This is a genomic window from Ruegeria sp. C9 (genome assembly GCF_056537585.1).
On the sequence record NZ_JBQFRU010000008.1, the window covers coordinates 1 to 185,824 of the forward strand.

Here is a 185,824-nt window from a genome sequence, read left to right on the forward strand (position 1 = left end):
CACCGCCCAATCAAAAACCTCAGATGCCCCCAGTCTCTCCCGAGCGTCTCCGCAGCTTCCACCGCGTCCCAGCACCTCAGCAGCGCCGGTGAAGGGCGTTCTAAGTATATCGCCCAAAAGCCGCAAGTGGAAAAATCAAAAAAACGCAAAAAAACGCAAAAGCAGAATTTTATATTACTAAAACAAATGGTTACGAAGAGCATCCAGCCATTCAACCCGGAAGTCGCGGACACAGACCATCGCAAATCAGCGCCATGGATATGTTATTCACACTGTTACCCACAGACTCGCCTGCGAGTCAGGCTGAATCGGCTTGCCTAAACCGGATCAGGAATGATGTTACCGGCAGGCGCATGACCAGAAGGCCCAGAATAATCGCCAGGTAGACCAATGGCTCGATCTGAAACCCCTTCGCCAGCATCACATAATGAAGCGCGCCCAGAATTGCTGCTGGATAGACCAGACGATGCAATTTGCGCCAACGAGGCCCCAAACGGCGAACCGCCCAGTTGTTGGACGTGATTGCAAGCGGCAGTAACAGTACAAAGGCAGCCATGCCCACGGTGATATAGGGCCGCTTGATAATGTCCGCCCAGATTTGGCTGGGAATCTGAACATCCAGAACCAGCCAGATCAACAGGTGCAATGCGACATAGGAAAACGTCAGTACACCTATCGCGCGGCGGAACTTCATCAGATTTAGGCCAGCGAAGCGACGCAAGGGCGAAATCGCGAGACCCAAAATCAGAAGCTGCAGCGCCAGTTCGCCAAACTCGTGCTCGAGCGCCTCGATCGGCTCGACCCCGAGACCACCGGTCATGCCCTGATAAAACAACCAGGGCGCAGGCAGCGCGCCCAGCAGATAAACAGCCCAATTGGGAAGCCGTCGCAAGAGGTCGTTGAGCCGCCGCATCATCTCAGTAGTTCTTCGCCAGATCCATGCCTTCGTAGAGGCTGGCGACCTCATCTTCATATCCGTTGAACATCAGCGTCGGGATTCGCTTGGCAAACAGACCTCCGCCGATTTGACGTTCCGAAGCCTGCGACCAGCGGGGGTGATCCACATTGGGGTTCACATTGCTGTAGAACCCATATTCCCTAGGACCTGCCATGTTCCAACTTGTCGGAGGCTGGGTATCCGTCAGGGTAATCCGCACGATCGATTTGATCGATTTGAAGCCGTATTTCCACGGTACCACCAATCGCAAAGGCGCGCCGTTCTGGTTCGGGATGTCCCTGCCGTAGATCCCAGTAGCCATAATGGTCAGCGGATGCATCGCCTCATCCAAACGCAGCCCTTCGCGATATGGCCAGTCTAGTACCGGATACGCCACACCCGGCATCTCATCGGGACGATAGGCGGTCTCAAACGCCACGTATTTCGCGCCGTCCTGAACGCCAGCCATGCCGAGTAGATCTGCCAGTTCAAACCCGTTCCAAGGTATCACCATCGACCAGGCCTCAACACAGCGGAACCGATAGATTCGCTCCTCAACAGTCATTTCAGACATGATGTCTTTGAAATCATATTCACCAGGGCGGTCGACCAGACCGTCGATGGTTACACTCCAGGGCTCGGTTACCAGTGTGTGTGCATATTTCGCCGGATCATCCTTGCGTGTCCCGAACTCATAATAATTGTTGTAGGAAGTAATCTCTTCCCAGGTATTCGGTTCAAGCGCCTCGGCCGCCGCTGGCCGCGCCAGACTCGCCAGCCCGACACCCGCAAAACCGGCCATGACCTGTCGCCGGTTCAGAAACGCCGCCCTTGGGGTGACGTCCGCATGCGTCAGTTTGTTGGTCCAGCGATGCGCCATTTGGTTCTCCGTTATCCATTAACCTCGAAACTGAGGTAAGGTCTGATAGCACAGAGCCAAGGAAACAGGCGTCACGATTGAGCGAACAGATTGTAACGAAAATTAGGTGGCTTGGGCGCGAGGATAACGGTCACCCGATGTTCAAGCCGACAACACGGTTTATTTCGCACCCAAGATTGACCGCCTGATAGGTCGGAAAAGGCAGCCGGGCCGAAGTTTCGATATCGCGTCGCACCCAGTCCTGCTCCTCTAATTGCTTGAGCGAGGATGACAATGCGCGATCAGTGATCACCTGAAGATCCGACCTGAGCCTTGAAAAACGCCGCGGTTGGCGGGTCAACGCCAGAATAGGGACCGTCCAGCTACGACGCAGTAGCTTCAATTCGGTATCATGCGGCACCAAGGCCACGATTTCTGCCGCTACAGCCGCCGCCTGAACCCCGGCTTTGGTCAAACGGAATTCAGGGCGCAAAGGGTGGCCGTGGCCCGGGTTCCGTTCAAGCAAGCCAAGGCTGACCAGATGCTCAAGACTTGCCGCAAATGACGTCCGGCTTGCCCCGGTCGCGGCGTGCAATGGGGCCTGCCTGCCCGGAACCCCCTGGTGCAGCTGCGCAAGAATGTTCAGCGACCAGGCCCGAGAGGTAAGCTTGACAAGTAATTTAATGTCCATAAAGTATAGTTACTTTATTTTAGGACAAAAGGAAAGTTCCATGGCCCTCGTTTCCTTAGAAAACACCATCACTCTTGCCATTTCGGTCAAAGATCGCCACGCCAGCGCGCGCTGGTATAATGACAAGCTCGGGTTTGAGTTGATCCATCATATTGATGAGGCGGGTTGGAGCGAGATGCTCACCAAAACCGAAGGCGTCACCCTTGGTTTGGGCGAGCAGGCAGAACCAGCGCCCGGAAACTCCGTTCCGGTCTTTGGTGTTGCTGATATCGCAAGCGCACGCGATGCTTTGGAAGGGGCCGGAGTTCGGTTTGACGGCGAAACCGAGACGATTGAGGGGATGGTCAGCACTGCCACATTTTACGACCCGGACGGCAACGCAATGATGCTGGCGCAGGATCTGACCGGGCAGGTCTGAACGCTCTTAGTCGCAATACAAGCCACCAAAAAAAGACCCGCCTGGATGGCGGGTCTCTTCATTACCTGAGATTTAATGCACGACTGCATCATCCGGGCGCGGACGCTCGGACGTTCCCAGCCGGTCGCCGATGATCAAACCATCGGTTCCGGCGGTCACCGGAACGGTCTCACCATCCTTTATCTCACCGGCCAGCAGTGCTTCGGCCAACGGGTTCTGCAGGGCGCGTTGGATCACGCGTTTCAATGGGCGGGCACCGAAGACCGGATCATAGCCTTCATTGGCCAGCCATTCCTTCGCGCCATCGTCCAGTGCCAGCTCGATCTTGCGGGCAGCCAGACGTTTCTGCAGACGTGCCATCTGGATATCGACGATGCCATCCATATCGGCCCGCTTGAGCCGGTCAAAGATGATGGTTTCGTCCAGACGGTTCAGGAACTCGGGCCGGAAATGCGCCCGGACCGCATCCATCACGTCGCGCCGCGCCTGCGCGCTGTCCGCTCCTTCAGGCAACTGGCTGAGCGCCTGAGAGCCAAGGTTCGACGTCAGGATGATCAGCGTCTGCTTGAAGTCGACGGTACGACCCTGACCATCGGTCAGGACGCCATCGTCCAGGACCTGCAGCAGCACGTTGAACACATCCGGGTGTGCCTTTTCGACCTCGTCAAACAGCACGACCTGATAGGGTCTGCGCCGCACGGCTTCGGTCAGCACACCACCTTCGTCATAGCCGACATAGCCCGGAGGGGCACCGATCAGACGGGCGACCGCGTGTTTCTCCATGAACTCGGACATGTCGATGCGCACCATCGCGTTGTCGTCGTCGAACAGGAAGTTCGCCACGGCCTTGGTCAGCTCGGTCTTACCCACACCGGTCGGCCCGAGGAACAGGAACGAGCCCAGCGGGCGCCCTTCGTCGTTCAGACCGGCACGCGCACGGCGCACGGCGTTGGCAACGGCGGTGACCGCCGCATCCTGACCGATCACGCGGGAATGCAGATCGTCTTCCATCCGCAGCAGTTTCTCACGCTCGCCTTCCAGCATTTTCGAGGTCGGGATACCGGTCCAGCGTTCGACCACCGACGCAATCTGTTCTGGGCGCACCGTTTCCTCGGCCATCATGGCGTTGCTTTCGGCGTTTTCGGCCTCGGTCAGCTTTTTCTCAAGCTCAGGGATGACACCGTAGGACAGCTCACCCGCTTTGGCGAGGTTCCCTTCGCGCTTCGCGATTTCCAGATCAGCCCGCGCTTTGTCGAGCTGTTCTTTCAGATCGCGCGCTCCGGCAAGCTTGTCACGTTCGGCCTGCCACTGGGCGGTCATCTCGGCGGATTTCTCCTGCAGATCGGCAAGGTCCTTTTGCAAGGTTTCCAGACGATCTTTTGATGCCGCATCATCCTCAAGCTTCAGCGCCTCTTCCTCGATCTGCATCTGCAGGATCTGACGATCCAGTTGATCGAGTTCCTCGGGCTTGGAATCCACCTCCATCCGCAAACGCGACGCCGCTTCATCGACAAGGTCTATGGCTTTGTCAGGCAGGAAGCGGTCGGTGATGTAGCGATGCGACAGGGTCGCCGCCGACACGAGCGCTGAGTCCGAGATGCGCACACCGTGGTGCAGCTCGTACTTTTCCTTGATACCGCGAAGGATGCTGATCGTGTCCTCAACTGTCGGCTCAGTGACCATCACCGGCTGGAACCGGCGGGCGAGGGCTGCGTCTTTCTCGACGTATTTGCGGTACTCATCCAGCGTCGTCGCGCCGATACAATGCAACTCACCCCGGGCAAGCGCAGGCTTGATCAGGTTGGCGGCATCCATCGCACCGTCGGATTTACCTGCACCTACCAGCGTGTGCATCTCGTCGATGAACAGTATGATCTCACCGGCGGCTTCGGTCACTTCGGTCAGAACAGCCTTCAGTCGTTCTTCGAACTCACCGCGATATTTAGCGCCGGCGATCAGCGCACCCATGTCGAGCGCGAGAAGCTTCTTGTCCTTCAATGATTCCGGCACATCACCATTGACGATGCGCAGGGCCATGCCCTCGGCAATCGCGGTCTTACCGACGCCGGGTTCACCAATCAGTACCGGATTGTTCTTGGTGCGGCGCGACAGAACCTGCATCGAACGGCGGATTTCCTCATCCCGCCCGATGATCGGGTCGATCTTGCCTTCGGCTGCAGCCTCGGTCAGGTCGCGCGCATATTTCTTAAGCGCGTCGTAGCCTTCTTCCGCCGATGCGGTGTCAGCAGTGCGGCCCTTGCGAATGTCATTAATCGCTTCGTTCAGCTTTTGTGCAGACACAGCACCAGCTTCCAACGCCTCTTTGGCTTTGGACTTCACCATGCACAACGCCATCAGAACGCGTTCGACCGGCACAAAGCTGTCACCTGCCTTGTTGGCAATCTTTGCGGCCTCATCCAGAACTTTGGCGGTCTGCCCGTCCATATAGATCTGGCTCGCGTCGCTGCTGACCTTCGGGATTTTGCCCATGGCCGCGTCCAACGCCTCAACCACGCGGTTCGGTGCGCCGCCAGCGCGTGTGATCAGGTTGCTGGCCAGCCCCTGATCGTCGTCCATCAATGCTTTCAAGATATGTGTGGGCTCCAGCCTTTGGTGCCCTTCGCGCAGCGCAATAGTCTGCGCCGCCTGCACGAATCCCCGTGCCCGCTCGGTGAACTTGTTCAAGTCCATAGTATTCTCCTTTTCTTAAGCGCCCCGTATTGATGCGCCCGCTTGGCGGCACGCGTCGGTCTGGGCCTCACATTCAATTTGGGAAATGTCTTTTCCCATTCAAGGGGCTAGAGCATATAAATCGGCGTCATCCGCGCGGAATCGAGTAGACGGAATAACCGCCAGTTTCTCCCATCAATTCAGCGTTATACATTTCGACCAAAGACTGCTCGGCACTGCTGCCTGTGGGGCATGAAACCAGATCTGCTGTATGATCGAGGAAGTTGCCGGTATAGGCTGTTTCCCCGGTCAATTGACACCAGTCGTCTTCCGATCGGTACCCACGCACTAACAGAAGATTGTCATTGGTTGGAGCCGGCGCGACACCGGTTTCGGGCGGATCGCTTTGAGGCGCGTCTTCGCATGCGGCCAACATCAGTGCCGCGCCAAGTACAATTACCTTTTTCATCGTTTCTATCCCTGTTCTGAACGTCGGCACTTTAGCACATTGCGCAAAATAGTGAGTGAACTGCGTCACCTCGGGCTTCACACATGGACAGATCGCCCTGAACCCGTTAGGACGCAAACGTTTGCCAAAAAGGAGCGCCCCATGTCCGATGACCGCCTTATCGTAGCCCTCGACGTCCCAAACGCCCTGCAGGGTCTAGCCATGGCCGAGCGGCTGGGCGACTCGGTTTCGTTCTATAAGATCGGGCTGGGTATGTTGACTGGCGGCGGTCTGGCATTGGCCAACGAGTTGAAACAGGATCACGGAAAGCGCATTTTCTTGGACATGAAGCTGTTCGATATCGGCAACACTGTAGAAAATGCAGTGCGTGGGTTGGCTCAGTTCGATCTGGACTTCTTGACGGTGCATGGTGATCCGCATGTCGTACGCGCCGCAAAGGAGGGCGCTGCAGGCAAGGACATGAAAATTCTGGCGGTAACAGTCCTGACATCACTGAACAGGGACGATCTGGATGCAAGCCTTCTGAAAGCGGGTGACGTACAGGACCTCGTTGTAGAACGCGCGGCCAAGGCTTTCGAGGCCGGAGCTGATGGCGTCATCGCCAGCCCTCAGGAAGCCGCGCTAATCCGCGCCCTGCCCCAATCCGAAGGTCGTTTGATTGTAACCCCTGGGGTACGCCCTGCTGGTGCAGCTTTGGGCGACCAAAAGCGGGTCGCAACCCCGGCCAGTGCAATCGGCGATGGGGCCGATCATATCGTCGTGGGCCGCCCGATTTATCAGGCGGATGACCCCAAAGCCGCCGCACAAGCAGTTTTGAGCGAGTTAAATTCATTGACTCACCATTAGGCGAAAAGCCAAAAATTGCGGAAGGAACGGTGCTCAAGCAATTGACGTTAGGTCAATTTTTCGCGCCGCCGCGCCAAATCGTCCCTGTGCCCGAAAACACACATGAAAAACATGAGTTTTATGGCGTTCGGCTTGTGGCTATCGAAAAACGCCATTTTCGGCGATTCTACACACAAGACACTCCCCAACGGGCCATCTCTTCCTGAGGCTCGTTACCTCCCCCCGCAGGCGCGGGGGGTTTTCTTTCGAAGTCCCGTTCAAAGCTGCGCCGTTTCCGACAAATAATCCCGAAGGCGATCTGCAAAATTTGGAATGGCCAACGGATTCGACAGATAATCCCGCGGACAATTCAGCCTCCACCCCTGCCCTTCGTCCCCAAAACGGATCAGACCAACATCTTCCGGCGGGCGCAGGGCGATGTAGAACCAGCTTTGACCATATTGCCGTGACCAGACAAGATCGGTTGCGCACAGGCGCAGCCCAACCTCTTCATCTGTTTCACGCAACGCGCATTCGATCGGTGTTTCGCCTGACTTTTTCCCGCCGCCTGGAAAATCGAGATGACCTGGAAACGGGATATCAGATCGATCATCTCTTAGAATGACCAGCAGCTTGCGCCCCAGAAACAACGCCATTTTTGCCCCGGCGAAGTCCATCGGTCCTCTTTTTATCCTTATCCATTCGCGATACTTATTAACCTATCGAATGTCTTGATCAATCCGCCGCTGGCCGGAAAGAAACTACATCATGCCCGCCATCTGTCGCGACTGCCTGAAGGAAATTAAGCAAGGGCCGCGCTGCCCAACTTGCAGCAGCCCGAGGGTCAAATCGCACCCAGAGCTGTTTGACCTGACGATCGCGCATATGGATTGCGATGCTTTTTATGCTTCGGTCGAAAAGCGCGACAATCCCGAACTTGCCGACAAGCCTGTGATCATTGGCGGCGGCAAGCGCGGGGTGGTATCAACTGCATGTTACGTGGCCCGCGTTCGCGGGGTACGTTCAGCCATGCCAATGTTCAAGGCGCTTCAACTATGCCCAGAAGCGGTGGTGATCAAACCGCGTATGTCGCTCTATGCCAGCGTCTCGCGCGAGATACGCACCATGATGGACGAGTTGACACCTGATGTTGAACCACTGTCGCTGGATGAAGCGTTCATGGACCTATCCGGCACCGAGCGGCTGCATGGTGCACCGCCAGCGGTCATGCTTGCGCGTCTGGTCAAGAGGATGAAAGATGAGCTGGGCCTGACGGGATCGATTGGCTTGAGCCATAACAAGTTTCTGGCCAAGGTGGCCTCGGATCTCGACAAGCCTCGGGGTTTTTCAGTGATCGGCCAGGCCGAGACGGCTGATTTCCTGCATGACCGGCCGGTGCGATTAATCTGGGGAATTGGTCCGGCGGCGCAGGAATCTCTGGATCGCGCAGGGATTCGCACATTTTCTGATCTTCTGCGCTGGGATCAGGAGGCGCTGACAGCGCGGTTCGGATCAATGGGCTACCGTCTGTGGCATCTGGCGCGAGGGCAGGACAAACGGCGCGTATCGGCCCATGAGCCGATGAAGTCGATCAGTAATGAGACCACTTTTTTCGAGGATACCGCCAGTCTTGAAATTCTGGACGGGCATCTGTGGCGTATGTCTGAAAAGGTAGCCGACCGGGCCAAAGCCAAGGGATTGGCTGGGCGAGTGGTGACGCTGAAGCTGAAACAGGCCAACCACAAGATCATCACCCGGCGGATATCGCTACGCGATGCGACTCAGATAGCGGATCGGATTTATCGCACCGCTCGTGGGCTATTTGATCAGGTTGGCGATCAGGGTCCCTATCGCCTTTTGGGATGCGGCCTGTCTGACCTATGCTCAGAGGATCAGGCCGATATCTCGGGCGACCTTCTGGATCCCGGTGCAGAACGCCGATCACAGGCCGAACGTGCGACGGACGAAATCCGGCGCCGTTTCGGCAGTGATGCAATCGTAAAAGGTCGTGCGCTGCGCTAGGTCTATTCGGCGGCAAGTGACATTGGATCGGACCCGATACTGGTGATCTGCGCGGTGACCTGCCGCAACACATCACGCAACGCCTCAAAGTTGCCGTTCGGCTGGATCGTTTCCTCGTTCATATAAAGTGAACGATCGATCTCGATTTGAACCGCATGCTGATGGCGGGCAGGTCGACCATAGGTCTGGGTGACGTAGGCCCCTGCAAAAGGCGTGTTGCGCGCCACATTCAGACCCGCGTCGGCAAAAGCGGCCTCGATCTGATCAACGATCACACCGGAAGCGGCCGCACCGAACCGATCGCCCAAAACGATTTCCGGTCGGGCCCGGCGCGAGCCGCCGGCCAGCGCCACCGCCTCGTGCGGCATCGAGTGGCAATCAATCAGAATGGCCTGCCCAAACATCTGATGCGATTCCGCCAGCAGAGATTTCAGGCGAGCATGGTATGGACGCCAATAGGTATCGATCCGCAGGCGCGCCTCATCCATAGTCAGCTTGCCGCTGTAGATCGCCCTGCCGTTGGCGACCACGCGGGGAATCACCCCGAGGCCCGAGGTAACCCGCGGGTTATGTCCGTGACGACGCGCACCCTGTATCAATGCGGGGTCCAATTCATCCGAATTGCGATTCAGGTCCAGATAGGCGCGCGGCATGGCCGCGGCGAGCAGCGGTGCACCGAATTCAGCGACTGAGGAAAAAAGCTGGTCGACATACGCATCCTCAGACGACCGAATCATATTGCGGTTCAAAACAGACCGCTTCAACAAAGACACGGGATAGGTCCGACCGCTATGGGGCGAGGCAAATACCACGCAGGACGTACGCGTTGCGGGCATATCCAGAATATAGGCTGCATTGGTGGCGGCGTCGGGCATGGGCTCTCCGTTGTTCGCACTCAACATAGACCGTAAAATAGTTCTGCCAAACCCCTTGATCCCCCCAACGACTCCTTTTATAGACCCCGCTACCGGCGCGGGGTTCCGCGCCCCATTTCGTTATGGGGCAGGTCACGCAACGGTTTCATGGGCGGTTAGCTCAGCGGTAGAGCACTTCGTTGACATCGAAGGGGTCACAAGTTCGATCCTTGTACCGCCCACCATGAATTCATTGCTCTGGTCTTTCCGGGGCACCCGATTAACCCAGGCGCTGGCCACGTCTTTGATGAAGGCGCCGCAGATTGGAGACAGACCCATGAAGGTCAAGAACTCGCTCCGCTCGCTCAAGAACCGGCACCGTGATTGCCGGGTTGTGCGTCGCAAAGGCCGCGTCTACGTGATCAACAAGACGCAGCGCAAGTTCAAAGCTCGCCAGGGCTAAGGGCTGCACGAACTTAATTCAAAAACCGCGCTTTCGAGCGCGGTTTTTTTATGCCCTGCTTCTAGCGCCCTTTCGTGTCGGCGGAAGTGCCGGAAATCGCTCCGAAAGTCCGGTTCTGAGATTTAGTATTGTTATGAGACGGTCTCATGCTACGCTTTCCCTGTTTTTAGAAGGGAGGTCGGGTTGGCCAACGATGATCTGGATACGCTATTAGGAACAACCCTGACCGAGATGGTGGCCGATATAGGCCGAAGCGTGGCCCAAGCCGCCGAACAGCTTAGTCTGGATCAGTTGAACGCGCTGAAGAACTATCCTCAGGAACTGCGCGAGATGGGCATTCCGCCAGTCTTTTACCACATGCAGGATGTCGATGTAGAATTGAAGGTCGTCATGGAGATGACCAGTACCACAGAAGAAGGCAAACGCGGGATCATTGGCGCGTTTCTGTGTGGGCCAAAACTGACGCAGACAGATACGCTCGATGCAAGCAGCGCGTCGACCATGCGGATGCGGTTCGCGCCGGGACCGGTGGATGAAGGTGGTTCTGGTGGAGGGGTCGATGGCGACTAAAAAGGACAAGACCCCCAAAAAACAGCCTATAGATGTGCGCATCACCGAACTGCCCGAGGCCTTCACCACACTGCTTCAGTCATTGGAAAACCGCCTGACCGCGCTGGAGGCGCGCGAGGTCGTGTTGCTGGAGACGATCCAGGACCTGCAAGACCAGATCGACGATTTGGAAGAAGGAGGCGGTGGCATGCTGATGGGCTCGGGTTCTCCGGTGGTGAACCCAATGGCCGGAGGCCAGAGCGGAATGGAGGTTGAAGACAAAGATACGCAGATCGTGGATGCGCAGGTTTTTTCGCAGGCCCTGGGCGAACAGATCCTTGCAGGATCCGACGGCAGCGACGATTTCACCATCGACAATGTCCAGGTCGAAGCCTTTGTTGGGCTTGGTCGGGATGGCGACAAAGCCCAGTTCGCTACAAACGCGAAGAAACAGGCGGTCAGCCAGAACGCAGCGAAGGTCTCGTTCTCGGTCAAAAGACGGTCCGCAACGAAGATTATTGATAGAGACTGAATTCACAAAGGAGATTGGAAATGAGTATCGGGCAGGAACTGCTAAACGTCCCTTTCGCGGAAATGGTTCAGAAACTGGCGATTTCCGTGGCAGAGTCGCAAACTGAATTGGATAGACATTCGACTGATATCGCCAAATACATGGCGGATCAGAAGATCCAGCTTCCCGACCTATCCAACCCCGATGGTCCCCCAAAGGAATTCAGCCTCGTGTCGATGGGTTTCCTGCCCGCGTTCTATGCGGTGCAAGAGGCCGAGATCGAGGTAAAGATGGCGATCTCGATGACCAAACAGACCGAGAAATCAGGCAGCGCATCGGTCAAAGGTGGCTGGGGACCCGTGGCGGCGCAGGTCAACGCAAGTTATTCCTCGCGCTATGCCTATAATCAGGAAGGCGCAAGCAGGCTGTCAATCAAACTGGCCCCAGCCGATCCGCCGGTCATGCTGCAGAAATACATGGAAGCGGTAACTCAGGCGATGCTGACCAAAGAACCGGTGCTCAGCGACGATCCGGACCCCGAGCCGGCACCGTCCCCCGTCCCACCGCAACCCGAAAGAAAACAAAGTAGGCGGCGTCAATCCTGAAGGGGCCGTCCGGCAAGGTAAGTTCAGCGACGTTTTGACCAACTAATTTTGTCGGATTTCCTTGCATCCCACCGAGAATCGTTTAATTGACCAAATCAGTCGGGTTAATTCCCGTCACGATTTTCAATGTTGGGACAAATGATGCTGAAATCCTCTACCTGCTTTGCCGCCACCCTGACGGCCCTGATCGCCACCTCTGCCGCAGCCGAGGGCGAGCTGAACCTGTATTCCTCGCGCCACTACGACACCGACGAACGCCTGTATTCCGACTTCGAAGAGGCCACCGGCATCACCATCAACCGCATCGAAGGCAAGGCCGACGAACTGATCGCACGGATGAAAGCAGAAGGCGCGAATTCGCCTGCTGATGTCCTGCTGACGGTCGACAGCTCGCGCCTGGCCCGCGCCAAGAGCGAAGGCATCCTGCAGCCGGTTGAGAGCGCAATCTTAGAGGAGCGTATTCCGGCAAACCTTCAGGACGAAGACAATCAGTGGTACGGCTTTTCTCAGCGCGCACGGATCATCTTCTTTGACAAGGCTGATGTCGCCAACCCACCCGCAACCTATCTGGATCTGGCAAAACCGGAGTATAAAGGGCAGATCTGCATTCGCTCGTCCGGCAATATCTATAACCAGACGCTATTGTCATCGATCATTGCAAATCACGGCGCGGAAGAAGCCAGGAAATGGGCTGAAGGTGTCGCCGCCAACATGGCACGCGAACCTCAGGGCGGTGACACAGACCAGCTGCGCGGCATCGTGTCAGGCGAGTGCGAGATTGCGGTTGCCAACACATACTATATGGCCCGCGCTATGCGCAAAGACGTCAAGGGTCTAAGCGCGGATATCGAGATGATCGGCGTGCAGTTCCCGGCACAGGACGCCGAAGGTGCACATATGAACCTGTCGGGTGCAGGTGTTGCAGCAAACGCGCCGAACAAAGAAAACGCGATTAAGTTCCTTGAGTATCTCGCAAGCGATCAGGCGCAGGTCTACTTCTCGAACGGAAACGATGAATACCCCGCTGTCGAAGGCGTTGCGCTGGCTGAGAACGTGGCCGCTCTGGGGGAATTCAAAGCAGATGAGGTGAACCTCTCAGAGGCCGCCAAAAACATCCCCGAGGCACAGAAAATCTATAACGAAGTTGGCTGGAAGTAATCCAGTCCGATACCCGAGCAGCAAAAGGGCGCAGATTTCTGCGTCCTTTTTCTATTGTGTTTGAGGTAAAACAAGGCAATAATCCCATATTCGTAACTGATTCCCATATGTGAGCCATGCTCGACACACTATCAAACCGCCTCGCTAAGCGTCTGAACGAGCTGCGCCAGGGTCATGGCTGGTCGCTTGAGCAGTTGGCAGACCAAAGTGGGATCAGCCGGGCGACACTGTCGCGAATGGAAAACGGTGATGTCAGCCCTACCGCTGAAACGCTTGGCCGTTTATGCGCGGCATACGGCCTGCCCATGTCACGCCTGCTGATGATGGTCGAAGACAGTTTCGATCCCAAAGTACCTTTCGAGAAGCAGCCTGAATGGCATGACCCCGAAAGCGGGTTTACCCGCCGTTCGGTTTCACCACCGGCGACTGGCCTCAGTGGGGAAGTAATGGAAGGTCATTTGCCCCCAGGTACTGTCATCACCTACGATACTCCGCCCAAGCCGGGACAGGAGCACCACCTGATCCTACTTGATGGAGGGCTAACGTTGACAGTGGACGGGATTGCCCATGCGCTCAGCGGCGGCGATTGCCTTCGCTATCACCTGTCGGGGCCAACACAGTTCGAAACCGGACCCAAACGCGGTGCGCGCTATCTGTTGGTGCTGATATGATTACGCGATTGCCACAGGAATATTTCGACGAAGCGCTTGAGGATCTGACCAATATCCTGCACCGCTGTGTCCATACCGGTGCCAGTATCGGGTTCATCCTTCCTTTTTCGCGCGACGATGCCCGCGCCTATTGGCGGGACAGGGTGCAGCCCGAACTCCGCGCGGAGACACTCGATCTGTTTGTCGCATATGGTGACGGACGCATTCTGGGCACGGTGCAACTGATTCCCGCCGCAATGCCAAACCAACCACATCGCGCGGATGTGGCAAAGCTGCTGGTTCATCCGCAGGCTCGCCGTCGCGGTTTGGGTCGGTCGCTGATGGAGGCACTGCATGAGCGAGCTCGGGAATTGAAACGCACGATGCTGGTGCTGGACACCCGTAGCAGCGATCCTTCACGCTTGCTGTATCAGTCGATGGGTTTTCAGATTGCCGGAGAGATCCCGAACTATTGCCGAAACCCGTTTGAGGATCGGCTGGAGCCGACCACTTACATGTTCAAGGACGTCACTTAGCTGCCCGTCGCGCGCACATTCGCGACAGAGCATTCGGCGATCCCCGAAGGTCCCGACATAGGTCGGCACCAATGGCCTACAGCCGCGCGCCATCGACAGCAAAGGGCGCTCGTTGACCAAAGAATTTGATACCTCAAGCGCATCGGGATCCATCTAGAATCGAAGGAACTCCAGAGCTTCTCCGGCTGGCAGCTTCTCAGTTTCTGCCGGAATAATTACCAGACCATCGGCCTGTGCAAGAAGGGCAACGCGCCCGCTGTAAGACCCGGCCATCAGGCGCAATCGCGGTGCGCCATTCGGTGTACATCCGTCGATGCTTACCGGGCGGTACTCACGCCGTCCCGCGCGGCGTTGAAGAGGTTCTGCCAAAACCGCCTGCTCGGGGGTGCGTTCGTTCCGATGCAGACCGGCACGGCGTTCCATCATCCGCGCACCAATGATCTGCCACGTCACAAAAGCCGAAACCGGATTTCCCGGCAGGCCCACATAAAGCGCATCACCCCGACAACCGAACATGATCGGCTTGCCGGGTTTCATCGCCACTTTCATCACCTCGGTTTCGCCACCGATTTCACTGAACAGGCGCGGCATGTGGTCTTCGTCCCCGACCGAAACACCGCCCGTGGTGATAATCAGGTCCGAGCTATTACAGGCATCCCTCAAGACCTGCTTCAGCAGCACCGGATCATCTTCGACCGGGCCTCGGTCGGCTAGTTCGATCCAGGGTTTATCCAGCAAAGCCAAAAGCATGTACCGGTTCGAGTTGTAGATCTGTCCGGGGCCAAGCGCTTCACCCGGCTGGCGCAGCTCGCTACCGGTCGAGAAGATCGTGACCTTGAGCTTGCGATAAACCTTCACCTCGCCATAACCAGCCGAGGCCAACGCGGCGGCCTCACGCGCAGTAATTTCACACCCGCGCCGCAGGATCGGGGCACCAGCTTTCAAATCCTCGCCCGCGCGACGGATATGCTGACCGGATTTTGGACGGCGGTTGAACCGGATGCGATCGGACTGTAACTCACAGTCTTCCTGCATTAATACCGCATCGAACTCGGACGGCACCGGCGCTCCTGTGAATATACGCAAGGCACTGCCATCCGGCGCATCGTGTGCGCCGCTATCACCGGCGGCTATGCGCCCGCCAACTAGCAGTTCGAACACAGGCCCCTCGCCCAGATCGGCGCTGCGAACGGCATAACCGTCCATGGCCGAGTTATCGAAGGCGGGCATGTCTACATTGCTAGCGCAATCCTCGGCCAATATCCGGCCAATGGCCTGCACCAGCGGCAGTGTTTCGATATCCGTGATGGGGTTGGCCACGGACAAACCGCGCCTCAGGGCGTCATCTACGGTCAGGTACATATGAGCATGGTGGTCGCAGGCACATCCATCAGCCATTTTGGGCCTCCATATACGCAAAGAGCTCTTCGAAACCGACCCGCTCGGCCTCTCCAAGTTTAGGTAGATAGGCCTTGGCTTCTTCGAGATTCGAGCTTGGATCACCAACTACCAGCAGCATGACCATTCCGTGACGCCCATGAACGCGGCAACGGATGCCGTAGACTCCCTCTTTCTCGAAAGTCAGATCCAGTTCGGGTTTGCCCCGAATCTCGAAGACGCGCGCGCCCACGGGTATCATTCGAGGAATGGCAGTGACCGTGTGCCGCCCGGTCGAGCCTTTGAAACGCACAGTCGCCCCAGCGGGAACCTGCAGGAATTTGGGTTCGAACCGAAATGCATGCGCCGGAGTGTCGGCGTTCAGGTCGATGACCTGATGAACTACGGCAACCTCGGGGATCTCCTCGGCCAGTGCGACACTACCAAAAGCCATTGCCCCCGTTAGAATCGCCGCGCCTAGTTTCAGCGAAATCGCCATCTATCCCTCCGGTTTCAGACCGCCCGGTAGGGGTCTCCCAACAGGTCGGCCAAAGCGCTGATCAACACCGGCCACTGGGCGCGGCGGTTCTCGTCGCGCAATCCGGCCAACAATTCGCGCCCAATGGACACCAAGGCAGGGGTGCTGTCATTGACATAGGTCACGATCCGTTGCTCAGGATTGGCCAGAAGGAAGGGTACGATGGCCGCACCTGCCTGATCCGGGGCCGTTTCAGACAAAAGCCGCATCGCCGCCTGCCGTACCGGGGCCGAGACATCGTCCAGCAAGCTGCGCGCCACATCGGCCGTCCCGTCCCAGCGGGTCAGAATCTGCATGGCGTCGATACGAAAGGCAGTATCTCCGGTTTTCAGCATTGCCCGCAATTTGCCCCGCAGCGCATCCTGCGGTGGCAGGTCAGCCTGTTGCAGCAGGTTCAGCGCCTGCAGGGACAGATTGGCATCGGTATGCGAAAGCCCCTGTGTGATCAGCTCGATCAAATGCGGCTGGTTCAGTTCGGACCCGTTGCGCGCGACCGACAAGCCCAGTGCCGCCAGCGCCTGCGCAGCGATCTCGGTCTCGGGGTCCTGCGCGATCTGCGCCAGCATGATCTGCATACCTGTGACGTCGCCCAGCAGGCGGATGGCCGAAATGCGGGTCTCACGCTCCAAGGCTTCGGCATTGTCATCCAACGCCACGCGGCGGCGTTTGGGATGGCGGGTGGCCTTGACCAACAATGCCTGCTCGCGTGGCGTCAGGGGGTGCAGGTCATCATCCTCGGCCTCTTTCTTCATCTCTGCCGCGATAGCGTCATGGCCAAGGATCGCGCCGAGGCTGGAGGTAGGGCCGTTTTCACCACCGTCGGATACATCCAGCCCTGCCTCTTCCAGCGCGGCGATGTCGGTTTGCGGGGCCTCTTCCTCGTGCGCGTCTTCGACCACGCTCATCGGGGCGAGCGCGAAGGACAGCAGCAATTCGCGGCCCTGCTGCTGGTTCACATGCGGGCGGTCGGTGTCAGTAACAATCATCGCCAGCGAGGCCACGGCCTTCAGCCGCACCGACCGGAAGGGCGCGCGGCAGGCGCGTTGCAGCCATTCTGCCGCCTCGCGCAGGGGCGAGGTCGCCAGCGCGTCGACGATGGCCCATTGGATACGCTCGGCCTTGAGGTCGTCCGCCTCGACCGAGAACAGCGCGTTCAGCCGATCTGCCACCAGTTGCGGGGCCAACGCCGCCAGCAGGCCCAGCGCCTGCGCCGAGACCTCAGGCTGTTGTCCGGTTGCGAGGAAATCCAGCACCTGCCAGCGCAGGTCGTCTTGATCAACGATAGGCTGGCTGCGGTCCAGCCGGTCGATCAGCGCCAGTTTCACCTTGGCGCCGGGGTCGCGCATCATGCGGTCCAGCAGTTCGGGTTCGGAAAGGCCGGACTGGTTCAGCGCTGCGATGCGGATATCCTCGACCGCATCTGTCAGGGCCTGTTCGACCAGCGCCGGGTCGTTCGGCATCAGCGCCTCATATGCGATCAGACGCACGGCCCCGTCCTTGTCGGTGGTGGCTTTGCGCAAGATGGCTTCGGCCTCGGGTCCTCCGATGGTGGCCAGCGTGCGCAGAGCGCGGTGACGCAGACGGCGGTTCGAGGATTGAGCGAACACACCCAAGGTCGGCACGGACGGCGTACCGATCTGGCCCAGCGCTTCGCAGGCCACATCCCCCAGTTCTTGCCCGTCTTCGTCCATCAGGGCCATGACAATGGGTTCAATCGCAGCCGCATCGCCCATGCGACCTAACGCTTTGATCGCCGCGATCTGAGTATCCAGCCAGTCGTCCCATTCATCCTGATGCAGCTCGTCCTCGTCCCACGTGATATCCTCGCCGCGACCAGTGACAAGCGTGCGCAGGTAAGGCGCCGCGTCTTCGGATTTCAACTCGGCCAGAGCGGTGACGCAGGCCAGTTTCACCTCACCGCAGGGATCATGGATCAAGTTTTCCAGCAGTTGCGGCGCGGCCTCCTGCACGCCCAGCGCGCCCAGCGCTTGGGCTGCGTCTTGCCGGACGTCTTCGTCATCATCCAACAGCGCCTCGATCAAGGCCGGGCTGTTACTGGCCCCAATGGCGGCCAGGGCCTGAATGGCGCGCAGGCGGATCACGTCATAATCAGATTTTGCATAGTCGGAGAACAGGCTGGTGGCCTCGTCACGCAGGGCGGTATCGGAATGCATGTTCATATCAGGTCTGCCATGTTTTGCGTTGGGACGGGTTGGGTGAATGTGGAAGACAGGTTTCCCAACCGAAGCCTGCCTTCCAGGTGGTCCCTTCTGCAGTGGGACCGGACACGAGGGGCGGCATGGCGTCCGCCCCCCGGAAAAGCGTCAGGCGATATCGCGCGGCGCGAAGGACATCGTGCGGAACGAGGTCTTGTAGGGGCTCGGCCCCAGCTTGCGGACCTTGGCAACGCCCATCTTGTAGTTGTAGTTGCCGCTGATCCAGTCAACGATCCGGCCCTCAAGCGCGTTGGCGGGCTGCTGCATGTGCAGGAAGTCCATGTAAACGACGCTTTTCTTTATGGCGGGCGTAACCATTGCCACGGCGGTGATCGCCGCTTTGGTCAGTTCGATATGCCCGTTCTCCATCAGTTTCGAGAACTGGAAGTCGTCGCCTTCCACACCGAGCAAAGTGTGCTTGTTGCCCGGAACACGTTCCGAGTAAACCATCACGTAATCACCGCTTTCGATGCCACGCTCGGCCGCATCGTCGGGGTGAATCTCGACCCAGTTTTCCGGCCAGCGCTGCACGATATAGGGGCGGCGGCGGTCGTCGAAACCGGACTGCCAGCGTTCATTGATCCGACCGGATGTGGCCCACAACTCGCCTTCGTCCTTGTTGGGTTTCAGCCATTCCCAGTAATCCGAGAACAGGCCCCACGGCGATTTCTGGATGTTGCACTTGCCGGTCTGGCTGTTGAAGTGCGTCAGCTTCTTGTTGAATACATCCGCACCAGCCGCACCAGTATCAGGCAGCGTGCGGGTTGTGTCATGCAGACGCTTGGTTTCAATCAGCGTGACACCGTCGGCATCCAGCATGACTGGGCATTGCACACCATCGGTGCCGAATTCTCGGACCTTCTGGTGCAGACCTTTGCCCTCTTTCTTTGCCAGACGGTAGACCGCGTGGAAGTCCTTGCGCGACCCGCGCGTAAAGCGCACGGCCTCTTCGGCAACCTCGTTCGAGTTCTGCCAGTCGAACCCGTCAAAGCCCATCCGCTGTGCCAGTTGCGCAATGATCCACCAGTCGGGCTTGGCCGCACCGGGCGCATCATAGAACTTCTGGTACAGGCGCAGGCGGCGTTCGCCGTTGGCGCGCAGAAAGTCCTCTTCGCCCCAGGTCGCTGCGGGGAACACGATGTCGGCATAGCGGTTGCCGATCGGATCTTGCAGATAGATGTCCTGGTTGATCACCACCATGCCACCGCTGTCGGCGCGCGCCTTCAGCGTGTCGATCATTTCTTGCTTGTCGAAAGACGCAATCTGATGCGGGTTGCGGACGGTCAGTTCCTCGAACTTGTCAGCCAACTGTTGCGAACCACACATCGCCTGAATCCATGTGGTGCCGATCACATGGGCCATACGGGTATGACCTGCGATCAGATACCGGTCGGTATCCATGGCGCGGCGACGGCGACCCGGCAGTTTCTCGGGCGACTTGTTGCGCGGGTACTTCCCGCCCTTCACGCCGCCCCGCTGGTGACCACCGGCCCGGCCAATCACCTGACCCGGACGACCTCCACAGCCACAGATGATGCCCAGAGCGGAGATCGCCTGTGTGTTGCCGGTGTTGTTCGACCAGTAGAACCCTTTCTCGATCATGACCGAGGTTTTGGGCCGGGTGCCATCCGCCTTGGGTTTGGCCAGCCACTCGGCGGCAGTATAGATTTTCTGCACGTCGATTTCGGCCATAGCAGCAGCGGTTTCAGGCGCGAATTCGTCCTGCGACAGCAGCCACTCTTTCCAATCCTCGAAGCCTTTGGTCTGGAACTTGCCCCAGGTCGTACGCCACTGCCATGGCGTGTTCCTTGTGCCCTGACCGAAGCCGGACGAGCTTTCCCACTTGTTGTTGACCCATTTCTTGATCCAGTCGCTGTCTTCCCAGCCATTTTCCACGATGACCCGGGCGATGGCGTTGACGACCAGAAGGTCGGTGCCGGGCAGAACGTCGATATGCAGGCCACCCATCTTTTCAGCATGGGCCACACCGGCAGACCGGCGCGGAATCAGATAGATCTCTTTCTGGCCGTTCTGCATCCCCTTCATCATCCACTGAGTATAGAGGATAGTCTTGGTTTCATACGGGTCGGTGCCACAGACCAGAAGGGTTTCCGCATCCCGCCAGTCCTCGTACGAGGGACCAAAGTTGTCGAAACCCGCATCCCGGAAACCGGGGGTCGAGGTCACGTCGGACGGCGTGTCGTGGAAGGTGAAGTTCGCGGTGTTGATATGACGCAGCGCGTATTTCGAGATCGCATAGGTGTTCTCGATATACTGATAGCTGAAGGTTTTTACGCCATAGGCATTGGTACCGTGCTTGGCGATCACGTGGTTGCCCACCTCAGCCGCAACATCCAGCGCCAGATCCCACGGAACCGGCATCAAGGTACCATAGATCCGCATCAGCGGCGTCTTAAGGCGGTCGCGTGTTGGCGTCTGCGGGTTATAGCATTTCTGCGCGATACATCCGCCCCGCAAGGAACTGTCGCCGTCGGTGTTGACGTATTGCGTGTCCTTGTCAGGGATGATCACCACGTGGTGCGGCTGACCTTTGTGCAGTACGATATTGTGCTGGTTCGGCGCGACCCACGCACCCAGCGGTGCAACAGGGAAATCCTCGCCAAACGCGTTTTCGTCCGCGGTGGGGCCGCCGGGTTTGGCCGTCACAGGCCAGCGATAGACTTTGTAACCACAGGCCACGATGCAGTAGTCGCAGGCGGTCGAGATGACCTCGGCTCCTTTGGGCGGCAGCGGGACGTTGGTTTCGGGTACGTAATACGGGGTTGCCATGATTCCGCTTCCCTTATGCAATGAGGTTGTCGTAACGGCCGTAGATCAGGCCGAACATGCCAACGGCGTAGATGTCATCGCCGTCCAGTTCCAAAAGGACCTGCGGCAGCGACTGATAGGCCTGCCCCGAGACGAGGATGCCGTGCCGTGTCACGTCATAGGTGGACAGGTGCAACGGGCACGGGCCCAGCACCTTATGTTCAGGCTTGTAGCTGTCATACATCGACCCGCCCTGATGGGTGCAGGTGAGGTTGAAGGCCACAACATCCTTTTGCGGACCAATGCCGCCGCCGCTTTCCACGCCGGTTTTCACAAGGATCGAGTCCGAATAGTCGCCCTCGTCCGGGTAGTAGAACTCGACCGGCACATCCTGTTCCAGTCCGGACAGTTTGCCGATCAGCTTGCGCGGATAGGTCGATACCAATGCGGGCACCTGTTCGGCCTGACCGTGGCGGGTAGGCATGGTCACCATCACGGCAAAGGTGGTGGCACCCGAGGCGAACAGGAACTGGCGGCGGTTCACGGTGCAGGCCTTTTTGGCCTCGCCCGAACAGCTGCATCCGGTTGCGTTATGATCTTTCATGACGCTTACTCCTCTGCTGCCGCGGGAAGCGGCTGGTAATCCGGCAGATCAGGTTCTTCGACCAGAATCTCGTCACCGGACAGGGATTTCAGGAAGGCCACCAGATCCGCTTTTTCTTGATCATTCAGGCCAAGGGGTTGGATCAGCGGAGATTTATTGGCCGAGAACTCATTCTCGCCGCCGCCCTGGTTGTAGAACTCGACCACATCCTCAAGCGTCTCCAACATGCCGTTATGCATGTAGGGTTCGGTATAGAGGGTATAGCGCAGGCTTGGCGTGCGGAACTTCCCCTTGTCGGCCTTTTCCTTGGTACGGAAATAGAAGCCGGGGTCGTCCTTGGTGTGGCGGTACATCTCTTCGGTCGAGCCTTTGGCATAAAGCTCATACCGGAAGGTGACTTGCGCCAGACCATCGTCCTGCCAACCGTCATAGGCGGGCACACCGGTGTTGTAGTATTTTTCATCCGACAGCAACGCGCCGTTATGGCATTCGGAACATTGCGCCTTACCGGCGAACAATTCCAGCCCGCGTTTCTGCTCGTCGGTCAGCGCCGCGTCATCCCCACGGAGATAATTGTCGAAGGGCGTGTCGGTCTGAACGATGGTTCGTTCAAACGCGGCAATAGCCCGCCATGCATTGCTGATACGCGGCCACTGATCGCCGAAGACATCGTTGAAGCGTTCGACATATTCGGGAACGAAGGCCAGGCGCGCCTCCATCATGTCGGCCTCACCGTTGCCGGCGACCGCACCGCCTGCGGCGGATTTGGCCTGGTTCTCAAGGCTTTTCGAGGAACCTGCCCAGAACAGCTTGCCGTAATAGGCCGAGTTCACGATGGTCTGGCTGTTGCGCCAGTGGGTCGTGCCCGGATAGCCGAACGAGATTGGTGCTTCGACGTCCCAGCCGACATCTGGCATGTGACAGGCCGAACAGGGGGTCGACGGGTTGCCGCCCAGACGCGGATCGAAGAACAGCATCTTGCCCAGTTCGATCTTGGCCTCGGTCTGGGGGTTGTCCAGCGGTATGGGCGGCTCACCCAGTGCCACCAATGGCGCATCGGGGTCGGGGTCTGCCCCGCCGATACCGGCCTCAATCTCCATGCTGGTTTCTGCAAAGGCTTGCGAACCAAGGGCGGCAACCAGAGCAGCGGTGGCGATTGTACCTGAAAGGTAAGACTTAAGGTCTTTCATGGGTCCACTCCTCAGTTTGTCGCGTCTTGCCAGTTTTCGATCGGCGCATAATCCGTATCGATGTCCTCGGCGACGAAGTCCGGGCCGGTCAGCGGCTCACCAGACAGCGCCTTAAGGAAGGCCACCAGCTGTGCTTGTTCGGTCTCGCTGAGGCCAAGCGGCTTGATGCGCGGATCCTTGTTTTCATCTTCGCCACCACCGGCGTTGTAGAAGGCCACCACATCCTCGAGCGTCGCAATCGAGCCGTTATGCATAAATGGCGCGGTATAGGTCAGCTCACGCAGCGTGGGGGTTATGAACGTGCCGAATGTATCGGCGGTGTGAGTGCGGATATACGCACCGGGGTCGGCGCGCAGGTTCATGTAATTCTCGACGCCGAGGAACTTCATCATGGTCACAAAGGTGATGTGACGTTCCGGGGTCGCCCAGATATCGGGGTTGTCGCCCACGCCGATATTGTGCGGCAGATCATCCGTGAACCGCTCGCCCGAGTGGCAGGAATTGCAGCCGCTGGCATTAAACAGCTCATAGCCCGCCTTGGCTTCTTCCGACATCTCGCCTGTATCGAACGGCGCGCCGCGCGAAATCAGCGTTTTCAGATATTCCGGGATGGCGTTACGGACCCCACCGTTCGACGGCTCGCCAAATCCGGCGGCTTCGAACATCTCGACATAAACCGGATCTTGCTTGATGCGTTCCTGCATCAAACGCATATCCATGTTCATCGAGTATGTCTCGGTGATGCTTTCGCGGGTCGCGTCGTTGAGGTTGGTGCCAATGCGCCCGTCATGGAACCACGCGGCGCGCTTGGCGCTGTTAATCAGCGTCGGCACGTTGCGGAAATGCAGGCTGCCGGCATAGGCATCCGATAAGGCCTGCCCGTCGGTAAAGCCGTTTTCCGGCTGGTGGCAGCTGGCGCAGGACAGTTCGGTGTCGCCAGACAGGCGCGGGTCAAAAAACAAACGTTTGCCAAGTGCCGCCTTGGCTTGGTCGAACTCAATGGCTTCTACCGGGCCCGGCTGTTCCGCCTGGGCATGGTGAACCGGGAACGCAACACCCACCGACAGCAATGAAACTGTCGACAGTGCCGAGAACCACGTTCTGGCTTTGGTCATCATTTAAAAAGCCCTCATTATCCGCAAATCTGATCGCTCCGGTTAACCGGAGATCGACGAGGCGAATATTAGAGGGTCATGTATCGCGATACCTTGATCGAGATTAAATCCGCAGAGAATTGGCGACGTGATCGTCGCTTATCTGAACCAAGGCCGCGACTGTCAGACGTCGATATCCAAAGCAAGCGCATGGATACGGGGGACTATATCCCCCAATGCCGTATGTACTGCGCGATGGCGAGCAACGCGGGATTGCCCCTCGAAAGCCGCAGAACGAATAAGGACGTTGAAATGACTCTCACCGCCCTCCTGATATCCAGCGTGACCACGATGGCTCTCGCTGTCGTCAACCACCTCCAGCTCACGCGGGTTAAATGCTGCCTGCAATCGTTCACGGATTTCGTCGGTCACGCTCATTTTTATGCTCAACGGCAAATAAATTGCCGTCCCCCTCTTCTACTTTCGGCTGCTTAGATTAAACTGCTGCCTCCGAGTCGAAAAGATGCCTTCGTGAGGTTGTGCAGATGGTAAAGTCAGATCCCTTCGGATTCGATATGTCCGTGTCGAGCGCTAAGAAAAAGAAGCCGCGCGGCCGTCGGGGTATGTCAGGTGCGTCCGAAACTTCGGTGCGAATCTGTGATCATGAGGGCTGTGAAGAACCCGGTAAGTTTCGCGCGCCCAAAGCTCCGGACGTGCTGGATGATTTTTTCTGGTTCTGCCAGCAACATGTGCGCGAATATAACCAGAAGTGGAATTTCTTCGACGGCACCACCGAGGCCGAACTGAACGCGCAGCGTTCGAAGGACAAAGTGTGGGAGCGTGAGACCAAACCGATGGGCGATCCCGAGGCCCGTGCCTGGGCACGTCTGGGGATCGAGGACCCGCATCAGGTTCTAGGCGAAAACGCCACCAAAAATCCCGGCCGCGCCAATTCCGGCGGTCGACGCCTGCCGCCGACTGAGCGCCGCGCGATTGAGATCCTCGAAGCGCAAGATAGCTGGTCGAAGGCAGAGATTCGCAAAGCCTACAAGAAGCTGATCAAGGTGCTGCACCCGGATATGAACGGTGGTGACCGATCTCAGGAAGAGCAGTTGCAAGAGGTCGTCTGGGCCTGGGATCAGATCAAGGACAGCCGCAGCTTCAAGTAGTATTCAACGGATACGGGTCAGCAGCGTTCCATCTCACGAATAGTGCTTGTTGCGGGACATCTTTCCGATTCCCGGGTTCATACTGTTCGTGGGATCGATCGACTTGTAGAAAGCTGCCAGATCGGGTTTGGCTGCATAGAGATGGCCAACATTATGTTCCGCCGGGTATTCAGCGCCGCGTTTGTCCAGCAACTTTAGCATTGCGGCCTTCAACGCGTTCGGGTCTGCGCCTTTCTTGACGATGTAATCCTGATGCAGAACATGACACATGAAGTGGCCATAGTAGAGTTTGCCGACCAGTTGATCCGCGATCTCAACTGGCAAGTCTTCGAACCAGTCGACGTCATTGCGGCGCAGCGCGATATCTAGGGCGATGATATCTTCCACTTCGGCTGCATGAACCTTCATATAACGAATGGCTGCACCTGCGGCAGCAAAACGATGTAGCCCAGCGATCTTTGCCTCACGCAGGTCGCATTCAAAGAAATCCAGCTTGTCTTCGGCAGTCATGTCATTGAGTAGATCGCGCGCTTCATCGATACCGCCATCGCGCATTTTGAGTATCAGGTGATGCGGATACCGATCCCGATAGGCCCGCATCCGGCGCGGCAGGATATCGGGCCAAAGTCGCATCGCGAACTGCATGAAACGATCGGTAAAATTGCCGAGAACCGGTATGCCTTCCAAACGCGCGTCCACCGCGCCCTTCAGCGCAAAGAAAGTGGGCAAACGGTCGGTTCCCAACTTGTCAATCATCACCATGGTGTCTTTGCCATAGCGGTCAGAGATATCGAATACCTCCTCATGCATGTATTCAGCGCTGACCGGCAGGGTTTTGAAGTCGGACAGGATGCGACGGCGCAATTCCGTGAATGCCTCGGTGTCGTGCGCCCCGACGTAGAAAGTACGTTCTGCTTCGTTCTTGGCATATGTATCCAGCCGAACCGCAAAAACCGCCAGTTTACCCGCGCAGCCCGCTGCTTCGTATAGACGCGACTTATCAGCGTTAAAGCGTGCTGGCGTTTCAGCATCTACATTACGCACCCGACGGGCGTAATCGGTGTCAGAGGCTTTGCGATTGTCGGTCTCGATATCAGTTGCTGAGAAATCACCGTTCTGCAGTCGGGTCAGGATTTCTTCGGGTGTATCACCCAATTGCATGCCTAGATGATTGACCAACTCAAGCTCGCCGTCCTGAGTGATCCGCGCGTACAGTGACAGCTCGGTATAGGAGGGGCCGCGCTCGACCAGCGAACCGCCCGAGTTGTTGCACACCCCGCCAACGACTGAGGCACCGATGCACGAAGATCCGATCACCGAATGCGGCTGGCGGCCAATCGGGTCCAGCAGCTTTTCCAGCGCAAACAGTGTGCTGCCCGGAAAGCTGATGACCTGCTTGCCATCATTGATCAGATGCAGATCGTCCATCCGCCGCGTGTTGATCAACACTACATCACGATCGTAGCTACCCTTGGGCGTAGACCCTTCGGTCAGGCCGGTATTGGCGGCTTGCATGATGACAATTTTGTCAGCGGCAACACAGGCCTGCAGCACCTGCCATTGTTCCAGCAGCGTAGCGGGCTGAACCACCGCGAGCGCGTCCCCTTCACCCGATCTGAACCCTCGGCGAAAGCGGCGGGTGCTGCGCGACGAAGTCAAAACGCGCCGCCGCCCACAAATGGCCTGAAGACGCTTGATCAGATCGGCATCGTTCATCCCGCTACCCTCCGTTAATACGCGACCGAGGGCAACCACGTGGCCAATTGCGGCCACAAGAAGACAAAGAACAGGCCGGTCAGCTGCAGGATCACGAATGGGATAATCCCTTTGTAGATGTCAGTCAGCTTGATCTCGGGCGGGCAGACCCCTTTCAGATAGAAAAGCGCAAATCCAACCGGAGGTGTCAGGAAAGAGGTCTGCAACGTCACCGCCACAAGGATTACGAACCACACCAGCGCAGGTTCATCGATGACACCGAAGCCGTCGATATCCAGGCCCAGCCCGTTCACGATGGGGCGCATCAAGGGCAGAACGATGAGCGTGATCTCGATCCAGTCCAGCACGAAGCCCAGCAGGAAGACGATGAACAGGATCATGAAGACAGTGCCATTTGGGCCGAGCCCGGTACCGTGGATCATATCCTCGATCAGCGCGTCGCCGCCCAGTTCGCGCAAGACATAGGAGAACACCGTCGCACCAAGGAAGATCGCGAAAATATAGGCGGTGGTGTTGAACGTTGCTTTCAGCACATTCACCAGCTTGGCCAGCGTCAGCTTGCGATATCCCAGCGCCAGCAGAGTGGCTCCCAACGCGCCCACGCCCGAGGCTTCGGTCGGTGTGGTCAAACCCGCGAAGATCGAGCCCAGCACGGCGAGGATAAGGGCCAGCGTCGGCAGGACTGCAATCAGCACGTCCTTGACTGCGTTCCAGTCAGGACGGGTTGCGCCTTCGGGTACTGGGGCCACGTCGCGTTTGATTAGGGCGATGACAAAAATATAGGTCAGGTAGAGCGCGCCAATGATCACGCCGGGGAACACTGCAGCCATAAATAGGTCGCCGACCGATAGCGCCATCTGGTCCGCCATGATGACAAGCATGATCGACGGCGGGATGAGGATGCCCAGCGTGCCTGAAGCGCTGACCACACCGGCGGCCAATGAGGGGCTGTATTTCTGCTCCATCATCGACGGCAGCGAAAGCACGCCCAACAGAACCACAGACGCCCCAATGATCCCGGTCGAGGCGGCCAGAATGATGCCGATCATCGTTACCGTGATCGCCAGCCCGCCGCGCACCGTGCCGAACAGGCGCTGCATCGAAGACATCAAACGCTCGGCCACACCGGATTCGTCCAACATCAGGCCCATGAAGATGAACATTGGCAGCGCCACCAGAACCGCATTTGACATGGTGGCATAGACCCGGTTCACCACCGCGCCCAGCGTCAGATAGTCCAGACCGGTCAGCGTTTCCTCAAGCCCGGTCCAGTTCATCATGCCATTGTCGAACAGATAGGCCAGACCGCAATAGGCAACGCCAACCCCGGCCAGCGTCCACGCCACCGGGAATCCGGTGAACAGCAACGCGATGAAGGTCAGGAACATGGCGATGACCAGTTTTTCCTCGGTTGTTTCAACCAGGAAGGTCAGCGCTGTTGCGACCACAGCAAAGCCCAGAAGGGCCCAGATGATCAGGCGCAGGCCCTTGCCCTGACGCTCTTCATCCAAATTCATGAATAGCGCGTGCACGTCGTGAATCAGCCTCGCCGCTGCAGCCAATGCTAGCAATACAAAACTGGCCGGGATCACACCTTTCAAAGCCCAACGCGCGTGCAGGCCGGTGGGGCTGTCCGAGGATTCGTTGACCCTCCAGCTTTCGTAGAAATAGTCATAGCCCTGATCGATCATCAGATAGATGAACGGCACAAGCAGTGTGAAGATTCCGATGATCTCGATGATCCGGCGCGCGCGCTGGCTGAGCTGCATGTGCAGCAAGTCCACCCGCACATGACTGTCAGTAACCAAGGCATACGAGATACCGATCATCGTCACCAGACCATAGAAATGCCACTGAATCTCATCCAGCTTGGGATAGTTCTGGTTCAGCAGATAGCGCATCGCCACTTGCGAAACGATGGCCGCAACTAGCAGCAAGTTGGCCCACATGACCACATGACCCACCGCTTTGACACCGTTGTCGATCGCTACTGCCAGCTTTTGACGGTCGGGCTCACCATGTTCAAGGATACTTTCATAGACTTCAATCGGGTCGTCCTGATGACGCTGTGTCTCGGCCATGGTCTCCTCCTCAAGAGTTTGGCAGTGGGGACGTGAATGCGCCCGGGTCGTTGGGGAAAATAAAGAAAATCAGAAGGGTCCGAGGGCGGCGGAAGGAAGCCGCCCCCGGATAATCGCAAGCGGCAAATTTACTTGCGGGGGAGGAATGCGTTTTCTTTCCAGACCGCATAACCGTCACGGAATTCGTTCATGTCGGCCAGAACCTTGGCAAAGAATTCGTCGTTGGCGGCCTGTTCTGCGGCAACCTCTTCCCAGGTCGCGCGGAAGGTCGACAGCATCTCGTCGTTCCACTGCTTGATCTGAACACCATTGTTTTCAACGTTGTCCAGCAGCGCAGCGTGTTGGATCGCCTCACCTTCGGCAAAGCTGTCAGCCATCGAAGCCTTACAGGCATTTTCGATGATCGCTTTGTGCTGATCGCTGGCTTCGTTCCAGACGTCCTTGTTGATCATCAGTTCAAACACCGTCGCTTGCTGGTGCCAGCCGGGGAAATAGTTGTACTTGACCAACTTGTGGAAACCGAGGCGTGCGTCGATGGCAGGCATCGAGAATTCGGTCGCGTCGATCGCGCCTTTTTCCAGTGCCGGGAAGATTTCGCCGCCGGGCAGCAGTGACGTCGCCACACCCAGCTTCTGCATCACTTCACCGCCCAGACCGAAAAAGCGCATCTTCAGGCCGTTCAGGTCTTCGGGGCTGTTGATCTCATTCGCGAACCAGCCCGAGGTTTCGGGAGCGATAATGGCGCAGGGAATGACATGGACGTTGAAACCGGCCTGATCATACATCTCCTGATACAAGCTCATGCCGTTGCCATAGTACAGCCACGCCATGTATTCACCCGCCTCAGGGCCAAACGGAACGGCCGAGAACAACGGTGCAGCCGGGATCTTACCCGCCCAGTAGCCGGCGGTGGTATAGCCCGAATTGATCTTGCCTGAAGACACCGCATCCAGAATTTCAAACGGCGGGACCAGCTTGCCCGGTTCGTAAACCTTCATCTTCAGCGTGCCGCCGGACATCAGGTCCAGCTGTTCGGCCACGCGCGGGATCGGCGAGCCGAGGCCCGGTAGAGCGGTTGAAAACGCGATTGGGGTTTTCAGCAGCATCTTATCCGCCGCGTGGGCAACCGGGGCTGCCAGCAGCGAGGCCGCAACGGCAAGCGATGTCAGGGTGGTCTTCATGGGTTCTCCTCCAAGGTAAAGATCAGCCGGTGGTCTGGCTGTCACTCTCGCCGCGAGCACGGCTTAAGTGGTAAATATTGTTTACCTTGTCATTCAGTCAACAATTTTATTTACCAATTTGGCTACGCCGCGGTGGTGTGGCTCATAACCAAGATTGACCTTTCATAACCCAAAATTTTCGAATAATTTTGCGACACTCAATAAAAACAAACGCTTATACGTGCAGCGAGCATCCGTATTTTTGGGTAGTTTTTCTTGCAATGTCGAAAGCTAGTGGTAAATATTATAAACAACTTCGACGATCTTTAATCTAACTACCGGACAGGAATTATGAGCACGAACAGCCTCTTTGATCCCGTTGGTCACGAATCAATTGCCGATGCTGTCGTTGCACAAATCGAGACAATGATTGTTGATGGAATCCTGAAAGAGGGTCGCAAAATCCCGTCTGAACGGGAGCTTGCGGAAGCCCTAGGCGTTTCACGCCCCAAGCTGCGCGAAGCACTCCAAATCCTCGAAAATCGCGGCTTGGTGACCGTGCGACATGGCGAGGGCACCTTTATCGCCCCACTGACCGGTCGTGCCATGTCGCCCGCCCTTCTGTCTCTCTATGCCCGGCACGGCAGTGCTTTCTACGATTATCTTGAATACCGGCGCGAGCAAGAGGCCTTTGCCAGCCGCCTCGCCGCACAGCGCGCCACACAGTCCGACAAGGAACGGATCGCAGAAATCATCGATGAAATGCAGCGAGCCTGGGAGAATGACGATCAGGATGCCAGTGAAGAGGCTGATTTTCGACTGCACGCCGCCGTTGTCGATGCGAGCCAAAACACGACCCTTATCCACATGATGGCATCCATCTATGACCTCACGCGCCAAGGCGTGTTCTACAACCGCCGCTTCCTGCGCTCGATGGACGGCACGGGTGAAGCACTGCTTGATCAGCACAAGGCAATCGCGCAGGCCATCATCGATGGCGACCCGGACCGTGCAGAAACCGCCGCACGCACGCATATGGATTTCGTCGAGGATTCATTTCGCGTTGGTCAAGAACAACAAGCTCGCGAGATCCGCGCAGCAAAACGGCGGCAGTTTTCGGATTGAGGTCAAAAACAGAGGCGTATTTTTTGTACCACGGAAAAGTCTCCCGCACGACGTACTAAGTCTTGGCTCTGCCTTTCTCGACCGGTTCTCGCCTCAGGCACTTTTCCAGGTCTACTTCCAATGCACTGAGGTTTATGTCTCCAGCTCGCAGAGCGTCCACCTCATTGGCTCCTTGCCTCGTCAAACCAAGGTTTTTGAGCAACGTGTTCCAGTCCGGTACGTCCCGCTTCAATCCCGCGCGCAGCAAAACCTCAATTTTTCGAATGTACCAAAGGGCCAGAGAAGACACACGAATGTCAGGTGGAGTGTCCACGGGCACATGGGCGGCAATCGCAGCGCTTGCGCACGCCATTGACTCGGATGCCACGTAGAAAGCCTGCGCCGCGCTGTTAGGGTTTACGTATTTAACGCCTTCATTGATCAAAGCTCCACCGGCCAAGACCAAGGCCAGGTCTTTTCCTGAGATCGAGGCCGCACTTCCAAGCGCGGCACCGCCTGCTACAGTGATCAGTGCCGCCGCTGTCAGGTCCCGATTGCGCGCTGCTTCGTCGCCCAGCCTTTTGTAGGCATCTGAAAGTTGCAGCGCATAATACGACGTACGAATAGGACCGCGTTCAAGCAACAGGCTTGTGGACTGAAATGTTTTTGGTGCCGTTTCAAACGCACCCCCGATCCCAACAGCGTGCTGGATAACGTCTCCCGATGTATTCGACAGCACGGTTTGCTCGGCATTAAAGGCCCTATTCTCGTAGGCACAACCGGTGATCAAGGTCAGCGGCACCAAGGCCGGAATCAGGCGATTGAAAACGGACTTCATCAAATTTCCCCATGAAAACGCGCAATTGAATAAGTGAAACTATACAATCACAGGGTGTTTCAGGCAAATTCGGCCGCACATGTCATCGCCAACTCACAATGCCACAACCCGTTTCAAACACCCGGCGCGACGCGCATGGATGGCTTATAAATCCCGAATCCAGAATTGAAGCGGCTTTTGGGTTTCGCAATCGTCGCCTCGATCCTTCCACGAGAATTGCGCCACGACGCCAGGAAGTGGCGCATATCCCCGCGCGCGCCAGAAGGCATCCAACGGGCGGCAATGATCTGGTCGCATGGGGTGGTCGTCAGGGCGTACTACACTGCAGAAGGCGCTTTTGGTGAATCCCATCGCATGGGCGTGGGCTTCGCGCAGATCAAAGAACGTATGGCCTGCGCCCTGCCCGCGATACTCCGGCAGCAGAACCGATTCTGCGCAATAGAAGATGTCGCCCAGCGACAGGCCCGAGCCTTCGAACGCGGCCGCGAAATCGTCGGCGTGATCCGTCAAGGGTGCACCCGTCGAAGCACCCACCAAAGTATCACCGTCGAACGCTCCGACAACGATGGCCCTGGCGCTGTCGACGTAAGACTGCAGGTATTTCCGCTCATACTCCAGATCGCCATCATAGAGATATGGCCAAGCGTGAAATACGTCGATCCGCAGGCGCGCGACGTCATCCAACGCGTCGACCAATGTCGATCCGGTCATTGCGCGGACCTGCGAAATTTCAGCCATTCGAGACCTGTTTGGTCCAGTCCGCAAGGTTGTAAAACGTGGTCACGCGGGTGATCTTCCCGTCGTTAAGGTCAAAAAAAGAACCCGCAGGCAAGCGGTAAGTCTGCCCATACGCTTCTGGCAAACCTTCATCAGTTTCCAGATAGGTTCCGTTGACGATGAACTCAGCCGCAGCACGGGTGCCGCCTTCGGCCTCGAAGATCACGATATCCGTCAGGTTCTCGCGGTAACAGCGGTTCATATGCGCGCAGAAGGCGGCAAATTTCTCTTTGCCGACGCGAATCTGACCTTCGTTGACATGATGGGCCACGTCATCCGACAGGCAGGCCAGCATGCCATCTACATCACCGGCATTGAAGGCATCAAAATAAGTTTTCACGGTCGGGTTCATGGTCACTCCGTCGGTTCACCCCAGCGGTCTTTCAGATGCGCGATGATCTGATCTCGGGTTTGTCGATAATGACGTAGCTTGTCCTCGCGGGTTTCACCTAGTCCGGTAGGGTCCATAATTGGCCAATAATCGACATCGAGGTGAAAAAAACGCGTCAGTTCCAGCGCTTTTCGCTGGCTGGCGGGTGACAGGGCCACGATCAGATCAAATGAACTGAGGTCATCGCCCCATTGCTCCATTTCGTCAAAAGAACGCGAGCGGTGACGGGACAGCTCAACGCCAATCTCCTGACAGGCTGCGATGCAGAACCCATCGATCTCAAGATCGTTATGCACACCGGCGGATTGCACATAGGTGCCGGTGCCGTAAAACTTCTTCATGATGCCTTCGGCCATGGGTGACCGAACCGAATTGTGGTCGCAACAGAACAGAATGGACTGCGGCAGAGGCGTCACCCGTTAGCCTCCAAAATGAAGGACGCAGATGAGCGTAAAAAGGCGGCGGGCAGTATCAGTATCAACCTCAGCTTTGCCTTCCAGCCTTTCCTGTAACACGCGGCTGCCTTCGTTGTGGATGCCGCGCCGAGCCATATCGATCGTTTCGATCTGGCTGGGCGGCAGTGTTTTCACCGCATCGAAATAGCTCTCGCAGATCTGAAAATAGTCTTTTACGACCTGCCGGAATGGACCAAGCGACAGATGAAACTCAGCCGCCTTCTCGCTGGCTTCGGTGGCGATATCGAAAACCAGTCGCTTGTCACGGATTGATAGCTGCACATGGTAGGGCCCGTCGGGGATCATCCGATCGTCGCGCGCTGGCAGCGTGAACGAGTTATCTTCAAGCAAATCATATATGGCGACCTTCCGCTCCTGCTCGATCTCCGGTGTCGGCGGGGGCAGATTTCGGTCGTCCAGTTCGATATGCGAAATACGGGTCATCTTAACGGTCACAATCCTTGCGTCTGCACAGACCTATAACAACGATTTTCATTGAGCAACGTACAGAAGCGCCATGCGTGCCAAGTCATTGCGTCACTTCAGCCATTCAGCCGGTTAAGGCGCGCCGAAACGGACAGGCCATGCGCTTCGAGGCTTTCGGATTGCGCAAGCGTTTCAGCCGCCGGGCCGATGGCGCGCAAAGCTTCGGGTGTCATCTGGCTGAGCGTTGTGCGTTTGAGAAAATCCATCACGCTAAGGCCAGACGAAAAGCGCGCCGAACGCGCTGTGGGCAGCACGTGATTGGGGCCGCCGACATAATCGCCAATGGCTTCGGGCGTGTACTGGCCAAGGAAAATGGCACCGGCATGGATCGTTTGCTGGCTTAACGCCACCGGGTCGGCCACGCAGAGTTCCAGATGTTCGGGCGCGATGCGGTTGGACAACGCGGCAGCCTCGTCCAAATCGCGCGCAGTGATTACGGCACCAAAGTCGCGCCAGCTGGCCCGGGCGATGGCGCGGCGTTGCAGGGTCTCAAGACGTTTTTCCACCGCTTGCGTCACGGCTTGACCAAATTCTGCGTCATCCGTGATCAAAATGGATTGGGCGCTTTCGTCATGCTCGGCCTGGCTGAGCAGGTCCAGCGCGATCCAGTCGGGGTCGTTGTCCTTGTCTGCAATGACCAGAATTTCCGAGGGGCCCGCGATCATGTCGATGCCGACTTTGCCGAATACACGGCGTTTCGCGGCGGCCACGAAGGCGTTGCCCGGGCCGGTGATCTTATCGACCGGCGCAATGGTTTCGGTGCCATAAGCCAGCGCGGCCACAGCTTGCGCGCCGCCGATGCGATAAATCTCATCCACGCCCGACAGTTGTGCCGCCAGCAGGACCAGCGGGTTTGCCTGACCCTCAGGTGTGGGGACGACAATGGCCAACCGGTCTACGCCCGCCACCTTCGCAGGTATTGCGTTCATCAAAACCGACGACGGGTATGAAGCCAATCCGCCCGGCACATAAAGCCCCGCAGCCGACACCGCCGACCAGCGCCAGCCGAGTGTTGCGCCTGCCTCATCGGTCCACTGATGATCCTCGGGCATCTGCTTTTCGTGATATGCACGAATGCGTTCTGCTGCCAGTTCCAACGCGGCGCGGTCCTGGGGCGTGACCTGCGCGACGGCCTCGGCGATCTCATTGGATGAAAAGGCCATGGTCTCGGGCGTCAGCTCCAGCCGGTCGAATTTCGCGGTAAGTTCGATCACCGAAGCATCACCACGGGTCCGCACATCATCGATGATCTGCGCCACAACCGCATCCACATCGGGGCTGTCCTCGCGCTTGGCGGACAACAGCGCCTGAAATGCAGTTTCGAAATCGGCGGAGGTCGTATCGAGGAAAGCGGGCATGTGAGAGACTCCGGAAGCGTTTCAACGGGTCTTATCGCCCGGGCCGGGTGGCCTCAACCCTTAGGCCGTTGGGTGCAGCGATTTGCGCATCGGGAATTGGGGGTTGCCGTGCCATTCCGTCGGGTCGCCGACATCATGCCAGCCGTGCGCCAGATAGAACGAATGTGCCGTTTTGGTCGCGTGCAGATGCGCCTCAGAGGCGCCACGTGCTTGCAGTTCCTCTTCCAACCGGTGCAGCAGCGCTGCTCCGAGCCCGCGCTCTGCGTGATCGGGATCGACATAGAGCAGAGATATCTCACCCTCGCCACTTAAACCGCCCACTGCAGTAACCACTCCCACTTGCGTAGCGACCCAAAGGATTGCTCCATTATCGATCCAGTTTCGGACCGAAGCCGGATCCTTATTGGCAGACCAGCGGGAAAGGTTTTCGGGATTATCCAGATGATCCGCCCGACAGAGGTCACGGATCGATCGGATCAGAACACGGCTGATGTCGAATACATCAAACACGGTTGCCCGCCGCACCGCGATGCCGCGTGGCGGATTCGGGAAGGCCTGAGCGATGCCACGTTTATTCTTCACTCGGGGTGATGGGGCGCTTGTCCAGAAGGCGCCTTGTAGGGACGCGTCACATCCTTGAGCGTTGCATCGATGGCCTCAACCGACAGGCGGATCGCGCCGTCGCCTGCCAAGGTCAACAGGATTTGTCCCGCACCATCCTCGCTTGGCTCGAATTCGACCGAGAGCAGAGACAGGATCATGTCCTTGTCGCTGCGGTCGATGCCCTGACTGGCTACCGACAGAACCGAGCCGAACATCAAAACGGCCTGCACCCGCTCGTAGGCGCGACCGCGCCGGGCAGCGGCATCCTTGTCTTCCCAGCGAAAGCGATTGAGCAACAGCGCAAAGCGGCGCTGGCCGGGTTGCCATGTCATCTCGGTCACCGGGAAAACCGCATCCTGCGTCAGGGTCGCAATCACCTGGAGGTCATCGGCATCTTCGGCTCCAAGGTTCAGCGGTGCCTCGCGGCCGTCTTTGAAACTCGCGTCTGTCATTGACCTTTAATCCGTTCGATCTTTGCGCCCACGCCTTCCAGCTTGCGCACCACATGTTCATATCCGCGGTCCAAATGATAGACCCGGCTGACAACCGTCTCACCTTCCGCCGCCATTCCGGCAAGGATCAGCGAGACCGAGGCCCTCAGGTCTGTCGCCATCACCGGAGCACCTTTCAATCGTTCGACCCCGGTTACGGTGGCCGTGCCGCCATGTACCTCGATATTCGCGCCCATGCGCACCAGTTCGGGCGCATGCATAAAGCGATTCTCGAAAATACGCTCTTCAAGCACAGACACACCTTCGGCAGTGCACATCAGGGCCATCATCTGAGCCTGCAGATCGGTCGGGAAGCCGGGGAAGGGTTCGGTGACCACATCGACCGAGGTCACACGCCCGTTCTTACGAGAAACTTTTAGCCCCTTGTCGGTTTCAGAAACACTGATCCCCGCCGCATCCAGCTTGGCGGCGAAGGATTCGACCAGCGACATGCGTCCGCCCAGCAGCTCAACCTCGCCCCCGCAGATCGCCGGGGCCAGCATATAAGTGCCCAGCTCAATCCGGTCGGTCACCACCTGATGGGTCGCGCCGTGCAGACGATCGACACCCTGAATTTCGATGGTCGAGGTCCCCTCACCCGAAATCTGAGCGCCCATCTTGCGCAAGCATTCGACCAGATCGACAATCTCGGGCTCGCGCGCGGCGTTTTTTAGCACCGTGGTGCCCTTGGCCAGCGTGGCGGCCATGACGATGTTCTCGGTCGCGCCAACCGAGGCAAAGCGCATCTCATGCACAGCACCTTTCAGCCCGCCCGACGCCTTCGCGTGCAAATAGCCATCTTTAAGCTCGATCTCGGCGCCCAGCGCCTCAAGCCCTTCGACATGCAAATCCATCGGGCGCGCGCCAATTGCACATCCACCAGGTAGCGACACCACGGCCTGCCCCAGCCGCGCCAGCATCGGCCCCAACACCAGGTTCGAAGCGCGCATTTTTCGCACGATGTCATAATCCGCCGTGTGGCTGTTCAGGTCATGGCTGGACATCGCAATGACCTGACCATCCTGCAGCGAAGACACCTCGGCCCCAAGCGACCGCAGCAGCGCCGTCATGGTCTTGATGTCACTCAAACGCGGCGCATTGGTCAACGTCAGCGGTTCTTCGCTGAGCAAGGTCGCGGGCATCAGCGTCAGACACGCATTTTTCGCCCCCGCAATGGGAATCTGCCCGTTCAGCGGGCCATTACCCGTTACCAGAATCGAATCCATCTGCTCTTATCCCTCGTCCTTGCCGGCTTTGTCCCCGGAGGTGGCCCGCGCCATGGCCTGAGCCTTGCGCCGCGCCATATTCGCTTTTAGCGCCGCCTTTAGACGGTCTTCGCGCGTTTCCCCGGACTTGCCGTGTTTTTTAGGTGAATTTTTGTCTGCCATTGCCTTTCTCTACAGGAGTAGAAAAAAACCGTCCAGACACCCTTGCGCCGCGTTTCGTTTGAGTCTAATCACCCGCCCACAGCGCTGCTGTAGCTCAGAGGTAGAGCACTCCCTTGGTAAGGGAGAGGTCGAGAGTTCAATTCTCTCCAGCAGCACCATGATTTCCTTATTTACATCAGAAACTTACGATAAAACAGCGGCTTGCGCTTGCAGTCTCCTACATAGGAGTTCTACACAGTGACGCTTATCATGCCTACACCAGGCAAAGACAAAAAACAGCGGAATATACTACATCAGGGTGCGAGTTCCGGCGGACCTTAAGGGAATCGTCGACCGTGCCGAGGTGTCAAAGTCACTCCGCACCAGAGACCCTGCAGAGGCCAAAGAGAGATTTGCGGCTGAATACGCCAAAATCCAAAAGCAGTGGGCGTGCCCGCGGTCAAAGCCTGAAACCCTCCCTTTGAAAAAGATCGTTGCTCTTTCTGGTCGCGTGTATTTCCGCCTGATGGAAATGCTAGATAGTGAACCGGGTGAACCTGAGATATGGAACCGTGTACTGCACCTGAGCCAACAAGCGGAAGCTACCGAAGGCGCTATTAAAAAATGGTACGGAGATGTGCTGACGAGATACTGGCGGAAGAAGGTATTGCTTTAGACGAACCGACGCGTGCGCGATTACTACGTGAAGTCCACAGGTCTTGGATTCAGGCGGCTAGCCAGCAGTTGAAGAGAACGGAAGGCGATTTCACCCCGGACCCTCAGGTCATGCGTTTCCCCGAATGGGAACCCGAAGGCGTATCAAAAAAAGGCGGCAGAAGGCCCAGCACTCACCCATCTCACGGAGCGGTGACAGAAAGACCACCTGAGCAACGGGAATGTATGCAACGATTGAGACTTCGCTCATAAGAAAGACACGTTGGCTGCCTATCCGGAGCACGAGGATATCTCTCGAGTAAGGCCTAAGGACATTGCAGATTAGTGTGACTACCTTCGAGACGAAAAAGGATTGAAGCTACCGATGGACGATCAATACGCGCCCTTTAGGTACCGACGAGGTGCAGTTCTGTCTTTGCACTAATGCATGCCGCTGCCGCCTCATGGAACTAAAGCGGTACGTCCACATGGGTGATGACGTGGTGGACGATTATGACGACTTTGAACCAGCTGCGGAATGGCCAGGGCCTGGGCTGAGATCTCCCGTCAAGGTGCCAGACCGGTCTATTTCAATGTGATCCCTACGGGACCTTTTGGTCACCATCGAGACGGGTGGCTCTGACGTGCAATGCTCCTCACGTTAGGCAAAGTGGTACCTCTTTCCCTGCCAGAACTTCAATCTGTCGCAATTTCGTGACTGCCTCCCCGGGCTTCGATCGCCTGTCTGCAATGTGCCTCCTCCGGTTTCCTAAACATAGTGGAGGACCAGTCCAACGGAAGAAAACCAAATCACTAGAGCCCGCGAGCCAGTTCCAATCAGATTGCATCGAAGACCGATCTGCAAAACACGTTAAAAATCTCTCGGAACTGTCTCTAGCTACTTTTCAAAAGCCCTAGTGTGTAGTACCGGTCCCTCTCGAGCTCTCAACCAGCCTTAACCACCCGCAATTGAAGAAAATGGTACTTTTCTCTAAACACTCGTCTGAAGACCGAAAGTTGATTTCTCTGCAATGAATAATCGCAAAAGACTCCTGGGTATTTTCTTAAGCGCATTCATATTAGTTGTAGCGCTATCGATTTTTACGCTGGATACAGTTTTCAGCGCTAGAAATGAATTTCGCCCCGTTGAGTTGGACTACATCAGAACAGCCTTTCTGGCCTGTTCTTCCGCCCTTATTGCAATGGTTGTCGTTGCAAATTTGTTGCCTTCAAAGCTTGCAATAGCGGCCCGAGCTCTGACGGGTGTGCTTTTCGCTGCCGCTGTTTTTTCGATTAATTGGTCGATGGTCGAAGCATTCGTATTGCTTCCGATGATAGCAATGGCTGGCCTTTGCCTCCTTGCGATCTATTTGACTTACATCGTTCTGAGCTTGGGCGTTCGGGGCCGGGCAATAGTTGCTGTAATCGTGGCTGTGATTTTCATCCTTGTCCCTGGGCGGGACATGCTGGATGCGAATGAAGAGGCTGAAAACACAGAGTTTCCAGGCATCGAAGATATCACGTTTGATACAAAACCAAATGTCTATCTTATCTCGTTTGACTCAATTCACCCCAAAAGCCTGACATCTCGCTACATGGGCATTGAAGAGACAGCTTTCCACGAACCAGTTTATACCAGAATGGACAGGTTCGAGAATCTGTTTTCGGTCCGTGTCCCCACAAAATATGCGATGAATCTAATGCTACGGATGGAGGTTGATGAATTTGATCGCGGCAAACGTAAAAGTTTTGAACTCTATACGGGTAAGTACGACGGTCGACTAAACGCAATTTTCCGCAACAATGGTTACGAAATCAACACGGCCTATGCCGGAAAATACTTTGGGACCGAACAGGGCAGCTATGTGGATCGGTATCATATTCCGTCGCGAACAGCGGGCGCGTGCGAATTCAATGATAGCAAGTTTCGACAGGTGTCGTTGTTTGGTCTCTGCCGATTCATCGACAAAAACAAGTCCGATACAAAGGTCGACAAAGCAGCACATGTACTTGATTTCGTGTCTTATCTGTCACGTCAAAAGGAGCCGCAGTTCTTACTGGCCTCCATCTACTCCCCAGGTCACACCGGCAAAGACTTTTTGATCGAAGACGAAGAAGCCGATGCCGCTTACAATGACTTCTACCTGGAGCGTTCTTTGGAAGCACAGCAAACGTTGAACCAGCTTCTGGACCAGCTTGAGCGGGAAGATCCCACGGCGATTCTTTATATCTTCGGTGATCACGGCCCTTGGCGGAGCCGGGGAACTTGGGAGACCCGTTTTGCGAAAGACCCAGAGTTCTTTGTACATGACCGTTTTGGGATATTAGGGGGCGTTTTTCCGAAGGGACGTTGTAAAACCTATGTGGACCTGAGAAATGAGCAGACGTATACGACGAGCGTTCAAGGTGCGGAAGCAATCTTAAAGTGCCTGACCGAGGGTCGCTATCAGGAACTGGATCAAGTCTATAGAATCAACCAAAGCGTTGACGGCGTAAGTGATAAATTCGAGGACTATGTATATGAATAGCCGCAAGAAATTGGCATTGCTCATCATTGCCGCTGCCATTGTGCACCCATCCGTTGCTCTGGCATACGTGGATCCAGGTTCGGGGAGCGTCATTGTAACCACAATTCTCGGGTTCTTCGCAGCGATTGCTTACACGTTCCGCAAGTACTTCTATAAGCTGAAGCGAAAGATATTTGGCACAAAAAGCGATGAAGAAGACAGTCGAGCGCTCGATGACTAAGGCAAACAGTGGCTCCTTTCGTGACCCCAGCAGCCGTGTATATACAATTGACTTACCCGAAAATGGCAGTTCTGCGATTTTTCGAGGCGTCGACAATAAAACGCTTGAGAACTTCAAAAAGCTCCAGACTGAGCCCTTCTACCAACAACTTGAGATCGAAAAGCGCGTTGTAAAAACCAAGCTTTGCGCGCCTGACGATCCTGTTGCAAAGGAAATCCTAGAAGCCGGATGGGCAGGTGTGATGCAGCATGAGCCTGTCTCGATCGTTTCTTACTCTTACGAATGGTCGTTCGCCATGCTAAGACGAGCGGCTCTATTGCATCTGCGTATCTTGACCGACGCGCTGGAAGCTGGGTGGACCATTAAGGACTCAACACCTTTTAACATCCAGTTTGAAGGTACGGCACCAGTCTTTATTGACATCCCATCGTTTGTGCCTTGGCAGGAAGGCGAACCCTGGTTGGCATACCGACAGTTTTGTTGCTGTTTTCTGACGCCGTTGATGATGCGTAGTCATCTGGGCATCAATCACCTTCCATTATTACGGTCCTACTTGGACGGTATACCTCCGGTTGAGGCTGCGAACTTTTTCAGAGGTTTCTCCCGTTTCAAGCGCGGTGTCGCTAGCCACATCATGCTACCTGCTCGCGTAGAAAAGCGGATTGAGGCGCGTGAACGCGATGCCGTTCCCGCTCAGGACCGAAGTCAGCGCAAAGTCAGTCGAAAATACGTACTGGCACTTGTTGAAAGTGTAACGCGACTGGTCAAGTCGCTCTCTGTGAACATCGAGCACACGGACTGGTCGGAATACGACAAAACCCACACTTACGATGACGAGGAACTCCAAGCGAAAAAAGGTTTCGTACAAAAGTTCGTACAAGAAAAGAAACCTTATTGCCTAATGGATATCGGCTGCAACACAGGCACTTTTTCAAAAATTGCTGCGGAACATGCAGACTTGGTCATTGCAGCTGATGGCGACCACGATGCGGTCCAGAAACTGTTTATGCATGAATCCAGTCACTCGGTGCACAACAACATCTTGCCGTTAGTGCTGGATTTGTCCAACGTCTCCCCCAATCAGGGATGGGCAGGCAAGGAACGCTCTTCATTCGACAGTCGCGCCAATCCAGATGCAATTCTGGTTCTGGCCCTTGTCCACCACATTCGGATTTCTGCCAATATCCCGATGGCATTGTTCCTAGACTGGTTGCGGTCTTTCAATTGCGACATCGTTATTGAGTTCGTTGATCGGCACGACGAGATGGTCGTCAAATTGCTGCAGAACAAAACGGAACAGTATCTGGATTACGACCGCGTGGCCTTCGAGCACGAGCTAAAAGAGCGCTTTAAAGTGCGTACTTCCAAAGACCTCAAAGGCGGTAAGCGCGTGATTTACCATATTGAGCCACAGTGATAGGGGATGTTGTTTATACGGTCCTGTTGCCGGTTATATATCCGATGGACTTGCTGTTCGATTTGATGTGGACAGCAACGAATTCTGCTGGGCTATCGATAATTCTGCTTGCAATGGTGATCTCGATTTTGACCATCCCGCTTAAGAAGTGGGCGAAAAAGTCCGAGGATAAATTTCTTGCGGTCAAGCAGTTGGTCGACATCGATATCGCAAAGCAAGCTGCTGGACTAAAAGGCGAAAAACGATTCGAAGTAGTTGAAAAAGTTTATGAAAAACACGGCTATCATCCAATCAAATCGATCGTCGCCGGAACATCGTTCGTTGTTATGCTTCCATTTCTGATTTCGGCGATCTTTATTTTTGGAGGCTCGGATGAATTGAAAGGCGTTAGCTTTTTGTTAATTAGTGATCTTTCGGAACAAGATCATCTGTTTTTTGGATTAAATTTACTCCCTATCTTAATGTTGCTCCTTGGAATTAGCGAGGCCCTATTGCGCTGGCATAACCAAAAGGATCAATTGATCCGTTACTTAATCGTGTCGGTTGTTCTATTTGCGTTGGTCTATTCACTTGCATCTGCACTAATACTCTACTGGATTAGCATGAACATTTGTGCCGGGATCATCTTTTTTGCGGCGAGAAGCCAGAATCCTCGTTAGAGGTGAATTTTCGGTTGGCGACAACCTGTGTCTCGCGCCAGATTGCCTCTCCCGTTTTAGGAGACAGCTCCAGTGTCGTCCGGCAGTGAATTCACGGTTACAGGAGGCAGCTTTTATTTAGCTGACCAATAAAGTTCACTGTAGAAACGGTGGCGAAATGATGTTTGGTGCGTATCTGAGAATCTGCAAAGTTTGTAGAGTGACTTTGCTTTGAGCTGAAGGCTGCGCGGTGCATTCACGATATCCTGACTAAATGCGAGGACGCGTAGGTAGAAGTGTTCGGCTATCGAGAAGCTTGCGAAGGATATTCCTTCAACAATTGCCGAAGTTACATTGTAGCTTATGTTAGTCATGATATTGGCCAATACGCCTCCGCAGGACCGCCACACATAGCTGCTCTACGTATGGTTTTATATCATTAAATCAATGTATTGGCACTCCCTCATCCAAATTCAATTCCCTCCGGGCACACCATCTTCATGTCCGACATAATGCTTCGAATGGTGCACGATCACGTGGCGTCTCAGCCACTGGCATTTTCATTGAATTGAGTTGAAGTTGACGCGCGCGCAAGCGCCTGATGACAGCGGGCGGTTGCATCACAACCGCCCGTGCCTAGGTTTATTCCGCAGGTGCTGTGGTCTGCTTTTGCCTCAGACCATCGCGATAAAGCGCCTTGGCGAGCGCTATGCACATCAGGCCCATGACCATCGTAAAGGGTAGCGCACCGATGATCATCGCATTTCGCAAGGCGTCCATCGGATTGTTTTCACCCGCAGCCAGGATCAGAGCGCCAATCACCGCTGTCAGGATAAGGCCCCAGACGATCTTGTGCTTGTTACCGATGTTCTGATCGCCGCCAGACATGATGGTGTTCATCACCAGAATGCCCGAGTCCGCCGAGGTGACCAGGAAGGTCATGATCAGGACGACGCACATCACGGTGATGCCAGACAACAGCCCACCGGTGATCATCTCTTGCAAGGTGACAAACAGCTTGGCGGTGTTCGACGCCCCGATGATGGCGCCTTCGGCGGTACCATTCAGTTCTAGATCGATCGCGGTGCCACCCAGAATGGTCATCCACGCAAAGCAGACCAGCGCAGGGGCAAAGACACAACCGATGATGAACTCACGCACAGAGCGTCCCTTGGAAATGCGCGCCAGGAACAGGCCGACGAACGGCGAAAACGCGATCCACCAGGCCCAGTAGAACGTGGTCCAGCCCGCTTGCCAGCCAAACTGCCGACCCGGATCACCTGCGGCGTAGACCGAAGCTAGAACAGATTCCGGCAGCGCGGCGGCGTCGCCTTCCAGGCCAGATTTGAACCCGTCAAACGATCCCCAAGGATTGGTCGCACCGGCATAAAGCGCATCGGCAAACGGCGCTGCTTCACTCGGCAGGGCAGCATCAAACGCCGCCGCCGATTGCGGATTGAAAGCACCAAAGCTGAGCGAAATGAAGTGCTGGATGTAATCGACAAATGCAGTTGCGTAAGTCGTCATCGCGAACAGGAACGACCCAAAGACAACAAAGACCAGCAACAGGATCAGTGACAACACCAGGTTCAGGTTAGACAGGTACTTGACGCCACGACCAACACCAGAGACAGCCGAGATGATCGAGAGGCCCATGATCACAATGAGGCCAGCCAGCAGACCAACAGTGCTGGGGGCCGGTGCGTCACCGGTCAGATCCATCATCCATTCCATACCCGAAATGGCGTAAAGGCCGTCGATGAACTGCGAAACCCCGTACCCGATGGTAACTGAAACACCCAAAATGGTTGCCACCACGCCCAGTACATCCACGACGTGGCCCAGGAAGCCGTTCATCAGCTTGCCGAACAGAGGTGTCAGCGCGGTGCGAATAGTCAGGGGCATGTTGCGCGTGTAGGCGTAATAGGCCAGCGACAGGCCGGTCACCACATAAATCGCCCAGGCGTGAAACCCGTAATGCAGGAAAGTGTAGCGATATCCCGACTGCAATGCGTCTTCGCTATTGCCGACGACATCGCCCGCGATGACAACCGGGTTCGATCCCCACAGCCCTAAAGGCTCAGCGGTAGCGAACACCATGAGACCGACGCCCAAGCCCGCGCCAAACATCATCGAAAACCATGAGAAATCCGAGAATTCTGGTTTTTCGCCCTCTGGGCCCATAAGCCGCTTACCGGTTTGCGGCAACGCCGCCACGACAAACAGGAAAAAGACAAAAAAGCCGACAATAACGATATAGAAGGCGTTAAAATCTTCCAGCAGACGCGAGTTCAGGCTTCCAAGAACTCCGTTTGCATTTGCGGGCCAGACAAGCGCCCAGATAACCAGCGCGACCATGATTGACTTGCTCAGCAAGGCAATCTCAACACTGTGCCCTTCATAAAACCCGCCCGAAGATCGCTTGATCTCCAGATCGGTAAAAGGTTCCTTCATAGACATGTGTTTCCTCCCTATTCGCACGTGTCCTGATTTCCAGAAAGATCTTCATGAGCGTCCCGGAGCTTCGCCATCGAGCCCTACGTCAGCAGAGCTTCTATTTTGTCGAGGGTCGCTACACTGACAGCCACACCATCGTTCTTGGCCACCAAACGCTTTGCCTGGCGGCCGTCTCCGGGCAAATGTGCGCCGTTCTGAGATCGGATCGCTTCGACAAGATCGACAATTCTGGAAGAAAATGCGTCATCCGCAGTCGCAGAAGCGTCAATTGCAATAAAGAACTGGCCTGTTTTCGGAGGCCCACCGGCGGTTCCCGAAAAAGGTGAGGCGTGTATCCCAAGCGTGGCACCGGTCAGCGCTGCAGCCAAAACCTCGGTCATCAGGGCAACGCCAACCCCTTTGTACCCACCCGATGGGGCCATGGAACCCTTAAGCCCAACATTCGGGTCGGTCGTTGGGTTGCCATCTGCGTCCAACGCCCAGCCAACCGGGATTGGTTTGCCTTCGCGTGCGTGTTTCATGACCTCGCTTTTTGCGATGGTGCTGGCACTTTGATCAATCAGCAATGCGGGTTGGCCATCGTTTCCGGGGACTGCGATTGAGAACGGATTGGTCCCGACCACGGGCTTGGCACCCCCGGACGGCGCGATGGAGGCGGGCGCGTTGGTGAACCCAAGCCCCACAAAACCAGCCTGTGCCAGCCGGTAGGTGTGATACCCCAGCACGCCGCAGTTATAGCTGTTGCGGATCGCCAACACCGCAACGCCTTGCGTGCGCGCCGTATTGGTCAACACCTCAAATCCCGTGTCGATCGCCGTGTGGGCGAACCCGGTCGCGGCGTCGACCGTCACTACGCCGGGGCGCGGCTGGGACAGCTGAGGGGTGGCCTGCCCATCTACCTTGCCGCACTGAACATGTTCGCAATAGATCGGGATATAGGCCAGACCATGGCTCGCCACCCCGTCCGCCTCGGTTGCGGCGGTTGCAATTGCCAATGGGCGCGCGTTTTCTTCGCTGGTGCCCGCGGACACCAATGCACGGAAAGAAAGATCCTCGATTTCAGCAAGGCTAAGGGTACGGGTTTCGATCATGTCGCTCTCTCATTCAGTCATTGTCGGACAGGCCAGCGCCGGCACCCAACAGTCGGGATTCTTCGGTAGCAGGCGCGTAGGTGCGATGGGCAAATCGGTTGAGGGTGTCCCAGCAAACCGGGTCCGGGGATGCGCGGGTCACGTGCGGTCGAGGGGTGGTAAGTTGGCCGCCCAGCGTGATCTGGGTGTGATCAGAAAACGATGGCCAATCCTGCCCCGCCTCCAGACGATCGCCATCCGTTGCGGCCCTGAACAGATCGCACGTATGCGTGATCACGTTATTCTGGGCGCGTGCCGCCGAGGCTACGAAGGGCAGCAGAAAAACAGGTACTGCGAGCTTCTGAATACGTATGGGACCTGCGTGCAGCAGGTCAGACCGATCAGACAGCAAAGCGCCCGTGATGATCGGGCAAAGCACGCCTTGCCCCGCCCAAGCCGACTGCATCTCAACCGGGCGGTGATTCTTGAGCGAGGCCGCCAGACCTTGCTCCAACAATTGCGCAAGGGAATTCGTGCCATCAATCCCGTGCGCGCATAGCCAACGTGTGGCTTTGCCGACCTCTTCCGCCAGTCCCCAGGGGTATCCGGCTCCGCGCGCGGCGCGTTTGGCCGTGGCTTCGACCTCATTCAGCGATACGTTCACGGTCCAAGCTCCGGATAGACCCACAGATCGGCAGTCTTGCTGCTTAACTCTTCGGGATAAGGCGCGCCAGCATACATGCAGATACGTACCCAGCGGTCTGAACGAGGATCGAAATGCGTGGCACCAAAGAACGAGAGTTTGGCACGCAGCATGTCGATCGGCAGAACATCCGCGCTGATCGTGTTGTCGCGAATTTCGCCGTAAGGCGCTACGCGGCTCATTTGCGCGCGACGGATCGTGTGGCGGTGTTCAGGGTGTTCAAGTAGGAACTCGGCGATGGGTGCACCATCCGCCCATTCCGAAAGCGCGCTTTCGGCCAGAGCCGCGTCGCGCGCCGGGGCTAGCGGCTGTTCGTAGTCTGCAATCGGTTCGTCAAACCGCTCACCCAGCCGGGGCTCGAGCTTTTCCTCGGACACATACCAAGCGCGCGCGCAGTGTTCGGGCGCGTTCCAGTCCAGATCCATTGCCCAGCCAAAGCTGGCGCGGATCAGGTCGCGCACCGCGCCAACGGTCATCGTGCCATCAATCACATGCGCCGCACCGTTGCTGTCTGCCATACAGCTGGTCAGCCCATCGACCAGTTCACCGTAGGGTTCAAGGATCAGCGAGGCCAACAACTCCTGCCCTTCTTCGCTGAGCGTAGCCTGAGACCACAATATCAAGCGGTCCCACGGCTGATTGCCCGTCAGATCGGTCTTGTCGAGATAGTCCGATATTGCGCACAAGTCAGCATTCAGCGCCGCGAGCTTTTCGATCTGGATTGGATGCTCGGACTTCCACCACGAGATCGACAATTTGCTACGGGCGAAGATGTTGCGAAACTTGGCCGCTTCTGCCTCTGTTGCGGTCTCAATGGACCGAACCCGCGAGATCGCCTCTTCCCGGACCATGATCCAGTTGTTGAACAGGATCGGGTGATTGACGATGAAAGGTGCCATACCTAGCCCGGTCGAATTGCCTATACCGAGCCAACGCGCGATTTCCGGGCTCAACTCTGCGGTCTGGTCGCCACCCCTGGCGCGGGCCATATGTTCCACCAGATCGCGCACGAAGGTCCGCGTCAGGTAGACCGAAAGCATCTCGGCCTGAAATGGCGCGCTGACTTCGTCTCGGTCTGCAATCCTCTCACGATCTGCCGCGCCGAACTTGCCCGAGCCATAGACGGCGGTTGTCCGCATCAGGTAACCGACCTTGTAAATCTGTTCGAGGTCGGGCTGCTGACCGGTGGCAAGACGATCCACAACATGTGCCCACAGACGCACCGAGCGGTTGGCGCGTGACAAGGACAGCTCGCTTTCGCTTACGCGCCCGGCCTCTTGCAGAGGTACGTTTTGCGAAAGCCGCTCAATGTCTTCCGGGTCAGGAATTCCGTCAAACAACGCAAAGGTCGCGTCCCATGCCTCGGCGATCACACGATCCGAGCGTTGCTCGGGTGGCAGATCATGGGCAAACGCCACCAACGAATAAGCGCGTTCCGGACCTTGTGCAGTGTAGACCGCGTGACCGACGCCCTTTTCATCAATCTGGAAGACTGGGCGGGTGAACGTCCAGTTTTCGGCAGCCATCCGACGGGTCAATTGCCGCATGAAACTTAGACGGCATTGATGCGACGATCCTAGACGGGACAGGCGCATCACAGTGGCCTGGTCGCGGCGTGCGATATGCGGGTTTTGGTCCATCATGTGCCTTGTGGCCCAAAATTATCGGCAAAGAAGCGGTACCAGTTGCCGCCCATGATCCCCGCGACCTCGTCGGAGTTCATGCCAGTGGCGCGCAAGCCGGACTCGATGTTGCCGAAGTCGCGATTGTCCCGAAACCAGCCCGGCATTGGCGGGAAACCGGGGGCCGAGGCCGAACCCTCGCCATAGTCGATCTGTTTTGTCCAGCGCCCCACGCGCATCCATTCAACCACACTGTCGGGCTGATCTTGACACAGGTCGGTGCCAATCCCCAGATGCTGGGCACCGTATTTCTCAGCCGTTCGGGCGATCATCTCACAGAAACTCTCCAACGCGCAGTCGGACTTGTCCTTGAGGTGATGAGGATAGACCGAAAAGCCCAGCATCCCACCATTTTTCGTCACCGCCCGTATCACCGCATCGCGCTTGTTGCGCAAAGCAGGTGACCATTCGTGCGGATTGGCATGGGTGATGGCGATGGGGCGCTCGGACAATTCCGCCGCTTCGATGGTCGACCGATCCGCCGAATGGCTCATGTCGACAACAAGGCCCACGCGGTTCATCTCTTTGATCACCTGCTTGCCCATGCGGGTGATGCCGGTGTCTTCGGCCTCGTAACAGCCGGTCGCCAGCAGCGACTGGTTGTTATAGGTCAGCTGCATGAAGCGAGCGCCCAGATCATGCAGAACCTCAACCAGACCGATATCGTCTTCGATCGGGGATGGGTTCTGAAACCCGAAGAATACAGCCGTCCGCCCCGTTTCGCGCGCGATGTCGATGTCGCTGGCCCAACGGCCTTTCATGATCAGGTCCGGGTATTGCTCGAACCAGCGATTCCACTTTTCAAAGTTCAGAACGGTTTCGCGGAAATTCTCATGATAAGCGATGGTGACGTGGATCGCATCCACGCCGCCTTCGCGCAGTTGGCGGAAAATCTTCTCCGACCAGTTGGCATATTGCAGCGCGTCGATACGCATCAGACGGGGCCTGCGCTGATATAGGCGGTCTTGACGGTGGTATAGAACTCTGCCGCTGCTTTGCCTTGTTCGCGCGGCCCGTACGAGCTGTCGCCGCGACCGCCAAAGGGTACGTGATAATCGGTGCCTGCTGTAGGCAAATTCACCGTCACCACACCAGTTCGCGCATTGCGGCGGAAATGGGTGGCACGGGCCAGCGATTTAGTCACGATGCCCGAGGTCAGGCCGAAATTGGTGTCGTTCACCACGCTCAGCGCCTCGTCATAGCTGCCGACCTTGATGACGCTGGTCAGCGGCGCGAACATTTCCTCGCGGTTTATGCGCATGTCGTTGGTGGTGTTCAGGAACACGCCCGGCGACATGTAGAAGCCCTCATGCGGCATCTCTAGGCGCTGTCCACCGCAGGCCAGTTCGGCCCCTTCAGATTTACCCAGATCGACATAGGCGAGGTTCTCGCCTAGTTGCTGCTGGCTTACGACGGGGCCCATCTGAACACCTTCTTCCAGCGCGTGGCCAACTTTCATCGCCTGCGCGCCTGCGACGAGTTTCTCGACAAAAGCATCATGGATGCCTGCATGCACCACCAGCCGCGACGAGGCGGTGCATTTCTGACCGGTGCCGCCGAATGCACCACCCAGCGCCAGCGAAACCGCCAGATCCAAATCCGCGTCGTCCATCACGGCCAGCGCGTTCTTGGACCCCATCTCCATCTGAACTTTGGTCAGGTTCTGGATCGCCGCCGCCGCGATGCCCTTGCCGACCGGAACCGAGCCGGTGAAAGAGATCGCGTTGACCTTAGGACTTTCGACCAAACGCTGCCCGATGCTGCGGCCTGAGCCCATAACGAGGCTGAACAGACCTTTGGGAATGTCCTGCCGTTCGATGATTTCGGTCAGTGCCACGGCCGAGGCCGGGGTGATGTTCGCCGGTTTCCACACCACAGCGTTGCCATAGCACAGTGCGGGCGCAATCTTCCACGAAGCGGTCGCGGTGGGAAAGTTCCACGGGCTGATAATGGCGACAACACCCACCGCTTCGCGGCGCACGTCAATCTCGATGTCGGGGCGAACGGAGTCGGCGTTTTCCCCAATCTGACGAAGACATTCAGCGGCGTAGTAGGTAAAGAACTGACCCGCTCGATAGACCTCGCCCTTACCTTCGGCCAGCGGCTTGCCCTCTTCCCGGCTGAGCAACGTGCCCAGTTCCTCGGCGCGGGTCATCAGCTCGTTACCGATGGCGTTCAGAACGGCCTGCTTACGTTCCAGCCCATAGGCAGCCCATTCAGCTTGCGCGATACGCGCCTGATCCAGCGTCGCTTCAAGTTGGTCGCTGCTGGCTTGCGCGAACATACCAACCAGGTCAGTCAAATCAGAAGGGTTGCGGTTTTCGATTTCGCTTTCGCCTGCCAGCCATTCGCCAGCGATCAGGTTCAGTTTGGTCACAATGCGCCCCAGAGTCGGAATTCGTTTGTCACAGGATGGATTTTCCGATGCACATCAGTCAAACTCAAATAACTTAAACAAACTTCAAGGAACCTGAAGTTGGCAATCAAGATTGAGATGCTGCGTTGCTTTTGCACGGTGGCCCAGACCGGGAACCTGTCCGAGGCCGCCGACCGCCTTGGTCGAACGCAATCAGCCGTCTCGATGACATTGAAGCAGCTCGAAGACCATCTGGGCAAAAAGCTGTTCGAAGGCGAGCGTAAGAACCAGCTTTCCCTGCTGGGTGAGCAGGTACTCGATCTGGGCTTGCGGCAAGTGCGCCAATTCGATCAGACTGTCCAGAATATCGAGGCCGCCGCGCTGGCTGAACAGGGATTGATCCGGATCGTATCCGTCCCGTCGGTTGGCGCGTTGATCTTTCCACCACTATTGCACCACATGAGCAGCGAATCCCCCGGGGTGAAGATCGAGCTGCGCGACACCGACACGCAGCAGGTGTTGGATGCCATCGCTCAGGATCAGGCAGATATCGGAATCGCATCCGGGTATCACGCCCTTAACGGCATCCAAACCATTCCGCTATTTCAGGACTCCTTTGGATTGGTCGCGGCCTCGGATCATCCTCTGATCACACGCGCTGAACCGCTGACTATCCCCGACATGGCCACCGCGCCCTTTGTCCGAAACATGTTATGCGATCTGATTCAAACGCCGGCTTTCCATACGGCAATCAAAAACGCCGAGATCACAATTCACAACACGCATTCACTTATCACACTAGTGCGATCGGGCGAGTGGATCACGGTGCTTCCTCAAACCGTTGCCGAATTCTTGCCGGAGGCGGTGTCTTACCGCCCGATCACGGACCTTCACGACAAAAGGCAAGTGTATCTCTATGTCCGCGAGCGTTCGCGCTTCCAAGATCTGACCGAGCAGTGTTGCGCGTTCATCCTATCCCGTGATTTCGCGTGAGGGAGGGGGTCGATTAGACCTTTCGCCTTCAACCGCCCCTGAGACGCTGCATCAGATAAACCTCGGCACCTTCCGGAATCGGCTCAGACAGTCCGGTCGCGATGATGCGCCCGTCCAACGCCACCGAGACCCCAGCATCGATCGGTGCCTGCAGCCGGGGATGTATACGCACCAGTTCCTGCAGCAATTCGCCCGTGGTGGCGGCCTCAACCTCGACCACCTCGCGACCCCCGGTCAAAGACCGGAGGCTAGACCAGAGGTGGACCTCAACCATTGTCCTTGAGCGCGGCAAGAATGCGCGGCGGGGACATTGGCAGTTGCTTCAGGCGTACACCGGCCGCGTTGGAGACCGCGTTGGCGATGGCGGCCAACGGCGGCACGATGCCGGTCTCTCCCACACCACGCACACCGAACGGGTGGCCGGGGTTGGGCACTTCGACAATCACCGTGTCGATCATCGGCAGATCGCTGGCGACCGGGATGCGGTAATCGAGGAAAATCGAGTTCTGCAAGCGGCCATCCTCACCATAGATATATTCCTCGTTCAGCGCCCAGCCGATGCCCTGCGCAGCTCCGCCCTGATACTGGCCTTCGACATAGGTCGGGTGGATCGCCTTGCCCGCGTCCTGAATGACCGTGTAGCGGGTGATGCTGGTCTTGCCGGTTTCCGGGTCGACCTCGGCATCCACGATATGGGTGCCAAAGGATACACCCGCGCCTTCCGGCGTAGCCTCGAAATGGCCCGAGATCGGGCCGCCGGTCGCGCCCATATGGGCGGTGATATCGGCCAGCGGGCGCGGATCGAAGTCACCGGCATTGGGGCCTGAGGGCACGGCACAACCGTTCTCCCATTTCACCGCATCAACCGGAATTCCCCAACTGGCCGCTGCGCGGGCACATAGCTGCTCGACCGCATGGCGCGCCGCCTTGATTGTCGCCAGACCCGAGGCATAGGTCACGCGACTGCCATGGCTTACGTCATTGTAACCCAGCGTTGCCGTATCGGCGACGGTCACGCGGATATTCTCGTAGGGGATACCCAGAACTTCAGCTGCCATCAGAGCCATCGACGCACGTGATCCGCCGATGTCCGGTGTACCGACCATGACTTGGGCCGAGCCGTCCTCGGACAGCGCCAGAGATACCGAGGTCTCACCACCATGGTTGAACCAGAACCCACAGGAAATGCCGCGCCCTTGCCCCGGCTTCAAAGGGGCCGAGTAATGCGGATGCGCCTTGGCGGCCTCAAGCGTTTCGACAAGACCTATACGCTCATAGGTCGGGCCATAGCTGGCTTTGGTGCCTTCATGCGCGGCGTTTTTTAGGCGCACATCCACCGGGTCGAGGCCGAGTTGATTGCACAGCTCATCCAGAACGGACTCGACCGCAAACGCACCCATCGGAGCGCCCGGCGCGCGATAAGCGGCCTGTTTCGGGCGGTTGGCCATCACGTCATAACCGACCTGGCGAACGTTGGTCAGGTTGTAGGGCGCAAAGGCACACATGGCGGTCATGTCGCCGGGTGCACCCGGGAAGGCACCACCCTGCAGGCGGAAGATGCCTTCGGCTGCTGTGATGGTGCCGTCCTTTTTCATGCCGATCTTGATGTCCATCGACGCCGATGAGGTCGGGCCGGTCGCACGGAACACCTCGGACCGGGTCATCACGATCTTTACGGGGCGGTTGGCCTTGCGGCTGAGCGCCAACGCAACCGGTTCGATGAACACAGTGGTCTTACCACCAAAGCCGCCGCCGATCTCAGACGCGGTCACACGCAGTTGTGAGGTTTCGATGCCCAGCAACGCCGCGCAGGTTTTCTGTGCGATCCAATGGCCCTGGGTGGTGCACCAAAGCTCACCTTTGCCGTCAGTACCCAGAGACCCCATGCAGGCATGAGGTTCAATGTAACCCTGATGGGTTGCCTCGGTAACGAAGCTGTCCTCAATTACCAGATCCGCCTCGGCAAATCCGGCTTCGACATCTCCGTGGCCGCTTTCGTGATAGCGCACCACGTTGGGGTGCATCCCCTCAGGCACCGAATAATCTGCCGCACCTTCGCGGATGACAGGCGCGTCCGGTGCCATCGCCTTGTCCACATCTGTGACGTGGGGCAAAACTTCATATTCAACCTCGATCAGCTTCAGCGCATCGCGTGCCGCCAAGGCTGATGTCGCTGCAACTGCTGCTACCGCATGGCCGTCATACAGAGCCTTTTCGCCCGCCATGACATTTTCCAGCACGCTCCAGAATTCGCCTTCCAGCCCCGGCTTGAACGGAACATCGGCGAAATCGGCGCGGGTCACGACGGCTTTGACGTCTTTGTGGGCCTCGGCCTTTGAAGCATCAATCTTGACGATCCGCGCATGGGCATGGGGTGAACGCAGGATGGCGCCATGCAACATGCCGGGGGCTGAGATATCCGCACCGAACTTGGCGCGGCCCGTCACCTTGTCCAGACCGTCAGGGCGATCGGGTCGGGTGCCGACAAAGGTGAAGTCAGATTTGCGATCGTCCAGTGCCATTACGAAGCCTCCCGCATCTCAGCCGCCGTATCCATCACGGCGCGAATGATTTTGTCATAGCCGGTGCAGCGGCAGAGGTTGCCCGCCAGCCAGTACCGGGTTTCCTCTTCGGTGGGATTGGGGTTCTTTTCCAGCAGCGACTTGGCCGCCACCAGAATGCCCGGGGTACAGATGCCGCATTGCAGGGCGGCATACTCGATCATCTTCTTTTGCAGCGGATGCAGGACGTCGCCGTCCGCGATCCCTTCGACCGTTTCGATCTGCTTGCCTTCAGCCTCGACGCCCAACATCAGGCATGAACACACAAGACGGCCATCGACGCTGACCGAACAAGCACCGCAATCGCCGGTGCCGCAGCCCTCTTTCGCGCCGGTCAGGTTCAGCTTGTCGCGCAGACAGTCCAGCAGGGTTTCGCGTGGGTCGCAGAGGTATTCAACCGCGTCCCCATTCACGGTGGTGGATACGTGGAACTTACTCATACGTCTTCTCCCTTTGCGCGGGCATAGGCGATTTTTGCGGCGCGCTTGGCCAGAACGCCAGCAACTTCGGTGCGGAATGCAATAGTGCCGCGTTTGTCATCAATGGGGTTGCAGGCAGCCGAGGCCGCTGCAGCGAGCGCGTCCAGCGCCGCGTCATCCAACGTGCTGCCGATAATCGCTTTCGCACAGTCTTCGACCAGCAGTACGGTCGGCGCGACAGCGCCCAGCGAGACACGCGCTTCGGTGATGGTATCACCATCCAGCCGCAAGCTTACGCCCACACCAACCACCGCGATGTCCATCTCGGTGCGCGGGATAAAGCGCAGATAGGCGTCACCGGCGTTGTCGCCACGCGCCGGAATGTTGACCGCCGAGATCAGTTCGCCTTTGGCCAGTGAGGTCTTGCCAGGTCCCGTCGGGATGTCTTCGACCGCCACCTCTCGTGTGCCGTCCGGGCCAGTCACGGTAACCGTAACGCCTGCCGCAACCATCGCTGGCACCGAATCCGCCGCCGGAGAGCCATTGCACAGATTCCCGGTCAGCGTCGCACGCCCCTGTACCTGAGTCGATCCAATCAGGTCCATCGCCTCGACCACACCCGGCCAATCGCGGCCCAACGCGGCGTGCTCGCTCATCTCGGCGCCGGTCGCGGCGACGCCCAGCGTCCAGCTGCCATCGGCATTGCGGGTAATTTCGCTAACGCCATCGATCTTCTTGATGTCGATCAGCGTATCGGGCGTCACCAATTCCGAGCGCAACTGCACCAGCACATCGGTGCCGCCTGCCAGAAACCGAGTGATGCCCATTGCATTTGCGGCCAGAGCCGACGCCTCGGCAAAGCTGGCGGGGCTGTGATATTCCATGAAAGTACCTCGCACCTGTTGATCAGGATAGACTGGGGTTCGCCGGGGACGTTAGTGCAGCAAGTCGGCGGCGTCCATGGCTGGAACGACCAATTTTTGGGATTCAAAATGTCGTTTTATCGAGAGCAATCACAGATCGATCTCGATCACCCCGTCTGCCCGGGCCGCCCGGCTTTGGCACAGTATGATCGCACCTTCGCGTTGTTTTTTGGACAAAACGAAATCGCGGTGTTCGATATCACCTGAAATCACGTCACATTTGCAGACCCCGCAGATCCCATCAGCGCATTTCACATCCACGTGAAAGCCCGCCTCATTAAGTACCTGCGCCGCATCTTTGTCAGCGGGTACAGTCAACTCCCGACCCGATTTCGCCAATTTCAGAGTGAACGGATGGTTCTCATATTCAGGCTGTTCCGGCACCGAGAAATATTCGAGATGCCGTGCACCTTCCGGAAACCCCTGCCGTTCGGCTGCGTGAATGACGCCGTCCATATAGCGGTCGGGGCCGCAGGTATAAACGTGCCATCCGTCCTGATATCCGCCCAGAACAGCCTCCAGATCGGCCCGTGTGCCCTCGTCCGAGAAATGATAGTGCACGTGATCGGCCCATGGCATAGCCGCCAGATCGTCCAGATATCCGGCACCTGCTCGTGTGCTGGCGGAATAGTGAAGCTCGAACGGTTTGCCCATCGCATGTAATCGGTGGGCAAAAGCAATCATCGGCGTGATGCCAATACCGCCGCCCATCAGAAAGGTTTTGGTTGCAGTCTCGTCCAGCTCAAAATGGTTTATCGGCTTTGAGATGAAGACCTTGCGCCCTTCGTTGAAGATGCGATGCAGCAAGGCCGAGCCGCCGCGCCCCTCATCCTCGCGCAGCACGCCGATCTGATAAGTGTTGCGGTCGGAGGGATCGCCCGACATCGAGTACTGCCGCAGGAATTCGGGCGAAACCAGCACGTCCAGATGCGCGCCCGCAGTCCATTTCGGCAAGGGCGCACCGTCGAGGGTTGAGAACTCGTACTTGGTGACATCCGAGGTCATCTTGTCGACCTTGGTTAGTTCCACCCGCATCACCGGGGCGTCCCCTGCGACCTGATAACGGTGGATCACAGACATATCGCCTGCCGTTTTGCGCGCTTTGTAGTCTTCAGCTGTGACCATCGCCTCATAGGCGGCAATCCCGGCTTCCCGGTCCATGTTGAAGGGATAGGGCCATGGGTGCGGAGCGAGAGGAGCGGGGTAGACAGCAAGCGTCTGATCCTCGTACTTCAAATCGAGGTCTTTTTGTAGGTCCCGCCGGTTCAATGGGTGCTGCGACGGGCGATAGGCCCCGTCAGGTTCCAGCTCGATATCCCACCACCATTTCTTGATGTTATTTAGACCACCATTGCCGACCGCATCATCCAGTTTGGCCAATGCAGGCGCGGCCTGCGGAATATTCATCGCGGCCCATCGGAACGGGCGTTCCTTGAATATACCTTCGAGATTCCACGGGCAGGTCTTCATGCATCGTCCGCACATCGCCCCCCCGGGCGTGGTGATACGGTAAGTGGCGCATTTCTGGCTGTCGGATTTCCAGATTTCATAGCCGTTGAACATCAGCTTTGGCCCGGCAGTGATCGCGCCCGAAGGGCATTCCCGAGCGCATTTGTTGCAGCTTTCGCAAAACGTCTGAAGGCCGAAATCGATGGGCTTGTCATGCGTCATCGGCATGTCGGTTGTCACGACACCGGATTTCAGGCGCGGGCCAAGATAGGGGTTCAGGATGACCTCTCCGATGCGGCTGACTTCGCCCAAGCCTGACAATAGCAACAGCGGAGGCTGCAGCACCTCGCCATCCATCACCGTATGCGCCTTGGCTTTGTAGCCGAGGTTGCGAATCTGCTGCGCGATCACACCCCCCAGCAGCGAGAACCGCAGATAGGCCCGCATGGACTGGGCGACGCTGATCCAGTCATCCCCGCTGGCGCCTTCCATCGTCTCGTAACCCTGGTCGATGATCATGCTGATCGCCTGATCATGGGGCGGAACGATTTCTTCTCCGGTGGCGTCATGGGAATACCAGCTCCACTCGGGGCACCGGCTGAGCCCGACCGCATCGACCCCAAGGAAATAGGTTGCAGCCTTGATATTCGCGGCATTTCTTTCGGTATCTGTGGGTTGTACAGCCTCGGCGCTGTCACCGTCCTGCAGCAAAACAAACGCGCCCAGCGCGCGGCGTTGGGCAAAGCTGGGGGCGGATTTGCGCACGTAATGCCCGCCCTTGGTCGCGTCCTGCAGCGATTTTCCCATGTCGCCGAACTGAGCCCGCGCAAACATGTCTGCGCGTTTGGGCACCCGGGCTACGTTTTGCTCGTCGATATAGGTGGTCGTTGTTTCGACTCGTTTGAGGTTTTCAAAAGGATGTGCCCCGTCCACATAGCGCCGCTTGGCATAGGCATCCCGGTTCAGAGCGTTCTTGGCGAAGCCTGCACCCAGCCACCATGCAGGTCCTTGCGTGCGGAACCACGGTTGTTCGGCCAGCGGTTGCAAGGGTCGGTCATGCGCGATCTCCATTTCGGTGGTCACAGCGGCCAATCCGAACCGCTTACCCAACCAGGGCACCACAACCGCACCATCCTCAACCGAGGCCAGACCCGCAGCAACTGCCAGCTTGCCCAGATCAACCTCAGAGGACATCGCCGTATGCGCCCGCGCATCGAAACCCAGGAGGCGGATGTAGTTGGCAATGACCACTGCATTCTCGGTGGCAAGCAAACAGGCGCGGTGATCCTGCGCATCCATGATCCAATCGGACCCGGGCTCCGAGGGGTCCGGATCGCGGTTGAACTCATAGAGAAACACGAGCGTATGGCGATGACAGTCCATCGGGCGTGGCGCGGCCTCCATGCTTTCTTTTAGATCCGCCATGATCAGATCGATGCCCGAGGCCAGCGTTTTGGTTTGCCGCGTCCTAAGCGCATGAGCCAGCCGGTCGATATCCGGGTTGCGCCGAGGCTCAGCCAGCATCGCCTCCGCGGGTAGCGGCCCACAGCCCATCATCGACGCATCGTTGAAATAGCCAAACGCTTTCAGATGATTGGCACGATCTGCTGGGTTGGCAGGAATTTCCGATGCGACGGGGTTCACAAATCCATCCCGAATTGCGTCCATCATCGCCTGAAACTCGCCCATCGCATTCACGATGCTTTCGGGCTGCTCGGGCCTGCGAAAGCTAAGCGCACACATCGGTTCGACCTGCGCCAGATCAGGCATCCGATCCAGCCGCGCCAGCCGTTCCAGCGGGAACGGACCCATGTGAACAGGTCTGTTCTTGTCCGAGAAAAAGCGGATCCCCATCGCGCGCCTCCAGTTAGCTGCCCTTTCCCCTACCCCGGCATGGACACCAAATCCATTCATGAATAATCATAAATGGTATGAGCAGAATTGATTTCACAGATCTGGACGGCAAGGTCCTACGGGTGTTCCTGACGATACTCGAAGAAAGCTCGGTGTCGAAAGCTGCCGACCGGTTAGAGGTGACGCAATCGGCCATCAGCCATACGCTGGGCAAGTTGCGGCAAGTGCTGGGCGATCCACTATTTGTCCGATCCGGACAGGGGCTGACCCCGACCGAACGCGCTTTGTCGTTGAAAGAGCCGGTGCAACAGGTGTTGGATAACATGCGCGCCCTGACCGAGGGCCGCCCGTTCGATCCGCTGTCCGATCAGATGGACATCAAGATCGCCACCAACGACATGCCGCGCGAGTTGATCTTTCCCGATCTTCTGCGCACAACGCGGGCCGAAGGCGTCAGGTTGCGGCTGGAGTTCATCCCTTCGGGGGTTCCCGACCCGGACTTGCTGCGCAGCGACCGGTGTCAACTGATGCTCACCCCGCTGCCTCCGGACGGGCCGGATATCTTTCAGAAGCGGCTGATCACTAGTCCGTTGATGGTATTTTACGACGCCTCCCGACGCGATCCGCCAATTGATTGGCAGTCCTATTGCAACAGCGACCATGTCGAGGTGCGCTTTGCAGACGGCCGCAATGCCCGCGCCGTGATGCGTGGCGTGGATCAAAGCCAGATCAGACCGCCCGTCGTAACCCTGCCGCATTTTAACGCAATCCCGCCTTTCGTGAAAGGCAGCGACCTGATCTCGACCGACACGGCACTGATGAAACAGGGGCCGCTTGCCACTCTGGACAGCGCGCCTTTGCCGTTCAAATGCAAACCGGTGTCGATCTATATGGTCTGGCATCAACGCTCGGCCAACGACCCGGCACATCGTTGGTTACGGGAACGGATCGACTCGATTGCAGCCACGCTTCAGACCTGAGACAGCAGCCATTCACGCATCTGTCTCACCAGCTCTGGCTGACGTGGTTTCTGCGGGGTGACGATGAAAAAGCTCAGATCGTCAACCAGCACCTCGGAGAGCGGCTGAATTAACCGACCCGAGGCCAGTTCAGCCGACACAAGCGGCGCATTTGCCAGAGCAAAACCTTGCCCTGAGATTGCGGCGTCAATTGCCAGACTTGTCTGGCTAAAACTCATCATCCGAGGCTTCCCCTCGACCCCGGCGCGTTCAAGAAACAATGGCCACAGCCCATGGGAATCGCTGAGCAGAACGTGTTGCATCAGGTCGTCTGGACCGGAAATTTGTGATGCGAGGTCCGGACTGCCCACGACAACGAACTCGGTCGAGAACAGAGGTGTCGCTTGCAGACCCCGCGCAACCGGTGAACGGCTTTGGCGTACCGCGATATCAATTCCATCAGACTGGAAATCCGCCAACCGCTCGCGCGCATCAACCTGCACCGATATATCGGGATGGCGGGTCACAAAATCATTCAGACGCGGAACCAGCCATTTTGAGGCAAAGCTGGGCGTGACCGAGATCGTGATCTGCCGCTGATCAGCCAGCTCATCGACAGCCTCTTCAATCAGCCGAAACGCCCGACGCAAAGGCGCGTGGAACCGACGCCCCGCTTCGGTCAAGCGCAACCCACGTGGTAGTCGTTCAAAGAGTGCAGTGCCCAGACGCGCCTCCAACCCCCGCACCTGCTGCGCAACGGCCCCTTGCGTCACTCCAATTTCTTCCGCAGCCAAGCGAAAGTTTAAGTGGCGTGCCGAGGCCTCAAAGGCGCGCATCGCATTGAGAGGTGGAAGAGCGGGCATAACTAGACTGTAGATTTTCTACTGCCGCTGCGCAACAGAACTGATTGGTCAAAGTGAACTCTGCCAGCCATCTTTGCATCAGATATCGCAAAGGAGCGTGAAGATGGAAAAAGTAGCATTGATCACGGCAGGCGGCAGCGGAATGGGCGCGGATTCCGCGCGCAGATTGGCGGCTGATGGTTTCAAAGTCGGCATTCTGTCCTCGTCAGGCAAGGGCGAGGCGCTGGCGCATGAGTTGGGTGGCGTGGGCATCACGGGCTCAAACCAGTCGAATGATGACCTGCAGAAACTGGTCGACGCTGCAATGTCCCATTGGGGGCGGATCGATGTGCTGGTGAACTCAGCCGGGCACGGACCCCGCGCAGCGGTGCTGGAACTGACCGATGAAGACTGGCACACCGGCATGGATGTCTATTTCATGAATGCCGTAAGACCCACGCGGTTGGTGACCCCTATCATGCAAGCGCAGGGCGGTGGATCGATCATCAACATCTCAACCTTTGCTGCGTTTGAACCGGACCCGGTTTTTCCTACCTCGGGCGTATTCCGCGCCGGGCTGGCGGCGTTTACCAAGCTGTTCTCGGACAAATACGCCGCCGACAACATCCGCATGAACAACGTCTTGCCCGGGTTCATCGACAGCCTTCCGGAAAAAGAAGAGTTCCGCACACGCATCCCGATGGGCCGCTACGGGCGCAGCTATGATGAGATCGCCTCGGTCGTGGCTATGCTCGCCTCCGAAGGCGGAGGCTACATAACCGGGCAGAACATCCGCGTCGATGGCGGTATCACCCGGTCTGTCTGAACTCAGAACCGCGCCTTAACAAGATGCGTCAGCGCCGCGCCGGTTTCGAAGAAGGCGCGGCGCAGGCCAGTCCAGTTTTCGCTATACTCAGCCACTGACGGAACCGGCAGCAAAGACGGATCGTCCTTCAGCAGGCTCTCTGCCATCAAGCGCCCGAACACGGTGCCCGGCCCGATCCCGCGACCAGAAAACCCATGCGCGGCTAACGCATTTGGCCCGATCTGAGTGATTTTGGGAATGTGATCCGAAGTCATGGCAATCCGCCCATGCCAGCCCTCGATCAACGGCTGATCCGCCAGTTGCGGATACAGCGCCGCCAGTTTGCGCCTGATCCAGGATTTGTGGGCAAATCCTCCGGCGCTGCTTAGATCCCCCATGCCGCCAATGACGAACCGCCCCGTCTGATCCAAACGGAAGGATGTCATGATGAGGCCGGTATCCCAGCATCCTTCTGCCTTCGGCAATATGCTGGCCCGCAGGTTATGGGACAGCGGCGCGGTGGCGTATTGGAAGTAATAGACCGGCACATAGTCGGGCGCCATATCGGCGATGCCCTGATGATAAGCGTTGGTCGCCTGAATAACCGATCTTGCGCGTACGGTTCCACCATCCCCCTGCAGCACCCAAGCCCCGGCTTCCTGCCGCAAAGATCGAACCGGGCTTTGCGTATATATCTGCGCCCCCGCATTCTGTGCGGCGCGGGCCAGTCCCACCGCATAGCCCAGCGGCTGAATTGTACCCGCGCGGGGGTCAAACAATGCGCCGTGGACTGCCGGGCTGCCCGTCCGCTGGCGCGACGCATCAGGATCAAGCAATTCAACCGGCGCACCAGAAGCGCTCAGCTGTGCGTGGCGTGTACGCAGATCACCAAAGCCCGATGCCGAATGAGCACAATGCAACGTGCCTTGCCGCTCAGGCTCGCAGTCAATCCCGTGCGCTTCAATCAACTCGAACACGTCTGACGGCGCGTTAGCCAGCAGATCGATCAACCGATCCCCCGCCATTTGCCCCAGATGCGACCGAATTTGATCGGGTGGCAGCCAAAGCCCTGCGTTGACGAGACCGACATTCCGCCCCGATCCACCATGGCCGATCTGATGCGCTTCGAGCAGGCACACCGAAGCCCCCGCTTTTGCTGCGGTCAAGGCCGCAGAACACCCGGTGTAACCACCGCCGATCACGGCAAGATCAACGCTTACGTCATCAGAAAGCTTTTGCGTGTCGATACGCTCGCGACAGGTCTGCCGCCATAACGATTGATCATAGTCGCGCATGCCCGGGCCTCGCCAAAGTTTCGCTGATCATCAGGCTGGTCTCAGTTGGTTGCAAGGGCGCGCTGGTCAGCCCGCCCCATGGCGATGAGGAATGGATCCGCCTCCTGATGCGACTGGAATGACGCCTTGTCGGTCATGCCCCGCCAGCGCCCCAGTGTCAGTGACTGCGCCACCGCGCCGCTCAGCGTTGCACCGGGGCCGGTGATGATGAACAGCTCGGGCGCGAACTCGCGTGCGGCCGTCTGGATCGCATGGGTGAAGTCATAGGTCTCGGTCACCTGATGGCCCAGCGTGTAGTCCCACAACTCACTCGTGTCAGTTGCGCCGGGCCACCAGATTTTGCCGCGCCCGTCAATCATCGGGAACTTGGGCTGAGCAAAAAGATCAGAACTCAATTGCGCCCGACCTTCCGCCGCCACCGGGGCCTGCAGCGCCGTATGAAAGGCGGCGTGATTGGCCAGCCGCAATGGGAACCGATCCTGCACGGTGGGGTGTGCCGCCTCAAACGCCGTCAGACCCGCCTCATTGCCTGCCAATACCAGCATCCCGCCCAGATCGATCGAAAGCGCCAGAGAATGATTGCGCAACGCATCGATCCTCGCCACCTCATCCAGCAATGCGGCTTTGCGGGCAGGATCATTCGCCCATGTCTCATCGACGAATGGGTAAACCAGTTGAGCGCCGATCAGGTGCTTCTGCATCAGCGTGCCCATCGTATTGACCACGCGAAACCCGTTCCCAGGGGTCAATGCCCCTGCGGCGGCCAGCGCGATATACCAGCCCATCGAGTTACCAGTGACGGCGACGACTTCAATATCGTTGGCCAATGCCTGCGCATCGGCCAACGCGGCAGCATAGATCAGGGGTGAGGCCACATCGCCGCGCGAGTACTTCCCGACGCTAAAGCGATCAGCCCCATCCAAGGCAGTAATCGCATCCTGTCCGGTTCCGGCGCGAATGGCGTCGAAGCTGCGGAACAAGTCCATACGATCCGAATGATGTTGGTGCAGATAGCCCAGCTCAGGCTTGTTATAAGTGCCCCGGCCCGGGCAGATCACAACGGCGGTGCGGGTCATGAGGCTGCTCCTGTTAAAGCCAGCGCTGCGGCAACGATACCGTCTTTCGAAGGAAGAGGTGCGGCATAGGCGGGGCCAGTTGCAATAAAGCAATCCTCGGCCACAACGCGGGCAGTTCGGGTAGAAGAACTTTGTTCGGCGAAGAAAGTCATCAGCGCCTCGGACTGGCTGCCGGTCTTGCGGCATTCGTCGACGATCAAAACATGCGCGCATGTTTTGGTGGCTTCGCGCAAAGCCTCAACCGGCAGAGGAGCTAGCCAACGCATATCGATAATCCGGGTTTTTAGACCCGCCGCCTCAATTTCGGGCAGGGCCTGTTGCGACAGGTAATGCCCGTTGCCATAGGTCACGATGGCGAGATCGGTGCCGTGCCCGTGTACTCCCACCTCGCCCAGCGCAATTTTCTGATCCCGCGCAGGATAGGTGGTCATCCATCCGCCATCCTGCGCCGCATGCAGATCGCGCATCGGGTAGAGTGCGATCGGTTCAAGAAACACCACGACCCGCTGCTCTTCGCGCGCCAACCGCACGCATTCGCGCAGCATCAGTGCTGCATCGGCCCCGGTCGACGGGCAGGCGATGATGACACCAGGGATATCCCGCAAAACGGCCAGAGAGTTGTCGTTATGGAAATGTCCGCCAAAGCCCTTCTGATATCCGAGCCCCGCAATCCTCAGCACCATCGGGTTGGTGAACTGCCCGTTCGAGAAGAACGGCAGGGTTGCCGCCTCCCCCCTGATCTGATCCTCGGCATTGTGCAGATAGGCCAGAAACTGGATCTCGGGGATCGGGATGAAACCGTTATGGCCCATACCGATCGCGAGACCCAGAATGGACTGTTCATCCAGCAGCGTATCAATCACGCGGTCCGGACCAAAGCGTTGCTGCAGCTTTTGTGTGACGCCATAGACGCCACCTTTGCGGCCCACATCTTCGCCCATGCAAACGATCTCGGCATGTTCCAACATCAGATCGGTCAGCGCCCAGTTGATCAGGCGGCTGAGCGGCTGCGGCTCATCCATCGCGCGCATATCTGCGCCAAAGGTCTTCGCACGCGCCTCAGCGCTCGGGCCGTTGGTCGCTTTACAAGGGCGCTTAGGCGGGATCAGGCTTGCCATCACTTCGGTCGCATTGGCCAGATGGGGACGGCTGGCAGCCTCTGTAGCCACACGATCCGTTCGGGTGCAGGTATCGCTGTAGATTTTTAACGCCTGATCCGGCGACAATGCATCCGCCTGATCCAGCAGTCGTACGGTGTGCAAAAGCGGATCATTGGCCTCATCCGCCTCAACCTCAGTTTTCGGCAGATAGGTCGTGGGCACATCCGCCCCGGCATGGCCATAAAGCCGCACGGTTCTGAGATGCAGGAAGGCCGGTTTCCTGCGCTTGCGGACATAATCTGCAGCCTCTTTCGCGACCGCATGGGTTTCATAAATGTCCAACCCATTGGCCTGAAAATACTTGATCCCCGGACGATGCTCCATCGACGCCTGAATCCAGCCCTTGGGCGTTTTGACCGAAATCCCGATCCCGTTGTCTTCACACACGAACAGCAGCGGCAGCGGCGTCGATTGCACACTGGTCCAGCCTGCCGTGTTGATCGCCCCCTGCGCGGTGGAGTGATTGGCCGAGGCATCCCCAAATGAACACATCGCAATCCCGTCTTCCAGCAACGCGCGATGCTCCGGCGCATGTCGCCGGGCCGCCCCCAGCGCGTAAGCCACACCCACCGCTTTGGGCAAATGGCTGGCGATGGTCGAGGTCTGCGGGGGGATCATCAGCGCCCTTGACCCCAGCACCTTATGCCGCCCGCCCGAGGTCGGGTCCTCTTTCGAGCACGCAAAGCTGAGCAGCATGTCCCACGCGATCTGCTGGCCCGGCACCTGTTCGGCACGCGCGATCTGAAACGCAGCATCCCGGTAATGCAGAAAGGCAATATCGCTTGGGCGCAATGCGTGCGCGACGGCGGCCATCCCTTCGTGGCCAGATGAGCCGATGGTGTAGAACCCCTGCCCTGCCTTCTGCATCGCCCGGCTGGTCCGATCCAACGCGCGGCTGAGAACTTGCGACCGGAATAGCGAAACGGCTTCAGCATCGCCCAGACCGACGCGCGGCGGGGCTCCGTCGGGAAAATCACGATTTGCGACACGGGTCAGGAAATTCTCATGTACGATCTGGGCGCGGTCCATGTCTCTCGCTTTTGTCTTGTTGGTGTCATCGGCCTTGGGGAACCTCTGCGCGGGTGCGACCCGCTTGCTGACTTGTCCCGCGCTCCGACGTGAATTTCAAGATCGCGGATGGCGCGGCACCCTCTCGGCCACAAAGGTGATGTGGCGCACCAGTCATCGCTCTGGCGGCAGGAAAAAACCAGTGCTATTGCGTTCAATAGGTATGAGGAATTGTCATATGATTGCACCCCGCCGTTTCTTGCCTTCAATCTCGTCCTTGCTTGCGCTTGAAGCCGTAGATCGGCTGGGCAGCGCATCTGCTGCTGCAGCTGAGCTGTCCTTGACACAAAGCGCGATCAGCCGGCAATTGAAGACGATGGAGGATCAGCTGGGAGTCCAGTTGATCGAGCGTAGCCAGATGCGACTGCACCTGACGCCTGCAGCCAAAGTCTATGTGCAAACCGCAAGGTCTGCTGTTCAGAATCTGGCGCAGGCCGCACTGAAACTCAAAGCCAATCCGGCGGGCGGGTCACTTGACCTGTCGATCCTTCCAGCGTTCGGCATGCACTGGCTGGCACCCCGCCTGCAGCATTTTGCGCGACGTCATCCCGAGGTTACTGTCAATCTGGGGACCCGCCTCAAACCGTTTGATTTTACGACTGAGCCATTTGATGCCGCGATCCATTTCGGTCAGCAGGATTGGGCGGGCGTTCAGTATCTGCCGATCATGCGGGAAGAGGTCCTGCCGGTCTGCGCCCCTGCCCTTACCGCCTTCAATTTCAGTAACTTGGATGCTCTCCGCGCCGCGCCACTGCTGCATCTGGAGTCGCGTCCGGATGCCTGGGAGCGCTGGTTTGAGATACAGGGCCAGCCCGTCACCGGCCTACGGGGAATGCTGTTCGATCAGTTTTCGACCATGATTCAGGCCACGATTCATGGGTTGGGCGTGGCTCTGTTACCGTCATATCTGGTGCAGGATGATTTGCGCACCGGGCGGCTTGTCCAGGCATGGGACGGGCCGCGCGTGAGCCTTGGCAGCTATTATCTGGTCTGGCCGAATGACCGCTCGATGCCCGAGCCTCTACGGTCTTTCCAAGCCTGGATCAGTGAACAGATTGGGGCAGACGCCCACGCCTAACACGGCCTTAGAACTTGCCGTTGTCATTTTTCCATTCGCTGCGTGGTGCAATGGACTCAACCGTATCCCAGTGTTCGACGATCTTGCCATCTGCAACGCGGTACAGATCATAAAATGCGCTGTGAGTGCCCTGATATTCACCTTCGCACACGGTCAGTACAAAATCCCCTTCCGCCAATACCCGATGCAGATGCTGATAGTTTAGGGCGTTCCTATCGGCCAATGCGGTCCTCAAGGCAGTCAAATTATCAGAGAACTGCGGACTGTGTTCTACGTAAGCGGAAGTGTTGATACAGGCCTCTATCTGGTCGAGGTTCCCGGCAATCAACGCGGTTTCGACGAAGGCGCGAACAAAGGCCCGGTTTTCCTCGGTTTGCTCGACATCCCGAACTTCGGTCGGACCATCCACCATACTGTGATCCGAGCCGTTTGGCCCCATCCGTTTCTGGATATTGTCCCAATGCTCTACCGCTTGCCCGTCTTCGAACCGGAACACTTCGAAGCCAATATTACGACGCGAGAAATCATATTCCGTATGCGCAAATACAAAGTCGCCGTCTTCAAAGGCGCGTACGATATTCACGTGCGGTGAGGTCTGGGACAGCCGTTTGAATAGGGATGCAAGCCCTTCGCTGCCTTCATGGGTTTGCGGATTGTGCTGGATGTATCGTGCTTCATTTACCACTGAAACCGGACCCGGATCGCCCGTTTCGATGCTTTTGAGCAGGGCAGATATGCGATCTTTGTTGGACTTCTCCATACCGGGTTCCCTTCAGGTCTGACTACTCCGTGATCACAATGGCAGGCGAAGTGTCAGGCATCAACGCCAGCAACAGCCAAACCCTGCGCGGCCTTCGGCCTTGCGTCCTGCGGACGGCAGGGGGCCAGGCAAGCGCGGGCTGCGCCCGCGCTTGCCTGGCCCAACGGGAGGAGACGTTCCGCTAGGAATGTCGAAGACGGGCGGGAGTGTTTTGGTTCAGACGTCCAGCGAACGGGCGATGAGTTCTTTCATGACTTCATTCGTCCCGCCATAGATCATCTGGACCCGCGCATCCGCATAGAGCCGCGCGATCGGGTACTCCATCATGAACCCATAACCGCCGAACAGTTGCAGGCATTCGTGCATCACTTCGTTCTGCACCTCAGAGCCCCAGTATTTCACCATCGAGGCCGTCGCAGCATCCAATTCACCGGCCTCCAGTTTTCCAATGCAGTCATTGACGAAACTGCGCAGTACCTCGGCCTTGGTTTTACACTCGGCCAACTTGAAACGTGTGTTCTGGAAGTCCATCACCCGTTGTCCGAACGCCTTGCGCTCCTGCACGTAGTCCACCGTCTGCGATATGGCGAAATCGATCGCGCCCAGCGCCATGATCCCGATGGTCAGCCGCTCCCACGGCAACTGCTTCATCAGTTGATAGAACCCCTGCCCCTCTTCCGGGCCCAGCAGGTTGGTCATTGGCACCTTAACGTCTTCAAAGAACAGCTCAGCCGTATCGTTGCCCTTCATTCCCAGTTTCTTGAGGTTCCGCCCCCTCCGGAACCCGTCAGCCCCGTCGGTTTCGACCACAATCAGAGAGACACCCTTCGCCCCTAACGACTTGTCAGTTTTGGCAGCCACAATAACCAGATCAGCCGATTGCCCGTTGGTGATGAATATCTTGGACCCGTTGAGCCGATAAGAATTGCCATCCTTCTCAGCGGTCGTCTTCACCGCTTGCACATCCGATCCCGTGCCCGGCTCGGTCATGGCCAGCGCGCCGATCATCTCACCCGAGGCCAGTTTCGGCAGCCACTTCTGTTTCTGATCCTCACTGCCATAAGCGGTGATGTAGTGGGTCACGATAGACTGGATGCCATATCCCCATCCTGCGTCCCCGCGCGCAGTCTGCTCATACAAAGTAACGGAATCGAAACCCATCCCGCCGCCGACGCCACCATATTCCTCAGCAATCGAACCGGCCATCAGACCCGTCTCTCCCGCCTGCAACCAAAAGGTACGATCAACCGCCCCGTTCTCGGCCCATTTCTCGGTATTGGGTACCAAGGCATCATCCATGAACCGGCCCGCCATTTCAGCAAACATTCGGTGTTCGTCAGTAACCCAGGCGGCGGTGCTGGTAAAAAGCGACATCAAATAGCTCTCCAGATCAGGTGTTTGCCCAAAACTAGCCGGGTGTGTGATTCCTTCCAATCCATGTGACGTGGCGTCCAGGACAGATACTACGCAACGTCCTTGGCACCGTTGCCGAATTTGGGGCCAAACGTTCACATCTGTGTTCCCACGCCTGACAGAGCAGGCCATCATCGACCATATTGCGCATACGCCCCGGACGACGCAGGAGACAGCATAATGCCCCGCGCCTTTTCTGAACTGACCTTCACACCTGCCGTTCGCGCCCATCAAGAGCGGATGGGATCCGCAGCGACCTACGCGAAATTCCTGAGCCGAGGACCAAAACAGGGCCACCAAATCGGACCGACCGAAGAGGCGTTCATTCGCGCCCGCGACGGGTTCTATCAGGCCACCGTCTCAGAAACCGGCTGGCCTTATGTGCAGTTTCGCGGTGGGCCGATAGGGTTTCTGAAAGTGCTGGACCCGCACACCATCGGCTATGCGGACCTGTCTGGTAACAAACAATATATCTCGCGCGGCAACCTGGATGGAAACGACCATGTGGCGTTGATCTTGATGGATTACGCGAACCAGCGCCGTCTCAAGATTCTTGGGCGGATGACATTCACGGAAGGTGCCGCAGCAGCGGCTGATCTCTACATCAAAGGCTCCGAGACCGAGGCAGAACGGGCCGCGATCATCAAAGTTGAAGCGCTTGACTGGAATTGCCCCCGCCACATCACGCCGCGCTTTACCGAGGCCGAGCTTCGGCCACATCTGAATGATCTGGGTCAGCAACTGGCTGTTCTGCAATCAGAAAACCAGCGTTTACAGAGGGAATTGGCTGAGCTCAAAGCTGCGGCCGTTTTTCGAAGATGAAATCCGCGCCGGTTCAGATGTGAAACGAATGGCGCGCGATCGCTATGGATCTGAGCGGCAAATTGTGACGCAGGGTTGCCCTTTGGTCCAAGCTTTGCTTTGTCCTTTCTAAACATCACGACCTGCCGTCCGCTTGAGGCAGGAGCGGATAACAGAGAGGATCATCACATGGCAAAAGTTGCGTTCCTTGGCCTAGGCGTCATGGGCTACCCGATGGCCGGGCATCTTCAGGCTGCCGGCCACGAAGTCACCGTCTACAACCGCACCGCATCCAAGGCCGAGGCTTGGGTCGCCCAGCATGGCGGCGCGATGGCCCTGACACCGCGGCAAGCCGCAGAAGGGGCAGAGTTCGTGATGGCCTGCGTTGGCAATGACGACGATCTGCGTATGGTTTGCACAGGTGAAGATGGCGCCTTTCACGGAATGGCCAAGGGTGCGGTATTTGTTGATCACACCACCGTCTCGGCCAAGGTCACGCGCGAGTTGTACGAGGCTGGAAAGACACAGGGGGTTGCTTTTGTGGACGCCCCGATCTCGGGCGGTCAGGCGGGAGCCGAAAATGGTGTGCTATCGATCATGTGCGGCGGTGACATGGACGCTTATCGTGCTGCTGAGCCGGTGATGCAGGTCTATTCCAAAATCTGCCGCCGCATTGGAGACAGCGGCGCGGGTCAAATGACCAAAATGTGCAACCAGATCGCGATTGCCGGGCTGGTGCAGGGCCTGAGCGAAGCATTACATTTTGCCGAGAAGGCCGGGCTTGATGGCCGAGCTGTGGTCGAAGTGATCAGTCAGGGCGCGGCTGGCAGCTGGCAGATGGCCAACCGGTATGAAACCATGCTGGATGACCATTTTGAGCATGGCTTTGCAGTCGACTGGATGCGCAAGGATCTGGGAATCTGTCTGGATACCGCCAATGAGACCGGGGCTTCACTGCCAGTGACGGCGCTGGTCGACCAGTTCTACAAAGACGTGCAGAAACTTGGCGGGGGCCGGTGGGATACGTCCTCGTTGTTCAAACGGTTGCGAGCACTGGACTGAGCAAAGGGGGGGCTGTCTGCCCCATCGCGCCAGGGCGCGACTCCGCCCGAAGATATTTTTGGCCAGATGAAGAGGATCACCGTGGCAGTTGCAAGAGATAGCGCATGAGCGACATGAACACTTTCTGGGCTGGTCGCCTGCGTGAACACTGGGGTCTGGACGCCCGTCTGACGCGTCTGGATGGGGAGTACGACCTCAACTTTCTGGTCAAAGCCACCAACGGGCAGGATTATGTGCTCAAGGTGATGCGCGCGGGGTGCGATGCGGCATTGGTCGATCTGCAGATCAAGGCGCTGGAACATCTCAGCGCAGCAGCGCCCGGATTGCCCTTTCCTGCTGTTTATCCCGATTTGAACGGGATGATGTTGCCTGAGATTGCCGACGCACATGGGCAACCGCGACTGGTCTGGCTGCAGGAACGACTGCCGGGGGCATGCTATGCAAGCAGCGCGCCCAAGACCGAAGACCTGATACTAAAACTGGGCCGTGTTCTGGGCGCAACCGACCGGGCGCTGGAGGGGTTCACCCATGAGGGTTTGCAGCGCGCCGATTTCAAATGGGATTTGACGCGGGCGAGCTGGATCGTCGACCAACTAGAGGCCATCTCTGATCCGGCAAGACGCGCGCGCGTTCAACAAATCGCGGCGGATTTTGAGGCGATCTCTGATCAACTGGGTGCATTGCCAAAGCAGGCGATTCACAATGATGCCAATGATTACAATATCCTTGTTGAAGGCAATCTGGGCGAACGACGCAGCATCTCGGGTCTGATCGATCTTGGCGACATGTGCGCGGCGCCGCGCGTTTGCGATCTGGCTATTGCCGGGGCCTATGTCGTTCTGGACCACCCTAAACCCGAGCGCGCATTGGCTGCGCTGGTACGCGGGTATCACGCCGCCAATCGGTTACGCCCGGATGAGATCGACCTGATCTGGCCTTTGTTGCAAGCACGGTTGGCGGTGTCCGTGGTGAATTCGACGCTGATGGCGATTGAGAACCCGGATGATCCGTATGTCACGATCAGCCAGGCCCCAGCGTGGCGATTGATTGAAAATGAGGCAATCAATGGCGCACTCATGCCCGCCCGATTGCGCGCCGCGTGTGGCTTGCCCGTTGTGGATGGGGCCGAGCGCATCCATGCCTATCTGTCCAACCATCGTGGACATTTCGCGCAGATGTTCGGGCAGGATCTGAGCGACACGCCAATGGGCTCACTGTCGGTGGAAAACTCAACCTGGCCTCAAAACCCGTTCCACATGCCGTTGGACGAGGCGGCGCGGGTTGGTGAGGAGTTTGGGGAAGGTCCCTGGCTTGGGTATTACAGCGAGCCTCGCCTGATCTATGCTGAGCCGGGGTTTCGCAAGGGACCGTGGAAAGCGTCGGATCGGCGCACAGTGCATCTGGCCGTGGATGTGTTTGCACCCGCCGGAACAGTGCTGCATGCACCTCTCAGCGGTCGGGTCGAAGCCGTTGAAAACAGGGACGCGCATCTCGACTATGGCGGGGTTGTGATCCTGCACCACGAAACGCCCGAAGGGGATGCATTCTACACGCTTTATGGCCATCTGGACCCTGAGGTGAGCGAGCGTTTGAAACCGGGAGACCCGGTGGCTCAGGGTGCAGCTTTTGCCCGTCTGGGCGACGCCAGTCAGAATGGCGGATGGGCCCCGCATGTGCATTTCCAACTGGCGTTGACGACCGACGGTATGCAGGCCGACTGGCCGGGCGTAGCGGATCCTGATGAGCTCGAGCTTTGGCACGCGGTCTGCCCCAACCCCGCAGCACTGTTGAACTTGCCTGATGAAAAGGTTTTCTATCGACCAACCGACAAGCAGGCGATCCTGCAGGACAGGCGCGAACACTTCGGCGGCAATCTCAGCCTGACATACGACGACCCGGTCATGCTGGTGCGTGGCTGGAGGCATCACCTGTTCGATGAATGGGGGCGACCCTATCTGGATGCCTACAACAACGTTCCGCATGTAGGCCATGCGCATCCGCGTATTCAGGCGGTTGCAGCGGATCAGCTGAAGCGCATGAATTCGAACACGCGCTATCTGCACCCGGCGCAAACCGCCTTTGCCGACAAGGTATTGTCGAAACTGCCGGATCACCTTGAGGTCTGTTTCTTCGTCAACTCAGGGACTGAGGCCAACGAATTGGCTCTGCGTCTGGCGCGCGCGCATACCGGGGCAAAAGGGATCGTGACGCCCGATCACGGCTATCACGGCAACACAAACGCTGCGGTGGCGATCTCGGCCTACAAATTCAACAAACCTGGCGGTATTGGGCAGGCAGATTGGGTGGAACTGGTTGAGGTCGCGGATGACTATCGCGGCTCGTTCCGGCGTGATGACCCCGAGCGTGCCCGGAAGTTTGCTGACCTGATTGATCCGGCGATTTCGGCATTGCAGGCAAAAGGGCAAGGCCTAGCCGGGTTCATCGCTGAAACATTCCCCTCGGTCGGGGGACAGATCATTCCACCAAAAGGCTATCTGTCTGCGGTCTATGAAAAAATCCGCGCCGCCGGAGGGGTCTGCATTGCCGATGAAGTCCAGACTGGCCTCGGGCGCCTGGGCGACTATTACTTCGGCTTTGAACATCAGGGCGCGCTGCCTGACATAGTGGTAATGGGGAAGCCCATCGGCAACGGCCACCCGCTGGGTGTGCTGGTCACTACCAAAGAGATCGCCGAAAGCTTCGACAACGGGATCGAGTTTTTCTCGACCTTCGGAGGATCGACCCTGTCCTGCCGGATCGGAAAAGAGGTGCTGGACATCGTCGACGATGAAGGCCTTCAAGAGAACGCCCGTGTGATGGGGGCTCACCTGCTGGATGGCCTCAAACAGATCGAAGCTGACTTTGGCTGTGTCGGCGATGTGCGCGGTATCGGCCTCTTCTTGGGTGTGGAACTGATTAACCCGGATGGCTCGGAAAGCGGTGAGATTTGCAGCTACGTCAAGAATCGGATGCGCGATCATCGCATTCTGATCGGTAGCGAGGGATCCAAGGACAATATCCTGAAAATCCGGCCACCGCTAACCATCGAAGCAGAGGACGTCGACATGATTCTTTGGGCGCTGCGGGAGGTTCTTGGCGAAGTGGGTGACTACAGCCCTGCCCCCATGTGCGATCACGATCATCATCATGCGGGCTGCGACTGCTGCTAAGAAACACAAAACCCCAGCGAAATTGCTGGGGTTTTGTCGCCGTCGATCAGTGGAGCACTGAATGTGGGGGGTGGTGCCCGGTCGTCGGCATAGGGATCGAAACGGTCATCCGGCGTAACGCCAAGCCCAGTTCCTCGGACAACGAGGCCAGTGCCGGGGCGAAATCGGGCCGTACGATCAGCGAGGCCATCATCATTGCATCTTCACGCGCCCCTTCAGAGGCGGCACCGATCATCTGGGCAAAACAATTCTCATCAGCGCCCAGACATGCACATCCCAGCCCATGACGCACCAGCGGACGGCGACCGTGATGTGCACAAAGTGAACACAGCCGGTCCAGCGTCAGCATCGTGGCGCGTCCCTGATCTGCACCCAGCGCGATGTCAAAATCGCTTGCGGCATTTGCCCGGCCTTCGACCCCATCACCCCAAAGCCGCAGATACATGACGGCTCCGGCCTCAATGGGGTTCAGGTCAGCCAGACGGCCAACAGCCGCCCCGCCACGCGAAGAAGGTGCGCTCATTTTGTCAGGATCAGTTTGCCTGCGCGGGTGATACGCAGCGTATAAAGCTGATCGCCCAGCTCGATATGGGCCAAATTGCCGCCATTGGTGAGGTCTTCCGCCTTGTGGGCCGGAAGCATCGAAACAGCGTAGCTAAGGGTCGAGGTAGGGGTTTGCGCGTTCATTGGGGCATCTCCAGAGCATCTGTGGCACTTGGCCTTGTCTGTCTTCGTTTCGCTTGATCTGGCTGACCCTGTTTTGGGCTGGCTATCTGTTCGTGTGATTAATCTGATAAAAATAGTAAGGTTTGTCAAGCTGCTGTTTTTTCAATCGCTCCCACGGGTCTCTATTGCGCCGTCGCACAGCACGACCTAGGCATTGGACATCAACAAACAAAGGCGGATTCGCAGATGGCAGCAGTTGTCGTATTTGATCTGGATGGCACCCTGATAGACAGCCTTGCCGACCTTGCAGCTGCGGTAAACCGAATGCTGCACGATCAGGGGCACCCCGCCTTGCCTCAGGATACGATCCGGGGATTCGTCGGGAACGGATTACCCAAGCTGGTCGAGCGGGCGATGATGCATTGCGGGCTGGAGCCAACGCTTCACAAGGACCTGACACAGCTTACTCTGAAGCACTACAATGCAGGCGCCTGCGATCAGACCGTAGTTTATCCCGGCGTGATCCAGGCGCTGGATGAGCTTCGCGATATGGGCTGTGCGCTTGGGGTCTGCACCAACAAACCCGAAGCCCCTGCCCGGCATGTGCTGGGCGAACTTGGCCTGCTACCCTATTTCAACACGGTCTTTGGTGGAGACACGCTGGATATACGCAAACCCGATCCAGAGCACTTGCACGCCTGTTTCAAGACCCTTCAAGCCGCAGGCCCACAGATCTTCGTTGGCGACAGTGAGGTTGATGCCGAAACTGCGCAACGGGCTCAGGTTCCGTTTTTGCTGTTTGAACAGGGATATCGAAAGTCGCCGGTTTCGGACATGCCGCACACGCTCAGCTATGATAACAGTACCGCACTGCCTGCACTTGTTCGGAAAATCCTGACGCAGGCATAGACCCCAAAAAAGGTCGAGGGGCCGGCCAAGGGGGTAAGAAGCCAGCCCCTCATCGGGGGAAATTAGTGAAAGTGGATTGGGCGCACTGGCCCGGTAGTTAATGAAAAGTTAACGCACCTGCGCGGATCGCGAAATTGGGGGATTCCCGTAGTGCTGCGATTTTTTTCCCGATCCCCCAAATTATTTTGCGCGCAGAAGCCTAAAAACTGGGATTTATGCGGCTTTCTCAGCCGCGGCACGCGCGATCACCAGTTCCTCGTTCGTCGGAATGACCATCAGTTTCACACGTGACAGGTCGGTCGAGATGACGCGCAGATTGTCCGCGTTTGCATCGTGGTCCAGTTCAAGACCCAACCACCCCATGTCAGTGCAGATACGGTCGCGGATATAGGTCGAGTTCTCACCGATCCCGCCGGTAAACACGACGGCGTCCAGACCTCCCAACACGGCGGCCAAAGCGCCCAGCTCGCGGCGTATCCGGAACGTGTAGTAGTTGATGGCATTGCGTGCACCCGGCGTATTCGAGGCCTCAAGCGTACGCATATCATTGGTCATTCCGGAAAGGCCAAGCAACCCGGATTTACGATACAGAAGATCCGAAATCTCATCCGCATTCATGCCTTGCTGATCCATCAGATACAGCACAACGCCCGGATCCAGCTGGCCACAACGCGTTCCCATCGGCAAACCATCCATGGCCGAGAACCCCATGCTTGAACCGACCGAGCGACCTCCGATCATGGCGCACATCGAGGCACCGTTGCCAAGATGCGCCACAACCACCCGTCCGCCATGTATCAGCGGCGCAGTCTTGGCCAGATGGTCCGAGATGTAATCATAGCTCAGACCGTGGAAGCCATAGCGCCGAACGCCCATATCGTAATACTCGGTCGGCAATGCGAAGGTGTCATTGACCCAAGGGTGGTGGCGGTGAAAAGCGGTATCGAAACAGGCAACCTGCTTGGCATTGGGGAACCTGTCCATCGCAGTACGTGCGCCCTGCAGATTGTAAGGTTGGTGCAGGGGCGCAAAAGGCTCGAGTTTTTCCAGCATCTGCAAGCTTTCGGGGGTCAGCAGAATGGGCCTGTCATTATCCGGGCCGCCATGCACGATGCGGTGTCCAACCGCGGTCACGCCCGCCGACGGAAACTGCCGTTCCAGCAAATCCAGAATATAGTCCAGGGCGCTGGCCTGATCACGCAGCGCCTCGGATGTGGTATCGGCCAGCACACGGCCATCCGTGGTCTCTGCTTTGATGCGCGCCGCGCGGCTGCCGATGCGTTCCACCTCTCCCGAACAGACAAGGATCGGATCTGCTTCGCCCGCGGAGAACAACCCAAACTTCAGCGAGGACGAGCCTGAATTCAGTGTGATGATATGGTCCATCAGATCTTACCCGACATCCGCGCCGCATGCAGGGCCGCGACGGCACAGGAAACCAGCCGCGCCTTTTCGCCATCTGCGCGACTGGTCAGAATAATCGGTACGCGCGCGCCCAGCACCACCCCGGCAGCCTCGGCGTGCGCGATATACGTCAGTTGCTTGGCTAGCATGTTGCCTGCGTCCAGATTGGGTACGACAAGAATGTCTGCCCGTCCGGCCACCTCGGACACGATCCCTTTGGTGCGCGCCGCGGCCAGGCTGACCGCGTTGTCCATGGCAAGCGGCCCATCGACCAAGCCACCCCTGATCTGTCCCCGCTCGGCCATCTTCGACAGCAATGCGGCATCAATCGACGACCGGATTGCTGGATTCACCGTCTCGACCGCCGACAGAACACCCACTTTCGGAGCGCCAATTCCGATTGAGATTGCCAGATCGATCGCGTTCTGCGTGATGTCGATCTTGGTTTCCAGATCCGGCTCGATATTGATGGCCGCATCGGTCACCAGCAAGGGATGCGGCTGGCCGGGTATATCCATGACGAAGACATGCGTAAATCGGCGCCCTGCGCGAAGTCCACGATCCCGCCGCAACGCCGCCCGTAGCAGTTCGTCCGTATGAAGATGCCCCTTCATCAATGCTTCAGCATGTCCTTCGACAACCAGATCAACCGCTTTGTTGGCGGCGTCCAGATGGTCCTTAACAGGAACGATCTCAACGTCACCCAAGGGCAACTCAATCTCACGCGCTGCTGCAGCAATCTTGTCGGGGTCACCTATCAGGACCGGCTTGATGATGGTTTCACGCGCCGCCGATAAGGCCCCCCCCAGCGAGTTGGGCTCTTCTGGGGCGACAACTGCCGTGGGGATCGGAGGCAGCGGGCGCGAGCGATCGAGCAGTGCATCAAAATGCCGGTGCCGCTCGACGACCAGACCAGGCACTTCAATCTCATTGAATGACAGTTCTTTCTCCGGAGCGATCACGACCGCGATGCCGGACACGATCAGCGCCTCATCACTAGGGCGCATCACCTGAGTTTCCAGAACTACCTCGCGGTTATCGCGTTTTTCGATCACCGTAACTCTGGCCAGCAGTTCTTCGCCCGCATATGCCCGGGCGCTAAAATCCAAGCTTTGCGACTTATACAGCGTACCCGCGCCCGGCAGGATATTCCCCAAAACGGCCGAGATCAGAGCCCCAAGAAACATCTCGGGCGCGATCGCCTCGTTTACGTTATCACCGTCCCCATCTTCGTCGGCCAGGTTCAAAGGGTTATGGTTGCCGGAATTCGATGCGAAAACATAAAAATCATCCTCTGTGCAGAACCGGGTCAACTCGGCGGTGTCACCGATCTGAAGCTGATCAAAGGGCTTGTTGTGATACTGCATTGAAACTCTCGGCGGCTGTTTTGCACCGATCATTATGAGATTTCAGGTAAATTTCCAATGACGTTCGATGGGTTTCTAGGGCTCAAAGCCATCTGGCACACCGAACAGTGGCGCATCCAGTGTGGTCCCGGTCAATGCACCCATGAACGCCACCAGATCTGCGACCTGGGCATCGGTCAGTTCCAGCGGTTCGATGTCAATTTTCTGGCGATGACGCTCCATCTCGAACCGGTCCTGCCAGACGATGAAATCAACATTCTCAAGCCACGGCACGTTGGGCAGCCCGGCCAAATCAGGGGTCCAGGCAGCGAGGCTCTGAGATGGGTTCAAGTGGTGGCGAATAATGCCTTCCAGATCGGGAAAGGCACCGTTGTGACCATAGGGCGCCGTCTCTGTCACATTGCGCAGCATCGGTGTGCGGAAACGATAGGCGTCCTCAAGACGGTTGCTTTCACCCATATGACCCACGTCGCGGGCATAGGGGTCCCATTGGCGGGTCTTGCCCGGTCCAAATGGCGGCAAGCTCAGCGCGTGGAATTTTTGATCCGATAGCAACGGGCCGGAATGGCAGTTTGCGCAACCTGCCTCACCATAGAACAAGGTCATACCATCGTATTGCTCTGGCGTCAGAGCGGCATGGTCTCCGGCCAGATATTGATCAAACGGGCTGTTGGTGCTGCGCCACTCCAGTGCCATGAACGCGGCCAGCGCGTTGGTGATCTGAGTTATCGTGATGTCCTCGGTCGTGTCGATGTCATCGAACGCCTTGACCATGGCAGGCCCATAGCGCGGATCAGTGCGCACGCGTTTGGCGAGGATCGGCCAGCCCTTGTCGATGCGGTCATGCACCGCGCCGGTGACTTGATTTTCGGCCACATTTCCGGCCATCTCGAATTGCGAGGTCAGCGGGAAAAGTGCCTGCGCGGCCAGCAGTGAATTCAACCCCTCCGGCAGCCATTCCTGCGCGGGCGAATTGAAGCCGTTACCGTAGACGTCAGAGATACTTAGGCGACCGTCATGGAAGACCGTGTGAAGATCCTTTGCCCCAAGGTTCCAAAGCCCCGGCGAATTGCGGGGAATACGCTTGCGGATTTTGTCCGCTCCGGTGCCCGGCGTGCGATCTGGGCCAAGCCCCAGCCCGCCCTCGCCAATGCCCAGCGACAACCCGTCCGAGGTGCCAAAATCCGGGTGGTGGCAGTGGGCACAGCTGATGTTCTGGTTGCCCGACAAGATCGGATCGTAAAACAGTTGATGACCGATGGCGGCCTGTTCCATATCAAAGGGGATGAAATCGTCATCCGTCAGCGGGCGCGGCAGATCCTGAGCTGCCGCAGCCCCTGCCAAAAGGAAAGCAACCCCATGCGCCAGTTTGTATTTGCCCTGTGCCTTCTCGCGACCCCAGCGCTGGCTGAACTGGAAAAAGCACGCGATCTGATGGAGGCCGGAGAGTTTGAAGCCGCGCGTGAGGAATTGCTGCCGGCAGCGCGGTCCGGCAATGCCGAAGCCGAGGAATTGATCGGTGTGATGTACGGGTTGGGACTTGGAGTCGAACAGGACTATGAACGCGCGTTTGAATGGTACTTGCGCGCCTCGATGAAAGGTCATCCCGGGGCGCAATCTGGTATCGGTTGGTACTACGAGTTGGGTCTGGGCATGCCCGCGCCTGATCTGGTTCGAGCGTACATGTGGTATACGCTCAGCGCCATCGGCGGCGACCCCGATGCGGCGATCAGCCTTGAAGAAGTGGTCAAAAAAATGTCGCCGGAGCAGATCGAGAAGGCGCATGTTCTGGTCAACGACTACAAAGGGTGGATGTACCCGTTTCGGTGAGGGCCGGACCCCAGGGCCCGGCCCAGCAATTCAGTTCAGATCCGCATCACGTGAGGCATTAACATCCGCCTCGGCTGCTGCCACAGCGTCAGTCAACGCTACAAAGATCTCATCACCACGTGCCACATTGGACTGGAACCAGTCATAGACCGGGGTTGCGGCTTCTTTGAACGCAGCTTTCTGTTCGGGTGTAAGGACATAAAGGTCACCACCGCCGGCTACAAAATCCTCATAAGCCTGAATCGACTTGCGCTTGGGTGAGGCAAAGGTCGCCTGCTGCAGCGCATAAAACCCGTCGACTACCACGCGGCGCATATCTTCTGGCATCTCCTGGAACTTGGCGTTGTTCATCCACCACAGCGCACCCATGTAGGCATGCCCATCCAGCGTGACATATTGCAGGCCTGCATCAGGGAACTTCATACCCATGATGTCAGTGATGCCGTTTTTCGAGCCCTCAACCACGCCGGTCTGGAAGCTGGTGAACAGTTCTGGCCACGGGATCGGGGTCGGTGATGCACCCAGTGCTTTGACCAGCTCCTGCGGCAGGTCGGCAACCACGGTGCGGATTTTCAGACCCTCCATGTCAGCCGGCTCAGCAACACGGCGTTGTGTATTGGCGAAGTTGCGCCAGCCACCTGTATTGCCGATTGTCATCAGACGGATCGCACCGCCGGAATCCTCCAGCGCCATGTCGCGCATCTGCCGGGTGAAATCACCGGATAGGACATGTTCGGCAATGCGGTCATCGGCCATCAGGTAAGGCAGGTCCAGAACCTGCACGTAAGGGAAGATGCCCGAGGCCCCTCCAGAGGTTGAGATGTAGATGTCGATCGTACCGTCTGCCACACCCTGCAGACACTCGGCACCGTTCGAGCAGAGCTGCGTACCTATGAACAGCTCAACCTCAATGGCTCCGTTCGAGGCCGCCTCAACGTAGTTCTTGAAAACGACCAGACCGTCATAATCTTCGTCGTTTTCATTCGAGTTTGCTGTGGCGCGTAGCGTGTAGTCGGCGGCTGCCGCGGCAATCGCAGACGCGGCCACTAGCGACGTGGCCACCGCTGCGGTTTTGATAAATCTTCTGAGCATGCGTTTCCTCCCTGTGATACTCAGTTCAGTTTGCAAATCCCGTTATCCTCGGGATCGTCATGGATAGTGCGGGGATGTATGTGATCAAGAAGATCACGATGATTTCGACCGCCAGAAACGGCAGGATTGCCTTGGCTATGGTTTCAACCCGTTCCCGAGACACGGCGGCGGCTACGAACAGCACCAGCCCCATGGGCGGGGTGGCCAGACCGACAGTCAGGTTGACGCTCATGATAATGGCAAAATGGATCGGGTCTACACCGAGGCTGGTGAAGATCGGACCGAGGATCGGGCCAAGGATGATAATAGCGGGGCCTGCATCCAAGAACATTCCGACGATGAACAGCAGCAGGTTGATCAGGAACAGCAGGATCAGCGGGTTTTCCGACAGGCTGAGGATTAGCGAGGCCAGCTGCTCCGGCGCATGGCTGAGGCTGACCACCGTCTTGAAGGCCATTGCCGCCCCGACCAACAACAGGACGACAGCGGAGGTCATACCTGCATTGCTGAGCACCTCGGGGACTTCTTTCCACGTCAATGTGCGCAGGACGAAGAAACCGATGATGAAGGCATACCCTACGGCGACAGCGGCCGCTTCGGTTGGGGTAAAGATGCCACCCAGTATTCCGCCCAGGATGATCACAGGGGTCATCAGTGGGAAGAACGCTTTTAGGCTGGCCTGACGGCGTTCTGGCCAAGTATATTTACGGCTGGCGACCGGGAAGTCGTATCGATCCGCCATAAGCTTGATCATGAGCATCAAACCGACACCGACCATGACCCCAGGCACGATGCCAGCGAGAAAGAGCGCAGCCACACTTTCACCCATGACATAGGCATAGATGATCATGATGCCCGAGGGCGGGATGATCGGCCCGATCACCGAACTGGCTGCCGTGATCGCGGCGGCAAATTTGCGGGTATAGCCTTGCTTCTCCATCGCCGGGATCAGCATTGACCCAAGCGCCGAAGTATCGGCGACAGCGGATCCTGAAAGGCCCGCGAACAGGATCGAGCTGAGGACGTTCACATGCGCAAGGCCGCCCCGCAGGTGGCCCATCAGGGCCTGGCTGAACTCCACAAGTCGGATGGTAATGCCGCCCCGGTTCATGAGTTCTCCGGCCAGCATGAAGAAAGGGATCGCCATCAGCGGGAAGCTATCCATACCGTTATAGACATTGCGATAGAGCAGCGTAATGTCGTTGGTCTGACCGCTAAGCCATAGCAGAATGCCGGGCGCTGCCAGCAGTGCGAAAAAGACCGGCAGGCCGATCAGCAGGAAAATCAGGAAGGTGGGCAGGAACCAAATCAGCATTTATTCAGCCCCCACCGCAGCTTCGGGAATTTCAGGCAAAAGATATGCTCCGCCCAACATGGTTACTATCGACCGCAAGATCAGTTCGATATTGACCGAGATCAGCAAGATGATCCCAACCAGCAGCGAGGCCATCATCCAACTGCGCGGAATACGGTACCATTCATCGAACCCGAAAGAGGTAGGCAGGTACAACGCCGCAGTGGCGAACCGGCCACCAAAGCCCGTAACCTCAGACCAGCCGATATTGACCGCAACAAGCAGCACGGCCAGCGAGATCAGCAGCAGGAACAAATTGAGCGATTGACCAAGCACGCGCGGCAGGAAGCGCGCAAGCATATCGATGGCGACGAACCCTCCGCGACGGAAAGCTGTGGGGGCCATCAGGCCCGTCATCCAGAGCATGCAGAACCGGGCAGCCTCATCCGGCCATGGCAGGGCGTTGCCCAAGACATATCGGAAGAACACCTGAATCAGGATCGCGATAACCATAACTGCAATCGCAACAACACCGACCGCGCGGCCCAGACGCAGCACGGTTTCGTTCACGAATGCAATCGGCGTCAACGCCGATGCCAGTCCGCCCATGCGGATCCTCCCACTGTCAGCTGCGGGTTTGACCCGCAGTCGTCATATCGCGCTTAGCTCTGCGCGAATTGGCCGAGTTTTCCGGCAAAGAACGTCAGCGCGTCTCCATCCGCCATGCTGACTTTCAGAACTTTGCCCACCACGATCACATGATCGCCTGCATCGTGATAAGCGTGCTGCTCGCATTCGAACCGGGCAAGACTGCCCGGCAACAACGGGGTGCCGTTTTCACAACGGTCATGTTCGATATCACGCAGCGCATGGGCGTCTTTTGAACAGCCAAAGCACAGCTCGGCCTGTTCAGCAGACAGAACATGCACACTGAAGTGACGCGCCGCGTGAAAATAGCGGAACCGGCGCGAATTGCGGTCGCCCGCCCACATCACCAGCGGCGGATCCAGCGACAGGGACGAAAAGCTGTTGGCGGTAATGCAGATTGGCCCATCCTCACTGTCGCAGGTCACGACAGTAACTCCGGTGGCAAAACGGCCAAAAGCATCGCGCAGGGTTCGCGTGTCGTCCTTATGCGGGACGAATGTATGGTTCATATCGCGCGAGATTGCGTTCATCATGGCACCTCATGCCCCAGCGCCGCCTCATACAGGCGGTACCAGCTTTCACGATCCAGCTTGACCTTCAACGCATCCGAGGCGCGTTTGATACGGCCCAGATTATTTGTGCCCAGAACAGGCAGTATGCTTGCTGGATGCGTGAGCAGGAAGGCAACGGCCACAGCGGCGCGATCCACCCCGAATTCTGCGGCGATCTCATCCGCTACAACGCCGACCGGTGGATTCCCGGCCATCAAAAGGCCTCCACCCAGTGGAGACCACGCCATAAGCGAGTGACCATGCTGTTGATGGAACGCCAGATCACCGTTGGTGAACGGGCTGATCTCGCCCAGAGATATCTCGATCTGATTGGTGACCAACTGGGTTTTCATCGCCGACTGCAGCAAAGACCAGTCCCAAGGGCGGAAGTTGGACACACCAACCGCGCCGACCTTGCCACTGGCAACCACCTCATCCAGCGCTGCACCGGTTTCATGGTGATCCATCATTGGATCCGGGCGGTGGATCAGTAGCAAGTCGATGTGGTCGATCGCCATTTCCGACAGAGATGTATCGACCGATTTCAGAATATGCGCACGCGACGTGTCGTAATATTTGACCTTGGCCTCGGCATAACGCCCCATCGGCGCGACGATGTCACATTTGGTGACGATCTCCATTTTCTGGCGCAGGCTGGGATTGGTGCGCAAGGCATTGCCCAGAACGGCTTCGGCCGCGTATCCGCCATAAATGTCGGCCTGATCGAAGGTGGTGATGCCCTGATCCAGACAGGCCTGAATCTTGGCCTCAACATGCGCAGTCGAGGTGTCACTGTCATCACCCAAGCGCCACATGCCATAGACAAGACGGCTCATTTCCAGCGTGTCAGATAGTTTCACACGTTGCATCAGCGACGAACTCCGTTGCCCAGCGGGGTTGCCGGGGTGGTTGCTGGCACGCGCCCGTAGGCTTCGGGAAGCGAGCAGGTTTTCAGGTTGGGCATCACACGGGCGCCAAAATGCTTGGCCTCGTCCATGTGCGGGTAGCCCGAGAAGATGAAGGCGCGGATGCCCATCTTCTGATACTCTTCGATTTTAGACATAACTTGATCGGTCGAACCGACCAGCGCAGCACCACAGCCCGACCGTGCGCGTCCGACGCCGGTCCAAAGGCCGGGTTCGACATAGCCATATTCGTCGGCCAGATCGCGGTTCTTGGATTGATGCGCCACGCCCAAGGATGTCGCGTCCAGTGCCCGCTCGCGGATCGCACGACCATATTCGTCATCCAGTTTCGAGACGATGTAGTCGGCGTATTCCTGTGCCTCAGCCTCGGTATCGCGAACAATCATGTGTACGCGCAGGCCGTAATCCAGAGTACGATTGTAATTCTCGGCAACCGCATGAACGGCTTTCATCCGCTCGGCCAACTGATCCTTTGTTTCCGGCCACATCAGGTAGACATCGCAATGCTCGCCGCACAGGTCCAAAGCAGACGGCGAGTAGCCGCCGAAATACAGCAGTGGGCCACCGGTCTGGTAAGGCCGAGCCGGGTCAGTGGTCAGGCCTGAAAAGTTATAGACCTCGCCCGCATGGTTGATTTCGTCCTGCGTCCAGGCCTGTTTCAGGATCTCGACCACTTCGCGCGAACGCTGATAGCGGTACGCACTGTCGGCTTTCTCGCCCGGGAAATCGGACGAGATGATGTTAACCGTCAGCCGCCCCTTTAGCATGTGGTCCAGCGTCGCGATGGTACGGGCCAGCATGATGGGCTGCATTTCGCCACAGCGCACGGCGGCCAGCAGGTTGATCTTTTCAGTGATCGGGGCGCAGCCTGCAACAAAGCTCAACGTATCCTGACCGACCTGGTACGATGACGGACACAGGATGTTGCGAAAGCCTTGCGCCTCGGCCTCTTTCACGATGCCTGAACAATGCTCCCAACTGGATCGCAGATCACCATCGGGCACACCCAGAAACTGGTAGTCATCCGAGCAAAGCGCTGCAAACCACGAAACCTCGGCCGCATCCAGGTCGGGGGATGTGATGGGGACGATGGTCATTTGATTCACGCTCCGTACATCTTTGACTTTCCTCTTGCGTAGCAAGCGCATTGATGTAGATCAATAGTGTATCAATTTTTCCTGCGACCGAGTGAAGCGCCCTCAATGTCCGCCAACAGCCGCAATCCAAATGCCCTGCCGATCTATGTCCAGATCTCAGAGCTTCTGATCCGCGATATTGCTGCGGGCCGTCTGATTGATGGTGAGCGTCTTCCACCTGAACGGGACATGGCTTCGAACCTAAATGTCTCGGTCGGGACCTTGCGAAAATCCCTCGCCGAGCTTGAGAAAAAAGGCATGTTGGAGCGTATTCAGGGTTCGGGCAACTACATCCGCGAGACCGGAACGCAGAACAGCGTCTATGCTATGTTCCGGCTGGAACTGCCCGAAGGCGGCGGGTTGCCGCGTGCCGACATCCTGTCGGTTGATCATCTCAAGAAGCCTGCGAAACTGCCGAAGTTCGGCCTGTCTGATAGCGGTTCGCGTGTACGTCGGATGCGTTATCTGAATGACACAATCATCGCGGTCGAAGAAATCTGGCTGGACGAATCAGCCGGGACCATCGACCAGAACCTGCTGTCCGACTCGCTTTATCGCTATTACCAGCAACAACTTGGCTTCTGGATCACACGGGCAGAGGATCGCGTTTCTGTCAGTGCCCTGCCCGACTGGACTCCTGAAGGCTTCACCAAACCTGCGGGCCAAGCCGCAGGGTATATCGAACGGTTCAGTTGGTCTGAGAAAGCTGAACCTATCGAGTTTTCAAAAACATGGTTTGATTCAGATCGAGCCACATACGTTCAACGCCTGAAATAAAAGGAACTGCGCATGACCCGGACCACCAACTACGGGCTGATCGGATGCGGTATGATGGGGCAGGAACATCTGCACAACATTGCTCTGCTTGAGGGCACGCGCGTCGCCGCCATTTTCGAGCCCGACCCGGAAATGGCGTATAAGGCGCAGGAGATTGCGCCCGAGGCGCAGATGGTGGCATCAGTTCAGGATCTTCTGGCGGTCACTGACCTGGACTGTTTGGTCATCGCCAGCCCCAACCACCTGCATATTGATCAACTGGCCGAGATTGCGGAAACCCGCCCACTGCCACTGTTGATCGAGAAACCGTTGTTCACTGATCCCGCCGATCTTGCACGGCTTGAGGAGTTAGAGCGCAGTTTTCCACACCCGATCTGGGTCGCGATGGAATATCGCTATATGCCCCCGATCACGGCGCTGATCGATGAAGCAGCGACCGCAGGTGGTGGGATCAAGATGCTCACGATCCGCGAACACCGCTTTCCGTTTCTCGAAAAGGTCGGCAATTGGAACCGGTTCAACCGTAACACTGGCGGTACATTCGTCGAAAAATGTTGCCACTTCTTCGACCTCATGCGCCTGATCCTGCAATCAGACCCGGTTCGCGTTTCCGCAAGCGGTGGCCAAGCCGTCAATCATTTGGACGAAGTTTATGACGGCGATACTCCAGATATTCTGGACCACGGCTATGTCATTGTCGATTTTGCTTCGGGCGCGCGCGCGATGCTCGAGCTTTGCATGTTTGCCGAGGGTTCGCGGTATCAAGAAGAAATCTCGGCCATTGGGCGCGATACCAAAATCGAAGCGCTTGTGCCCGGCCCGGGCCGCTTCTGGCCTGAACATCTGGGCGACGCGCCTGTACCACAGCTGATCATCAGCCCTCGCGCACCGAAAGGTCCAATCCAGCGCGACATCCCCGTTGATCCCGAGTTGCTGGCGGCTGGCGACCACAATGGCTCGACTTATTATCAGCACAAAGGCTTTCTGGAGCTGGTCAGGGGCGAGCGCGCCAAACCCGAGGTCTCACTGCGTGATGGGATTTGGGCCGTGCGTATCGGCCTTGCCGCACAACAGGCGTCAGAGCAGGGCCAAACGATCAGCCTAGCTGGGTGATTAACAGGGTCAGAAAATCACATTCAGCATCAACAGTGAGACGATCAAGAAGATGATCGTCATGATCCCGCCCGAACGGACGAAATCGGTCACTTTGTACCCAGCTGGCCCCATGATCAGCGCATTCACCTGATGGGTCGGGATAATGAAACTGTTCGAGGTCGAAATCGCGACGGTTAATGCAAAGACCGCCGGGTTGGCACCCGCCGCAACCGCAATTGAAACCGCAAGGGGCACCAACAGAACCGTCGCGCCCACGTTTGACATGACCAGAGAAAATGCCGTCGCCAGAATGGCGACGCCCGCCTGTAGCGCCCAATTCGGCCATCCATCCAAGATGATCATGATCTGTTGCGCAATCCATGCCGCAGTCCCGGTATTCTGCACCGCCTGACCCAACGGGATCAGACACGCCAGCAGAAAGACCGTGTTCCATCCAACTGCTCGATACGCCTCGTCAACACTGAGCACCCGGGTCAACATCATTCCTGCGGCTCCGGTCAGCAAACAGAGCGACAACCGCACATCCGTGAACAGGATCAGTGACAATGAGATCAAGAAGAACAAGAGCGCCCAGCCTACTTTCTGCGGGCGCAATTCATCCTGCGGGAAGTCCGAGGTGACCACAACAAAATCCGGATCACGCTTTATCCGCATTAGGTTGTCCCAGCGGGTATGAGCAACCAACATGTCGCCAGCCTTGAACTTCTCAAGCCCGATCTGGGTGGATTCATGCGTCTCAGTCTCGACATGACTCAGCGTCTCTTCACCCCGGTGGATGGCGAGCAAAGACATTCCGTAGGTTTTACGGAACAGCAATTCGCGAGGGCATTTGCCGATCAGTTTGCTGTCAGGTGTAACGACCACCTCTGCGACCCCGGCATTCGTGGGTGCGAACTCTTCGACAAACACATCCAGATCAGGCAGCACCGTCAGCCCGTACTTTTCGGCAAACTCTTCGACAACCCAGCGCCGACCCACTATCGCCAATCGACAGGGTGCGGCAATCTCGGCTGTTAACACCTGAACCATCGAGGTCTTGCCACGATAAAAGGTCGAGATGATATAGAGGTGATTTTCAAAGTTGATATCTGCCAGAATCTGCCCAACCAGCGGGCTGTCGGCCGGAACCACAACCTCGAACACATCCGCTTTCAACCCATAAATTCGCTGAAGATATTCCTGCGTCCCGCGCCCGGTACCCGTACTCTCCGACCCTGAATCGCCCGGCAGCACCCAACGCCCCAGCAGCAGGAAATATGCGATCCCCGTCAAGATCAGCACCGCACCGATGGGGGTAACGGAAAACAATCCAAAGGGTTCCATCTTCTGAGCTTCGGGCAGTCCTTCGTTTGCAGTTTGGATCAGGTCATTCAACAGAATAAGCGGCGAGGACCCGACCATCGTCATTGTCCCCCCCAGAATGGCACAAAACCCCATGGGCATAAGCAAACGTGACAACGGAATACCCGATCGCGATGAGATACGGCTAACCACCGGTAGGAACAACGCCGCCGCCCCGACATTTTGCATGAATGATGAGATAACACCGACTGTGCCCGAAACGATCGGCAGCACTCGGTTTTCAGACTTACCACCATATTTCAAAATGACGGACGCGACCTTGTTCATTAGGCCCGTTTTATCCAAACCCGCCCCTACGATCATGACCGCAATGATCGAAATCACGGCATTGGACGCAAACCCGTCAAACAGATGAGGAACATTTGCCAGATTTTCGAGACCCGGTGCATAACTCAGCAGACCCACAATGACCAACACCAGGATGGCCGAAAGATCGATCCTTACAATCTCGGACACAAACAAGAACACCGTGAAGGCCAAAAGCGCCGAGACCACACCCATTTCGTATGTAAACGCCAATTGCTCCACTGGGATCACCTGGTTCCAAAAGCAAATCTAATAGGCATTTCTAGGCAATCAGCGCGGGCCTGTCATGGACTTTGTCTGTTTGGTCGAAATCCACCGTGACAAATCTATCGGCGTCGTAAGAAGCCGTCCGGTGCCACCGAAATTTGCAGCTTGTGATCGATACTCTTGTCGATCTCGAAATCAGGATTGACTTTCAACCAATCATGAACTGCAGTCTTTGGGTTGTCTCCAGGTCCCCATGGACGATCAGTGAACTTAGTGGGAGGCATATCCTCAACGATTGTATCGAACACAATGCAATAGCTACCCGAAGAAACAATCGGGGCATACGCATTTAACTCGGCAAGCACATGATCGTGTGTATGATTGCTGTCGAGACAAACAAGTACCCCTAGGTAATCTTCAGTAGCTGTTCGAACCTGGTCCACAATGTCTTCGTCGATAGATGAGCCTTGAATCATCTCGATTCTGGAGGCCATCGGATGCTCTTCTATGGCTGCACGATTGTGGGCGAGAGTACCAATGTCAACGCTAAGCACCCTGCATTTGGGACGGGCGAGATCAAGCGTCGTGCTCGCATAAGCGGCGTGAACATGTCATGGACTTGGACCACACCCCGCCGCGTGTGGTCAGGAAGACAGGCTGGAACCACTGCCTGAACTGTACGAAACCGTTGTGGAGCTTGGTTGCAATAGGGATTTGCATTCGCGATAACTGCAAGACACGACCCGATTGCAAAGTCAATCACGATAGCCGTTGCCGCAGGAGATGGCAGAGTAACGGCACGCTGTTTCGCCAGCCGCGCAAGGCATTGGAGACCGTCCCTCGTAAATCCAACAGAGCAAACCTCGGCAGTGTCTCCTTGCTGCCTGCATCGGTGAAGCGCCTCGGGGGCATGAGTTCCGGGGCGCTTTTACTGAGCGAGTCACCACAGCAAGCCGCATTGCTTGTATTGTACTGGTTTGGGCAAACACACCACCCCGCAGGGCGGGCACCACCTACTCTAAGCTTTTGTATTTGCTTGGCTTAAGTGGTGAGCCGTGCAGGATTCGAACCTGCGACCCACTGATTAAAAGTCAGTTGCTCTACCAACTGAGCTAACGGCCCACTCTTTTTAGGATCTCTTCGATCCGCAGCACTCTGTAAGGTAAATACCCGACCGGGTTCAAGACCTTATTTCGCACTTCAGTTCGCCGTCATTCGTATGAGTTCGGCGCCCCGATAGGCGGCCTAATTAGGCAGGTGGAACTGGGGGGTCAACCCCTTTTTTCAGGAATCTACGCGACAGGGTGGATTCATGTCCGGACCGGCGTTATACGCCCGCCATGCAACAGATACTCGACACCGGTTTGGCCTTTATGAAGATGCACGGGTTGGGCAACGACTTTGTCGTTGTCGATGCGCGCGCGCATGCCGTGCCGGTCACCCCGGCCCTTGCCAGGGGAATCGGGCACCGGCAGTTCGGCGTGGGATTCGATCAGTTGGCGGTTATCGAACGCGGTGAAGCGGATGCGCATCTGGTGTTCTACAATGCCGACGGGTCGACTTCGGCTGCATGTGGCAACGCCACGCGCTGTATCGCCCGGTTTTTGATGAACGAAACAGGCAAATCCGAACTCACGCTCACAACTGAACGCGGCACACTGCAGGCCCGCGACGCTGGCGATGGACTGACGTCGGTGAATATGGGGCACCCCCAACTTCTTTGGAACGAGATTCCCCTGGCGGAAGAGATGGACACGCTGGAACTGCCGATAGAAGGTGGTCCAACAGCGACTGGCATGGGCAACCCGCACTGCACTTTCTTTGTCGACAACGCCGAGGCCATTCCGATGGAAGAGTTCGGCGCGCGTTACGAATACCATCCACTCTATCCCGAACGCACCAATGTTCAGGTCGCACAGATAGTCGCACCCGACCACATCCGCATGCGGGTGTGGGAGCGAGGAGTGGGGATCACTCTGGCCTCGGGGTCATCGTCTTGTGCCACGGCCGTCGCTGCAGCACGCAGAGGTCTCACTGGGCGCAAAGTACAAGTTGACCTGGATGGCGGCACAATCTGGATCGACTGGCGCGAGGATGGGGTCTGGATGACGGGACCCACAGCCCATGTGTTTTCTGGCACGCTGACGCCTGAATACCTGAGGTCACTGGAATGAACCCGCCTAAGTTCAGCACTCTGGGCTGCCGCCTGAACGCCTATGAGACCGAAGCGATGAAAGAACTGTCGCAGCAGGCTGGCCTAACGGATGCTGTGATCGTCAACACCTGCGCGGTGACCGCCGAGGCCGTCCGCAAGGCGCGGCAGGAGATTCGCAAGCTGCGCCGCGAAAACCCCTCGGCACGTCTGATCGTCACCGGGTGCGCGGCGCAAACCGAGCCGCAGACCTTTGCTGCCATGGACGAAGTAGACGCAGTCATCGGCAACACCGAAAAGATGAAACCGGATACCTGGAAAGGCATGGCCGCCGATTTCATCGGTCAGACCGAGGCGGTTCAGGTTGACGACATCATGTCTGTCACGGAAACCGCCGGGCATCTGATTGATGGCTTCGGAACCCGCTCACGCGCCTATGTACAGGTTCAGAATGGCTGCGATCATCGCTGCACCTTCTGTATTATCCCTTACGGCCGGGGCAATTCTCGCAGCGTCCCTGCGGGCGTTGTGGTGGATCAGATCAAACGATTGGTCGATAGGGGCTACAACGAAGTTGTTCTGACCGGGGTCGATCTGACCTCATGGGGCGCGGATCTGCCCGCTAAGCCCAAACTGGGCGATCTCGTGATGCGCATCCTTAAACTGGTGCCCGATCTGTCTCGCCTGCGCATCAGCTCAATCGACTCGATCGAAGTCGACGAGAACCTGATGCATGCCATCGCGACCGAGCCGCGCCTGATGCCCCATTTACATCTGTCCTTGCAGCATGGCGACGATCTGATCCTGAAGCGTATGAAACGCCGCCACCTGCGCGAAGATGCGATTCGTTTCACTGAAGACGCCATCAAACTTCGACCCGACATGACTTTTGGCGCGGACATCATCGCTGGCTTCCCGACCGAGTCCGAGACTCATTTCGAGAATTCCCTCAAGCTCGTCACCGAGTGCAACCTGACCTGGCTGCATGTATTCCCCTATTCCAAACGCAAAGGCACTCCGGCAGCCCGCATACCGCAACAGATCAACGGCAATGTCATCAAACAACGCGCCGCGCGCCTACGCGCCGCCGGCGATGCACAAGTCATCAAGCATCTGACGGCACAGATCGGCAAAACCCACAATATCCTGATGGAAAATCCCACAATGGGCCGCACCGAACAATTCACCGAAGTAACCTTCGGCAACGCCCAACCCGAAGGCGAGATCGTAATCGCGACGATCCGGGGGCACAGCGAAGCTCAATTACAAGTGTGATCCGTTCTTCATCTGGCCCAAAATACCTCGGGGATGAATTGGCCGCAGGCCAAGAAGGGGCTGGCCCCTTCCACACCATCGCAACAAAAAAACCCCCGTCACCGTGATGGCGCGGGGGTTTAGTTTTAGTTATACGTCGACCTTAGTCCAGACGTTTGCCCTTTATCGGTGCCCACAGGCGCTTGTTCACAAGGTACAGCAGAACAGACAGAACTGTCAGGAACAGAACACCGACGAAACCGGCATTTTTGCGCTCCATCATTTTCGGCTCGGCGCTCCACATCAAGAAGGCTGCTATGTCTTCGGACATTGCCTCAACGGTTGCAGGATGTCCGTCGGCAAATTCAACCTGATCTTCTGCCAGCGGCGGAGCCATGGAAATCCAACCACCGGGGAAGGCCTTGTTCTCATAGAGAACAGTACCGGCTTCTTCCTTTTCTTCACCGGTATAACCATCCAGAAGCGAGGCAATATATTCCGCGCCCCCCATGCCTTTGACCAGCTGGTTGATGCCCAGACCGTAAGGACCATGGAAACCGGCACGGGCCTTCGCCATCAGGCTCAGGTCAGGCGCGCCGACACCGTTGTTGGCCGGGAAGTGGTCGGTCGGGATTGCCGGGCGGAAATCGTCCAGCTCGGGATCGAACACCTCGAAGTTGTCGGCCGCGTAGGTGATGACTTGCTCTTCCGAATACCCCAAATCTTCAAGGGTCCGAAGAGGTACATATTGCAGACCATGGCAGGCTGCGCAGACCTCGGTATAGATCTGTAGGCCGCGCTGAAGCTGGTTCTGATCCCAGGTTCCAAACGGTCCCTCGAACGAGAAGTCGAAATCTTCGATGTGCTGCTCACCGCCACCTGCCGCAAAAGTCGAGGCGGGCGCAAGGGCCAAAGCGAACGCGGCACCGATTGCAAGTTTCTTGAACATGTTTCCGGTCCCTCTTCTTACTCGGCCGGCGTGGCGTCGGCGTTTGCCTTGCCATAATGCGCGTTGAAGTCTTCTTCGATGGTTTCCGGCTGCGCCTCGGGTTTTTCGATGACACCCAGGATCGGCAGGATCACGAAGAAATAGGCGAACCAGTAAGCCGAAGCGATCAGCGAGAAGGTCGCATAGGGCTCTTCCGCGGGCATCGCACCCAGCCACATCAAAGCAAAGAAGTCGATGATCAAAAGGTAGAACCACCATTTGAACATCGGACGATACTTGCCCGAACGCACGGTCGAGGTGTCCAGCCAAGGGGCTAGGGCCATGGCCAGGATCGCACCAAACATCGCAATCACACCAAAGAATTTGGCGTCGATGATGCCGCCGGTGATGAAGCTGGCGAACTGAACGACCCAGACTTCGCCAGTGAACGCACGCAGGATCGCGTAGAATGGCAGGAAGTACCATTCAGGGACGATGTGCGCAGGTGTAACCAGCGGGTTGGCTTCGATGTAGTTATCCGGGTGACCCAAGTAGTTCGGCATGTAGCCCACGATGGCCCAGAACACGACCAGAATGACCGCCAGCGCGAACAGGTCCTTGATCACGAAATAGGGCCAGAACGGCAGCGTGTCTTTCTCTGCCTCGGCTTTCGAGCCACGGCGAACCTCAACACCTGTCGGGTTGTTGTTGCCTGTGGTGTGGAAGGCCCAGATATGCACGATCACAAGCGCCGCGATAACAAACGGCAGAAGGTAGTGCAGCGAGAAAAAGCGGTTCAGAGTGGCGTTGTCCACCGCAGGTCCGCCCAGCAACCAGGTCTGGATCGCATCACCAACAAACGGGATCGCACCAAACAGGCCGGTGATCACGGTCGCACCCCAGAAGGACATCTGACCCCAGGGCAGAACGTAGCCCATGAACGCAGTGCCCATCATCATCAGGTAAATGAGCATCCCGATGATCCACGTAATCTCACGCGGGGCTTTGTACGAGCCGTAGAACAGGCCGCGGAAGATGTGGATGTAGACTGCTACAAAGAACAGCGATGCGCCGTTCATGTGCAGATAGCGCAGCATATAGCCGCCGTTCACGTTGCGCATGATGTGTTCGATGCTGGCAAAGGCCAGATCAACATGCGGGGTGTAGTGCATCACCAGAACGATACCGGTGACGATCTGCAACGCCAGGCAGAACGCCAGGACGATGCCCCAGATCCACCACCAGTTCAGGTTCTTGGGGGTTGGGATCATCAGGGTGTCGTAAAGCAGGCCGACGATGGGCAGACGGCTGTTCAGCCACTTCTCGCCATTTGTCTTCGGCTCGTAATGATCGTGGGGAATTCCGGACATAAGTTAGGTCTCCCTTAGCCGAGCTTGATGGTGGTGGCGTCCACCCATTCAACGGGCGGAATGGGCAGGTTTTCAGGCGCGGGGCCTTTGCGGATACGACCGGCAAGATCGTAGTGCGAGCCGTGGCAGGGGCAGAACCAACCGCCAAAGTCGCCAGCATCGCCAAGCGGCACACAACCCAGGTGTGTACAAACACCCATCTGAACGATCCACGCCCCTTCTCCTTCGCCTTCGGGCGAAGGCATGACGCGATTGGCATCGGTCGCTGGTGCGTCGGCGTTCAGGTTGAAGTTACGAGCCAGCGGGTCAGGCAGCGCGTCGACACCTTCAGCGTCCTGCTCCTGAGCTTCCTGAATCTCGGCACCTGTGCGGTGACGGATGAAAACAGGCTTACCCAACCACTTTGCAGTCAGCTGCGTACCCGGCTCTACCCCGCTCACATCCACACGGATCGAGGACAGCGCCTGAACGTCTGCCGATGGGTTCATTTGATTTACCAGGGGCCAAACGGCAGCCCCGGTGGCAACGACACCTGCGCCGCCAGCGACGTAGTAGAGGAAATCTCTGCGGGTGCCTTCGTGGTCTTCAGCTTGGGACACGAGGTTATCTCCGATTATCTGGCGCCCGCGAACGGGCATAAAGCTCGCGCACCGCACAAGTGCGGCGTCTTAAACGGGGTATCTATCGGGGAGAATAGAGTTCGTCCAGCGCTCTTAAACGCGCAATACGCCGCATCTAAGCATTCATGTCACGGTGAAAGGGCAAAATTTCAATCTCAAATGCAGATTTTAACCCTCAGAGCGGCGAATTTGCGCCAGGCAGATGGGACGTGATTCGGCATCGACCCGCGCTGGTAGATCCCCAAATTGAAATCTCCTCACCCTATGCGAACGCCGCCGATTTCACGTGCAGCTCTACCTTAAGAACACTGTATTCCTTCTATTTTAGCGCGATACGATTTCTCTTAAATTATTAATATAAAATAGATATTTCAAACACGTGATTATCTACCAGAATTCGATTGCACTCTAAACGGGAATGCGTGAAAGGCCACAGGCGCAATATTCCCAGCCGGAGATGTTCAATGCTCAAGATAGCAGCAACCGTAGTTTTTGTTTCGTTTCTGACTTCAGTACAGGCGATCGCAGCCGGCGATCCGGCGAAAGGCGAACAGCTCTATAACAGATGCTCTTCGTGCCATGCGATCATCAAAAATGGCGAGGTTCTGGTCAAAGGCGGCATCACCGGGCCGAATCTCTTTGGCGTAGTTGGCCGCACCGCCGGAACTGAGAACGATTATCTTTATGGAAGTGAACGTTTGCCCATCGGGATGTTCACCGACGACATGATCCGCGCCGGGCAAGAAGGGCTTGTGTGGACTGAAGAAAACATCGCCGCCTATTCTCGGGATCCGATCGGGTTCATCAAGGAATATCTGGATGATGACACCGCCCGCCCGAACATGAGCGTCAAGCTGAAAAAAGGCGCAGATGACATCGCTGCTTATCTCGCCACATTCAGCGCTCAATGAATGGAAGGCGAGAACGCGTGCCTCAGGCCTTGCGCATCAACGAGGCCAAGCGCGCCACCTCGCTGCCAAGTCCTGTTGAGTGCACGTGATCAGCCGCGCGATGTCGCGCCTCATCGGGTTTGTTCTGATTCAGCTTCCAAGTGCCGTCGATATCCGAGATCATGAGTCGGCAGGGAACGATCATGCGCATCATTCTATCCAGCGCGTCTGGTGTCATCTTAGACGCCAACCATGGCGGCTTTGGCAGCAGGCGATTTTCAAAGTCTGCCGCCTGCCGGTCGAGCAGATTTCGCAGGTCGTCCGTTGGCCGCATCTCAAGCACTCCAGTCAGATGCACCGCTACATAGTTCCAGGTCGGCACCTGATCATCGACTTCGTACCAGTCAGGCGAGATATACCCATCCGGCCCTAACACAGCGATCTTCGCAGGTTGCGGCTTTTTCAGCGCCCTAACAATCGGATTTGACCGGACCAGATGCAGGTCAGCCGATGAAGCATCCTCGTTTAGAAGAAAGGGAACGTGGCTTAACAACGGTGCATCCGATGTCGACACCGCCAGAACACCAAAGGCGCGATCACGCGCAAACTCGATGTGACGCTCGCGCGTCTCGGCGCGAAAGGTGGGATTGGGATGCATATTCGTCCTCCTGCCAATTTCTCTTGCAGAAGCGATATCTCCTTGGCAAGGTCCCACTCGTTCTCAGGGCGGGGCGAAATTCCCCACCGGCGGTATGCGGGCATGACCCGTAAGCCCGCGAGCGGCCCCGGTCTCCGGGGTGTCAGCAGATCTGGTGAGAAGCCAGAGCCGACGGTTACAGTCCGGATGAAAGAGAACGTGCAGCGCGCCGGTAATGCGGTGTGCCTGCTCGTGATCGCCTTGGGTGACGTGTCTGTTACGAAAGGAGATCATGATGACACACACCCGCTATGCTTTTGTCAAAGCCAACTGGCATTCAGATATTGTGGATCGCGCGCTGGATGGGTTTCTCGAACTAATTCCGGCCGATCAGGTTGATGTCTTCGACGTTCCGGGCGCTTTCGAGATGCCCCTGCTGGCCCGTGACCTGGCGCAAACGGGGCGCTACGCCGCCGTAGCCTGCGCTGCCTTTGTAGTGGATGGCGGCATCTACCGGCATGACTTCGTCGCACAAACGGTTGTCGATGGCTTGATGCGGGCCGGGCTCGATTCAGGTGTTCCGGTCCTGTCGGTCTCGCTGACACCGCATCAGTATCAGGAAACGGATCACCACAACGCCATCTATCGCGCGCATTTCATCGAAAAAGGGCGCGAGGCAGCTCATGCAGCGCTCAAGATCAACGCAACCCGCGCCACGGTGGCTCAAGCCGCCTGATTTATTCCAATCGCGCCGCCCACAGGGCGGCGCTTGCTTCTCTGCAAATGCAAATCCACTTGAGGACCAAGGCACTCCCCGCTAATCACGTCGCTCAAAGGAGCATGCCCCATGTCGATGAACAGTTTTGGCCACCTCTTCCGCGTTACCACCTGGGGTGAAAGCCACGGACTCGCTTTGGGTGCGACCATCGATGGCTGCCCTCCGGGCGTCACAATCGATGAGGGCATGATCCAGCATTGGCTGGACAAGCGCAAACCAGGTCAGAACAAATTCACCACACAGCGGCGCGAACCCGATCAGGTTAAAATCCTGTCCGGTGTGTTCGAAGGCCAGACCACGGGCACACCGGTGCAGTTGATGATCGAGAACACCGATCAGCGCTCGAAAGACTACGGCGACATCATGGACAAGTTTCGTCCGGGACACGCCGACATCACATATTGGCAGAAGTACGGGATCCGTGACTATCGCGGCGGCGGGCGCAGTTCGGCGAGGGAAACGGCATCACGTGTGGCGGCCGGAGGACTCGCGCGTGAGGCTATCCAACAGATCGCTCCGAATGTTCAAATCACCGGTTATATGACCCAGATCGGTCCGCACAAGATCGACCGTGCCAATTTCGACTGGTCGCAGATCGAACAGAATCCATTCTGGACGCCCGACGCCAAAGCAGCCGAAGATTGGGCCGCTTATCTGGACGACCTGCGCAAATCCGGCAACTCGGTCGGCGCAGTGGTCGAAGTGGTCGCGCGCGGCGTTCCGGCGGGGCTCGGCGCGCCGGTTTATGCCAAGTTAGACACTGATCTGGCTGCAGCCATGATGTCGATAAACGCCGTTAAAGGGGTCGAAATCGGTGAAGGCATGGCCGCCGCCGAACTGACCGGCGAGGCCAACGCCGACGAGATATTCATGGGACAGGACGGCCCTCAATACAGCTCGAACCACGCAGGCGGTATTCTGGGCGGCATTTCGACCGGCCAGGATGTTGTGGTGCGCTTTGCGGTCAAGCCGACCTCGTCCATTCTGACCGCCCGCAAGACCATCACCAAATCCGGCGAAGAGACCGAGATCATTACCAAAGGCCGCCACGACCCCTGCGTCGGCATCCGTGCCGTTCCGGTAGGTGAGGCAATGATGGCTTGCGTGATCCTTGATCACCTGCTCCTGCACCGTGGTCAAATCGGCGAGAACCGTGGACAGATTGGCTGATCTGCGCGCTTCGCTGCGCGCGGTCGTCAGGCAACGGATGCAGACGGATCCGGCGCATGATCTGGCGCACCTGGATCGGGTTTGGGTTAATGCGCAGGCGATTGCGGATGATGAAGCCAACCCGCGTGTCTTGCTGGCGGCGTGTTATCTGCATGATCTGATCAACCTGTCAAAAGATGACCCGGATCGGCATCTGGCCTCGATGCGATCCGCCACTGAATCAGAGCCTATTCTTGAAGAATTCGGCTATTCCACCACTGAAATTGGGGCCGTACAGCACGCGATTGCCGCCCATAGCTTTTCGGCTAACATCCCGCCCGAAACACTCGAAGCGCGAATATTACGGGATGCCGATCGTCTGGATGCGTTGGGTGCTATCGGTATCGCCCGCAACTTTTCAGTATCGGGCGCCCTGGGACGCACCCTTTATGACCCGTCAGATCCGTTTGCCGAAAACCGTTTGCCGAATGACCTGATTTTTTCAATCGATCACTGGCAAATAAAACTGCTGCGCTTACCCAATGAAATGCTGACCGAAAAAGGCAGGGCCATCGCGCAGGACCGAGCCGCGCGGATGATGAGGTTTCTAAAGGACCTGTCAGAGGAAATCGGAGCTCAGCTTCCACTAGACTGGTCCAATCTCTGATACGTCAACTTTGGCCAGTTGATCTTTCCGCCTCAAAGGCGCAGGTTCGCGACCATGGCGAAATCCTTAACATCGCATCGTCCGGCATTGGCCGTGGCGCTTAAGCTTAGTGCGCTCGTGCTGTTCACGACGATGTCTGCATTGGTCAAGGCTTTGTCAGATGATTTCCCGCCGGGAGAGATGGTGTTTTTCCGCTCGCTTTTCGCGATTCCGGTTATCATCGCCTGGCTGGTCTGGCGAGGAGAGCTGGTGCACGGCTTTGTCGTCAAGAAGCCGATGGGCCATTTCTGGCGCGGGGTTCTGGGAACCTCGGCCATGGGACTGACCTTTACTGGTCTTAGCCTGTTGCCGCTGCCCGAGGTAACCGCCATCGGATATGCAACCCCGATCTTCACGCTGATTCTGGCTGCAATCATGTTGGGCGAGCGGATACGAATGATTCGTATCGGGGCCGTCGCGCTTGGCCTCGTCGGCGTTCTGATCATGATCTGGCCCCGGCTGGGTTCAGGCACTGCCGAAACCGCCGCAACAATAGGTGCGCTTTGCGTGCTGGCTGCAACCGTTGCCCGTGCCTTTGTGCAGATACATATTCGACAACTGGTACAGGTGGATCATCCCGCCGCAATCGTGTTCTATTTCTCTCTCACAGCGACCTTGCTTTCGGGTCTCACAGTGTTTTGGGGCTGGGTTATCCCGACATGGGAGCAAGCCGCATTGCTGGTGACAATCGGCCTGATCGGCGGAGTGGCGCAGATTCTGGTGACCTCGTCCTACAAGTTTGGACAAGCGTCAATGCTGGCACCTTATGACTACACCACAATGCTGTTCGCCATTGTCATTGGTTATTTCTGGTTCGATGAGTTGCCAACCCTGGTGATGCTGGGCGGCGCGGCGTTGGTGATTGCAGGCAACGTCGTGGTGATCCTGCGTGAACGACAACTTGGCCTTGATCGGACCAAAGCGCGATCAGCAACGGATCCCAAAGCCTGACTTTACCTTTCGCAATCTTTCCCTAGTTTGGGTCGCGATACACCTATGAGGTTTCCCGATGAGCGACGCACAGAACCACAAAGAAAAGATGCAAGAGGTGCAAGCCAAGCACCGCAAGAAAGTCTCGGAAGCGGTCGATCCCGGCCGGGGACTGGTGCTGATCAATACAGGTAAGGGCAAGGGAAAATCCTCGGCTGCGTTTGGCGTGGTGATCCGGGCATTGGGCTGGGGCCAGAAAGTGGCTGTGGTTCAGTTCATCAAGGGCAAATGGAAAACGGGTGAGCGCAGGTTCTTTGAGGAACGCGATCTGGTCACCTGGCACACGATGGGCGAAGGGTTTACCTGGGATACGCAGGACCGCGAGCGCGACATCGCGGCTGCGACTTCGGCCTTCAACAAGGCCTGTGATCTGATGAAAAGCGGCGACTACGATCTGGTTGTCCTCGACGAGATCAATATCGCCCTGCGCTACGAATACCTTTCAGTAGACACTGTTATTGAGGGGCTTCAGACCCGATCAGACAAAACCAGCGTGTTCCTGACTGGCCGGGATGCCCCGCAAGCCCTAAGGGACTATGCGGATCTGGTAACCGAGATGACCGAAGAAAAACACCCGTTCCAAGCCGGCATCAAAGCCCAACGTGGTGTGGATTTCTAGGCCCGCGCACCACCCTCATTCAGCGCGCGCATCGAATCGCGCCTGACTGCGTACATCGTTGCGGCTGAGCGTTCTTCGAGCGCCCGGCAGCGCTCGGCGTTGCAGGTCTTGTGATCGAGATAGGCCGCGACTTCTGAGGTTAGCGCGTCGCAATCACACGATGCACAGCAGGGATTGGCCATCAGTTCTTCAAATCGATCACGCAATCGCGGGCTCCTTTGGTCGTTCCCGGGGCAATGGCAGGCCTTCACATCTGCTTTTGCTGAGCCCACAGATCGCCCCGGAACCAGTTGCTTGATGGTGTCATCTGGCGTTGCGCTATATCTGATGGTTTTTGTCGGAAAATTCAAGCCTGAAAATCTGATGCAACAGAGGCGACCCATTGGGCAAATTTGGCCTTATTAGTGTCTAAAACAAAAAAGGGCCATCCGGATGCCCGCATGGCCCAGCTGATCGCTACGGTTCTGACTCACTTCAAGCAATAGCGCTCTGTTCGGGCGCGCTGAGCGAGATCACCACAACGACTGCGGCCCCGTTCAACCAGTAGAACAACGCATCAAGCCCAGAAAATCCAAACAGGCTGGGCGCAAACAGGAACGTGACGCCGACAAGCAGATCAACAGCCAAGTGGAACTTGTATGGCAGAACCCGCCAAATCCCAAGGTGATGGTCTGTCAGAACAGTCAGCACGAATGCTGCAATGCCGGTCACAACGGACAGCCAGAGTGCCAGCGGGTTGGACTGGCCCAACCCCAGTACAAAAGGCAAAACCATCAGCGCAATCGCAACCGGGTAGTCAAGATAGGCATGGACAGAGCGGGTGACAAAACGCAGGGACATGTGAACTTCCTTTCTTCAATCAGTGATGATCAAAGATTAGGGGCGCGCGATTGAACGTAACATCTCAGTTCGTTTTGCATTTATTGCAGATCGTTCATTTGATCAGTACGATTAGTGCATCGCACGGTACGCGGCGGGCGACAGTCCGACCTGCTTCTTGAACACGCGTGAAAACGCAGCCTCGGACGCGTATCCCACTTCTGCTGCGGCATCCGCAACGTTCCAGCGATTTTCGGTCAACCCATGGCACGCGATCTGCATCCGCCAGTCCGTCAGGTACTGCATCGGGGTAGTCCCCATCTTTTGTGAGAAAAGCTGCGCAAATGCGGTGCGTGACATTGCTGCTTCTCGCGCGAGCATCGCAACGCTCCACTCCTGCGCCGGAGATTGGTGAAATGCTGTCAGCGCCCGCGAGATGCGCGGATCGGCAAATCCGGCAAGCGCGGCATCATGAGGACTTTGATGTTCAAGGTATGCCCGGATCGCTTGCGCAAACAGCACTTCGGACAGTTTCAGCGCGATCAGGTCACCGCCGATACGAGCACCGGACACTTCAGACCCGATCATGCGCAATGTCGCCTCGATCCAGGCACCCGCTTCTTCACCGTAATTCTCGATCAGTATAAAAGGTGGCAACCGGTCGATCAGCATATGACCGGTTCCGTTTCGCCCGGCTGGCCCGGTGAATGAGAAATGTCCGCAAATCAGTTGCGTATCGCGCTCGTCTTCCTCACCGCCATAGACCAGGACACCATCGCCTTTGTAGCCTGACAGCTCTAACACCCGCTCAAGGGGCAAGGCATCATAGGGTTTGACTTCATTACACAGCAGCGCATGCGGCGCACCGTGGGGAATAAGAATCAGATCACCCTGCCGCAACCGCAAGGTCTCGCCGGTTGTTGACAGGTGCACCTTTAATTCACCGCGTTGCACAAAGTGAAACCGGGCCACGTTCTCGAAGCCCGGCACCTGTATCCCAAACGGCGGAGTAAAGGATGTGCGGAAATAAAATGTGCCACGCAGAGAAAGGCGTGTAAGGATATCGCTGAGAAGATCTAACATGAGCCAACGATACGGCTTGGCCCGGCAGCGTCCATACCTTCGAACGATCTGCATGCATATTTGCATGATCTGCAATCAAAACCCCCGCCTGAGCGGGGGTTCAATACGGTGTTAACTTACGCGCGGACCAATTTCTCGTAATCTTCGGCGATTTCGCGGGTCAGATCGCCGACCTCGAAGGTATAATCGCCGATCTGCCCGACAGGTGTAACCTCAGCTGCAGTGCCAGTCAGCCAGCATTGCTCGAAATCGGCCATCTCCTCGGGACGGATCCGACGTTCATGAACAGTGATGCCCTTGTCTTTCAGCATCTGGATCACCGTCTGACGAGTGATGCCGTTGAGGAAGCAATCGGCCAGCGGGGTGTGCACTTCGCCATCCTGAACGAAGAAGACATTTGCCCCCGTCGCCTCGGCGACGTTGCCATTATAATCCATGAACAAAGCGTCCGAGCAGCCTTTGGCCTCAGCTTTGTGTTTGGAAATGGTGCAGATCATGTAAAGACCTGCTGCCTTGGCATGGACTGGAATGGTTTCCGGACTGGGTCGTTTCCACTCGGCGATGTCCAACTTGGCGCCTTGCATCTTAGCGTCACCGTAATAGGCACCCCAAGGCCAAACAGCGATGGCCATCCGAACCGGATTCTTGGCGGACGCCACACCCATATCCTCGCCCGAGCCACGCCAGACCAGCGCCCGTACATACGCATCTTGAAGACCACTGGCTTTGAGCGCTTCCTCCTTGGCGGCCTCGATCTCATCGACCGAGTATGGCATCGGCATATCCAGCGCCTCTGCCGACGCGATCAGGCGTTCGGAATGCTCGCGGCTTTTGAAGATCTTGCCGTTGTAAGCGCGCTCACCCTCGAATACCGAAGACGCATAATGCATCGCGTGGGACAGGATGTGCACATTGGCCTCACGCCAGGGCACCAATTCGCCATCCATCCAGATGACACCGTCGCGATCGTCATATCCAGCCATGCGAAACCTCCTGAACCGGTCGATATTTCCGAATGTTGCGCCGCTTAGGTCCGTATCGGACACAATGTTGCGCAAAAACTGCGATTCGATACCTGCGCGCTCTTGGAATGTCAATAAGGCTGACATAAAGTCAGGTTATATTGCGAATGAGGCCCAACATGACCGACATCCGTCCCGCCCCGGTCTTTGGCGGAGAAAGCCTGTTGTTTCTGACAGATGAACAACTGAGGCAGGGCATCGAGGCCATGTTTTTTGCCTATCGAGGTTTTACCGCTGATCCTGATCGCATCCTGACTGAATTGGCCTATGGCCGGGCGCATCACCGGGCCATCCACTTTATCAACCGAGCGCCGGGAACGACGGTGAACAATCTGCTGGCCATATTGGGTGTCACGAAGCAATCGCTGAATCGCGTCTTGCGCAGCCTGATTGAAGATGGGTTGGTCGAAAGCCGGGTCGGAACAGTGGACAAACGCGAACGCCACCTATTTCTGACGGATAAAGGAAAGGCACTCGAGGCCAAACTATCTGACGCCCAGCGCGCCCGGATGCGTGCGGCCTACAAAGATGCGGGCCCCGAAGCGGTGGCCGGGTTTCGCAAAGTGCTTGAAGCGATGATGGATGCTGATATGCGTCGTGCATATACGAAACTGCGGGATACGACTTCATGAGCGAAATGGACGCCCATCTTCTGATCGTCGACGATGACGAGCGCATTCGCGATTTGCTCAAGAAATTCCTGATGCGCAGCGGGTTTCTGGTGACCTCAGCGCGGGATGCAGCCCATGCGCGGCGGGTTTTGTCGGGACTGGATTTCGATCTGATCGTGCTGGATGTGATGATGCCCGGTGAGGACGGTGTGAGCCTGACCCGATCTCTGCGCGACACCCATTCCACCCCGATCCTGCTTTTGACGGCCAAGGGCGAGACCGAGCATCGGATTGCCGGGCTTGAGGCGGGTGCGGATGACTATCTGGCCAAGCCATTCGAGCCGAAAGAGTTGCTGCTGAGGATCAACGCCATTCTGCGTCGGATGCCAGAGACACCTGCACAGGACACGGCGGCGAAGATTCTACATCTTGGGCCCATTCGCTATGATATCGAACGCGGTGAGATGTGGCAGGGCGAAGACCCGGTGCGCCTAACCGCGACCGAAAGCCAGTTGATGAAAATATTCTCGGCTCAACCCGGCGAACCGATCAGCCGAGCCAAGCTGGTCGAAGATCTGGGGCGTGACAAAGGTCAGGCACAGGAGCGCGCTGTGGACGTACAGATCACCCGCTTGCGTCGGAAGCTTGAGCAAGATCCGAAGCAACCCCGGTATCTGCAGACCGTACGGGGTGCAGGGTATATGTTGGCACCGGATTGATTTTGCCGCTGCGCGGCGATCTTAGGCCTTCGGCGAAGGTATTTTTAGCCAGATGAAGATGGGATCCTGATGAAAACCGCCCTTTTGACCCATGCAGATTGTTTGCACCATGTGACACCTGAGGGACATCCGGAACGGGTGGCGCGGTTAGAGCATATCCTACATGCGCTTGAGGGGCTGGATCTTCAGCGTGTGACGGCGCCGTTGGCGGCGGATGATGATCTGCTAAGGGTGCATCCGCAGAACCATATCAGCGATATTCTCGACCACAGGCCCCCGGATGGGTTCAAACAGATTGATGGGGATACGTTCATGTCTCCGGGATCTGTCGATGCAGCCTATCGTGCGGCGGGTGCCGCCGTGCGGGCCGTTGATATAGTTCTGGCCGGCGAAGCGCCGAACGCGTTTTGCGCTATTCGGCCTCCGGGGCATCATGCCGAGACCGAGACGGCCATGGGGTTCTGCCTGTTTGGGAATGCCGCGCTGGCTGCAAAGCACGCGTTGGATCATCACGGGTTGAACCGCGTGGCAGTGGTGGATTTCGACGTGCATCATGGCAATGGCACGCAAGACCTGCTGTGGGATGAGAAACGCGCTTTGGTGATTACCAGCCAGCAGATGCCCTTATGGCCCGGCTCGGGCCGCCCGGATGAGACCGGTGCTTATGAAACCGTTTTGAACATACCATTGGCTCCGGGCACGGGTGGGGCCGAGATGCGGGCAGCCTATGAAGCGCAAGCCTTTCCGCGTCTGCGGGCGTTTAGGCCGGAACTGATCATTATTTCCGCTGGGTTTGATGCGCATCAGGATGATCCGTTGGCCAATCTCAATTGGTCCACTGGCGATTTCGCCTGGATCACGGCGGAGCTGTGCAAGATTGCCGATGACGTGTGTGATGGCCGTATCGTCTCGACTCTGGAAGGCGGTTATGATCTGAACGCATTGGCCGAGGCGACACGCGCCCATGTGGAAGAACTGATAAAGGCAGCACGATGACCGATACCCCAGTTGAACAAATGACGTTCGAACAAGCGATGAAAGAGCTTGAGGCCGTGGTTGGCCAGTTGGAACGTGGTGATGTGGCGCTGGATCAATCGATTGCGCTGTACGAACGTGGCGCCGCATTGAAGAAGCGCTGCGAGGATGAGCTGAAGCGTGCTGAGGAAAAAGTGGCCGCGATCACTCTGGACGCAGATGGCCAGCCAACCGGGACGACGCCTGTCGAAGGTCAGTAAATGTTTCGTGAAAAGCTGGCACAGGATGCCACGCTGATTCAGAGCCATCTCGATCTGGTTCTGAGCGCGCTGGATGATCTGGATGTGACACGGGCCATGGCCTATGCCACCGAGGGCGGCAAGCGTCTGCGAGGGTTTCTGGTATTGGAAAGCGCGCGGTTGCTTGGCGTCGATACAGTTCGGGCAATCTGGCCAGCGACAGGTATCGAAGCGCTGCATGCATACTCTCTGGTCCATGACGACCTGCCTTGCATGGATGATGACGACCTGAGGCGTGGACGCCCGACGGTGCACGTGAAATGGGATGAGGGCACCGCCGTTCTGGCCGGGGATGCGCTGCAGACACTTGCGTTTGAGCTTTGCGCTCGACCAGAGGTTGGAAACGCTGAAATACGCGCTGAACTGGCTCTAACGCTAGCAAAAGCGAGCGGCGCACAGGGTATGGTTCTGGGTCAGGCGCTGGATATCGCCGCTGAGACGGCGGCGGAGCCGCTGACACTGGATGAGATTACACATCTGCAAGCGGGCAAGACCGGTGCGTTGATCGAATGGTCCGCCTGCGCGGGTGCGCGATTGGCGCAGGCCGATCCCACCCCCTTGCGCCAATATGCCCAGGCGCTTGGGCTTGCCTTTCAGATCGCGGATGACATTTTGGATGTCGAAGGAGATGCCGAAAAGGCCGGAAAGCGGCTGCAGAAAGACGCCGAGGCGGGCAAAGCGACCTTTGTCTCGCTACTGGGTCTGGACGCCGCCAGATCCCGTGCAATTGAGCTTGTGGATCAGGCTTGTGCTGCGCTGGACGAACATGGCCCCGCTGCAGAAACCTTGAAGCAGGCTGCCCGCTTCGTTATTGCCCGGGACAGCTAAGCCAGGAACGCCAAATGTCTGACCGCCCGAATACGCCCTTGTTGGACCTTGTGAGCCGCCCAGCGGATCTGAAGCAGTTTTCAGATGCGCAGTTGCATCAGGTCGCACATGAGTTGCGGGCCGAGACGATTTCAGCAGTTTCGGTGACCGGAGGGCATCTGGGCGCTGGTCTGGGTGTCGTCGAGCTGACCACGGCGCTGCACGCGGTATTCGACACGCCACGAGACAAGATCATCTGGGACGTAGGTCACCAGTGTTATCCGCACAAGATTCTGACAGAACGCCGGGACCGAATTCGCACCCTGCGCACAAAAGACGGCCTAAGCGGATTCACCAAGCGCAGTGAAAGCGCCTATGATCCATTCGGCGCTGCACATTCCAGTACTTCGATCAGTGCCGCGCTAGGCTTTGCTGTCGCGCGTGATCTGGGCGGCGTTACGCCTGAAGGGCTGGGCGATGCGATCGCTGTGATCGGCGATGGCTCTATGTCCGCCGGCATGGCCTTTGAGGCGATGAACAACGCAGGCCACCTGAAGAAACGCTTGATCGTAATTCTCAATGACAATGAGATGAGCATTGCACCGCCGGTGGGTGCCCTATCGAATTATCTATCGCGCATTTATGCCGAAGAACCATTTCACGATCTGAAAGCTGCTGCCAAAGGTGCGGTGTCGTTGCTGCCGGAACCCTTCCGCGAAGGGGCAAAGCGCGCCAAGGATATGCTGAAGGGCATGGCCATGGGCGGGACGCTATTTGAAGAGCTCGGCTTTTCCTATCTCGGCCCCATCGACGGGCATGATCTGGACCAGTTGCTGCCGGTTCTGCGTGCGGTCAAGGCGAAGGCAAGCGGACCGATCCTGATCCATGTGTTGACCAAGAAAGGCAAGGGGTATGCCCCCGCCGAACAGGCCCGCGACAAGGGTCACGCGACCGCCAAGTTCGATGTGGTGACGGGCGAGCAGAAAAAGGCGCCTTCGAACGCGCCTTCCTATACCTCGGTCTTTGGCAAGACACTGGTCGATGAAGCAGCGCGGGATGACAAGATCGTCGCGGTTACAGCCGCGATGCCGGACGGTACCGGGCTGAACCTGTTTGCCGAGCGCTATCCGTCGCGCTGTTTCGACGTTGCGATTGCCGAACAGCATGGCGTGACCTTCTCGGCTGCGCTGGCCGCCGGGGGCATGAAACCATTCTGTGCGATGTATTCGACCTTCCTGCAGCGTGGCTATGATCAGGTTGTACATGATGTGGCGATCCAACGCCTGCCGGTGCGATTTGCCATCGACCGTGCGGGTCTGGTTGGGGCAGACGGTGCGACCCATGCGGGGTCGTTTGATATTGCTTACATGGCCAACCTTCCGGGTATGGTTGTCATGGCGGCTGCAGATGAGGCCGAATTGATGCACATGGTCGCCACTGCGGTGGCACATGACGATGGCCCGATCGCTTTCCGGTATCCTCGCGGCGAAGGAGCGGGCGTTGATCTGCCCGAGCGCGGAGAAGTATTGGAGATCGGCAAGGGCCGGTTGATCCAGAAAGGCGCCCGGGTGGCGCTGCTGTCTTTCGGTACGCGGCTGGCCGAGGTGCAGAAAGCGGCAGAGGCGCTGTCGGCGCGCGGGATCAAGCCCACCATCGCCGATGCACGCTTTGCCAAACCGCTGGATCGGGACCTGATCCTTGATCTGGCTGCCAATCACGAGGCACTGATCACCATCGAGGAAGGGGCCATCGGCGGCTTTGGCAGCCATGTTGCGCAATTGCTTGCGGATGAGGGCATGTTTGACGAAGGGTTGAAGTATCGCTCGATGGTGCTGCCGGATATCTTCATCGATCAGGCGAGCCCGGCGGATATGTACGCCGTCGCAGGAATGAACGCAGAACAGATCGAGGCAAAGGTGCTTTCGGTTCTTGGCGTTGCTACAATCGGTGAGAAACGCGCCTGATATTCGGGTGTTGCCGCCCCTGGATGCTGAAAAAATAAGCAGTTCAAAAATGATCTAGGTCAATTCCTTACACGCTGTGCTACGCTAACACCCGAGTCAGGCAGGCCAACCCCTGTCGATCACTCAAAGGTCGCGAGCGAATGAACAAGCTAGCCAGCCGACGCGCATTCCTGAAAGGGAAAGTGCTGCGCGAGGATACATCAGCCATCCACCCACCGGGTGCGGTGACCGAGTTTCTTGAGCTTTGCACCCATTGCGACGAATGCCGCGAGGCCTGCCCTGAAGATATCATCCGTTTCGACACGCAAGGCTGGCCTGTTGTGCAATTGGATGCAGGCCCCTGCACTTTTTGCGGTGATTGCGCCAACGCTTGCCCGACCGGGGCGCTGAATCCTGAACACGTGGCCGATTGGCCTTGGCGCGCTGCGGTGTCGGCCTCTTGCCTGTCGATGAATGGTGTCAGCTGTCGGGTTTGTCAGGATGTCTGCGACCACAACGCGATCCGCTTTCGGCTGCAAACCGGTGGTCGTGCTGAACCCCAACTCGACACCGATATTTGCACCGGCTGTGGCGCTTGTGCCAGCGCCTGTCCTGCCGGTTCTGTCAGCTTTGAACGCCACACCCCGCCCACTCAGGAGGTAGCCTTATGAATATCTGTGGATGCCTCGTCCATGTAGCCCCCGAAACCACGCAGAGTGCACAGGCCGCGATTGCAAGTACAAACGGGGCAGAAGTTCACGCGGCATCCGAGGATGGCCGCATTGTTGTTGTGGTCGAGGATACGCCGGAAAAAATGGCGTCCGAGACGATCATGGATCTGCACCAGATCCCGGGTGTGATCTCTCTGACCCTGACCTACCATCATTTCGAAGACCTCGCGGAGACCCGTCCGCACCTTAACGCTTCTCGCCAGATCTAAAGCCGGAGACCCATGTCATGACCATCTCTGAATCCCGCCGGACCTTCTTGAAATCAACCGCCGCCGCTGCGACAGCATCAGCCGCAGGACTTCCCCTTGCGACCGGACAAGCCAGCGCTCAGGTCGGCAACCCTGATATCCGTTGGGACAAAGCCGCCTGCCGGTTCTGCGGCACCGGATGCTCGGTTCTGGTTGGCACCAAAGACGGGCGCGTGGTCGCTACCCAAGGCGACCCGGATGCGCCGGTGAACCGCGGTCTGAACTGTATCAAGGGCTATTTCCTGTCCAAGATCATGTACGGCAAAGACCGCCTGACCACGCCGATGCTGCGCAAAACCAACGGCGAATATGACAAGAACGGTGAGTTCGAGCCCGTCAGCTGGGACGAAGCCCTCGACGTCATGGCTGCCAAGTGGAAAGAGGCATTGGCCAAGAAAGGCCCGACCAGCGTTGGCATGTTCGGTTCGGGCCAGTGGACCGTTTGGGAGGGCTACGCTGCTGCCAAGATGATGAAAGCCGGTTTCCGATCCAACAACATCGACCCCAACGCGCGCCATTGTATGGCCTCGGCGGTTGTCGGCTTCATGCGCACCTTCGGCATTGATGAACCAATGGGCTGCTATGACGATTTCGAGCACGCAGACACATTCGTGCTCTGGGGCTCGAACATGGCCGAGATGCACCCGATTCTGTGGTCACGCCTGACCGACACGCGTCTGACCAAACCGGGATCCGAAGTGCATGTACTGTCGACCTATGAACACCGCTCGTTCGAGTTGGCCGACAATGGAATGGTCTTTGCGCCGCAGACCGATCTGGCGATCCTGAACTATATCGCCAACTACATTATCCAGAACGGCGCGGTGAACGAAGAGTTCGTCAACAAACACGTCAACATCACCAAGACCGCCACCGATATTGGCTATGGACTGCGCGATAACAACCCGCTGCAGGAAGAGGCAGAGAATCCAAACTCTGGCAAGATGGAGCCGATCAGCTTCGAAGAATATGCCGAAGCGGTATCGGAATACACGCTGGAATACACATCGGAACTCTCCGGTGTTCCTGCCGCTCAGCTTGAGCGTCTGGCCCAGCAATATGCCGACCCCAACCGCAAAGTGATGAGCCTGTGGACCATGGGCTTCAATCAGCATACTCGCGGATCGTGGGTGAACTCGCTGATGTACAATGTGCACCTGCTGGTGGGTAAGATTTCCGAACCCGGAAACTCGCCCTTCTCGCTCACCGGTCAACCTTCGGCCTGTGGTACGGCACGTGAGGTCGGAACCTTCGCTCACCGTCTGCCGGCTGATATGGTTGTGGCAAACGATAAACACCGCGAGATTTGCGAGACCGCGTGGAAAATTCCTGCGGGCACCATCCCACCCAAACCCGGATTCCACGCCGTTTTGCAGCACCGCAAGCTGAAGGACGGCGATCTGAATGCCTATTGGGTGCAGTGCACCAACAACATGCAGGCCGCGCCCAATATCAACGAAGAAGGCTATCCCGGTTATCGCAACCCGGAGAACTTCATTGCCGTCTCCGATCCCTATCCTACTGTAACAGCCCTGTCGGCTGACCTGATCTTGCCTACCGCCATGTGGGTCGAGAAGGAAGGCGCCTATGGCAACGCCGAGCGTCGCACCCAATTCTGGCGGCAACAGGTCAAAGCTCCGGGCGAAGCGAAATCCGATCTGTGGCAGTTGATGGAGTTCTCCAAACGCTTCACCGTTGAAGAGGTTTGGGGCGAGGAACTGCTGGCGACCATGCCAGAACATCGTGGTAAGACCATGTATGACGTGCTGTTCGCCAATGGCACGATCGACAAGTTCCCGCTGTCAGAGACCGCAGAAGGATTCGACAACGACGAGTCCGAGCACTTTGGCTACTACGTGCAAAAGGGCCTGTTCGAGGAATATGCCGAGTTTGGGCGCGGCCACGCGCACGATCTGGCCCCATTCGAAACCTACCACCAGGCGCGTGGCCTGCGCTGGCCAGTCGTGGATGGTAAGGAAACACTGTACCGCTTCCGAGAAGGCTATGATCCGTATGTGCCTGAAGGCGAAGACGTGAAATTCTATGGCCATAAGGACGGCAAGGCCAAGATCATCTTCGCGCCATACGAACCCGCCCCCGAGGTACCGGATGAGGAATTCAACCTGTGGCTCTGCACCGGGCGTGTGCTGGAACATTGGCATTCAGGTTCGATGACCCGCCGCGTGCCCGAATTGCACCGCTCCTATCCCGCCGCCGTTGTCTACATGCACCCGGATGATGCGCGCGAGCGTGGTCTGCGGCGCGGACAGGAGATCGTTCTGTCTACCCGCCGCGGCGAGGTCAACAGCCGAGTCGAAACCCGAGGCCGGAACAAAGTACCGCGTGGTCTGGTGTTCATGCCGTGGTTCGACGAAGGCCAGCTAACCAACAAGCTGACGCTAGACGCAACCTGCCCGCTGTCGAAAGAGACCGACTTCAAGAAATGCGCCTGTAAGGTCGAGCGCGCGTAAAAGGCTGGCAAGGCAAAGGTCGTCCCATGTCTCGTGTTGGCACACCCCTTTCGCCGCAGCGGCGCCGGTTCCTGCAGGACTCGGCGCGCGCAGCGGGTGGCTGCGTCGCAGCAGGGTCCTTGCTGGCCTGGCTGGCGCGGGACGCACGGGCGTTGCCGGCCGAAGCATTGCGACCTCCCGGTGCCTTGCCGGAAAAAGACTTTCTATCAGCCTGCATTCGCTGCGGTTTGTGCGTGCGGGAATGTCCCTATGACACGCTGAAACTGGCCGAGCTGGGTGTCGATGCGGTGGCCACCGGCACGCCGTATTTCACCGCCCGTGATGTTCCCTGCGAGATGTGCGACGACATCCCCTGCGTCGCGGCCTGCCCGACCGGTGCACTGGACCCCGGGCTGGACAATATCGACGACGCCAAGATGGGCGTGGCCGTTCTGGTCGATCAGGAAAACTGCCTGAACTTCCTCGGCCTGCGTTGCGACGTCTGCTATCGCGTATGCCCCGTCATCGACGAGGCCATTACGCTGGAGACCGAACACAACGCCCGCTCGGGCAGTCATGCAATCTTCATTCCAACCGTTCACGCCGATCATTGCACCGGCTGCGGCGTTTGCGAGAAAAGCTGCGTTCTGCCCGAAGCGGCGATCAAAGTTCTTCCCGCCCGATTGGCTCGGGGCAGCAGCGCCGATCACTACCGCAAGGGCTGGGAAGAGAAAGAAGCCAAAGGCGCGCCCGTCGTCGAAGGTATCATCGATTTGCCTGATCGCCTGCCGGGACCGGGCACCGATAACCTTGTCGCACCGGGCGGGTTTGAGCCCAGATTCAAATTGCCGGAGGTCACTCAATGACCGTCCGCACAAACATGCCGCTGGGGCATGAAGCTATCGCCGCCAAAGGTTGGCTGAGTGCCCATAAATACCTGCTGCTGCGCCGCGCCAGCCAAGTGTTCTTCCTGGTACTGTTCCTGTTGGGCCCGTGGTTCGGCCTCTGGATCGTGCAGGGCACTCTGGCCGGATCGCTGACCCTAGGCGTACTGCCCCTGACCGATCCGTTTGTCTTTCTGCAAAGTCTGATCGCAGGGCACTGGCCCGAGCTGACTGCCGCCATAGGTGCCGTCATCGTTCTGGTGACCTACGCGCTGGTCGGAGGCCGAGTCTATTGCTCGTGGGTCTGCCCGATCAACCCTGTAACCGACGGCGCGCACTGGCTGCACCGCAAGCTGGGTCTGCAAAAAGGCTGGCAGCCCAAACGCGGAACGCGGCTGTGGATCATGGCCACTGTGCTGATCGTCTCTGGCCTGACTGGCGCAATTGCATGGGAACTGGTCAACCCGATCACCATGCTGCATCGCGGGTTGATCTTTGGCATGGGCTTCGTCTGGGCGATGGTCGCCGCGATCTTCCTGTTTGACTTGCTTGTCTCGCGCCATGGATGGTGCGGCCATGTCTGCCCCGTAGGCGCATTCTACGGACTGGTGGGCAGCAAGGCGATGCTGCGGGTCAGCGCCGCCAATCGCAACGCCTGTGACGATTGCATGGACTGCTACGCGGTTTGCCCGGAAAACCATGTGATCTCTCCGGCGCTGAAAGGCAAAGACAACCCGCTGATCCTGTCGCCCGACTGCACCAATTGCGGTCGCTGCATCGATGTCTGCGCTGAAGACGTTTTCAAATTCACCCATCGGTTCGACGCCCTGACCGTCGCGCCACCGGAATCAACCGCCGCGCCCCAGCCGCGCGCCTCAAGACCTTTTTGAAGGAGTGAGAAGATGAAAAAGCCGATCCTAGTGGGCCTTGCCCTGATCCCGCCGCTGCTCCTCGGTGGCCTGGCCCTCGCGCAGTCTGCCGGAGTTAACAGCCTACGCGGTGCCGAAGTCGATGAGCCCGCCGTCCTGGATCAGGTGCATCGGACAGTCGAAGGCCGTATGCAGCGCAATTATCGCCAGCAGCCGCCGCTGATCCCACATTCGATCGAACAGTACCAGATCGACCTGCGTACCAATCAGTGCCTCTCCTGCCATGACTGGACCAAGGCTGGTGAACGCAACGCTCCGACGTTGTCGATGACTCACTATCTGGACCGCGAAGGGCGAGAGTTGGATCAGATCGCCGGCACACGGTATTTCTGCAATCAGTGCCACGTACCACAGGCCGATGCGCTGCCTCTGGTCGATAACACTTTTGAACCTTCCTCCGGAAACTGAACACAGGTCGAAAAGGAGAGCGCGACATGTCCGACTCCCAAGAAAAACAAGGACTCATCCGGCGCCTCTGGACCTGGTTCTGGAGCCCGATCGCCGTCCTCAGTGTCGGCTTTACACTACTGGCCGGGTTTCTAGCAGGCATCCTGTTCTGGGGTGGGTTCCACTGGGCACTGGAATTGACCAACACGGAAGAGTTCTGCGTATCCTGCCACACGATGGAAACCAATCTGGGCGAATATCGGGAAACGGTCCATTACAATAACGATTCCGGCGTGCGGGCCATCTGTTCCGATTGCCACGTCCCGGACGAGTGGAACCACAAGATCAAAGCCAAGATCATGGCCGTGAAGGACGTCTACCACGAACTGGCAGGCACCATCAGCACGAAAGAGAAGTATGAGGACCATCGTCTTTCCATGGCGTCGGCCGTATGGAAGAAGATGAAGGAATCCGACAGCCGCGAATGCCGCAACTGCCACAACTTTGACTATATGGACTTCACCCTTCAGGAAACCCGCGCAGCCAGCGAACACCAGCGCGCAATCGACACCGGCATGACCTGCATCGATTGCCACCAGGGCATCGCACACAGTCTCCCACCCAATTATTTGGAAACGTATGAGAAGATTGCGAAAGAGGTAGATGGTGAGGTTCTGCAGGAACACGCTGCAGCATCAGGGGACGACATCCGCGCGTTCCTGAACAAAAGCTCGGAACAAGGTGGGGACTGAGATGTTAGAGATACTTGGAACCATCGGCGGTAACGTACTGGGTCTGCCCGGCATTCTGGGTCTAGCACTGGGAATGATGACGCGCCAATACTGGTTGGGCGCACTGATGGGTGGATTGGTTGGCCTGATCGCGCCTCTGCTCTTTGCCGGTTGGCAGATTTCCCACGTTGGAACGATAGCGCTGCTGATCGCAATTATCGTTGGTCTCTGCGCCGGAAGTCTGGGCACCGCCATTCGCCGCAAGGGCGCAACCGTCTGAAGTGGTTGGTCGGGCCCGGCGGCAATTCCGGGGTCACCGCCCCCAGTTTTCCGCCGGATCGCTTTCCGCATAGTCCCGCAAAAGCGCGATATCCGAGATTTCGGCGTGGTTGCGGTTGATCTTCACACCCACCGCCTTGAGCCGCGAAAACGCCCGGCTCAGGCTTTCCGGCTTCATCCCCAGACGGCCTGCGATGAGCATCTTGTCGTAGGGCAGCAAAACCTCGCATCCGCCTTTGTCGCTGTCGCAGAGATTCAACAAAAACTCGGCCACGCGTTGCGCTCCGGTCTGAGCCTTGAGTTGCTCTAGCTGCGCCACCAACGAGTGAAGATGGGTAAAGGTCGCGGCCAGAATAGAAATACCGATCTCAGGGTCCTCTCTCATCAATGAGATCAGGATCGGACTGGGGATATGCATGACATCACAGGCCGATACGGCCTCGGCGGATACAGGATAGGGAACGTTACGCAGAGCTACGGCCTCACCAAAGCTGTCACCACGTTTGAAGACGCTCACGACGGCTTCGGCCCCGGTGGGGGTCATGCGGAACAGCTTGACCCAACCCTCAAGCACGACGTGGATGGCCTGCGCTTTTTCCTCCTGCAGGAATATTGTCTCACCACGGTCATACTGACGCCAGATCGCGTGGCTCAGCAGTGTTTCCACATGCTGTTCCGGTAAACTGCGCAGCAGCAGCGACTGACGTGCGATCGCTTTTTGTGCTTCGTGAGACAAGAGAATACCCCTGTTATTTCCTGCCGGCGCATGGGCGCGGTCGGTCCATCCCTGTTCCACGCTATGCCAGAGCCGGCAGTTGTGCACCATAGTTTTATGTTGTCTAAACTTGACTATTGTCATGTTGCGGCTTGGTTCGCTGCCCTATTCTCGGCTCAAAGCCAGTATTCCGGGGAGCACGTAACATGGACTACGAGCGTTATTTCAGTCAAAGCCTCAGTGACCTTCGGGATGAAGGGAACTATCGTGTTTTCATAGACTTGCAACGTCGCTGTGGTTCTTTCCCGAACGCACGTCAGACGGATGGATCTGTCCAGCGAAATGTGCGGATCTGGTGTTCGAATGACTATCTTGGCATGGGTCAGCACCCATCTGTTATCGATGCAATGCATGACGCATTGGATCGCTGTGGCGCGGGGGCCGGGGGCACGCGAAACATATCAGGCACCACTCACGACCACGTGCTGCTTGAGGCCGAACTGGCCGATCTGCATGGAAAGGAAGCCGCGCTTCTGTTTACTTCCGGGTATGTTTCGAATTGGGCAGCCCTTGGCACTCTCGCCGCGAAAATCCCCGGCCTGATCGTATTCTCTGATGCACTGAACCATGCCTCGATGATCGAAGGCATCCGCCACTCGCGGGCGCAGAAGGTGATCTGGAAACACAACGATTTGGATGACCTTGAAGCCAAACTGGCCGCAGCTGATCCCGATGCGCCGAAGATGATCGCGTTCGAGTCGGTCTATTCGATGGATGGTGACATCGCCCCCATCAAAGAGATTTGCGATCTCGCCGACAAATACGGCGCGATGACCTATCTGGATGAGGTTCATGCCGTTGGCCTCTATGGGCCACGCGGCGGTGGTATCGCTGAACGCGAAGGTCTGATGGATCGCTTGACGGTGATCGAAGGCACGCTTGGTAAAGCGTTCGGTGTGGTGGGCGGGTATATTGCTGCCTCGGCTGCGCTGTGCGATTTCGTGCGCAGCTTCGCCAGCGGGTTTATTTTTACCACCGCCCTGCCACCATCGATCGCGGCCGGGGCCGCGGCCTCGATCCGGCATTTGAAACAATCGAATGCTGAACGCGACCTGCAGAAAGCCCGTGTAGCTCAGGTTCGGGCCCGTTTGGATGCGGAAGGTATTCCTCATATTCCTAACCCCAGCCACATCATCCCGGTGATGGTTGGCGATCCGGTGAAGTGCAAGTTCATCTCGGACACGCTGCTGGAAGAGTTCGGCATCTACATTCAGCCGATCAATTATCCCACCGTACCAAAAGGGACCGAGCGTCTGCGGATCACGCCGTCTCCGGTACATACGGATGAGGATATCGAGCATCTGGTTGGCGCGCTGTCCACACTCTGGCAACGCTGTCAGATTGCGCGCATGCCGATGGCAGCCCAGTAACCAAGAAGCGCCCCCTAGCGTAAAACTTCGCCGTCTCCCCGGAGGCGGCGTTTTTTTGAGTCAGATCAGGTAGAGGGCAAAGACAATGATGGCAAAGCCCGTCAGCACCATGGTGAAACCTCGCAGCCAGGCCGGGCTGTTTACGAGATCAAGATAACAAGCCAGGATAACGCGACATTTCGCCAGTGCGAGGACCAGAATACACCCCGCCAGAACGGCTGGCGGGATGGGCAGCACAGTCAGCAGTGCAGATGCAACGCTGAGCGCCAGAAGGCTGAGCCATGCGCGCGTGAGCGTATTCGGGAGCCTCCGGCGGGAGTATTTGGGAAAAGATGAAGCTGCGGGCATCCGTATTATCCCAACAGGTAGATCACGGGGAAAAGCAGGATCCAGACCAGATCGACCATGTGCCAGAACTGCGCACCTGCCTCAATGTTGCGTGGATCGTCACGCCAGGTGACCAGCAGCAGGATACCGACCCCTGCCAACACATGTGCGGCGTGAAACCCGGTCAGCAGATAATAGAACAGGAAAAATGGGTGGGTCTCATAGGTGATCCCCTGTGCGGCTTTGCCCGCGTATTCCGCACCTTTGATGATCAGGAACACGACACCCAGCACGGCGGCAGTGATCAAGGCCATTCGAGCCACGCCCCGGCGCGCGATTTTTCGCCACTGCAGCGCCTGCGCCGCCAGATAGCCCGAAGTGACCAGCACCACCGTGTTTAGCGCTGCCCCTGTCCGGTAAAGGTGCGATTGAGCCTCGGCAAATCCTGTCGGGTCGGTCAGGCGCACGCCCATAAAGGCAATCAGGCCCGCGCCGAAAACCAGCAATTCCGAGATGATCAGAACCCACATCAGCAGCTCGCCCGGAAGCTCATCGATCAAAGAGGCGTCGCTCATGCTCCAACCAGTTGGCGGTAGATCTGAGGCAGGGCCATGATCAGCCGGTGCGGGTCGGGGATGACGGCGAAGCCGCCTTGACCGAACATGCGCGGGAACCAGCTTTTGCCGGTTTTGTCGATGGTAACGCCAAAGACCGATTGCCCTGCCCTACGCGCCTCGCGCACGGCCATGCAGGTGTCTTCGATACCGTGGCGACCCTCGTAATGGTCCAGGTCGTTGGGTTTGCCGTCAGTGATGATCAATAGCAACCGGCGTTTGCGCGATTGGCTGGCCAGATCGGCGGAACAATGGCGTATTGCGGCGCCGAGGCGGGTATAGTGGCCGGGGCGCAGCGAGGCGATGCGCTGTTCCACCAAACTACCCATCGGCTCATCGAAGCGTTTACAGCGCTGCACATAAACCCGCTGGCGTTTCAGCGAGCTGAAGGCGTGGATGGCGAAATCGTCGCCGCAGGCGTTCAGACCCCAGGCGAGTGCTGCAAGAGCCTCGCGTTCAATGTCGATTACGGCGCGGCCTGTGACGGCGCTTTCGGTCGAGCGGCTGACATCCAGCAGGATAGACACCGCCAAATCGCGCGCCTCGGGGCGCGATTGCATCCAAATACGTTCGGTGCCTTCGCCATTGGCACAACGGTCTACCTGCGCCCGAACGGCTGCCTCGATATCCAATTGATCACCATCCAGATGACCGCGCGTCATCACGCGGCCCGGGCGCAGCGCCTCGAACTGGCGTTTCACGGCGCGGATGCGGCGGGCAGTGGCGGGGTCTTTGCCGAACTCGGCGGCATCTTCGCGAATCTCGGCATCCGAGGTCAGAACGTTGACATGATCGGGCAAGTATTGGCCGATGCGCACGTCCCATTCGGGATACAAAACCCGTCCCGACAGGCGTTCGCGGTTCACGTCCTCCGGAGCGAGGTCCAGATGAAGTTTCAGTTTGGTCGGCGGCGCCTTCGAGATCTGACCCAAGCCAATCTCTTCCTGATCATCGGCGGCTTTCTTGGCGTTATCAGGATCGTCATCGTCGATGCGCCGGTTGATGTTCAGGAACTCAGCCCAACTGAGGATCGCTTCGAACTTGTGCAGGATGAAACTGTCGCTGCGGTTGGCCTGATCCGATTTGCGGCGGCGGGCACGGTGAGTTTTTTCGCCGGATTCCTCAGGTGGTCCTTCGGTTTCGGGGTTCTCCACTTCGTTATGTTCGGAGAACCCGACCGGGCGCAACTCGGGCCACAGCGGGACAGGCCGGAAATGCTGATAGCCGCGCGGGGCAGTGAGGTCGTCATCCAACGCTAGATGATGTTCAGCCTTTGGCGACAAAGGCGCGGGGTCACCCAGCATGTGGCGGACCAATTCTTCAACCGCTGCCTCGACGGGTGGCAGCCCGGAAATGTCGCGTTGATACAGAACGCCCTTGCACAGCTCGGTATAAAGCGGGCGCAGGCCGGGGGCGTTTCGCAACGCCGCCTCGACCATCTGTCGGACGGCGACAAGCGCATGCAGGTCGGCGCGCAACGGGTCGTCTTCGTCGATACGAGTTCCGGCATGTGCAGCGGCGGCGGCCAGCCAGACATAAAGCGCACCGTTGGCTTCACGCGCGGGAAACACCGCCAGCCGATCCGGCAAACGCAGAACTTCGCCATCGAACGACGCACGCGGCATCATCTCGGCCTCGGTTGCCAGACGACGACGCCACCCCAGACGGTGGCGCGAAATCTCGGGCGAGACCGGGCGCAATTCTACGCCCGGACTACCCCCAAGTCCTCGAAAGAGGACTGCCAGCCGCCCTGCGACCTCTGAGAGGTCGACCGCGGCTCCATCATGCACTTCAGGTGCATCAAGGCGACTGGCAAGGGTGTGCCACAGTTTCCCGATCGTTTCTTCGGGTTCCCATGGCTCAAAATCGATCCTGACCATCGGCCGGCCTCACCCAAAGACAGCCGTGACAAGATCGAGGAGCCCGCGTTTGATATCCTCATCATCAGTCAGAGGTTCGATCATTGCGGCGAGGATGGCGCGGTCGGTGGACATGCCCTGTGCGATCAGCGTCGCGGCATAAACGACCAGCCGGGTGGACACGCCTTCCTCAAGGTCCTGACCCTTAAGCCCGCGCAACTTACCTGCAAGGCGTACCAGCGGTTTACAGCGTTCAAGCGGCAAACCGCTTTCTTGCGCGACGACTTCGGCCTCCATCTCGGGCGAAGGAAAGTCGAATTCCAGCGAGATGAACCGCTGCCTGGTCGAGGGTTTCAGGGTTTTCAGGATATTCTGGTATCCGGGGTTGTACGAGGCCACCAGCATGAAGCCGGGCGCGGCCTCCAGCTCTTCGCCGGTGCGGTCGACCGGCAGGATGCGCCGGTCATCGGTCAGCGGGTGCAGCACAACGGTGACATCCTTGCGGGCTTCGACCACCTCATCAAGGTAGCAGATCGCGCCTTCGCGCACCGCACGAGTCAGAGGGCCATCAACCCAGACGGTTTCGCCGCCCTTCAACAGGTAGCGACCGATCAGGTCGGCGGCGGCGAGGTCATCGTGGCAGGCTACGGTGTAAAGCGGGCGGCCAAGCTTGGCGGCCATGTGGGCCACAAAGCGGGTCTTGCCGCAACCTGTTGGGCCTTTCAGCAAGACCGGCAGGTCGTTGTTGTAGGCGGCGGTGAACACATCGCATTCATCGCTTTGGGCGAGGTAGAAGGGGGCGTTCGCCGCCCCCTCATTCAGTTTCATGGAGCCATCCATATCCATTACTCCGCAGGGGTTTCAGAGGCACCGGGTTCAATCACCTCTTTCCGGGGCACCCAGATCGAGTAGATGAACAGCAGCGCACCAAGCACCACAACCACACCAGAGCCAAGACGCATCCAGTAGAAGATCGCGATCTGGTCCTGCACGTCCATGAAGTAGTCACCGACCACACGTTGCATGTGAGTCTGCACGGTACCACCGAAGGTCAGGACGAAGGTCATGAAGACCATGCCGCTGGTCATAAGCCAGAACGAGCCCATGTTCAGAACCTGATTGTAGGGATCACGGTTCTTCAGGATCGGCATCGCATAGCTGAAGATCGCCAGGTTGAGGCAGACATAAGCACCGTAGAAGGCCAGGTGACCGTGGGCTGCGGTGATCTGCGTGCCATGGGTATAGTAGTTCACCCCGTGCAGCGTGTGCAGGAAGCCCCAGACACCGGCACCGAAGAAGGCAAGCGTTGCACAGCCCAGTGACCACAGCAGAGCAGCCTTGTTAGGGTGGTCACGACGGCCCTTCCAGACCATGACGAAGGCAAAGGCCATCATCGCGAAGAACGGGATCACCTCGAGGCTTGAGAAGATCGAACCGATCCACTGCCAATAGCCGGGTGTACCGATCCAATAGTAGTGGTGACCTGTCCCAAGGATGCCCGAGAACAGCGCGGCGGCGACGATGACATAGAGCCATTTCTCGACCACCTCACGGTCAACGCCCGTAAGCTTCAGCATCAGGTAGGCCAGGATCGAGGCCATGATCAGCTCCCATACGCCTTCGACCCATAGGTGGACGACATACCACCAGTATTGCTTGTCGAGCGACAGGTTGCCCGGGTTGTAGAAAGCAAACAGGAACAGAAGCGCCAGACCCCAGAGGCCCAGAACAAGGATGCTCGAAATCGCCGTCTTCTTGCCCTTCAGTACGGTCAGTGACACGTTGTAAAGGAACATCAGCGCGGCCACGACGATGCCCGCCTTGACCCATTTGGGTTGTTCAAGGAACTCGCGCCCCTCTTTGCCCAGCAGCCAGTTGCCTTCGAACAGGTTGAAGACATAGGTCACGACCACGCCCAGCGTGCCAACCACAAGAATAATCAACTGCAGATAGGCCAGCTTGGTCGAATGGATCTCGCGCTCGGTCTCTTCGGGGATCAGGAAGTAGGCCGCACCGAAGAAGCCCAGCAGCAGCCAGACGATCAGAGAGTTGGTGTGCAGCATCCGTACGATATTGAACGGCAGAAGCTCACTCAGGAAGTTCGGGAATACATAGATGAAACCGGCCAGCAGGCCGCCGATTACCTGTACCGCGAACAGGGCCATCGCTACTGCGAAGTAGGCGTAGGCGATTTTTTGGGATTCGTATTTCATTGCTCCGTTCCCTTTCTCAGCCTGCCTCGTTGGGCGGCCAGCCCTGCGCATCGATGTTGTCCGTCCAGATCAAGAAGTTGGTCAGATCGCGGATCTCTTCGTCGCTGAGGTTGAAATTGGGCATCTGCCGACGACCGGGAATGCCGGTCGGCTGCGCCTCCATCCAGCCCTTGAGCGCTTCAAAGGCCGATTCCGGGTCGTCCAGCACACCCCAGCGGGTCATCACATTCCCGACTTCCGGCGCGTAGTAGGCGCCCTCGCCTAGGATCGTGTGACAGTTGATGCAGGCATGTTTTTCCCAGACATGTTTGCCCCGAACCACACTGTCATCAAGCTTCGCCGAATTCTCGGAGTTGACGATGTACCAGTGCGAGTGGGCCGACAGGGCCAGGAAGATGAGGATGAAGAACAGTGACCCGCCATAGAATATGTTGCGAGCCATGCTCTTTGTCATGACTTCTCGCATTGCGCTCTCCTTTGCGCAGATTAGCTAGTCTGATGACAATGGCGGGTGGGTCGCAGGGCTGCCTTAACGAAAGTCAAGCATGCCAAAGTAAGCTCGGAATTGGACACCTGTGGTCATAATTGCGCCAGTATCACTAAAATGCCCTCAGATTGCCTTGAAAAACAGTACTTAGAACAGCATGTTTCCGGACGTTCGAACAGTTGAAGCGAGCGTTCTCGATTTATTGGTAAATAGAGGTGCTTAGATGGCACCTGAAGCGTGGTGGTTAAAGAATGGCGAACTACTCATACATCGGATACGCACCCGGCGTCATTACGGTGAATACAATTGGGCCTGATACGATCACCCTGGACGCAAGCTATGACCCCGCGACGGACCGAAGGGTATTCAATGTTGAGGACGAGGCCGGTGGTTTCATTCGAAATGGGTTTGGCCCGCCAGTTCCCGATACCGGGGATGTTTTCAACGGCGACAGATTCAACAACGAAAATGGCGACGACGATACACAGACCGGAACAGTAACAAACCTTGATGGTTCGACAACGTTTCTGAGCGGCGACATCTATCTGGAAGAATCCTACATTCTGACGAATCCCGGCGGTGGGACAATCACTGTGTACCTTGTCGAGGTTGAAGGAACCAACGCTGGCTACATAACCTCTGAGCCCCTAGATCCCGGGGTGACGTATTCGATGAGCGTCGTCAACGTTACACCGAGCAACGCACCGGACACGACTGACCCCGGTTCCATCGTTGATGTTCCTTGTTTCTCAGCCGGAACGCTTATCGCGACACCTGATGGTGATGTCGCGATAGAAACGCTTTCCGCTGGTGACAAGGTTGTCACCTTGGATCATGGACCACAACCAATTCGCTGGATCGGCGCGCGCGCTCTGGATAGGTCTGAATTTGCGCTCAATCCCAAGCTGCGCCCGATCCGAATCGCAGCGGGCAGCCTGGGAAGCAACCTGCCGCGACGCGATCTGTTGGTCTCACCGCAGCATCGCATGTTGATCCGTTCGAGTATCGCCGTTCGCATGTTCGACAGCGAAGAGGTTCTGGTCCCAGCCCATAAGCTGGTCGGCATACCCGGCATAACCGTCGACGAGACAGCTCAGGGCGTTGTGTATTTCCATGTTCTGTTCGACCGGCATGAGATCGTGCTGGCGGAAGGCGCGCCGTCAGAAAGCCTATTCACAGGCAAGCAAGCCTTGAAAGGAATACAGCCCGAGGCGCTGGCCGAAATTGTTGCGCTCTTCCCAGAGTTAGCTTTGCCAGACCATCAACCAATCGCAGCCCGCCAGATTCCAAAGCGCGGAAGACAAATCCATACTTTGCTGCAACGGCACATTAAGAATGACAGGGCGTTGCTCCGACCTTCTTGATCTAAGAACCGTTGCTCAGGCCGCTAGACGTGGCCCGGTCAACGCGGGCCACATCGCAACCAGATACAAGACGATGGCGCAGATCCACAGCCCATCTGAGGCCAGCATCGCAACCAGATATCCCTGGTCAAACGCCGACCCGACCCAGCGCAAAACTGCGGCTGCCGCCATCAAACCGTAAGCGATCGCCATGGGTGGCGGGGCCACGAGGGCACGGCCACTATGGCCGAGGGCGGCCCGACTCATCACGGCAAGGGTCATGCCGCCGACGCAACCAATGCCCAGAACATGCAGCGCCCCGATCTCGCTGCCGAACCCCAGCACAGCCAGCCCCCACAGGATCAGGCCCAGCGCCAGCATGCCCAGCCCCAGATGCAACGCGATCAGGATCGGCTGCCGCAGTGACCAGCGTGCGCGCCAACGTGCCATGCGCAGGATCTGAGCAACGCCAAGCATCAGCGCGATAGCGCCTGATACTGGTCCGATTCCAAAGACGAGCACGCTCAGCGGCAGTGACAGTGCAAGCCCCATAGCGGCTTTATCAAACGTTCCTACCGAAATAGGCCAGTTGGATTCGGGCTCTCCCGCGCGTTTCATCGCATTTCGGGTGAAAGCTGGCGTAATGCGCCCGCCAAGTATCGCGATTAGGCTACAGAGCGTCAGCAACCCCGCCCGCAATCCGATGTCCAGCGTATCGCTGGTCACACCGATCCACTCTAAATGGGTTAACAAGTTGGCAATCCAGATCGCACTGAGCAGCAAAAGGAATACCATGTTCTGCGGTTTGGGGCGTCGGATCAGCTGAGTAGCAATCTTTGCCGCCAGAATTGGAACAAAGACCAGATCGAACACAGCGACCAGAACAGGCGGCAGCGCACCGGAGAACCACATCGCTACCCGCCCGGCCAACCAGAGACCTGCAGCCAGCATGATGAACCGGGCGCGCGCCTCTGGGGTCCCGGTCCAGTTGGGAACAGCCGTCAGAAAGAACCCGCCCAGAGCTGCTGTGGCATAGCCAAAGATCATCTCATGCGCGTGCCACATTGGGGGACTCATGGAATAGGTTGGGTCTTCGTATCCGACCAACCCGGTCTGCGTCATCAACCAAAAACCCCACGCGCCTCCCGCGAACAGACCAAAAAGTCCGGCGGACAGGAAAAAGATGCGAAACCCCTCGCCCAATACGCGCGCGATCACTGCCGACATGCCTGTTCTCCTCGGCCTCAATGGCTGTTGGAACAGGTTTAGCAAGGCCGACCAGTAATGGACTTAACCGAAATCAAGCATCCGAAAAACATGTCCCTGAAACTCAGGTTTTCCCTTTATTTTATGGCTCATTATAGCCCGTCAATTTCCAATTTGCGCGCGCTCCGTTGACTTTCGTCAAGGATGACAAACGCGTGATGTTTCACCCTAGGACCTGCCTCACCAGCAAATGGAGAGTGATCATGTCACTTGGAATCAGCTACAACAGAACTGGCCGCGCCTTAGGGGTCGGTTTGGCAATGTTGCTGGGCAGCGTCGCTGCGCCAGTCTTTGCCGAAGAGCCAACCCTGAGCAAGGAAGCCTTTGAATCATCAAAACAACTTTACTTTGAACGCTGCGCCGGTTGTCACGGTGTGTTGCGCAAAGGGGCAACCGGCAAAAGCCTTGAGCCGCTGGTTGAAACGAAGAATGACGATGGTACCGTAACCGAGTCGGGCACCCTGAAACTGGGGCAGGAGCGGCTGGAAAAAATCATCGCATGGGGCACCGAAGGCGGGATGAACAATTTCTCGGACGTGATGTCCGAAGAAGAAATCCGCGATATGGCGACCTACATCCAGATGGAGCCACCCCAACCGCCAGAAATGTCGCTTGAGCAGATGATGGCGACGCGCAAAGTCTATGTCGAACCTGAAGATTACCCGACCGAGCCGCTGCATGGCCGCAACTGGGAAAACTTCTTCGTGGTCATCGAACGTGACGTGGGCAAGGTGGCCGTGATTGACGGTGACACCAAGGAAGTGCTGGCGCATATCCCGACCGGTTATGCGGTGCACGTTCTGAAAGCCTCGGAACACCACAAATTGGAAGAACCGGAAAACCCGGGCCGCTTCTGGTACACCATGGGCCGCGACGGGAAGATGACCAAGATCGACCTGTGGCAGAACCCCGAGAACATGCTGGTTGCCGAGGTTACCATTGGTTATGACGCTCGCGACGTGGCGGTATCGGGTGACGGTAAATACGTCATCGGTGGCGCCTATTGGCCCCCTCATTTCGCCATCGTCGACGCCGAAACCATGGAGCCGAAAAAGGTTGTCTCGACCCGCGGCTACAACGTGGACGGGGATTATGTGGAAGAGGCTCGCGTGGCCGCCATCTACACCACCCCGAACGAGCCCACGTGGATCGTGGCCGTCAAGGAACTCGGTCAGCTGTGGCAGGTGGACTACTCCGATCTGGACAACCTGCGTATCGACAAGATCGACAGCGCAAAGTTCCTGCATGACGGGTTCTTTGATCCGACCGGCCGTTATTTCCAGATCGCCGCAAACGCGTCGAACAAGATGGTCGTGGTCGATACCGAGACTCACAAGCTGGAAGCTATGATCGATACCGCGCCGCTGCCGCACCCCGGCCCGGGCGCCAACTGGGATGACCCGAATTGCGGTCCTGTTGCCGGTACGACCCACTTGGGCGAAGGCACGGTTACCGTTTGGGGCAACGACCCCGAAGGCCGCCCGGACGATGCCTGGAAGGTCTGCTATGAGGTGGAAACCGACGGACCCGGTCTGTTCATCCGGACCCATCCGAACTCGGACTACATCTGGGCCGACCAAACCAAGCACCCCGAGCCTGAGATCCAGCAATCGGTGCAGGTCATCGACAAGGCAACCGGTGAGATCGTGAAAACGATCCAGATCACAGAAGAGGAAGGCAACGTCGCCGTTCACTTCGAGTTCAACCAAGACGGATCCGAGGTTTGGGTGTCCAAGTGGAACCGCTCGACCTCGAAAGAGCCAAATGGAGAGATCGTGATCTTCGACGCCAAGACGCTGGAAGAGATCGGCCGCGTGAAGGGACTGTTTGCACCCACCGGCAAGTTCAACGTCTACAACCGTTCGAACCACGTCACCTGACGGGTTTTGTACTCAGCACCGGAAAGGGCGGGCCCCTCGCCCGCCCTTTCCTCGTTTGACTCATCAGCCAAATCCACAGGCCTGACATCCAGGGCCAGAAAAAGAAGCCAAAACGGAGACCGGATATGACCTCCGAACCGGAAAAGAAAAAACCAATCTGGCGCCGGTATTTCCTGTGGGGAATGCCCGTGGCCGGGATCGCTGCGGCCTTTGCCGCCGGCATCATCTTCTGGGGCGGGTTCAACACCGCTATGGAAGCTACCAACACCAAGGAATTCTGCGTCTCGTGCCACGAGATGCGAGATTTCGTTTACGAAGAATACACCGGCACAATCCACGACGTGAACCGTTCGGGCGTAGGCGCGGTCTGTTCCGACTGTCACGTGCCCAAGGATTGGACTCACAAGATCATCCGCAAGATCAAGGCGTCCAAAGAACTGTATGGCAAGGTGGTCGGCACCATCAACACCCGCGAAAAGTTTGAAGCCAAGCGCGTACATCTGGCTATGAACGAATGGGAGCGGATGAAATCCACGGACTCGCGCGAGTGCCGCAACTGCCATGACTTCGAGTCGATGATGCCCGAGTTCCAGAAACCCCGCGCCCGTCAGCAGCACCTGAACGCGATGACCGTCGGTCAGACCTGTATTGACTGCCACAAGGGGATTGCGCACTCGGACGCCCGCGACCGGGCCGACGAAGAGTATCTGGAAAAGCTTGAAGCGCCGAACCCAGATTTCATTCGCGAAATCCCCGCCGAATATCTGGCCAGTCTCGAGCGGATCGAAGCCAAAGAAGCCGCCGATGCCGAGGCTGAGAAAGCCGCGCGTGTAGCCCAGCAAGAGGCTGTTCAGGCCCAGATCGCAGCAGCGGTTGACGCAGCCGTCGCGGAAGAGCGTGCCAAAGCTTCTGGCGAAGATGCCGCAGCCCCGGCAGGTGGCGGCAGCGATGTTGGCACAAATATCGATTGGGCCGCTGTCCCCGGTGCAGATATGAAACTGTTCTATCCCGGTCAGGCCTCGTTTGAATGGGTTCAGAACGGCAGATCCCACGGCGGAGCACGTCCTTTGACCAAGGGCGGAGACAAGTGCACCACCTGTCACGCTGCCGAACTGGACGCGATCGGCAACAAGATCGTGGCCGGTGGGGATCTGGAACCAACCCCGATCCCGGGCAAACGCGGCGTTATAGACGCCACCGTTCAAGCCGCGCATGATGATGAGACCCTGTATATCCGTCTGCAATGGCCGGATGCGGGCCACAACCCCGCCCCCTTTGTCGATGGCGGCAAGATGGACCCGGACAACCAGATCAAGGTGGCCATGATGATCACCGGCACTGGGATTGAGCTGGGCGATCAGGTCGGCTGCTGGGCCTCGTGCCATGCAGACAACAGCTACATGCCCTTTGACCCGGGTGCCGAGGCGATTGCCGCAAATGGCGATGTCTCGGGTCGGCTGAGCACGCAGGACACTGTGACCAAATACATCAGCGAAAGCCGCACCGAGGTCGAGATCAAAGGCCGCCGCGGTAAGGCGCTGGGTGGCTGGGACAAGCTGCAGGCCGCCGATCAGATCGAGCAGTATCTGGCCGAAGGCACCTATCTGGATCTGATGCGCGTCTACGCGGACGGCAGCGCCACCAACGGCTATCTGCTAGAACAGCGCGTGGTCAATGACGGTGAGATCGCCGCCTCGGCCAGCCTTGATGCAGGTATGTGGACCGTGGTCTTCACGCGCCCATTGAACTCGGGCGCAGCTGGTGACGTGCCGCTGGAGGCCGGTCAGACCTATACGGTGGGCTTTGCCATCCACGATGACTTTGCCGCCGCACGGTTCCACCACGTGACGCTGGATACCAGCCTGGCATTGGACGACGACAACGCCTTTATCAACGTCGTCAAACAATAAGGAAGAGGGGCCGGGCGATCCGGCCCCTTCCGCTTAAAAGAGGAGACTTGGACAATGAAACCCAAACACCTTCTCCCTGCGCTGCTGCTTCTGGCCGCGCCCGCATGGGCAGAGGACACCGCCGCGCTGTGTGCCGAAGCCGAAGAGCGCTATGTCGAGCTGTTCGGTCAGCCCTCCTCCGCCGTTGAGGATGCCGATGTGGTGCTGATGTACAAATACACGTTCTGCCCAGCCGAGCTAACCGTGAAACCGGGCACAACCGTGCGCTGGGTGAATGTCGATAAGCGCACCAGTCACTCGGTCCTACTGAAAGACGGCAGCGAGCCCGAAAGCGACCGTCTGTTTCCTGAGGAGACGGTTGACCTGACCTTCCTCACCCCGGGTCCGCAGGACTATCTGTGTGGCCCGCATTGGGAGACACAGAACATGATCGGCATGATCACCGTCGAACCCTGAGCCGAGGCAATCATACAGGCAAGCCGAAAGGAGCGCGGGGCAATTCCCGCGCTCCTTAACTTTAGTCAAGGAGGTTCCTTTCCGATTACGCCAGTCTGGCCGCATGACACGCCCGGCTCACCCAGCAACGTCCCCTGATCGCGCAGGAATTCCGGGCTCCGAAGACATTCAGACCAAGCGAGTTTGCACATGAGCGGTAAGGTTTTTCTGATTGGCGCAGGCCCCGGTGACCCCGAACTGATGACCCTGCGCGCGCTGCGGATGCTGCGAGAGGCGGACGTGGTGGTCTATGACCGTCTGGTCTCGGCCGATATCCTCAATCTGCACTCTGATGGCGCACGGCTGATCCCGGTTGGGAAGGCCCCCAAGTGTCATACCGTGCCGCAGGATCGCATCAACGAAATCCTCGTCGAAGAAGCCAGCGCCGGTCACACCGTTGCTCGCCTCAAGGGCGGCGATCCGATGATCTTCGGGCGTGGATCGGAAGAGGCCGCGCACCTGATGGCAAACGGCATCCCAGTCGAATACGCGCCGGGCATTACCGCAGCGCAGGGGGCATCCTGTTCGACAGGCGTGCCGCTGACCCATCGTGGGCTGGCGACCTCGGTGCAATATGTCACCGGGCACCGACAGGCCGACAAGGTGCTGGATCTGGATTGGAAACGTCTGGCCGACCCAGACTCGACCTTGGTCGTCTATATGGGCGTCGCCAATATCGGCCAGATCGCCATGGGACTGATGACTGAGAACCTGCCCGGCTCAACTCCGGTTTTGGCGGTAGGCAAAGCGACCACACCTGATGAGCGCCGGATGGTATCCCGGCTGGATCGGCTGGCCGCTGATGTGCGCAAGGCCGGGCTAAAGGCGCCCACGCTGTTCATCATCGGCAAGGTAGTTTCACTTTATGCAGAACGGCCTGTGGCCGACCTTTTGGAGCAGGCGCATGGCTAAGTTCGGTTCCAGAAGGCCGGCACAGCAACCGGCTGTGAGAGGACGCAAAGGATGGGCAGCACGTGCTGTTCTCACTTCCGCAGTGCTTGTTGCCACCACGGCCTTCGCCGCCGACACTCTTGACCCCAACGCACTGAAGCGTCTTGTCCATCAGGACTGCGGCTCTTGCCACGGGCTGTCGCTGAAAGGTGGTCTCGGCCCTGATCTGAGATCCGAGACTCTGGAGCACTACGACGCGGACGTTCTGACCGGCGTAATCCTCGACGGCATCCCCGACACCGCGATGCCCCCATGGCGGCCCTTGATCAGCGAAGAAGAGGCCGAATGGATCGCCCGCTACCTGCTGGCACAGGAGGCACAATGAAACAGCTCATCCTTACCCTCGCCGCCACTTTGCTCATGACCACCGCCCAGGCTGAACCCACCGCGACCGGCGACCTAGGACTTGTGATCGAACGCGCCAAGGGCTCGGTTCTACTGGTGGACCAATCCGACCGCGCCGCGCTGGCCCGGATCGAAGGGTTGGGCGATCTGTCCCATGCCTCGCTGGTCTATTCACCCGATGAACGCTTTGCCTATGTTTTTGGGCGTGACGGCGGCCTGACTAAGGTGGATATCGTCACCCGCCAGATCGTGAACCGGGTCGTGCAGGCGGGCAACGCCATTGGCGGTGCCATTTCGGATGACGGCGAGCTGGTCGCTGTATCGAATTATGAACCTGGCGGTGTACGCGTCTTCGATGCGGACACGCTGGAGATGGTCGCGGACATTCCTACCGACAGCAAAACCATCGGATTGGTCGATGCACCCGGCCGCCGGTTTGTTTTTACCATGTGGGACACGGGCGAGACCTGGATTGCTGATTTCTCCAACGGCGCACCCGCGATCACCAAGATCCCCGAAATGGGCAAGAACCCATATGACGCGCTGATCACCGCCAATGGCCGCACCTATATCACCGGCTTGTTTGGCGAAGATGGCCTGACCGCGCTGGACCTTTGGGCCGAGACGCCCGAACCCATCCGTGTGCTGCCCAACTATGGGCGCGGGCAAGTGGAGATGCCGGTCTACAAGATGCCTCACCTCGAAGGCTGGGCGCTGACCGGGCGCGAGTTCGTACTGCCTGCCGTCGGCCATCACGAGGTGCTGTGGATCGATGCTGAATCACTGACCGAGACCGGGCGCACCAAAACCTATGGTCAGCCAGTCTTTGCCATGGCGCGTCCTGACGGGCGGCAGGTTTGGGTGAACTTTGCCCACCCTCTGAACGACACCATTCAGGTTATTGATTCTGTGACCAAGGAGATCATTCACGAATTCAAACCCGGCCCTGCCGTACTGCATATGGAGTTCACTCCGCGAGGGCATGAGGTCTGGATCAGCGTGCGCGACGCCAACAAGGTTATGGTCTACGACACGCAAACGTTTGAAAAACTGCGCGAGATCGACGCCGACAGCCCATCCGGCATTTTCTTCACCGCCCGTGCGCACAGAATGGGGCTTTGACATGCAACACATCACCGATCCCATCGACCGTCGTTTGCTGGACGAGTTTCAGCGCGACTTTCCGATAACAGAGCGTCCGTTTCAGGTATTGGCGTCTATACTGGGGCTGGACGAAGCCGAGGTGATTGATCGCCTAACTCGCATGCAGGCCACCGGGCGGATTACACGCGTGGGTGCCACCATCGCTCCGGGCGCGGTTTCGGCCAGCACCTTGGCCGCTGTTGCGGCCCCCGAACATCGGTTGGAAGAGATTGCAGCCCTGATCGACGCCGAACCGGGCGTGAACCACAACTACCAGCGGGAGGATGACTGGAACCTCTGGTTCGTCGCAACCGGCCCGGATCGCACCCATGTCGATGACACCCTTGCACGGATATCGCAGCGTTCCGGACTGCGGGTTCTGGACCTGCGCCTCGTACGTCCATTCAATGTCGATTTGGGCTTTCGTATGTCGGGAAAAACACGCAATGTTCCTGGCCTTCGTAAGGTGGATCGCTCAGCCATGCAGCCCGGAGATCGCGAGTTGCTGCAGGCGCTCAGCTCGGGCCTGACCCTGACAGAGATTCCTTATGCCGCATTGGCACAAACGCTGGGTAGAGATGATTTCGACGTAATGGGACGTATCGAAGCGCTGCAAACAGCAGGCATAATCTCTCGTCTCGGGGTTATCGTGCGCCACCGGGCGCTCGGCTGGTCAGCCAATGCGATGGTTGTTTGGGACATGCCGCCCGAACAGGTGGACACGGCTGGACCGGCGCTGGCGGCCTATCCCGGCGTGACGCTTTGCTATGAGCGCAACCCGGTCAAGGATGTCTGGCCCTATCGCCTCTATTCCATGATCCATGCACGCTCGCGCCCCGAAGCGATGGAGGTTCTGGCCGCAGCCGCCGCTCTGCCCGAACTGGCAGGCGCACGAAACAAAGTGCTGTTCTCGACCCGTTGTTTCAAACAGACCGGCGCGTTGATCCAACCGAAAGAGGCAGCCGCATGACTATGGACGCGACCGACCGCGTAATCCTGAACCGGATGCAGGATGACCTGCCGCTGACCGCGCATCCCTTTGCCAGTGTAGCCCAGGAACTTGGGATTCCCGAAGACGAACTCCTAACCCGTCTCGCACGAATGAAAGAGCAGCGGATCATCACACGTTTCGGCCCGTTTTTCGACGCCGCTGCAATGGGTGGAGCGTTCTGCCTGTGCGCCATGGCCGTGCCAGAGGATGAATTCGAAACCGTCCTGACCAAAGTCAATGCGCACGCCGAGGTTGCCCATAATTATGAGCGTACGCACCGGCTGAACATGTGGTTCGTGCTGGCCACCGAAACGCCTGAGGGGATCGAGGCCGCCGCTGATGCGATCGAACGGGAAACGGGGATCGAAGTTCTCCGTTTCCCCAAACTACAGGAATTTTTCATCGGCTTCCGGGTGGCAGCATGATCGACGTTCAGGACAGAGAGATTATCGAAGCGCTGCAAAGCGGTCTGCCGCTTGTGCCTGCGCCTTACGCAGCCGTTGCCGAAACGCTTGGGTTGGACGAGGATGCCCTTTTGTATCATCTGGCAGAGCTGAAATCGCATGGTGTTATCCGCCGCATCGCCGCCGCTCCGAACCACTACAAGCTGGGGATGACGGCAAACGGAATGACTGTTTGGGATGTAGACGACAGCCAGGTCGCGGAATTGGGCGCACGGATCGGGGCGCTGCCCTTTGTCACCCACTGCTACGAACGTCCCCGCGCCCTGCCCGATTGGCCCTATAACCTGTTCGCCATGGTCCACGGCTCTGACCGGGACGAAGTCGAGAAAAAACGCGCCGAGATCTTCGCAATTCTGGGCGATGCCTGCCGGGCCAAGGACATCCTCTATTCCACGCGCATCCTGAAGAAGACAGGGCTGCGATTGAAAAAGAAAGGCTGAGACATGTTCCGCCTTACCGAATACATGCAGCAGCTCGTCAAACCGACACCGGTGCGCAGACGCCGTCCCGGCCCGGTGAAGCCGGTAGTGATCTGGAACCTGACGCGGCGCTGCAATCTGAAATGCCGCCACTGTTACACCGTTTCAGCAGATGTCGCGTTCCCCGGTGAGCTCAGTCACGAGCAAGCCATGGTAACCCTTGAGGATCTGGGCCAATTCCGCGTCCCGGCCCTGATCCTCTCGGGTGGGGAACCGCTGGACCGGTTCGATTTCTTCGACATCGCCAAACGCGCCCGCGATCTGGTGCCGATGCTGGCACTGTCGACCAACGGTACGCGGATTTACGACGAAACCGCCGACATGATCGCCGACGTGGGCTTCAACTATGTCGGCATTTCGCTAGACGGGATCGGGGCCACGAATGACTGGTTCCGGGGCGTCGAAGGGGCTTTTGCCGATGCTCTGCGCGGCGTACGCGAATGTAAGAAACGCGGTATCAAGGTGGGCCTGCGGTTCTGCCTGACCGAAGGTACGCAACATCACCTGCCTGACCTGCTGCAACTGTGCGACGATGAGGGTGTCGACAAGTTCTACCTGTCTCACCTCGTCTATGCCGGGCGCGGTGACAAGAACCGAGGCGAGGATGCCGAGCATTTGCGCACCCGTAAGGGTTTGGATTTGTTGTTGGAACGTGCGTGGGAAGCCGTCTCGGGCGGTCGTCCGCTGGATATCGTGACTGGCAATAACGATGCCGATGCCGGGTATTTCCTGAACTGGGTCCGGACGCATTTCGACGACGACAAAGCCGCCCATGTGCGCGAGCATCTGGCGGCGTGGGGTGGGAACTCGAGCGGGCTGGGCGTGGCCAATATCGACAACCTCGGCCGCGTGCATCCCGATACCTATTGGTCCAATTACACTGTTGGCAATGTGAAGACCAAATCGTTTTCGGAACTCTGGACCAGCGATGACCCGATGCTCGCCATGCTGCGTACCCGTCCGCGTCCTTTGAAGGGGCGTTGCGGGGCCTGTCAGTTAAAGGATGTCTGCGGTGGCAACACCCGCATCCGTGCCTTGCAACTGACCGGCGACCCGTGGGCCGAGGACCCGGCCTGCTATCTATCAAACGAAGAAATCGGCGTGCAGGGCGCAGGCGAGCGTCTGCAGGTCACGCCGTTCCGAGGGAAAAGCCATGATCCGGCGCATCAATTCTTTTGACACCTTGAAAATCGGCACATTCTGCTCGCTGCTGCTGACCGGCGCAGCTTGGGCTGATGCACCTTCGGATTATGCCGAATTCTGTGCCTCATGCCATGGTGAAAACCGTCTGGGTGGGGTCGGTCCGGCGCTGATCCCCGAGACGTTGAAACGGATGCGTGGGCCACGCGTGGCGGCGGTGATTGCCGAAGGGCGTACGGCCACCCAGATGCCTGCGTTTTCGCACGAGTTGGACGCGTTGCAGATCGAGGAACTGGCGGGATGGTTGAAATCTCCGCTGGAGACCGATCCCGAATGGGGCGAGGCCGATATCATGGCCAGCCGGACTCTGGATGATGAGTACGTATCGGTTGACGCGCCTGTCTGGGACAGCGACCCGATGAACATCACGCTGGTGGTGGAAACAGGCGATCATCATGTCAGTGTGCTGGACGGCGATACGTTCGAGGTTCTGGATCGGTTCGAAACCCCGTTCGCCGTGCATGGTGGGCCGAAGTTCAGCCCCGATGGGCGCTATGTCTTCATCATGTCGCGCGATGGCTGGGTGCAGAAATATGATATCTGGGCGCTGAAACAGGTGGGCCGCGTGCGTGCGGGGTTAAACAGCCGCAACATCGCCATGTCGGGTGACGGCAAATGGGTGGCAGTAGCGAACTATTTACCTAACTCACTAACCCTGCTGTCGACAGAGGACTTGTCGGTCGCGAAAGTCATTGAAGTCAAAAGCAAAAAGGGCGTTCCCAGCCGTGTTTCTGCCGTTTATCAGGCACCACCGCGCGAAAGCTTTGTTCTGGCGCTGAAGGATGTCCCCGAGATTTGGGAGGTGTTCTACGGGGCCAACCCGCCGCAATCCGGTATTGGCCACGATTTCCGCATCGAGGGGCAGTTCAAGAACCCTGACCCGTTCCCCGTGCGCAAGATCACCACGCCTGATTATCTGGACGATTTCTTTTTCGATCAAAGTTATGAATACGTTATGGGCGCCTCGCGTGATGGCAAGGGCGGGCAGGTGATTGATCTGGTGATCGGTCATAAGATCGCAGATCTGGACCTGCCGGGGATGCCTCACTTAGGTTCGGGGATCACTTGGCAGCAGGGCGACACCACCGTGATGGCGACGCCGCATCTGACCGATGGCACGGTCTCGGTGATCGACATGGGAACATGGGAAACCGTCAAGCGGATCAAAACCGAAGGGCCAGGATTTTTCATGCGCAGCCATGAGAACTCGCCTTACGTCTGGGCCGATGTGTTCTTTGGCCCGAACAAGGATGCCATGCACGTGATCGACAAGCAAAGCCTTGAAATCGTGAAAACTTTGCGCCCCGCGCCGGGCAAGACCGTGGCGCATGTAGAATTCACCAAAGATGGTAGCCACGCGCTGGTTTCGATCTGGGAAGATGACGGCGCGGTGATCGTCTATGACGCGCAAACGCTGGAAGAGGTCCGCCGCCTGCCGATGCGCAAACCGTCTGGGAAGTACAATGTCTGGAACAAAATCACCTTCTCGGAAGGCACCAGCCACTGAAGGCAAATGGCCGGTCTGGAAGCTGGCCATCCTGCTTTATCCGGCCACGGCTCTGACCGTGGCCATCAACCTGTTTCTGGCTGGGCTGATCCTGCACAGCGCGGGGTTTGGTGCCATTGAACCAGTACCTGCGATCTTATGGTCCATCCCCTTGGGCGTGCCCGCCTCATGGCTGGCAGGGCGCTGGGTGCGTGGCCTGATGGATGAGGCAGACGATTGATTTGAAAAGAAAATCAGAAATTTGCTTCACCTAACCTAAGTCAAGTCGCGACTCGGTAGAATCCAATACCCCAAAGGCATAGCTTTCCGAGTCGGAGACTCCATGCCTGCCCTGATCCCTCTGCACAATCTCCCTGTACGCGCAACTCGCGCGGCATGTGGGTTGGCAGGCATATTCCTTCTGTTGTTGCAGGCCTTTGGACCGGTGCTGGCGAGTCCCGGTGAAAGTGTCTGGATGGAGATCTGCTCGGAAGGCGGCGCGGTCTGGGTTGAAGTTGATCTTGAGGAGGACACCGAAGACCCGACCGCGTACTGCCCAAGATGCGCCGATTGCGCGCTATGCGCTGTCACCAGTGCAGCGCCCGCACCCGAGCTGGTGCAGATACCGCAAATCGGAAACTTCCGTGTTGTACAGCTTCAGAACAGCAAATCTTCCATGTTGTACAAGTCGCATAAGCTGTGGCCCGAAACCCGGGGACCTCCGCGCCCGACCCAAGAAACTGCTGAACGCGCCCTGCGCGCGTCCATGGCGTCCACCCTAAGTATCGGAGGTGCGCCGTGGTCGTAAGTCGCGCAATCCATATAGTGCTGGCCCTTGCCCTGTCCTGCCTGATGGCGATTAGTGCCCATGCCGACAGCCTCGCCAGCTTCCTGCCCGAGATTGAACCCGCCGATCTGGCCCCCGGTGCTGATGCCATTGGGCCGGTCCGCGATGACGTTCCGGTTGCACCCGTTCTGAAGGCCGGCGAGACCGTTGCCTGGGCCTTCCTAACCTCTGACTTCGTTGGCACCACCGGCTATTCCGGCAAACCGATCCATGTGGTCGCCGCCATCGATGATCAAGCGGTGCTAACCGGTGTGCAATTGGTCAAACACTCGGAGCCCATCGTTCTGATTGGCATCCCCAACGCGCGCATGGTTGAGCTGACCGAAGGCTATGCCGGTCTGGACTTGAAGGTTGAGGCTGAAACCGGCGGTGAGGGGCATGACCTCGATATCATCTCGGGGGCCACCGTCACGATCATGGTGATTGATGACAGTCTTGTGCGCGGCGGCATCAAGGTGGCGCGGGCGCTGGGGTTGGGCGGTTTGTCTCCGCTGCAGGCCGATGGGCCGAAACGCGAAGTCGATCTGGCGCAGGATGCGGTATACGACTGGAACACCCTGTCCGGCGACGGCTCGGTCCGGCGACTAACGCTGGATATCGGGCAGGTCAACGCTGCGTTCGAAGCCACCGGAGATCAGCGCGCCATCAAACGCCCTGAACCCGGCGAACCAGATGACACCTATATTGATATGCATATGGCGTTGGTATCCGTGCCGTCGATCGGCAAGTCGCTGCTGGGTGAGGCCGAATATCAAAACATGGTCGACTGGCTGGACGAAGGCGAGCAGGCCATTCTGGTGCTGGGGCGTGGGGCCTACAGCTTCAAGGGCTCGGGCTATGTCCGGGGCGGGATTTTCGACCGGATTCAGTTGATCCAAGGCGACAATTCGGTGCGATTCTTCGACAAGCAGCAGCGCCGGTTGGGCAAGGTTGCGGCACCCGATGCCCCAAGTTTCACGGAATTGGACATCTTCAAGATCCCCGCTGAGGCCGAGTTTGATCCGGCCGAGCCCTTTCGCCTGCAACTGTTGGCGCAGCGGGCTGTGGGCGCGGTTGAGAAGACCTTTCTGACCTTCGATCTGGGCTACAAACTGCCCGAGCAGTATCTGCTGCCCGTTGCGGCGCCAGTAGTTGTCGATGACGCCACCGGCGAGGCAGCAGCCAAGGCCGCGCTTTGGAAACGCATCTGGAAGGACCGCACGGTTGAGATCGGGGTGCTGGGCGTCATGCTTTTGGTGCTGACGGCGACATTCTTCTTCCAGTTCCACGCCACCATGAACGCCCGCGTCTTCTATTGGTTCCGCATCGGATACCTGACCATGACGCTGTTCTTCATCGGCTGGTACGCCAATGCGCAGCTGAGCGTGGTGAACCTGATGGCGCTGGCAGGCAGTCTGCGCACCGGCTTCTCTTGGGATGCCTTCTTGCTGGACCCGTTGGTCTTCATCCAATGGTTCGCTGTCGCTGCCGCGCTGCTGTTCTGGGGTCGGGGTGCTTATTGCGGCTGGCTGTGCCCGTTCGGCGCGCTGCAGGAACTGACCAACAAGATCGCGCGGGCCTTCAAGGTGCCGCAATGGACACTGCCCTGGGGCCTGAATGAGCGGCTCTGGCCCGCGAAATACATGATCTTCCTCGTGTTGTTCGGGATCAGTTTTGTCTCGATCCCGCTGGCTGAAACCTATGCCGAGGTCGAGCCGTTCAAGACCGCGATTATTCTGAAATTCATGCGCGACTGGCCCTTCGTGGTCTTTGCGCTGACCCTGCTGGGGATCGGGCTGTTCATCGAACGGTTCTATTGCCGCTATCTCTGCCCCTTGGGTGGTGCGCTGGCGATCCCTGCCCGTATCCGCATGTTCGACTGGCTGCGCCGCTACAAGGATTGCGGCACCCCCTGTCAGACCTGCGCCAACGAATGCCCCGTTCAGGCGATCCACCCAACCGGTGAGATCAATCCGAACGAGTGCGTCACCTGCCTGCATTGTCAGGTGCTCTACCAGTCCGAGGACAAATGTCCCGTCGTTATCCGCCAGTTGAAACGGCGGGCCAAGACAGGGTCGGTTCAACCGAAAACCCCCCTCGGACAACCACCGGCGAACCATCCGAACGCCAAACCGCAAACCGTTTCCTAAAAAGGAGGAACGATCATGTCGGAACACGATAAGAAACTGAACGTCACACGCCGCGGACTGCTGGGTGCATCTGCAACCGGCGCCGTGTTGGCCGGAACCGGTCTGGGCAGCACCCTGATGACCGCGAAAGAGGCCAGCGCCGCCGCCAATGCCGCGCTGGAGCCCGGCGAGTTGGACGAATATTACGGCTTCTGGTCCTCGGGTCAGACCGGCGAGGTGCGTATCCTCGGCGTGCCGTCGATGCGCGAGTTGATGCGCATTCCGGTATTCAACCGCTGCTCGGCCACCGGCTGGGGCCAGACCAACGAGTCGCTGAAGATCCTGACCGAAGGGCTGCTGCCAGAGACCAAGCAGTACCTGGCCGCCAATGGCAAAGTCACCTACGACAATGGCGACCTGCACCACCCGCACATGTCCTTCACCGATGGCACCTATGATGGCCGCTATCTGTTCATGAATGACAAGGCCAACACGCGCGTCGCGCGCATCCGCTGCGACGTGATGAAATGCGACAAGATCATCGAAATCCCGAACGCGCATGACATCCACGGTCTGCGTCCGCAGAAATACCCGCGCACCGGTTACATTTTCGCCAATGGCGAACACGAGGCCCCGCTGGTCAATGATGGTGAGATCCTCGACGATCCGTCGCAATACGTGAACATCTTCACCGCCATTGATGGTGATACGATGGAGATCGCATGGCAGGTGATGGTGTCGGGCAACCTCGACAACACTGACTGCGACTATCAGGGCAAATACGCATTCTCGACCTCGTACAACTCGGAAATGGGGATGAACCTTGCCGAGATGACCGAGAATGAGCTGGACCATGTGGTCGTGTTCAACCTGAAAGGTATCGAAGACGCTGTTGCCGCCGGGAACTATCAGGAGCTGAACGGCGTCAAGGTCGTGGACGGGCGCAAAGAGGCGGGCGGTAACCTGACCCGTTACATCCCGATCCCGAACTCGCCGCACGGAGTGAACGCAGCACCCGACAAGAAACACATCATGATCAACGGCAAGCTGTCCCCGACCGTATCCGTGATCGATGTGGAAAAGGTCGATGCGCTGTTTGCCGACAATGCCGATCCACGCTCGGCCATCGTGGCGGAACCGCAGCTGGGTCTTGGCCCGCTTCACACCGCGTTTGATGGCAAAGGCAACGCCTACACCACCCTTTTCCTGGACAGCCAGGTGGTGAAGTGGGACATCGCCAAGGCCATCGAAGCCTACGGTGGTGCGGATGTTGATCCAATCCTCGACAAAGTGGATGTGCATTATCAGCCGGGCCACAATTCGACCTCGATGGGCGAAACGGCTGAGGCTGATGGCAAGTGGCTGATTTCGATGAACAAGTTCTCGAAAGACCGCTTCCTGAACGTCGGGCCACTGAAGCCGGAAAACGAGCAGTTGATCGATATCTCGGGTGATAAGATGAAGGTGGTCCATGACGGCCCGACCTTCGCGGAACCGCATGACTCGATCCTCGTGCACCGGTCCAAGGTGAACCCGGTCAATGTCTGGGATCGCAACGACCCGATGTGGGAAGAAGCGCGCCAGCAGGCTGCCGCCGATGGTGTGGACCTTGAAGAGGGCGCCGAGGAGCCAATCCGCGATGGCAACAAGGTGCGGGTCTACATGACCTCGACCGCACCGGTGTTCAGCCTTGAGAAGTTCACCGTCAAGCAGGGTGACGAGGTAACGTTGTATGTCACCAACCTGGATGACGTGGATGACGTGACCCACGGGTTGTGCCTGTCGAACTTCGGCATCGCGATGGAGGTTGCGCCGCAGGCCACCGCCTCGGTCACCTTCATTGCCGACCGTCCGGGCGTGCATTGGTTCTATTGCCAGTGGTTCTGCCACGCGCTGCACATGGAGATGCGCGGCCGGATGTTCGTTGAGCCGCGGAGCGCATAACCATGCGTTGGTCCCTGCTCATATCGCTCCTGCTCGGCTCGCCCCTTTGGGCGGCGGATTGGGATGTGCCCAACCGGGCAGGGGCCATCAACGAGATACTGGCGCAGGCGGCGGATGGGGACACCCTCCGCCTGAGCCCCGGCGTTTACACAGAAACGCTGGTTCTGGACCGGCCCGTCACGATTGACGGGCTGGGACAGGCCACCATCGACGGACAAGGCGAAGGCAGCGTCATCACCGTGACCGGGCCGGGTGTGACCGTGCGCGGTCTGACGGTGATCGGATCGGGCTCGGACCATGACGGGATCGACAGCGGCATCCAGTTGACCAAGACGGCCCATGCGCCGGTGGTCGAAGACAATGTGCTGCTGGGCAATCTCTATGGCATCGACATCCATGGGGCCAAGGACAGTATCGTCCGGCGAAACCGAATTGAAGGGCGGCAAGACCAGCGCATGAACGAGCGTGGCAATGGCGTCTATGTCTGGAACGCGCCGGGTGCGGTGGTTGAGGACAACGATATCCGCTATGGCCGCGACGGAATCTTTGTAAACTCGTCGAAGAAGAACACCTTCACCGGCAACCTGTTTCGCGATCTGCGTTTTGCCGTGCATTACATGTATGCGGACAATTCGGTAGTCAGCAACAACGTCTCGATCGGCAACGATCTGGGCTATGCGGTGATGTTCACCTCGAACGTGCAGGTCACCGACAATGTGTCGATTGATGACCGCGAACATGGGATGATGCTGAACTATGCCAACAAGAGCGTTATCACCGGCAACGTGGTGAAAGGTGCCAAGGAAAAATGCACCTTCCTTTATAACTCGAACAAGAACGAATTCACCGACAACTGGTTCCAGGGTTGCGGCATCGGCATCCACTTTACCGCCGGGTCCGAAAGCAACCGCATCGTCGGCAACGCCTTTGTCGGGAACCGGACGCAGGTGAAATACGTCTCGACCAAATGGGTCGAGTGGTCCGAGGACGGGCGCGGCAATTACTGGTCCGATTTCGCCGCCTTTGATGTGGATGGCAACGGCATCGCCGACGCCCCCTATCGCCCCAATGACAGTATGGACCATGTTCTGTGGACCCAACCCGCAGCCAAACTGCTGCTCGGCTCGCCTGCCGTGCAACTGGTGCGCTGGTCGCAATCGGCCTTCCCGGCGTTGTTGCCGGGGGGTGTGATGGACAGCAACCCATTGATGCAAGCCCCTGAACCCCCAGCTATGAAAAAGGTGCCTCATGACGGATAAGGCCCTGTCAATCGACCATGTTCTCAAGGACCGAGGGAAAACCCGCGTTCTTGACGATATCACCCTGTCTCTTGCCCCCGGTCAGCGCGTTGCGCTGTTGGGCCATAACGGTGCGGGCAAGTCGACGCTGATCAAATCCATCCTCGGCCTGACGCCGATCCATGGCGGAGCCATTCGGATCGGAGACGCCACCCCCGGCAGCGCGCAGGCGCGTCGCGAGACGGCCTATCTGCCCGAAGCGGTGTCGTTTCATCCCGCTTTGACAGGGCGCGAGCAGTTGACCCTGTTTGCGCAGCTTTCAGGTGCAAAGGCCGACGTGCTTGGCCTGTTGGAGCGCGTTGGTCTCAGCGACGCATTGGACCGCCGGATCGGTACCTATTCCAAAGGCATGCGGCAACGTCTGGGTCTGGCGCAGGTGCTGTTGGGTCAACCGAAAGTGGCTTTGCTGGATGAGCCGACAAGCGGGCTGGACCCGATTTCTCGGCAGGACCTGTACGCCATCATCGACGAACTGGCTGCCCAAGGCACAGCCGTTCTAATCGCCAGCCATGCGCTGACCGAGGTCGAGGCCCGCACCGACCGCATCGCCATCATGCGCAAGGGTCGGATGGTCGCCGACGACACGCTGAACAACCTGTCGGCGCTGGCCGGTCTGCCGATCCGCCTGAAGGTGCGCGCCAGCGCCAATGCCGATGCGCTGGCCGCAGAACTGGGTGGCAACCGGATCAACGGCGCATCGGTGGAACTGCTCTGCACCCCCGCTGACAAGATGGAGGCCCTGCGCCGGATCGCCGGGCTGGGCGACGCGGTGGCGGATGTCGAGATGACCCCGCCCAAGCTGGAAGACCTCTATCGCCACTACGCACAGGAGGATTTGCAATGACCCGCTTCCTCGCCATCACCCGCACCGAAATGCTGATCCTGCGCCGCAATCGCTGGCTGCTGGTCGCCACATTGATCATGGTGCTGTTCGCTTTGGCGCTGACCTTTGCGGGCAGCGCACCAACCGGCACGTTGGGAGTCGACATGCTGACCGTCTCGGTCGCGTCGATGACCACGCTGTCGGTCTATCTTGCGCCGCTGCTGGCGCTGATGATCGCCTTTGACGCCATCGCGGGCGACGTGGATCGCGGCAGCCTGTCGCTGCTGCTGTCCTACCCGGCGGGGCGCGGAGAAATCCTGCTGGGCAAGTTCACCGCCCATCTGGCCGCATTGGCCTTCGCCATGACCATCGGTTTCGGCACCGCAGGCGCAGTGGCCGCCTTCTTTGGCGGCGCGGGTCCGGAAAGCCTGATGGCTCTGGTCCGCCTGATCCTCACATCTATCCTGCTGGGCGCTGTCTTTCTGGCGCTTGGATACTTGCTGTCCGCCCTGGCAAAGGGGGCCACGGCGGCGGCAGGTTTGTCGGCCGGGCTCTGGCTGGTTTTTGTCGTCCTCTATGATTTGGGCCTGTTGGGGGCCGTCGTCATGGACAAGGGCGGCACCTTCACCCAATCCGTCTTTCCATGGGTGATGGTGGCCAACCCGGCCGACGCATTCCGTTTGTGGAACATCGCCGCAACCGAGGGCGTTGCCATGGCCTCCGGCATGACCGGGGCGGCGCAAGCTCTGCCCGTTTGGGCCGCGCCTGCCTCGCTGCTGATCTGGCCGGTGCTGGGCTTTGCCCTTGCGCGTCTCGCATTTCGGAGAGTTGAGCCATGAGATACCTTGCCCTGATCGCTCTGGTCGCGTTGACGGCCTGCAAAGAAGAGGTGGCCGAGGCCCCCGACCCGGTTGATCTCACCCCGGATGCGCTGAGTTATTTCTGCCAGATGAACATCGCGGAACATGGCGGGCCCAAAGGGCAGATCCATCTGGAAGGCTATCCCGCGCCTTTGTTCTTTGCGCAGGTGCGCGACATGCTGGCCTATCTGAAAAGCCCCGAACGTGACGCCAAGATCACGGCCGCCTATGTCAGTGACATGAGCGTCGCGCCCAGCTGGCGGCAACCGGGGATTTCCAACTGGATCGCAGCCGATGGCGCGACCTTTGTCGTTGGCGCCGATGTGGCCGGCGGCATGGGTGCGCGCGAAGTCGTGCCCTTTGGCGACCCCGCCGCGGCAGAGGCGTTCATTGCCGAATATGGCGGCGCCGCCCTGCCACTGTCTGATATTCCCGATGCCGAAGTGCTGGGCCCCGTCGATCTGGACCTCGCGCTGGAGACCCCCGCATGACCCTTCTGACCCGCCGCCGTTTCCTGGCCATCTCAGCCGCCTGCGCCGCCGTACCCGCCGCTGCTGGCAACGTCACCCAATGGCGCGGTATTGCGCTGGGCGCACCCGCCAGCCTGAGGCTGGAAGGCTCGACGGACGCACAGGCCGCGCCGATCTTTGCTGCGGTCGAGGCAGAGCTGAATCGGCTGGAGGATATATTCAGCCTCTACCGGACGCACTCGCAGATCAGTCAGCTTAACCGGATCGGCCACCTGGTCACCCCGGCGCCTGAGCTGCTGGAGGTGCTGAGCCTGTGTTCCACGCTTCACGACGCTTCGGGCGGGGTATTTGATCCGACGATCCAGCCCCTGTGGCTAGCGCTCGCGAGTGGCGCGGCGGGGTCGCAAGTGGAACGTGCACGCCAGACGATTGGTTGGGACAAGGTTCACGTAAGCGCCGGTGAGATCCGCCTGCCGCATCCCGGACGCTCGGCGATTACCCTGAACGGGATTGCTCAAGGTGCGATCACTGACCGGATTGCCGCTTTGATGCGATCCTTCGATCTGCGCGATGTGCTGGTGGATATGGGCGAGGTCGCCGCCCTTGGCCAGCGGAGCAATGGCGAGCCGTGGCGCGTCGGGCTGGCCAAGCCCGACGGTGCTGTCGCCAAACGGATCACACTGCAGGACCGCGCCGTCGCAACCTCGGCCCCCGAAGGCACCATGCTGCAGGGCGATCAGGGGCATATCCTGAACCCGAAAGGGTTGGGTGCGCCCTATCAGGCTGTATCAATCTCAGCCTCGCAGGCAGCATTGGCAGACGGGCTCTCAACCGCCCTATGCCTGACCCCACGTGCCAAAGCAAACGCGCTGATATCGCGTTTTCCGGGCGCGCGTATCGAGATGAGTATCTGAGCGCGGGTAAGACTTGTCGTAAGAGGATGGTGCCTCAAGAGGGACTCGAACCCCCGACCTTGTCCTTACGAAGGACCTGCTCTACCAGCTGAGCTATTGAGGCGATGCGGAAGCTCGTTTAACGGCAGCGCGCGGGTCATGCAAGCGTGGATTGCCGGGCCGGTGCGCGGTTGACCACTACGCATTCATCCCGCATCCTGACGCCAACATGATCCGCCCGGCGGGTTACGGTGGTTTATCAGATATTTGGCAAGGTCATTTGGATGTCCGGGAATTCGCAGAAGTCTTATGTGCTAGACACCCACCGGCTGCGCGACCCGGAAGAGACCCTGGCCATCGTCAAACCATTCCTCAAGCAGATGGGCATAACCCGGATCGCCAACCTGACGGGACTGGACCGGGTTGGATTGCCGACAGTGATGGTGACGCGGCCAAACTCGCGCTCGGTCGCGGTGTCGCTGGGCAAGGGGCTGTCGCTGAGCGCAGCCCGGGCTTCGGGCGTGATGGAAGCGATTGAATCCTGGCACTCAGAGCGGATCGAACTGCCGCTACGGCTGTCCAGCTTTGCTGATCTGGCGGTGGAGTATGTGGTCGATGCCGACCGTCTGCCCAGCGTCACCGGCGGGCAGTTCGACCCTCATCAGGCGATACTGTGGGTGCTGGGGCGCGATCTGCCCTCGAGCCAGCCCTGCTGGGTGCCGTATGAGATGGTGGACACCGATTATACCACCTCGCCCGTGGCTGGGCAGCGGGCGTTTCCGCGAACGACAAACGGGCTGGCGTCCGGCAACAACCTGACCGAAGCCAGTTGCCACGCGATCTGCGAGTTGATCGAGCGTGACGCCACAACGCTGTGGCACCATCAGGGCGCAACCCCGCGTGTTAATCCCCGTACAGTGGACGACCCGCGTTGCCTTCAGGCGATGGAACAGATTTCTGCGGCGGGGCTTGATTTGGGAATCTGGGACACGACCTCGGACATCGGCATCGCCAGCTTTCGCTGCGCGATATGTGAGGACGGAGGCACCACGGGCCATATCGGCATCGGCGACGGCTGCCACCCGGATCGCGCCATTGCCCTGCTGCGGGCGCTGACCGAAGCGGCGCAAACACGGCTGACCTATATCTCGGGCGCGCGGGATGATCTGGACCCGGAAGAGTTCTCGGACACTGCCCGGAACTGGCGCAGCGGATACATCCGCGAACTGATCGATGGCTCGGCGCCCATCGGTGATTTCACCGAATGCCCAACCTACGTGACCGGATCTTTCACGGATGACCTGTCTTTGTTGCTGGCGCGCCTGTCCGAGGCAGGCATAGATCAGGTGGTCACTGTTGATCTGTCGCGACCCGAAATTGACATCGCAGTGGTGCGCGCGGTGATACCGGGCTTGGAAGCGCCCCATGACGATCCCGACTTTGTCGCAGGCCCCCGTGCGCGAGCGGTGACGTCATGAGCGTGGTTGTTTTTGTCGGGCCGACGCTACGGGCCGAAGCCGTGCGCGAACATCTGAACGCCACTATCCTACCCCCGGTTCAGCAGGGCGATGTGTATCGGGCAGTGCGGGAAAAGCCGCGTGCGATCGGGATTATAGACGGGTATTTCGACGGGGTGCCCTCGGTCTGGCACAAGGAAATCCTGTGGGCCTTGGAGCAAGGTATACCGGTCTTTGGCAGTGCCAGCATGGGTGCGCTGCGCGCGGCAGAGCTGGCGGATTTCGGGATGATCGGGATCGGCCAGATTTTTGAGGGTTACCTGAATGGTGCCATCGAAGATGATGACGAGGTGGCGGTGCTGCACGGCCCTGCCGAGCTTGGCTTTCCACCGCTGAGCGAGCCTATGGTCTCGATCCGCGCCACCATTGCGCAAGCCAAGACAGCGGGTGTGTTGTCGTCTGAGACGGGCGACGCGTTGCAGCAAAAGGCGAAAGACCTGCACTACCGTGACCGGGTTTGGGATCGCATCCTTGAGGGCACTTCGGACCCGCAACCCTTTCTACGATGGTTACCCGAGGGGCAGGTGGATGCGAAAGGGGACGACGCCCGCACGATGCTGGCTGAGATGGCCCGCTTTCTGGATGCTGGAACGAATGTGTCAGACGCACATCGCACCGAACGGACGCTGGTCTGGCGTGACCTCTGCGCTCGTGTGGATGGGGAAGCCGCACAACAGGATAGCGAGGCGCGGGCGCTAGTGGATGAGCTGCGGCTTGATCCGGTTCTCTACGCGCATCTGCGTGATCGCGCGGCGTTAGGCTTGCTGTCCAAAGACGAAACCCGCCGGCAGGGTTTGGAGCCGGATAAAAACGCCGTGGTCAAGCAAATGACAGAGCATCGGCTGGAGGCCAGACTGCCCCGCCACGCGGATTTGCTTGAATGGCTGGAAGAAAATGACCTGACCCTTACGCAGTACGAGGCGATGCTGGCCGACAAATCCCGTGTCGATATCGCAATCCAAACGCTGGCCGAGACAATGGATGCCGCTTTGCTAGCCGAGCTTCGACGCTCGGGCGACTACAGCGCGTTGCGCGACCGGGCGCAGCGCAAAGCGGCGTTGCCGCCGGACCAAAGCAACGCTGCAACCCGGACGCGCGCCTTGATCTGGTATTTTGAAACACGTCTTGACCAGAGGGTGCCGGATGATCTTGACTCCTACGCGATCGGGCTTGGCCTTGAGGGGCGCGATGCCTTGGTTGATTTGGTTGCCGCCGAGTTCATGTTTTGCCAAGCTGGTGGCGATCTGGTTGACCAAGAGCCCGGATTGGCAGCCGGTCTGCACGCCGGCGGATAACGGGAGGGAAAATTGGCAATCTGGCCCGACTATTCAGAGAATGACCCCCCCGGCACGCGGTTCTTACTATATCCACAATCGCCCTTTTTAGAGCCGAATTCCAAGCCCGAACTGGTCGAAATATCGGCCCCGCAAGGGACCATAGGCCCAGGCCCATCGGGCCCCCGCATGTATGCGATGTACCCGGTCGACAAAACGACCCCCTATGGCGCGATGATCGAGGGTGAAGACGGCCCCGAGATGTATCTGCCCGCATGGGACGGCTATATCCTGCCGCCGCCCGAGCCCGATGAGTTTGGCAATTTCATCCATATCGATCCCGAGGACCCGGCCTTTGAAGCCGCCCATCTGTTCGGAGCGGCCCATTTCACCATGGATGTGTGGGAGGGCTATTTTAATCGCCCGATCCCCTGGCATTTCGCGCGTGATTTCGAGCGGCTTGAGCTATCGTTGCTGCCAAGTCTAGATAACGCGCATATCGGTTGGGGATTTCTGGAAACCGGTGGCACTCGCGATATCGGTGACGAATACCGCCCCTACAGCCTGAACTTCGATGTGGTCGCGCATGAGATCGGCCATGCCATCATCTACAGCGTGGTCGGCATGCCATCCGAAGAGGATGCGACCGGCGAGTATTATGGGTTCCATGAATCGGCGGCCGATATGGTGGCGCTGTTGGCGTCGCTGCATTTCGGCTCGGTCGTGGATGAATTGCTGAAAAACACGCGCGGCAACCTTTATACCTATAACCGGCTGAGCCGCTTTGCCGAGCTGTCGCAGAACTCGCAAATTCGGATCGCCGCCAATGACCGGACGCTTTCTGAATTCTCGCATGGATGGTCCAGCGAACACGCCCTGTCGGAACCACTGACCGGGGCGATGTTCGATATTCTGGTCGATATCTACCACGAACGACTGGTAGCACATGACGTGATCGACCCGGAGATGGAGGAGCTCTCGGACGAGTTGGAAGGGACCGACGAATACAACGCGATCATGCAGGACCTGTTCGACGAACATTACGCAGCCGACCCCGAAGGCTTTCGGGTCGCCCTGATCGAAGCGCGGGACCTGCTGGGGTCCTACCTTGCAGATGCGTGGGAGAAACTGGACCCCGATATGCTGAGCTACTTCGGCGTTGAACGCGCCTTGGTCATGGTCGATCACGAGGTCACCGGCGGCGCATTCCGGCAGATTATCGAAGGCAATTTCCGCATGCGCCACATCGGATTGACAGCGCCCGGCCCCCGTTTGACCAAGCCCGACGGCACGAGCCATGCCGCGTCGGTTCGTACGCTGTCACCCGAGGTGAATGAACCTTAAAGTCTTTGTTTTTCCCCCGCTATTGTGGCAGGTTACGCGCACGGGGTGATAATAGTGACATTCAACGCGCACTGAATGCGCAAACCGGGACAGGCGAGGCAATCGGCAGCGTCGACCCCCGATAGGGAGAGAGTGATATGTCTGAGTCCTTACTCAGTTTTTCCGAGGTATTACTGTTTGGGCGAGAGTTAAGTGATTTAAAACTGAAACAACGCTCGGTCCGGTTGGCCGAAGAGGTTGAGGAAGACTACGACTTCAGTAAGAAATTCACCAAAATCGACGGCGTACATGTCCGGGAAGACGATCGTGTTCTGGTCCAGGTCGGGGATGCGGCAAACGAAAAGTCCGGAATCTACAAGGTCATCAAGGACGGCGACAAGTTCAAGTTCGACAAGCGGAAGAAGGTTCCGCACGACTCGTTTGTCTATATACGCCGTGGACGTCAGTTCAAGCATACCCACTGGCAGCAGATCGCGAACCGGCACTCGGAACAGCTGTTCATCGAACAGGATGGCCGCCGGAGGGGTCGCGGCGTCAATAATTTCATCGGGGACCAGTTCGGAGGCGATGCACGACTGGCCCGGATTTACGGCTTCGCCTATGACGGCACCTATTACGAGATGCCAGAACCCACGATCTTTCTGGTGCATGGCGAAGGCGAGAGCGCGACGGGTGGCAACCTGCCCCATGGCTTCAAGCTGCAGACCAGCAATGACGCTAACGCGCCGGACACCACACAACAGGCCGCACGCGCGCCGATGAACCCCTCGGTTTCGGGCGTCGCGGCAGCGGATTACCAGATGGCCAATGACATCCGCGTCTGGAACTACGATCAGGCCGATTACACCATCCGCATGGATATCGCAGCCGGTCAGATCGAAGACGTGCTGCTGGACGTCTACTTTGAGTATGACGCACCGATGATGTCCGGAGCCAAGGTCTCGGGCGCCAAGGTGAGCGGGGCCAAGGTCTCGGGCGCGAAGGTCAGCGGGGCCAAGGTGTCCGGTGCTAAGGTGTCAGGTGCCAAAGTCAGCGGCGCAAAGGCACGTGGTGAATAGGAAGGCTGAAATGATCCTGACCGATTGACGTTTGGTTTTATTCCAACGTCTGCTTTGGGTTGGCGGGCCATTTATGCCTGACCCGCCATCCCTTTCGAAGATCAGAACTTGCCGTTTTCGTGCGCCATTTCGGCTGGCGTAGGCGAAACGACGTCCCAATGTTCAACGATCTTTCCATCTTCGACGCGCCATAGGTCGAAGAAGGCCCAAGGGTTCCCGCTGACGGTGGCATCTGAGGCGACAAAGACAAAGTTGCCTTCGGCCACCACAATCTGCGGCTCGAATTTGGTGATCACATTCCCCTGCTCTGCCCAGGCTTTGGTGCCCTCGATCAGGCCATCGATCCCATCGGCAAGCATTGGATTGTGCTGCATATAGACCTCGGAATACATCGGAGCTTTCTCAGGCGCGGCACCGCCCAGAACGTCACGCACAAACCCCAGAACCAGCGCCTTGTTTTCTTCTGTTTTCTCAAGATCGGTGATCTCGGTCGGCCCATCTGTCATGCCACGGCCCGACACTGTTGTTTCGGGAACGGGCTGCAAATTGTCCCAATGTTCAGCAACTTTGCCATTATCGACGCGGAATATGTCAAAGGCGGCGAGGGTCGGTGCACCAAAAGCGTCCGCGTTGTCGAACGTGCTGTGCAATACAACCATATCGCCCTCGGCGATGACCCGGTAGGTAGTTGCAGTCATCCCGGATTGTTCGACCAAAGGGATCAGGCCGGCCAGGCCTTCGGCTCCGGTCGGGACTTGCGGGTTGTGCTGAATATAGTCCGGGGTAACGAGCTGTAGCACTGCCTCCGGATCATGTTCAGCAAAGGCAGCCGTAAAAAGTGCGATTACAAGTTCTTTGGGGGACATGTTGATTTCCTGTGATTCGTATCTACTGGATACGTGGTAGCAAATCCATACTACATTTCAATTACGTACTTTAAAATGACCTGGTATGCTTGAGGCTACTGCCTGAATTTTCAGGGAGTTGTACCGAGGCCAACGTGACGCTATTGTGCGATTAAGTTTCGAAACAATACCAGAGACTGAGATGCTACCAATTGGTGTTGCCAACAAGGCAGAAGCTTCCAACTGCTCAATCCGTTCCGTACTGTCCAATGTGACGGGCAAATGGCGGATGATCATCATCCTTGCGCTGGAGGATGAGCCGAAACGCTTTGGCGATCTCAAGCGCTGTATCGGAGACATCACACAAAGTGTGTTGACCGAAAACCTGCGCGGGTTGCAACGTGATGGTTATTTGACCCGCACCGTCGATCCCGGACCGCCAGTGGCAGTGTCTTATGAATTGACACCTTTGGGCAGAAGCTTGCTTGAAATGCTGAAACCGCTCGTCTTCTGGTCGCATGAACAAATGGATGAAGTCAGGCGGTTACGCATGCAGTTCGACCGCGAACAGGCGAGTTGATTTTTATAGGCGAGATCGGGCAGCAGCTCAGAACCCGGCCTTTTTGAGCCCCTCGACAAAATGCTGCGTGTCGTCGGACAGGCGGTCTGGCTGAACCTTGGCCCAGCGCGACAATGAGAAATTGGGATGCGCTGCGCGGTGTTTGTCGGCGATCTGGCGGGCCATTTCCAGCTCGCCCTTATGGGCATAGCTGGCGGCCAGCACGCGCTGCCCCTCGGTCGGGTTGTTCATCTTGTTCACGCATGAGATCACGTCGTCATAGCGTTTGAGATTGTAATAGGCCCCGCCCAGATGCCACAGGTACTGATCGGGGAAATAGGGGTTCAGGCGCATCGCCTGCTGCAGATGTTTGATGGCGGTTTCGTTGTCGCCCCAATGGGCCAGCGCATCGGCGTAGTCCGAATGCATGTCCGCATCGTTGGGGTTAAGCTGCAGGGCGCGTTTGTAGGATTCGATCGCCGAGTCATGCTCTTTGCGATAAAGCTGCACATAGCCCAGCTCTCCAAACCCGCGCGCGTCTGTGGGGTCAAGCTCCACCGCACGCTGAGCCAGCGACAGCGCCTTGTCCAGCGCGCTGTTTGGGTCTTCGGTCCATGAATAGCGCCAATCGATGTTGAGCGTGCGTGACAGCGCCGCCGCGGCCCGTGCATACCCGCCGTCGCGCTCAAGCGCGGATTCGTAGCAATGCTGCGCCTTGCGGTTGTCGTTGCGGGTGTATTTGAAAATATGGTGCTGCCCCTGCAGAACCGAACCATAAGCCCGCAGATCTGACGGGATTGCCTGCACCATGCGCAGCTTTTCATGCGACTCGATCATGACTGCAGTGGCGGCAACGATGCACTCGGTCACCTCATCCAGGATGTCGAAGATATCATCGAGCTTACGGTCGAACCGTTCACCCCAGATGGTGCGTTCGGTGTTGGCGTCGATTAGCTCGGCCGTGATCCGGATACGACTGGACGAGCGGCGCACACTGCCGCGCGCGATATAGCGCACGTTCAGACGCCGAGCGGCTTCTTGCGGCGACATCGACTGGGTCTTGAAGAAGAACGAGGAATTCCGGGCAATGATGAACAAGTTCCGGAACTTGGACAGGTTCATGATGATGTCGTCGGTCAGCCCTTCGGCGACCCAGCTGTCATCTTCATCCCCGCCTTGGCTAGTAAAGGGCAGCACCGCAACCGACGGGTTATCGGGCCTTTCAAGCACTTCCAGCTGCATCTCAGGACGTAGGGTTGCGGCCATTGTTGCACCCTCGACCTCGGTTCGGACACAGTAGGTCGCGACCGGAGACATAATGTTCTTGAGCTGCTTGGGACCGAGGAATTCATAGCCATAGCGCAGGCGGTTACGGATCTGTTCATAGACGGCTGCGCTGACATAAACCCGTTCTGGCTCGGCAATCTCCTGCAGGCGGGCAGCGATATTGACGTTGTCACCGTGGATGCCGCGTTCGTCCATCAGAACTTCGCCCATGTGAACGCCAGCGCGAAATTTGATGTTGTGCTCGTCATCCCGCGCCTGATTATGTTCCGCAGCGATCCGATGCAGTTCGATGCTGAACTCTACCGCACTGGTCGCCGTGTCGAATAAGGCAAGAATGCCGTCACCGCGCACTTCGATGATTTTGCCCTGATACTTTGAGCAAGCCGATTCAAGCTGCGAAAGCAAAGACTTCAACGCGTTATACGTATCCATCTCGTTCTCGCTCATCAGGCGGGAATAGCCGACAACGTCGGCAAAAAGCACCGCGCCTAGTTTCTGTTTTATTGATGCGTCCGAACCGGTCGTGTTCACTGGCAATACTCAATTGTGTTGTCATGTCGAATCCGACAGGACTGTTTTAGCAAAAAATGACTCAGAATACGTAACATTTTAGGTATCTGCACCGGAATCGGGGGGCCAAGACCACCCAGAGGCATCAAAACTGACCACTGTTTGGGTGCCTAACTCCTGCGCGAGCACCTCTCGACGCGCGATCCAGTCCTGCTGCAACATGCCGACGACAACCATGTCATGGAACTGCCCATCCGCGAACCAGGCCTGACGCATCGTGCCCTCGATCTCGCAGCCGATTCGCTGGATCAGATCTCGGCTGCTGTGATTGTCGGCCCGGTAATACGAGGTGATACGGTTCAGGCCCAGTTGCCGGAATGCGAAATCCAGCATCAGCGCAACCGAACGCACCGCCACGCCATGTCGACGGATGGATTTGTCGACAAAAACCGGAACCACCGCATCCCTGTTGACGCTGGAAATTGCTTCAAGCCCGGTCATCCCCACCAGATCACCACTGTCAGATTCGATAGCGAACCAGCATTTGCAGCAGTCCTTTGAGGTGTTTATCGCGTCTTCCCAATATTGTTCGGTCTGTACCAGGTTCTGAGGAATGCGCGACGTTCGGTCGAACAGTGCCAGGTCATGGATATCCTGAAACCAGCGCGCAACTGTTCCCAGATCCGCCTTTTCCAAAGGGCGCAATCTGAACAACCGGGGTGAGCTATCGGGCAAGAGAAAATATCCTCCGAGTACAATTCTGAAAATCTATTCGCGGGATACTAGCACGAAAATTTCAGAAACAATAAGAGGTTGTTCACACAACGCAGCCGTAGGCCGCTACCCGCTGAACGGGTGCAACCGACAAACTTGTAATGGGTGGCAGGTCGTAAAGAAGCGTTACGATCAATCAGCGGTTTTCAGCGCGAATGAGGAAGATGTTGCGCAGGTAGATGGACAGGCCCATCGACTGACCCAGAATAAAGACCGGGTCACGGCGATAGATCGCATAGCTCAGCAGGATAAGCCCGCCGCCGATCGAAAGGTACCAGAACGCCATCGGGATGACGGATTTCTTGGCGCGCTCGGACGTGATCCATTGCACGATAAACCGGGCGCTGAACATCAGCTGACCGGCCAGACCGATAAAGACCCAGAGCGCCTCGGTCGGGCTGTCGACGTGCAGGATTTCCAGAATGGTTTCTTTCATGACCGGGACGCCTCGGTTGCGGAAACGGATTTGGCGCGGCGGGTCAGCCAGACGACGCCGAACAGATCCCAGATGCCGACCATGGCCCGCCCGAAATTGGTGTATTTGGATTCGCCCGACAAACGCTGCTGATGCGCCACATCCACCAGCGCGATATTCCAGCCATAGGCCTTAAACAGGGCGGGCAGATAACGGTGCATATGATTGAAAAAGGGCAGATCAAGGAAAGCCTGCCGTCGGAACGCCTTGAAACCGCAGCCGGTGTCACGTGTGCCGTCTTTCAGCATCCAGCCCCGCAGTGCATTGGCAAAGCGCGAGGCAAGCTTCTTTGACGCAGTGTCTTGTCGGCCAACCCGTTGCCCCGCCACCAGGCCAATCGAGGCATCACCACCCGACACCAGCGGCGCCCAAATCTTTGGCAGCTCTTCCGGCGGGTTCTGTCCGTCGCCATCCAGCGTGCAGCAGATATCCGCGCGTGCCTCCTTGACGCCGGAATGCACGGCAGCACTTTGGCCACCGGCCGTTTTGTGCTGCAGGATGCGCAGTTGCGGACAGTCTTTCTGCATCTGTTGCAGCGCCGCAAAAGTGCCATCGGTCGATCCATCATCAACCGCGACAATCTCGAACGCGGGCAATTCGGTCGCAGCAGTGCAGATGCCCTGGATAAGACCAGGAACAGCCCCCTGTTCGTTATGCATGGGAATCACGATCGACACGGTGGGTCGATTGTCAGCGTTGGCATCATGATCAGCATGCATGGTGGATAGCTTTACTTGTTTCAGTCTCAGGGCTTTTGCGGGATCAACGGCGAAAATTCAAGTGGCCACCGCATCGCAGGCCAACATCTGCGCAACTTGTTGGGGCATTGTTCAGCGATGGGACGGATTGCACCGTGTCTCCTATTCAGGGGCGGGCGTGACACCGGTTGCCGACCAATAGACCAAACCCTCAACCGCAGTTGTCTGCGTCTCAAGCCCGATCAGGTCAGGTGCCAGCTCAGACAACTCACCCTCCGAACAGAGCCCTCGCAGCGGGCCGGTGGTATAGCCGAACCTGTCGAGGTATTTGTGCAGCTCCAGCCGTCTGAGATAGACAAAGCGCCTACCGTTGGAAGCAAAGACCGATGCGGCCCCGGGCGGTACGCGCAACTTGCGGTCATAGGCGCAGAGCAGCAGGGTTTCATCCGGTTGCAGCATTGCACCCAAAGGGGTCAGAATCTCGGCCTCGGGCACGCCCAAACGCACGCGACCCTTGCCCAGATCGGTGGCATCGCGGTCATAGAACAGGCCGCCTGCAACAAAGACCAGACCCAGCGCGGCCACCATCCCGGCCCAGCGCAGGCGCTCGACCGAAAACAACAAACCGGTTGCCGCGACCATCAGCATCGGCAGGATCAGCAGGGTGTAGCGTGCATAAACCTTGCCGGCTGCGGCCCACATCATGATGACGAAGAACGCGGCTATCCCTGTTGCAGCAAGAAGTCTGGGCCGCTTTTGCAGAAATGGCAGAGCGCAGATGCCGACAAAACCCAGCAGCCGCAACCACGGCTCGCCCGAGATGATCAGATCATAGAGCTTCCCGAAGCCGCGATCGCTGAGCGATGGGCGAAAACGATCCAGCATCTCGCCTTTGATGTTGCCATCAAGCGAGTCGCCAAAGAGGAACCGAAGCTCTTGCAGGATCGGCCAGGCGAAGGCCAGCGGGATCGCAATCTTGAGTGTCCGGCGAAACGTTCTGTTCTGCCAGATCTCGCTGAACGGTTCCGTCTGCCATCTGTTGGTCAACTTCAGCGTCAGTAGTGCCAGCGCTAGAAAGGCCAGCGGGGTTGGGCTTTTCTGCAAGGCGGCCAACACCAGAGTTGCGCCGAAATAAGGCCAGTATTTCGGCTTTTCCAACGCTGCCAACAGGGCTGCAATTCCAAGGGTCGAAAAGAAAACCGCACCGGTATCAAGCATCGCGGATGTGGCGTGTTGCCAGAACTGAAGCGACGTGGCCACCAGCAGGACCGAAGGCAGCATGGCCCAGGGGCTGTCCGGGATCATCACCCGCGCCAGTACGGCCGTTGCCATCAGCGCGCCCAGCGCAAAGATCATCGACGGCAGGCGCAAGGCCAGAATATCAGATACGCCAAACTCCATCAGCAGTGCAGACATCCAATACTGCATGGGCGGTTTTTTTAGGCTAGGTTCGTTGTTGGAATAAACCGCCAGCCAGTCCCCATTGCGCGCAAAGCCTGTACTGCGGTCATAAGTGTAGAATTCATCGTAGTGATAGATGTTCCCAACACCCAGATCAGTCAGATACCAGGACCAGACCAGGACCATCACCAATGCGGTGACGAAGTAAGGAAGCAATCTTAGCCAATTTGGGGAGGTACCGGTCATGCTTTCCGTGGTCCTATCGCGTCATAGAAATATGTGGTGTTGATCCCGCCGGGCCTTGTTTGAAACTGCCGCGCGTCGCGCTCCCATTATTGCGTCGCCCGTCCAAGAGCAAGAAGTTTAGAAGGGCGACCGCGCTTGTCAGACTGCAGGCTCGGCCTCGTCGGGCAACATCAGGCTCAGCTCACCCTCTTTGAAGCCATCGAAGGACAAGTCCCAGCTGGCACCGGGCCAAAGCAGTTGCAACTGCTTCTTCGCAGGCCGATAGACCGCAGTATAGAGCGTGCCGAAACCTGATCTGAAAGCCGTTGAATAAAGCGGCGGACGCAGGAACGCATCGATAAACCGCTTCTCGCTTTCCGGGTGCTGGTTGAGACGGTTGAGCAAGAACCTTTCGCGTTCCACGGTGGCCGTAAAGCGCGCATGGGTGGACCATTCGACATGGCCCTGATGGTTGGTCGCGACCGGCTGGTCCGAGATTTGCGGGTGCCGGTCTGGGGCTAGATAAACCGTGCTGTGGTTATACTTGGCATCCAGAACGGTGACGTTATAGCTCATGTGGCAGGGGATGCGGCACAGGCAGTCGACCGCCTCGGCCGTTGTCTCGCAGGTTTGAAGGACATAGCGCAGGATCAGCGGCACGCCAAAGCCGTCGCCGACCTCGCGCCGCCCGCCAAAGGTGAGCGAGACCGTCAGACCGGCATCGTTGATGCCATCAAGCAGACCCAGAACGCCGTCGCTCATCCCGATGATCCCGCGCCCGCCCCATTGGGTTTTCAGCAGAGCGGCGTCAAAGGTTTTTGGATGGTAGTCGTAATTGCGCACCAGAAACGGTGTCTTGCCACGCCAAATCGCCTGGCTGCAGCCCGAAAGATATTTCGGCGGGCAGTAAAAGCTGAGAAACCGTGCCTGGCTGTCGCTGCCGCCGACCAGTTCGACGATCTCTTCGTACAGCGGCAAAATCTCGGGCATGTGTTTTTGCAGGGCGCGTAGACATTCGCGATAGGTGGGGCGGGCCGAATACCCCTCTTGCGCCCACCATTTGCGGTAGGCGGGCCAGTATTCGGCAAACAGCCCGGCCAGCTTGGGACCGGGCTGTTCCTCGTCAATTGAGCGAAAAACAAGCGCCATAGGGCTTTCTACATAATTTTGAACGCGGGGTCTTCCATCGGCTGTGCCGCGGGCAGCGGTTCAGCCGTATAAGCCGAAGTGATCCCATGAATCCACTTCTTCGATTTGTCCGTCAGTTTAAAGCCCTTGGTCATTGACCGCCCGCGAGTCACGAGGATACCCAAATCAGCGCCCTCATAGCGGTAATCACCGACATTCGAGATACGCAGGAAGAACGCTTCGTTCTCGCCCACCGCGCGGCGGTGATAGTCGAACCGGTCGAACACGACGCGGCCATCTTCCAGCATCTTGTAGATGCCCGATTGTGGGGCCTGCGTGATCCGGTCGACACTGTCATCGGTGTGTTTGATTACCATTTGCGACCAGCTGTCGATCATGTCCGGATCCGCCCAGCGGGCATTCAGTTCCTCGACATCCAGCTCGAAGGGCTTCTTTGAAAACTCAAGTAGATGGAACAGAAACAGTGGCGCATCAGCGTGCGCAAAGGCCGCGTGGTTGGTCATCGAGCTGGCGCCAGTGATACGGGGGTTCAATTCGCCCAACCACAGTTCGTCGGTTTTCTTATCGATCAGGAAGTCGAGTTCGAAATAGCCGCGATAGCCTGATTTGCGCAGCTCTTCCCCGAATTGGAAGGTCAATTGCCGCGCCTGTTCACGTGCTTTCGGTGGAAAGGCGGTTGAGAAAATCTCATTCCCGCACCAGCCGCCGCGATAGGGGGTAAGTTCCTTGAAGCCCACAAGCTCAGTCATCAGCGGGCCAACGATGGTACCCTCCGAGGTCGCACAAGCCTCGATCGCCGCCCCGCGACAGTCGATCCGCTTCATGATCTTGATCTCGCCTTCGCCGATGATCTCGTCTTTGTGCTTGTTGAAATCGGCCTCGGACTTGATGAAAAACGTCGTATGGCCACTGTCGCCGAAGGCGGATTGTAGCACCAGATCATTCCCCAATCCGGCCTTTTCGCAGATCTTTTTCAGGTGATCATAGCTTTTGACAACGCTCAGCGTGTTGGGCACCGAAGGCACACCCGCCTTATTGCCGATACGGACAGTTTCGATCTTGTTGTCACATTTGGTGCGCAGCTTGGCTTTGGGGAACCACAGCTGACCGCCCAGCTCCTTGACCAGCTTCTCGGTCGTCTCGTCGAACATCAGGAAGACAAACTTGGGCTTGCCACCGCGCCGCTTGACCAGGTCGATGACCTCTTTGTGCTGCAGCAGATAATTGTTGATGTCTTCGATGGACTGAAACTCATCATGCGGCATTTCCGAAGGCACAAACACGTTCGGATGTCGCCCGTCAAAGCAATCCATGTAGCAGATATAGGTGAAGTTCATCACCCATTCATCCAGCCCCAACAGGTTGAAATTGGTTGCCGATACGAAATAGATCGGGTCCTTGTTGGTATGGAAATACCGGCGGATTTCCGAGATGTTTTTCAGCACCTTCTTTGGCATGATTGTTGTCCTCCCTGACCCCTTAGGGGTTCTTTACTGACTTCAAAGCGTCTTCGGTAAAAATGCGCAGGCCCAGATCGGCACGGAACCCATGGATTTCCGAGACGTCCAGTTCCTGCATGAATTTGAGAATTTCAGGGCTGATCACCTGCCCCGGTACCAAAATGGGAAAGCCCGGCGGATAGGGGATCACGAAGGTGGCCGAGACCATCTCTTCCCCGGCTTCGAGCCGTTCCAACATCTCCTTGTCGGGTTCGACATAGTCGCAATTGTCTTCGTCATAGGACAGGAAAAACGCCGTACGGATGTCACCGGCTTCGGTACCTGCCTCACAGCGGAACGCATCGTGGAACCGACTAAAATCGGGCAGAGGTGGGACGTGTTCGCTCAGGTTGCTGACGCGCTTTTCGAAGGCCAGCTTCTCCATCTTGGACGCATCGTCCATCAGATCGTCGAGTTCCTTGGCGATCTCGACCAGCACCTCGATCAGATAGGCGACCGAACTGCGCGTGGTGCCGATATTGGTCATGAACAACACGGTATTACGCGAGGTTTTGTTGATCTGGATGCCGTATTTATCCATCAGGATCTTGGTCTTGAAGGTATCGCCATCCCAACCGGTCGCGCCCACATGCAGCGTGATACGTGTGGCATCCAGAACAAATTCGTCCCGCGCCCAGCAATCCCAGACATCGGCCCAGCCCTGATCGGGATCGAAATAGCTGGTCATGCCGCTTTCGCGATATTGCTCGGGGATCATGTCACCCGCTGTGACCAGCTTGAAATACTTCCTGAGCAGCGGATGGGTCGTCACGGCCCGGCGGATCGCCATCGCGCTTTCGACCTGCCGCTGGACGAATTCGTATCCTTCGATCTCGACCTGTCTGCGGCCTACATCCAATGAGGCGATGATCTGATAATTGGGAGAGGTCGAGGTGTGGGTCATATAGGCCTCGTGAAACGCCTCTTCGACCGCACCTTTGAACTGCTGGTCATTGACATGGATCATCGAACCCTGCCGCAGCGCAGTTAGCGTTTTATGCGTCGACTGCGTGGCATAGACCCTAACGCGTGCATCGGGCGGTGCGATTAGGCGGGTGTTCAGAAGGGTTTCATCATCCGCGCCCTTCAGTTCCTCCTGCTGTTTGGCATAAGCCTCGGCATGTTCTGGGGTGCGGAATTGTTCGCGCAGGATATTGGCCGATCGCATCGCGGTACGTACGCGCGAATTCGGGGCAAAGCGCGCGTAACCGAACCACGCCTCATCCCATAGGAACACAAGGTCCTTTTTGATCGCCAGACATTCCTGCATCACCCGCTGCACGTTGTAGACGATGCCGTCGAATGTGCAGTTGGTCAGCAGTACCATACGAACCTGATCCAGCTTGCCTTCGGCCTTCAGGGTCAAAAGCTTGTGCTTGATCTCTCGGATCGGCACCGCGCCGTACATCGAGTAATCGTGCAGCGGATAGCTGTCCATATAGACCACGCTCGCCCCCGCCAGCACCATGCCGTAGTGGTGCGATTTGTGGCAATCGCGGTCGATCAGCACGATATCTCCGGGCCGTACCAGCGCCTGCACAACGATTTTGTTGCAGGTCGAGGTGCCGTTAGTCGCAAAAAACGTCTGTTTAGAGCCGAATGCGCGGGCTGCGGCTTCCTGCGCCTCTTTGATCGGACCTTTGGGTTCCAGCAGCGAATCCAGCCCGCCAGACGTGGCCGAAGTTTCCGCCATGAAGATATTTGATCCGTAGAACGCCCCCATGTCCTGAATCCAGTGGCTTCGACTGATCGATTTACCCCGGCTGATCGGCATTGCGTGGAACACGCCCGTGGGCTGTTTTGAGTATTCCTTGAGCGCCGTGAAGAACGGCGTCTTATAGCGCCGCTGCACTCCGCGCAGGATGTTCAGGTGCAATTCCAGAAAGTCTTCCTGATTGTAGAAAACCCGCCGGCACAGGCCCAGATCGAGACCGGCAATATCTTCCGCCGAACGGTCGGTGATTAGATAAGCGTCCAGCTCGGGGCGCAGCATGCCGATCCTGCGGCAGGTTTCAGGGCCGTATTCCGAGGGGGACAGCGCATCAAGATCGGCGCCCTCGCCATAGAGGCTGATATAGCGGCCCAAAACATTGGTTTCGTTCTTGGACTTCAGGCTAAGGCCCGGACGAACGATGACCGCCTGTACATTCTGGTTGAACAGGACCCCGATCAGAGCATCCTCGACGCTGGGGACCACAACGGTTTCATAGATGAACGGATCTTCGCTGCGGCGCATCCGTTGCAGGCTGGTTTGCAGGAACCGTTCCTGATGTTCGTTGACCTTGTCAACGATCATCACCTCGAAATATGGGCGGCCCAGCGCGCGGGCTTCATGGCTTTGGGTGGACTCGTCCTCAAACTCATCAACCTCGGTCTCATCCGCGATCAGCGGGATCGAGCGGCGACGATACGCCCCTGAGGTCAGCGCCCGCGACACCCGGCGCACGGCGGTTGAGAAATCGCCAAAGTTGCCATGGTCCAGCAAACGGCGCAGATAGTCGAACGCCGATCCGCCCGGAAAAGCGAAATACATCTCGATCGGGGCCAGCGCCTGCAGCAACTGCCGTGCCCGGTCCCGATCTTTTTCGTTACCGCCCTGATCCAGAGACTCGGCCGTTTCCCGCAGCGCGCTCCATCGGTCTGCCCTCAATTGTGAGGCGCTGTAGTAGTCCGAGATAGTGTGGAGCTTTTCGCTATCGGAAATGCCGTGCATGAAATTTTTCCTTTCTGCCGATACCGAAAAGCTGAGCCGGTATCAGTCTGTGCCAGAGCGCCCTTTGTAGAGATACAGATTGTCGGGCTTGGTCGCGGCGTCTTCAGTATATCCCAGCGCCGTTCTGGGGTCGGATGCAGCGACGCCCGCAACGTCGCCTTTCTGCGGAATGCGCAGCGGGCCGAGCGTGTGCAGATAGGCATCCGCCCCGCTAGTACGGTCATAGACCGGGAACTCCGCCTCGCGGTCGCGGAAGCTTTTGAGAACCTGCCCCAGACCTTTCAGTCCGACCTCGCGTTGGCGGCGGACCTGATCAAGATCGATCTCAATAGGGAAGATATCCTCCTGTCCCGCAGACTGGTGCAGCACGGTGGCCGAGGGATCAACGACCAGTGAGCGGCCCACGCCCCCGGCGGCCAGCCCGTTCACGTCAAACACATAGCATTGGAACTGCGCAGCGGTCGCCTTGGCGATCGACAGCTCGGCCTCGCGGTCGGTTGTGCCGGTCAGAACCGGGTGCAGAAGAACCTCGACCCCTTGGCTGGTCAGGTGGCGGGTGGTTTCGGGGAACCAGATGTCGTAGCAGATCGACAGGCCAAACCGGCCCACATCCGGCACATCAAAGATGCAGAATTCGGTACCCGATGCGATGTTCTGTTCATAAGGTTTGAACGGGAACATCTTGGAGTATTTTGAGACGATCTCACCTTCGGGATTGATCACCACCGAGGTGTTGAAAATCCGTCCATCTTCGTGCTTTTCGAACATCGAACCGGGGATCAGCCAGATCCCATAACGCCGAGCGGCATCCTGAAAGCGCGACAGGTCGTCATTGGGAAAGGGCTGGGCAAACCGGTCGAGCGGACCATAAGGCGCCAGTTCGCTGAACAGGGCCATCTGGGTCCAAGGGAACCGCGCCATCATAATGTCGATCCGGTGCAGCATCGCGTCGACATTCGACTGCAACGCACCGACATGCATCTGGATTCCGGTTATCGCAAAAGGGGTCATATTTCGTTTCTTCTCGTTTTCTTGCCGATTGCGACCGCCGATTTGATCCGGCGTTCTTCATCGGAACATAAAACCGTGTGGTCACGCAAGCCTGCTGTCCTCAGGCTATGGTTTTCCGAGGCGACTGCCCTCATACTGCGGCTTCCTCGGCGGTATCTTCTGCCTGCGGTTCCACAAAATCGATGTCGTTGCGAACCCAGAAGAACCGGAATCCGCAACTGCGCAGCCATTTCTCAAGCCGATCAAGGCTGGACCACTCCCGCCGCAGTCCGCGCGTGGATTCGACCAGCGCCCATTGGCCATCGACCAGAAAGTATACAGTCCAGGTATTGGGATGCGCCGAGTGGTTGGCAAAGCCACCGCTGATCACCTCACGCGCCGTGCGAACGGCGACCGGATAGTCGCCGATGCGACCCTCAGCCGCGAGAATGGCCAGATCGTTTTGACGGATTGTGAATGTGGGAAGGGGGGCGTCGTTCATGCAGCCTCGATCTGCGCCGCGTCCAGCAGCGCTTTGCGCCGTTCACTGATATCCGCTGGCTTCAGGTTTTCGACGCGGGTCGCCAACGTCCAGACATGACCGAACGGATCGGCAATCGTGGCGCAGCGTTCGCCCCAATAGGTGTCCGCCGCCTCAGCGATCAGGCTGGCACCGCTTTCCAACGCGACTGCAAGGGCAGTGTCCACATCTTCGACATACATATGATGCCCAATCGGAGTGACTGTGCCCGGAATGGCGGGGCCGTGCGCACCCCATCCGGCGGTGACAAACAGCATCGAGTTGCCGATCTTGATCGAGGCAAAGCCGGGGGCCTCATCCGCATCATAGGCCTGTATCTTCGCATCAAAGGCGCTTTCGTAGAAAGTTAGCGCGGCATCAACGTCGGCGACGGCAAGCGATGCGGTGCAGGTGCGATAGCCACGTGGCAGAGTGGCAGGTTTCTTTTTCATTCCGGTACTCTCTGAATTGGGCGGCGGACACCCTGGATTATCTGCAGGAATTTCCCGCACTATGCATCATACTGTGGATCAAACCAGGAGATACTGCAACACTATGATGCATAGTGCTGAAATTTCTGCCGTGATGCTTAGAATGTAGGCGGAGTACAGGCGCTGATGACCCGGCAAACTTCGGGGCCGACCTGCCTGAACCGGTGCGGGGTGCGACTGTCGAAATAATAAGCATCGCCTGGTCCCAGTACCTTGCGCTTATCGCCCACGGTCACCTCCACCCGACCCGAGATGACAATACCGCCCTCTTCCGCCTCATGCCCGTACATCACGCGACCGGTGTCAGCCCCTAACTCGTAAGTTTCCTGCAAGATCATCATCGCGCGACCATGCAGGTTTGATCCTACCTGCCGCAGAGACAGCCCACCCTTTCCGATCTCAGTAAGTTCTTCCGAGGCGTAAAACACTGTCTGCTCAGGTTCGATTTCGAAGGAAAAGAAATCGGACATGCCAATCGGTATGCCTTGCAGAATACGCCGTAACGCACCAACCGATGGATTCATCTTGCCCGACTCGATCAGTGAGATGGTTGAGTTCGGCACATCCGACTTCTTGGCCAGCGCCCGCTGAGATAAGCCTGCACGCTCTCGCAAGGTTCGCAGGCGCAGTCCGAGGGTCAAATCCTCTTGGCTGGTGTTCTTCATGTTCAGTATCCGCAACACTTGATCCTGCCGCGACGGTAAATCAATGGCTTATGAATCACAAGAAACAGGCTTTCGCTTGCAGGCCCAGATACTACAGTCGCGCAGTCAAACATACGGGCACAGCGCCCGGAAACGGGAAAGGACGCAAGATGCTGAACGCTCAGATTGCTGAACGCCGGAATACCTCGATCGCGCAGGGCGTGGGAATGCAGACGCAAGTCTATGTGGACCGTGCCGTGAATTCCGAGGTCTGGGATGTCGAAGGCAAACGCTATATCGATTTCGCCGCAGGCATCGCCGTTGTGAACACCGGGCATTGCCACCCCAAGGTGATGGAGGCTGTTCAGAAACAGGCCGCAAACTTCACCCATACCTGCCATCAAGTTCTGCCTTATGAGAATTACATCCGTCTGGCCGAGCGCCTGAACGAGAAGGTGCCTGGCGACTTCACTAAGAAAACCGTCTTTGTCACTACAGGTGCCGAGGCGGTCGAGAATGCCGTCAAGATCGCGCGTGCTGCCACTGGCCGCCCGGCTGTAGTGGCCTTTGGCGGCGCTTTTCACGGCCGCACCTTCATGGGCATGTCGCTGACCGGCAAGGTTCAGCCATATAAAGCGGGCTTCGGCGCGATGATGCCCGATACCTATCACGTCCCGTTCCCGATCGATCTGCATGGCACCTCGACCGAAGATTCGCTGGGTGCTTTGACTAAACTGTTCAAGGCCGATCTTGATCCGGGCCGGGTGGCCGCGATCATCATCGAACCGGTTCAGGGCGAAGGTGGCTTCTACCCCGCTCCGGCTGAGTTGATGCGTGGTCTGCGCGCGCTTTGCGACGAACATGGCATCGTTCTGATTGCAGATGAGGTACAGACCGGCTTTGCCCGCACCGGCAACCTGTTCGCGATGGACGCTTATGACGTCTCTGCTGATATCACCACTATGGCCAAAGGTCTGGCCGGTGGTCTGCCGCTGGCCGCCGTCACCGGTCGTGCCGAGCTGATGGACGCCGCGCACCCGGGTGGTTTGGGCGGAACCTATGGCGGCAACCCGCTGGGGATCGCCGCCGCCCATGCTGTGATGGATGTGATCGAGGAAGAAGACCTGTGCACGCGCGCCAATGAGCTGGGCTCGCGCTTGAAACAGCGTCTGGAATCGATCCGTTCCCGCACGCCCGAGATCGTAGATATTCGTGGTCCGGGCCTCATGGTTGCGGCCGAGTTCAACACCACAGACGGCAGCGCCCCGAACCCCGATATGGCAAACGCCATACGGGTCGAGGCATTGAAGCGTGGATTGATCCTGCTGACATGTGGCGTATATGGAAACGTAATTCGTTTCCTCGCGCCGTTGACGGTGCAGGACGAAATCTTCGCCGAGGCTATGGATATCCTCGAAGCCTCGATCGACGCTGCCAAAGGAGCCTGAACATGCTGGATACCAAAGTGACCAAGCTGGAGCTGAAAGATCCCAGCCTTCTGGAACCCCGCGCCTATATCAACGGTGAATGGGTCGAAGGTGAGGCAACGTTCCCTGTCTACAACCCCGCGACTGGTGATCTGATCGCCAATGTGACAGATGTCAGCATCGAAGGCACAACACAGACCATCGATGCAGCTTACGCTGCGAAAAAGGAATGGGCTGCTCAGACTGGCAAGGAACGCGCCGCCATTCTGCGCAAATGGTTCGACCTGATGGTCGAAAACGCAGACGATCTGGCAACCATCCTGACCGCCGAGATGGGTAAACCCTGGCCCGAGGCGCGCGGTGAAATCCTATATGGCGCGTCCTTTATCGAGTGGTTCTCGGAAGAGGCCAAGCGTGTATACGGCGACGTCATCCCCGGCCACCAGCGCGACAAGCGCATCGTGGTGCTGAAGCAGCCCGTGGGCGTAGTGGGATCAATCACGCCTTGGAATTTCCCCAACGCGATGATCGCGCGCAAAGTTGGCCCGGCGCTGGCCGTGGGCTGTACTTTTGTGGCGCGCCCAGCGACGTTGACGCCGCTGTCGGCGACGGCGATGGCGGTTTTGGGTGAACGTGCGGGTATACCAGCGGGCGTGTTCAACGTGATCCCGGGCACAGACAGCTCGGGCGTTGGTAATGAGCTTTGCACCAATGACAAGGTCGCCAAGATCACCTTCACCGGCTCGACCCGTGTAGGACAGATCCTGATGCGTCAGGCGGCGGGCACCATCAAGAAGATGTCGCTGGAACTGGGCGGTAACGCACCATTCATCGTCTTTGACGATGCCGACGTGGATGCCGCCGTGGATGGCGCGATGATCGCGAAGTTCCGCAACAATGGCCAGACCTGCGTCTGTGCCAACCGCATCTATGTGCAGGCGGGCGTCTATGACGAGTTTGCTGCCAAGCTGGCCGAGAAGACAAAATCTTTGAATGTCGGCGACGGCTTTGGCGACGGCATCACCACAGGTCCCCTGATCAATCAGGCGGCGGTCGACAAAGTTGAAGAACATATCTCGGACGCGGTTTCCAAAGGGGCGACTGTAACGCTGGGTGGCAAACGCTCGGATCTGGGTGGGACATTCTTTGAACCCACCGTTCTGACTGGCGTAACCCGCGACATGGTTGTGGCAAAGGACGAAACCTTCGGCCCCGTCGCTCCGCTGTTCAAATTCGAGGAAGAAGACGACGTCGTCAGCATGGCCAATGACAGCGAGTTCGGCCTGGCCTCGTATTTCTACAGCCGCGATCTGGCGCGCGTCTGGCGTGTGGCCGAGGCGCTGGAATCGGGCATGGTGGGCATCAACACTGGCCTGATCTCGACCGAAGTCGCCCCGTTCGGCGGTGTCAAACAATCCGGTCTGGGCCGTGAGGGTTCGAAATACGGGATCGAGGATTTCCTTGAGATGAAGTATCTCTGCATGGGTGAAATTCAGTAAGCGCCTCGTGCCTTGAAAATTCAACGCACTCGCAGTCCGCTGCGGGTGCGTTTTTCGTTTCAGACCGATGCGTGCCCGCGCAGACGGAACACCAACGGCATCATCACCAATACCAGAGCCGCCGAGAAAAAGAACGGTGCGCCGGGCAGATAAGTGCCTTCGCCATCGACCGACGCCTGAAAGATGCCGGTCATCACCAAAGGCGACAGAACCGCAGCGACAGAAGACAGTGACGCGATGACTCCCTGCACCACGCCCTGCCGATCTTCGTCCGCCTGGTTCGAGGCCATAGCCGTGATCAAGGCAGGCACGAGGTCGGACAGCGCGGCAAGCAGAATAAAGATGACAAGGGCCGTAACCGTTACGGTAAACCCAAAGCCGATCATTCCGACCAATGCCGATACCATCCCCAGCAGCAGGGTTCGGTAATCGCCGATCCAGCGAATGAAGACCGGCATCAGTCCGGCTTGGACGAAGGCCAACAGCACGCCGTATGCGGCCAGCGACAGGCCGATATACAGCGTGGACCAGCCAAACACCTCTCGTATCCAGAAGGCCCAGAGGGTGGGGTAGACCATGTTGGCAAATTCAAAGATGAAAATGCACAGCAGCGGCACTGCCAGCCCCGGAAAGCGGAAGGAGTCAAAGATCGATTTGAACGGGTTCAGGTCGCGCTTGCCAAAGTGGCGGCGTTTTTCTGGTTTCAGGCTCTCGGGCAGGACGAAGACTCCGAACAGGGCGTTGGCGGCGGACAAGACCGCAGCAATCCAGAACGGCGCAGTAATGCTGATCCCGGCAGCGATGCCGCCGATGGCCGGGCCAAGCACAAACCCAATCCCGAAGGCCGCCCCGATCAGACCGAAATTCGCCGCCTTCTCGGTCGGTGATGATATGTCAGCAATGTAAGCCGTTGCGGTGATATAGGTCGCCCCCGCAAGCCCCGCGAGCGTTCGCCCCAGAAGAAGCAGCCAGAATGTTTCGGCCAGCGCCATGATCACATAATCCAGCGCCAACATGGTCAGCGCTGCGATCAGGATCGGCCTGCGGCCAACCGCATCCGAAATGCTGCCGACAATGGGTCCGCACAGGAACAGCGCCCCGGCATAGGCGGCCATCAGCAGCCCACCCCAAAAAGCTCCTTGTCCGGTGTTGCCCGCACCGACGCGATCCATCAGGTCGGGCATGATCGGGAACACGATGCCGATACCGATGGCATCAATCATCAGTGTGATCAGAATGAAGGTTATTGCGCGGCTTTTGAACATACCGCCCTATCGGACGAGTACGCTGTTAAAGCAAGAGAAAAGGGCTGCGTGGTACAATTGTCCAACAGCCCTTTTGCAGTTCGCCTTTATTGGCCTAGTGCCACGCCTTCGCGGCGCGGATCAGCCGCTCCGATCAGCTGGCCATCCTTGATCAGGACGGCGTGAAGCCCACTGTTAAGATCGACCTGTTTGACCTCATGACCTTTGGCGGTCAGAGCATCTGCGAATTCGGCAGCGGATGTTCCCTGCTCAAGATCCATCGCAGACCCGTTGCGATGCACGAAATGCCCGGTTTCGATGGCATCCTGCGGGTCCATTTCCCAATCCAGGATCGCAATGATCGTTTTGGCCACATAGTTGATAATGCGGCTACCGCCGGGCGAGCCGATCAGCAGATAGGGCTCACCATCCTTCATCACGATAGTTGGTGACATCGAACTGCGCGGGCGTTTGCCACCCTCAACGCGGTTGGCCACCAGACGGTCGCCATCCTTTGGTGCGCGGTCGAAATCGGTGAGTTCGTTGTTCAGCAGGAAACCCCGCACAAAAACCCGGCTGCCAAAGGCGGTCTCAATAGTGGTCGTCATCGACAGCGCGTTGCCGTACTGATCTCGGATCACGATATGGCTGGTGCCGGGACGACCCGGGTTTTGCGAGGGCGCGAACAGGGCGGTGTGATCACGTGGCGGCTCACCTGCCTGACGCTTCTCGCTGGCTGCAGCAGGGTCGATCATCTCCGAGCGCAGCTTTAGATAGTCCGCGTCCAGCAGACCCTTGACCGGTACATCGATAAAATCGCCGTCGGCCATGTAAAGCGCGCGGTCGGCATAGGCCAGCTTGGCGGCCTCGGCATAGAGATGCGCCATCTCGGCGTTCCACCCAGTGCCTTCGAGGTCGAAGTTGCTGAGTATCCCCAGAATCTGCCCGACGGTCAGGCCGCCGGAGGTTGGCGGACCCATTCCGCAGACATCGTAGCCGCGATAATCGGCGCAGACGGCGGGGCGGATTTTGACGCGGTAGTCGGCCAGATCCTCAAGCGTGATATTGTTTTCCACCTTGGATGTGGCATCCACTGCCGCCACGATATCTTCGGCGATGGGGCCGCTATAGAAGGCGCCTGCGCCCTGATCGGCCAGAATGCGCAAGGTTTCGGCAAACTCGGGGTTCCGTAGCAAGGTTCCAGCCTGCAGCGGCGTGTCATCTTCGTTGAAGAAATACGCTTTGCCCGCCGGGAACACACCGACTGAGCGCTCACGTTCAATCGTGCTTTGGATCGAGTTTGCCATGCGGGGCGAGACCTCGAACCCCTGCTCGGCCTGATCGATGGTAGACTGGAACAGCGAGGCCCAGTCTTTCTTGCCATAGAGGTTATGGGTCACTTCCATCAGGCGCAGAATGCCCGGAACGCCAACAGATTGTCCGCCTACAACAGCTTCGGGCCACGGCATCTTTTCACCGTCCGGTAACAGAAACCGTTCAGGCGTGGCTTTCGCAGGGGCTTTTTCACGCGCATCAAAGGTGGTCAGAGTTTTAGCCGACGCATCCCAATACAGCATGAACGCACCACCGCCGATGCCCGATGATTGCGGTTCAACCAGATTGAGCATCAGCTGCACGGCAATCATCGCATCTGCGGCTGTGCCACCTGCGGCCAGCACATCATATCCGGCTTTGGCAGCAATGGGATTGGCGGCCGAGACCATGAACTCGGTGCCAGTCACCGAGTTTTTGTCCTCCCAACCATAGCCATATTCCGGCGCAGGGTCCTGCGCATTGGCCGCGCAAGCGACAACACCCAACGCCAGAACGGCGCCGGTTTTCATGAATGTCTTCATCATAGAAATCTCCCGGTAAGGATCTGCGAGATTGGCTACTGAGTAACGAACTTCAAATGGCAGACTCTCAGCTTAAATCCGATCGATTTACCGCACAACATATACTGACGTGTGCGAATGCCTCACGACGCGCGCCGCATTCGGACCAAGCAAATAGTCTTTCAAGTCAGGCTTATGCGCGCCGATCACGATCAAGTCCGAGCCCGCGCCTTCCGCGGTTTTGAGAATCTCCTGATAGGCGCTGCCGGTGGCCACCACATGACGGACCTTGGCGTTGCGCTCTTCCCCCAGCGTGGCGGCACAGAGGGCGACAAGCTTTTCATGAGCCTCTTCAATCACCTTTTCGTGGTGGTGAGGCTCGAAGAAACTGCTGACGAAGCCTTCACCATAGTCGGGCGTCACTGTCACGACATCCAGCCGCGCGCCATCCATTTCGGCCAGCGCCGCCGCCCGTTCAAGGACGGCAACATCAAGATCGCCATTGCTGATATCCACGGCGCACAGAATTGCTTGGGTCATGCGGGTTCTCCCTGTTTTGCGGCGCGGGCGCGCTGGAGGAAGGCGACAAGACCCAACAGGATCAGCGCCGGGATAAAGATCAGCTCTTTCGCGGGCTGGCTTTGCGGGGCCTGAATGCTGGTGATGCGAACGGCATCGTCAGCATAATAGTCGAACATGTCCAGCTCATCCGCGACCGGCGTACCGAACATCGGCTCGTCGAGCTTGACCAGACCATCCTCTTCCAGCGTCATCAGGCCCAGAGCGTCAATGCGTGCTGTGCCGTCGGCCCCTTCCGGAATATCCAGAACCACGGTGGTTTCGGTCATGTTGCCGGTGTCAAAATCCGGGCCCGCGACCTCGATCCGCATGGTGCTACCTGGCGCGGCCTCACCCACGGCCTGCGTCAGCTGTGCCGGTTCGATCTGCGCAAAGGGCGGTGCGATGCGGTTCATGAAGAAATCCGGACGGAACAGCGCAAAGGCGATCAGGATCAGCGCGACGCTTTCATAGATGCGGTTCTTGGTCAGGAACCAGCCCATGGTGCCGGCAGTGAAGATCAGGATCGCGATGGTCGCAGAGACGGCCACAAGAATGCCCTGTACCCAACCCACATCGATTAGCAACAGGTCAGTGTTGAAGATGAACACGAAAGGCAGTGCCACGGTGCGCAAGCTGTAGAAGAAGGCGGTGAAACCGGTCTTAATCGCATCCCCACCAGAAACGGCGGCGGCTGCAAAGCTCGCCAGACCAACCGGCGGTGTCACATCAGCCATGATGCCGAAGTAGAACACGAACAAGTGCACCGCGATCAGCGGCACGATCAGCCCATCCTGCGCGCCCAATTCCACGACCACACCCGCCATCAGCGAGCTGACCACGATATAGTTCGCCGTGGTCGGCAAACCCATCCCGAGGATCAGGCTGAGCAGACCCACCAGCGCGAGCATGGCGATCAGGTTACCGCCTGACAGGAACTCGACCAGATCGGCCATCACTTGGCCCACGCCGGTCAGCGTCACGGTGCCCACGATCACACCCGCAGTGGCGGTGGCCAGCGCGATACCAATCATGTTGCGCGCGCCGTCGATCAGACCATTCCACAGGTCGACGACACCGGCCTTGAAGGCATTCGCTGTGTCACTTTCACCCCGGAAGATCGACTTGAGCGGTTTCTGCGTCAGCAGGATCACAAACAGCAGCGAGGTCGCCCAAAAGGCCGACAAGCCCGGTGATTTCTGTTCGATCATCAGGAAGTAGACCAGCACGATGATCGGTAGCAAGTAATGCAGACCGGCCTTGTAGATTTCGGCAATTACCGGCAGTTCAACCTCTTTGGCATTAGGATCGTCAGGCACCAAGTCCTCTACTCCGGAAGCCAGCCAAAGCAGGATCAGATAGGCCAAAACGATCAGCGCCGACAGGACCAGACCCGACGCATCGGGCATGAGCGCGATAATCGCTTTGATCGGGTACTGGATGCCATAGCACAGCCCGGCAAAGCCCACGAAGAACAGCGCCATTCCACCGATTGTGCGCCCCATCGAAACGACGCGGTCGCCCAGCGTCGGCATGTTCCGCTTCACCGCTTCAAGGTGTACAATGTAGACGAGCGCGATGTAAGAAATCGCAGCGGGCAGGAAGGCGTGGGTGATCACCTCAACGTATGAGATGCCCACATATTCCACCATCAGGAAGGCAGCAGCGCCCATCACCGGTGGCATGATCTGGCCGTTCACGGATGAGGCAACCTCGACCGAGCCCGCTTGTTCGCTGGAAAAGCCCACACGCTTCATCAGTGGGATTGTGAAGGTGCCGGTCGTGACAACGTTCGCGATGGATGACCCCGAGATCAGGCCTGTCGCTGCTGAACCAACAACCGCCGCTTTGGCCGGACCGCCGCGCAGGTGCCCCAGCGCGCCAAAGGCCATCTTGATGAAGTAATTGCCCGCGCCCGCCTTATCCAAAAGCGCGCCGAACAGCACGAACAGGAAGACGAACTTGGTCGACACGCCCAGCGCGATGCCAAAGACACCTTCGGACGTGATCCACATATGGCTCATCGCCTTTTGCAGGCTGGCACCTTTCCAGCGGATCACCTCGGGCACCCACTCGGAGGAACCAAAGAAGACGTAGGCCAGAAAGATCGTGGCGATGATCGCCATTGCCGGGCCAAGCGCGCGACGCGCGGCCTCGAACAACAACAGCAGGCCAACAAGAGCAAACCACTTGTCCGTGTCGTCTGCGAGACCGCCCGCATCGACGATCTTTTGATAGAAGAAATAACCATAAAGCGCCAGAAATGCGCCCACTATCCCCATGATCCAATCCTGAATCGGGATGTAGTTCCGCGGGCTGGATTTCAGCGCCGGATAGGCCGAAAAGGCCAGGAACATCGCAAAGGCCAGATGAATCTGGCGTGAGTTGTTCACTACACTGCCCGGCAGCAGATAATTCGATAGGGGAGAGGCCAGAACGACCTGAAACACCGACCACAAAACCGCAACGATCGCCAGAAACAGCCCGACATTACCCGCCGGATCACGCGCGCCTGCGTCTGATGAGGCAACCAGTTCCTGAAGCTCTTCTTCGGAAAGAGGGCGATTGCCCTGTGTGTCGGAACTCATGTTGGTATCTCCCTGTCCTTCGGCCTTGGTTTTTACGGCCGTCTTGTCTCCGGTTTAGCCCGGATATGAATCGGGGCGCCCCGAAAGGCGCCCCGTGTCAGGTCTGGTTACTGAATCCAGCCTTTTTCTTTGTAGTACTTCTCAGCGCCCGGATGCAGCGGTGCCGACAGGCCATCCGCAATCATTTCTTCCGGTTTCAGGTTGGCAAATGCCGGGTGCAGCTTTTTGAAGTCATCGAAGTTTTCGAAGACCGAGCTGACAACCGCGTAAACCGCGTCTTCCGACACCTCAGCCGAAGTCACGAAGGTTGCACCAACACCAAATGTCGAGGTGTCACCATCCGAACCGCGGTACATGCCACCTGGGATGGTTGCGGTACGGTAGAAGGAGTTGTCACCAACCAGCTTGTCAACCGCGTCGCCGCTGACGTTCACCAGAACCGAGTCACAGGCGGTGGTTGCTTCCTGGATCGAACCCGAAGGGTGACCCACGGTGTAAACCATCGCATCGATCTGGTTGTCACACAGAGCAGCGGATTGTTCAGCCGCTTTCAGCTCGGTCGCCAGTTCGAAATCATCGGTGGTCCAACCCATTTCGCCCAGCAGCACTTCCATGGTGCCGCGCTGACCGGAACCGGGGTTGCCGATGTTGACGCGCTTACCCTTCAGGTCTTCGAAATTCGAGATACCCGCGTCGGCACGCGCCACAACCGTGAACGGCTCTGGGTGTACCGAGAACACGGCACGCAGGTTCTCAAACGGGCCGGCTTCTTCGAATTTCGAGCTGCCGTTGAATGCGTGGTACTGCCAGTCCGACTGTGCCACCCCAAACTCAAGCTCGCCTTCGCGAATGGTGTTGATGTTGTAAACCGACCCCCCAGTCGACTCCACCGAACACCGGACCCCGTGCTCTTTCCGGCCCTTGTTGACCAGACGGCAGATCGCGCCACCCGTCGGGTAATAGACACCCGTAACGCCGCCAGTTCCGATCGTGATAAATTCTTCAGCATATGCCGCTGGTGCCATCAGGGCCGCCGCGGCAAATGCGGTGATTGAGGTTTTCTTGAACACTTTGACACTCCTGTTGTCAGTCTTTTTTGATCTGTGGGGTGCCTGAAACCTTTCAGAACACAACAGAAAAAATCGCACTGGAATCAGGCCCCCCGATGATAAAGAGGAAAGCGAAACCAAACAGCAGGTGTCTATACGGTAGATTACGTATAGGCTTGGATTCAGATATAGGGGAAAGAGGGTAACTGATCACATTCTGTGACTGTGATACCGACCCGTGCAGAAGGTCGTTTGGACAAGAATTGAACTACGCAGGGCAACAAGAAATACGCCAGGACCACACTGAGCCAGCCCGCAGGCGAAGATCGCTGCGCGCCACGCTTGCGCTGTGTTTGGGTGGGCTGCAGTTCATCGCCATCCTTTCGGTGATCCTGTCGACCTTTGTCAGCTCGGAGAACGCGCTGTTGCGGCAATCCCGAACATCGCTGAACGAAGTCAGTGTCAATGTCATCGGCCAAGTCAAAAGTTTTCTGAACCCCGCCCGGCAGGCCTTGGATGCAACTCGGCGACTTGCTGAAAATGACGTACTGGATATCAGCGATCCTGGCGTATTGGAAAGCCATTTTTTTCAGCAGCTACAGGTCGCGCCTCAACTCGCAGGGATGTATCTGGCCGATGCGACGGGCAGGTTTGTCTACGTCATGCGCGCGGAAGAGCCCGGACGTTATCGCACCAAGTTCGTTCCGCCATTCCTGCCCGGCACCGCGGAACATCCCGCCGATTTCCAATGGCGCAACGATCAGTTCACATTGCTGGAAACGGCCACTACCCAGACTGACACCTATGAGGCGCGCACCCGGCCTTGGTTCAGAATGGTGACCGAAGCCAAAGCACCGATCTGGACAGAGCCTTATATCTTCTTCACCACGCGCCAGCCGGGGATCACTTATAGTGTCCCCATATCGGACGATACCGGAGATATCCGTGCCATTTTGGGTGTCGATATCCAGATCGACGCCCTGTCGGGATTCCTGCTGGATATCTGGTCGGAACGACGCGGTGCCGCGCTGGTTCTGAACGAAAATGGCGCGGTGCTGGCGCATCCAACGCTGGTGCTGATCCGGCAGGAAGCACATATGGAAGCGCCCGAGCTGACGCGTGTGGACCAAATCGCAGACCCCATCGCGCAAAAGGCGTTCGGAGATGTCGTGCAAACCGGTCTGAGCGACACGGAAGGACCGGTTCATACCGATTTCCAGCTGAACGGTCAGGACTATGTGGCGATGCTGATCGAGGTGTCCGAGCCGGGGCTGCGTTGGTTGATCGGGCTTTATGCGGCCGAGGACAACTTTATCGGCGAGATCAAGAAGAACCGGACGCAAGGCGTCTGGATCGCGCTTGCCATTGCCATTCTGACCGGCGCAATCGGACTTGCCATGGCCGACCGGATCTATGCCCCTGTGCGGACCTTTGCCAGCCAGAGTCAGCAATTGCGCAGCGGAGAGATCACCACCGAAGAAGGCCTGCACAGCCCCTATCGCGAGCTGGAAGATACCGGCGCGGCTCTGACACAGGAAGTTCGGCAACGGCAACGGTTCGAGACCGCCTATGGCCGCACCTTCGATCTGGCCTCGCGCGGGATGGCGCAGATCTCGCCCGAAACGGGGCGGTTTCTGCGGACCAACGAACAGCTGTGCGATATCATGGGATATCAGCCGGATGAATTGGAGAGGATGACGCTGGCCGACATCCTGCCGGAAGATGAACAGCAGATCGCGGTCAAGTTCCGCGAAACCCTGCTGCAGGATTCCGAGTTCATTGCCGAAAACCAGTTTATCCGAAAAGACGGATCCCCCATCTGGTTGCGGGTCAATGCCATTCTGATCCGCGATGAAAGCGGGACCCCTGATCATGCGGTTGCCATTATCGACAACGTCAGCGATCGGAAGCAGGCCGAGGATGAAGTAAGCCGCCTCAGCCGCGATCTGTCCCATGTGGCACGGGTCAACCTGATGGGAGAAATGGCCTCAGGGCTGGCGCATGAGCTGAACCAACCGCTAAGCGCGATTTCCTATAATGTCGACGCCGCAAAGATCACGCTGGATGAAATCGGCGATCCCGATCCTGAGGTGATAGAAATCCTTTCGGATATCGACCGCCAGTCGCGCCGTGCGGGCGACATCATCCGCGCACTGCGTGATGTGGTGCGTAAGGATCGCGGACGTCAGACTCCGTTTGAACTGAACGGGTTGATCCGGCAAACCGTCAGCCTGATGGACGCCGAGGCGAAGTTACACGAGATCAAGCTGCTTTATGAAGAAACCGACCTTCCTCTTGTCATCGGAAACCGGACGCAGATCGCTCAGGTTCTGGTTAACCTGTTGCGCAACGCGATCGACGCCCTGGCCCTGGATCCGGATGGCAAGGGTAAAATCACCATCACTACAAAGACTAGCGATGAACTGGTCGAGGTGCGGGTTGAGGATAACGGGCCCGGGATTAGCGATGGTGTCACCTTGTTCAACTCGTTTGACACCCAGAAGACCGACGGGATGGGGCTGGGCCTGTCCATTTGTCGGACCATCGTCAAAGCCAATGACGGAGCCATTTGGTACGAGCCTACTGAGACGTCCGGGGCGCGCTTCTGTTTCACCCTGCAGCGCCGCGATCAGCCCAAGGAGGATCACGCATGACCTTTGAGCCGCTGGTCGTTTATATCGTCGATGACGATGAAGATGTGCGCGTCGCCTTATCTCGCTCGCTCAGCAAACGCGGACTAAGGGTCGAGCATTTTGCCGATGCGCAGACATTTCTGAATCAGGTGCATGAGGATGCAAAAGGTTGCCTGATCCTGGACTATGGCATGCCCGGGATGGACGGGCTGGAATTGCAGGAACATCTGAACCGGCGCGAGTCGACCATACCGGTCATTTTCATCTCGGGTCATGGCGGCATTCCGGAATCCGTGCGGGCCACCAAGGCGGGTGCAATTGATTTTCTGGAAAAACCCTTTGACCTGCAGGTGCTGATCGAACGGATACAGGCCGCGTTTGAAATAGGCGACCGTCTGCGCGCCGAGAAATCGCGACGTCAGATGCTTGCGGACAAGCGCAGACTTTTGACCGACCGCGAGGAGCAGGTCTTGCAACATATTCTGACCCACCCCGCGCGCACGTCGAGCAAAGAGATCGCAACCGCCTTGGGTATCAGCCCGCGCACGGTAGAAATACATCGCGGGCGCATCCAGCAGAAAGTCGGCGTGAAAACCACGATAGAGCTGTATGAACTGTTCGGGCAGATGCAATGATCGCAAGCCTGATGATGTATGCCCGCCCTCAGCTTGATGAGGCACATCTGCGATACTGGAACCTCATCCGTGACAATCTGAACCGCGCCGGGATCGAGAGCCCTGAGCATCTGTCGCAGGACGCCGAGGAATTCTCGGTCTGGCAGCACCCGGAACTGGTGCTGAGCCAGACTTGCGGCATGCCGTACCGGACATGGCTACACGATAAGGTCGCGTTGGTTGGCACGCCAGACTATGGTCTCGACGGGTGCCCGCCCGGCTATTACCGCAGTGCTCTGGTCGTGCGCGCCGATGATCCACGCACAAATCTGATGGCGTTTCGGGAAACGGTGTTCGCTTACAACCAGACATTTTCGCAATCTGGCTACGCCGCGCCTTATTGGCATCTTGAGCCGCATGGCTTCTGGTTCAAGCACCGTGTGCAAACCGAAGGTCACCTGAAGTCGGCGCATGCCGTTGCGGAAGGTCACGCAGATATCGCTGCCCTTGATGCGGTTTCTTGGCGATTGATGGCTGAGTATGAAGAGTTTGCCGCATCTCTGCGGGTTTTAGAGTGGACGGACCCGACGCCTAGCCTGCCATTGATCACTGCGGAGGGTAACGATCAGCAAGCGATTTTTACAGCGGTTGAACGGGCAATTGCGCAGTTGGATGATGCGGATCGTACTGCCTTGGGGATCAAAGGTCTCGTGAGGATTCCGGCCGAACGTTATCTGGACGTGCAAAACCCGCCGGGATCGGTTTAGTCGTCTTGTGTGCCGGTGTCGCCGACGACAGCCGATAGCACATAATGGCTTTGGTCGCCCTTGATCAAAATCGGTGGGCCGGGCTGTTTAAGCTGCGGAACGACGCTTTCAACGCCGAGACCGCGCGTTAGGTCTGTCGCGCGACTTCCTCCGTGACCGGCTCGGCCTTTCCCTCGATCATGTCCTCTTCGACCGGCTCTTCAGGTGACTCTTCAGCACTTTCTTCAGGTTCCTCTGCCTCTTCAGCCTCTGATTGATCCTCAAGCGCGCCAACGATCAGAGGCAGCATGTGCACACCCGTCGCACTAGCAATCTCGGGCGTCTGAGGCGTCTGCCAGCTGAGCGTATCGAAGCTGCCGCAGTTCTGGCACACCGGTCCCCATTCAGGCTGAATGTCGTGGCAATTGGTGCAGACCCATTGCGGCCCGCGCGGTGCGTTCAACGCCTTGGCCAGCCAACCCTGAACCACCGCGTCCGAGGCGCCCTCGCCCCGTTCAATCGCAGCCATCAGCGTGTAGGCCCGTGCATCCCCCTGCTTTTCGACAACATCACCCAGCGCGCGTCGCGCTTCGGGGAAGTCTTCGGCTACGATGTTCAGCTCGGCCAAAATCAGGCGTGTTTCCATATTATCTGAATGAATGCGGGTCAAAGCGGTGAACCGCTTGATCCGCTGTTCAGGTGTTTCGTCTGGCACAATCTCGGCAAAGGCATGGGCCAGATCGGGGTGAGGTTGTACTTCCCACGCCTTTTTCAGAATCTTGGTGGCTGCACGCGGTTTGCCCTTTTCGATATAGGCACGCGCGGCCATGGCGGCTGCTGGGACAAGATCGGGTGAAAGGCGGTTTGCCTCAATCGCATGTTCCTGCTGTTCGACCGTCGCCGTGTCGTCCAGCAGCACTTTGGCCTCGGACAAAGCCAGGACTGCGTCTCGCCGTTTGAACACGTCGCGCGGCAAGTACCCGGCCTTAAGCTTCGAGGTCAACGTGGACCGCGCACCGGCCCAATCCTGCGCTTTGGTCTGCAGGTTCAACAGCACATCCTGCGTTTCTTCGTGCCGGGGTTTGAGGGCCAGAGCCTTCTCGGCCAGCTTGCGCGCGGTGTCATCATCGCCTTCGGCCAGCTTTTGCTTCATGATCCCGCGCACACCGACAAATCGCGTGGCGTTGTTGGTGACCAGCTTCTTGTAAGTCTCGGACGCTTTCTTGGTATCGCCGGTCATCTCGGCTGCCTGCGCCACCAGCAAATTGGTCAGTTCCGGATTGTTCAGCAGCTTCTCGGCCTTATGAGCCTTGGTCATCGCCACGCGCCCCTCACCCGAGGCCAGCGCCATCAACCCGTCCGCCAGCGCCTGATATCCTCGCTTTTCCCGACTGCGATCGAAATAACGTGAAAGGGCGGTTTCATCACCGTTTAGGAATTTCAGCGTGGCGATCAGCAGCGTAAGCAGCTTGAAGAACAACCAGACCGCAAACACCAGCACGCCCAGCGCGATCACTGATTGCAGCGGGCCCAGTGTGTATTCGGTGCCTGCGACGGTGATCTGCACGCCGCCGGATGATTCCATCAAGAACCCAGCACCCATGGCCAGCAGGCCGATAATCGCAACAAAAACAAGGATCTTTAACAATGACCACAGCATGGCAGGTCCTTCAGTTCGAGTTCAGGCTTGAAGCAAGCGTATTTGCGGCCTCGACGGCAGAGGCCCGTGTCTGCGCCGCCTGCTCCCAATCCGCCAATGCGGTCTGCGCCGCTTCGGGCAAGGATTTCAGTTCGGTCAACGCCTTAGTGACATCACCATCCGCCAACGCCGCTTGAGCGCGTGACAAGACCGCGTCCGGATCGTCGCCCTCTTGCGGGGTCACCGACCGCGCGCCTGTCTGGCGCTGCAAGAAAGCAACCAAGCCGGTGCCTTTATCGGCATCACGGGCATCCGCCAGTGCGGCGCGGGCTGCGGGGGCAAATGAGCTGCGCAGCGCCGAAAGCGTCTCAACTCCGTCCTTCGAAGATGCAGCCAAGGCATCGGGTACATCGACACCACCGGCTTTCAGTTCAGAGACCAAATCTTCATAGGGTTGACCGGCATCCAATTGACCATGCAAACGCGACAGGATGGCAGCGTTGGTCGCCGCGCGCGCTTCGGCCGAAGCTTTAGCCTCTAAAGCCTGCGCGTCTGAGACCATCTTTTCCACTTCGCTACGCTGAGCGGCCAGAGAATCCTGTAGTTTCTTCAATTCTGCCTCGAACGCGGCTGTGGCCTCGGGCGAGACATTTGCTTCAAGCGGCTGCTTCTCAAGCGCGGTCAGGCGTTCGTCAAGCGGGTCGACCTTACCGGTCAGGCCATCAACACTGCTCTTCACGGCAGTCAGATCGCTTTCGACCGGAGCAAGCTTATCCGACAACGCCTTGATCTGATCTGACAAGCCCGAGACATCGGGGCCTTCAGCAAGAGTTTTTGTCAGTTGGGCAATCTGATCGGATTGTTCCGCCAGCTTCGACTCGAGCGCGGAAATTGCGTCCGAGCTATCTGCTCCTTGAGACAATAACCCGCTGTTGCCTACAGCAAATCCGAGGCCTGCAGCAATAACCCCGCCCAACAAAGCCGGAACAAACCCACCGCGTTTTTCGACTGTGCGTTCGATCACCTTTTCTTCGGTCGGCTCGGCCCTGTTCAGGGCTTCGGCTTCGGCTTCGGCTTCGGCTTCGGCTTCGGCTTCGGCTTCGGCTTCGGCTTCGGCTTCGGCTTCGGCTTCGGCTTCGGCTTCGGCTTCGGCTTCGGCTTCG

At 57.9% G+C, this 185,824-nt stretch carries 176 protein-coding genes, 4 tRNA genes, 1 pseudogene and 1 riboswitch; of the genes and pseudogenes, 85 read left to right on the top strand and 96 right to left on the bottom strand.

Features of this window, described 5'->3' with window-relative positions; all coding sequences use genetic code 11:
* A partial coding sequence (locus ACR0NE_RS19025; RefSeq protein ID WP_480780090.1) for a hypothetical protein occupies positions 1–181 on the top strand: 181 nt, incomplete at its 5' end.
* Between the two features lie 117 nt (positions 182–298).
* Here the strand turns inward: ACR0NE_RS19025 and msrQ are convergent.
* The 3 genes from msrQ to ACR0NE_RS19040 all read right to left on the bottom strand — a co-directional run bounded on the left by msrQ (position 299) and on the right by ACR0NE_RS19040 (position 2,487).
* Positions 299–913 carry a protein-methionine-sulfoxide reductase heme-binding subunit MsrQ gene (gene msrQ, locus ACR0NE_RS19030; RefSeq protein WP_170425736.1) on the bottom strand — a complete coding sequence of 205 codons (615 nt, stop codon included), beginning with the start codon at positions 911–913 and terminating at the stop codon, positions 299–301.
* A 4-nt stretch (positions 914–917) separates the two neighbouring features.
* Positions 918–1,817: a protein-methionine-sulfoxide reductase catalytic subunit MsrP gene (gene msrP / locus ACR0NE_RS19035; RefSeq protein WP_170595246.1), complete on the bottom strand. Its 900-nt coding sequence runs from the start codon at positions 1,815–1,817 to the stop codon at positions 918–920.
* 130 nt (positions 1,818–1,947) lie between these two features.
* Positions 1,948–2,487: a winged helix-turn-helix transcriptional regulator gene (locus ACR0NE_RS19040; protein ID WP_170514653.1), complete on the bottom strand. Its 540-nt coding sequence runs from the start codon at positions 2,485–2,487 to the stop codon at positions 1,948–1,950.
* A 40-nt stretch (positions 2,488–2,527) separates the two neighbouring features.
* Between ACR0NE_RS19040 and ACR0NE_RS19045 the strand changes: the two genes are divergently transcribed.
* Positions 2,528–2,905, top strand: a complete 378-nt coding sequence (locus ACR0NE_RS19045; protein WP_170513857.1) for a VOC family protein — start codon at positions 2,528–2,530, stop codon at positions 2,903–2,905.
* Positions 2,906–2,977: 72 nt separating this feature from the next.
* Here ACR0NE_RS19045 and clpB read toward each other — a convergent pair whose 3' ends face one another.
* Both clpB and ACR0NE_RS19055 read right to left on the bottom strand, forming a co-directional pair.
* Positions 2,978–5,596, bottom strand: a complete 2,619-nt coding sequence (gene clpB, locus ACR0NE_RS19050) for an ATP-dependent chaperone ClpB (protein ID WP_170595243.1) — start codon at positions 5,594–5,596, stop codon at positions 2,978–2,980.
* A gap of 127 nt (positions 5,597–5,723) precedes the next feature.
* Entirely contained in the window at positions 5,724–6,044 is a 321-nt protein-coding gene (locus ACR0NE_RS19055) for a hypothetical protein (RefSeq protein ID WP_170398514.1), read from the bottom strand.
* Positions 6,045–6,185: 141 nt separating this feature from the next.
* Here ACR0NE_RS19055 and pyrF point away from each other — a divergent pair, with 141 nt between their 5' ends.
* Complete coding sequence (gene pyrF / locus ACR0NE_RS19060; RefSeq protein WP_170514647.1) at positions 6,186–6,890, top strand: orotidine-5'-phosphate decarboxylase; 705 nt, start codon at positions 6,186–6,188, stop codon at positions 6,888–6,890.
* A 257-nt stretch (positions 6,891–7,147) separates the two neighbouring features.
* Here pyrF and ACR0NE_RS19065 read toward each other — a convergent pair whose 3' ends face one another.
* On the bottom strand, positions 7,148–7,546 hold the full coding sequence (locus ACR0NE_RS19065) for an NUDIX hydrolase (protein ID WP_170595240.1): 399 nt from the start codon (positions 7,544–7,546) through the stop codon (positions 7,148–7,150).
* A gap of 91 nt (positions 7,547–7,637) precedes the next feature.
* Here ACR0NE_RS19065 and ACR0NE_RS19070 point away from each other — a divergent pair, with 91 nt between their 5' ends.
* Complete coding sequence (locus ACR0NE_RS19070; protein ID WP_170595237.1) at positions 7,638–8,891, top strand: DNA polymerase IV; 1,254 nt, start codon at positions 7,638–7,640, stop codon at positions 8,889–8,891.
* Positions 8,892–8,893: 2 nt separating this feature from the next.
* On the opposite strand, the gene ACR0NE_RS19075 is transcribed toward ACR0NE_RS19070, so the two are convergent.
* The gene (locus ACR0NE_RS19075; RefSeq protein ID WP_170595234.1) at positions 8,894–9,766 is read right to left on the bottom strand and encodes an N-formylglutamate amidohydrolase; all 873 of its coding nucleotides are present in this window, start codon (positions 9,764–9,766) and stop codon (positions 8,894–8,896) included.
* 149 nt (positions 9,767–9,915) lie between these two features.
* On the opposite strand from ACR0NE_RS19075, the gene ACR0NE_RS19080 reads away from it, so the two are divergent.
* The 8 genes from ACR0NE_RS19080 (at position 9,916) to ACR0NE_RS19115 (ending at position 14,217) form a co-directional block, all read left to right on the top strand.
* Positions 9,916–9,990: transfer RNA gene (locus ACR0NE_RS19080), tRNA-Val, on the top strand.
* 92 nt (positions 9,991–10,082) lie between these two features.
* Positions 10,083–10,208, top strand: a complete 126-nt coding sequence (gene ykgO / locus ACR0NE_RS19085) for a type B 50S ribosomal protein L36 (RefSeq protein WP_005648635.1) — start codon at positions 10,083–10,085, stop codon at positions 10,206–10,208.
* Positions 10,209–10,391: 183 nt separating this feature from the next.
* Positions 10,392–10,778 carry a hypothetical protein gene (locus ACR0NE_RS19090; RefSeq protein WP_170398504.1) on the top strand — a complete coding sequence of 129 codons (387 nt, stop codon included), beginning with the start codon at positions 10,392–10,394 and terminating at the stop codon, positions 10,776–10,778.
* A complete protein-coding gene (locus ACR0NE_RS19095; protein ID WP_170398502.1) occupies positions 10,768–11,289 on the top strand; it encodes a hypothetical protein in 522 nt (173 codons plus the stop codon). The genes ACR0NE_RS19090 and ACR0NE_RS19095 overlap by 11 nt, the downstream gene beginning before the upstream one ends.
* A 20-nt stretch (positions 11,290–11,309) precedes the next feature.
* Positions 11,310–11,873 carry a hypothetical protein gene (locus ACR0NE_RS19100; RefSeq protein WP_170398500.1) on the top strand — a complete coding sequence of 188 codons (564 nt, stop codon included), beginning with the start codon at positions 11,310–11,312 and terminating at the stop codon, positions 11,871–11,873.
* A gap of 141 nt (positions 11,874–12,014) precedes the next feature.
* Entirely contained in the window at positions 12,015–13,031 is a 1,017-nt protein-coding gene (locus tag ACR0NE_RS19105; protein ID WP_170398498.1) for a Fe(3+) ABC transporter substrate-binding protein, read from the top strand.
* A gap of 116 nt (positions 13,032–13,147) precedes the next feature.
* Positions 13,148–13,702 (top strand): helix-turn-helix domain-containing protein, encoded by a 555-nt coding sequence (locus ACR0NE_RS19110; RefSeq protein WP_170513838.1) that lies wholly within the window; start codon positions 13,148–13,150, stop codon positions 13,700–13,702.
* On the top strand, positions 13,699–14,217 hold the full coding sequence (locus ACR0NE_RS19115) for a GNAT family N-acetyltransferase (protein WP_170595231.1): 519 nt from the start codon (positions 13,699–13,701) through the stop codon (positions 14,215–14,217). The genes ACR0NE_RS19110 and ACR0NE_RS19115 overlap by 4 nt, the downstream gene beginning before the upstream one ends.
* Before the next feature lie 153 nt (positions 14,218–14,370).
* Here the strand turns inward: ACR0NE_RS19115 and ACR0NE_RS19120 are convergent, their stop codons facing one another.
* The 8 genes from ACR0NE_RS19120 to ACR0NE_RS19155 form a co-directional block, all read right to left on the bottom strand.
* On the bottom strand, positions 14,371–15,615 hold the full coding sequence (locus ACR0NE_RS19120) for a molybdopterin molybdotransferase MoeA (RefSeq protein WP_170595228.1): 1,245 nt from the start codon (positions 15,613–15,615) through the stop codon (positions 14,371–14,373).
* A complete protein-coding gene (locus tag ACR0NE_RS19125) occupies positions 15,608–16,093 on the bottom strand; it encodes a plastocyanin/azurin family copper-binding protein (RefSeq protein WP_170408233.1) in 486 nt (161 codons plus the stop codon). The genes ACR0NE_RS19120 and ACR0NE_RS19125 overlap by 8 nt, the downstream gene beginning before the upstream one ends.
* Before the next feature lie 14 nt (positions 16,094–16,107).
* The gene (locus ACR0NE_RS19130) at positions 16,108–18,312 is read right to left on the bottom strand and encodes a HEAT repeat domain-containing protein (protein ID WP_170595225.1); all 2,205 of its coding nucleotides are present in this window, start codon (positions 18,310–18,312) and stop codon (positions 16,108–16,110) included.
* A 144-nt stretch (positions 18,313–18,456) separates the two neighbouring features.
* Positions 18,457–21,138 (bottom strand): arsenate reductase (azurin) large subunit, encoded by a 2,682-nt coding sequence (locus ACR0NE_RS19135; protein WP_170595222.1) that lies wholly within the window; start codon positions 21,136–21,138, stop codon positions 18,457–18,459.
* Positions 21,139–21,151: 13 nt separating this feature from the next.
* On the bottom strand, positions 21,152–21,721 hold the full coding sequence (locus ACR0NE_RS19140) for an arsenate reductase (azurin) small subunit (protein WP_170595220.1): 570 nt from the start codon (positions 21,719–21,721) through the stop codon (positions 21,152–21,154).
* A gap of 5 nt (positions 21,722–21,726) precedes the next feature.
* Positions 21,727–22,911 carry a cytochrome c peroxidase gene (locus ACR0NE_RS19145; RefSeq protein ID WP_170595217.1) on the bottom strand — a complete coding sequence of 395 codons (1,185 nt, stop codon included), beginning with the start codon at positions 22,909–22,911 and terminating at the stop codon, positions 21,727–21,729.
* An 11-nt stretch (positions 22,912–22,922) separates the two neighbouring features.
* Positions 22,923–24,026 carry a cytochrome c peroxidase gene (locus ACR0NE_RS19150; RefSeq protein WP_170595214.1) on the bottom strand — a complete coding sequence of 368 codons (1,104 nt, stop codon included), beginning with the start codon at positions 24,024–24,026 and terminating at the stop codon, positions 22,923–22,925.
* Positions 24,027–24,188: 162 nt separating this feature from the next.
* On the bottom strand, positions 24,189–24,443 hold the full coding sequence (locus ACR0NE_RS19155; protein WP_170398480.1) for a BolA family protein: 255 nt from the start codon (positions 24,441–24,443) through the stop codon (positions 24,189–24,191).
* Positions 24,444–24,550: 107 nt separating this feature from the next.
* Here ACR0NE_RS19155 and ACR0NE_RS19160 point away from each other — a divergent pair, with 107 nt between their 5' ends.
* Complete coding sequence (locus ACR0NE_RS19160) at positions 24,551–25,174, top strand: DnaJ domain-containing protein (protein ID WP_170398478.1); 624 nt, start codon at positions 24,551–24,553, stop codon at positions 25,172–25,174.
* Between the two features lie 33 nt (positions 25,175–25,207).
* Here ACR0NE_RS19160 and dld read toward each other — a convergent pair whose 3' ends face one another.
* From dld to ACR0NE_RS19175, 3 genes are all read right to left on the bottom strand, one after another.
* On the bottom strand, positions 25,208–26,890 hold the full coding sequence (gene dld / locus ACR0NE_RS19165; protein ID WP_170595211.1) for a D-lactate dehydrogenase: 1,683 nt from the start codon (positions 26,888–26,890) through the stop codon (positions 25,208–25,210).
* A gap of 14 nt (positions 26,891–26,904) precedes the next feature.
* The gene (locus ACR0NE_RS19170) at positions 26,905–28,971 is read right to left on the bottom strand and encodes a TRAP transporter large permease subunit (RefSeq protein ID WP_170595208.1); all 2,067 of its coding nucleotides are present in this window, start codon (positions 28,969–28,971) and stop codon (positions 26,905–26,907) included.
* A gap of 128 nt (positions 28,972–29,099) precedes the next feature.
* The gene (locus tag ACR0NE_RS19175) at positions 29,100–30,152 is read right to left on the bottom strand and encodes a TRAP transporter substrate-binding protein (protein ID WP_170398473.1); all 1,053 of its coding nucleotides are present in this window, start codon (positions 30,150–30,152) and stop codon (positions 29,100–29,102) included.
* A gap of 330 nt (positions 30,153–30,482) precedes the next feature.
* Here ACR0NE_RS19175 and ACR0NE_RS19180 point away from each other — a divergent pair, with 330 nt between their 5' ends.
* Positions 30,483–31,256 (top strand): FadR/GntR family transcriptional regulator, encoded by a 774-nt coding sequence (locus ACR0NE_RS19180; RefSeq protein WP_170408227.1) that lies wholly within the window; start codon positions 30,483–30,485, stop codon positions 31,254–31,256.
* 55 nt (positions 31,257–31,311) lie between these two features.
* Here the strand turns inward: ACR0NE_RS19180 and ACR0NE_RS19185 are convergent, their stop codons facing one another.
* From ACR0NE_RS19185 to ACR0NE_RS19230, 10 genes are all read right to left on the bottom strand, one after another.
* Positions 31,312–32,073, bottom strand: a complete 762-nt coding sequence (locus ACR0NE_RS19185) for a hypothetical protein (RefSeq protein ID WP_170408226.1) — start codon at positions 32,071–32,073, stop codon at positions 31,312–31,314.
* A gap of 144 nt (positions 32,074–32,217) precedes the next feature.
* The gene (locus ACR0NE_RS19190; RefSeq protein ID WP_170595205.1) at positions 32,218–32,811 is read right to left on the bottom strand and encodes a GNAT family N-acetyltransferase; all 594 of its coding nucleotides are present in this window, start codon (positions 32,809–32,811) and stop codon (positions 32,218–32,220) included.
* Entirely contained in the window at positions 32,804–33,202 is a 399-nt protein-coding gene (locus tag ACR0NE_RS19195) for a ketosteroid isomerase-related protein (RefSeq protein WP_170398462.1), read from the bottom strand. Before ACR0NE_RS19195 ends, ACR0NE_RS19190 begins: the two co-directional genes overlap by 8 nt.
* Before the next feature lie 2 nt (positions 33,203–33,204).
* A complete protein-coding gene (locus ACR0NE_RS19200) occupies positions 33,205–33,657 on the bottom strand; it encodes an arsenate-mycothiol transferase ArsC (RefSeq protein WP_170398460.1) in 453 nt (150 codons plus the stop codon).
* A gap of 3 nt (positions 33,658–33,660) precedes the next feature.
* Complete coding sequence (locus tag ACR0NE_RS19205; protein ID WP_170398457.1) at positions 33,661–34,140, bottom strand: UPF0262 family protein; 480 nt, start codon at positions 34,138–34,140, stop codon at positions 33,661–33,663.
* A gap of 98 nt (positions 34,141–34,238) precedes the next feature.
* A complete protein-coding gene (hisD, locus tag ACR0NE_RS19210) occupies positions 34,239–35,540 on the bottom strand; it encodes a histidinol dehydrogenase (protein ID WP_170595202.1) in 1,302 nt (433 codons plus the stop codon).
* Positions 35,541–35,600: 60 nt separating this feature from the next.
* Positions 35,601–36,122, bottom strand: coding sequence for a GNAT family N-acetyltransferase (locus ACR0NE_RS19215; RefSeq protein ID WP_170595199.1), 522 nt, complete (start codon positions 36,120–36,122; stop codon positions 35,601–35,603).
* Positions 36,119–36,595 carry a DUF2948 family protein gene (locus ACR0NE_RS19220; protein ID WP_170408222.1) on the bottom strand — a complete coding sequence of 159 codons (477 nt, stop codon included), beginning with the start codon at positions 36,593–36,595 and terminating at the stop codon, positions 36,119–36,121. The genes ACR0NE_RS19215 and ACR0NE_RS19220 overlap by 4 nt, the downstream gene beginning before the upstream one ends.
* On the bottom strand, positions 36,592–37,860 hold the full coding sequence (gene murA / locus ACR0NE_RS19225; protein WP_170398447.1) for a UDP-N-acetylglucosamine 1-carboxyvinyltransferase: 1,269 nt from the start codon (positions 37,858–37,860) through the stop codon (positions 36,592–36,594). Before murA ends, ACR0NE_RS19220 begins: the two co-directional genes overlap by 4 nt.
* A gap of 6 nt (positions 37,861–37,866) precedes the next feature.
* On the bottom strand, positions 37,867–38,022 hold the full coding sequence (locus ACR0NE_RS19230) for a hypothetical protein (RefSeq protein ID WP_170566770.1): 156 nt from the start codon (positions 38,020–38,022) through the stop codon (positions 37,867–37,869).
* Positions 38,023–38,105: 83 nt separating this feature from the next.
* Between ACR0NE_RS19230 and ACR0NE_RS19235 the strand changes: the two genes are divergently transcribed.
* The 6 genes from ACR0NE_RS19235 to ACR0NE_RS19260 all read left to right on the top strand — a co-directional run bounded on the left by ACR0NE_RS19235 (position 38,106) and on the right by ACR0NE_RS19260 (position 43,479).
* Positions 38,106–38,180 (top strand) — tRNA-Thr (locus ACR0NE_RS19235).
* Between the two features lie 125 nt (positions 38,181–38,305).
* Entirely contained in the window at positions 38,306–38,677 is a 372-nt protein-coding gene (locus ACR0NE_RS19240) for a DUF6538 domain-containing protein (RefSeq protein ID WP_480459943.1), read from the top strand.
* A 1,009-nt stretch (positions 38,678–39,686) separates the two neighbouring features.
* Positions 39,687–41,183 (top strand): alkaline phosphatase family protein, encoded by a 1,497-nt coding sequence (locus tag ACR0NE_RS19245; protein WP_170398441.1) that lies wholly within the window; start codon positions 39,687–39,689, stop codon positions 41,181–41,183.
* Complete coding sequence (locus ACR0NE_RS19250; RefSeq protein WP_170398438.1) at positions 41,176–41,403, top strand: hypothetical protein; 228 nt, start codon at positions 41,176–41,178, stop codon at positions 41,401–41,403. Before ACR0NE_RS19245 ends, ACR0NE_RS19250 begins: the two co-directional genes overlap by 8 nt.
* Complete coding sequence (locus ACR0NE_RS19255) at positions 41,372–42,820, top strand: hypothetical protein (protein WP_170566762.1); 1,449 nt, start codon at positions 41,372–41,374, stop codon at positions 42,818–42,820. Before ACR0NE_RS19250 ends, ACR0NE_RS19255 begins: the two co-directional genes overlap by 32 nt.
* Positions 42,821–42,864: 44 nt before the next feature.
* Complete coding sequence (locus ACR0NE_RS19260; protein ID WP_170398434.1) at positions 42,865–43,479, top strand: YidC/Oxa1 family membrane protein insertase; 615 nt, start codon at positions 42,865–42,867, stop codon at positions 43,477–43,479.
* Positions 43,480–44,100: 621 nt separating this feature from the next.
* Here ACR0NE_RS19260 and ACR0NE_RS19265 read toward each other — a convergent pair.
* The 6 genes from ACR0NE_RS19265 to ACR0NE_RS19290 form a co-directional block, all read right to left on the bottom strand.
* Positions 44,101–45,918, bottom strand: a complete 1,818-nt coding sequence (locus tag ACR0NE_RS19265) for a BCCT family transporter (protein ID WP_170595192.1) — start codon at positions 45,916–45,918, stop codon at positions 44,101–44,103.
* A 77-nt stretch (positions 45,919–45,995) separates the two neighbouring features.
* Positions 45,996–47,006 carry an Ldh family oxidoreductase gene (locus ACR0NE_RS19270; RefSeq protein ID WP_170595190.1) on the bottom strand — a complete coding sequence of 337 codons (1,011 nt, stop codon included), beginning with the start codon at positions 47,004–47,006 and terminating at the stop codon, positions 45,996–45,998.
* Positions 47,007–47,019: 13 nt separating this feature from the next.
* Positions 47,020–47,649: a DUF3726 domain-containing protein gene (locus ACR0NE_RS19275; protein WP_170514563.1), complete on the bottom strand. Its 630-nt coding sequence runs from the start codon at positions 47,647–47,649 to the stop codon at positions 47,020–47,022.
* Positions 47,646–49,328 (bottom strand): hypothetical protein, encoded by a 1,683-nt coding sequence (locus tag ACR0NE_RS19280; protein WP_480459944.1) that lies wholly within the window; start codon positions 49,326–49,328, stop codon positions 47,646–47,648. The genes ACR0NE_RS19275 and ACR0NE_RS19280 overlap by 4 nt, the downstream gene beginning before the upstream one ends.
* Positions 49,328–50,305, bottom strand: a complete 978-nt coding sequence (locus tag ACR0NE_RS19285) for a membrane dipeptidase (protein WP_170425671.1) — start codon at positions 50,303–50,305, stop codon at positions 49,328–49,330. Before ACR0NE_RS19285 ends, ACR0NE_RS19280 begins: the two co-directional genes overlap by 1 nt.
* Positions 50,305–51,747 (bottom strand): aldehyde dehydrogenase family protein, encoded by a 1,443-nt coding sequence (locus tag ACR0NE_RS19290; RefSeq protein WP_170566730.1) that lies wholly within the window; start codon positions 51,745–51,747, stop codon positions 50,305–50,307. Before ACR0NE_RS19290 ends, ACR0NE_RS19285 begins: the two co-directional genes overlap by 1 nt.
* Before the next feature lie 99 nt (positions 51,748–51,846).
* On the opposite strand from ACR0NE_RS19290, the gene ACR0NE_RS19295 reads away from it, so the two are divergent.
* Positions 51,847–52,719: a LysR family transcriptional regulator gene (locus ACR0NE_RS19295; protein WP_170595183.1), complete on the top strand. Its 873-nt coding sequence runs from the start codon at positions 51,847–51,849 to the stop codon at positions 52,717–52,719.
* A 28-nt stretch (positions 52,720–52,747) separates the two neighbouring features.
* Here the strand turns inward: ACR0NE_RS19295 and ACR0NE_RS19300 are convergent, their stop codons facing one another.
* From ACR0NE_RS19300 to ACR0NE_RS19320, 5 genes are all read right to left on the bottom strand, one after another.
* The gene (locus ACR0NE_RS19300; protein ID WP_170408213.1) at positions 52,748–52,993 is read right to left on the bottom strand and encodes a MoaD/ThiS family protein; all 246 of its coding nucleotides are present in this window, start codon (positions 52,991–52,993) and stop codon (positions 52,748–52,750) included.
* Positions 52,986–55,241 (bottom strand): xanthine dehydrogenase family protein molybdopterin-binding subunit, encoded by a 2,256-nt coding sequence (locus ACR0NE_RS19305; protein ID WP_170595180.1) that lies wholly within the window; start codon positions 55,239–55,241, stop codon positions 52,986–52,988. Before ACR0NE_RS19305 ends, ACR0NE_RS19300 begins: the two co-directional genes overlap by 8 nt.
* Entirely contained in the window at positions 55,241–55,720 is a 480-nt protein-coding gene (locus ACR0NE_RS19310; protein ID WP_170408211.1) for a (2Fe-2S)-binding protein, read from the bottom strand. Before ACR0NE_RS19310 ends, ACR0NE_RS19305 begins: the two co-directional genes overlap by 1 nt.
* On the bottom strand, positions 55,717–56,583 hold the full coding sequence (locus tag ACR0NE_RS19315) for an FAD binding domain-containing protein (protein ID WP_170595177.1): 867 nt from the start codon (positions 56,581–56,583) through the stop codon (positions 55,717–55,719). Before ACR0NE_RS19315 ends, ACR0NE_RS19310 begins: the two co-directional genes overlap by 4 nt.
* A gap of 129 nt (positions 56,584–56,712) precedes the next feature.
* Positions 56,713–59,925, bottom strand: a complete 3,213-nt coding sequence (locus ACR0NE_RS19320) for a reductive dehalogenase (protein WP_170595174.1) — start codon at positions 59,923–59,925, stop codon at positions 56,713–56,715.
* A 77-nt stretch (positions 59,926–60,002) separates the two neighbouring features.
* Between ACR0NE_RS19320 and ACR0NE_RS19325 the strand changes: the two genes are divergently transcribed.
* Positions 60,003–60,905, top strand: a complete 903-nt coding sequence (locus ACR0NE_RS19325; RefSeq protein ID WP_170595171.1) for a LysR family transcriptional regulator — start codon at positions 60,003–60,005, stop codon at positions 60,903–60,905.
* On the opposite strand, the gene ACR0NE_RS19330 is transcribed toward ACR0NE_RS19325, so the two are convergent.
* The gene (locus ACR0NE_RS19330; protein ID WP_170595168.1) at positions 60,896–61,747 is read right to left on the bottom strand and encodes a LysR substrate-binding domain-containing protein; all 852 of its coding nucleotides are present in this window, start codon (positions 61,745–61,747) and stop codon (positions 60,896–60,898) included. The two genes, ACR0NE_RS19325 and ACR0NE_RS19330, sit on opposite strands and share 10 nt — an antisense overlap.
* Before the next feature lie 103 nt (positions 61,748–61,850).
* Between ACR0NE_RS19330 and ACR0NE_RS19335 the strand changes: the two genes are divergently transcribed.
* Complete coding sequence (locus tag ACR0NE_RS19335) at positions 61,851–62,552, top strand: SDR family oxidoreductase (RefSeq protein WP_480459942.1); 702 nt, start codon at positions 61,851–61,853, stop codon at positions 62,550–62,552.
* 2 nt (positions 62,553–62,554) lie between these two features.
* Here the strand turns inward: ACR0NE_RS19335 and ACR0NE_RS19340 are convergent, their stop codons facing one another.
* From ACR0NE_RS19340 to ACR0NE_RS19350, 3 genes are read right to left on the bottom strand one after another with little or no spacing between them, the layout of a single operon-like run.
* Entirely contained in the window at positions 62,555–63,826 is a 1,272-nt protein-coding gene (locus ACR0NE_RS19340) for an NAD(P)/FAD-dependent oxidoreductase (protein WP_170595162.1), read from the bottom strand.
* 41 nt (positions 63,827–63,867) lie between these two features.
* Positions 63,868–64,902: an ACP S-malonyltransferase gene (locus ACR0NE_RS19345; RefSeq protein ID WP_170595159.1), complete on the bottom strand. Its 1,035-nt coding sequence runs from the start codon at positions 64,900–64,902 to the stop codon at positions 63,868–63,870.
* Positions 64,899–67,091: a thiamine pyrophosphate-dependent enzyme gene (locus tag ACR0NE_RS19350; protein WP_170595157.1), complete on the bottom strand. Its 2,193-nt coding sequence runs from the start codon at positions 67,089–67,091 to the stop codon at positions 64,899–64,901. Before ACR0NE_RS19350 ends, ACR0NE_RS19345 begins: the two co-directional genes overlap by 4 nt.
* A 217-nt stretch (positions 67,092–67,308) precedes the next feature.
* Between ACR0NE_RS19350 and ACR0NE_RS19355 the strand changes: the two genes are divergently transcribed.
* Positions 67,309–68,208: a LysR substrate-binding domain-containing protein gene (locus tag ACR0NE_RS19355; RefSeq protein ID WP_170595154.1), complete on the top strand. Its 900-nt coding sequence runs from the start codon at positions 67,309–67,311 to the stop codon at positions 68,206–68,208.
* A gap of 7 nt (positions 68,209–68,215) precedes the next feature.
* On the opposite strand, the gene ACR0NE_RS19360 is transcribed toward ACR0NE_RS19355, so the two are convergent.
* Both ACR0NE_RS19360 and ACR0NE_RS19365 read right to left on the bottom strand, forming a co-directional pair.
* The gene (locus ACR0NE_RS19360) at positions 68,216–68,968 is read right to left on the bottom strand and encodes a nuclear transport factor 2 family protein (protein WP_170595151.1); all 753 of its coding nucleotides are present in this window, start codon (positions 68,966–68,968) and stop codon (positions 68,216–68,218) included.
* A gap of 216 nt (positions 68,969–69,184) precedes the next feature.
* Complete coding sequence (locus ACR0NE_RS19365) at positions 69,185–70,342, bottom strand: acyl-CoA dehydrogenase family protein (protein WP_170398374.1); 1,158 nt, start codon at positions 70,340–70,342, stop codon at positions 69,185–69,187.
* Positions 70,343–70,561: 219 nt separating this feature from the next.
* On the opposite strand from ACR0NE_RS19365, the gene ACR0NE_RS19370 reads away from it, so the two are divergent.
* From ACR0NE_RS19370 to ACR0NE_RS19380, 3 genes are all read left to right on the top strand, one after another.
* Entirely contained in the window at positions 70,562–71,203 is a 642-nt protein-coding gene (locus ACR0NE_RS19370) for a pyridoxamine 5'-phosphate oxidase family protein (RefSeq protein WP_170425645.1), read from the top strand.
* A gap of 114 nt (positions 71,204–71,317) precedes the next feature.
* Positions 71,318–72,244 (top strand): NAD(P)-dependent oxidoreductase, encoded by a 927-nt coding sequence (locus tag ACR0NE_RS19375; RefSeq protein ID WP_480459897.1) that lies wholly within the window; start codon positions 71,318–71,320, stop codon positions 72,242–72,244.
* A 104-nt stretch (positions 72,245–72,348) separates the two neighbouring features.
* Positions 72,349–75,414 carry an aminotransferase class III-fold pyridoxal phosphate-dependent enzyme gene (locus tag ACR0NE_RS19380; protein ID WP_170595148.1) on the top strand — a complete coding sequence of 1,022 codons (3,066 nt, stop codon included), beginning with the start codon at positions 72,349–72,351 and terminating at the stop codon, positions 75,412–75,414.
* A 46-nt stretch (positions 75,415–75,460) separates the two neighbouring features.
* On the opposite strand, the gene ACR0NE_RS19385 is transcribed toward ACR0NE_RS19380, so the two are convergent.
* Together ACR0NE_RS19385 and hemP are read right to left on the bottom strand one after the other, a co-directional pair.
* Complete coding sequence (locus ACR0NE_RS19385; protein ID WP_170425639.1) at positions 75,461–75,937, bottom strand: hypothetical protein; 477 nt, start codon at positions 75,935–75,937, stop codon at positions 75,461–75,463.
* The gene (gene hemP / locus ACR0NE_RS19390; protein ID WP_170398358.1) at positions 75,934–76,101 is read right to left on the bottom strand and encodes a hemin uptake protein HemP; all 168 of its coding nucleotides are present in this window, start codon (positions 76,099–76,101) and stop codon (positions 75,934–75,936) included. Before hemP ends, ACR0NE_RS19385 begins: the two co-directional genes overlap by 4 nt.
* A gap of 225 nt (positions 76,102–76,326) precedes the next feature.
* Here hemP and gph point away from each other — a divergent pair, with 225 nt between their 5' ends.
* Entirely contained in the window at positions 76,327–76,989 is a 663-nt protein-coding gene (gene gph / locus ACR0NE_RS19395; RefSeq protein ID WP_170595145.1) for a phosphoglycolate phosphatase, read from the top strand.
* Positions 76,990–77,202: 213 nt separating this feature from the next.
* Here the strand turns inward: gph and ACR0NE_RS19400 are convergent, their stop codons facing one another.
* From ACR0NE_RS19400 to ACR0NE_RS19410, 3 genes are all read right to left on the bottom strand, one after another.
* Entirely contained in the window at positions 77,203–78,375 is a 1,173-nt protein-coding gene (locus ACR0NE_RS19400; RefSeq protein WP_170595142.1) for an acetate/propionate family kinase, read from the bottom strand.
* Positions 78,375–79,760, bottom strand: a complete 1,386-nt coding sequence (locus tag ACR0NE_RS19405; protein ID WP_170595139.1) for a bifunctional enoyl-CoA hydratase/phosphate acetyltransferase — start codon at positions 79,758–79,760, stop codon at positions 78,375–78,377. Before ACR0NE_RS19405 ends, ACR0NE_RS19400 begins: the two co-directional genes overlap by 1 nt.
* Positions 79,761–79,835: 75 nt before the next feature.
* Complete coding sequence (locus tag ACR0NE_RS19410; protein ID WP_170595136.1) at positions 79,836–81,104, bottom strand: cytochrome c peroxidase; 1,269 nt, start codon at positions 81,102–81,104, stop codon at positions 79,836–79,838.
* Between the two features lie 15 nt (positions 81,105–81,119).
* On the opposite strand from ACR0NE_RS19410, the gene ACR0NE_RS19415 reads away from it, so the two are divergent.
* Positions 81,120–81,590, top strand: coding sequence for a tetratricopeptide repeat protein (locus ACR0NE_RS19415; RefSeq protein WP_170595133.1), 471 nt, complete (start codon positions 81,120–81,122; stop codon positions 81,588–81,590).
* Positions 81,591–81,620: 30 nt separating this feature from the next.
* Here ACR0NE_RS19415 and ACR0NE_RS19420 read toward each other — a convergent pair whose 3' ends face one another.
* Genes ACR0NE_RS19420 through ACR0NE_RS19445 form a run of 6 tightly spaced genes read right to left on the bottom strand, consistent with a single transcriptional unit; the run spans position 81,621 to position 87,198 of the window.
* The gene (locus ACR0NE_RS19420) at positions 81,621–82,682 is read right to left on the bottom strand and encodes a TRAP transporter substrate-binding protein (protein ID WP_170595130.1); all 1,062 of its coding nucleotides are present in this window, start codon (positions 82,680–82,682) and stop codon (positions 81,621–81,623) included.
* A 25-nt stretch (positions 82,683–82,707) separates the two neighbouring features.
* Entirely contained in the window at positions 82,708–83,997 is a 1,290-nt protein-coding gene (locus tag ACR0NE_RS19425; protein ID WP_170398321.1) for a TRAP transporter large permease, read from the bottom strand.
* Positions 83,998–84,585, bottom strand: coding sequence for a TRAP transporter small permease subunit (locus ACR0NE_RS19430; protein WP_170595127.1), 588 nt, complete (start codon positions 84,583–84,585; stop codon positions 83,998–84,000).
* A 53-nt stretch (positions 84,586–84,638) separates the two neighbouring features.
* Positions 84,639–85,154: a flavin reductase family protein gene (locus ACR0NE_RS19435; RefSeq protein WP_170408253.1), complete on the bottom strand. Its 516-nt coding sequence runs from the start codon at positions 85,152–85,154 to the stop codon at positions 84,639–84,641.
* Complete coding sequence (locus ACR0NE_RS19440; protein ID WP_170595123.1) at positions 85,154–86,044, bottom strand: aldo/keto reductase; 891 nt, start codon at positions 86,042–86,044, stop codon at positions 85,154–85,156. Before ACR0NE_RS19440 ends, ACR0NE_RS19435 begins: the two co-directional genes overlap by 1 nt.
* Positions 86,044–87,198, bottom strand: coding sequence for an LLM class flavin-dependent oxidoreductase (locus ACR0NE_RS19445; protein WP_170513705.1), 1,155 nt, complete (start codon positions 87,196–87,198; stop codon positions 86,044–86,046). The genes ACR0NE_RS19440 and ACR0NE_RS19445 overlap by 1 nt, the downstream gene beginning before the upstream one ends.
* A 105-nt stretch (positions 87,199–87,303) precedes the next feature.
* Between ACR0NE_RS19445 and ACR0NE_RS19450 the strand changes: the two genes are divergently transcribed.
* Together ACR0NE_RS19450 and ACR0NE_RS19455 are read left to right on the top strand one after the other, a co-directional pair.
* Positions 87,304–88,014 (top strand): GntR family transcriptional regulator, encoded by a 711-nt coding sequence (locus ACR0NE_RS19450; RefSeq protein WP_170595120.1) that lies wholly within the window; start codon positions 87,304–87,306, stop codon positions 88,012–88,014.
* 12 nt (positions 88,015–88,026) lie between these two features.
* Entirely contained in the window at positions 88,027–89,127 is a 1,101-nt protein-coding gene (locus tag ACR0NE_RS19455; protein WP_170595115.1) for a Gfo/Idh/MocA family protein, read from the top strand.
* Between the two features lie 9 nt (positions 89,128–89,136).
* On the opposite strand, the gene ACR0NE_RS19460 is transcribed toward ACR0NE_RS19455, so the two are convergent.
* The 3 genes and pseudogenes from ACR0NE_RS19460 to ACR0NE_RS19470 form a co-directional block, all read right to left on the bottom strand.
* Positions 89,137–90,993, bottom strand: coding sequence for an SLC13 family permease (locus ACR0NE_RS19460; protein WP_170595310.1), 1,857 nt, complete (start codon positions 90,991–90,993; stop codon positions 89,137–89,139).
* Positions 90,994–91,124: 131 nt separating this feature from the next.
* Positions 91,125–91,592, bottom strand: a pseudogene (locus tag ACR0NE_RS19465) (CmcI family methyltransferase); the annotation flags it as partial.
* A gap of 459 nt (positions 91,593–92,051) precedes the next feature.
* Positions 92,052–92,127, bottom strand: a tRNA-Lys gene (locus ACR0NE_RS19470).
* A 218-nt stretch (positions 92,128–92,345) separates the two neighbouring features.
* Here ACR0NE_RS19470 and dapF point away from each other — a divergent pair.
* Both dapF and mtaB read left to right on the top strand, forming a co-directional pair.
* Positions 92,346–93,179 (top strand): diaminopimelate epimerase, encoded by an 834-nt coding sequence (dapF, locus tag ACR0NE_RS19475; RefSeq protein WP_170595108.1) that lies wholly within the window; start codon positions 92,346–92,348, stop codon positions 93,177–93,179.
* Positions 93,176–94,432, top strand: a complete 1,257-nt coding sequence (mtaB, locus tag ACR0NE_RS19480; RefSeq protein WP_170595104.1) for a tRNA (N(6)-L-threonylcarbamoyladenosine(37)-C(2))-methylthiotransferase MtaB — start codon at positions 93,176–93,178, stop codon at positions 94,430–94,432. Before dapF ends, mtaB begins: the two co-directional genes overlap by 4 nt.
* Before the next feature lie 142 nt (positions 94,433–94,574).
* On the opposite strand, the gene ACR0NE_RS19485 is transcribed toward mtaB, so the two are convergent.
* Genes ACR0NE_RS19485 through petA form a run of 3 tightly spaced genes read right to left on the bottom strand, consistent with a single transcriptional unit; the run spans position 94,575 to position 97,308 of the window.
* On the bottom strand, positions 94,575–95,360 hold the full coding sequence (locus ACR0NE_RS19485) for a cytochrome c1 (RefSeq protein ID WP_170398299.1): 786 nt from the start codon (positions 95,358–95,360) through the stop codon (positions 94,575–94,577).
* 17 nt (positions 95,361–95,377) lie between these two features.
* Positions 95,378–96,709 (bottom strand): cytochrome b, encoded by a 1,332-nt coding sequence (gene petB, locus ACR0NE_RS19490; protein WP_170398296.1) that lies wholly within the window; start codon positions 96,707–96,709, stop codon positions 95,378–95,380.
* A 14-nt stretch (positions 96,710–96,723) separates the two neighbouring features.
* On the bottom strand, positions 96,724–97,308 hold the full coding sequence (petA, locus tag ACR0NE_RS19495; protein WP_170398293.1) for a ubiquinol-cytochrome c reductase iron-sulfur subunit: 585 nt from the start codon (positions 97,306–97,308) through the stop codon (positions 96,724–96,726).
* A gap of 485 nt (positions 97,309–97,793) precedes the next feature.
* On the opposite strand from petA, the gene ACR0NE_RS19500 reads away from it, so the two are divergent.
* Positions 97,794–98,240, top strand: coding sequence for a c-type cytochrome (locus ACR0NE_RS19500; protein WP_170425585.1), 447 nt, complete (start codon positions 97,794–97,796; stop codon positions 98,238–98,240).
* A gap of 22 nt (positions 98,241–98,262) precedes the next feature.
* Here the strand turns inward: ACR0NE_RS19500 and ACR0NE_RS19505 are convergent, their stop codons facing one another.
* The gene (locus ACR0NE_RS19505; RefSeq protein WP_170595101.1) at positions 98,263–98,877 is read right to left on the bottom strand and encodes an FMN-binding negative transcriptional regulator; all 615 of its coding nucleotides are present in this window, start codon (positions 98,875–98,877) and stop codon (positions 98,263–98,265) included.
* Positions 98,878–98,932: 55 nt separating this feature from the next.
* Positions 98,933–99,079: riboswitch (FMN riboswitch) on the top strand.
* A 72-nt stretch (positions 99,080–99,151) separates the two neighbouring features.
* Here ACR0NE_RS19505 and ACR0NE_RS19510 point away from each other — a divergent pair.
* From ACR0NE_RS19510 to cobO, 5 genes are all read left to right on the top strand, one after another.
* Positions 99,152–99,592 (top strand): 6,7-dimethyl-8-ribityllumazine synthase, encoded by a 441-nt coding sequence (locus tag ACR0NE_RS19510; protein WP_170595097.1) that lies wholly within the window; start codon positions 99,152–99,154, stop codon positions 99,590–99,592.
* Between the two features lie 111 nt (positions 99,593–99,703).
* Positions 99,704–100,804: a chorismate synthase gene (gene aroC / locus ACR0NE_RS19515; protein WP_170595093.1), complete on the top strand. Its 1,101-nt coding sequence runs from the start codon at positions 99,704–99,706 to the stop codon at positions 100,802–100,804.
* On the top strand, positions 100,788–101,450 hold the full coding sequence (locus tag ACR0NE_RS19520; RefSeq protein ID WP_170408138.1) for an HD domain-containing protein: 663 nt from the start codon (positions 100,788–100,790) through the stop codon (positions 101,448–101,450). The genes aroC and ACR0NE_RS19520 overlap by 17 nt, the downstream gene beginning before the upstream one ends.
* Before the next feature lie 54 nt (positions 101,451–101,504).
* Entirely contained in the window at positions 101,505–102,440 is a 936-nt protein-coding gene (locus tag ACR0NE_RS19525) for a DMT family transporter (protein ID WP_170398226.1), read from the top strand.
* Between the two features lie 58 nt (positions 102,441–102,498).
* A complete protein-coding gene (gene cobO, locus ACR0NE_RS19530; protein ID WP_170398223.1) occupies positions 102,499–103,098 on the top strand; it encodes a cob(I)yrinic acid a,c-diamide adenosyltransferase in 600 nt (199 codons plus the stop codon).
* Here the strand turns inward: cobO and ACR0NE_RS19535 are convergent.
* The 4 genes from ACR0NE_RS19535 to ACR0NE_RS19550 all read right to left on the bottom strand — a co-directional run bounded on the left by ACR0NE_RS19535 (position 103,095) and on the right by ACR0NE_RS19550 (position 105,983).
* Positions 103,095–103,304 (bottom strand): hypothetical protein, encoded by a 210-nt coding sequence (locus ACR0NE_RS19535; RefSeq protein WP_170425570.1) that lies wholly within the window; start codon positions 103,302–103,304, stop codon positions 103,095–103,097. The genes cobO and ACR0NE_RS19535 overlap by 4 nt on opposite strands.
* Before the next feature lie 268 nt (positions 103,305–103,572).
* Positions 103,573–103,938: an SPW repeat domain-containing protein gene (locus tag ACR0NE_RS19540; protein WP_170595090.1), complete on the bottom strand. Its 366-nt coding sequence runs from the start codon at positions 103,936–103,938 to the stop codon at positions 103,573–103,575.
* A gap of 111 nt (positions 103,939–104,049) precedes the next feature.
* Positions 104,050–105,000, bottom strand: a complete 951-nt coding sequence (locus ACR0NE_RS19545; protein ID WP_170595086.1) for an AraC family transcriptional regulator — start codon at positions 104,998–105,000, stop codon at positions 104,050–104,052.
* A 116-nt stretch (positions 105,001–105,116) separates the two neighbouring features.
* Positions 105,117–105,983, bottom strand: a complete 867-nt coding sequence (locus tag ACR0NE_RS19550; RefSeq protein ID WP_170566675.1) for a branched-chain amino acid aminotransferase — start codon at positions 105,981–105,983, stop codon at positions 105,117–105,119.
* Positions 105,984–106,141: 158 nt separating this feature from the next.
* Between ACR0NE_RS19550 and ACR0NE_RS19555 the strand changes: the two genes are divergently transcribed.
* The 14 genes from ACR0NE_RS19555 to ACR0NE_RS19620 all read left to right on the top strand — a co-directional run bounded on the left by ACR0NE_RS19555 (position 106,142) and on the right by ACR0NE_RS19620 (position 118,016).
* A complete protein-coding gene (locus ACR0NE_RS19555; protein WP_170398209.1) occupies positions 106,142–106,654 on the top strand; it encodes a MarR family winged helix-turn-helix transcriptional regulator in 513 nt (170 codons plus the stop codon).
* Entirely contained in the window at positions 106,651–107,352 is a 702-nt protein-coding gene (locus ACR0NE_RS19560; protein WP_170398206.1) for a response regulator, read from the top strand. Before ACR0NE_RS19555 ends, ACR0NE_RS19560 begins: the two co-directional genes overlap by 4 nt.
* Positions 107,353–107,421: 69 nt before the next feature.
* On the top strand, positions 107,422–108,348 hold the full coding sequence (locus ACR0NE_RS19565; RefSeq protein ID WP_170595083.1) for a histone deacetylase family protein: 927 nt from the start codon (positions 107,422–107,424) through the stop codon (positions 108,346–108,348).
* Positions 108,345–108,587, top strand: coding sequence for an exodeoxyribonuclease VII small subunit (locus ACR0NE_RS19570; protein WP_010443127.1), 243 nt, complete (start codon positions 108,345–108,347; stop codon positions 108,585–108,587). Before ACR0NE_RS19565 ends, ACR0NE_RS19570 begins: the two co-directional genes overlap by 4 nt.
* On the top strand, positions 108,588–109,454 hold the full coding sequence (locus ACR0NE_RS19575) for a polyprenyl synthetase family protein (RefSeq protein WP_170595080.1): 867 nt from the start codon (positions 108,588–108,590) through the stop codon (positions 109,452–109,454).
* A 14-nt stretch (positions 109,455–109,468) separates the two neighbouring features.
* Complete coding sequence (dxs, locus tag ACR0NE_RS19580; protein ID WP_170595077.1) at positions 109,469–111,397, top strand: 1-deoxy-D-xylulose-5-phosphate synthase; 1,929 nt, start codon at positions 109,469–109,471, stop codon at positions 111,395–111,397.
* Between the two features lie 140 nt (positions 111,398–111,537).
* A complete protein-coding gene (gene napF, locus ACR0NE_RS19585) occupies positions 111,538–112,047 on the top strand; it encodes a ferredoxin-type protein NapF (protein WP_170595074.1) in 510 nt (169 codons plus the stop codon).
* A complete protein-coding gene (locus tag ACR0NE_RS19590) occupies positions 112,044–112,316 on the top strand; it encodes a chaperone NapD (RefSeq protein ID WP_170513617.1) in 273 nt (90 codons plus the stop codon). Before napF ends, ACR0NE_RS19590 begins: the two co-directional genes overlap by 4 nt.
* A gap of 17 nt (positions 112,317–112,333) precedes the next feature.
* Positions 112,334–114,826: a nitrate reductase catalytic subunit NapA gene (gene napA, locus ACR0NE_RS19595; RefSeq protein ID WP_170595071.1), complete on the top strand. Its 2,493-nt coding sequence runs from the start codon at positions 112,334–112,336 to the stop codon at positions 114,824–114,826.
* A gap of 26 nt (positions 114,827–114,852) precedes the next feature.
* Positions 114,853–115,671, top strand: a complete 819-nt coding sequence (gene napG, locus ACR0NE_RS19600) for a ferredoxin-type protein NapG (protein ID WP_170595068.1) — start codon at positions 114,853–114,855, stop codon at positions 115,669–115,671.
* Positions 115,668–116,579 carry a quinol dehydrogenase ferredoxin subunit NapH gene (napH, locus tag ACR0NE_RS19605; RefSeq protein ID WP_170595065.1) on the top strand — a complete coding sequence of 304 codons (912 nt, stop codon included), beginning with the start codon at positions 115,668–115,670 and terminating at the stop codon, positions 116,577–116,579. The genes napG and napH overlap by 4 nt, the downstream gene beginning before the upstream one ends.
* A 12-nt stretch (positions 116,580–116,591) precedes the next feature.
* Complete coding sequence (locus ACR0NE_RS19610; RefSeq protein WP_170398181.1) at positions 116,592–117,026, top strand: nitrate reductase cytochrome c-type subunit; 435 nt, start codon at positions 116,592–116,594, stop codon at positions 117,024–117,026.
* A gap of 26 nt (positions 117,027–117,052) precedes the next feature.
* A complete protein-coding gene (locus ACR0NE_RS19615; RefSeq protein ID WP_170398176.1) occupies positions 117,053–117,757 on the top strand; it encodes a NapC/NirT family cytochrome c in 705 nt (234 codons plus the stop codon).
* Position 117,758: 1 nt separating this feature from the next.
* Positions 117,759–118,016 (top strand): hypothetical protein, encoded by a 258-nt coding sequence (locus tag ACR0NE_RS19620; protein ID WP_170408114.1) that lies wholly within the window; start codon positions 117,759–117,761, stop codon positions 118,014–118,016.
* A gap of 33 nt (positions 118,017–118,049) precedes the next feature.
* Here the strand turns inward: ACR0NE_RS19620 and ACR0NE_RS19625 are convergent, their stop codons facing one another.
* Positions 118,050–118,751, bottom strand: coding sequence for a Crp/Fnr family transcriptional regulator (locus ACR0NE_RS19625; protein ID WP_170398170.1), 702 nt, complete (start codon positions 118,749–118,751; stop codon positions 118,050–118,052).
* 185 nt (positions 118,752–118,936) lie between these two features.
* Here ACR0NE_RS19625 and hemA point away from each other — a divergent pair, with 185 nt between their 5' ends.
* Positions 118,937–120,160, top strand: a complete 1,224-nt coding sequence (gene hemA / locus ACR0NE_RS19630) for a 5-aminolevulinate synthase (RefSeq protein WP_170425552.1) — start codon at positions 118,937–118,939, stop codon at positions 120,158–120,160.
* 60 nt (positions 120,161–120,220) lie between these two features.
* Here hemA and ACR0NE_RS19635 read toward each other — a convergent pair whose 3' ends face one another.
* From ACR0NE_RS19635 to ACR0NE_RS19660, 6 genes are read right to left on the bottom strand one after another with little or no spacing between them, the layout of a single operon-like run.
* A complete protein-coding gene (locus tag ACR0NE_RS19635; RefSeq protein ID WP_480459885.1) occupies positions 120,221–120,508 on the bottom strand; it encodes a cytochrome C oxidase subunit IV family protein in 288 nt (95 codons plus the stop codon).
* Positions 120,509–120,513: 5 nt separating this feature from the next.
* A complete protein-coding gene (locus tag ACR0NE_RS19640; protein ID WP_170466515.1) occupies positions 120,514–121,062 on the bottom strand; it encodes a cytochrome c oxidase subunit 3 in 549 nt (182 codons plus the stop codon).
* On the bottom strand, positions 121,059–122,981 hold the full coding sequence (locus tag ACR0NE_RS19645) for a VWA domain-containing protein (protein ID WP_170595061.1): 1,923 nt from the start codon (positions 122,979–122,981) through the stop codon (positions 121,059–121,061). The genes ACR0NE_RS19640 and ACR0NE_RS19645 overlap by 4 nt, the downstream gene beginning before the upstream one ends.
* A 9-nt stretch (positions 122,982–122,990) precedes the next feature.
* On the bottom strand, positions 122,991–123,800 hold the full coding sequence (locus ACR0NE_RS19650; protein ID WP_170595057.1) for a CbbQ/NirQ/NorQ/GpvN family protein: 810 nt from the start codon (positions 123,798–123,800) through the stop codon (positions 122,991–122,993).
* Between the two features lie 5 nt (positions 123,801–123,805).
* Entirely contained in the window at positions 123,806–125,173 is a 1,368-nt protein-coding gene (locus ACR0NE_RS19655) for a cbb3-type cytochrome c oxidase subunit I (protein ID WP_170398155.1), read from the bottom strand.
* 16 nt (positions 125,174–125,189) lie between these two features.
* On the bottom strand, positions 125,190–125,639 hold the full coding sequence (locus ACR0NE_RS19660; RefSeq protein WP_170398152.1) for a c-type cytochrome: 450 nt from the start codon (positions 125,637–125,639) through the stop codon (positions 125,190–125,192).
* Positions 125,640–125,911: 272 nt separating this feature from the next.
* Between ACR0NE_RS19660 and ACR0NE_RS19665 the strand changes: the two genes are divergently transcribed.
* Positions 125,912–127,024, top strand: coding sequence for a Hint domain-containing protein (locus ACR0NE_RS19665; protein WP_480459887.1), 1,113 nt, complete (start codon positions 125,912–125,914; stop codon positions 127,022–127,024).
* Positions 127,025–127,039: 15 nt separating this feature from the next.
* Here the strand turns inward: ACR0NE_RS19665 and ACR0NE_RS19670 are convergent, their stop codons facing one another.
* Positions 127,040–128,230: an NnrS family protein gene (locus ACR0NE_RS19670; protein WP_170595054.1), complete on the bottom strand. Its 1,191-nt coding sequence runs from the start codon at positions 128,228–128,230 to the stop codon at positions 127,040–127,042.
* A 242-nt stretch (positions 128,231–128,472) separates the two neighbouring features.
* Between ACR0NE_RS19670 and ACR0NE_RS19675 the strand changes: the two genes are divergently transcribed.
* The 20 genes from ACR0NE_RS19675 (at position 128,473) to ACR0NE_RS19770 (ending at position 148,877) form a co-directional block, all read left to right on the top strand.
* Complete coding sequence (locus ACR0NE_RS19675; RefSeq protein WP_170398146.1) at positions 128,473–130,149, top strand: cytochrome D1 domain-containing protein; 1,677 nt, start codon at positions 128,473–128,475, stop codon at positions 130,147–130,149.
* Positions 130,150–130,274: 125 nt separating this feature from the next.
* Positions 130,275–132,059: a NapC/NirT family cytochrome c gene (locus ACR0NE_RS19680; RefSeq protein ID WP_170595051.1), complete on the top strand. Its 1,785-nt coding sequence runs from the start codon at positions 130,275–130,277 to the stop codon at positions 132,057–132,059.
* 54 nt (positions 132,060–132,113) lie between these two features.
* A complete protein-coding gene (locus ACR0NE_RS19685) occupies positions 132,114–132,515 on the top strand; it encodes a plastocyanin/azurin family copper-binding protein (RefSeq protein WP_170425535.1) in 402 nt (133 codons plus the stop codon).
* A gap of 189 nt (positions 132,516–132,704) precedes the next feature.
* Complete coding sequence (cobA, locus tag ACR0NE_RS19690) at positions 132,705–133,466, top strand: uroporphyrinogen-III C-methyltransferase (protein ID WP_170595048.1); 762 nt, start codon at positions 132,705–132,707, stop codon at positions 133,464–133,466.
* Positions 133,459–133,830, top strand: a complete 372-nt coding sequence (locus ACR0NE_RS19695; protein WP_480459890.1) for a c-type cytochrome — start codon at positions 133,459–133,461, stop codon at positions 133,828–133,830. Before cobA ends, ACR0NE_RS19695 begins: the two co-directional genes overlap by 8 nt.
* On the top strand, positions 133,827–134,972 hold the full coding sequence (locus ACR0NE_RS19700) for a cytochrome D1 domain-containing protein (protein WP_170595045.1): 1,146 nt from the start codon (positions 133,827–133,829) through the stop codon (positions 134,970–134,972). The genes ACR0NE_RS19695 and ACR0NE_RS19700 overlap by 4 nt, the downstream gene beginning before the upstream one ends.
* Position 134,973: 1 nt before the next feature.
* The gene (gene ahbB, locus ACR0NE_RS19705) at positions 134,974–135,963 is read left to right on the top strand and encodes a siroheme decarboxylase subunit beta (protein WP_170595042.1); all 990 of its coding nucleotides are present in this window, start codon (positions 134,974–134,976) and stop codon (positions 135,961–135,963) included.
* On the top strand, positions 135,960–136,409 hold the full coding sequence (locus tag ACR0NE_RS19710) for an Lrp/AsnC family transcriptional regulator (protein WP_170513576.1): 450 nt from the start codon (positions 135,960–135,962) through the stop codon (positions 136,407–136,409). The genes ahbB (ACR0NE_RS19705) and ACR0NE_RS19710 overlap by 4 nt, the downstream gene beginning before the upstream one ends.
* Positions 136,406–136,888 (top strand): siroheme decarboxylase subunit beta, encoded by a 483-nt coding sequence (gene ahbB, locus ACR0NE_RS19715; RefSeq protein ID WP_170595039.1) that lies wholly within the window; start codon positions 136,406–136,408, stop codon positions 136,886–136,888. The genes ACR0NE_RS19710 and ahbB (ACR0NE_RS19715) overlap by 4 nt, the downstream gene beginning before the upstream one ends.
* Positions 136,889–136,891: 3 nt before the next feature.
* Positions 136,892–138,106, top strand: coding sequence for a heme d1 biosynthesis radical SAM protein NirJ (gene nirJ, locus ACR0NE_RS19720; RefSeq protein WP_170595036.1), 1,215 nt, complete (start codon positions 136,892–136,894; stop codon positions 138,104–138,106).
* On the top strand, positions 138,081–139,634 hold the full coding sequence (locus ACR0NE_RS19725) for a nitrite reductase (RefSeq protein WP_170408077.1): 1,554 nt from the start codon (positions 138,081–138,083) through the stop codon (positions 139,632–139,634). Before nirJ ends, ACR0NE_RS19725 begins: the two co-directional genes overlap by 26 nt.
* A complete protein-coding gene (locus ACR0NE_RS19730) occupies positions 139,591–139,854 on the top strand; it encodes a hypothetical protein (RefSeq protein WP_170398115.1) in 264 nt (87 codons plus the stop codon). Before ACR0NE_RS19725 ends, ACR0NE_RS19730 begins: the two co-directional genes overlap by 44 nt.
* 102 nt (positions 139,855–139,956) lie before the next feature.
* Positions 139,957–140,421, top strand: coding sequence for a DUF2946 family protein (locus tag ACR0NE_RS19735; protein ID WP_170595033.1), 465 nt, complete (start codon positions 139,957–139,959; stop codon positions 140,419–140,421).
* A 44-nt stretch (positions 140,422–140,465) separates the two neighbouring features.
* Positions 140,466–142,589, top strand: a complete 2,124-nt coding sequence (locus ACR0NE_RS19740) for a 4Fe-4S binding protein (protein WP_480459899.1) — start codon at positions 140,466–140,468, stop codon at positions 142,587–142,589.
* Positions 142,590–142,604: 15 nt separating this feature from the next.
* Positions 142,605–144,512 (top strand): TAT-dependent nitrous-oxide reductase, encoded by a 1,908-nt coding sequence (gene nosZ, locus ACR0NE_RS19745; RefSeq protein WP_170595024.1) that lies wholly within the window; start codon positions 142,605–142,607, stop codon positions 144,510–144,512.
* Positions 144,513–144,514: 2 nt separating this feature from the next.
* A complete protein-coding gene (locus ACR0NE_RS19750; RefSeq protein WP_170595021.1) occupies positions 144,515–145,771 on the top strand; it encodes a nitrous oxide reductase family maturation protein NosD in 1,257 nt (418 codons plus the stop codon).
* Positions 145,761–146,654 (top strand): ABC transporter ATP-binding protein, encoded by an 894-nt coding sequence (locus tag ACR0NE_RS19755; protein ID WP_170566629.1) that lies wholly within the window; start codon positions 145,761–145,763, stop codon positions 146,652–146,654. The genes ACR0NE_RS19750 and ACR0NE_RS19755 overlap by 11 nt, the downstream gene beginning before the upstream one ends.
* Positions 146,651–147,472, top strand: coding sequence for an ABC transporter permease (locus ACR0NE_RS19760; RefSeq protein ID WP_170513553.1), 822 nt, complete (start codon positions 146,651–146,653; stop codon positions 147,470–147,472). Before ACR0NE_RS19755 ends, ACR0NE_RS19760 begins: the two co-directional genes overlap by 4 nt.
* Positions 147,469–147,984: a nitrous oxide reductase accessory protein NosL gene (locus tag ACR0NE_RS19765; protein WP_170595018.1), complete on the top strand. Its 516-nt coding sequence runs from the start codon at positions 147,469–147,471 to the stop codon at positions 147,982–147,984. The genes ACR0NE_RS19760 and ACR0NE_RS19765 overlap by 4 nt, the downstream gene beginning before the upstream one ends.
* Positions 147,981–148,877 (top strand): FAD:protein FMN transferase, encoded by an 897-nt coding sequence (locus tag ACR0NE_RS19770; RefSeq protein ID WP_170595015.1) that lies wholly within the window; start codon positions 147,981–147,983, stop codon positions 148,875–148,877. The genes ACR0NE_RS19765 and ACR0NE_RS19770 overlap by 4 nt, the downstream gene beginning before the upstream one ends.
* 27 nt (positions 148,878–148,904) lie before the next feature.
* On the opposite strand, the gene ACR0NE_RS19775 is transcribed toward ACR0NE_RS19770, so the two are convergent.
* A tRNA-Thr gene (locus ACR0NE_RS19775) sits at positions 148,905–148,980 on the bottom strand.
* 160 nt (positions 148,981–149,140) lie between these two features.
* Between ACR0NE_RS19775 and ACR0NE_RS19780 the strand changes: the two genes are divergently transcribed.
* The 4 genes from ACR0NE_RS19780 (at position 149,141) to ACR0NE_RS19795 (ending at position 154,049) form a co-directional block, all read left to right on the top strand.
* Positions 149,141–150,334: a YcaO-like family protein gene (locus ACR0NE_RS19780; RefSeq protein ID WP_170595012.1), complete on the top strand. Its 1,194-nt coding sequence runs from the start codon at positions 149,141–149,143 to the stop codon at positions 150,332–150,334.
* Positions 150,331–151,668, top strand: a complete 1,338-nt coding sequence (locus ACR0NE_RS19785) for a TfuA-like protein (protein ID WP_170595009.1) — start codon at positions 150,331–150,333, stop codon at positions 151,666–151,668. The genes ACR0NE_RS19780 and ACR0NE_RS19785 overlap by 4 nt, the downstream gene beginning before the upstream one ends.
* 12 nt (positions 151,669–151,680) lie before the next feature.
* Positions 151,681–152,991 carry a gluzincin family metallopeptidase gene (locus ACR0NE_RS19790; RefSeq protein ID WP_170397993.1) on the top strand — a complete coding sequence of 437 codons (1,311 nt, stop codon included), beginning with the start codon at positions 151,681–151,683 and terminating at the stop codon, positions 152,989–152,991.
* Positions 152,992–153,128: 137 nt separating this feature from the next.
* The gene (locus tag ACR0NE_RS19795; RefSeq protein ID WP_170397991.1) at positions 153,129–154,049 is read left to right on the top strand and encodes a pentapeptide repeat-containing protein; all 921 of its coding nucleotides are present in this window, start codon (positions 153,129–153,131) and stop codon (positions 154,047–154,049) included.
* A gap of 101 nt (positions 154,050–154,150) precedes the next feature.
* Here the strand turns inward: ACR0NE_RS19795 and ACR0NE_RS19800 are convergent, their stop codons facing one another.
* Entirely contained in the window at positions 154,151–154,915 is a 765-nt protein-coding gene (locus ACR0NE_RS19800; protein ID WP_170595005.1) for a nuclear transport factor 2 family protein, read from the bottom strand.
* 181 nt (positions 154,916–155,096) lie between these two features.
* Here ACR0NE_RS19800 and ACR0NE_RS19805 point away from each other — a divergent pair, with 181 nt between their 5' ends.
* A complete protein-coding gene (locus ACR0NE_RS19805; protein ID WP_170397987.1) occupies positions 155,097–155,474 on the top strand; it encodes a winged helix-turn-helix transcriptional regulator in 378 nt (125 codons plus the stop codon).
* Positions 155,475–155,501: 27 nt separating this feature from the next.
* Here ACR0NE_RS19805 and ACR0NE_RS19810 read toward each other — a convergent pair whose 3' ends face one another.
* From ACR0NE_RS19810 to ACR0NE_RS19865, 12 genes are all read right to left on the bottom strand, one after another.
* Positions 155,502–157,271 carry an adenylate/guanylate cyclase domain-containing protein gene (locus tag ACR0NE_RS19810; protein ID WP_170407986.1) on the bottom strand — a complete coding sequence of 590 codons (1,770 nt, stop codon included), beginning with the start codon at positions 157,269–157,271 and terminating at the stop codon, positions 155,502–155,504.
* A gap of 78 nt (positions 157,272–157,349) precedes the next feature.
* Positions 157,350–157,985, bottom strand: a complete 636-nt coding sequence (locus ACR0NE_RS19815; RefSeq protein WP_170595002.1) for a GNAT family N-acetyltransferase — start codon at positions 157,983–157,985, stop codon at positions 157,350–157,352.
* Positions 157,986–158,160: 175 nt separating this feature from the next.
* A complete protein-coding gene (locus ACR0NE_RS19820) occupies positions 158,161–158,460 on the bottom strand; it encodes a lipid-A-disaccharide synthase N-terminal domain-containing protein (RefSeq protein WP_039542759.1) in 300 nt (99 codons plus the stop codon).
* The gene (locus tag ACR0NE_RS19825) at positions 158,457–159,218 is read right to left on the bottom strand and encodes a glycosyltransferase family 2 protein (protein ID WP_170407982.1); all 762 of its coding nucleotides are present in this window, start codon (positions 159,216–159,218) and stop codon (positions 158,457–158,459) included. The genes ACR0NE_RS19820 and ACR0NE_RS19825 overlap by 4 nt, the downstream gene beginning before the upstream one ends.
* Before the next feature lie 141 nt (positions 159,219–159,359).
* Positions 159,360–160,844, bottom strand: coding sequence for a glycosyltransferase family 39 protein (locus ACR0NE_RS19830; protein WP_170594999.1), 1,485 nt, complete (start codon positions 160,842–160,844; stop codon positions 159,360–159,362).
* Positions 160,845–160,982: 138 nt separating this feature from the next.
* Positions 160,983–161,972 carry a C45 family autoproteolytic acyltransferase/hydrolase gene (locus ACR0NE_RS19835; RefSeq protein WP_170594995.1) on the bottom strand — a complete coding sequence of 330 codons (990 nt, stop codon included), beginning with the start codon at positions 161,970–161,972 and terminating at the stop codon, positions 160,983–160,985.
* 8 nt (positions 161,973–161,980) lie between these two features.
* Positions 161,981–163,429, bottom strand: a complete 1,449-nt coding sequence (locus ACR0NE_RS19840; RefSeq protein ID WP_170407976.1) for a biotin carboxylase — start codon at positions 163,427–163,429, stop codon at positions 161,981–161,983.
* A 22-nt stretch (positions 163,430–163,451) separates the two neighbouring features.
* Entirely contained in the window at positions 163,452–166,184 is a 2,733-nt protein-coding gene (locus ACR0NE_RS19845) for an aminotransferase class I/II-fold pyridoxal phosphate-dependent enzyme (protein WP_170594992.1), read from the bottom strand.
* A gap of 42 nt (positions 166,185–166,226) precedes the next feature.
* Positions 166,227–167,195, bottom strand: a complete 969-nt coding sequence (locus tag ACR0NE_RS19850) for a carbon-nitrogen hydrolase family protein (protein ID WP_170594989.1) — start codon at positions 167,193–167,195, stop codon at positions 166,227–166,229.
* A gap of 130 nt (positions 167,196–167,325) precedes the next feature.
* Positions 167,326–167,676: a hypothetical protein gene (locus tag ACR0NE_RS19855; RefSeq protein WP_170397963.1), complete on the bottom strand. Its 351-nt coding sequence runs from the start codon at positions 167,674–167,676 to the stop codon at positions 167,326–167,328.
* Positions 167,673–168,146 (bottom strand): VOC family protein, encoded by a 474-nt coding sequence (locus tag ACR0NE_RS19860; RefSeq protein ID WP_170397960.1) that lies wholly within the window; start codon positions 168,144–168,146, stop codon positions 167,673–167,675. The genes ACR0NE_RS19855 and ACR0NE_RS19860 overlap by 4 nt, the downstream gene beginning before the upstream one ends.
* A gap of 137 nt (positions 168,147–168,283) precedes the next feature.
* Entirely contained in the window at positions 168,284–168,850 is a 567-nt protein-coding gene (locus tag ACR0NE_RS19865) for a cupin domain-containing protein (protein ID WP_170425413.1), read from the bottom strand.
* Positions 168,851–168,999: 149 nt separating this feature from the next.
* Between ACR0NE_RS19865 and ACR0NE_RS19870 the strand changes: the two genes are divergently transcribed.
* Together ACR0NE_RS19870 and ACR0NE_RS19875 are read left to right on the top strand one after the other, a co-directional pair.
* A complete protein-coding gene (locus tag ACR0NE_RS19870; RefSeq protein ID WP_170397954.1) occupies positions 169,000–170,277 on the top strand; it encodes a 4-aminobutyrate--2-oxoglutarate transaminase in 1,278 nt (425 codons plus the stop codon).
* A 2-nt stretch (positions 170,278–170,279) separates the two neighbouring features.
* Positions 170,280–171,755, top strand: coding sequence for an NAD-dependent succinate-semialdehyde dehydrogenase (locus ACR0NE_RS19875; protein ID WP_170609187.1), 1,476 nt, complete (start codon positions 170,280–170,282; stop codon positions 171,753–171,755).
* Between the two features lie 59 nt (positions 171,756–171,814).
* Here ACR0NE_RS19875 and ACR0NE_RS19880 read toward each other — a convergent pair whose 3' ends face one another.
* The 5 genes from ACR0NE_RS19880 to ACR0NE_RS19900 all read right to left on the bottom strand — a co-directional run bounded on the left by ACR0NE_RS19880 (position 171,815) and on the right by ACR0NE_RS19900 (position 179,050).
* The gene (locus ACR0NE_RS19880) at positions 171,815–173,020 is read right to left on the bottom strand and encodes an MFS transporter (RefSeq protein WP_170594986.1); all 1,206 of its coding nucleotides are present in this window, start codon (positions 173,018–173,020) and stop codon (positions 171,815–171,817) included.
* 86 nt (positions 173,021–173,106) lie between these two features.
* Positions 173,107–174,858 carry a gamma-glutamyltransferase gene (gene ggt, locus ACR0NE_RS19885; protein WP_170594983.1) on the bottom strand — a complete coding sequence of 584 codons (1,752 nt, stop codon included), beginning with the start codon at positions 174,856–174,858 and terminating at the stop codon, positions 173,107–173,109.
* Between the two features lie 84 nt (positions 174,859–174,942).
* The gene (locus ACR0NE_RS19890; protein ID WP_170397943.1) at positions 174,943–175,374 is read right to left on the bottom strand and encodes a universal stress protein; all 432 of its coding nucleotides are present in this window, start codon (positions 175,372–175,374) and stop codon (positions 174,943–174,945) included.
* Positions 175,371–177,980, bottom strand: a complete 2,610-nt coding sequence (locus ACR0NE_RS19895; protein ID WP_170594980.1) for a TRAP transporter permease — start codon at positions 177,978–177,980, stop codon at positions 175,371–175,373. The genes ACR0NE_RS19890 and ACR0NE_RS19895 overlap by 4 nt, the downstream gene beginning before the upstream one ends.
* 107 nt (positions 177,981–178,087) lie before the next feature.
* Positions 178,088–179,050, bottom strand: a complete 963-nt coding sequence (locus ACR0NE_RS19900; RefSeq protein WP_170594977.1) for a TAXI family TRAP transporter solute-binding subunit — start codon at positions 179,048–179,050, stop codon at positions 178,088–178,090.
* Positions 179,051–179,292: 242 nt separating this feature from the next.
* Here ACR0NE_RS19900 and ACR0NE_RS19905 point away from each other — a divergent pair, with 242 nt between their 5' ends.
* The 3 genes from ACR0NE_RS19905 to ACR0NE_RS19915 are packed head-to-tail and all read left to right on the top strand — an operon-like array spanning position 179,293 to position 183,043.
* Positions 179,293–181,683 (top strand): ATP-binding protein, encoded by a 2,391-nt coding sequence (locus ACR0NE_RS19905; protein ID WP_170594975.1) that lies wholly within the window; start codon positions 179,293–179,295, stop codon positions 181,681–181,683.
* The gene (locus tag ACR0NE_RS19910) at positions 181,680–182,297 is read left to right on the top strand and encodes a response regulator transcription factor (protein ID WP_170397932.1); all 618 of its coding nucleotides are present in this window, start codon (positions 181,680–181,682) and stop codon (positions 182,295–182,297) included. Before ACR0NE_RS19905 ends, ACR0NE_RS19910 begins: the two co-directional genes overlap by 4 nt.
* Positions 182,294–183,043, top strand: a complete 750-nt coding sequence (locus ACR0NE_RS19915) for a PhnD/SsuA/transferrin family substrate-binding protein (RefSeq protein ID WP_170594972.1) — start codon at positions 182,294–182,296, stop codon at positions 183,041–183,043. The genes ACR0NE_RS19910 and ACR0NE_RS19915 overlap by 4 nt, the downstream gene beginning before the upstream one ends.
* A 127-nt stretch (positions 183,044–183,170) precedes the next feature.
* On the opposite strand, the gene ACR0NE_RS19920 is transcribed toward ACR0NE_RS19915, so the two are convergent.
* Complete coding sequence (locus ACR0NE_RS19920; RefSeq protein WP_170594969.1) at positions 183,171–184,682, bottom strand: heme biosynthesis HemY N-terminal domain-containing protein; 1,512 nt, start codon at positions 184,680–184,682, stop codon at positions 183,171–183,173.
* Between the two features lie 10 nt (positions 184,683–184,692).
* A partial coding sequence (locus ACR0NE_RS19925; protein WP_480780091.1) for a COG4223 family protein occupies positions 184,693–185,824 on the bottom strand: 1,132 nt, incomplete at its 5' end.

Excerpts from the sequence above, each read along its gene's own strand:
- msrQ (WP_170425736.1), bottom strand. The coding sequence starts at position 913 with ATGCGGCGGCTCAACGACCTCTTGCGACGGCTTCCCAATTGGGCTGTT.
- msrP (WP_170595246.1), bottom strand. The coding sequence starts at position 1,817 with ATGGCGCATCGCTGGACCAACAAACTGACGCATGCGGACGTCACCCCA.
- ACR0NE_RS19040 (WP_170514653.1), bottom strand. The coding sequence starts at position 2,487 with ATGGACATTAAATTACTTGTCAAGCTTACCTCTCGGGCCTGGTCGCTG.
- ACR0NE_RS19045 (WP_170513857.1), top strand. The coding sequence starts at position 2,528 with ATGGCCCTCGTTTCCTTAGAAAACACCATCACTCTTGCCATTTCGGTC.
- clpB (WP_170595243.1), bottom strand. The coding sequence starts at position 5,596 with ATGGACTTGAACAAGTTCACCGAGCGGGCACGGGGATTCGTGCAGGCG.
- ACR0NE_RS19055 (WP_170398514.1), bottom strand. The coding sequence starts at position 6,044 with ATGAAAAAGGTAATTGTACTTGGCGCGGCACTGATGTTGGCCGCATGC.
- pyrF (WP_170514647.1), top strand. The coding sequence starts at position 6,186 with ATGTCCGATGACCGCCTTATCGTAGCCCTCGACGTCCCAAACGCCCTG.
- ACR0NE_RS19065 (WP_170595240.1), bottom strand. The coding sequence starts at position 7,546 with ATGGACTTCGCCGGGGCAAAAATGGCGTTGTTTCTGGGGCGCAAGCTG.
- ACR0NE_RS19070 (WP_170595237.1), top strand. The coding sequence starts at position 7,638 with ATGCCCGCCATCTGTCGCGACTGCCTGAAGGAAATTAAGCAAGGGCCG.
- ACR0NE_RS19075 (WP_170595234.1), bottom strand. The coding sequence starts at position 9,766 with ATGCCCGACGCCGCCACCAATGCAGCCTATATTCTGGATATGCCCGCA.
- ykgO (WP_005648635.1), top strand. The coding sequence starts at position 10,083 with ATGAAGGTCAAGAACTCGCTCCGCTCGCTCAAGAACCGGCACCGTGAT.
- ACR0NE_RS19095 (WP_170398502.1), top strand. The coding sequence starts at position 10,768 with ATGGCGACTAAAAAGGACAAGACCCCCAAAAAACAGCCTATAGATGTG.
- ACR0NE_RS19100 (WP_170398500.1), top strand. The coding sequence starts at position 11,310 with ATGAGTATCGGGCAGGAACTGCTAAACGTCCCTTTCGCGGAAATGGTT.
- ACR0NE_RS19105 (WP_170398498.1), top strand. The coding sequence starts at position 12,015 with ATGCTGAAATCCTCTACCTGCTTTGCCGCCACCCTGACGGCCCTGATC.
- ACR0NE_RS19110 (WP_170513838.1), top strand. The coding sequence starts at position 13,148 with ATGCTCGACACACTATCAAACCGCCTCGCTAAGCGTCTGAACGAGCTG.
- ACR0NE_RS19115 (WP_170595231.1), top strand. The coding sequence starts at position 13,699 with ATGATTACGCGATTGCCACAGGAATATTTCGACGAAGCGCTTGAGGAT.
- ACR0NE_RS19120 (WP_170595228.1), bottom strand. The coding sequence starts at position 15,615 with ATGGCTGATGGATGTGCCTGCGACCACCATGCTCATATGTACCTGACC.
- ACR0NE_RS19125 (WP_170408233.1), bottom strand. The coding sequence starts at position 16,093 with ATGGCGATTTCGCTGAAACTAGGCGCGGCGATTCTAACGGGGGCAATG.
- ACR0NE_RS19130 (WP_170595225.1), bottom strand. The coding sequence starts at position 18,312 with ATGAACATGCATTCCGATACCGCCCTGCGTGACGAGGCCACCAGCCTG.
- ACR0NE_RS19135 (WP_170595222.1), bottom strand. The coding sequence starts at position 21,138 with ATGGCAACCCCGTATTACGTACCCGAAACCAACGTCCCGCTGCCGCCC.
- ACR0NE_RS19140 (WP_170595220.1), bottom strand. The coding sequence starts at position 21,721 with ATGAAAGATCATAACGCAACCGGATGCAGCTGTTCGGGCGAGGCCAAA.
- ACR0NE_RS19145 (WP_170595217.1), bottom strand. The coding sequence starts at position 22,911 with ATGAAAGACCTTAAGTCTTACCTTTCAGGTACAATCGCCACCGCTGCT.
- ACR0NE_RS19150 (WP_170595214.1), bottom strand. The coding sequence starts at position 24,026 with ATGACCAAAGCCAGAACGTGGTTCTCGGCACTGTCGACAGTTTCATTG.
- ACR0NE_RS19155 (WP_170398480.1), bottom strand. The coding sequence starts at position 24,443 with ATGAGCGTGACCGACGAAATCCGTGAACGATTGCAGGCAGCATTTAAC.
- ACR0NE_RS19160 (WP_170398478.1), top strand. The coding sequence starts at position 24,551 with ATGGTAAAGTCAGATCCCTTCGGATTCGATATGTCCGTGTCGAGCGCT.
- dld (WP_170595211.1), bottom strand. The coding sequence starts at position 26,890 with ATGAACGATGCCGATCTGATCAAGCGTCTTCAGGCCATTTGTGGGCGG.
- ACR0NE_RS19170 (WP_170595208.1), bottom strand. The coding sequence starts at position 28,971 with ATGGCCGAGACACAGCGTCATCAGGACGACCCGATTGAAGTCTATGAA.
- ACR0NE_RS19175 (WP_170398473.1), bottom strand. The coding sequence starts at position 30,152 with ATGAAGACCACCCTGACATCGCTTGCCGTTGCGGCCTCGCTGCTGGCA.
- ACR0NE_RS19180 (WP_170408227.1), top strand. The coding sequence starts at position 30,483 with ATGAGCACGAACAGCCTCTTTGATCCCGTTGGTCACGAATCAATTGCC.
- ACR0NE_RS19185 (WP_170408226.1), bottom strand. The coding sequence starts at position 32,073 with ATGAAGTCCGTTTTCAATCGCCTGATTCCGGCCTTGGTGCCGCTGACC.
- ACR0NE_RS19190 (WP_170595205.1), bottom strand. The coding sequence starts at position 32,811 with ATGGCTGAAATTTCGCAGGTCCGCGCAATGACCGGATCGACATTGGTC.
- ACR0NE_RS19195 (WP_170398462.1), bottom strand. The coding sequence starts at position 33,202 with ATGAACCCGACCGTGAAAACTTATTTTGATGCCTTCAATGCCGGTGAT.
- ACR0NE_RS19205 (WP_170398457.1), bottom strand. The coding sequence starts at position 34,140 with ATGACCCGTATTTCGCATATCGAACTGGACGACCGAAATCTGCCCCCG.
- hisD (WP_170595202.1), bottom strand. The coding sequence starts at position 35,540 with ATGCCCGCTTTCCTCGATACGACCTCCGCCGATTTCGAAACTGCATTT.
- ACR0NE_RS19220 (WP_170408222.1), bottom strand. The coding sequence starts at position 36,595 with ATGACAGACGCGAGTTTCAAAGACGGCCGCGAGGCACCGCTGAACCTT.
- murA (WP_170398447.1), bottom strand. The coding sequence starts at position 37,860 with ATGGATTCGATTCTGGTAACGGGTAATGGCCCGCTGAACGGGCAGATT.
- ACR0NE_RS19230 (WP_170566770.1), bottom strand. The coding sequence starts at position 38,022 with ATGGCAGACAAAAATTCACCTAAAAAACACGGCAAGTCCGGGGAAACG.
- ACR0NE_RS19245 (WP_170398441.1), top strand. The coding sequence starts at position 39,687 with ATGAATAATCGCAAAAGACTCCTGGGTATTTTCTTAAGCGCATTCATA.
- ACR0NE_RS19250 (WP_170398438.1), top strand. The coding sequence starts at position 41,176 with ATGAATAGCCGCAAGAAATTGGCATTGCTCATCATTGCCGCTGCCATT.
- ACR0NE_RS19255 (WP_170566762.1), top strand. The coding sequence starts at position 41,372 with ATGAAGAAGACAGTCGAGCGCTCGATGACTAAGGCAAACAGTGGCTCC.
- ACR0NE_RS19260 (WP_170398434.1), top strand. The coding sequence starts at position 42,865 with ATGGACTTGCTGTTCGATTTGATGTGGACAGCAACGAATTCTGCTGGG.
- ACR0NE_RS19265 (WP_170595192.1), bottom strand. The coding sequence starts at position 45,918 with ATGTCTATGAAGGAACCTTTTACCGATCTGGAGATCAAGCGATCTTCG.
- ACR0NE_RS19270 (WP_170595190.1), bottom strand. The coding sequence starts at position 47,006 with ATGATCGAAACCCGTACCCTTAGCCTTGCTGAAATCGAGGATCTTTCT.
- ACR0NE_RS19280 (WP_480459944.1), bottom strand. The coding sequence starts at position 49,328 with ATGGACCAAAACCCGCATATCGCACGCCGCGACCAGGCCACTGTGATG.
- ACR0NE_RS19285 (WP_170425671.1), bottom strand. The coding sequence starts at position 50,305 with ATGCGTATCGACGCGCTGCAATATGCCAACTGGTCGGAGAAGATTTTC.
- ACR0NE_RS19300 (WP_170408213.1), bottom strand. The coding sequence starts at position 52,993 with ATGGTTGAGGTCCACCTCTGGTCTAGCCTCCGGTCTTTGACCGGGGGT.
- ACR0NE_RS19305 (WP_170595180.1), bottom strand. The coding sequence starts at position 55,241 with ATGGCACTGGACGATCGCAAATCTGACTTCACCTTTGTCGGCACCCGA.
- ACR0NE_RS19310 (WP_170408211.1), bottom strand. The coding sequence starts at position 55,720 with ATGAGTAAGTTCCACGTATCCACCACCGTGAATGGGGACGCGGTTGAA.
- ACR0NE_RS19315 (WP_170595177.1), bottom strand. The coding sequence starts at position 56,583 with ATGGAATATCACAGCCCCGCCAGCTTTGCCGAGGCGTCGGCTCTGGCC.
- ACR0NE_RS19320 (WP_170595174.1), bottom strand. The coding sequence starts at position 59,925 with ATGGGGATCCGCTTTTTCTCGGACAAGAACAGACCTGTTCACATGGGT.
- ACR0NE_RS19325 (WP_170595171.1), top strand. The coding sequence starts at position 60,003 with ATGAGCAGAATTGATTTCACAGATCTGGACGGCAAGGTCCTACGGGTG.
- ACR0NE_RS19330 (WP_170595168.1), bottom strand. The coding sequence starts at position 61,747 with ATGCCCGCTCTTCCACCTCTCAATGCGATGCGCGCCTTTGAGGCCTCG.
- ACR0NE_RS19335 (WP_480459942.1), top strand. The coding sequence starts at position 61,851 with ATGGAAAAAGTAGCATTGATCACGGCAGGCGGCAGCGGAATGGGCGCG.
- ACR0NE_RS19340 (WP_170595162.1), bottom strand. The coding sequence starts at position 63,826 with ATGCGCGACTATGATCAATCGTTATGGCGGCAGACCTGTCGCGAGCGT.
- ACR0NE_RS19345 (WP_170595159.1), bottom strand. The coding sequence starts at position 64,902 with ATGACCCGCACCGCCGTTGTGATCTGCCCGGGCCGGGGCACTTATAAC.
- ACR0NE_RS19350 (WP_170595157.1), bottom strand. The coding sequence starts at position 67,091 with ATGGACCGCGCCCAGATCGTACATGAGAATTTCCTGACCCGTGTCGCA.
- ACR0NE_RS19355 (WP_170595154.1), top strand. The coding sequence starts at position 67,309 with ATGATTGCACCCCGCCGTTTCTTGCCTTCAATCTCGTCCTTGCTTGCG.
- ACR0NE_RS19360 (WP_170595151.1), bottom strand. The coding sequence starts at position 68,968 with ATGGAGAAGTCCAACAAAGATCGCATATCTGCCCTGCTCAAAAGCATC.
- ACR0NE_RS19365 (WP_170398374.1), bottom strand. The coding sequence starts at position 70,342 with ATGTCGCTTTTTACCAGCACCGCCGCCTGGGTTACTGACGAACACCGA.
- ACR0NE_RS19370 (WP_170425645.1), top strand. The coding sequence starts at position 70,562 with ATGCCCCGCGCCTTTTCTGAACTGACCTTCACACCTGCCGTTCGCGCC.
- ACR0NE_RS19380 (WP_170595148.1), top strand. The coding sequence starts at position 72,349 with ATGAGCGACATGAACACTTTCTGGGCTGGTCGCCTGCGTGAACACTGG.
- ACR0NE_RS19385 (WP_170425639.1), bottom strand. The coding sequence starts at position 75,937 with ATGAGCGCACCTTCTTCGCGTGGCGGGGCGGCTGTTGGCCGTCTGGCT.
- hemP (WP_170398358.1), bottom strand. The coding sequence starts at position 76,101 with ATGAACGCGCAAACCCCTACCTCGACCCTTAGCTACGCTGTTTCGATG.
- gph (WP_170595145.1), top strand. The coding sequence starts at position 76,327 with ATGGCAGCAGTTGTCGTATTTGATCTGGATGGCACCCTGATAGACAGC.
- ACR0NE_RS19400 (WP_170595142.1), bottom strand. The coding sequence starts at position 78,375 with ATGGACCATATCATCACACTGAATTCAGGCTCGTCCTCGCTGAAGTTT.
- ACR0NE_RS19405 (WP_170595139.1), bottom strand. The coding sequence starts at position 79,760 with ATGCAGTATCACAACAAGCCCTTTGATCAGCTTCAGATCGGTGACACC.
- ACR0NE_RS19415 (WP_170595133.1), top strand. The coding sequence starts at position 81,120 with ATGCGCCAGTTTGTATTTGCCCTGTGCCTTCTCGCGACCCCAGCGCTG.
- ACR0NE_RS19420 (WP_170595130.1), bottom strand. The coding sequence starts at position 82,682 with ATGCTCAGAAGATTTATCAAAACCGCAGCGGTGGCCACGTCGCTAGTG.
- ACR0NE_RS19425 (WP_170398321.1), bottom strand. The coding sequence starts at position 83,997 with ATGCTGATTTGGTTCCTGCCCACCTTCCTGATTTTCCTGCTGATCGGC.
- ACR0NE_RS19430 (WP_170595127.1), bottom strand. The coding sequence starts at position 84,585 with ATGGGCGGACTGGCATCGGCGTTGACGCCGATTGCATTCGTGAACGAA.
- ACR0NE_RS19435 (WP_170408253.1), bottom strand. The coding sequence starts at position 85,154 with ATGAACGCAATCTCGCGCGATATGAACCATACATTCGTCCCGCATAAG.
- ACR0NE_RS19440 (WP_170595123.1), bottom strand. The coding sequence starts at position 86,044 with ATGCAACGTGTGAAACTATCTGACACGCTGGAAATGAGCCGTCTTGTC.
- ACR0NE_RS19445 (WP_170513705.1), bottom strand. The coding sequence starts at position 87,198 with ATGACCATCGTCCCCATCACATCCCCCGACCTGGATGCGGCCGAGGTT.
- ACR0NE_RS19450 (WP_170595120.1), top strand. The coding sequence starts at position 87,304 with ATGTCCGCCAACAGCCGCAATCCAAATGCCCTGCCGATCTATGTCCAG.
- ACR0NE_RS19455 (WP_170595115.1), top strand. The coding sequence starts at position 88,027 with ATGACCCGGACCACCAACTACGGGCTGATCGGATGCGGTATGATGGGG.
- ACR0NE_RS19460 (WP_170595310.1), bottom strand. The coding sequence starts at position 90,993 with ATGGGTGTGGTCTCGGCGCTTTTGGCCTTCACGGTGTTCTTGTTTGTG.
- dapF (WP_170595108.1), top strand. The coding sequence starts at position 92,346 with ATGCAACAGATACTCGACACCGGTTTGGCCTTTATGAAGATGCACGGG.
- mtaB (WP_170595104.1), top strand. The coding sequence starts at position 93,176 with ATGAACCCGCCTAAGTTCAGCACTCTGGGCTGCCGCCTGAACGCCTAT.
- ACR0NE_RS19485 (WP_170398299.1), bottom strand. The coding sequence starts at position 95,360 with ATGTTCAAGAAACTTGCAATCGGTGCCGCGTTCGCTTTGGCCCTTGCG.
- petB (WP_170398296.1), bottom strand. The coding sequence starts at position 96,709 with ATGTCCGGAATTCCCCACGATCATTACGAGCCGAAGACAAATGGCGAG.
- ACR0NE_RS19500 (WP_170425585.1), top strand. The coding sequence starts at position 97,794 with ATGCTCAAGATAGCAGCAACCGTAGTTTTTGTTTCGTTTCTGACTTCA.
- ACR0NE_RS19505 (WP_170595101.1), bottom strand. The coding sequence starts at position 98,877 with ATGCATCCCAATCCCACCTTTCGCGCCGAGACGCGCGAGCGTCACATC.
- ACR0NE_RS19510 (WP_170595097.1), top strand. The coding sequence starts at position 99,152 with ATGACACACACCCGCTATGCTTTTGTCAAAGCCAACTGGCATTCAGAT.
- aroC (WP_170595093.1), top strand. The coding sequence starts at position 99,704 with ATGTCGATGAACAGTTTTGGCCACCTCTTCCGCGTTACCACCTGGGGT.
- ACR0NE_RS19525 (WP_170398226.1), top strand. The coding sequence starts at position 101,505 with ATGGCGAAATCCTTAACATCGCATCGTCCGGCATTGGCCGTGGCGCTT.
- cobO (WP_170398223.1), top strand. The coding sequence starts at position 102,499 with ATGAGCGACGCACAGAACCACAAAGAAAAGATGCAAGAGGTGCAAGCC.
- ACR0NE_RS19540 (WP_170595090.1), bottom strand. The coding sequence starts at position 103,938 with ATGTCCCTGCGTTTTGTCACCCGCTCTGTCCATGCCTATCTTGACTAC.
- ACR0NE_RS19545 (WP_170595086.1), bottom strand. The coding sequence starts at position 105,000 with ATGTTAGATCTTCTCAGCGATATCCTTACACGCCTTTCTCTGCGTGGC.
- ACR0NE_RS19550 (WP_170566675.1), bottom strand. The coding sequence starts at position 105,983 with ATGGCTGGATATGACGATCGCGACGGTGTCATCTGGATGGATGGCGAA.
- ACR0NE_RS19555 (WP_170398209.1), top strand. The coding sequence starts at position 106,142 with ATGACCGACATCCGTCCCGCCCCGGTCTTTGGCGGAGAAAGCCTGTTG.
- ACR0NE_RS19560 (WP_170398206.1), top strand. The coding sequence starts at position 106,651 with ATGAGCGAAATGGACGCCCATCTTCTGATCGTCGACGATGACGAGCGC.
- ACR0NE_RS19565 (WP_170595083.1), top strand. The coding sequence starts at position 107,422 with ATGAAAACCGCCCTTTTGACCCATGCAGATTGTTTGCACCATGTGACA.
- ACR0NE_RS19570 (WP_010443127.1), top strand. The coding sequence starts at position 108,345 with ATGACCGATACCCCAGTTGAACAAATGACGTTCGAACAAGCGATGAAA.
- ACR0NE_RS19575 (WP_170595080.1), top strand. The coding sequence starts at position 108,588 with ATGTTTCGTGAAAAGCTGGCACAGGATGCCACGCTGATTCAGAGCCAT.
- dxs (WP_170595077.1), top strand. The coding sequence starts at position 109,469 with ATGTCTGACCGCCCGAATACGCCCTTGTTGGACCTTGTGAGCCGCCCA.
- napF (WP_170595074.1), top strand. The coding sequence starts at position 111,538 with ATGAACAAGCTAGCCAGCCGACGCGCATTCCTGAAAGGGAAAGTGCTG.
- ACR0NE_RS19590 (WP_170513617.1), top strand. The coding sequence starts at position 112,044 with ATGAATATCTGTGGATGCCTCGTCCATGTAGCCCCCGAAACCACGCAG.
- napA (WP_170595071.1), top strand. The coding sequence starts at position 112,334 with ATGACCATCTCTGAATCCCGCCGGACCTTCTTGAAATCAACCGCCGCC.
- napG (WP_170595068.1), top strand. The coding sequence starts at position 114,853 with ATGTCTCGTGTTGGCACACCCCTTTCGCCGCAGCGGCGCCGGTTCCTG.
- napH (WP_170595065.1), top strand. The coding sequence starts at position 115,668 with ATGACCGTCCGCACAAACATGCCGCTGGGGCATGAAGCTATCGCCGCC.
- ACR0NE_RS19610 (WP_170398181.1), top strand. The coding sequence starts at position 116,592 with ATGAAAAAGCCGATCCTAGTGGGCCTTGCCCTGATCCCGCCGCTGCTC.
- ACR0NE_RS19615 (WP_170398176.1), top strand. The coding sequence starts at position 117,053 with ATGTCCGACTCCCAAGAAAAACAAGGACTCATCCGGCGCCTCTGGACC.
- ACR0NE_RS19620 (WP_170408114.1), top strand. The coding sequence starts at position 117,759 with ATGTTAGAGATACTTGGAACCATCGGCGGTAACGTACTGGGTCTGCCC.
- hemA (WP_170425552.1), top strand. The coding sequence starts at position 118,937 with ATGGACTACGAGCGTTATTTCAGTCAAAGCCTCAGTGACCTTCGGGAT.
- ACR0NE_RS19635 (WP_480459885.1), bottom strand. The coding sequence starts at position 120,508 with ATGCCCGCAGCTTCATCTTTTCCCAAATACTCCCGCCGGAGGCTCCCG.
- ACR0NE_RS19640 (WP_170466515.1), bottom strand. The coding sequence starts at position 121,062 with ATGAGCGACGCCTCTTTGATCGATGAGCTTCCGGGCGAGCTGCTGATG.
- ACR0NE_RS19645 (WP_170595061.1), bottom strand. The coding sequence starts at position 122,981 with ATGGTCAGGATCGATTTTGAGCCATGGGAACCCGAAGAAACGATCGGG.
- ACR0NE_RS19650 (WP_170595057.1), bottom strand. The coding sequence starts at position 123,800 with ATGGATGGCTCCATGAAACTGAATGAGGGGGCGGCGAACGCCCCCTTC.
- ACR0NE_RS19655 (WP_170398155.1), bottom strand. The coding sequence starts at position 125,173 with ATGAAATACGAATCCCAAAAAATCGCCTACGCCTACTTCGCAGTAGCG.
- ACR0NE_RS19660 (WP_170398152.1), bottom strand. The coding sequence starts at position 125,639 with ATGCGAGAAGTCATGACAAAGAGCATGGCTCGCAACATATTCTATGGC.
- ACR0NE_RS19665 (WP_480459887.1), top strand. The coding sequence starts at position 125,912 with ATGGCGAACTACTCATACATCGGATACGCACCCGGCGTCATTACGGTG.
- ACR0NE_RS19670 (WP_170595054.1), bottom strand. The coding sequence starts at position 128,230 with ATGTCGGCAGTGATCGCGCGCGTATTGGGCGAGGGGTTTCGCATCTTT.
- ACR0NE_RS19675 (WP_170398146.1), top strand. The coding sequence starts at position 128,473 with ATGTCACTTGGAATCAGCTACAACAGAACTGGCCGCGCCTTAGGGGTC.
- ACR0NE_RS19680 (WP_170595051.1), top strand. The coding sequence starts at position 130,275 with ATGACCTCCGAACCGGAAAAGAAAAAACCAATCTGGCGCCGGTATTTC.
- ACR0NE_RS19685 (WP_170425535.1), top strand. The coding sequence starts at position 132,114 with ATGAAACCCAAACACCTTCTCCCTGCGCTGCTGCTTCTGGCCGCGCCC.
- cobA (WP_170595048.1), top strand. The coding sequence starts at position 132,705 with ATGAGCGGTAAGGTTTTTCTGATTGGCGCAGGCCCCGGTGACCCCGAA.
- ACR0NE_RS19695 (WP_480459890.1), top strand. The coding sequence starts at position 133,459 with ATGGCTAAGTTCGGTTCCAGAAGGCCGGCACAGCAACCGGCTGTGAGA.
- ACR0NE_RS19700 (WP_170595045.1), top strand. The coding sequence starts at position 133,827 with ATGAAACAGCTCATCCTTACCCTCGCCGCCACTTTGCTCATGACCACC.
- ahbB (WP_170595042.1), top strand. The coding sequence starts at position 134,974 with ATGCAACACATCACCGATCCCATCGACCGTCGTTTGCTGGACGAGTTT.
- ACR0NE_RS19710 (WP_170513576.1), top strand. The coding sequence starts at position 135,960 with ATGACTATGGACGCGACCGACCGCGTAATCCTGAACCGGATGCAGGAT.
- ahbB (WP_170595039.1), top strand. The coding sequence starts at position 136,406 with ATGATCGACGTTCAGGACAGAGAGATTATCGAAGCGCTGCAAAGCGGT.
- nirJ (WP_170595036.1), top strand. The coding sequence starts at position 136,892 with ATGTTCCGCCTTACCGAATACATGCAGCAGCTCGTCAAACCGACACCG.
- ACR0NE_RS19725 (WP_170408077.1), top strand. The coding sequence starts at position 138,081 with ATGATCCGGCGCATCAATTCTTTTGACACCTTGAAAATCGGCACATTC.
- ACR0NE_RS19730 (WP_170398115.1), top strand. The coding sequence starts at position 139,591 with ATGTCTGGAACAAAATCACCTTCTCGGAAGGCACCAGCCACTGAAGGC.
- ACR0NE_RS19735 (WP_170595033.1), top strand. The coding sequence starts at position 139,957 with ATGCCTGCCCTGATCCCTCTGCACAATCTCCCTGTACGCGCAACTCGC.
- ACR0NE_RS19740 (WP_480459899.1), top strand. The coding sequence starts at position 140,466 with ATGGCGATTAGTGCCCATGCCGACAGCCTCGCCAGCTTCCTGCCCGAG.
- nosZ (WP_170595024.1), top strand. The coding sequence starts at position 142,605 with ATGTCGGAACACGATAAGAAACTGAACGTCACACGCCGCGGACTGCTG.
- ACR0NE_RS19750 (WP_170595021.1), top strand. The coding sequence starts at position 144,515 with ATGCGTTGGTCCCTGCTCATATCGCTCCTGCTCGGCTCGCCCCTTTGG.
- ACR0NE_RS19755 (WP_170566629.1), top strand. The coding sequence starts at position 145,761 with ATGACGGATAAGGCCCTGTCAATCGACCATGTTCTCAAGGACCGAGGG.
- ACR0NE_RS19760 (WP_170513553.1), top strand. The coding sequence starts at position 146,651 with ATGACCCGCTTCCTCGCCATCACCCGCACCGAAATGCTGATCCTGCGC.
- ACR0NE_RS19765 (WP_170595018.1), top strand. The coding sequence starts at position 147,469 with ATGAGATACCTTGCCCTGATCGCTCTGGTCGCGTTGACGGCCTGCAAA.
- ACR0NE_RS19770 (WP_170595015.1), top strand. The coding sequence starts at position 147,981 with ATGACCCTTCTGACCCGCCGCCGTTTCCTGGCCATCTCAGCCGCCTGC.
- ACR0NE_RS19780 (WP_170595012.1), top strand. The coding sequence starts at position 149,141 with ATGTCCGGGAATTCGCAGAAGTCTTATGTGCTAGACACCCACCGGCTG.
- ACR0NE_RS19785 (WP_170595009.1), top strand. The coding sequence starts at position 150,331 with ATGAGCGTGGTTGTTTTTGTCGGGCCGACGCTACGGGCCGAAGCCGTG.
- ACR0NE_RS19795 (WP_170397991.1), top strand. The coding sequence starts at position 153,129 with ATGTCTGAGTCCTTACTCAGTTTTTCCGAGGTATTACTGTTTGGGCGA.
- ACR0NE_RS19800 (WP_170595005.1), bottom strand. The coding sequence starts at position 154,915 with ATGTCCCCCAAAGAACTTGTAATCGCACTTTTTACGGCTGCCTTTGCT.
- ACR0NE_RS19805 (WP_170397987.1), top strand. The coding sequence starts at position 155,097 with ATGCTACCAATTGGTGTTGCCAACAAGGCAGAAGCTTCCAACTGCTCA.
- ACR0NE_RS19820 (WP_039542759.1), bottom strand. The coding sequence starts at position 158,460 with ATGAAAGAAACCATTCTGGAAATCCTGCACGTCGACAGCCCGACCGAG.
- ACR0NE_RS19825 (WP_170407982.1), bottom strand. The coding sequence starts at position 159,218 with ATGCATGCTGATCATGATGCCAACGCTGACAATCGACCCACCGTGTCG.
- ACR0NE_RS19830 (WP_170594999.1), bottom strand. The coding sequence starts at position 160,844 with ATGACCGGTACCTCCCCAAATTGGCTAAGATTGCTTCCTTACTTCGTC.
- ACR0NE_RS19835 (WP_170594995.1), bottom strand. The coding sequence starts at position 161,972 with ATGGCGCTTGTTTTTCGCTCAATTGACGAGGAACAGCCCGGTCCCAAG.
- ACR0NE_RS19840 (WP_170407976.1), bottom strand. The coding sequence starts at position 163,429 with ATGCCAAAGAAGGTGCTGAAAAACATCTCGGAAATCCGCCGGTATTTC.
- ACR0NE_RS19845 (WP_170594992.1), bottom strand. The coding sequence starts at position 166,184 with ATGCACGGCATTTCCGATAGCGAAAAGCTCCACACTATCTCGGACTAC.
- ACR0NE_RS19850 (WP_170594989.1), bottom strand. The coding sequence starts at position 167,195 with ATGACCCCTTTTGCGATAACCGGAATCCAGATGCATGTCGGTGCGTTG.
- ACR0NE_RS19855 (WP_170397963.1), bottom strand. The coding sequence starts at position 167,676 with ATGAACGACGCCCCCCTTCCCACATTCACAATCCGTCAAAACGATCTG.
- ACR0NE_RS19860 (WP_170397960.1), bottom strand. The coding sequence starts at position 168,146 with ATGAAAAAGAAACCTGCCACTCTGCCACGTGGCTATCGCACCTGCACC.
- ACR0NE_RS19865 (WP_170425413.1), bottom strand. The coding sequence starts at position 168,850 with ATGAAGAACACCAGCCAAGAGGATTTGACCCTCGGACTGCGCCTGCGA.
- ACR0NE_RS19870 (WP_170397954.1), top strand. The coding sequence starts at position 169,000 with ATGCTGAACGCTCAGATTGCTGAACGCCGGAATACCTCGATCGCGCAG.
- ACR0NE_RS19875 (WP_170609187.1), top strand. The coding sequence starts at position 170,280 with ATGCTGGATACCAAAGTGACCAAGCTGGAGCTGAAAGATCCCAGCCTT.
- ACR0NE_RS19880 (WP_170594986.1), bottom strand. The coding sequence starts at position 173,020 with ATGTTCAAAAGCCGCGCAATAACCTTCATTCTGATCACACTGATGATT.
- ggt (WP_170594983.1), bottom strand. The coding sequence starts at position 174,858 with ATGATGAAGACATTCATGAAAACCGGCGCCGTTCTGGCGTTGGGTGTT.
- ACR0NE_RS19890 (WP_170397943.1), bottom strand. The coding sequence starts at position 175,374 with ATGACCCAAGCAATTCTGTGCGCCGTGGATATCAGCAATGGCGATCTT.
- ACR0NE_RS19895 (WP_170594980.1), bottom strand. The coding sequence starts at position 177,980 with ATGAGTTCCGACACACAGGGCAATCGCCCTCTTTCCGAAGAAGAGCTT.
- ACR0NE_RS19910 (WP_170397932.1), top strand. The coding sequence starts at position 181,680 with ATGACCTTTGAGCCGCTGGTCGTTTATATCGTCGATGACGATGAAGAT.
- ACR0NE_RS19915 (WP_170594972.1), top strand. The coding sequence starts at position 182,294 with ATGATCGCAAGCCTGATGATGTATGCCCGCCCTCAGCTTGATGAGGCA.
- ACR0NE_RS19920 (WP_170594969.1), bottom strand. The coding sequence starts at position 184,682 with ATGCTGTGGTCATTGTTAAAGATCCTTGTTTTTGTTGCGATTATCGGC.